Source organism: Prauserella isguenensis (assembly GCF_014191605.1).
Taxonomy (GTDB): domain Bacteria; phylum Actinomycetota; class Actinomycetes; order Mycobacteriales; family Pseudonocardiaceae; genus Prauserella; species Prauserella isguenensis.
Map to the genome: position 1 here is coordinate 230686 of NZ_JACHWU010000001.1, position 230686 is coordinate 461371.

216 protein-coding genes, 3 tRNA genes, 4 pseudogenes and 1 riboswitch (1 of these 224 cut by a window edge) are annotated in these 230686 nt (G+C 70.2%); of the genes and pseudogenes, 79 read left to right on the top strand and 144 right to left on the bottom strand.

The annotated features are described in order from the left end of the window. The 5 genes from FHS23_RS01035 to FHS23_RS01055 all read right to left on the bottom strand — a co-directional run. Positions 1–232, bottom strand: partial view of an SDR family oxidoreductase gene (locus FHS23_RS01035; protein ID WP_183646273.1) — the 5' portion only. The gene continues 524 nt to the left of window position 1, outside the view; 232 of the gene's 756 nt are visible here — the first part of the coding sequence; it begins with the start codon at positions 230–232; its stop codon lies beyond the left edge, outside the window. Between the two features lie 113 nt (positions 233–345). After that, positions 346–1848, bottom strand: coding sequence for a sodium:solute symporter family transporter (locus FHS23_RS01040; RefSeq protein ID WP_183646277.1), 1503 nt, complete (start codon positions 1846–1848; stop codon positions 346–348). Beyond that, positions 1845–2219 (bottom strand): hypothetical protein, encoded by a 375-nt coding sequence (locus tag FHS23_RS01045; RefSeq protein WP_183646280.1) that lies wholly within the window; start codon positions 2217–2219, stop codon positions 1845–1847. Before FHS23_RS01045 ends, FHS23_RS01040 begins: the two co-directional genes overlap by 4 nt. A 191-nt stretch (positions 2220–2410) precedes the next feature. Further along, a complete protein-coding gene (locus tag FHS23_RS01050; RefSeq protein WP_183646283.1) occupies positions 2411–3529 on the bottom strand; it encodes a carboxypeptidase regulatory-like domain-containing protein in 1119 nt (372 codons plus the stop codon). Further along, positions 3526–3810: a hypothetical protein gene (locus FHS23_RS01055; protein WP_183646287.1), complete on the bottom strand. Its 285-nt coding sequence runs from the start codon at positions 3808–3810 to the stop codon at positions 3526–3528. The genes FHS23_RS01050 and FHS23_RS01055 overlap by 4 nt, the downstream gene beginning before the upstream one ends. 825 nt (positions 3811–4635) lie before the next feature. Between FHS23_RS01055 and FHS23_RS01060 the strand changes: the two genes are divergently transcribed. Then, positions 4636–5262, top strand: coding sequence for a TetR/AcrR family transcriptional regulator (locus FHS23_RS01060; RefSeq protein ID WP_343053556.1), 627 nt, complete (start codon positions 4636–4638; stop codon positions 5260–5262). Positions 5263–5313: 51 nt separating this feature from the next. On the opposite strand, the gene FHS23_RS01065 is transcribed toward FHS23_RS01060, so the two are convergent. The 3 genes from FHS23_RS01065 to FHS23_RS01075 form a co-directional block, all read right to left on the bottom strand. Continuing rightward, complete coding sequence (locus FHS23_RS01065) at positions 5314–5685, bottom strand: iron chaperone (protein ID WP_183646292.1); 372 nt, start codon at positions 5683–5685, stop codon at positions 5314–5316. A gap of 153 nt (positions 5686–5838) precedes the next feature. After that, positions 5839–6465 (bottom strand): MBL fold metallo-hydrolase, encoded by a 627-nt coding sequence (locus FHS23_RS01070; RefSeq protein WP_183646295.1) that lies wholly within the window; start codon positions 6463–6465, stop codon positions 5839–5841. Then, a complete protein-coding gene (locus tag FHS23_RS01075; protein ID WP_183646298.1) occupies positions 6465–7553 on the bottom strand; it encodes an S-(hydroxymethyl)mycothiol dehydrogenase in 1089 nt (362 codons plus the stop codon). The genes FHS23_RS01070 and FHS23_RS01075 overlap by 1 nt, the downstream gene beginning before the upstream one ends. A gap of 508 nt (positions 7554–8061) precedes the next feature. Between FHS23_RS01075 and FHS23_RS01080 the strand changes: the two genes are divergently transcribed. After that, positions 8062–8694, top strand: coding sequence for an HNH endonuclease family protein (locus tag FHS23_RS01080; protein ID WP_183646301.1), 633 nt, complete (start codon positions 8062–8064; stop codon positions 8692–8694). Between the two features lie 13 nt (positions 8695–8707). Here the strand turns inward: FHS23_RS01080 and FHS23_RS01085 are convergent, their stop codons facing one another. From FHS23_RS01085 to FHS23_RS01110, 6 genes are read right to left on the bottom strand one after another with little or no spacing between them, the layout of a single operon-like run. Then, positions 8708–9187 (bottom strand): hypothetical protein, encoded by a 480-nt coding sequence (locus FHS23_RS01085; protein WP_183646304.1) that lies wholly within the window; start codon positions 9185–9187, stop codon positions 8708–8710. A gap of 9 nt (positions 9188–9196) precedes the next feature. After that, a complete protein-coding gene (locus FHS23_RS01090) occupies positions 9197–9763 on the bottom strand; it encodes a DUF2231 domain-containing protein (protein WP_183646306.1) in 567 nt (188 codons plus the stop codon). 29 nt (positions 9764–9792) lie between these two features. Beyond that, positions 9793–9984, bottom strand: coding sequence for an N-acetyltransferase (locus FHS23_RS01095; protein WP_343053557.1), 192 nt, complete (start codon positions 9982–9984; stop codon positions 9793–9795). Continuing rightward, on the bottom strand, positions 9981–10160 hold the full coding sequence (locus FHS23_RS01100; RefSeq protein WP_183646312.1) for a GNAT family N-acetyltransferase: 180 nt from the start codon (positions 10158–10160) through the stop codon (positions 9981–9983). The genes FHS23_RS01095 and FHS23_RS01100 overlap by 4 nt, the downstream gene beginning before the upstream one ends. Continuing rightward, complete coding sequence (locus tag FHS23_RS01105) at positions 10157–10969, bottom strand: formylglycine-generating enzyme family protein (RefSeq protein WP_183646315.1); 813 nt, start codon at positions 10967–10969, stop codon at positions 10157–10159. Before FHS23_RS01105 ends, FHS23_RS01100 begins: the two co-directional genes overlap by 4 nt. 20 nt (positions 10970–10989) lie before the next feature. Beyond that, positions 10990–11769: an aminotransferase class IV family protein gene (locus FHS23_RS01110; protein ID WP_183646318.1), complete on the bottom strand. Its 780-nt coding sequence runs from the start codon at positions 11767–11769 to the stop codon at positions 10990–10992. Between the two features lie 640 nt (positions 11770–12409). Here FHS23_RS01110 and FHS23_RS01115 point away from each other — a divergent pair. Then, a complete protein-coding gene (locus FHS23_RS01115; RefSeq protein WP_183646321.1) occupies positions 12410–13753 on the top strand; it encodes an MFS transporter in 1344 nt (447 codons plus the stop codon). 318 nt (positions 13754–14071) lie between these two features. Here the strand turns inward: FHS23_RS01115 and FHS23_RS01120 are convergent. Then, positions 14072–14153: transfer RNA gene (locus FHS23_RS01120), tRNA-Tyr, on the bottom strand. 166 nt (positions 14154–14319) lie between these two features. Here FHS23_RS01120 and FHS23_RS01125 point away from each other — a divergent pair. Together FHS23_RS01125 and rfbA are read left to right on the top strand one after the other, a co-directional pair. Further along, on the top strand, positions 14320–14811 hold the full coding sequence (locus FHS23_RS01125) for a YajQ family cyclic di-GMP-binding protein (RefSeq protein ID WP_183646324.1): 492 nt from the start codon (positions 14320–14322) through the stop codon (positions 14809–14811). Positions 14812–15090: 279 nt separating this feature from the next. Beyond that, a complete protein-coding gene (rfbA, locus tag FHS23_RS01130; RefSeq protein WP_183646327.1) occupies positions 15091–15972 on the top strand; it encodes a glucose-1-phosphate thymidylyltransferase RfbA in 882 nt (293 codons plus the stop codon). 173 nt (positions 15973–16145) lie between these two features. Here rfbA and htpX read toward each other — a convergent pair whose 3' ends face one another. After that, entirely contained in the window at positions 16146–17006 is an 861-nt protein-coding gene (gene htpX / locus FHS23_RS01135) for a zinc metalloprotease HtpX (RefSeq protein WP_183646330.1), read from the bottom strand. 223 nt (positions 17007–17229) lie between these two features. Between htpX and FHS23_RS01140 the strand changes: the two genes are divergently transcribed. The 5 genes from FHS23_RS01140 (at position 17230) to FHS23_RS01160 (ending at position 21499) form a co-directional block, all read left to right on the top strand. Beyond that, the gene (locus FHS23_RS01140) at positions 17230–18246 is read left to right on the top strand and encodes a metal ABC transporter solute-binding protein, Zn/Mn family (protein WP_183646344.1); all 1017 of its coding nucleotides are present in this window, start codon (positions 17230–17232) and stop codon (positions 18244–18246) included. A 161-nt stretch (positions 18247–18407) separates the two neighbouring features. Continuing rightward, a complete protein-coding gene (locus tag FHS23_RS01145; RefSeq protein WP_183650553.1) occupies positions 18408–19136 on the top strand; it encodes a metal ABC transporter ATP-binding protein in 729 nt (242 codons plus the stop codon). A gap of 5 nt (positions 19137–19141) precedes the next feature. Continuing rightward, entirely contained in the window at positions 19142–20131 is a 990-nt protein-coding gene (locus FHS23_RS01150) for a metal ABC transporter permease (RefSeq protein WP_183646347.1), read from the top strand. Beyond that, positions 20128–20994 carry a metal ABC transporter permease gene (locus FHS23_RS01155; RefSeq protein WP_183646350.1) on the top strand — a complete coding sequence of 289 codons (867 nt, stop codon included), beginning with the start codon at positions 20128–20130 and terminating at the stop codon, positions 20992–20994. Before FHS23_RS01150 ends, FHS23_RS01155 begins: the two co-directional genes overlap by 4 nt. 130 nt (positions 20995–21124) lie before the next feature. Continuing rightward, a complete protein-coding gene (locus tag FHS23_RS01160; protein WP_183646353.1) occupies positions 21125–21499 on the top strand; it encodes a VOC family protein in 375 nt (124 codons plus the stop codon). Between the two features lie 202 nt (positions 21500–21701). Here the strand turns inward: FHS23_RS01160 and FHS23_RS23015 are convergent, their stop codons facing one another. After that, a complete protein-coding gene (locus FHS23_RS23015; protein WP_425501098.1) occupies positions 21702–22628 on the bottom strand; it encodes a dimethylarginine dimethylaminohydrolase family protein in 927 nt (308 codons plus the stop codon). 127 nt (positions 22629–22755) lie between these two features. Between FHS23_RS23015 and FHS23_RS01175 the strand changes: the two genes are divergently transcribed. From FHS23_RS01175 to FHS23_RS01190, 4 genes are all read left to right on the top strand, one after another. Next, positions 22756–23202, top strand: coding sequence for an Lrp/AsnC family transcriptional regulator (locus FHS23_RS01175; protein WP_183646356.1), 447 nt, complete (start codon positions 22756–22758; stop codon positions 23200–23202). Positions 23203–23382: 180 nt separating this feature from the next. Continuing rightward, the gene (locus FHS23_RS01180) at positions 23383–25299 is read left to right on the top strand and encodes a 2-oxoacid:acceptor oxidoreductase subunit alpha (protein ID WP_183646359.1); all 1917 of its coding nucleotides are present in this window, start codon (positions 23383–23385) and stop codon (positions 25297–25299) included. 34 nt (positions 25300–25333) lie between these two features. Next, positions 25334–26398, top strand: a complete 1065-nt coding sequence (locus FHS23_RS01185) for a 2-oxoacid:ferredoxin oxidoreductase subunit beta (RefSeq protein WP_183646362.1) — start codon at positions 25334–25336, stop codon at positions 26396–26398. 177 nt (positions 26399–26575) lie between these two features. After that, on the top strand, positions 26576–27937 hold the full coding sequence (locus FHS23_RS01190; protein WP_183646366.1) for an NAD(P)/FAD-dependent oxidoreductase: 1362 nt from the start codon (positions 26576–26578) through the stop codon (positions 27935–27937). Here the strand turns inward: FHS23_RS01190 and FHS23_RS01195 are convergent. The 26 genes and pseudogenes from FHS23_RS01195 to FHS23_RS01320 all read right to left on the bottom strand — a co-directional run bounded on the left by FHS23_RS01195 (position 27934) and on the right by FHS23_RS01320 (position 58870). Then, a complete protein-coding gene (locus tag FHS23_RS01195; RefSeq protein ID WP_183646369.1) occupies positions 27934–28797 on the bottom strand; it encodes an SDR family oxidoreductase in 864 nt (287 codons plus the stop codon). The two genes, FHS23_RS01190 and FHS23_RS01195, sit on opposite strands and share 4 nt — an antisense overlap. Before the next feature lie 56 nt (positions 28798–28853). Further along, positions 28854–30755, bottom strand: a complete 1902-nt coding sequence (locus FHS23_RS01200; RefSeq protein ID WP_221218925.1) for a BCCT family transporter — start codon at positions 30753–30755, stop codon at positions 28854–28856. Between the two features lie 258 nt (positions 30756–31013). Next, positions 31014–31220: pseudogene (locus tag FHS23_RS23865) on the bottom strand (sunset domain-containing protein); the annotation flags it as partial. A gap of 1799 nt (positions 31221–33019) precedes the next feature. After that, on the bottom strand, positions 33020–34048 hold the full coding sequence (locus FHS23_RS01210) for a polyprenyl synthetase family protein (RefSeq protein ID WP_183646372.1): 1029 nt from the start codon (positions 34046–34048) through the stop codon (positions 33020–33022). A 176-nt stretch (positions 34049–34224) separates the two neighbouring features. After that, the gene (nuoN, locus tag FHS23_RS01215) at positions 34225–35772 is read right to left on the bottom strand and encodes an NADH-quinone oxidoreductase subunit NuoN (protein WP_221219041.1); all 1548 of its coding nucleotides are present in this window, start codon (positions 35770–35772) and stop codon (positions 34225–34227) included. A 33-nt stretch (positions 35773–35805) separates the two neighbouring features. Further along, positions 35806–37353 (bottom strand): NADH-quinone oxidoreductase subunit M, encoded by a 1548-nt coding sequence (locus FHS23_RS01220; protein WP_183646375.1) that lies wholly within the window; start codon positions 37351–37353, stop codon positions 35806–35808. Then, positions 37350–39263 carry an NADH-quinone oxidoreductase subunit L gene (nuoL, locus tag FHS23_RS01225; RefSeq protein WP_183646378.1) on the bottom strand — a complete coding sequence of 638 codons (1914 nt, stop codon included), beginning with the start codon at positions 39261–39263 and terminating at the stop codon, positions 37350–37352. Before nuoL ends, FHS23_RS01220 begins: the two co-directional genes overlap by 4 nt. Before the next feature lie 18 nt (positions 39264–39281). Next, positions 39282–39581: an NADH-quinone oxidoreductase subunit NuoK gene (gene nuoK, locus FHS23_RS01230; protein WP_183646382.1), complete on the bottom strand. Its 300-nt coding sequence runs from the start codon at positions 39579–39581 to the stop codon at positions 39282–39284. Beyond that, complete coding sequence (locus FHS23_RS01235) at positions 39578–40480, bottom strand: NADH-quinone oxidoreductase subunit J (RefSeq protein ID WP_183646385.1); 903 nt, start codon at positions 40478–40480, stop codon at positions 39578–39580. The genes nuoK and FHS23_RS01235 overlap by 4 nt, the downstream gene beginning before the upstream one ends. Next, a complete protein-coding gene (gene nuoI, locus FHS23_RS01240) occupies positions 40477–41043 on the bottom strand; it encodes an NADH-quinone oxidoreductase subunit NuoI (RefSeq protein WP_183646388.1) in 567 nt (188 codons plus the stop codon). Before nuoI ends, FHS23_RS01235 begins: the two co-directional genes overlap by 4 nt. Further along, on the bottom strand, positions 41030–42403 hold the full coding sequence (gene nuoH / locus FHS23_RS01245; protein WP_183646391.1) for an NADH-quinone oxidoreductase subunit NuoH: 1374 nt from the start codon (positions 42401–42403) through the stop codon (positions 41030–41032). The genes nuoI and nuoH overlap by 14 nt, the downstream gene beginning before the upstream one ends. Beyond that, a complete protein-coding gene (locus FHS23_RS01250) occupies positions 42403–44955 on the bottom strand; it encodes an NADH-quinone oxidoreductase subunit G (RefSeq protein WP_183646394.1) in 2553 nt (850 codons plus the stop codon). The genes nuoH and FHS23_RS01250 overlap by 1 nt, the downstream gene beginning before the upstream one ends. Next, entirely contained in the window at positions 44952–46307 is a 1356-nt protein-coding gene (gene nuoF, locus FHS23_RS01255) for an NADH-quinone oxidoreductase subunit NuoF (protein WP_183646396.1), read from the bottom strand. The genes FHS23_RS01250 and nuoF overlap by 4 nt, the downstream gene beginning before the upstream one ends. Then, positions 46304–47077, bottom strand: a complete 774-nt coding sequence (gene nuoE, locus FHS23_RS01260) for an NADH-quinone oxidoreductase subunit NuoE (protein WP_183646400.1) — start codon at positions 47075–47077, stop codon at positions 46304–46306. Before nuoE ends, nuoF begins: the two co-directional genes overlap by 4 nt. Beyond that, complete coding sequence (locus FHS23_RS01265; RefSeq protein ID WP_183646402.1) at positions 47074–48447, bottom strand: NADH-quinone oxidoreductase subunit D; 1374 nt, start codon at positions 48445–48447, stop codon at positions 47074–47076. Before FHS23_RS01265 ends, nuoE begins: the two co-directional genes overlap by 4 nt. A gap of 76 nt (positions 48448–48523) precedes the next feature. After that, a complete protein-coding gene (locus tag FHS23_RS01270) occupies positions 48524–49282 on the bottom strand; it encodes an NADH-quinone oxidoreductase subunit C (RefSeq protein WP_183646404.1) in 759 nt (252 codons plus the stop codon). A 9-nt stretch (positions 49283–49291) separates the two neighbouring features. Beyond that, positions 49292–49840, bottom strand: a complete 549-nt coding sequence (locus FHS23_RS01275; RefSeq protein WP_183646407.1) for a NuoB/complex I 20 kDa subunit family protein — start codon at positions 49838–49840, stop codon at positions 49292–49294. A 6-nt stretch (positions 49841–49846) separates the two neighbouring features. Further along, positions 49847–50254 carry an NADH-quinone oxidoreductase subunit A gene (locus tag FHS23_RS01280; protein ID WP_253858909.1) on the bottom strand — a complete coding sequence of 136 codons (408 nt, stop codon included), beginning with the start codon at positions 50252–50254 and terminating at the stop codon, positions 49847–49849. 535 nt (positions 50255–50789) lie between these two features. Beyond that, entirely contained in the window at positions 50790–52061 is a 1272-nt protein-coding gene (locus FHS23_RS01285) for a geranylgeranyl reductase family protein (RefSeq protein WP_183646413.1), read from the bottom strand. Beyond that, a complete protein-coding gene (locus FHS23_RS01290) occupies positions 52058–52801 on the bottom strand; it encodes a class I SAM-dependent methyltransferase (RefSeq protein ID WP_183646416.1) in 744 nt (247 codons plus the stop codon). The genes FHS23_RS01285 and FHS23_RS01290 overlap by 4 nt, the downstream gene beginning before the upstream one ends. Positions 52802–52999: 198 nt before the next feature. Then, positions 53000–53737, bottom strand: a complete 738-nt coding sequence (locus tag FHS23_RS01295; RefSeq protein ID WP_183650564.1) for an ESX secretion-associated protein EspG — start codon at positions 53735–53737, stop codon at positions 53000–53002. Between the two features lie 5 nt (positions 53738–53742). Continuing rightward, positions 53743–55176: a hypothetical protein gene (locus FHS23_RS01300; protein WP_183646419.1), complete on the bottom strand. Its 1434-nt coding sequence runs from the start codon at positions 55174–55176 to the stop codon at positions 53743–53745. A gap of 44 nt (positions 55177–55220) precedes the next feature. Beyond that, positions 55221–55865: a DUF3558 domain-containing protein gene (locus FHS23_RS01305; protein ID WP_183646422.1), complete on the bottom strand. Its 645-nt coding sequence runs from the start codon at positions 55863–55865 to the stop codon at positions 55221–55223. Continuing rightward, the gene (locus FHS23_RS01310; RefSeq protein WP_183646426.1) at positions 55862–56362 is read right to left on the bottom strand and encodes a hypothetical protein; all 501 of its coding nucleotides are present in this window, start codon (positions 56360–56362) and stop codon (positions 55862–55864) included. Before FHS23_RS01310 ends, FHS23_RS01305 begins: the two co-directional genes overlap by 4 nt. Positions 56363–56573: 211 nt before the next feature. Beyond that, a complete protein-coding gene (locus tag FHS23_RS01315) occupies positions 56574–57725 on the bottom strand; it encodes a glycosyltransferase family 4 protein (RefSeq protein ID WP_183646430.1) in 1152 nt (383 codons plus the stop codon). 26 nt (positions 57726–57751) lie between these two features. Continuing rightward, positions 57752–58870, bottom strand: a complete 1119-nt coding sequence (locus tag FHS23_RS01320) for a glycosyltransferase (RefSeq protein WP_183646432.1) — start codon at positions 58868–58870, stop codon at positions 57752–57754. A gap of 384 nt (positions 58871–59254) precedes the next feature. Here FHS23_RS01320 and FHS23_RS01325 point away from each other — a divergent pair, with 384 nt between their 5' ends. Further along, positions 59255–60082 carry an inositol monophosphatase family protein gene (locus tag FHS23_RS01325; RefSeq protein ID WP_183646435.1) on the top strand — a complete coding sequence of 276 codons (828 nt, stop codon included), beginning with the start codon at positions 59255–59257 and terminating at the stop codon, positions 60080–60082. Positions 60083–60178: 96 nt separating this feature from the next. Here the strand turns inward: FHS23_RS01325 and FHS23_RS01330 are convergent, their stop codons facing one another. Both FHS23_RS01330 and menD read right to left on the bottom strand, forming a co-directional pair. After that, on the bottom strand, positions 60179–60649 hold the full coding sequence (locus tag FHS23_RS01330) for a DUF3592 domain-containing protein (protein ID WP_183646438.1): 471 nt from the start codon (positions 60647–60649) through the stop codon (positions 60179–60181). A 150-nt stretch (positions 60650–60799) separates the two neighbouring features. After that, on the bottom strand, positions 60800–62476 hold the full coding sequence (gene menD / locus FHS23_RS01335) for a 2-succinyl-5-enolpyruvyl-6-hydroxy-3-cyclohexene-1-carboxylic-acid synthase (protein ID WP_183646441.1): 1677 nt from the start codon (positions 62474–62476) through the stop codon (positions 60800–60802). Positions 62477–62524: 48 nt separating this feature from the next. Here menD and FHS23_RS01340 point away from each other — a divergent pair, with 48 nt between their 5' ends. From FHS23_RS01340 to FHS23_RS01350, 3 genes are all read left to right on the top strand, one after another. Beyond that, the gene (locus FHS23_RS01340; protein ID WP_183646444.1) at positions 62525–63448 is read left to right on the top strand and encodes a 1,4-dihydroxy-2-naphthoyl-CoA synthase; all 924 of its coding nucleotides are present in this window, start codon (positions 62525–62527) and stop codon (positions 63446–63448) included. A 69-nt stretch (positions 63449–63517) separates the two neighbouring features. Then, positions 63518–64735: an o-succinylbenzoate--CoA ligase gene (gene menE, locus FHS23_RS01345; protein ID WP_183646447.1), complete on the top strand. Its 1218-nt coding sequence runs from the start codon at positions 63518–63520 to the stop codon at positions 64733–64735. A gap of 54 nt (positions 64736–64789) precedes the next feature. After that, complete coding sequence (locus FHS23_RS01350) at positions 64790–65662, top strand: 1,4-dihydroxy-2-naphthoate polyprenyltransferase (protein ID WP_183646450.1); 873 nt, start codon at positions 64790–64792, stop codon at positions 65660–65662. Between the two features lie 105 nt (positions 65663–65767). Here the strand turns inward: FHS23_RS01350 and cds1 are convergent, their stop codons facing one another. The 3 genes from cds1 to FHS23_RS01365 are packed head-to-tail and all read right to left on the bottom strand — an operon-like array spanning position 65768 to position 67758. Beyond that, positions 65768–66844, bottom strand: a complete 1077-nt coding sequence (cds1, locus tag FHS23_RS01355; protein ID WP_343053560.1) for an L-cysteine desulfhydrase Cds1 — start codon at positions 66842–66844, stop codon at positions 65768–65770. After that, positions 66841–67278, bottom strand: coding sequence for a DUF4229 domain-containing protein (locus tag FHS23_RS01360; RefSeq protein ID WP_183646453.1), 438 nt, complete (start codon positions 67276–67278; stop codon positions 66841–66843). Before FHS23_RS01360 ends, cds1 begins: the two co-directional genes overlap by 4 nt. A 3-nt stretch (positions 67279–67281) precedes the next feature. Continuing rightward, a complete protein-coding gene (locus tag FHS23_RS01365; RefSeq protein WP_183646456.1) occupies positions 67282–67758 on the bottom strand; it encodes an Lrp/AsnC ligand binding domain-containing protein in 477 nt (158 codons plus the stop codon). Positions 67759–67972: 214 nt separating this feature from the next. Between FHS23_RS01365 and FHS23_RS01370 the strand changes: the two genes are divergently transcribed. Together FHS23_RS01370 and FHS23_RS01375 are read left to right on the top strand one after the other, a co-directional pair. Further along, a complete protein-coding gene (locus FHS23_RS01370) occupies positions 67973–68182 on the top strand; it encodes a BldC family transcriptional regulator (RefSeq protein WP_183646459.1) in 210 nt (69 codons plus the stop codon). Positions 68183–68312: 130 nt separating this feature from the next. Then, complete coding sequence (locus FHS23_RS01375; protein ID WP_183646462.1) at positions 68313–68552, top strand: hypothetical protein; 240 nt, start codon at positions 68313–68315, stop codon at positions 68550–68552. Positions 68553–68658: 106 nt separating this feature from the next. Here the strand turns inward: FHS23_RS01375 and FHS23_RS01380 are convergent, their stop codons facing one another. The 11 genes from FHS23_RS01380 to hemB form a co-directional block, all read right to left on the bottom strand. Next, a complete protein-coding gene (locus FHS23_RS01380) occupies positions 68659–70131 on the bottom strand; it encodes a MinD/ParA family ATP-binding protein (protein WP_425501099.1) in 1473 nt (490 codons plus the stop codon). Between the two features lie 270 nt (positions 70132–70401). Continuing rightward, positions 70402–71415 carry a c-type cytochrome biogenesis protein CcsB gene (gene ccsB, locus FHS23_RS01385; RefSeq protein ID WP_183646465.1) on the bottom strand — a complete coding sequence of 338 codons (1014 nt, stop codon included), beginning with the start codon at positions 71413–71415 and terminating at the stop codon, positions 70402–70404. Between the two features lie 12 nt (positions 71416–71427). After that, entirely contained in the window at positions 71428–73182 is a 1755-nt protein-coding gene (gene resB, locus FHS23_RS01390) for a cytochrome c biogenesis protein ResB (protein ID WP_343053562.1), read from the bottom strand. Next, entirely contained in the window at positions 73179–73937 is a 759-nt protein-coding gene (locus FHS23_RS01395; protein WP_183650573.1) for a cytochrome c biogenesis CcdA family protein, read from the bottom strand. The genes resB and FHS23_RS01395 overlap by 4 nt, the downstream gene beginning before the upstream one ends. A gap of 160 nt (positions 73938–74097) precedes the next feature. Further along, positions 74098–74706, bottom strand: a complete 609-nt coding sequence (locus tag FHS23_RS01400; RefSeq protein ID WP_183646467.1) for a TlpA disulfide reductase family protein — start codon at positions 74704–74706, stop codon at positions 74098–74100. After that, positions 74703–75332, bottom strand: coding sequence for a histidine phosphatase family protein (locus tag FHS23_RS01405; protein ID WP_183646470.1), 630 nt, complete (start codon positions 75330–75332; stop codon positions 74703–74705). The genes FHS23_RS01400 and FHS23_RS01405 overlap by 4 nt, the downstream gene beginning before the upstream one ends. Further along, positions 75329–76651, bottom strand: a complete 1323-nt coding sequence (gene hemL, locus FHS23_RS01410) for a glutamate-1-semialdehyde 2,1-aminomutase (protein ID WP_183646473.1) — start codon at positions 76649–76651, stop codon at positions 75329–75331. Before hemL ends, FHS23_RS01405 begins: the two co-directional genes overlap by 4 nt. 126 nt (positions 76652–76777) lie before the next feature. After that, positions 76778–77245, bottom strand: a complete 468-nt coding sequence (locus FHS23_RS01415; RefSeq protein ID WP_183646476.1) for a hypothetical protein — start codon at positions 77243–77245, stop codon at positions 76778–76780. Further along, positions 77238–77735 (bottom strand): hypothetical protein, encoded by a 498-nt coding sequence (locus FHS23_RS01420; protein WP_343053563.1) that lies wholly within the window; start codon positions 77733–77735, stop codon positions 77238–77240. Before FHS23_RS01420 ends, FHS23_RS01415 begins: the two co-directional genes overlap by 8 nt. Positions 77736–77745: 10 nt before the next feature. Then, on the bottom strand, positions 77746–78264 hold the full coding sequence (locus tag FHS23_RS01425) for a hypothetical protein (RefSeq protein ID WP_183646479.1): 519 nt from the start codon (positions 78262–78264) through the stop codon (positions 77746–77748). A gap of 210 nt (positions 78265–78474) precedes the next feature. Beyond that, entirely contained in the window at positions 78475–79455 is a 981-nt protein-coding gene (gene hemB / locus FHS23_RS01430; RefSeq protein WP_183646482.1) for a porphobilinogen synthase, read from the bottom strand. Positions 79456–79597: 142 nt separating this feature from the next. On the opposite strand from hemB, the gene FHS23_RS01435 reads away from it, so the two are divergent. Further along, positions 79598–80722 (top strand): M20 family metallopeptidase, encoded by a 1125-nt coding sequence (locus FHS23_RS01435; RefSeq protein WP_183646485.1) that lies wholly within the window; start codon positions 79598–79600, stop codon positions 80720–80722. A 176-nt stretch (positions 80723–80898) separates the two neighbouring features. On the opposite strand, the gene FHS23_RS01440 is transcribed toward FHS23_RS01435, so the two are convergent. From FHS23_RS01440 to FHS23_RS01470, 7 genes and pseudogenes are all read right to left on the bottom strand, one after another. Continuing rightward, on the bottom strand, positions 80899–82431 hold the full coding sequence (locus FHS23_RS01440; RefSeq protein WP_183646488.1) for a bifunctional uroporphyrinogen-III C-methyltransferase/uroporphyrinogen-III synthase: 1533 nt from the start codon (positions 82429–82431) through the stop codon (positions 80899–80901). 205 nt (positions 82432–82636) lie between these two features. Further along, positions 82637–83578 (bottom strand): hydroxymethylbilane synthase, encoded by a 942-nt coding sequence (hemC, locus tag FHS23_RS01445; RefSeq protein WP_183646491.1) that lies wholly within the window; start codon positions 83576–83578, stop codon positions 82637–82639. Continuing rightward, positions 83575–84915, bottom strand: a complete 1341-nt coding sequence (locus tag FHS23_RS01450; RefSeq protein WP_183646494.1) for a glutamyl-tRNA reductase — start codon at positions 84913–84915, stop codon at positions 83575–83577. Before FHS23_RS01450 ends, hemC begins: the two co-directional genes overlap by 4 nt. After that, positions 84912–85694, bottom strand: a pseudogene (locus FHS23_RS01455) (redox-sensing transcriptional repressor Rex); the annotation flags it as partial. The pseudogene FHS23_RS01455 and the gene FHS23_RS01450, both read right to left, overlap by 4 nt. A gap of 1080 nt (positions 85695–86774) precedes the next feature. Further along, positions 86775–88523 carry a molybdopterin-dependent oxidoreductase gene (locus FHS23_RS01460; RefSeq protein ID WP_183646497.1) on the bottom strand — a complete coding sequence of 583 codons (1749 nt, stop codon included), beginning with the start codon at positions 88521–88523 and terminating at the stop codon, positions 86775–86777. A gap of 87 nt (positions 88524–88610) precedes the next feature. Continuing rightward, positions 88611–88982, bottom strand: a complete 372-nt coding sequence (locus FHS23_RS01465) for an ArsC/Spx/MgsR family protein (RefSeq protein ID WP_183646500.1) — start codon at positions 88980–88982, stop codon at positions 88611–88613. A 53-nt stretch (positions 88983–89035) separates the two neighbouring features. Further along, positions 89036–89734: a YqeB family protein gene (locus FHS23_RS01470; RefSeq protein ID WP_183646503.1), complete on the bottom strand. Its 699-nt coding sequence runs from the start codon at positions 89732–89734 to the stop codon at positions 89036–89038. A 106-nt stretch (positions 89735–89840) separates the two neighbouring features. Here FHS23_RS01470 and FHS23_RS01475 point away from each other — a divergent pair, with 106 nt between their 5' ends. After that, positions 89841–90074: a glutaredoxin family protein gene (locus FHS23_RS01475; RefSeq protein ID WP_183646506.1), complete on the top strand. Its 234-nt coding sequence runs from the start codon at positions 89841–89843 to the stop codon at positions 90072–90074. A gap of 102 nt (positions 90075–90176) precedes the next feature. Here the strand turns inward: FHS23_RS01475 and FHS23_RS01480 are convergent, their stop codons facing one another. Then, on the bottom strand, positions 90177–91880 hold the full coding sequence (locus tag FHS23_RS01480) for an AMP-binding protein (RefSeq protein WP_183646509.1): 1704 nt from the start codon (positions 91878–91880) through the stop codon (positions 90177–90179). A gap of 203 nt (positions 91881–92083) precedes the next feature. On the opposite strand from FHS23_RS01480, the gene FHS23_RS01485 reads away from it, so the two are divergent. From FHS23_RS01485 to FHS23_RS01500, 3 genes are all read left to right on the top strand, one after another. Then, positions 92084–92743: a sigma-70 family RNA polymerase sigma factor gene (locus FHS23_RS01485; protein ID WP_183646512.1), complete on the top strand. Its 660-nt coding sequence runs from the start codon at positions 92084–92086 to the stop codon at positions 92741–92743. A gap of 177 nt (positions 92744–92920) precedes the next feature. After that, positions 92921–94276 carry a DUF5667 domain-containing protein gene (locus FHS23_RS01490; protein ID WP_183646515.1) on the top strand — a complete coding sequence of 452 codons (1356 nt, stop codon included), beginning with the start codon at positions 92921–92923 and terminating at the stop codon, positions 94274–94276. 110 nt (positions 94277–94386) lie between these two features. Beyond that, positions 94387–95496, top strand: coding sequence for an HAD family hydrolase (locus FHS23_RS01500; protein ID WP_425501062.1), 1110 nt, complete (start codon positions 94387–94389; stop codon positions 95494–95496). 94 nt (positions 95497–95590) lie between these two features. On the opposite strand, the gene FHS23_RS01505 is transcribed toward FHS23_RS01500, so the two are convergent. From FHS23_RS01505 to FHS23_RS01575, 15 genes are all read right to left on the bottom strand, one after another. Then, the gene (locus FHS23_RS01505; RefSeq protein WP_183646517.1) at positions 95591–96601 is read right to left on the bottom strand and encodes a lysophospholipid acyltransferase family protein; all 1011 of its coding nucleotides are present in this window, start codon (positions 96599–96601) and stop codon (positions 95591–95593) included. 12 nt (positions 96602–96613) lie between these two features. Continuing rightward, positions 96614–97636, bottom strand: coding sequence for an NAD-dependent epimerase/dehydratase family protein (locus FHS23_RS01510; protein WP_183646519.1), 1023 nt, complete (start codon positions 97634–97636; stop codon positions 96614–96616). A gap of 235 nt (positions 97637–97871) precedes the next feature. Then, positions 97872–97973 (bottom strand): 30S ribosomal protein bS22, encoded by a 102-nt coding sequence (locus tag FHS23_RS01515; RefSeq protein ID WP_005453035.1) that lies wholly within the window; start codon positions 97971–97973, stop codon positions 97872–97874. Positions 97974–98177: 204 nt separating this feature from the next. Then, positions 98178–98393 carry a helix-turn-helix domain-containing protein gene (locus tag FHS23_RS01520; protein WP_183646522.1) on the bottom strand — a complete coding sequence of 72 codons (216 nt, stop codon included), beginning with the start codon at positions 98391–98393 and terminating at the stop codon, positions 98178–98180. Positions 98394–98539: 146 nt separating this feature from the next. Continuing rightward, entirely contained in the window at positions 98540–99346 is an 807-nt protein-coding gene (proC, locus tag FHS23_RS01525; protein WP_183646525.1) for a pyrroline-5-carboxylate reductase, read from the bottom strand. A 124-nt stretch (positions 99347–99470) separates the two neighbouring features. Continuing rightward, entirely contained in the window at positions 99471–100292 is an 822-nt protein-coding gene (locus tag FHS23_RS01530; protein WP_183646528.1) for an acyl-CoA thioesterase domain-containing protein, read from the bottom strand. 468 nt (positions 100293–100760) lie between these two features. Next, the gene (locus FHS23_RS01535) at positions 100761–101546 is read right to left on the bottom strand and encodes a TIM barrel protein (protein WP_183646531.1); all 786 of its coding nucleotides are present in this window, start codon (positions 101544–101546) and stop codon (positions 100761–100763) included. A 3-nt stretch (positions 101547–101549) separates the two neighbouring features. Further along, positions 101550–103367, bottom strand: coding sequence for a hypothetical protein (locus FHS23_RS01540; protein ID WP_183646534.1), 1818 nt, complete (start codon positions 103365–103367; stop codon positions 101550–101552). Positions 103368–103422: 55 nt separating this feature from the next. Continuing rightward, entirely contained in the window at positions 103423–104391 is a 969-nt protein-coding gene (locus tag FHS23_RS01545; RefSeq protein ID WP_183646537.1) for a Ppx/GppA phosphatase family protein, read from the bottom strand. 27 nt (positions 104392–104418) lie between these two features. Further along, positions 104419–105111 (bottom strand): response regulator, encoded by a 693-nt coding sequence (locus tag FHS23_RS01550; protein ID WP_183646541.1) that lies wholly within the window; start codon positions 105109–105111, stop codon positions 104419–104421. Then, positions 105108–106427, bottom strand: coding sequence for a sensor histidine kinase (locus FHS23_RS01555; RefSeq protein WP_183646543.1), 1320 nt, complete (start codon positions 106425–106427; stop codon positions 105108–105110). The genes FHS23_RS01550 and FHS23_RS01555 overlap by 4 nt, the downstream gene beginning before the upstream one ends. A gap of 277 nt (positions 106428–106704) precedes the next feature. After that, positions 106705–107454 (bottom strand): phosphoglyceromutase, encoded by a 750-nt coding sequence (locus FHS23_RS01560; protein ID WP_183646545.1) that lies wholly within the window; start codon positions 107452–107454, stop codon positions 106705–106707. Between the two features lie 755 nt (positions 107455–108209). Then, positions 108210–108743 carry a YbjN domain-containing protein gene (locus tag FHS23_RS01565; RefSeq protein ID WP_183646548.1) on the bottom strand — a complete coding sequence of 178 codons (534 nt, stop codon included), beginning with the start codon at positions 108741–108743 and terminating at the stop codon, positions 108210–108212. After that, positions 108740–110035: a D-inositol-3-phosphate glycosyltransferase gene (mshA, locus tag FHS23_RS01570; RefSeq protein WP_183646551.1), complete on the bottom strand. Its 1296-nt coding sequence runs from the start codon at positions 110033–110035 to the stop codon at positions 108740–108742. The genes FHS23_RS01565 and mshA overlap by 4 nt, the downstream gene beginning before the upstream one ends. Next, complete coding sequence (locus FHS23_RS01575) at positions 110032–110886, bottom strand: alpha/beta fold hydrolase (RefSeq protein ID WP_183646554.1); 855 nt, start codon at positions 110884–110886, stop codon at positions 110032–110034. The genes mshA and FHS23_RS01575 overlap by 4 nt, the downstream gene beginning before the upstream one ends. A gap of 332 nt (positions 110887–111218) precedes the next feature. Between FHS23_RS01575 and FHS23_RS01580 the strand changes: the two genes are divergently transcribed. Continuing rightward, entirely contained in the window at positions 111219–112178 is a 960-nt protein-coding gene (locus FHS23_RS01580; protein ID WP_246381259.1) for a TerC/Alx family metal homeostasis membrane protein, read from the top strand. 330 nt (positions 112179–112508) lie between these two features. Here the strand turns inward: FHS23_RS01580 and FHS23_RS01585 are convergent, their stop codons facing one another. Beyond that, positions 112509–113717, bottom strand: a complete 1209-nt coding sequence (locus FHS23_RS01585; protein WP_425501063.1) for a L,D-transpeptidase — start codon at positions 113715–113717, stop codon at positions 112509–112511. A gap of 71 nt (positions 113718–113788) precedes the next feature. Here FHS23_RS01585 and FHS23_RS01590 point away from each other — a divergent pair, with 71 nt between their 5' ends. Continuing rightward, positions 113789–114520, top strand: a complete 732-nt coding sequence (locus FHS23_RS01590) for an SDR family oxidoreductase (RefSeq protein ID WP_183646571.1) — start codon at positions 113789–113791, stop codon at positions 114518–114520. A gap of 133 nt (positions 114521–114653) precedes the next feature. Here the strand turns inward: FHS23_RS01590 and FHS23_RS01595 are convergent, their stop codons facing one another. After that, positions 114654–115703, bottom strand: a complete 1050-nt coding sequence (locus FHS23_RS01595) for a UDP-N-acetylmuramate dehydrogenase (RefSeq protein ID WP_343053566.1) — start codon at positions 115701–115703, stop codon at positions 114654–114656. A 25-nt stretch (positions 115704–115728) separates the two neighbouring features. Between FHS23_RS01595 and FHS23_RS01600 the strand changes: the two genes are divergently transcribed. From FHS23_RS01600 to purU, 7 genes are all read left to right on the top strand, one after another. Beyond that, positions 115729–116217: a DUF2505 domain-containing protein gene (locus tag FHS23_RS01600; protein WP_183646577.1), complete on the top strand. Its 489-nt coding sequence runs from the start codon at positions 115729–115731 to the stop codon at positions 116215–116217. Continuing rightward, a complete protein-coding gene (locus FHS23_RS01605) occupies positions 116199–117005 on the top strand; it encodes a class I SAM-dependent methyltransferase (protein WP_183646579.1) in 807 nt (268 codons plus the stop codon). Before FHS23_RS01600 ends, FHS23_RS01605 begins: the two co-directional genes overlap by 19 nt. A gap of 289 nt (positions 117006–117294) precedes the next feature. Then, a complete protein-coding gene (locus FHS23_RS01615; RefSeq protein ID WP_246381262.1) occupies positions 117295–118254 on the top strand; it encodes a GNAT family N-acetyltransferase in 960 nt (319 codons plus the stop codon). Between the two features lie 89 nt (positions 118255–118343). Continuing rightward, positions 118344–119249, top strand: coding sequence for a lysophospholipid acyltransferase family protein (locus FHS23_RS01620; protein WP_343053567.1), 906 nt, complete (start codon positions 118344–118346; stop codon positions 119247–119249). After that, the gene (locus tag FHS23_RS01625; RefSeq protein ID WP_183646586.1) at positions 119242–120087 is read left to right on the top strand and encodes a DedA family protein; all 846 of its coding nucleotides are present in this window, start codon (positions 119242–119244) and stop codon (positions 120085–120087) included. The genes FHS23_RS01620 and FHS23_RS01625 overlap by 8 nt, the downstream gene beginning before the upstream one ends. Continuing rightward, positions 120023–120676, top strand: coding sequence for a maleylpyruvate isomerase N-terminal domain-containing protein (locus FHS23_RS01630; RefSeq protein WP_246381482.1), 654 nt, complete (start codon positions 120023–120025; stop codon positions 120674–120676). The genes FHS23_RS01625 and FHS23_RS01630 overlap by 65 nt, the downstream gene beginning before the upstream one ends. A 35-nt stretch (positions 120677–120711) precedes the next feature. After that, complete coding sequence (purU, locus tag FHS23_RS01635) at positions 120712–121581, top strand: formyltetrahydrofolate deformylase (RefSeq protein WP_183646589.1); 870 nt, start codon at positions 120712–120714, stop codon at positions 121579–121581. Here purU and FHS23_RS01640 read toward each other — a convergent pair. Genes FHS23_RS01640 through FHS23_RS01650 form a run of 3 tightly spaced genes read right to left on the bottom strand, consistent with a single transcriptional unit; the run spans position 121534 to position 124705 of the window. Next, positions 121534–122412, bottom strand: a complete 879-nt coding sequence (locus tag FHS23_RS01640; protein ID WP_183646592.1) for an ABC transporter ATP-binding protein — start codon at positions 122410–122412, stop codon at positions 121534–121536. The genes purU and FHS23_RS01640 overlap by 48 nt on opposite strands. Further along, entirely contained in the window at positions 122409–123554 is a 1146-nt protein-coding gene (locus FHS23_RS01645) for a FecCD family ABC transporter permease (protein ID WP_183646595.1), read from the bottom strand. The genes FHS23_RS01640 and FHS23_RS01645 overlap by 4 nt, the downstream gene beginning before the upstream one ends. Next, positions 123551–124705 carry a FecCD family ABC transporter permease gene (locus tag FHS23_RS01650; RefSeq protein ID WP_183646598.1) on the bottom strand — a complete coding sequence of 385 codons (1155 nt, stop codon included), beginning with the start codon at positions 124703–124705 and terminating at the stop codon, positions 123551–123553. Before FHS23_RS01650 ends, FHS23_RS01645 begins: the two co-directional genes overlap by 4 nt. A 747-nt stretch (positions 124706–125452) precedes the next feature. Then, positions 125453–125517: riboswitch (guanidine-III (ykkC-III) riboswitch) on the top strand. A gap of 14 nt (positions 125518–125531) precedes the next feature. On the opposite strand from FHS23_RS01650, the gene FHS23_RS01655 reads away from it, so the two are divergent. Beyond that, complete coding sequence (locus tag FHS23_RS01655) at positions 125532–125846, top strand: DMT family transporter (RefSeq protein ID WP_183646601.1); 315 nt, start codon at positions 125532–125534, stop codon at positions 125844–125846. Here the strand turns inward: FHS23_RS01655 and FHS23_RS01660 are convergent. Next, complete coding sequence (locus FHS23_RS01660; protein ID WP_183646605.1) at positions 125843–126034, bottom strand: MbtH family protein; 192 nt, start codon at positions 126032–126034, stop codon at positions 125843–125845. The genes FHS23_RS01655 and FHS23_RS01660 overlap by 4 nt on opposite strands. Before the next feature lie 69 nt (positions 126035–126103). Continuing rightward, complete coding sequence (locus tag FHS23_RS01665; RefSeq protein ID WP_183646609.1) at positions 126104–127420, bottom strand: lysine N(6)-hydroxylase/L-ornithine N(5)-oxygenase family protein; 1317 nt, start codon at positions 127418–127420, stop codon at positions 126104–126106. 167 nt (positions 127421–127587) lie between these two features. On the opposite strand from FHS23_RS01665, the gene FHS23_RS01670 reads away from it, so the two are divergent. Then, positions 127588–128535 carry a methionyl-tRNA formyltransferase gene (locus tag FHS23_RS01670; RefSeq protein WP_183646612.1) on the top strand — a complete coding sequence of 316 codons (948 nt, stop codon included), beginning with the start codon at positions 127588–127590 and terminating at the stop codon, positions 128533–128535. 188 nt (positions 128536–128723) lie between these two features. Here FHS23_RS01670 and FHS23_RS01675 read toward each other — a convergent pair whose 3' ends face one another. From FHS23_RS01675 to FHS23_RS01705, 7 genes are all read right to left on the bottom strand, one after another. Then, positions 128724–129737: an NADP-dependent oxidoreductase gene (locus FHS23_RS01675; RefSeq protein WP_343053569.1), complete on the bottom strand. Its 1014-nt coding sequence runs from the start codon at positions 129735–129737 to the stop codon at positions 128724–128726. Continuing rightward, a complete protein-coding gene (locus FHS23_RS01680) occupies positions 129734–130174 on the bottom strand; it encodes an SRPBCC family protein (RefSeq protein WP_183646615.1) in 441 nt (146 codons plus the stop codon). The genes FHS23_RS01675 and FHS23_RS01680 overlap by 4 nt, the downstream gene beginning before the upstream one ends. A gap of 74 nt (positions 130175–130248) precedes the next feature. Then, the gene (locus FHS23_RS01685; RefSeq protein ID WP_183646618.1) at positions 130249–130788 is read right to left on the bottom strand and encodes a YbaK/EbsC family protein; all 540 of its coding nucleotides are present in this window, start codon (positions 130786–130788) and stop codon (positions 130249–130251) included. 43 nt (positions 130789–130831) lie between these two features. Beyond that, complete coding sequence (locus FHS23_RS01690) at positions 130832–131128, bottom strand: DUF2516 family protein (protein WP_183646621.1); 297 nt, start codon at positions 131126–131128, stop codon at positions 130832–130834. An 83-nt stretch (positions 131129–131211) separates the two neighbouring features. Further along, positions 131212–132027, bottom strand: coding sequence for a hypothetical protein (locus FHS23_RS01695; protein WP_246381264.1), 816 nt, complete (start codon positions 132025–132027; stop codon positions 131212–131214). A gap of 6 nt (positions 132028–132033) precedes the next feature. Next, positions 132034–132426 (bottom strand): helix-turn-helix domain-containing protein, encoded by a 393-nt coding sequence (locus FHS23_RS01700; protein ID WP_183650598.1) that lies wholly within the window; start codon positions 132424–132426, stop codon positions 132034–132036. Between the two features lie 605 nt (positions 132427–133031). Beyond that, positions 133032–133397: a VOC family protein gene (locus FHS23_RS01705; protein ID WP_183646624.1), complete on the bottom strand. Its 366-nt coding sequence runs from the start codon at positions 133395–133397 to the stop codon at positions 133032–133034. Between the two features lie 192 nt (positions 133398–133589). Between FHS23_RS01705 and FHS23_RS01710 the strand changes: the two genes are divergently transcribed. Continuing rightward, the gene (locus tag FHS23_RS01710; protein WP_183646627.1) at positions 133590–134117 is read left to right on the top strand and encodes a CGNR zinc finger domain-containing protein; all 528 of its coding nucleotides are present in this window, start codon (positions 133590–133592) and stop codon (positions 134115–134117) included. A 190-nt stretch (positions 134118–134307) separates the two neighbouring features. Here the strand turns inward: FHS23_RS01710 and FHS23_RS01715 are convergent, their stop codons facing one another. Then, positions 134308–135570 (bottom strand): DUF445 domain-containing protein, encoded by a 1263-nt coding sequence (locus FHS23_RS01715; RefSeq protein WP_343053738.1) that lies wholly within the window; start codon positions 135568–135570, stop codon positions 134308–134310. A 110-nt stretch (positions 135571–135680) separates the two neighbouring features. On the opposite strand from FHS23_RS01715, the gene FHS23_RS01720 reads away from it, so the two are divergent. From FHS23_RS01720 to FHS23_RS01745, 6 genes are all read left to right on the top strand, one after another. Further along, positions 135681–136847, top strand: coding sequence for a pyridoxal phosphate-dependent aminotransferase (locus FHS23_RS01720; RefSeq protein ID WP_183646632.1), 1167 nt, complete (start codon positions 135681–135683; stop codon positions 136845–136847). Positions 136848–136977: 130 nt separating this feature from the next. Continuing rightward, positions 136978–138255 carry a hypothetical protein gene (locus FHS23_RS01725; RefSeq protein WP_183646635.1) on the top strand — a complete coding sequence of 426 codons (1278 nt, stop codon included), beginning with the start codon at positions 136978–136980 and terminating at the stop codon, positions 138253–138255. Positions 138256–138763: 508 nt separating this feature from the next. After that, positions 138764–139396 carry a membrane protein YczE gene (gene yczE / locus FHS23_RS01730; RefSeq protein WP_425501065.1) on the top strand — a complete coding sequence of 211 codons (633 nt, stop codon included), beginning with the start codon at positions 138764–138766 and terminating at the stop codon, positions 139394–139396. A gap of 176 nt (positions 139397–139572) precedes the next feature. After that, positions 139573–140367 (top strand): hypothetical protein, encoded by a 795-nt coding sequence (locus tag FHS23_RS01735; RefSeq protein ID WP_343053571.1) that lies wholly within the window; start codon positions 139573–139575, stop codon positions 140365–140367. 54 nt (positions 140368–140421) lie between these two features. Continuing rightward, entirely contained in the window at positions 140422–141330 is a 909-nt protein-coding gene (locus FHS23_RS01740; protein WP_183646644.1) for a DUF998 domain-containing protein, read from the top strand. A gap of 175 nt (positions 141331–141505) precedes the next feature. Then, positions 141506–141715, top strand: a complete 210-nt coding sequence (locus tag FHS23_RS01745; protein WP_183646646.1) for a hypothetical protein — start codon at positions 141506–141508, stop codon at positions 141713–141715. Between the two features lie 268 nt (positions 141716–141983). Here FHS23_RS01745 and FHS23_RS01750 read toward each other — a convergent pair whose 3' ends face one another. The 3 genes and pseudogenes from FHS23_RS01750 to FHS23_RS01760 form a co-directional block, all read right to left on the bottom strand. After that, entirely contained in the window at positions 141984–142235 is a 252-nt protein-coding gene (locus FHS23_RS01750; protein WP_183651253.1) for a hypothetical protein, read from the bottom strand. 579 nt (positions 142236–142814) lie between these two features. Further along, a pseudogene (gene ku, locus FHS23_RS01755) lies at positions 142815–143595 on the bottom strand (non-homologous end joining protein Ku); the annotation flags it as partial. 40 nt (positions 143596–143635) lie between these two features. Continuing rightward, positions 143636–144229 (bottom strand): HSP18 transcriptional regulator, encoded by a 594-nt coding sequence (locus FHS23_RS01760; protein WP_183646653.1) that lies wholly within the window; start codon positions 144227–144229, stop codon positions 143636–143638. A 417-nt stretch (positions 144230–144646) separates the two neighbouring features. Between FHS23_RS01760 and FHS23_RS01765 the strand changes: the two genes are divergently transcribed. Genes FHS23_RS01765 through FHS23_RS01775 form a run of 3 tightly spaced genes read left to right on the top strand, consistent with a single transcriptional unit; the run spans position 144647 to position 148700 of the window. Then, positions 144647–146098 (top strand): FAD-binding oxidoreductase, encoded by a 1452-nt coding sequence (locus FHS23_RS01765; RefSeq protein ID WP_183646656.1) that lies wholly within the window; start codon positions 144647–144649, stop codon positions 146096–146098. Then, complete coding sequence (locus FHS23_RS01770; protein WP_183646659.1) at positions 146095–147420, top strand: FAD-binding protein; 1326 nt, start codon at positions 146095–146097, stop codon at positions 147418–147420. Before FHS23_RS01765 ends, FHS23_RS01770 begins: the two co-directional genes overlap by 4 nt. Continuing rightward, on the top strand, positions 147417–148700 hold the full coding sequence (locus FHS23_RS01775; RefSeq protein ID WP_183646662.1) for a heterodisulfide reductase-related iron-sulfur binding cluster: 1284 nt from the start codon (positions 147417–147419) through the stop codon (positions 148698–148700). Before FHS23_RS01770 ends, FHS23_RS01775 begins: the two co-directional genes overlap by 4 nt. Positions 148701–148736: 36 nt before the next feature. On the opposite strand, the gene FHS23_RS01780 is transcribed toward FHS23_RS01775, so the two are convergent. The 3 genes from FHS23_RS01780 to FHS23_RS01790 form a co-directional block, all read right to left on the bottom strand. Further along, the gene (locus FHS23_RS01780; RefSeq protein WP_183646663.1) at positions 148737–149333 is read right to left on the bottom strand and encodes a GTP-binding protein; all 597 of its coding nucleotides are present in this window, start codon (positions 149331–149333) and stop codon (positions 148737–148739) included. Between the two features lie 117 nt (positions 149334–149450). Continuing rightward, positions 149451–149840, bottom strand: coding sequence for a roadblock/LC7 domain-containing protein (locus FHS23_RS01785; RefSeq protein WP_183646666.1), 390 nt, complete (start codon positions 149838–149840; stop codon positions 149451–149453). Continuing rightward, positions 149837–152803 (bottom strand): nitrate- and nitrite sensing domain-containing protein, encoded by a 2967-nt coding sequence (locus FHS23_RS01790; protein ID WP_183646669.1) that lies wholly within the window; start codon positions 152801–152803, stop codon positions 149837–149839. The genes FHS23_RS01785 and FHS23_RS01790 overlap by 4 nt, the downstream gene beginning before the upstream one ends. Before the next feature lie 441 nt (positions 152804–153244). Here FHS23_RS01790 and FHS23_RS01795 point away from each other — a divergent pair, with 441 nt between their 5' ends. Beyond that, positions 153245–153460, top strand: a complete 216-nt coding sequence (locus FHS23_RS01795; RefSeq protein WP_221219299.1) for a hypothetical protein — start codon at positions 153245–153247, stop codon at positions 153458–153460. A 5-nt stretch (positions 153461–153465) separates the two neighbouring features. Here FHS23_RS01795 and FHS23_RS01800 read toward each other — a convergent pair whose 3' ends face one another. The 3 genes from FHS23_RS01800 to FHS23_RS01810 form a co-directional block, all read right to left on the bottom strand. Continuing rightward, on the bottom strand, positions 153466–153915 hold the full coding sequence (locus FHS23_RS01800) for a MaoC family dehydratase (RefSeq protein ID WP_183646672.1): 450 nt from the start codon (positions 153913–153915) through the stop codon (positions 153466–153468). A gap of 1 nt (position 153916) precedes the next feature. After that, positions 153917–155125 (bottom strand): MFS transporter, encoded by a 1209-nt coding sequence (locus tag FHS23_RS01805; protein WP_183646675.1) that lies wholly within the window; start codon positions 155123–155125, stop codon positions 153917–153919. Between the two features lie 225 nt (positions 155126–155350). Then, entirely contained in the window at positions 155351–156946 is a 1596-nt protein-coding gene (locus tag FHS23_RS01810) for a peptide chain release factor 3 (RefSeq protein WP_343053572.1), read from the bottom strand. A gap of 144 nt (positions 156947–157090) precedes the next feature. Between FHS23_RS01810 and FHS23_RS01815 the strand changes: the two genes are divergently transcribed. Next, complete coding sequence (locus tag FHS23_RS01815) at positions 157091–157933, top strand: LLM class F420-dependent oxidoreductase (RefSeq protein ID WP_183646678.1); 843 nt, start codon at positions 157091–157093, stop codon at positions 157931–157933. 8 nt (positions 157934–157941) lie between these two features. On the opposite strand, the gene FHS23_RS01820 is transcribed toward FHS23_RS01815, so the two are convergent. Next, entirely contained in the window at positions 157942–158496 is a 555-nt protein-coding gene (locus FHS23_RS01820; RefSeq protein ID WP_246381266.1) for a hypothetical protein, read from the bottom strand. A gap of 96 nt (positions 158497–158592) precedes the next feature. Between FHS23_RS01820 and FHS23_RS01825 the strand changes: the two are divergent. The 8 genes and pseudogenes from FHS23_RS01825 to groL form a co-directional block, all read left to right on the top strand. After that, a pseudogene (locus FHS23_RS01825) lies at positions 158593–158787 on the top strand (methane monooxygenase); the annotation flags it as partial. A 105-nt stretch (positions 158788–158892) separates the two neighbouring features. Beyond that, the gene (locus tag FHS23_RS01830) at positions 158893–159930 is read left to right on the top strand and encodes an NADH:ubiquinone reductase (Na(+)-transporting) subunit F (RefSeq protein ID WP_183646681.1); all 1038 of its coding nucleotides are present in this window, start codon (positions 158893–158895) and stop codon (positions 159928–159930) included. A 51-nt stretch (positions 159931–159981) separates the two neighbouring features. After that, positions 159982–161172, top strand: coding sequence for a ferritin family protein (locus FHS23_RS01835; RefSeq protein ID WP_183646684.1), 1191 nt, complete (start codon positions 159982–159984; stop codon positions 161170–161172). Next, positions 161169–161546, top strand: a complete 378-nt coding sequence (gene mimD, locus FHS23_RS01840; protein ID WP_425501066.1) for a propane 2-monooxygenase effector subunit MimD — start codon at positions 161169–161171, stop codon at positions 161544–161546. Before FHS23_RS01835 ends, mimD begins: the two co-directional genes overlap by 4 nt. 101 nt (positions 161547–161647) lie before the next feature. Beyond that, positions 161648–162688, top strand: a complete 1041-nt coding sequence (locus FHS23_RS01845; RefSeq protein ID WP_183646687.1) for an amidohydrolase family protein — start codon at positions 161648–161650, stop codon at positions 162686–162688. Continuing rightward, the gene (locus FHS23_RS01850; RefSeq protein ID WP_183646704.1) at positions 162685–163530 is read left to right on the top strand and encodes an iron-sulfur cluster assembly protein; all 846 of its coding nucleotides are present in this window, start codon (positions 162685–162687) and stop codon (positions 163528–163530) included. Before FHS23_RS01845 ends, FHS23_RS01850 begins: the two co-directional genes overlap by 4 nt. Then, positions 163527–164552 (top strand): NAD(P)-dependent alcohol dehydrogenase, encoded by a 1026-nt coding sequence (locus FHS23_RS01855; protein WP_183646707.1) that lies wholly within the window; start codon positions 163527–163529, stop codon positions 164550–164552. Before FHS23_RS01850 ends, FHS23_RS01855 begins: the two co-directional genes overlap by 4 nt. Positions 164553–164595: 43 nt before the next feature. Further along, positions 164596–166287 carry a chaperonin GroEL gene (gene groL / locus FHS23_RS01860; RefSeq protein ID WP_183646710.1) on the top strand — a complete coding sequence of 564 codons (1692 nt, stop codon included), beginning with the start codon at positions 164596–164598 and terminating at the stop codon, positions 166285–166287. A gap of 356 nt (positions 166288–166643) precedes the next feature. Here the strand turns inward: groL and FHS23_RS01865 are convergent, their stop codons facing one another. Genes FHS23_RS01865 through FHS23_RS01880 form a run of 4 tightly spaced genes read right to left on the bottom strand, consistent with a single transcriptional unit; the run spans position 166644 to position 169826 of the window. Continuing rightward, entirely contained in the window at positions 166644–166967 is a 324-nt protein-coding gene (locus FHS23_RS01865; protein ID WP_183646713.1) for a putative quinol monooxygenase, read from the bottom strand. A gap of 41 nt (positions 166968–167008) precedes the next feature. After that, a complete protein-coding gene (locus FHS23_RS01870; protein WP_183646716.1) occupies positions 167009–168034 on the bottom strand; it encodes an NAD(P)-dependent alcohol dehydrogenase in 1026 nt (341 codons plus the stop codon). After that, positions 168031–168801, bottom strand: a complete 771-nt coding sequence (locus FHS23_RS01875) for an iron-sulfur cluster assembly protein (RefSeq protein ID WP_183646719.1) — start codon at positions 168799–168801, stop codon at positions 168031–168033. Before FHS23_RS01875 ends, FHS23_RS01870 begins: the two co-directional genes overlap by 4 nt. Then, entirely contained in the window at positions 168801–169826 is a 1026-nt protein-coding gene (locus FHS23_RS01880; RefSeq protein WP_183646722.1) for an amidohydrolase family protein, read from the bottom strand. The genes FHS23_RS01875 and FHS23_RS01880 overlap by 1 nt, the downstream gene beginning before the upstream one ends. A gap of 175 nt (positions 169827–170001) precedes the next feature. Here FHS23_RS01880 and FHS23_RS01885 point away from each other — a divergent pair, with 175 nt between their 5' ends. Beyond that, on the top strand, positions 170002–171453 hold the full coding sequence (locus FHS23_RS01885; RefSeq protein WP_183646725.1) for a sigma-54-dependent Fis family transcriptional regulator: 1452 nt from the start codon (positions 170002–170004) through the stop codon (positions 171451–171453). A gap of 150 nt (positions 171454–171603) precedes the next feature. Here FHS23_RS01885 and FHS23_RS01890 read toward each other — a convergent pair whose 3' ends face one another. Continuing rightward, complete coding sequence (locus tag FHS23_RS01890; protein WP_183646728.1) at positions 171604–171972, bottom strand: DUF779 domain-containing protein; 369 nt, start codon at positions 171970–171972, stop codon at positions 171604–171606. A gap of 5 nt (positions 171973–171977) precedes the next feature. Next, positions 171978–173501 (bottom strand): acetaldehyde dehydrogenase ExaC, encoded by a 1524-nt coding sequence (exaC, locus tag FHS23_RS01895; RefSeq protein WP_183646731.1) that lies wholly within the window; start codon positions 173499–173501, stop codon positions 171978–171980. Positions 173502–173716: 215 nt separating this feature from the next. On the opposite strand from exaC, the gene FHS23_RS01900 reads away from it, so the two are divergent. The 8 genes from FHS23_RS01900 to FHS23_RS01935 all read left to right on the top strand — a co-directional run bounded on the left by FHS23_RS01900 (position 173717) and on the right by FHS23_RS01935 (position 181640). Beyond that, positions 173717–175243 carry a helix-turn-helix domain-containing protein gene (locus FHS23_RS01900; RefSeq protein ID WP_183646734.1) on the top strand — a complete coding sequence of 509 codons (1527 nt, stop codon included), beginning with the start codon at positions 173717–173719 and terminating at the stop codon, positions 175241–175243. A 193-nt stretch (positions 175244–175436) separates the two neighbouring features. Beyond that, positions 175437–175865, top strand: coding sequence for a diol dehydratase small subunit (locus FHS23_RS01905; protein WP_343053573.1), 429 nt, complete (start codon positions 175437–175439; stop codon positions 175863–175865). 268 nt (positions 175866–176133) lie between these two features. Continuing rightward, positions 176134–177840, top strand: a complete 1707-nt coding sequence (locus FHS23_RS01910; protein ID WP_183646740.1) for a propanediol/glycerol family dehydratase large subunit — start codon at positions 176134–176136, stop codon at positions 177838–177840. 16 nt (positions 177841–177856) lie between these two features. Further along, positions 177857–178447, top strand: coding sequence for a propanediol/glycerol family dehydratase medium subunit (locus FHS23_RS01915; protein WP_246381268.1), 591 nt, complete (start codon positions 177857–177859; stop codon positions 178445–178447). Between the two features lie 4 nt (positions 178448–178451). Continuing rightward, the gene (locus tag FHS23_RS01920) at positions 178452–180278 is read left to right on the top strand and encodes a diol dehydratase reactivase subunit alpha (RefSeq protein WP_183646743.1); all 1827 of its coding nucleotides are present in this window, start codon (positions 178452–178454) and stop codon (positions 180276–180278) included. Beyond that, positions 180275–180709: a glycerol dehydratase reactivase beta/small subunit family protein gene (locus tag FHS23_RS01925; protein WP_183646746.1), complete on the top strand. Its 435-nt coding sequence runs from the start codon at positions 180275–180277 to the stop codon at positions 180707–180709. The genes FHS23_RS01920 and FHS23_RS01925 overlap by 4 nt, the downstream gene beginning before the upstream one ends. Continuing rightward, positions 180694–181098 (top strand): GlcG/HbpS family heme-binding protein, encoded by a 405-nt coding sequence (locus tag FHS23_RS01930; protein WP_343053574.1) that lies wholly within the window; start codon positions 180694–180696, stop codon positions 181096–181098. Before FHS23_RS01925 ends, FHS23_RS01930 begins: the two co-directional genes overlap by 16 nt. Positions 181099–181271: 173 nt before the next feature. Beyond that, complete coding sequence (locus FHS23_RS01935) at positions 181272–181640, top strand: GrpB family protein (protein ID WP_183646753.1); 369 nt, start codon at positions 181272–181274, stop codon at positions 181638–181640. On the opposite strand, the gene FHS23_RS01940 is transcribed toward FHS23_RS01935, so the two are convergent. Beyond that, entirely contained in the window at positions 181586–182518 is a 933-nt protein-coding gene (locus FHS23_RS01940) for an NAD(P)-dependent oxidoreductase (protein ID WP_343053576.1), read from the bottom strand. The two genes, FHS23_RS01935 and FHS23_RS01940, sit on opposite strands and share 55 nt — an antisense overlap. 152 nt (positions 182519–182670) lie before the next feature. Here FHS23_RS01940 and FHS23_RS01945 point away from each other — a divergent pair, with 152 nt between their 5' ends. Beyond that, positions 182671–183090 carry a PPOX class F420-dependent oxidoreductase gene (locus FHS23_RS01945; protein WP_183646756.1) on the top strand — a complete coding sequence of 140 codons (420 nt, stop codon included), beginning with the start codon at positions 182671–182673 and terminating at the stop codon, positions 183088–183090. Between the two features lie 27 nt (positions 183091–183117). On the opposite strand, the gene FHS23_RS01950 is transcribed toward FHS23_RS01945, so the two are convergent. Both FHS23_RS01950 and FHS23_RS01955 read right to left on the bottom strand, forming a co-directional pair. Continuing rightward, the gene (locus FHS23_RS01950; RefSeq protein WP_183646759.1) at positions 183118–183567 is read right to left on the bottom strand and encodes an SRPBCC family protein; all 450 of its coding nucleotides are present in this window, start codon (positions 183565–183567) and stop codon (positions 183118–183120) included. A 59-nt stretch (positions 183568–183626) separates the two neighbouring features. Next, the gene (locus tag FHS23_RS01955; protein WP_183646762.1) at positions 183627–184553 is read right to left on the bottom strand and encodes an NAD(P)/FAD-dependent oxidoreductase; all 927 of its coding nucleotides are present in this window, start codon (positions 184551–184553) and stop codon (positions 183627–183629) included. Between the two features lie 188 nt (positions 184554–184741). Between FHS23_RS01955 and FHS23_RS01960 the strand changes: the two genes are divergently transcribed. Further along, entirely contained in the window at positions 184742–185221 is a 480-nt protein-coding gene (locus tag FHS23_RS01960; protein WP_183646765.1) for a GNAT family N-acetyltransferase, read from the top strand. Between the two features lie 30 nt (positions 185222–185251). Here the strand turns inward: FHS23_RS01960 and FHS23_RS01965 are convergent, their stop codons facing one another. From FHS23_RS01965 to FHS23_RS01985, 5 genes are all read right to left on the bottom strand, one after another. After that, complete coding sequence (locus FHS23_RS01965; RefSeq protein WP_183646768.1) at positions 185252–186418, bottom strand: SGNH/GDSL hydrolase family protein; 1167 nt, start codon at positions 186416–186418, stop codon at positions 185252–185254. A 115-nt stretch (positions 186419–186533) separates the two neighbouring features. Then, the gene (locus FHS23_RS01970; RefSeq protein WP_343053578.1) at positions 186534–187490 is read right to left on the bottom strand and encodes a peptidoglycan DD-metalloendopeptidase family protein; all 957 of its coding nucleotides are present in this window, start codon (positions 187488–187490) and stop codon (positions 186534–186536) included. A 173-nt stretch (positions 187491–187663) separates the two neighbouring features. Further along, positions 187664–188518: an SAM-dependent methyltransferase gene (locus FHS23_RS01975; protein WP_183646773.1), complete on the bottom strand. Its 855-nt coding sequence runs from the start codon at positions 188516–188518 to the stop codon at positions 187664–187666. A gap of 177 nt (positions 188519–188695) precedes the next feature. Next, a complete protein-coding gene (locus FHS23_RS01980; protein WP_183646776.1) occupies positions 188696–189313 on the bottom strand; it encodes a methyltransferase domain-containing protein in 618 nt (205 codons plus the stop codon). Between the two features lie 120 nt (positions 189314–189433). Further along, complete coding sequence (locus FHS23_RS01985) at positions 189434–189766, bottom strand: hypothetical protein (RefSeq protein ID WP_183646779.1); 333 nt, start codon at positions 189764–189766, stop codon at positions 189434–189436. Between the two features lie 159 nt (positions 189767–189925). Here FHS23_RS01985 and FHS23_RS01990 point away from each other — a divergent pair, with 159 nt between their 5' ends. Continuing rightward, positions 189926–190387 carry a tyrosine-type recombinase/integrase gene (locus FHS23_RS01990; RefSeq protein WP_183646782.1) on the top strand — a complete coding sequence of 154 codons (462 nt, stop codon included), beginning with the start codon at positions 189926–189928 and terminating at the stop codon, positions 190385–190387. Positions 190388–191216: 829 nt separating this feature from the next. Here FHS23_RS01990 and FHS23_RS01995 read toward each other — a convergent pair. Then, a complete protein-coding gene (locus FHS23_RS01995; RefSeq protein WP_183646785.1) occupies positions 191217–191756 on the bottom strand; it encodes a hypothetical protein in 540 nt (179 codons plus the stop codon). 317 nt (positions 191757–192073) lie between these two features. On the opposite strand from FHS23_RS01995, the gene FHS23_RS02000 reads away from it, so the two are divergent. Further along, on the top strand, positions 192074–193702 hold the full coding sequence (locus tag FHS23_RS02000) for a reverse transcriptase domain-containing protein (RefSeq protein WP_183646788.1): 1629 nt from the start codon (positions 192074–192076) through the stop codon (positions 193700–193702). Between the two features lie 207 nt (positions 193703–193909). Here FHS23_RS02000 and FHS23_RS02005 read toward each other — a convergent pair whose 3' ends face one another. Next, positions 193910–194332: a hypothetical protein gene (locus FHS23_RS02005; protein ID WP_183646791.1), complete on the bottom strand. Its 423-nt coding sequence runs from the start codon at positions 194330–194332 to the stop codon at positions 193910–193912. Positions 194333–194724: 392 nt separating this feature from the next. On the opposite strand from FHS23_RS02005, the gene FHS23_RS02010 reads away from it, so the two are divergent. Then, entirely contained in the window at positions 194725–195129 is a 405-nt protein-coding gene (locus tag FHS23_RS02010; RefSeq protein ID WP_183646794.1) for a hypothetical protein, read from the top strand. Between the two features lie 369 nt (positions 195130–195498). Beyond that, positions 195499–196344 carry a hypothetical protein gene (locus FHS23_RS02015; RefSeq protein ID WP_183646797.1) on the top strand — a complete coding sequence of 282 codons (846 nt, stop codon included), beginning with the start codon at positions 195499–195501 and terminating at the stop codon, positions 196342–196344. 37 nt (positions 196345–196381) lie between these two features. Here the strand turns inward: FHS23_RS02015 and mobF are convergent, their stop codons facing one another. From mobF to FHS23_RS02040, 5 genes are all read right to left on the bottom strand, one after another. Further along, on the bottom strand, positions 196382–200821 hold the full coding sequence (gene mobF / locus FHS23_RS02020) for a MobF family relaxase (protein ID WP_343053580.1): 4440 nt from the start codon (positions 200819–200821) through the stop codon (positions 196382–196384). A 226-nt stretch (positions 200822–201047) separates the two neighbouring features. Continuing rightward, a complete protein-coding gene (locus FHS23_RS02025; protein ID WP_183646816.1) occupies positions 201048–201911 on the bottom strand; it encodes a hypothetical protein in 864 nt (287 codons plus the stop codon). Between the two features lie 62 nt (positions 201912–201973). After that, on the bottom strand, positions 201974–202642 hold the full coding sequence (locus tag FHS23_RS02030) for a hypothetical protein (RefSeq protein WP_183646819.1): 669 nt from the start codon (positions 202640–202642) through the stop codon (positions 201974–201976). Next, a complete protein-coding gene (locus tag FHS23_RS02035) occupies positions 202639–204447 on the bottom strand; it encodes a type IV secretory system conjugative DNA transfer family protein (RefSeq protein ID WP_183646822.1) in 1809 nt (602 codons plus the stop codon). Before FHS23_RS02035 ends, FHS23_RS02030 begins: the two co-directional genes overlap by 4 nt. After that, complete coding sequence (locus tag FHS23_RS02040) at positions 204444–204722, bottom strand: helix-turn-helix domain-containing protein (RefSeq protein ID WP_343053581.1); 279 nt, start codon at positions 204720–204722, stop codon at positions 204444–204446. The genes FHS23_RS02035 and FHS23_RS02040 overlap by 4 nt, the downstream gene beginning before the upstream one ends. Before the next feature lie 129 nt (positions 204723–204851). Between FHS23_RS02040 and FHS23_RS02045 the strand changes: the two genes are divergently transcribed. After that, positions 204852–205685 (top strand): hypothetical protein, encoded by an 834-nt coding sequence (locus tag FHS23_RS02045; RefSeq protein ID WP_183646825.1) that lies wholly within the window; start codon positions 204852–204854, stop codon positions 205683–205685. 4 nt (positions 205686–205689) lie between these two features. Continuing rightward, positions 205690–206499: a protein phosphatase 2C domain-containing protein gene (locus FHS23_RS02050; protein ID WP_183646828.1), complete on the top strand. Its 810-nt coding sequence runs from the start codon at positions 205690–205692 to the stop codon at positions 206497–206499. Here FHS23_RS02050 and FHS23_RS02055 read toward each other — a convergent pair. From FHS23_RS02055 to FHS23_RS02085, 7 genes are all read right to left on the bottom strand, one after another. Next, positions 206494–207873: a site-specific integrase gene (locus tag FHS23_RS02055; protein ID WP_183646831.1), complete on the bottom strand. Its 1380-nt coding sequence runs from the start codon at positions 207871–207873 to the stop codon at positions 206494–206496. The two genes, FHS23_RS02050 and FHS23_RS02055, sit on opposite strands and share 6 nt — an antisense overlap. A 117-nt stretch (positions 207874–207990) precedes the next feature. Then, a tRNA-Arg gene (locus tag FHS23_RS02060) sits at positions 207991–208063 on the bottom strand. Between the two features lie 62 nt (positions 208064–208125). Then, a tRNA-Ser gene (locus tag FHS23_RS02065) sits at positions 208126–208215 on the bottom strand. Positions 208216–208709: 494 nt separating this feature from the next. Beyond that, positions 208710–210779, bottom strand: a complete 2070-nt coding sequence (locus FHS23_RS02070) for an acetoacetate--CoA ligase (RefSeq protein WP_183646835.1) — start codon at positions 210777–210779, stop codon at positions 208710–208712. A 10-nt stretch (positions 210780–210789) separates the two neighbouring features. After that, entirely contained in the window at positions 210790–211548 is a 759-nt protein-coding gene (locus tag FHS23_RS02075; RefSeq protein WP_183646838.1) for an ESX secretion-associated protein EspG, read from the bottom strand. Positions 211549–211554: 6 nt separating this feature from the next. Continuing rightward, complete coding sequence (locus FHS23_RS02080) at positions 211555–212904, bottom strand: WXG100 family type VII secretion target (RefSeq protein ID WP_183646841.1); 1350 nt, start codon at positions 212902–212904, stop codon at positions 211555–211557. After that, on the bottom strand, positions 212901–213416 hold the full coding sequence (locus FHS23_RS02085) for a hypothetical protein (RefSeq protein ID WP_183646844.1): 516 nt from the start codon (positions 213414–213416) through the stop codon (positions 212901–212903). Before FHS23_RS02085 ends, FHS23_RS02080 begins: the two co-directional genes overlap by 4 nt. Positions 213417–213627: 211 nt before the next feature. On the opposite strand from FHS23_RS02085, the gene hisC reads away from it, so the two are divergent. Continuing rightward, positions 213628–214722, top strand: a complete 1095-nt coding sequence (gene hisC, locus FHS23_RS02090) for a histidinol-phosphate transaminase (protein ID WP_183646848.1) — start codon at positions 213628–213630, stop codon at positions 214720–214722. Here the strand turns inward: hisC and FHS23_RS02095 are convergent. Both FHS23_RS02095 and FHS23_RS02100 read right to left on the bottom strand, forming a co-directional pair. Then, a complete protein-coding gene (locus tag FHS23_RS02095) occupies positions 214719–215672 on the bottom strand; it encodes a ketopantoate reductase family protein (RefSeq protein ID WP_343053583.1) in 954 nt (317 codons plus the stop codon). The genes hisC and FHS23_RS02095 overlap by 4 nt on opposite strands. Continuing rightward, positions 215669–216460, bottom strand: coding sequence for a TSUP family transporter (locus FHS23_RS02100; RefSeq protein WP_183646854.1), 792 nt, complete (start codon positions 216458–216460; stop codon positions 215669–215671). Before FHS23_RS02100 ends, FHS23_RS02095 begins: the two co-directional genes overlap by 4 nt. Positions 216461–216708: 248 nt before the next feature. On the opposite strand from FHS23_RS02100, the gene FHS23_RS02105 reads away from it, so the two are divergent. From FHS23_RS02105 to FHS23_RS02120, 4 genes are all read left to right on the top strand, one after another. Next, positions 216709–217203: an ATP-binding protein gene (locus FHS23_RS02105; RefSeq protein ID WP_183646857.1), complete on the top strand. Its 495-nt coding sequence runs from the start codon at positions 216709–216711 to the stop codon at positions 217201–217203. Further along, positions 217200–217994 (top strand): SigB/SigF/SigG family RNA polymerase sigma factor, encoded by a 795-nt coding sequence (locus FHS23_RS02110; protein WP_183646860.1) that lies wholly within the window; start codon positions 217200–217202, stop codon positions 217992–217994. Before FHS23_RS02105 ends, FHS23_RS02110 begins: the two co-directional genes overlap by 4 nt. A 289-nt stretch (positions 217995–218283) precedes the next feature. Continuing rightward, positions 218284–219924: an adenylate/guanylate cyclase domain-containing protein gene (locus FHS23_RS02115; protein WP_183646864.1), complete on the top strand. Its 1641-nt coding sequence runs from the start codon at positions 218284–218286 to the stop codon at positions 219922–219924. Between the two features lie 222 nt (positions 219925–220146). Then, positions 220147–221496 (top strand): DUF222 domain-containing protein, encoded by a 1350-nt coding sequence (locus FHS23_RS02120; RefSeq protein WP_246381512.1) that lies wholly within the window; start codon positions 220147–220149, stop codon positions 221494–221496. Here FHS23_RS02120 and FHS23_RS02125 read toward each other — a convergent pair whose 3' ends face one another. Further along, on the bottom strand, positions 221497–222168 hold the full coding sequence (locus tag FHS23_RS02125; protein ID WP_246381270.1) for a DNA-binding response regulator: 672 nt from the start codon (positions 222166–222168) through the stop codon (positions 221497–221499). It abuts the gene before it with no gap. Positions 222169–222301: 133 nt separating this feature from the next. Between FHS23_RS02125 and FHS23_RS02130 the strand changes: the two genes are divergently transcribed. After that, positions 222302–223225, top strand: a complete 924-nt coding sequence (locus FHS23_RS02130; protein ID WP_246381272.1) for an oxidoreductase — start codon at positions 222302–222304, stop codon at positions 223223–223225. Between the two features lie 25 nt (positions 223226–223250). On the opposite strand, the gene FHS23_RS02135 is transcribed toward FHS23_RS02130, so the two are convergent. The 6 genes from FHS23_RS02135 to FHS23_RS02160 all read right to left on the bottom strand — a co-directional run bounded on the left by FHS23_RS02135 (position 223251) and on the right by FHS23_RS02160 (position 230632). Then, positions 223251–224258, bottom strand: a complete 1008-nt coding sequence (locus tag FHS23_RS02135) for a beta-ketoacyl-ACP synthase 3 (protein WP_183646870.1) — start codon at positions 224256–224258, stop codon at positions 223251–223253. A 285-nt stretch (positions 224259–224543) separates the two neighbouring features. Continuing rightward, positions 224544–225110 (bottom strand): DUF3558 family protein, encoded by a 567-nt coding sequence (locus FHS23_RS02140; protein WP_183646873.1) that lies wholly within the window; start codon positions 225108–225110, stop codon positions 224544–224546. A gap of 30 nt (positions 225111–225140) precedes the next feature. Continuing rightward, positions 225141–225605, bottom strand: a complete 465-nt coding sequence (locus tag FHS23_RS02145; RefSeq protein ID WP_183646903.1) for a hypothetical protein — start codon at positions 225603–225605, stop codon at positions 225141–225143. A 41-nt stretch (positions 225606–225646) separates the two neighbouring features. Next, positions 225647–227173: a PPE domain-containing protein gene (locus FHS23_RS02150; RefSeq protein WP_183646916.1), complete on the bottom strand. Its 1527-nt coding sequence runs from the start codon at positions 227171–227173 to the stop codon at positions 225647–225649. A 135-nt stretch (positions 227174–227308) separates the two neighbouring features. Continuing rightward, positions 227309–228238: a GntR family transcriptional regulator gene (locus FHS23_RS02155; protein ID WP_183646920.1), complete on the bottom strand. Its 930-nt coding sequence runs from the start codon at positions 228236–228238 to the stop codon at positions 227309–227311. A 102-nt stretch (positions 228239–228340) separates the two neighbouring features. Then, complete coding sequence (locus FHS23_RS02160) at positions 228341–230632, bottom strand: beta-glucosidase family protein (RefSeq protein WP_343053585.1); 2292 nt, start codon at positions 230630–230632, stop codon at positions 228341–228343. Positions 230633–230686 lie beyond the last annotated feature (54 nt).

Here is a 230686-nt window from a genome sequence, read left to right on the forward strand (position 1 = left end):
GCGCTCGCACGTCCGCCACGCGCGTGAGATCACCCTGCGCGGTCACGGCTTCGCCGCCCGCCGACGTCACCGCGTCGACGGTCTTCTCGGCGTCGGGGGCGGAGGCATCGCCGTGGTAGTGGACGACGACCTTCGCCCCCAGCTCGCCGAGGCGCGTGGCGAGCAGCCCGCCCAGGTTCTTGCCGCCGCCGCCGATGACGACCACCTTGTCGCGCAGATCCGTTTCGGCCATGGTCGTGACTCCCTCGCGTCGATGTGTCCGATGTCGCCACCGACGCTAGGGGCGCCGCGCTCACCAGGGGAAACACACGATTCGAGTGGGGTCACAACCACCGCGGATACCTGTCAGCCCGGCTGCGGCTGCGCCGTCGCCTCCTCCCGTTCCGGTTCGGCGTGGGGCCGGGTGAGCAGCGAACCGACGACGCAGATCACGGCGTTCAACGCGAGGCCCAGCAGGCCGAACGGAATGCCCACCGGCTGCTCGAGGTCCAGCACCGTGCACACGCCCGCGAACACCGCACCGGCGAGCATGCCCCAGAACACCGGGCCCGCGGCGAGCCGGCGCCAGTACAGCCCGAGGACGAACGCGGGCGCGATCTGCACCAGCAGTTCGAACTTCAGCACGAAGATCGCATACAGCGTGCCGGGCGGGTTCCACGCGATCAGCAACAGCACGGCGACGATCACGACGCTGGACACCTTGCCGATCAGCAGTTGCCGCTTCTCCGATGCCGACCGTCCGAGATACCTCCCGTACAGGTCGCGCGAGAAGATCGACGAGAACGCCAGCAGCGCCGAGTCCGCCGTGGACACGATGGCGGCGACGATGCCTCCGAACATCAGCACCATGACGGCGTAGAAGAACGGGCCGATGGCGGCGACACTGTTGGCGACGAGCCCGACGAGCTGCTCCGATTCCGATTCGGACAGTCCCGGATACAGCTCCGTGCCGACGATGCCGACACAGAACACGACGCCCGTGGTCACCAGCGGCATCCACGCCATGATCGCCAACGAGCGTTTGAGCGTCCGCTCACTGCGGGCGGCGTAGACGCGCTGGATCGCGTGCGGGTACACCGATGCGCCGAACCCGATGAGCAGCATCATCGCGACCCAGTTCACCGACACCTCGGCCGGCGGCACGGCGACCTTCTCCGGCTCCTCGCGCAGCATGTCCCCGACCACGTCGCCGAGGTCGCCGCCGACGAGGTACAGCGACCCGCCCAGCAGCACGCTCACGCCGATCAGCAGCGCGATGCCCTGCATGACGTCGGTCAGCGCGACGGCACGCATACCGCCGAGCCACGAGTAGACGAGCATGACCAGGACGAACGCGATCACGCCGAGCTGGTACGGCACCGTGTTGCCCGTCAGCCCCGAGATCGCGTGCCCCATCGCGACGAGCTGTTCGAGCAGGTAGTTCGCCAGGCCCCAGAGCATGAGGATCACGACCAGCACCGACACGGGCGTCGAGGCGAACCGGTGACGTACCCAGTCCGTCGGCGTGATGAAGCCTTCGCGCTTGGCGATCGTGTACAGCCGGGGCGCGAACAGCAGGTATCCCACGATGACGGCGGTCATGAATCCGACGGACTGCCACCACGGGAAGCCGGTGCGATACGCGGTGGGCGCGTAGCCGACGACCGAGTTGCCGCTGTACTGCGTGGCATAGAGCGTGAAGAACAGGGCGACGAAGCCGAGGCCACCGCCCGCGATGTAGTAGCCCTTCGCGGTGTGCCGGGTACCGGGGTTCCGCCGTCCGGCGACGTAGCCGATGACCAGCATCATCAGCGCGTAGAAGCCGAGCACGAGCACGCCGCTGGTGCCGCCGAAGATCAGGTCGTTCACGAGCGGCCCTCCTCGGTGCGCGGACCGGCAGAGCTGCCGCCGTCGGATTCGCTGCCGCCGTCGGGTTGGCTGCCCCCGTCGGGCCCGCCGCCGTCGGGCCGGGCTGCGGCCTCGGCGGCCCTGCGCTCCTCCTCGGGTTCGTCGAGGTTCCAGCGCCGCAGGCATGCCCACGAGGCGACACCGGAGAACGCGAGGGTCGCGGCGACGGACACGGGGAACCAGTACGGGACGCCGAACACCAGCGGTGCGGCGTCACCCGGCGGGAGATACCACGGCGCCATGACCAGGATGAGCGCCACGAACGCCACCCAGAGCCACGGACTGCGGATGGGTTCGGAGATCGGGCGTGACGAGGATCGGCGTTGACCCATGCGGCAGCTCCTCGGTGAGCCGGTGATCGCACCTTCCACCCGGCCGCGGAGTGATCACCCCACGGCTCAGGTTGTATGCAAAGTAGCCGCACGTCGACGCCCGCACAACAGCAGGGGGCAAAATCGAAGGGATCCCGGACACGGCTCTGTATACAACGACCGGCGTCGGCTCGACGGTTCCGCGGCCGGCGTCAGCCTCCGCGAGGCGCCTGCGGCGGAACTGCGGAGAACACCTCGGTGACGGGCCCCGTGCCGCGGTCCGAGCCGGCGTCGGCGAGTTCCGCGCCCACGCGCAGGTCGGCGAGCGTCGCGTTCGGGCCGACGGTCTGCACGCACGGCGCCGCGGGCGCGGTCGTCACGGTGTAATTGCCGGGCGCGACCGCGCCGAACCGGTAGCGGCCGCCGTCGTCGGTGACGGTCGAACTGACCACCGCGCCGTCGGCACCTCGCAGCAACAACCGCACGCCGGACAGCGGCCAGCCACCGGACGTGACGACGCCTGTGAGCGCCCCGCGCAGTTCGAGTTCCAGGTCGACATCGGTGACCGGACCCTCGTCGAGCGTCACGACGGTCGCGACCGGGTCGGCCAACGGCGCCGCGACCACGAGCGTGATCTGCGGAGCGTCGACGCCCCCGAGGTGATACGCACCGTCCTCTCCGGACACCGTGCTGGTGATGACCTCACCCGCCGCGCCGATGGCCGTGACGGTGGCGCCGGGGATCGGCCTGCCCGCAATGCGTTCCCGTATCGTGCCGCCGACCCCGGCTGTCGGTTCGAGCGTGATGTCGAGGCGCGACGGCATCGGCCCCGGGGGCACCACCGTCGCTTGTGGACGATAACCGGCGCGGGCGAACACCAGCACGTAGCTGCCGGGTTCGAGGCCGGAGACGCGGAACACGCCGCTCGCGTCCGTGGCCGCCCGCGCGCACTGCGACCCGGTGCGGTCGGTCACCGTCACGGTGACGTCCGCCAGCGGGCGGTTGCCGCCCTGCACGACGCCGGACAGCACCGTCGTCGGTTGCTGCCCGCCCAGCGCCCGAGCACGCATCCCGCGCAGCCCGCTGATGCTGGCGAAGTCGCGGACCGTGCCGTCTGCCGCCGGGTCACCGCCTGCGTCCCGTTCGCCGCGGGCATGCGCAACGCTCGAGCCGTTGAGCCCGGAACCGTTGAGCCCGGCACCGTTGACGCTCGAGCCGTTGGCGCTCGAACCGTTGACCCCGGCACCGTTGGCGCCGACGGCACCGGCGCCGAAGCCGTTCGGCGCGGGCTCTTCCTGCGGCCACTGCGGGGATTCGCCAGGCGTGGTCACCGGAGATCCTTCCTCGGGAACGCGGGCAACGCGATGTCGTGCCGCTGGTCGCCCGCGCGGACGACGACCTCCTCGTGCACCGCGGGGTGTTCTACCGCGACGAGGGTGAGAGGTTCCGTGGGCAGCCCGTCGAGCACATAGCCACCGTCCTCGCTCACGGCGCTGGCCACGACGGCGCCGTTGCGACGGTGGGCGGTGACGGTGGTGACCGCGGGCAGTGTCTGACCAGCGGGCGGCGTCTGACCGGCGGGCGGTGCTCCCCCGGAATCGGCGCGGAGCACGCGTCCGCGCACTGTGCGGGTAGGCACCTGGCCGTAATCGGGCGAGGGAGCTCCGGGCGACGGCACTGCGCGCGACGGCACTCCGGACGGCGGCCCGGGCGCGGCATCGCCTCCAGCGTGGCCACCGTGCGCCGCCGCGGGAGGGAACGAAGAGGGGGCGGAGCCACCCGCTTCGGCGGGGGCAGCGTCGGGCGGGGCCTCGGGCTGACGCGCCTCGGCCGCGGCGGAGCGCCGCTTCCACAACCTCACAGGTTCCTCCACAGGTCGTCCCGGGTTACGGGGCAACACGCCGGACCGGACGTGCCGGGGCGCGAACGCGGACAGGCCCGGACACCCGCCCACCCGGCCTGCAACATGCAGTAATTCGTCCGGATGAGTGACGCGAGTACCGGTGTTTACCACCTCTGCAGCACCTAAAGCAACTGCTTGACACCGGGTGCACACACTCCGGAGCCACCCGTCGCAGCCTGGCGGAAGTGCGCGCTCACCTGCCGATATCGCACCGACCTGGACGGACGGGCGCGCTGCACCGGGACGACACCGTTCCGACCCGAAGGAGTTACACGCGCCGACGTCGCGCTACGCACAGTCAAAAGAACGGATTCGGACACAACTGAGCTACCCACACAGGGCGATATGCCGGACTGCCGGGTCACGATTCGTAACACAACTCGTTGACCAGGAGTAATGTGGTTCAGGGTGGCGTTCGAGTCGGTACGCGTCCGGCGAGCGGGCGCCGGACGGCAGTGGGGACGAAGGGGCCACGGTGACGAAGGGGCCACGGTGACGATAGTGACGACGTCGGATGGAGCGACCGGGCGATCGGTGCAGCCACCAGCCACCGGGTCGACACGCGAGATCATCCTCGGCACGGCGGAGCGACTGTTCGCCGAACACGGGGTCTACAACGTGTCGAACCGGCAGATCAGTGAAACAGCAGGGCAGGGCAACAACGCGGCCGTCCATTACCACTTCGGCACGAAGAACGACCTGATCACCGCGCTGGTCGAACGGCACCAGGACGCGCTCGCGCGCAGACGTGCCGACCACGTCGCCCGGGTCGGCGACGATCCGGGGCTGCGGGACTGGGTGGCGTGCTTCGTGCTGCCGGTGACCGACCACCTGGCGGCGCTGGGCAGGCCGACCTGGTTCGCGCGGTTCAACGCGCAGCTGGTGACCGATCCGACGCTGCACCCGATCCTCGAGGAACGGTTCCGTGCCGATCCGGCCATGGCGACGGTGCTCGAGGGGCTCCATCGGTGTGTGGCCGAGTTGCCGCCCGAGGTGCGGGCCGAACGTGCCACCATCACCGGGCACCTGATGATGCACATGGCCGCGGACCGCGAGCGCGCACTGGCGCAGGACGTGCCGACGACGCGGGAGACCTGGCGGGACGCTGCGAACGGCCTCATCGACGCGATCGTCGGGCTCTGGCAGGCACCCGTCAGCTGACCGGCCCCGCCGGAGCCGCCCCGGGCCGTGCCACTACCCACCGGGGTGCCGTCACATCCACTTCACGCCGTCGCGCTCGTGTTCGCGGATGCGGTGGGTCATCATGCGGCGGAGCAGATCCTCGGGGATCGCCTGCGGGTGGGCGATCTTCACCGAGCCCTTGCCGGGGTTGTAGTCGCCGAGTTCGGTGTCGAACGCTTCGCGGGTGCTGGGCGTGAAGACGACGCTGATGTGCTTCCAATGGCCCGCGAGCACGAACAGGATCGTGCCGGAGGCGTGGACCCACGCGGGGTTGCCCCACTTGATCGCCTCGACCGCGTCGGGAGCGGCATCCCGGGCGAGATCGCGCACCGCCCCGAGCCGCTCACGCACAGGGGATGCGAACCGGTCGAGGTATTCGTCGACGTCCTGCGGGCGTGCCATCAGCCGAGCGTACGACGCCCGGCCCACGACGGGAACTAGCTGTGAATCAGCCCGGCCGGGTGCGGCTCCAGCCCACCGCGGAGACGGCCGCAGACGACCGGAGGCGCGCCCCACGTCGCAGGGTGCGCCTCCGGTCGAGTGGCCGACGGCCGCTCAGTGGCCGCGCGCGATCCACTCCTCGAGGTGCGGCGCCTCGTCGCCGATCTTGGTGGAGTCGCCGTGGCCGGTGCGGACCTGCGTCTCCCCCGGCAGGGTCAGCAGCGTCGTGCGGATCGACTCGATGATCGTGTCGAAGCTCGAATAGGACCGTCCGGTCGCGCCGGGCCCACCGTTGAACATGGTGTCGCCGGTGAACACGACGCCGAGTTCGGGCGCGTACAGGCAGGACGACCCCGGCGAGTGCCCGGGGGTCTGCAGCACGCGCAGGTCGACTCCGCCCGCGGACAGCTGCTGACCGTCCTCGAGCTCCAGGTCGGGCGTGCGGTCGGGCCATGTCATGTCCCAGAGCACGCGTTCGGCCGGGTTGAGCATGATGGGCGCGTCGAACCGGTCGGCGAGCGCGGGTGCCTGGTTGACGTGGTCGTCGTGGGCATGGGTGCACACGATGGCCTTGACACGGCGGTCGCCGACCGCCGCGGCGATGGCGCTCGCGTCGTGGGCGGCGTCGATGACGAAGACTTCGCGCTCGTCGCCGACGATCCACACGTTGTTGTCGACGTCGAAGCTGCCGCCGTCGAGGTTGAAGGTGCCGGACGTGACGACGTGGTCGATCGGTGCCATCAGAGGACCACCACCGAACGCAGCACGTCGCCGGAGTGCATCTTGTCGAACGCGGACTCCACCTCGTCGAGGGCGATGGTCTCGGTGACGAACTTGTCGAGCGGGAACCGGCCCTGCATGTAGAGGTCTACGTACATCGGGAAGTCGCGGGAGGGCAGGCAGTCGCCGTACCAGGACGACTTGAGTGCCCCGCCGCGGGCGAAGTAGTCGATCAGTGGGATCTCCGGTGCGTTCAGATCGGGCGTGGGGACACCGACGAGGACGACGGTGCCCGCGAGGTCACGGGCGTAGAAAGCCTGCTTGTAGGTCTCGGGGCGGCCGACGGCTTCGACGACCACGTCGGCACCGTTGCCGCCGGTGACCGAGCGGATGAACTCCACGGGGTCCTGTTCGCGCGCGTTGCACGTGTGAGTGGCGCCGAACTGCTTGGCCCAGTCGAGCTTCCTGGGGTCGGTGTCGACGGCGACGATCGTGGTGGCGCCTGCGAGGGCGGCTCCGGCGATCGAGGCGTCACCGACGCCGCCGCAGCCGATGACGGCCACGGAGTCACCGCGTCCGACCTGGCCGGTGTTGACGGCGGCGCCGAGGCCCGCCATGACACCGCAGCCGAGGAGGCCTGCCACCTGCGCGGGCACGTTCGGGTCGACCTTGGTGCACTGACCGGAGTGGACGAGGGTCTTCTCGATGAACGCGCCGATGCCGAGGGCGGGCGACAGTTCGGTGCCGTCGGTGAGCGTCATCGCCTGTGCCGCGTTGTGGGTGTCGAAACACAGGTGCGGCTTGCCCTTCTTGCAGGCGCGGCAGACACCGCAGACGGCGCGCCAGTTGAGCACGACGTAGTCACCCGGCTCCAAGTCGACGACGCCGTCACCGACGGATTCGACGACGCCCGCGGCCTCGTGGCCGAGCAGGAACGGGAACTCGTCGTTGATGCCGCCTTCGCGGTAGTGCAGGTCGGTGTGGCAGACGCCGCAGGCCTGGATCTTCACCACGGCCTCACCGGGGCCCGGATCGGGGACCACGACGGTCTCGACGGTCACGGGCTTGCCCTGCTCTCGGGCGACGACCCCTCTGACGTTCTGTGACATGAGGGTAGTCCTTTCGTATGCGTCGGGTGCAGCCGATTGTCGACGGCGGGCGCCCAGATTGGCAGATCTCGGGCCGGTTGCGGAGCAACGAAACGTAGGAATTCGTGCATTCGTCGGACGCGCCCCCACGCGCGGCTTCCGGCGGCGCCTCGCGGACAACCGCGCAGCACGGAAACCCTGTCGTAACGGGAAAGTAGGCGGCCTGGGATGGGCGGCGCGACTCGGTGGACGAGCGGCGCGGGTTGGTGAACAGGCGGCTCCGGGACCGCGGGTCGGGCCGCTGCGCGGAGTCCACGAAGCGGGGGTCGCGGCGCGGGTTGCGAGCCGGTGGAAGCGCGTCGGATGTCAGGTTGATGTTCGTCACGCCTGGGCCTCCGGCGTGCCGTCGCGACGGAAGATCATCTCGGTGGTCCCGAGCGGACGTGTTCGTGAGCGGGGTCGTGATTCGCGTGCGCGACCACCGCTGTCGTCGGCCGATACCCCGTGACCACATGAAGGGCACCACGAGATGGATACGCGCACCCGCACAGCCGCCGCCGCGCTGACGTTGCTCGCCGCGCTGGGCGCCACCGGCTGCGGGTTGGTCGACCTCGACGCCGCGGGTTCGTCGACGTCGTCGGCTTCTGTGTCGGCGGCACCGGCCGAGCTGTCGGAGTTGACCGTGGCGCCGGAGGACACCGGCGCTCCGTACGACCGGGACGACTGGCCGCACTGGACGTATCTCGGCGACGGGTGCGACACCCGCGACCGCACGCTCAAGGACCAGGGCGAGAACGTCGAGGTCGGCAACGACTGCGACCTGTCGGGAACATGGCGGAGCGTCTACGACGGCGAGACGGTCACCGACCCGTCCGATCTGGACGTGGATCACTTCGTGCCGCTGGCCGAGGTGGCCCGCTCGGGCAGCCGGGAGTGGAGCGAGGCCGAGCGCGAGGCCTACGCCAACGATCCCGACGTGCTCGTGGCCGTCACCGCGGGCTCGAACCGTTCGAAGGGTGATCAGGACCCGGCGAGCTGGCTGCCCGAGCGCGACCGGTGCGGCTACGTCACCCGCTGGGTGTCGATCAAGCAGCGCTACGAGCTGACCGTCGACCGCGCCGAGGCCGAAGCCATCCGCGGGGTCCTGCGCCACTGCCGCTGACGCGGGCGAGCCGCTACGTGGTGAACGCGTCGCGGCCCGCCTGCCCGCGCCACGGTTCGAGTTCGGCGCGTTGCCGCTCCGCGCGGGCGATGAGCTCGTCGAAGTCGATGTCGGGCGGCCGGGAGCCGAGGTCGGCCAGGTCACGCAGCGTCGTCCACAGCTGTTTCTTGCCCCGGATGCCCATCACGAGGATCTCCAGCTCGGCGAACCGGCTGAGGGGCGAGTACGACCGCAGTCTGCCGTTCGGTTTGAGCCGTCCGACGCGCTCGGCGGCCACGGCGAGGCCGGTCTTCACCGGGTTGGTGCGTACGCCGAGCTGCTCCATGATCGCGCGGAAGGTGTCGACGTCCTCGGCGATGCCCTGCGCCACCCGCGTGAGGGCCTCGCCGTACTCGGTGCCGTGGTTGCTGTGCGCCGAGCGGCGTGCCAGCTCGCGCCACAGCGTGCCCAGCGCGAGTTGGTCGTTCAGATAGATCGCCAGCAGACGGTTCACCACTGAGCGCTACCCGCCCTGCCCGAGTCGCACTCCTGCCGGCTCCGGTGCGGGTTGCGTCGCCGTCTGCTGCCAGCGGCCGACGCCGGCTCCCAGCGCGTACGACAGGTGACCGCCGAGCGCGCCGCCCGCGGCGAGCACCGCCAGTCCCGCGCACGCCCTGGCGCGGCTCGCCGACCGGTTCCGGCACGTCACGGCACGCAGGTAGAGGCCCGCGGCGACGGCGTTGGCTCCGGCGTGGAGGAGGGCCACCCGCCGCTGGGTGGGCTCCAGCCGGGAGAAGTCGGCCAGTCCGGTCACGACCGTGGGCGGGGTGGCGGCGAGTCCGATGGCCATGAGCCGACGGGCGGCGACTGGTTGGTCGAAACCGATGTCGAGCACGGAGGAACAGGTCCACGCCCCGATCGGCACGGCCACCAGCAACGGGTGCACCGGGTGGCCGAGCCAGGCCCCGCGAAGGAACCGGTCGAGACCACCGCGGCCGAGCACGCGCCGCACCGAGCGTTGGACGGTGGCCGCCGGTCCGTCCACGGCACGCAGCGACTCGCTCGATTCCAGGATCCGACGTACGAACATGACGGCCGGGTACCCGCCGGTCGACGTGCTCAGTCGTGCGCTACCAACGGCTTCGCCAGGTACAACGCCGTTTCCCCTGCCGCGTCGCCGTCGTAGAGCGTCCGATCGAGCCCGACGATGTCGAACCCCATCGCTCGATATGCGTGCACCGCGGGAGTGTTCGTGTTCTGCGTCTCCAGGCAGACGTGCCGGGCGCCGTTCCGCAGGACGCGGTTCGTCACGTGGTGGAGCAAGGCGCGGGCGGCCCCGCGGCCTCGGTGAGCACACGATCGACGTACAGGTGCCACAGCGCCTGGCGGCGATTCCAGCGCGAGAAACCGGTCGCGGCGAAGCCGATGACACGTCCGTCCTCACACGCGACGAACCCCTCGGTCCACGCACGGTCGGTACTGGTCACGTCGGCGAGGAACTCGTGGTCCTTGTCTCGGCGGCGTCGTTGAACGTGGACGGCGTGCAGCGCTCGAACGGTGTCGTCCAGGAACCACCCTTGAGCTCGTGGCGACCGGGCTTGGACTCGGTCGCGCACCACTCCCACGTGTTGCCGCACAGGTCGTAGACGCCGTACGGGCTGATTCCGGTCTGGTAGCAGTCCACGGCCGTGGTCTCGCCGACGCCGTTCTCCCGGACGTTGCACTTGGCCGGCGTGGTCTGGTCACCCCAGGGGTAGACGGTCCCCCGCGTGCCGCGCGCTGCCTTCTCCCACTGCTGACTCGTCGGCAGGGACTTGCCCGCCCACTCGGCGTAGGCCGCCGCGTCTCGCCAGGTCACGAACACCACCGGGTGGTCATCGAGGCCGGGCGGGAACTTGCCGTCTTCCCAGCGCTGCGGCGCCTCGCGGCCGGTCGCTTCGAGGAAGCGGGCGTACTGGGCGTTCGTCACCGGATAGACGTCGATGTAGTAAGCCGGAATCCACACGGGCTCGTTGCTCGGCCCGGACATGAAGACGCTGCCCTCGACCTTGACCATCGTGCTGGCGTCGTTCGGGTGGCGGACCTTCGACTCGCCGATCATGGGTGGCTGCTCGGCGGCAGCCTCGGCAGGCACGAGCGAGTCCTGCGTCAGGAACGAGAACCGTGCCTGCGCGTCGGGGTCTGCCCTGGTCAGACAGGTATCAAGAGCCGCCTGGTTCACCGGCCGCGGCGTAGCGTTCTCGCCGCCTGCCTCCCACTTCGAGATCACGCGCTCGCTGACGCCGGGGAGAACCATATCGGTCCGTAACCGGGCGATCACACAGTTTCGGCAGGAATCCCCTCGTAGACGTCGCGGAGCTGCTGCAGCATCGTGTGCCCGGTCGGCCACTCCGTCGCGTCGATGGCGGCCACGGGCCGGATGCCGGTGGCCGCGTTCGTCGCGAAGGCCGCTTCCATCGACGGCAGGTCCGACAACGTCAGCGACTCGGTCGAGACGGGCCCCTCGAGTGCCTGGTTGATCAGGGTCATCGTCGTTCCCGGCAGCCACTCGGACCGCGGCCAGATGACTTGGCCGTCGCGGATGAACCCGACGTTCGAGGTCGCGATCTCCGAGATCGTGCCGTCGGGGTTCAGGAAGAGAACGTCGTCGTAGCCCTCGCGCTGCGCCTGGCGCCGCTGGTGCATCGCGCCGAACAGGCCGATGTGCTTCACCGCGGGCAGTTCGCGCCGGTAGGACGCGGCCTGCAGGCGCCACGGCGCCGGCTCGGCCAACGACGCCTCACGCGTGGTCACGAGCACCTGCGGCTGGGCATCCTCGCCGACCGTGCCCAGGCCCATCTCCGGGTCGTAGACCGTGACGCGAACGGTCACCGGCCGGTCGAGGCCCTGCAGCGCGTGGCGGACGTACTCGCGCACTCGCTCGGTGTCGAGTTCGGCGCCGAAGAGCTTTCGGCAGTCCCGCTTCAGACGCTGCAAGTGCAGTGAGAGGCCGCGCACGCCGCCGTCGCTGACGAGCATCGACGTGAAGTGTCCGTAGTTGATGAGCGCGAGGGCCTTGACCTGCTCAATCGTCGCGGCGACGCCGTTCAGTTCCATGCCCACAGACTCCCACCGCGACCACCGGCCGATGGGGGCCCTGGGATCCCCAGAAGACATCGACGATGATCGGAAAAAGCGAAGGCGGACGAATACCGCTCATTCATTGATTCCTACGGCGTTGATGTCACGACATGGAACGGATACCCGATACTCGCCGACTAAAAGGGAGGTCCGGTTGGCGCGCTTCCGTGCACAGGCCCTTCACCGACCGACAAGCGCGCAGCTCGCTCAGCCGCGCCTGCACCGTGACCTTTATCGACCGTCGCGTCAGGGGTTACCGCCGTCGTCGCAGCGACGTCCGGCGAGTGAACGCGAGCCTGAGAGCCCGCGCGGATAGAGGGCACAGCACCGGTCTGGAAGGCCAGGTTGCCGCTGCTAGTATTTCCAGCATGTCAGCCGCTTCGTGCTCGGCCGCTTTCGCGGCAGTGACCAGGACGTCCCGCTAGCGGCGGGACGTCCTGGTCACAGCAATACCTCGCCTGGGAACGTCCAGTCGCTTCGTGATCCATCCGGAGCGGCCGTATTGCGCTGCTCGAAACTTTTCGGAGCAACGGAGCAATAGATGCTGTCAGGCATTGCCTCTTCTACCCGCGGGCGCAGTCCCGCCCCTGTACGCGCATGGCTCGTGCTGTGCACGATGTCCATGCTGCAGTTCTTCATCGCGGTCGACGTGACCGTGGTCAACATCGCACTGCCCTCGATCGGCGCAGACCTCGGAGTCCAGGGCCATTCATTGACCTGGGTTGTGGTCGGCTACACCATCACCGGCGGCGGACTGCTGATGCTCGGCGGGCGGCTCGGAGACCTGCTCGGCCGCCGCCGCACCCTCTTGGTCGGCACGACTCTCTTCGGCGCGGCTTCCCTGCTGGCGGGTCTGGCCCAATCCTTTCCGATCCTGGTCGTCGCGCGCCTGCTCCAGGGAGCCGGCGAGGCCGTCGCGCTACCGGCGGCGATGGCGACCATCGTGTTGCTCTTCCCTGAGGGCCCACGCCGGTCGCGCGCACTGAGCGTGTGGGCCGCCGTGGCCAGCTGCGGCCTGGTCCTTGGATTCGCCCTATCGGGGATCATCACCGCCCACCTGGGCTGGCGCTGGATCTTTCTGATCTCGGTACCGTTCATCCTGGTCGTGATCGTGGCCGCGCTCGTCCTGGTCCCGGCAGACCGGTCCGCGTCTCGTGAGCGGGCCCGAGTGGACCTTCCGGGCGCGCTCCTGCTGACGGTGTGCCCGTTGCTGTTCGTCTACGCCGCGATCGAGGCGGGCGAGCCTGCGACCAATCCGTGGGTGAGCGTGGCGGCGCTGGTCGGCGCGGTGCTGGCCGCTGTCGGGTTCGTGCAGGTCGAGTCGAGGTCGCCGGACCCGCTGGTCCCGATGACGTTCTTCGCGGACCGCGCTCGACTGCGGGCGAACCTGACGACGATGCTGCTCAGTGGGGCGCTGTCGACCTCGTTCCTGCTGTTCACCTTCTACCTGCAGGACAGGCTCGGTATGGGGCCCCTGGGAGCAGGCCTGACGATGCTGCCCCTGGCCGTGGCGCTGATCTCTGCATCGGTGCTCGTGCCCCGACTGCTGGGACGCTGGGGCGCACGCGCGTGCGTGCTGGTCGGGCACGCGGCTGCTGCCGGCGCGATGGCTGTGATCGCGCTCGTGGCCACTCTGGGCGGAGGGGTGGCATGGCTGCTCCCGGCGATGCTGCTGATCGCAGCGGGCATGGGTTTCGGAATCGTGGGGCTGCAGTACATCGCGGTCAGCGGGACCACTGACCAGGACGCCGGGATCGCCTCCGGCGTCCAGCGAGCAGCAGACCAGCTCGGCGGAGCAGCCGGCGTGGCCATCTACATCGGTCTCGGGTTCGCGCCGGCCCTGCACGCCGGAGACCCGTTCGTGATCGCTACGGTGCTCGCCGTCATCGGGCTGATCGCCGGTGCCGTGGTCATCTCGCGCTCGCCGTCCACCGCGGCGGGACAGCCGCAAGCCGGGTAGCCGAGCAGGCTGCCGCGCCCACACGGCTGCGGCGCGGCAGCCGTGTGGCTGGCGGCCGGAGTGCCTCCGACGAAAGTGGCCGAGTGGGCCGGCCACAGCGTCGGCGTGCTGCTGCGCATCCACGCCAAGTGCATCGACGGCGGTGAGCAAGCCGACCGTGAGCGCGTCGAACGCGGACTACGCGGCTGGTAGCCGTGGGGACGCATTGGGGACAGCCAGCCGGGCCGGATCGGACCGGATCGAGCCGGAGACAGCCGGACAACATGAGAACGCCCCGGTGACCTGTCGTTCCAGGTCACCGGGGCGTTCTTCCATGTGTGGCGGGTGAGGGATTCGAACCCCCGAAGGCAGTGCCGGCTGATTTACAGTCAGCTCCCTTTGGCCGCTCGGGCAACCCGCCGGGTGCCGGCTCCGTGTCCGGCAAGATGACAGCGTACCGCCCGCGGCGGGCGCACCCGCAGGCGGGTACCCGGTGACTAGGCTTACCTGTTGTGGCCGCGTCGGCGGCCGCGTTCCCGAGACACTCCGAACCAGACAGCGAGAACAGACAGCGAGGTGCTTCAGGCGTGGCGGATCCGTCGTTCGACGTGGTGAGCAAGGTCGACCGTCAAGAGGTGGACAACGCGGTGAACCAGGCGGCCAAGGAGCTGTCGACACGGTTCGACTTCCGGGGCACGGGCGCGTCGGTGGCGTGGTCGGGTGACAACGCCGTCGTGGTGGAGGCCGAGACCGAGGAGCGGGTGAAGGCCGCGGTCGACGTCTTCAAGGAGAAGCTTGTCAAGCGTGGCGTGTCGATGAAGGCGTTCGATGCGGGCGAGCCTGCGGTGTCGGGCAAGACCTACAAGGTGTCGGGTTCGATCGTCGAGGGCATCGACCAGGACAAGGCGAAGCAGATCTCGAAGTACATCCGGGACGAGGGTCCGAAGGGTGTGCAGGCACAGATCCAGGGCGATCAGCTGCGCGTGTCGGGCAAGAAGAAGGACCATCTGCAGGACGTGATCACACTGTTGAAGGAGAAGGACTTCGGCATCGCGCTGCAGTTCATGAACTACCGGTGACGTCGTCGCCGGTAGTGACGGAACTCGGTCGCCGTCGGAGACCGGGCTCTCCGTGCACGTGACACCGTGTTGCGGGCCACCGCGGACCGCACCGACGGCGGCTGTCAGGTCTTCTTCGACACCGGGCCGTCCCGCTAGCCGGTACCCTGATCCCCCGGAAGGCTGAGCCGGAACGCCGTCACCGAATCGGCGGCGCGGTGACGGCGGGTCGGTGCCGGTGCGCGACGCGGCGAGGCGGTCGACGACCCGACCGGGCGGAATCGGCATGAAGGGCGGGCGATGAAGGGCATCGTGCTGGCGGGCGGCAGCGGAACGCGGCTGCACCCGATCACGCAGGCCGTGTCGAAGCAGCTCCTGCCCGTCTACGACAAGCCGATGATCTATTACCCGATCTCGGTGCTGATGCTCGCGGGCATCCGCGAGATCTTGATCATCTCCACGCCCTCGGACCTGCCGAACTTCCAGCGTCTCCTCGGCGACGGCAGCCAGTTCGGCATCGAACTCGCCTACGCAGAACAGGCCGCGCCGAACGGCCTGGCCGAGGCGTTCGTCATCGGCGCGGACTTCGTCGCGGGTGACGACGTGGCACTGATCCTCGGCGACAACATCTTCTACGGCCAGGGCTTCTCGCGCACCCTGCAGGCCGAGGTCGCGGACCTCGACGGCTGCGTACTGTTCGGCTACCCGGTCAAGGATCCGCAGCGTTACGGCGTCGGCGAGATCGCCCCGGACGGCACGCTGCTGTCCATCGAGGAGAAGCCCGCGGTGCCGCGGTCGAACAAGGCGATCACGGGGCTGTACCTCTACGACAACCAGGTCGTCGACATCGCCCGTGGGCTGAAACCCTCGGCGCGCGGCGAACTCGAGATCACCGACGTCAACCTGACGTACCTGCGCGAAGGCCGTGCCCGACTGGTCGAGTTCTCCCGCGGGTTCGCCTGGCTGGACACCGGTACGCACGACTCGCTGCTCGAGGCGGGCCAGTTCGTGCAGGTGCTGGAACACCGCACCGGAGTGCGCATCGCCTGCCTCGAAGAGGTCGCGCTGCGGATGGGCTACATCGACGCCGACGAGTGCCACCGGCTCGGCGCCAAGCTCGCCAAGAGCGGCTACGGCGACTACGTCATGGACATCGCGAAGGCGGCGGGCGCCACCGGCTGAGCCGGCCCCTCCCCCGTGTCCTGAGCGCAGGACACCGGGTCTGCACTCAGGACACGCGGCGATGGCGCTACACGGCTCCCGCGAAACGCAACACGGCCCCTGGGATCCGCAACACGGCCCCCGGAATCCGCAACACGCGCGCCGGAGGGTGCAACACGGCGCGCTCAGGCGGGTCAGAGCCCGCGGCGGGCCATGTCCTCCAGTCGACGGATGCGGTCGTCGATCGGCGGGTGACTGGAGAACAGCTTCGACATCCGCTCACCGGGGCGGAACGGGTTCGCGATCATGAGGTGCGACTGCGACACGAGCTTCGGTTCGGGGGCCAGCGGTGCGGCGCTCGTGCCCCGTTCCAGCTTCCGCAACGCCGACGCCAGTGCCAGCGGATCGCCCGTCAGTTCGGCGCCCGACGTGTCCGCCTGGTACTCGCGCGACCGACTCACGCTCATCTTGATGATCCCGGCGGCGACCGGCCCGAGCAGCGCCAACAGCAGCATGCCGATCGGGTTGCCGCCCTCACGGTTCCCGCCGAACATGCCCGCGAACATCGCCATGTTGGCCAGGAAACTGACCACGCTGGCGAGCGCACCCGCCACCGACGAGATGAGGATGTCGCGGTTGTAGACATGCGCGAGTTCGTGGCCGAGGACGGCCCGCAGCTCGCGTTCGTCGAGGATCTCCAGGATGCCCGTGGTGCAGCACACGGCGGCGTTACGGGGATTGCGCCCGGTGGCGAACGCGTTGGGCGCCCGGGTGGGGCTGACGTACAGCCGCGGCATCGGCTGTCGCGCCGACGTCGCCAGCTCCCGCACGATGCGATACATCGCGGGCTGCTGCGCCTGCGACACCGGCTGGGCGCGCATGGCCTTCAACGCCAGTTTGTCGGAGTTGAAGTAGGCGTAGCCGTTCATGGCCAGGGCGATCACCAACCCGATGATCAGCGCGCCCCTGCCGAACATGCCGCTGATGCCGATGATCAGCGCGCTCATGAGACCCAGCAGCAACGCCGTCTTGAGACCGTTGTGGTGCCTGTGCACCGGCTCACCCTCCTCCCGGTTCCGCGGGCGGGAACATCCCGTGCGTGCCGCCACCGCAGTGGCCTGCACCCGGTCCAACGCTCGAAGGCGCGGCGAAGTTCCACGTCAGCGACGTGCGAGTCTACTTCGGACGAGGTAACGGGGCGTATATCACACCGCCGCGGCGCCGATGTTCGCCTCGTCGTACAGTAGAGTTCGGCGCACCGAAATCCGAGGGTGGAGCATGAACGACACTGGTGACGGCCGTATCGCCGCCGCAGGGGCCGATACGCATCACCGGCACGCACAGCGGCGCAGGCGGGCCCGGCGCCGCGATCGTCGCGCGCTCGTGGCCCTTTGTGTGGTGTTCGTCCTGGCGATCTCCGGCGCCGTCGGCTACGCCCTCCAACCGGCGGGCACGGACAACGCGAAGCTACGGCTCGTCACCACCACGACGTTCCTCGACGACACCGTGCGCCAGATCGGCGGCGACGACGTCGAGACGGTGCGGCTGATGGGCCCCGGCGTCGATCCGCACCTGTACCAGGCCAAGGCGGGCGACCTGCGCGAGATGCGCCGTGCCGACGGGGTGATCGCCGTCGGGCTCTACCTCGAGGGTTCGCTGCAGCAGACCCTCGACGAGGTGGGACGCACGAAGCCGGTGCTGCTGGCCGGCGAGGCGGTACCGACCGAGGAGCTGCTCAGCCCGCCCGCGGGCTCGGCCCCAGAGGAGGAGCACGACCCGCACATCTGGCACGACCCGGCGCTGTGGACCCGCGTCGTCGACGCCGTGGCCGCTCACCTCGCCGAACTCGATCCGGACCACGCCACCGACTACCACCGCCGCGCAGCCGCCTACAACGACGAGATCCGCGCCACGGCCGAGCAGGTGGAGCGCACCGTCGACCGCATCCCCCCGGGCCGGCGCACGCTCGTCACCTCGCACGATGCGTTCCGCTACTTCGGCGACGCGTTCGGCATGGACGTCGTCGCCATCCAGGGCATCTCGACGCAGCAGGAGGCGACGACGGCCGACGTCGCCCGCGTGGCCGAGCTGCTCGCCAGTGAGGACCTGCCCGCGGTGTTCCTCGAGACGAGCGTGTCCCGGCAGACGGTCGACTCGATGATCGCGGCGGCCCGGCACCGCGGCGGGGACGTACGGGTCGGCGGTGAGCTGCACTCCGATTCCACCGGCGCCGACGGCAGCTACCTGGGCATGCTGCGTGCGAACGCGGCAACCCTTGCGGAGGGCCTGGCATGACCGCCGACGCACGTTTCCCCGCGGAGGCGGACAACGACACCGCCGACGCACGCTTCCCCGCGGAGGCGGAGGAGCGCACCGCCGACGCACGCTTCCCCGCGGAGGCGGCACATGACACCGCCGACGCATCCGATACACGTTTCCACTCGGAGGCTCCGGATATGACCGAACCCGCGCTGCGACTGGAGGGCATGAGTGCCTCGTACGGCGGCAGGCCCGTGTTGACCGGTGTCGACGTCGAGATCCCTGCGGGTGTGCTGAGTGCGGTCGTCGGGCCGAACGGTGCTGGCAAGTCGACGATGGTGAAGGCGGCGCTGGGGCTGGTGCCGTCGGTACGTGGCACGGTGCGGTGGTTGGGACGGCCGTTGCGGCGGGTGCGTAAGCGGGTGGCGTACGTCCCGCAGTCGGACGCCGTGGCGAAGGACTTCCCCATCACGGCCGTGCAGGTCGTCGAGATGGGCCGGTACCCGCACCGCGGCTGGCTGCGCAGGCTGACGGCGGAGGACGACGAGTGCGTGGCGGCCGCGATGCAGCAGGTCGGGGTCACGGAGCTGGCGGACCGGCCGATCGACGAGCTCTCCGGTGGGCAGCGCCAGCGGGTGTTCCTGGCGCGGGCGCTCGCGCAGCGCGCGGATCTGATCGTGCTGGACGAGCCGTTCACTGCCGTCGACGCGCGCACCGAGGCGGCGTTGCTGGAGATCCTCACGGGGCTGTGCCGTGACGGTGTGTCCGTCATCGCCGTGCATCACGACCTGCGCGACGTGCGGGACCGGTTCGATCACGCGGTGTTGCTGGCGGGCACGGTCGTCGCCGCGGGGGCACCCGCCGATGTGCTCACGCCGGAGCACCTCGAGCGCGCCTACGGTATGGCGCCGTTGGCCGCGCGGTGAGCGCGATGGTGACCGGGGCACTGTCCGTCGATGCGGTGCGGTCCGGGGCGGCGCAGGCTTCGTCGCCTGCGGCATCGCGGGCCGGCACGGTGCAGGCCTGGCCGCTCGGCGACCTGCTGGACGCCCTGCCACTGTCCTATCCGGACGCGGTGGTCGTCGTCGGCACGGCGGTCGTCGGCCTCGTCGCGGGTCTGCTCGGCCCGCTGGCGGTGCTTCGCCAGCGCAGCATGTTCGGTGACGCGATGAGCCACGGCACCCTTGCCGGCGTCGCCGTCGCGTTCCTGATCACGGGCGCCAAGGTGCCGGAACTGCTGCTACTGGGCGCGGCGGTGTCGGCCACGCTCGCGGCGTTCGCCATGATCGCGTTGGAACGCGCGGGTCGACTGCGCTCGGACGCGGCGATCGGCGTCGTGCTGTCGGTGTCGCTGACGCTCGGCATCGTGCTGCTCACCGGCATCTCGGACAGCGGCAACGCGCAGCAGTCCGGTTTGGACGAATACCTGCTCGGCCAGACCGCCGGGATGGTCGAACGCGACATCGTCGTGGCGCTCGTGTTGGCGGGCGTCGCCGTCGCGGCGATCCTGCTGGGTTTCCGGCTGCTGCGGTCGGCGACGTTCGACCCGGGGTTCACAGCCGTCGCGGGTGTGCGCACGTGGGTCGTCGACGCGGCGAGCACGGGACTGCTGGCGCTCGCCGTGGTGCTCGGCGTCCGCACCGTCGGGGCGATCCTCATGGTCGCGCTGTTGGTCGCCCCGGTCGTCACCGCGAGGCAGTTGACGACGCGCCTGGCGGCGCTGCTTCCGCTCTCGGCGGTCGTCGGCGCGGTGTGCGGCGCGGCGGGCGGACTCCTGTCGGGGCGCGCGGAACTGCCCGCCGGTCCGGTGATCGTGCTGCTGGCGACAGCCCTCGCGGTGCTGTCCGTGGTGCTGGCGCCACGGCGCGGCGTCATCGCACGGGCGCGGGCGGGCAGGCTGCGACGGGGACGCGCGCGATGACACCCGACGACGTGATGATCATCGTGATCGCCGGCCTGCTGTCGACGTCGTGTGCGGTTCTCGGCGGGTTCCTCGTGCTGCGCGGCCAGGCGCTGCTTCCCGATGCGGTCAGTCACGCCGTGCTCCCCGGCATCGTGCTGATCTTCCTGCTCACGGGTGAGCGTGCGTCACTGTGGACGGTGGTCGGGGCGACGGCCTTCGGCGTGCTGTGCGTACTCGGCACGGACTGGCTGCGGCGCAGCGGCGTCGTTGAGTCGGACGCCGCCCTGGCCCTGGTGTTCCCCGCGCTGTTCTCGCTGGGCATCCTCGGCATCAGCCGCTTCGCGTCGGGCGCGCACATCGACCTCGATTCGGCCATCTACGGAGACCTGACGTTCGCGCCGCTGCGCACGATGTCGTTGTTCGGGGCCGACGTGCCACGGTCGCTGGTGATCACCGCCGTCGCGACGGTCGCCGTCGTGGCGCTGGTCGTGGTGCTGTGGCGCCCGTTGCAGGCGGCGTCGTTCGACCCGGCGTTCGCCGAGCTGGCGGGACTCCGCGGCCGGCTGATCGGCCAGGTGCTGCTCGTCGCCGTAGCGGGACTGGCCGTCGTCGCGTTCGACAGCGTCGGCGCAATCCTGGTGATCACGTTCTTCGTCGTGCCGGCCTCGACGGCCCGGCTGCTCACGGCGCGCCTCGGGCCGATGCTCGTCGTCGCGGCGGGCTGCGGGTGGGTCGCGTCGATGGCGGGGCACGGCGTCGCGGTGTCGCTGGACACGTCCATCCCCGGCACGATCGGCCTCACCAGCGGCGTGCTGTTCGTACTCGCCCTGCTGCTGGCGCCCCGCCGCGGCCTGCTGGCCCGCCGCCGCGCCCCCACCTGACGCCCCGTGTTGCGCCTTCCGGGGCGCGTGTTGCGCCTTCCGGGGCGCGTGTTGCGCCTTCCGGGGCGCCCGTGTTGCGGATCCGGGGAGTCGTGTTGACGTCGTGATGTCCCCGGTGGACAGTGCGCCCATGCTGCACATCGGAACGATCGTGGTGGGCGCCTCCGAGGTCCGCAGGGCCGCCGCGTTCTGGAGCGCCGCGCTCGACTACGCACCGCGCGACGGCGTCCTCGACGACGACTTCGTGGTGCTCACTCCGCGGGCCGGCCACAGCCCCGGCGTGGCCGTGGACTCGAGCGAGTCTCCGGTCCAGGAACACCCGCGGGTCCACCTCGACCTCTACGCCTCCGACGCCGACGAGCAGGAGGCCGAGGTGGAACGGCTGGTCTCCCTCGGCGCGTCGCGGGTCGACTGGGACCTCTACCCCGACGACCCGGACTTCGTGGTGCTCGCCGACACCGAGGGCAACCGCTTCTGCGTCATCGACACCTCCCACGGCGGTTAGCGCCGACGTCGCCGCTCTCGGCGAAAGCGTCGCGCACCGCAGCGGGAACGGCCGGAGCCTGCGCGGATGCCGCTGTACGACCGCCCGGGCACCACCGACCGGTCGGCGCACGTCCTCGCCAACGGAAGCCGACCGAGGCCCGGCCGGTGGCCGCGAGACCGGTGAGCGCTGAACCCGCGTGCTCGAGTGCAGGACACGCGGGTTACTTGCGGATCTCCAGGGTGCAGCACTTCGGGCCGCCGCCGGCCTTGCGCAGCTCCGAGATGTCGACGAACCGCACCTCGTAGCCCCTCGCCGTGAGCTGATCCGCGAGCCCGGTCGCCTCGACGGGCAGGACGACGTGGCGGCCGTCGGAGATTCCGTTGAGTCCGAAGCACTCCGCGTCGGCCGCCGTGGCCTGCACGGCGTCCGGGAACAGCCGCGACAGCACGCGCCGTGAGCCCTCGGAGAACGCCTCCGGGTAGTAGGCGATCTGCGCCCGGGTACGGCCGCCGAGACCGCCGTCGTCTCCCCCGGGTTCCGCAACACCAGCCCCCGAACCTGCAACACGAGCCCCGGAAGCTGCAACACGGGGCCCGGGATCCGCAACACGGGTGTCGGCGTCGGCCCGGGCCGCACCGTCGGACCCGCCGGACAGTACGAACAGCGCCGTGTCCAGGTGGTAGTAGCGCTCGTCGATCAGGTGCAGCGACACGACCGGCACGCCGAGTGCCTCCTGCGCCTCGGCGTGGGCGTCGGGGTCGGTGCGGAAACCGGTGCCTGCGAGCAGAACCCGGCCGGTCCAGACGAAGTCGCCCTCGGCCTCGTTGATCTGCCGCGGCGTCGTGACGTCGCGGAACCCGTTCTCGACGAACCAACGGCGGAAGTGCTCGGCCTCGGCGGCCCGCTCCGGGGCACGGAACCGCGATCCGAGCACGCGGCCGTCGACGACGGTTCCCGAGTTGGCGGCGAACACCATGTCGGGCAGGCCCGGCTGCGGCGGCACCTCGTCGACCGTGTGGCCCAGTTCGCGATAGGTGTCGCGCAGCGTCGTCCACTGCCGCATGGCCAGGTCCGTGTCGACGGGCCGGTCCGGGTCCATCCACGGGTTGATCGAGTACTCCACGGCGAAGTACCGCGGCGGGCACATCAGGTAGTGGCGGGGGGTCGGGACACGTACGGGCAGAGCGTGGTCGCCTGTCATGCTTCGAATGTAGAACCGCCCGGTTACGCAAACAATCGACGAAGATTGCGCACAAGTGTGCTAATCATTGCGTATGAACACCCTGGACCAGCGGATCGTTTCCCGGCTCGTGGCCAACGCGAGGTCGAGCTACGCCGAGATCGGCAAGGAGGTAGGACTGTCGGCGCCCGCGGTCAAACGCCGTGTCGACAGACTGCTCGACGACGGTGTGCTTCGCGGGTTCACGGCGGTGGTCGACCCGGAGGCTCTCGGATGGGGCACCGAGGCGTTCGTCGAGGTGCACTGCCACGGCAACGTCTCCCCCGGGCGTATCCGTTCACACCTGGAGCCGCTGCCGGAGGTGGTCGCGGCCTACACTGTCTCCGGTGCTGCCGACGCGATCGTGCACCTGCGCGCATCCGACATCCATCACCTGGAATCGGCACTCGAACGCCTCCGCGGCCTGGAGATCATCGACCGCACCGTGTCGACCGTCGTGTTGTCGACCCTTCTGGAGCGTTCCCCAAATCCAGGCGAATGATTACCCTGGAACGCGAGTCCGGCGAACCCGCCGCCGTCTCAGGTCGTGGAATCGGGGGACTGTTACGGACGCGTCATAGGTAAGGCAAATCACACCGGTCCGCTCGCCCTGAAAACAACAAGTAATCTCGAAGTATTGCGCGCTGGGCGCGCCAGTCGTCAGAGAGGGATTTCCTGGCCCATGAGCACGAGTGCGAACGGCAGCGCAGCGGCCGGCACCGAGGCGTTGTCGGCGTCCAGGCCGACGGAGGTCAACCGGCTCGAGCGTGTCGTGATCCGGTTCGCCGGCGACTCCGGCGACGGCATGCAGCTGACCGGCGACCGGTTCACGTCGGAAGCGGCGGCGTTCGGCAACGACCTGGCGACCCTGCCGAACTTCCCGGCCGAGATCCGCGCACCTCAGGGCACGATTCCGGGCGTCTCGAGCTTCCAGGTGCACTTCGCCGACTACGACATCCTGACCCCCGGTGACCGCCCGGACGTGCTGGTGGCGATGAACCCGGCGGCGCTCAAGGCCAACATCGCCGACGTGCCCAAGGGCGGCACGATCATCGTCAACACCGACGAGTTCGGAAAGCGCAACCTCGCCAAGGTCGACTACGAGTCGAACCCGCTCGAGGACGACTCGCTGTCGGCGTTCGAGGTTCACGAGGTCGCCATGTCGACCCTGACCCAGGGCGCGCTGGCCGACACCGGCCTGGGCAAGAAGGACGCCGAGCGGTGCAAGAACATGTTCGCGCTCGGGTTGCTGTCGTGGATGTACCACCGGCCGACCGAGGGCACCGAGGCCTTCCTGCGGGAGAAGTTCGCGAAGAAGCCCGACGTGGCCGAGGCGAACGTGCTGGCCTTCCGCGCGGGCTGGTACTACGGCGAGACGACCGAGGCGTTCGGCACGACGTTCGAGATCGCTCCCGCGAAGCTGCCCTCGGGCACGTATCGGCAGATCACGGGCAACACGGCGCTGGCCTACGGCATCGTGGCGGCCGGGCAGCAGTCGAAGCTGCCGGTGCTGCTCGGTACGTACCCGATCACGCCGGCCTCGGACGTGCTGCACGAGCTGTCCAAGCACAAGAACTTCGGCATCACCACGTTCCAGGCCGAGGACGAGATCGCCGGCATCGGCGCCGCCCTCGGTGCGGCCTACGGCGGTGCGCTGGGCGTCACCTCGACGTCGGGGCCGGGTATCGCGCTGAAGGCCGAGACGATCGGGCTCGGCGTGATGACCGAGCTGCCGCTGGTGGTCATCGACGTGCAGCGCGGCGGGCCGTCGACGGGTCTGCCGACGAAGACCGAGCAGGCCGACCTGCTGCAGGCCTACTTCGGCCGCAACGGTGAGTGCCCGGTGCCGATCGTCGCGCCGTCGACCCCGGCCGACTGTTTCGACATCGCCCTCGAGGCCACGCGGATCGCGCTGGCGTACCGCACCCCGGTGCTGCTGCTCTCGGACGGGGCGGTCGCCAACGGCTCCGAGCCGTGGCTGATCCCGGACGTGTCCACGCTGCCGGACCTGTCGGTCGAGTTCGCGACCGAGCCCAACGCGCCGGACGGGTCCGGCGAGCACTGGCCGTACCAGCGCGACCCGGAGACGCTGGCCCGCGAATGGGCGTTGCCCGGCACGGCGGGTCTGCAGCACCGCATCGGCGGTCTGGAGAAGGCCGAGGGCAAGGGCAACATCTCGTACGACCCCGACAACCACGACAAGATGGTGCGGCTGCGCCAGGCGAAGGTCGACGGCATCGAGGTGCCCGACCTCGAGGTCGACGATCCCAACGGCAACGCGCGCGTGCTGGTGCTCGGCTGGGGTTCGACCTACGGGCCGATCGGGGCCGCGGCCCGGCGGGTGCGGGCCAAGGGCATGCCGATCGCACAGGCCCACCTGCGCCACCTCAACCCGCTGCCTGCCAACCTCGGCGAGGTGCTCACCTCGTACGACCACGTGGTCGTGCCCGAGATGAACCTCGGTCAGCTGTCGATGCTGCTGCGCGCCAAGTACCTGACCGACATCCAGTCCTACAACAAGGTCGCCGGACTGCCCTTCAAGGCCGAAGAACTCGAAGGCGTCTTCACCGACATCATCAGGGAGGTCACCGCAGTATGACCGACGACGCACTCTCTCCCGCGGAGGCGGCAGTATGACCGCCACCGACCTGGGGCTGCCCAGCATGGGCGGGCTCGACCTGGTCCCCACGACCGACGAGCCGCAGAAGGCCAAGGAGTACAAGTCCGACCAGGAAGTGCGCTGGTGCCCGGGGTGCGGTGACTACATCGTGCTCAACACCATCCAGTCGTTCCTCCCGACGCTGGGCCTCAAGCGCGAGAACATCGTGTTCATCTCCGGGATCGGCTGCTCGAGCCGGTTCCCGTACTACATGAACACCTACGGCATGCACTCGATCCACGGCCGCGCGCCGTCGATCGCGACCGGCCTGGCGACGACCCGGCCAGACCTGTCGGTGTGGGTCGTGACCGGTGACGGCGACGCCTTGTCCATCGGCGGCAACCACCTGATCCACGCGCTGCGCCGCAACGTCAACCTGAAGATCCTGTTGTTCAACAACCGGATCTACGGCCTGACGAAGGGCCAGTACTCGCCGACGTCCGAGCCGGGCAAGGTCACCAAGTCGACGCCGATGGGTTCGGTGGACACGCCGTTCAACCCGGTGTCGCTGGCGCTGGGTGCCGAGGCGACGTTCGTGGGCCGCGCACTGGACTCGGACAAGAAGGGCCTCACCGAGGTGCTCGGTGCCGCCGCCGAGCACCGCGGCAGCGCGGTCGTGGAGATCTACCAGAACTGCCCGATCTTCAACGACGGTGCGTTCGACATGCTCAAGGACAAGGACGAGGCGGCGCAGCGGATCATCCCGCTGACGCCGGGCGAGCCGATCCGGTTCGGCCCCGAGGGCGAGTTCGGTGTCACCACCACCGGCTACGGCGGTCTCGACGTCGGCAAGGTCGCCGACATCGGCGAGGACAACCTCGTCGTGCACGACCCGTCGATCTCCGACACGGCCTACGGCTTCGCGCTGTCCCGCCTCGGGGACCAGCACCTCAGCCACATCCCGACGGGCATCTTCCGCCAGGTACAGCGGGAGACCTACGACGACCAGGCCCGCGCACAGGTGCAGCAGGCGCAGGATGCCAAGCCGGGCGACCTGCAGGCCCTGCTCACCGGCAAGGACACCTGGACGGTCGAGTAGCGCGCGACGTACCACGGACAGGGCGAGGGCCCCGTCGGCCGACACCGGCCGACGGGGCCCTCGCCGTGTCACGGGCGCCTGCCGTCCGCACCGGTCACGGGTTTCGCCGCGAGGTCCACCGGGAACCAGCGGACGGCAACCGTGCTCCACGAAGAGCGCGCTCGACGAAGGGAAAGAATGACCCGAACCCGAGTAGTGATCGTCGGCGGAGGATTCGCCGGATACCACGCGGCGCGGCAGCTGACGAAGACGGTGGACCACGGCGAGGTCGACATCGTTCTCGTCAACCCGACCGACTACTTCCTGTACGTCCCGCTGTTGCCGGAGGTGGGATCGGGCGTCGTCGACCCTCGCTCGATCACCATCTCGCTGCCGGGAACGCTGCCGAACGTGCGGTTGGTGCTCGGCGAGGTCACGACGGTCGACCCGGACGGCCAGAAACTGTCCTACGAGGACCCGGAGGGCAACACGGGCTCGTTGTCGTTCGACCGGTTGGTGCTCGCCGCGGGCAGTGTCAACAAGCTCCTGCCGATCCCGGGAGTGGCCAAGCACGGCCACGGGTTCCGCGGCGTACCGGAGGCGCTGTACTTCCGTGACCACGTGACGCGGCAGATCGAGTTGGCGGCCATGACCGACGACCAGCGGGAGCGGGATGCGCGCTGCACGTTCGTCGTGGTCGGTGCCGGTTACACCGGTACCGAGGTCGCCGCGCAGGGGCCGCTGCTCACCGAGACGTTGGCCGCACGGCATCCGGAACTGCGTGACCAGCCGATGCGCTGGAAGTTGCTGGACCTCGCGCCCCGGGTGCTGCCGGAACTCGACGAACGGCTGTCACGCACCGCGGACAGTGTTCTCCGGGAGCGCGGCGTCGAGATCCTGACGGAGACCTCGATCACCGAGAGCACGGAGGACGGCGTCACGCTCAGCGGCGGCGAGTTCGTTCCGACCCGGTCGCTGGTGTGGTGCGTCGGGGTTCGCCCCGATCCGCTCGTGGAGTCGCTCGGCCTGGAAACCGAGCAGGGCAGGCTCGTGGTCGACGAGAATCTGTCCGTGCCGCCGTACCCTCGCGTGTTCGCGTGCGGGGACGCCGCCGCGGTGACCGACCCGAGCCATCCGGACCGGCTCACCCCGATGACGGCACAGCACGCCGTGCGGCAGGGCAAGCTGGCCGCCCGTAACGTCGCCGCCTCGCTGGGCATCGGAACGTTCGCGACCTACCGGCACCGGGACCTCGGTTTCGTCGTGGACCTGGGTGCGGGCAAGGCGGCCGCCAACCCGTTGCACATCCCGCTCTCGGGCATGCCCGCCAAGATCGCCACGCGCGGCTACCACCTGGCGGCCATGCCTACCAATCGACTGCGGGTCGCGACCGATTGGGCACTGGAGGCGGCCACGACCCGGCCGCGCGTCCAGCTGGGACTGGTCCGTTCCGGCAGCGTGCCGCTGGACACCGCCTCCCCCGAACTGCCTCAGCTGCGCTCGGAGCCGACGAGCAGCGAGGCCGACGGGAGCTCCGGCGGTGACGAGGCCCGGCGCTAGCCGGGCATCGTCTCGCCGCCGACCGGGGCCAGCACCTCGCCCGTGTAGTACGACGACAGCTGGTTCGCGGCGAAGAACACGTACGACGGCGCGATCTCGTCCGGGTCGGCAGCCCGTCCGATCGGTGCCTGTTCGCCGAAGTTCTCCACCTTCCCCTCCGGCATCGTGGCCGGGATCAGCGGTGTCCACACCGGACCCGGTGCGACACAGTTGACGCGGATGCCGCGGTCCATCAGGGACTGGGCGAGCGAGTACGTCAGCGATTGCACCGCACCCTTGGTGGCCGAGTAGTCGATGAGCTGCTTGTTGCCGCGCAGTCCGTTCACCGAGCCGGTGTTGATGAGCGCCGACCCGGATTCCAGGTGCGGCAGCGCCGCCTTGGTGACCCGGAAGAAGCTGTGGATGTTCACCTCGAAGGTGCGCAGCCACTGCTCGTCACCGATCTCCTCCGGGCGGTCGTAGGGCTCCTGTGTGGCCACGTTGTTGACCAGGACGTCGAGCCGCCCGAGTTCGCCGACGGTGCGCTCGACCACGTCCACGCAATGGCGGGCGTCGCCGAGGTCGCCGCGCAACGTCAGGCAGCGGCGCCCCTGCTCCCGGACGAGTGACGCCGTGTGCTCGGCGTCGCCGTCCTCCGACAGGTAGGCGAGCGCCACGTCGGCACCCTCCTTGGCGAAGGCCGCGCAGACCGCTCGGCCGATCCCTGAATCCCCGCCGGTGACCAGCGCGACCTTCCCGGTCAGCAGATCGCGGCCGGACCAGTCACGCATCTCGTCCCGCGGCTGTGGATCCAGCCCGCCGCTGCCGCCGGGCGGGTCCTGTTGCTGCGGCGGGGGCGAGTCCTCGGGGCTGGTGCTCATGTTTCCTCCTGACGATCGGGACGTCCGCGCTGCTCGCGCGGAGCGTGGCCGTGCTCTCAGTGCGGTTCGGCGTGGTCGTCGGGTCCGTCTCCCGATCCACCTCTGGTGGTGCCTTCCGCGCGGCCTCTGCGGCGGCGGATACGGGACAGCGTGCGGATCGGAGTGCGCTCGGCTCCGCGGTTCCAGATACCCGCGGTACGACTCAGCGCGTAGTCGATGCGCTTGTCGACCTCCTCGCCGAAGTACTCCTCGAAATTCTGCTCCAGATCGTCGGCCAACCGTTGACGACGCATTCGCCGCTCGGCCGCCACCAGCTTCCGGTGCTCCTTGTGCAGTGCCCGGTACGTGGCGACACAAATCAGGATCAGCACGATGCTGAACGGCAACGCCGTGGCGATCGCCCCGGCCTGCAACGCCTCCAGACCACCGGCGAGCAGCAGTCCGATCGCGACGAGTCCTTCCAACACGGCCCACATGACTCGGCTCCACACCGGGGGATCCGGATGCCCACCGGAGGCGAGCATGTCGACCACGAGCGATCCGGAGTCCGAGGAGGTCACGAAGAAGACCGCCAACAGCAGGAGTGCGATCACCGAGAGCACCGTGCCGAACGGCAGTCCTCCCAGGACGGTGAACAGGCTCTCCTCGGCAACCAGTTCCTCACCCGAGGACCACAGATCACCGGCGCCGAACAACTGCCGGTGGATGCCGGTGCCTCCCAGGACCGCGAACCAGACGATCACGACGACGGTGGGGACCAGCAGCACGCCGGCGATGAACTCCCGGATGGTGCGGCCGCGCGAGATGCGTGCGATGAACACGCCGACGAACGGCGCCCAGGAGATCCACCATCCCCAGTAGAAGATCGTCCAGGTGCCCTGCCATTCGCGGCCCGCGTCGCCGGTGTAGGTCGCCGCGTCGAAGCTCATGCCGAGCACATTGGTCAGGTAGACGCCGAACGACTCGACGAGGTCGCGCAGCAGGAACAACGTCGGCCCGAGCAACAACACGGAGATGAGCAGCACCGCGCCCAGCGTCAGGTTGATGTTCGACAGCCATCGGATGCCCCGCGACAAGCCGCTGGCCACCGAGACGAGCGCCAACAGGGTGACGATGACGATCAGCACCACCAGCGCCGTATCGCTCGCCTCACCGAGCACACCCATGGTCGACAGGCCGGTGGCGATCTGCTGGACGCCCAGTCCCAGCGACGTGGCCACACCGAACACCGTGCCGATGACGGCCAACACGTCGATCAGATCACCGATGCTGCCTTTGACCCTGTCCCCGAGCAACGGCTCCAGAGCCCACCGGATCGACACCGGCCTGCCCCGACGATGGATCGCGTACGCCAGTGCCAGACCGATCACCGCGTACACCGCCCAGGGATGAAAGCCCCAGTGCAGAAAGGTCTGTGCCATGCCGAGCTGGGCCAGCTCGGTGGCCGACCCCTCGGTACCGGGCTCGGGATCCGAGGTGGCGAACGCCAACGGTTCACCCACGCCGTAGAAGACCAGCCCGATACCCATTCCGGCCGCGAACAGCATGGCGAACCACGACATCAGGCCGAACTCCGGTGGTTCGTCCTCTTTGCCCAGTGTGATCGTGCCGAACCGGCTGACACCCATCCAGATCGCGAACACGATGAAGCCGACGATCGCGAGGCTGTAGAACCACGCCGCACCGCTGACGATGCCACTCTGGACCGACCTCAACACCTCACCCGTCGCACCGGGGAAGGCGATGGCGACCAGCGACACCCCGGCGACGACGAGCAACGCGGGCCAGAACACCGCGGGTGTGATGCCACCCCGGCCGATGCGGACCCCGTGCCTGCGCAGCTGCTCGTCGACGCTCTCGTCGGCGTGTGTCCGTTCGGTACGTTCGTCCTCGTGAGCCGAATCCGGCGGGTCCGCGGTTTCCGCGGCGACTCCGTCACCTTCGTGCGATTCGGTCACGTCGGTCTCACCTCCGATCGACTTCCCACCGCGTCTCCCGTCGGACGCAGGACCGCACGCCGAACGGTCACAGCGCGTTCCCTTTCCGACGCCGATGGTGCGAGCCTGTCGTACCCACAGCCACGCGAGCGGAAACAGCGTGGACGCATGCGTCGCGTCGGCGACGACCCCGACACGACGAAGGGGCCACCGAAACGTGTCCGGTGGCCCCTTCGGGGAACCGCTCCGTCGGGCGCGAGGCGCCCGGAGGGATGGCTGTCAGCTCAACGGGCGGAAGCCCACGCGTTCGGCGTCGGCCGGGCTACGGAACCAGACCTCGGCCACCATGCGCGGGTACTGCGGCGAGGCGTCGGTGACGTAGCGCAGCGCCGTGACACTCGCCTTCACCGTGAACTCCGACGACGGGCTGCCACCACCGGGCAGCGGCATCGCGGACCCGGGGCCGAACGGTCCCGGCTTCGGTGCGTCGGCATCAGCCTGGTCGGCCCGCTCCGCGACGTTCTCCACCGACGCGCCCTCAGCGGCCGTGGCGGTCTCGCTCGCGCCGAGTTCCCCGGACACGGCCTCGTCCCCGGTGGGCACCTGCCCGGCGGGAGTCACGAACTTCGTCGGCTGCTGCGCGCCCGACGGCGGCTGCCCGGCGTGCTTGCCCGCCTCCGCGGCGGGTTCGGCGGCGGGTTCGGACGAGGGCGATTCACCCGGTGAGGGAGGTTCGAACAGCGAACCGCTCTGGGCCGCCGCATCGGGTTCGCGACGGGTGATCGCCCGCATCGACGGCTGGATCGGCTTCGGCGCGTCGAAGCCGCCCGGCGGCCGCTGCCTCGGTGTGCGCTTCGGCAACACGTTCGTCGACTCCGCGGGGCCCTCATCGGGACCGGCGTCCGGCCCGCCGAACGCGTACGCGGGCGGGTCGGCAGGGAGCTCGCCCGCACCGTTCGACGCGGGACCCCCGGCCTCGGCGGCGACCGGGTCTCCCGTACTCGTCTCCGGCGCGCTCGCCGTGTCCGCGTCGGAACGGTCCACGTTCGGGTCCGCGGCGGCCGCCTCGTCGTCGCCGACCGGGGCCGGATCGAACAGGCTTCCGGGCCGCTCCGCCCGGTGCCTCGCCTGGTCACCGGCGTCGTCCTGGTCGCCTACGGCCGGATCGGCGAGGTCGGCGGGGGCGGCGGGGTCCGCACCGCCGGATCGGCCGGCCGGATCGTCGAGCCCGCTTTCGCGGAGGGAGTCGACGGGAAGCTCGGTGGTGGCGTCGAACGACGTGACGGGCTGGAACGGCGCCCCGAGATGCAGCGCGGAACCAGCCGCAGCGGACGTACCTGCCTCGCCACCCGCCGGGTCGGCGTCCCGCTCCTCGGGACCGGCCGTGCGTTCGGGTGCGGCCGCGTCGGCGACCTCACCCGCGCCGGGGAGGGAGTCGGTGCCGATGAACCGCGTCGACTCCGCATCGGCCAGGTTCGGGTCGGCGGCGTCGGCCGTGTCCGGCACGCTGCGCATCTCGTCCGGATCGAGCACCGAGGAGACCGGCGCGTCCTCGTCCGCACCCGCGTCGGCAGCCACGTACCGCGTCCGGTCGTCGGGATGCTCGCCGTAGCCCGTGTCGCCGTAGCCCGTGTCGCCGTAGCCCGTGTCGCCGTAGCCCGTGTCGTCGTAGCCGGGGCGGGTGTAGTCGCCCCTATCGTCGGCGTCGTCGGCGTCGTCGGCGTCGCCGGTGGCGTCGGGGCCGGGACGGCCGTAGTCGTCGTACCGCTCATGGCCCTCGTCGGCCGGGGCGAAGGCCCGATAGCCGTCGGCGTAACCGGCGTCGTAGTCCGCGTCGTGTGCACCGCGGTCGCCGGGGACTTCGAGGTCCTCAGGCCGGTCCGCGAGGTCGAAGTCGTCCTCGTAACCGCCGCCCGCATAACCGCCACCCGCGTAACCGCCGAGGCTGTCGCGCTCGAGCCACGACGTCTCGGGTTCCGGCCGATCGGGCACGTCGACGTCCGCGCTGCTCCCGTGTGCGCCCGTCCCGGCCAGGGCTTCGTCGGCGTCGCTGAACGGATCACTGCGCTCCGTCCGCGTCTGCGCCGTACCTGCCGCGCCGAGGGCGGGCTCGGAGATACGGCGGAGATCGGCCTCGCGGGCCACGAGTCTCTCCTCGAGGCTGCGGATCTGCTTACGCGCGGGCCGAACCAGGAAAACCCAGGCCAGGAAGGCGCCCAGCACGAAAGCGATCGCGCTGAACACCCAGACCTGCCCGAAAATGGACATTGGTGCGGTGTCCTCCCTCAGTGGGTGCGTGCGACGAGGTAATCGGCGACCGATTCGCAGGCATCCCGCGCCGGTGTCGGCGGCAACGCCGCCAGCTCCGTCCTCGCGCGCTGAGCGTAGCCTGAAAGAGTGGTGCGTGCGCGTTCCAGGCCACGCGACGAACGCAACAGTGTCAATGCCTCGGCGACCTCGGCGTCGTCGGTGACCGGGCCGCTGAGCAGCTGGGCGAGCCTCGGGTCCGGCCTGTCCTCGGCGAGTTCGTACAGCATCGGCAGCGTCTTCACGCCCTCGCGCAGGTCCGTGCCCTGCGACTTGCCCGACTCGTCGGACGGCGAGTCGATGTCGATGATGTCGTCCGAGATCTGGAACGCGGTGCCGATGATGTCGCCGAACCGCCGCAGCGCCTCGACGTGCTCGGCGGGCGCGTCCGACAGCATGCCGCCGAACCGGCCCGACGTGGCGATCAGCGACCCCGTCTTCTGCCCGATGACGGTCAGGTAGTGCTCGATCGGGTCCTCGCCCTCACCGGGGCCGACCGTTTCGCGCATCTGGCCCGTGACCAGCTCACCGAACGTCTCGGCGATGATCCGCGCCGCGTCGGTGCCGAGGTCGGCGACGAGTCGCGAGGCGTGCGCGAACAGGAAGTCGCCGGTGAGGATCGCGACGGTGTTGTCCCAGCGCGCGTTGACGCTCTCCGCACCGCGGCGCATCGTGGCCTCGTCCATGACGTCGTCGTGATACAGCGTCGCCAGGTGCACGAGCTCGACGGCCGCGGCGGCGGTGATCACCCCGTGGCGCGCGTCCTCTCCTGCACTGCCGAACTGGCCGGACAGCAGCGTGAACAACGGGCGAAAACGTTTGCCCCCGGCTTCGACCAGGTGCCGTGCGGCCTCGTTGACCGCGGCGACGTCGCTGCGGACGACCTCGCGCAGCAGCTGCTCCACCGAGCCCAGGCCGCTCGCGAGATCGGTCAGCAGCGCTTCGTCGTCGATCTGCAGCCCGACGGAGGCCCGCAGTTCTTCGATGGCGCCGTCACGCACTGACACTACTCGCTCCCGCCCTCTCGGTACTGGGTTCCACGGCCGGTTCTCCTCCGGGCGCCGCGTGACGTCCGGCCAAAACCGGCCCCAGCCTACTGGCAAGTCTTCGCGGGGCGATCACGCATCAGCCCTGCTCAGACGTGACCGTCGACACCGCCCGAGATGCCGGCGGTCCGCCGCCGTCACCCGCCGAGCGCGAAGCCGCCCGCCCCCGCCCAGTCCAGCGCGAACGTCGGCAGCAGGCCCAGCAGCAGCGTGACGATCACGCCCAGTGCGATCGACGCCGTCGTGAACGCGCCGGGCACGCTGACCGTCGGCCCGTCGGAGGCCGGCTCGGAGAAGTACATGAGCACGACGACCCGCAGGTAGAAGAATGCGGCCACGGCACTGAAGACGAGCGCGATCACCACGAGCGGGGCCATGCCGTCCGACAGCGCCGCCGAGAACACGACGAACTTGCCCACGAACCCGCTGGTCAACGGGATACCCGCCAGTGCGAGCAGCAGGAACGTGAACACCCCGGCCAGCAGCGGCGACCGCTTCGCCAAGCCCGCCCACGCCGACAGGTGCGTCGCCTCGCCGGTGGAGTCCCGCACCAGCGAGATCACGCCGAACGCCGCGAGCGTGGTGAACCCGTAGGCAAGCAGGTAGAAGAGCGTCCCGGAAAGCCCCTCGTCGGTCAGCGCCATCGTGCCGATGAGCAGGAACCCGGCGTGCGCGATCGACGAGTAGGCGATCATCCGCTTGAGGTCGGTCTGGGTCAGGCCCAGCACCGCGCCGATCGCCATCGAGATGATCGCGACGGCCCACATCACGCCGCGCCACTCCCAGCTGGTGGCCTCGAACGCCACGGTCAGCACGCGGAGGATCCCGCCGAACGCCGCGACCTTGGTGCACGCCGCCATGAACGCCGTCACCGGCGTCGGCGCGCCCTGGTAGACGTCGGGCGTCCAGGTGTGGAACGGGCCGACCGAACCCTTGAACAGCAGGCCGACCATCAGCAGGCCGAGGCCGGCGAACAGCAGCGTGTCCGAACGGTCGGTGCCCGCGGCGGCGGTGGCGATGTCGGCGAGCTTCACCGAGCCCGCGTAGCCGTACAACAGTGCGAGGCCGTACAGGAAGAACGCGCTGGCGAACGCCCCGAGCAGGAAGTACTTGACCGCCGCCTCCTGCGACAACAACCGCCGCCTGCGGGCGAGGCCGCACATCAGGTACAGCGGAAGGCTCAGCACCTCGAGGGCGATGAACATCGTCAACAGGTCGTTGGCCGCGGTGAACGCCATCATGCCGCCGAGCGCGAACAGCGCGAGCGGGAACACCTCGGTCTGCATGCCGGTGGACTGCACCTGCGCGCGGTCCTGCACCGTGCCGGGGGCGATGCCCGCCTGCGCGACGAACGAACCGCCCGGCTCGACGGACCGGTCGGCGATCATCAGTACCGCCGCGACGCTCAGTGCGAGCAGCGTCCCCCACAGGAACAGCGCCGGCGTGTCGATCGACAGCGTGGTCCCCATCGTCACCACGCCGTGTTCGGGCCTGCCGCTGACGTAGGCGCCGAGCGCGATGCCCGCGGCGGCGATCGACCCGAGCGTCAGCACGACCTGTCCGGACCAGCGCTGGTGCTTCGGCACGAACGCCTCGATCAGCACGCCGACGCACGCGGCGCCGAACACGATCACCATGGGCAGGATCGCGCCCCAGTCGATCCCGGGGGCCTCGACGGTCTGCATTTGCTGCGCGAGAAACGGATTCACGATGGCCGGTTACCTTTCCTGCACCGCGGTGATGGTCTGTTCGACCGACGGGTTGACGGTGTCCAGCACGGGCTTCGGGTAGAAGCCGAGACCGATGATCAGCACCACGAGCGGGGCGAGCGCCCCGATCTCCCGCAGGCCCAGGTCGCGGATCGTCTTGCGGGCGCCCACCTCCGGTGCCTGCACGGTGCCCGGCCCGGGCGCCGCGGCCAGCATCGCGTCACCGCGCACGGGCCCGGTCATGATCCGCTGGTACAGCCACAGCACGTATGCGGCGGCCAGCACCATGCCGACCGTGGCGACGATCGCGTACGCGGGCCGGGTGTCGAACGCCCCCAGTAGCACGAGGAACTCGCTGATGAACGAGTTCGTGCCCGGCAGTGACAACGCCGACAGGCCCGCGATCAGCAGCATCGCGGCCAGCACCGGTGTCACCTTGGCCATGCCCCCGAACGCGTCGATCCGGGTGTGACCGCCGCGCGCCGCGACGATGCCGAGTACCAGGATCAGCATGCCCGTGGCGAGGCTGTGGTTGAGCATGTACGTCGCCGAACCGGCCACGGCCTGCTGAGTGAAGGCGAAGATGCCGAGCGCGATGAATCCGAAGTGGGCGATCGACACGTACGCCACGAACCGCCGCATGTCGGTCTGCCCGGCCGCGAGCATCGACCCGTAGATCACACCGACGACCGCGAGCACGAGCACGATCGGGGCGAGCTCGGCGCTCGCGTCGGGTGTCATCGGAAGGCTGTAGCGCAGGAAGCCGAACGTGCCGACCTTGTCGAGCACGCCGACGAGCAGCACCGTGACACCCACCGGCGCCTGGCTCGCCGCGTCGGGCAACCAGGTGTGGAACGGCACCAGCGGCGCCTTGATGGCGAACGCGAGGAAGAAGCCGAGGAACAGCCAGATCTGCGTCTCGAGCGGCGCTTCACTGACGACCTGCACCAGCGTGGCCCAGTCGAACGTGCCCTCGCCGAGTTCGTCGGCGGCCAGTGAGTAGGCGCCGATCGCCGACGCCAGCATGATCAACCCGCCGAGGAACGAGTAGAGGAAGAACTTCACCGCCGCGTACTGCCGCCTCGGCCCGCCGTAGCCGCCGATGAGGAAGTACATCGGAATGAGCATGATCTCGAACAGGACGTAGAACAGGAACACGTCCGTCGCCGCGAACACGGCGATCGTGAGCGATTGCTGCAGCAGGATCAACGACAGCAGCCCGCCGACGTCCTTACCCTCGGGAATCTTGTCCGTCGAGCGCAGCAACGCGATGACCACCGGCACCAGCAGCGCGATCACGGCGATCATCAGCAGTGCGATGCCGTCGATGCCGAAGGAGATGTGCACCCCGAACGCGGGGATCCACTCGAGCGACGAGACCTGCTGGAGCCGTTCGCCACCGGGGTCGTAGCTCAGCCACAGCGGCAGGATCAGCACGAGCTCCACGACGGACACCGCGAACGCGGTGATCGTGGCGAGCCGGTCGTCGCGGCGCAGGAAGGCCACGGCCACCGCACCGAGCAGTGGCAGCAGGATCAGTGCGAGCAGCCAGGTCATCCGAACCTCACCAACAACAGTGCGCCGACGATCAGGAACGAGCCGCCGAGCATCGACAGTGCGTACGAGCGGACGAAACCGGTCTGCATCCGGCGCAGCCGTCCGGAGCCACCGCCGAACGCGGCGGCGAGCCCGTTGACGGCGCCGTCGACGCCCCGGTTGTCGAGGAACACCGCCGACCGCGTGAGCCACATGCCCGGTGTCGCGACGAGCGCCTCGTTGAGCGCGTTGCCGTACAGGTCTTTCCGCGCGGCACGCACCGGCCAGGCCACGCGCTCAGGACGTTCGACGGCCGTGTACGTCGAGCCCTCCGTGCGGCGTCCGAACAACGCCCACGCGCCGAGCACACCGAGCCCCGAGACCAGCACCGTCAACCACGGGATCAGCGCGTGCGGCAGCACTCCGTGGTGGCTCTCCTGCAACGCCCCGACCGACGGGCTGAGGAACTCGGCCAGGGTGTCGCCGCCGATGAGCAGTCCGCCCGCGGCAACCGAGCCGATCGACAGCACGATCATCGGTGCGGTCATCGTCGGCGGCGATTCGTGGGGATGGAACTCGCGGCCGTCGGCCGAGGTCGTCTCGCGCCAGCGCTCCTTACCGAAGAACGTCAGCAGCATCAGGCGCGTCATGTAGAAGCCGGTGATACCCGCGGCCAGCAGCGCCGACCCGCCGAGCACCCAGCCGCGCCAGCCCTCCTGGCCGAACGCCGCCTCGATGATGGCGTCCTTGGTGAAAAAGCCCGAGAGGAACGGGAACCCGATGATCGCCAGGTAGCCGAGGCCGAACGTGACGGCCGTGATCGGCAGCTTCTTCGCCAGGCCGCCGAACTTGCGCATGTCGACCTCGTCGTTCATGGCGTGCATGACCGACCCGGCGCCGAGGAACAGCCCGGCCTTGAAGAAGCCGTGCGTCAGCAGGTGCGCGATGGCCAGCGCGTAGCCGAACGGGCCGAGCCCGACGGCGAGCATCATGTACCCGATCTGGCTGACCGTGGAGTAGGCCAGCACCTTCTTGATGTCGTCGTAGGCGCAGCCGATGATCGAGCCGAGCAGCAGCGTGAACGCACCGACGAGCGCGACCACCAGCCTGCCGTCCTCGGTCAGGTTGTAGATCGGCGCGCCGCGCGCGATGAGGTAGACGCCCGCGGTGACCATCGTCGCGGCGTGGATCAGGGCCGAGACCGGCGTCGGACCCTCCATGGCGTCCGGCAGCCACGCCTGCAGCGGGAACTGGCCGGACTTACCGCACGCCCCCAGCAGGAGCAGCAGCGCGACCGCCGTGACCACGCCCGGCGAGACGTCCCCGATGCCGGCGAACACCGCCTCGTAGCTGGTGCTGCCGATGTGCTTGAACATCAGGAAGATCGCGATCGCGAGGCCGACGTCGCCGACGCGGTTCATCAGGAACGCCTTCTTCGCCGCGGTCGCCGCGGCCGGACGGTCCGTGTACCAGCCGATCAGCAGGTACGACGCGAGGCCGACGCCCTCCCAGCCGAGGTACAGCATGACGAAGCTGTTTCCCAGCACCAGGATCAGCATCGACGCGACGAACAGGTTCAGGTAGGCGAAAAAGCGCCTGCGATCCCGGTCGTCGGACATGTAGCCGATCGAATAGACGTGGATCAGCGCGCCCACGCCCGTGATCAGCAGCACGAACGTCATCGACAGCGGGTCGATCCGCAGTCCGAAGTCGACCTGCAGCGCCTCGACCGGGATCCACGACCAGAGTGTCGTGTCGACGGCCTGGCTCAACGATTCCGACGCGAACAACGCCAGCGCGTACACGAAGGACGCCGCGACGGTCGCACAGCCGAGCAGGTGGCCCCACGAGTTCGTGCGCTTGCCGCCGACGAGCAGCACGAGCGCACCGAGCGCCGGGAACGCGACCAGCAGCCACGATGATGCGATCACAGTTGTTTCCCCTTGCCCTTAGTACTTGAGCAGGTTGGTGTCGTCGATGGAGGCGGACCGGCGGGTGCGGAAGATCGCCATGATGATGGCCAGTCCGACCACGACCTCCGCTGCGGCCACGACCATCACGAAGAACGCCATGACCTGCCCGCCGAGGTCGGCGTTGATGCGCGCGAACGTGACGAGCGAGAGGTTCACGGCGTTGAGCATCAGCTCGATGCACATGAACACGACGATCGCGTTACGCCGCACCAGCACGCCGACCGCGCCGATGCTGAACAGCAGCGCCGACAGCAGCAGGTAGTACGTCGGGGTCATGCCTTGTCCTCCGTGGCCGTCGCCGCGGCGCCGGCGGGCGCGTCGCCGTCACCGGTGCCGTCCTCGGGGTCGAGGAGCGCGTGCGTGTCCGATCCCGCCGCGCGGCTTTCGAGCTGCTTGCGGTGGGCCTGCAGCTGCGCCGTCGGGGTCGATTCGATGAGCGACGACAGCGACTCCGGCGCGATCGAACCGTCGGGCAGCAGCGCGGGCGTGGCGACGGAGTTGGACGTCGCGTACACGCCGGGTCCCGGCTTCGGCGAGGGGCGCTCGTACTCGCCGCGGAACCGTGCCTCGACGAGGTCCCGCTGGCTGCGCTTGCCCTGCTTCGAGTGCCGGTCGGTGAACGCGAGGACCATCGCGCCGACCGCGGCCGTGATCAGCAGCGCCGACGTGAGCTCGAACGGGAAGAGGTAGTCCTGGAAGATCACCCGGGCGAGGCCACCCGCGCCGCCGCCTTCCGGGGTCCACGGGTTCATCGCGGGTGCGGGCGGCACGTCGGTCAACGCGCGGGTGAGCGCTCCCGCGAGTACGCCGGCGATGCCGATGCCGAGCACGGCCGCCATGAGCCGTTGGCCGCGCAGCACTTCCAGCACGGAGTCCGACGACTCCCTGCCGACCATCATCAGCACGAACAGGAACAGCATCATGATCGCGCCGGTGTAGACGATGATCTGCGTGAAGCCGAGGAACGGCGCCTGCTGGAGCATGTAGAGCATCCCCAGCGACAACATCGTCATCACGAGCCACAACGCCGAGTGCACCGCGTTGCGCGCGAAGATCATGCAGAGCGCGCCGGCCACGGCGATCGGGCCGAGCACCCAGAACGCGACGGCCTCACCGGTGGACACCGTCGCGTCGGCCCCTGCCTGGGCCAGCACCAGCGGCGCCTCCGTCCTCATCGGACCGCCTCCTCGGTGTCGGTCTCGACCGTCTCGTGCTCCGGAACACCGCGGTCGCGGGCGAGTTCCGGACCGTTGACGTAGTAGTCCTGCTCGTTCTCACCGAGGCGCATCGGGTGCGGCGGCTGCTCCATACCGGGAAGCAACGGGGCGAGCAGGTCCTCCTTGGTCCAGATGAGGTCCTGCCGGTTGTCGTCGGCGAGCTCGTAGAAATTGATCATTGTGAGGGACCGCGTGGGGCAGGCCTCGACGCACAGTCCGCAACCGATGCAGCGCAGATAGTTGATCTGATAATCCGCGCCGTAGCGCTCACCCGGCGAGTACCGCGCCTCCTCGGTGTTGTCGCCGCCCTCGACGAAGATCGCGTCTGCAGGGCACGCCCACGCGCACAACTCGCAGCCGACACACTTCTCGAGGCCGTCGGGATGGCGGTTCAGCTGGTGCCTGCCGTGGTACCGCGGGGCGGCGGGAGCGCCGATCTCCGGATACTCCTCGGTGGCGACCTTCTTGAACATCATCCCGAAGGTGACGCCGAATCCCTTGACCGGATCAAAGATCCCCATGGGACTCTCCTTCCTTCGAGCTTTCGCCGGGCGCGCCCGCCGCCTGTGGACTCAACTCCGCCTGTTGCTTCTCCTCGGACCTGCGCCTGGCCTCGACGGCCTTCCGACGCGGCGTGGTCTCCGGCACCTTCAAGTCCAGCGGCGGCACCGGGTGGCCTCCGCCGCTCGTCGTCACGACGCCCTCGTCCTCCGGGATCTCCTTCTCCGGGATGAGCAGCATCAGCAGGACGACCACGACGATCGCCACGCCGCCGATGATGAGGATCTGCCCTGTGGAGACGCCCTCGGCGTTGCGCAGCGCGCGGACCGTGGCGATCAGGAGCAGCCACACCAGCGCGGCCGGCACCAGGACCTTCCAGCCCAGCTTCATGAACTGGTCGTAGCGGAACCGTGGCAGCGTGCCGCGCAGCCAGATGAAGCCGAAGAGGATCACGCACATCTTCGCCAGGAACCACAGGGCGGGCCACCAGCCCTGGTTGATCGCGGCGTCGGCGCCGAAGAACGGGAACATCCCGCCGCCGAGGAACAGCGTCGTCGCGAACGCCGACACGATCACCATGTTCGAGTACTCGGCGAGGAAGAACATCGCGAACTTCATCGAGCTGTACTCGGTGTGGAACCCGCCGACCAGTTCGGACTCGGCCTCGGGCAGGTCGAACGGGGCGCGGTTGGTCTCGCCGACCATCGAGACGAGGTAGATGACGAAACTCGGCAGCAACAGGTAGAAGTACCAGCCGCCGTCGGCCTGCGCCGCGACGATGCCGCTGGTGGCCATCGACTGCGAGTACAGCACCACGCCGATGATCGACAGGCCCATCGCGATCTCGTACGAGATGACCTGTGCCGCCGACCGCAGTCCGCCGAGCAGCGGGTACGGCGATCCGGAGGCCCAGCCGCCGAGCACGATGCCGTACACGCCGATCGACGCGCCCGCGAGCACGAGCAGCACGCTCACCGGGAGTTCGATCAACTGCAGCACGGTGCGTTCGCCGAAGATCGTCACCTCGCCGCCGAACGGGATCGCGGCGAGACCGATCAGCGCGGGCACGACCGCGATCACCGGCGCGAGGAAGTAGATCTTCCGGTCGGCCGTGTCGGGAATGACCTGTTCTTTGAACGGCAGTTTCACCGCGTCGGCGAGGGACTGCAGCATGCCGAACGGGCCGACGCGGTTCGGGCCGGGACGGTTCTGCATCCGGCCGACGATCTTCCGCTCGCCGACGATGAGCACGACCGTGAAGATCGGGCCGATCAGCAGGACCACGACGGCCTTGAGCAGGATCAGCCACAGCGGGTCGTCGGCGAGCAGCTCCGCCCGGTTGATCGGCTCCGTGGCCGCCTGCGCGAGAAGCGGGCTCATCACCGGTCACCTCCGGCGATGTCGACGACCGCGCCGTGCCCGGCACCGAGCGTGGCGCGGAGTTTCGAACCCGGCGAGTTGCCGGGGAGCCAGACGACACCGTCCGGCAGGTCGGTCACTTCGACGGGCAGCGTCACCGACCCGCGGTCGGTCGACACCGTCACGTGGTCGCCGAGGCCGTCGGCGGTCGCGCGGGACATGCGGGCGACGACGCGTCGTGCGGTGCCTGCGAGCGCGGGCTCGTCGATCTGCAGCGATCCGTCGTCGATGAGCTGCCGCCACGTCGCCAGCAGCGCCTGCCCGTCCCCGGGCGCTGGCGGTTCGGCCGACGGATGGTCCGGTGCCGCCGCCCGCGCCGTGGCCGCGGCCAACCGGTCGAGGTCGCCGAGCGCGGCGTCGGACGTCTGGGTGAACAGGTCCGTGTCCATCTCGACGCCGAGCGTGTCGAGGACCCGACAGTCGGCCAGCGCGCCCGTCCCGTCGAGGGTCACGGCGAACGGCCTGCGACGGCCCTCCCAGTTGACGAACGTGCCGCTCTTCTCGTCGACCGGTGCGATCGGCAGCACCACGTCGGCGTACGGCGTGACCGTGCTCGGCAGCAGTTCCAGCGACACGACGAACTCGGCCGCGTCGAACGCCTTGCGGGCCAGCGCCGGGTCGGGCAGGTCGTCGAGGTCGACGCCTCCGACGAGCAGGCCGTCCAGGTCACGGGTGACGATCGCGTTCAGCATGCCCGTCATGTCGCGTCCCGGGTCCGCCGGCAACGTCCCGGGGTCGAGACCCCAGTGGCGTTCCACCTCGGCGCGGGCGTCGGCGTCGGTGACGGGCCGCCCTCCGGGCAGCAGCGTCGGCAGCGTGCCCGCCTCGACAGCGCCGCGTTCGCCGGCCCGGCGCGGGATCCACGCGAGGCGTGCACCCGTGCGCTCGACCAGCCGGTGCAGCGCCGTCGGCAGGCCCGGCACCTCGGCGGCGCGTTCGCCGACCAGCACGACCGCACCCTCGGAACGCAGCGCCTCGTCGACGTCCGGAGCATGCTGGGCGATGCCGTCCACCGCGCCCGCCTCACCGCCGGGCGCACACGCGAGCAGTTCCCCGAAGGTCTTCTCCACCGCCGGGGACGCCCATTGTCCGATGTGGACCACCTTGACGTCGTTCGCGCGCGCACCCTTGCGCAGCCGCAGGAAGACGGCGGGCGCCTCCTCTTCCGGCTCGAAGGCGACGCACAGCGCGATCGGCGCCTTCTCCAGATCGGAGAAGGTCACGCCGCCGCCGGCCGGGCCGCCGTCGCTCACCACCCGGGAGGCGAGGAAATCCAGTTCCTCGGCCGAATGCGCCCGTGCGCGATGGTCGACGTCGTGCGTGCGCAGTGCCACGCGCGCGAACTTGCTGTAGGCGTAGGCGTCCTCGAGCGTCACGCGGCCGCCGGGCAGCACCCCGACGCCCTTGCCGTCACGCGCCTTCGCCAACCCGTCGGCCGCCGCGCGGAGCGCCTCGGTCCACGACGTCTCCTCCAGTTCGCCGGTCTCGACGTTGCGAACCAACGGCCTGCGGATGCGCTGCTCTGCGGCGGCGTAGCGGAAGGCGAACCTGCCCTTGTCGCAGATCCACTCCTCGTTGACCTCGGGGTCGTCCCCGGCGAGCTTGCGCATGACCTTGCCGCGGCGGAAGTCCGTCCGCTCCGCGCATCCGGACGAGCAGTGCTCGCACACGCTCGGCGTCGACACCAGGTCGAACGGCCGCGACCGGAAGCGGTACTGGGCGCTGGTGAGCGCACCGACCGGGCAGATCTGGATCGTGTTGCCGGAGAAGTAGGACTGGAACGGCTGCCCGCCCGCCGAAGCACTCTTTCCCGCTGAGGCGGAATCAAGCCCCGCCGAAGCACTCTTTCCCGCTGAGGCGGAATCAGGCTCCGACGTGTGTGAGGCGGCGTCGAGCACGTCCGCCGTCTCCGCGGTGCCGATCTGCTGGTGGGCGCCCCGCTCGAGCAAGTCGATGAACGGGTCACCCGCGATCTGGTCGGAGAACCGCGTGCAACGCTGGCACAGCACGCAGCGCTCCCGGTCGAGCAGCACCTGAGACGAGATCGGCAGCGGTTTCGGGAACGTGCGCTTCTTGTCGACGAAGCGGGAATCGGTGCGCCCGTGAGCCATCGCCTGGTTCTGCAGCGGACATTCCCCGCCCTTGTCGCAGATGGGGCAGTCCAGCGGATGGTTGATGAGCAGCAGCTCCATCACACCCTGCTGGGCCTTGTCCGCGACCTCCGACGTCACCTGCGTCTTGACGACCATGCCGTCGGCGACCGTCAACGTGCACGAGGCCTGCGGTTTCGGCATGGGACGGCCGTTCATCTCCACCTCGACGAGGCACTGCCGGCACGCGCCCGCCGGGTCGAGCAACGGGTGGTCGCAGAACCGGGGGATCACCGTGCCGAGCCGTTCGGCGGTGCGGATCAGCAGCTCGCCCTTCGGTGCGACGATCTCCTCGCCGTCAATGGTGAGCTTGACGTACCCCTCCGGTACGTCCACATCGGACTTCTCCGGTGCCACGGTCATGCCTGTGCTCCAACCGGTTGCGCGGCCTGGGAATCACTGCCGGGCACGGGCTCCGGGGACGCGACCGTCCCGGCCGCCCGCGCGGGCCTGTTCGACTCGCACAGCGCGAGGAACTCGTCACGGAAGTACTTGATGCCGCTCTGGATCGGGCTGACCGCGGCGTCACCGAGTGCGCAGAACGACCGTCCGCCGATGTTGTCGCAGACGTCCAGCAGCGTGTCGATGTCCTCCTCGCTGCCCCGGCCGTCGACCATGCGCTCGAGAACCTGCGCCAGCCAGAAGGTGCCCTCACGGCACGGCGTGCACTTGCCACAGGACTCGTGCTCGTAGAACTGCGTCCACTTCATCACGGCCCACGGCACCGACACCGTCTCGTTGAACACCTGCACCGCCGTGGTTCCCAGCATCGAACCGGCCTCAGCAGCGCCCTCGAAGTCCAGCGCCACGTCCAGATGATCAGCGGTGAACAGCGGCGTCGACGATCCGCCCGGCGTCCAGAACTTCAGCGGGATACCGTCTTTCATCCCGCCACACATCTCGAGCAGTTCCCGCAGCGTCGTACCCAGCGGCGCCTCGTACTGACCGGGACGCTCGACGTGGCCGGACACCGAGTAGATCTTCGGCCCCGGCGACTTCTCGCTGCCCATCGCGCGGAACCAGTCGGAACCGCCGTTGATGATCGACGGGACCGTCGCGATCGTCTCCACGTTGTTGACCGTCGTCGGCGCCGCGTACAACCCGGACGCCGCGGGGAACGGCGGCTTCAGCCGCGGCTGGCCACGACGGCCCTCGAGCGAGTCGAGCAGCGCCGTCTCCTCACCGCAGATGTAGGCGCCCGCACCCGCGTGCACCGTCATCTCCAGATCGAACCCCGAACCGAGGATGTCGTGGCCCAGGTAGCCGGCCTGTTTCGCCTCGCGGACCGCCGCGTGCAGCCTCCGCATCGGATGCAGCGCCTCACCGCGGACGTAGATGAAACAGTGGTGCGAACGCATCGCGTACGCCGCGATGATGCAACCCTCGATCAGCGCGTGCGGATCCGCCATCATCAGCGGGATGTCCTTGCACGTACCGGGCTCACCCTCGTCGGCGTTGATCACCAGGTAGTGCGGCTTCTCCTCGTCCTTCGGCATGAAGCCCCACTTCACACCCGCCGGGAAACCCGCACCACCACGACCACGCAGGCCCGCATCCTTCACCATCTGGATGACCTGCTCCGGCGCGGCGCTCAACGCCTTCCGCATCGCGGTGTAGCCCTCGAGCTTCTCGTACGTCTCCAACCGCCACGACTGCGGCGACAACCAGCGCTTCGTGAGCACCGGCGTCAACGGAGCCTTCTCCGAGGTACTCATTTCGCCTCCACCTCCGGCAGCGGCACGTCCGCCGGCGCGGCCGGTGCCGTCCAGTTGCGGTCCGCGGCCAGCTGGGCGCCGCGCATCGTCTCGACAGCCTGCGACGGCCCGTCCACATCGGTCCAGAACTCGTCGTCGTCCTCGGGCAGCAGCCCGGCCAGGCGCCGCTCCACCGTCTTGAAGTCCGACAGCGGCGCGCCGCGCGTCGGGTGCGGCTTGTCGCCGCGCCGCAACGCGTCGACCAGCTCGACCGCGCTGTCCTCGGTCTGGTTGTCGAAGTACTCGTAGTTGACCTGCAGCACGGGGGCCAGATCGCACGCCGCGAGACACTCGGCGTGTTCCAGCATCACCGAGCCGCTCTCGCCCGGCGTGCCCGCGACGTCCTCGTGGCCGAGTGGCGCGCTCTCCGAACCGAGATGCTGCTGCAGCCGCTTGTAGATCGCGTCGCCGCCCATCGCCGCGCACAGCGTGTTCGTGCACACGCTCACCAGGTGCTCGCCGCACGGCCTGCGTTTGTACATCGTGTAGAACGTCGCGACCGCCGCGACCTCGGCCTCCGACAGCCCGAGCTGTTCGGCACAGAACGTCATGCCCTCCTGGCTGACGTACCCCTCGACCGACTGCACCAGGTGCAGCAGCGGCAACAACGCGGACCGCGACTGCGGATAGCGCGAGATCAACTCGCGTGCCTCGGCGACCGTGTCCTCTCCGAACGTGGTCGCCGTCTTCGGGGCTCCGCCGCCGGCGGGGCCGCCCTTCGGACTGCTCATCGGTCCACTCCCCCCATCACCGGGTCGATCGATGCGACGGCCGCGATGACGTCGGCGACCAGGCCGCCCTCCGACATCGCCGGCATCGCCTGGAGGTTCACGAAGCTCGGTTCGCGCACGTGGACCCGGGCAGGCCGCGTGCCGCCGTCGGAGACGAGGTGGAACCCGAGCTCGCCGCGGGGCGACTCGACGGTCGAGTACACCTGGCCGGGCGGCACCCGGAAGCCCTCGGTGACCAGCTTGAAGTGGTGGATCAGCGATTCCATCGACTGGCCCATGATCTTGCGGACGTGGTCGAGGGAGTTGCCCATGCCGTCGCTCGAGACCGACAACTGCGCGGGCCAGGCGACCTTGCGGTCCTCGACCATCACCGGGCCGGGCTCGAGCTTCTCCAGGACCTGCCGGATGATCCGCACCGACTGGCGCATCTCCTCGACGCGGAGCAGGTAGCGGGCCCAGCAGTCGGCGTCGGTCGACGTCGGCACCTCGAAGTCGAACTCGTCGTAGCAGGAGTACGGATCGGTCTTGCGCAGGTCCCACGCCACACCCGCCGAGCGCAGCACCGGCCCCGTGATGCCGAGCGCCAGGCACGCGTCCAGCGGCAGGTAGCCCACGCCCTTGAGCCGGTTGCGCCAGATCGGCTGGCCGGTGAAGAGCTTGTCGTACAGCGGCAGCCGCTCGTCCATCACCTTGCAGAACTCGGTGACCTTCTCGACGAAGTCCTCCGGCATGTCCTGCGCCAACCCGCCGGGCCGGATGAACGCGTGGTTCATGCGCAGCCCCGTCAGGTGCTCGAGCAGGTGCAGCACCTCTTCACGCTCACGGAAACCGAGCGTCATCGCCGTCGTGGCGCCGAGCTCCATGCCACCGGTGGCGATGTAGACGAAGTGCGAACCGATGCGGTTGATCTCCATGAGCAGCACCCGCAACAGCTGCGCACGGCGCGGAACCTCGAGCTCGAGCAGCTTCTCCACCGCGAGGCAGTAGCCCATCTCGTTGAACAGCGGAGACAGGTAGTCCATGCGCGTCACGAACGTGACGCCCTGCGTCCACGTGCGGTACTCGCAGTTCTTCTCGATGCCCGTGTGCAGGTAGCCGATCACCGACCGGAGCTGAGTGACGGTCTCGCCCTCCATCTCCAGCACCAGCCGCAGCACGCCGTGCGTCGACGGGTGCTGCGGGCCCATGTTGATGACCATGCGTTCGTCGTGGCCCGCATCCGAGAGCACGTCGTCCCAGTCACCGCCGCTGACGGTGTAGACCGGGCCCTCGGTGGTCTCGCGCGGCTCGGCGTACGGGGCGCTGTCCGACCCCTCCGGAGTCGTGTCCGTACCCGTGGACACGTCGGCGATGTGGTCGCTGGTGGTCATGGCGCCTCCATCGGGAACGAGTACTTCGGCGGTGTCCTCCGCGCCTCCAGCGGGAGTGAGTACTTCGGCGGTGTCCTCACGAGTACGACCTCCGCGTGTCCGGCGGCGGGATCTCCGCGCCCTTGTACTCCACGGGAATGCCGCCGAGCGGGTAGTCCTTGCGCTGCGGATGCCCTTCCCAGTCGTCGGGCATGAGGATGCGGGTCAGCGCGGGGTGGCCGTCGTAGACGATGCCGAACATGTCGTAGGCCTCGCGCTCGTGCCAGTCCGCGGTCGGGTAGACCTCCACAACGGACGGCACGTGCGCGTCCTCGACGTCCAACGTCACCTCGAGGCGGATGCGACGGCGGTAGGTCATCGACAGCAGGTGGTACACCGAGTGCAGCCGCTGCGGCACGTCCTCGCCGTAGTCCACACCGGACACCGAGCTGCACACCTCGAAGCGCAGCCCCTCGTCGTCGCGCAGCACCCGGCACATCGCGACGAGATGCTCGCGGTCGACGTAGAAGGTGATCTCGCCGCGGTCCACGGTCACCTGCAGGATCGCCTCGGCGGGGATGCCGTTGTCGGCGAGGGCGGCGTAGAACTCGTCGGCGAAGTCGTCGAACCAGCCGCCGTACGGGCGTTCCGCGGGCGGCGGCGAGTAGGCGGGCAGGCGCAGACCGCCGTAGCCCGATGTGTCGCCGCTGCCGGAAACACCGAACATGCCCCTGCGTTCGTGACCGGCGACCACCCGTGCCGGTTCGGCACCCCGTGGCTCGAGGCCGCCCTCGGGCCGTTCGGCGCTCGAGTTCTCGCCACCGGTGCGCGGGTTCTGCGTGTCCTCGTCAGCCATGGCCTCGCCCTACTTCTTCGCGTACTTGACGGACGACGGGATCATCTCGGTCTTCGCGCCGCTCTCCTCACGCAACTGCGCGCGGCGGGCGTTGATCGGCTCGTCCTGGACCTTCGCGTGCAGCTTGAGAATCGCGTCGAGCAGCATCTCCGGCCGCGGCGGGCAGCCCGGCAGGTACATGTCGACCGGCACGATGTGGTCGACGCCCTGCACGACCGCGTAGTTGTTGAACATGCCGCCGGACGAGGCGCACACGCCCATCGCGAGCACCCAGCGCGGCTCGGCCATCTGGTCGTAGATCTGGCGCAGGACCGGCGCCATCTTCTGCGTGACGCGGCCCGCGACGATCATCAGGTCGGCCTGCCGGGGCGTGGCGCTGAAGCGCTCCATGCCGAACCGCGCGAGGTCGTACCGCGATCCGCCGCTGGTCATCATCTCGATGGCGCAGCACGCGAGGCCGAACGTCGCGGGCCACATCGAGTTCTTGCGGGCCCAGTTGACGACACCCTCCAGCGACGCCAGCAGGATTCCGTTGGGGAGTTTCTCCTCAAGACCCATGGCGCATCAGTTCCAATCCAGGCCGCCGCGGCGCCACACGTAGAAGTCGGCGATGAAGAAGGTCGCGATGAACAGCGCCACCGCGCCGAGACCCCACAACCCGAGCGCGTCCGCGGCGATGGCGTACGGGAAGAGGAAGACCATCTCGATGTCGAAGAGGATGAACAGCATCGCCGTGACGTAGTAGGCGACGGGCATGCGGCCCGCGCCCGCGACCGGTTGCGGCGACGGTTCGATCCCGCACTCGTAGGCAGCCGTCTTGGCCTTGTTGTACCGGCTGGGGCCGACGAGCGGGCCCAGCAGCACGGAGAAGACGCCGAACCCAGCCGCGAGAACGATCAGCAACACCAGGGGCAGGTAGATCCCGATGCCCGCGGCCGCCTCCTGAGCCAGTACCTGCCCGCCGGCCAGCACCTGGTCGGCCGGAGTCTCCGTGAGACCCGGGCCTGCCGGCGCGTGCTCGGCCGGAGCCCGGCTCGCCGAAGCGAATCCGGCCGGCGCGAACGTGACGTTCACTGCGGGCACCATCCTTTCCGCGGCGTTGCGTTCGGACGTATCGGGTGTGCTGCCGGGGTGCCGGCTTCGTGACTCGGGCTATGCCCCGGCCACGACGTCGGCGGTACAGATCACAGCGATCTGCGTGCTCGTGCGTACGCCCTACGTGGCACGCGACGCACTGACCTCGTGAAAACGTTCACAAGCACTCCGTCGTGGTTGTGAACCGCTTCACAAAGCATGGGGTCAGTGTAGGACGCGAGTCACACGCTGTCGCTAGCCCCCTGCACATCCCCGGCATATAAGGCAGACCTAAGTCGGCCGCCTGTCAGGCACCCGCTCCGGCGGTCGCACCTGGCATCACCAGCGCAAAAAGGATCGGGAAGACAGCGGCCATGTCGATCATGAAACCGGACGTGATCTATCCCACGTGACCCCGTGCCGTGGGGTGGGTTCAGGCGCTTGGTGTGACGCGCGACATGGCGGCGATGATGCGGTCCACCGCGTCGCCGCCCTTCGCGTCGTAGCAACCCGACAGGCCCTTGTAGACGAGCGGAATGATCGGGTTGACGCGCAGTCCGTACTTCGTGGCTGCGCGCATGATCTTCGGCTTGCCGATGAGCTTGGCGAACGTGTTGCCCAGCCGGTAGTAACCGCCCATCAGCTCCGCCACGGCACGCGGGTAGCCCTCGAGGGCACGCTCCCGCGACGGCCCCTCCGGCCGCGCCAGGGCCTGCAGTACGTGCTCGGCGGCCAGCTGCGCCGACTCCATCGCGGCCGAGATGCCCTCGCCGTTGAACGGGCTGACCATCCCGCCGGCGTCGCCGAGCAGCAGCAGCCCGTCGCGGTAGTGCGGCGTGCGATTGAACCCCATCGGCAGGCCCGCACCGCCGATCTTCCCGACGGCGTTCTCCTCGCGGTAGCCCCATTCCTCGGGCGTGCCGTCGAGCCAGGAACGCAGCAGCTGCCGGTAGTCGATGTTGCGGAACGACTTCGACGTCGACAGCATCCCCAGGCCGACGTTGACCGTGCCGTCGCCGAGAGGGAAGGCCCAGCCGTAGCCGGGCAGCAGCTTCGGGTTCGCGGGGTCCGCGCGGTCCCACAGCTCGAGGTGTCCCTCGATGTACTCCTCGTCGTGCCGCGGGCTCTTGTAGTACCGGCGGACGGCGACGCCCATGGGCCGCTTGTCGTCCTTCTCGATGCCTACCGACAGCGCCAGCCGCGCCGACACGCCGTCGCACGCGAGCACCAGCGGGGCCCGATAGCTCACCGGCTGTTTGTCGGGACCGGACTTGCCTTCCACCCCGACGACACGGCCCGTGCTTTCGTCGGTGATCGCGCCGGTGACGGTGGTGCGCTCCTGCAGCCGTGCACCCGCCTCGACGGCGGTCCGCGCGAGGAGCTCGTCGAAGTCGTGCCGGGTGCGGGCCACACCGTACGGCGGGTAGCTCGTCAGGTCCGGCCAGTCGAGCTGCAGGTGCAGGTCACCGGTGATGATCCGCAGCCCCTTGCTGAACGTCCAGCCCGCTTCGGGGCTCATGTCCAGGCCGAGATCGATCAGCTGCTTGACGCCCCGCGGGGTCAGTCCGTCACCGCAGACCTTGTCGCGCGGGAACGTGGTCTTCTCCAGCAGCAGCACGTCGACGCCCGCTCGGGCGAGGTACGTGGCGACGGTCGATCCCGCCGGCCCTGCTCCGACGACGATGACCTCGGCATCCTGAGTCATGGGTCGATTTTCGCAGGGCTGCCGTGCGGCTCGGGCGCCGGTGGCTGTTCGGGCTCGGGTTTGCGGGCCCGGTGGAGGGCGACGGCACCGAACGTGAGGTTGAGCCATTCGACCTTCGTCCAGCCCGCCGAGGCGATGACCTCGCCCAGCGACCGCTGGTCGTACCAGGTCAGCATGGACTCGGCGAGATAGCCGTACGCCTCGGGGTTGGAGGCTGCGCGGCGGCCGAGCCAGGTCAGCAGTCGCAGAACGATCTTGCGGTACACGAACCGGATCGGCGCGAACGTCGGCGTCGACACCTCACAGATCACGAGCCTGCCGCCGGGCCTGACGACCCGCATGATCTCGACGAGCGCGGCCTTGGTGTCGACGAAGTTGCGCAGCCCGAAGGACACGGTCACGGCGTCGAACGACTCGTCGGCGAACGGCAGGTGCAGCGCGTCCGCGGCGATCATCGGCAGGCCACGGTCACGGCCGTTGCGGAGCATTTCCAGGGAGAAGTCGGCGGCGACGCACCAGGCGCCGTCGCGTGCGTACTCCTCGGTGGACACGCCGGTGCCCGCCGCGAGATCCAGCACACGTTCGCCCTCGCGCGCGTCGAGGGCGCCGGCCGTGGTGGCCCGCCAGCGGCGGTCGAAGCCGAAGGTCATCACCGAGTTGGCACGGTCGTAGCCTGCGGCGACGCCGTCGAACATGGCGGCGACCTCGCGAGGATCCTTGTCCAGCGACGCACGAGACATGGTTCGAGACTAGGGGGCCACGCGGAGCGTGTCGCTTTGGGTGGCGGTGGGAGACGGGCGGGCGTAGGGGGCCGCGCGGCAGCGCGTCCTGTTGGGCGGTGGTGGGAGACGGGCGGGCCTAGGGGGCCACGCGGAGCGTGTCGCTTTGGGTGGCGGTGGGAGACGGGCGGGCGTAGGGGGCCGCGCGGAGCGGGTCGGTCAGGGCAGTGACTGCCACGTGGCGAGGAGCGTCTTCGTCAGGGTGGCGGAGTCGCCGGGCAGGCAGTGGATTCCGCCGTCGGGGTCGGCGAAGGTGACGACGCGGCCGCGGTCGCGGATGTCGATGACGGTGAACGGTTTGCTGTTGCGGTACCCGCCGTCGGAGGTGCGGCCTCCCGCGTACACCTGGTGCACGCCCAGCCGTGGGGCTTTCATCGTGTTCTCGAGTTGTTTCGCCGGGCTCTGTTTCGCGGCGAACATGTCGTGGTTCTCGTCGCGCTGTTCGAATTCCCGCTTCGTCGTGTGGAGCGGAGGAATGGACGCTGGCGGGTATTCGGGCAGTTCCGAGATGAATCCGTCCACGAGGTCGTCCTCGCCCGTGGTCACGAGTGTCACGAGGTCACCGTCGACCTGCACGCCGACGGTCACACCGCCGCCGGAGGCCGCGGCGAACTGCAGTTTCCCGCGGACGGTTTCGCTGTAGCAGTACAGGTCGCGGTCCGGGGAATTCAGCACCCGAAGCGCGACGCGGAATTCACGCGTGGGCGTTTCGCCCGCGGCGAGTCCCAGTTCGGCCAGGACGCGAAAGCATTCCCGGTTCGTCTCGCCCGTGAGGTCCATCGGAACGTATTTCGTGCGCGCGCCGAGGACCGGGTGGGTCTCGCCGAGACCTTCGAGTTCCCACACGTGCAGCAGGGTTTCCCGGCGCAGGACGACGGGACGGTGCAGTACGGCCATGGCGGTCACTCGCCGATGGTCGGCGGGGTGACGACGTGGCCGGTGACCGGGTCGCGAAGCACTTCGCCGTCCTCGGTGAGGGAGAACGCCTCGTCGCTGTCGGCGAGGTACTTGCGCTGGTGCTCTTCGTCCTCGCCGCCCTGGCCGCCGCGGCCCGCGCCGCCCATCGCACCCATCGGCATTCCGCCGCCGCGGCCGCCCGCGGCCGCGGCACCCGCACCTCCGGCCGCCGTAGCACCGGAGCCGGTCGGGCCGAAACCGCCGGGAGCCGAGCCGGTCATCCTGCCCGCGCCCGGCGCGCCCCCTCCGGAACCGGGCGCGCCACCACCGGCCGCACCACTCGAGTAGCCGCCGGCGCCGCCACCCGCACCTGCCGAGTAGCCGCCCGCACGTCCCATGCCGGGCGGGGAGAACCGGCCACCTCCGGCACCGCCGCCGGACGAACCGCCGGGGCCTGCGCCGGGCGTTCCGGTCGGTCCGAAGCCCGTGTTCCCGAAGCCTGTGGTGCCGGGGGTGTTGCCGTTCGGGCCGAACCCGTTGCCGCCCGGCATTCCGCCCGGGCCGTTCGGCCCCGGGTAGTTCGCCGCGGGCGGTGTCACCGTGCTCGGCGGGGTGTATCCGGACGTGCCGGTGTGGTCGTTCGTCGGCGCAGGCGAGGTCGGGACGTTCGACGGATTCGGCGGCTGGTATCCACCACCGGGCGGGACCGACGTACCGCCCCGGTCCGAACCGCCGACCGAGCCGTCGTATGTGCCGGAACGGCTCGTGTCCCCGCCACCGTCCGAGCCGGGGATGTCGATGACGCCCGAGCCCGAGTCCTCGACCGAACCCGAGCGGTCACGCTCCATGGCACCGAAGTCGCCGCCGAGGTCCTTGATCTGCCCGAAGTCGGCCTGCATGTCGTAGGCGGACCGGTGGACGTTGCCCTCGTATCCGGAGTACATCGAACGGGCGGCGTCGACGTCCGCCTTGTACTTGTTGGCCGCGTCCTCGGCGTCGGTGTCCCACGGCGTGATGGTGTCCCAGGCGCCCGTCTCGGGCGGCTTCGCGGGCACGTCGGGCAGCCGGTGCTTGATGTCCTCGAACTGCCCGGAGTTCGTCGTGAAGTGGTCGGAGTTGCGCTGGTAGACGTCGGACGCGTCCTGCGTCACCGTGATGCTGGAGCGGATGGCCTGCGACGCCGCGTCGGCACCCTCGCCGGACCACGAGCTCTCCAGCGCCTGCAGCATTTCCTGACCGGCGTTGGCGGCCTGCTCGTTACCGGAGGCGACGCCGGCCATGTCCTGGGACGTCGTCTGCCACTTCGCGGAGTCCCCCTCGCGAACGCGGCGCACCAGTTCGTGCAGGTCCATCGACCCCGAGAACGGGTTGATCTGCTCGATCAGGATCTTCGACTTCTGCTCGGCCAGTTCGTCCTGGGGTCCGAACAACTTCCCCATCACGCTCCCCCTTCACCTGCCACTGCGCAGGCCGGCTCCGACCGTCAGGCCTTCGCCTTCAAATTGCCGATGACACGTTCCATAACCGTCCGTGAAGCCTCGCACGGATCGTCGCCTTCTTCAGCGCCCTTCGTACCGACGGCCAGCGACATGACCACCGCGTACTCATCCGCAAGCCCGACCACCGTCGAACAAACGCGGTCGTCGTCCTTCTCCCAATACTGGACCGCCGGGAACCCTCCGACCGGATCGATCTCTTCGAAGGACCTCTGCGGCTTGGTGCTGGCATAAGTAGCGCTCAAACCCTGGCCAGTCTGCACGTCGTAGTTCAGACCGAACGACGCCAGCGTCTCCTGGTTCGACCAGTAGCACCCCGGGCCGAGCTTCGGCTCGTCATCATCCCTGCTCGTGACCGCATCCCCCAGCAACTCCTTAGCTTGGGCGTCCGTCAGGGCTTGGCTACACGGATCACCGTCGAGGACGGATTTGGGCAGCGGATTGGTGACGGCGGGCGCTCCGCTGTGCGGCAGCTCATGCCCGCCGTCCGCGGCGCTGCTCGGTGCGGCGGACACGCTCGACGGCGCCGGGGCCGTCGGCTCGGGCTGTGCCTGACCGTCGGACTCGCTCGAGCAGGCCGTTGCCACCACCGCGAACGCGGCCAGCGCCGCGGTCCTGACCAGGTAACTCAATCGATCAGCCCTCCGCCGGACTTCTTCGCGTCCTTGCCCGCCTGCTCGTCCGTCTCGTTGTACACATCGAGCGCCTTCTGCAGCTTCTCAGCGATGTCGCGATAACGACGCCACTGGGCAGCCACACTTTCGGCACCCAACCCGAACATGGCATGTGCGACCTTTTGGAAAGCATCACTACCGGGGTCGTGGGCCGGTGGTCCGCTTTGAAGCAAACGTTCAGCCTTGATGCGCTGCTGCTGCATCTGATCCGCGATCCACTTGGCCTTGCGGACCATGCCCTCGGCGGTCTCGGGGTCCATCATGAAGCCCCCGGCGATCGGCCCGGAGGTCACCGCGCCTTTCGCCCAGCCGTCCGCGGTCGCCGTGCCCTTGGCGCCCTGGACCGCGAAGACGGCCTGGTCCCAGAAGCCGCCGCTCGCCTTCGCCTGACCGCTGGCCTCGACGCCTGCGAATGCCTCCGCGCCGACCCCACCGGCACTGCCCTCGTCAGCCATGACTGACCTTCTCCCGTTGCTCACCTCAGGTCTCGCAGCAGCCCAGCGTATCGGAACGCTGACCGTCCGGGGTGGGAATATCGGATATCGCGACCTGAACCACACGGGCCGTGTACCCACCCCGCTCCCGCATCTTCGACGGCCGCTCCGAACTCCCGCGTTCCGCGGCGAAGCAGGCACCACACGATCGGCCCACCCCTCGGGCCCGCAGTCAGGCGGAGGTGAGCACCCGCAGCATCCCGTCGACGGAGCGGGGCCAGGTGAACTCCTCGGCCCGCGCCCGCGCGAGACTGCGGCGCACCGGCTCGGGACTGCCGAGCAGGCCGGTCACCGCGCCCGCGAACGCGCCCGCACGGTCCGCCACGGCGGCGCCGCAGCCCGGTTCGACGATCTCGCGCAGCGCCGAGGACTCGGACACGACCACGGGAGTGCCCGACGCCAACGCCTCGAGTGCCGCCAGCCCGAACGTCTCGTGCGGCCCCGGGGCGAGCGACACGTCGGCGCTCGCCAGCAGCCGGGCGACATCGCCGCGCTGCGGGAGGTGGCCGAGGAACCGCACCGGCAAACCCCGCGCGCGACGTTCGAGGGCTCGCCGCCGCGGCCCGTCGCCCGCGATCACCAGCCGCACGTCCGTGCCGGATTCGGTCAGCTCGGCGATCGTGTCCACGCTGCGTTCCACGTGTTTCTCCGGCGACAGGCGTCCGCAGTGGACGATCAGCGCGTCGGCATCGCCCGCGAGCTCCCGCCGCCAGTCGCCGTCGCGGCGGTCCGGGGTGAACGTGTTCAGGTCGACGCCCAGGGGGACACGCCGCACGTTCGGCGCGCCGATGCGGTCGAACTCACCCCGCGCGAACGCCGTCGTGCAGACGACCGTGTCGTAGCTGCGCGCCATCCGGCGGTTCGCCGCGTCGGCGGCCCGTTCGGCGAGCGGCCGCGGCAGCAGGAACTGCTGGAGCAGCCGGTCCAGGCGTTCATGCGAGATCACCACACTGGGCACGTCGTGCTCGCGCGCCCACGTGCCCATCCCGCGCAGCGTCAGCCGGTCCGACACCTCGAGCAGATCGGGTTCGAGCTCCCGCAGCAACGTGCGCACCCGTAGCGGATCGACGGCCCGGTACCCGCCGGTGCCGGGGATCCGGGGTGCGGGCAGCGTCAGTCTGCGCACCCCGGTCGGCAGTGTCGTGTCGTCGTGGCCCGAGCCGGGCACGACGAGCGTCACCCGGTGTCCACTCTCTACATACCCCGCGCCGAGGTGATGCAGGGCCGTGCGCAGACCGCCGGAACGCGGCCCGTAGAAGTTGGCGAGCTGCACGATGTGCGCCCGGGTGCGGAGCGCGGGGTCTCGAACGCTGCCACCGGCCATCGCGACGTGCGTCCTTCCCGAGACCGTCACGCGGCTCGCAGGATCTGCCCGCGGACGGCGTCGTAGTGGCCGGTCAGCTTGCGGCACACGGCGGGCCAGGTGCGGCCGAGCACCGCGGTGCGGCCCGCCCCGCCGAGGCCGTCGCGCAGGTCGGAGTCCCGCAGCGTGTCGACCACGCCGGGCAGCACGCGGGTGAACTCGCCGTGGTCGGGTGGGAGCAGGTAGCCCGTTCGACCGTGGTCGACGAGGTCGCGCGGCCCGCCCGCCGCCGGTGCGATCACGGGCAGCCCCGAGGCCATCGCCTCCTGCACCGTCTGGCAGAACGTCTCGTGCGGTCCGGTGTGGACGAACACGTCGAGGCTGGCGTAGATGCGGGCGAGCTCGTCGCCGTACCGCACTCCGAGGAACACCGCGTCGGGCAACGCCTCGCGCAGCGACTCGTGCTCGGGCCCGTCGCCGATGATCACCACCCGAACCCCGGGCACGTCCGCGAGCGCGGTGAGCCTGCCGACCTCCTTCTCCGGAGCGAGCCTGCCGACGAAGCCGACGAGTAGTTCGCCGCCGGGAGCCAGTTCGGCGCGCAGGTCCGGGTCGGCATGGGCCGGGTCGAACCGTTCGACGTCCACGCCCCTGCCCCAGCGGTGCACCCGCGGGACGCCGTGCAGCCGCAACTGATGCGCCGAATCCGACGACGGCGCGAGCGTGCGGTCGGCACGCGAGTGCAGCCTGCGCACCCACCGCCACGCGGCCCTGGCGCCGAGGCCGAGCCCATATGCCTCGGCGAACCCGGGGATGTCGGTCTGGTACACCGCCACGGTCGGCACACCGAGTCGGCGCGCGGCGGCCAGCCCCCGCGCGCCGACCACGAACGGCGACGCCAGGTGGACCACGTCCGGGCCGAACGCCGCCAGCGCCGTCAGCACCGTGCGGGTGGGAACGCCCACCGGCAGCGTGTTCACCACCGGCAGCTCCACCGCGGGCACCCGCACCACGGGTGCGCCGCAGTACTCCTCGGGCCCGGCGCCCGGAGCGACCACCAGCACGTCGTCACCGCGGGCCGTCAGGTACTCCACGACCCGCAGCACGGAGTTGGTCACGCCGTTCACCTGCGGCAGGAAGCTCTCGGTGACGATGGCAACGCGCACGGGCCCAGCATCGCCCGCCTCGACGGCCGTCCCACTACTCCCGCGTAACGCGCCGTGGAACGGTCACCGAACACTGTCGCCGGCGCCGTACTCGCCGGGTGCCTCTCCGCCGGTGCCACTCTTCGCCGGGTGCCTCTCCGCCGGTGCCACTCTTCGCCGGTGCCACCGTCGCCGAGGGGGCGCCCCGTCACGATGATTCGGGGCGTTGACCACAGCCACGCGTCGGCGTGCCGTTGAGGGGGCGGTGGTCGGGCCGGCGGGAGCCCACGGTGCCCTTCGGGGCGCAGCCACGTCCGTCCCCCGGTCGAGTCGTCGTCGGATCGCGAGCGAGGTGTCATCTGCACTTCGCATGCAGGACACTCGCGGCCGCCACATTGGAGCGGCATGACCCTCTCGTCCCGAACGCTGCGCCCGGTCGACCCCGGCCTGCTCTCTCAGGCCCTGGAGGTGGCAGGCAGGCTCGCCACCGACGCCACCGACGTGATCACCGCGACGGCGGGCCGCGGGGCTCGGCCGACCACGAAGGAATCGCCGTTCGACTGGGTGACCGACACCGACCGCACCCTGGAACGGCACACCCGCCGGGTGCTGGCCACCGAGTTTCCCGACATCCCGGTGGTCGGTGAGGAGTACGGCGACGACGCGGGCGCGAACGGGGCCGACTACCGCTGGGTGGTCGACCCGGTGGACGGCACCGCCAACTACGTCGCGGGTATCCCGTGGTGTTCGTACAGTCTCGCGCTGGTCGACGGGGACGGACCGGTCGTCGGCGTGGTGGCGGACCCGTATCGGGGGCAGATTTACACGGCGGGCCGAGGTCGCGGTGCGCGCGCCAACGGGACGCTCGTGCGGGTGCCCGCACGCACGAGGACGGCGGGGTCGATCGTGTGCACCGAGCTCAGCGGGGGCAGCGCGTGGCCGGGGTTGTCGCGATTCCTGGAGAGCGCGGCGGCGGCCCACACGGGTACGCGCGTGCTCGGCTCGTCGGCACTGGCGGTCACGCAGGTCGCGCTCGGCCACGCCGTCGCCGCGGTGCTGCACGGGTACCGCGAATGGGACGTCGCGGGGGCGCTGGGCGTCGCGGGGGAAGCGGGGGCCGTCGTGCTCGACCGGAGTGGCGGCGCGGCGACCCTGCCGCTCGACGGACTGCTCGTGGCGGCCCCCGATGTGGCCGACGAGGTCCTCGCCTGGTGGTCGGGCTGCCGGGAGTGACCCGGCCGTGGACGGCGCAGGCGGGAAGGACGGCGCCCGCGGCCGGGAGGGCCACGCGGCCGGGGGTCAGGCGGCCGGGGGTCAGGCGGCTGCGGGTCAGGCGGCGGCGGGTTTGCGGCGGCGGCGTGGTGCGATGCGGCCGCCCGCCTGGCGCCGGAGGAACCACAGCAGCGGGCCCGCGCCCAGCCAGGTGAACAGTGCCGTCGTCCCCGTCGGCAGCAGCGTCAGCACCCACGTACGGCCCGCGACCTTCACCAGGTCCGGTTCGGTGGTGTCGTACTCGACGCGCACGAGCTGCCCCTCGCTCAGCCCCTGCGGGTACAGCACGCCGAGGTCGGGATTGTGCGACTCACCGTCCGGGGTGTCGAAGCGGATGAGGGTGCGGTCCCACGTGACCTGTTCGACCTGCGCGACCGCGGCGCCGCGGTTCTCGGCGATGTCGCGGTCGTTGACCCACGCGCCCGCGGAGAGCGCGGCGCACTCGAGGGTGATCAGCAGCGCGAGCCCGAACACGACCCACGCGCCGATGCGCCACGCGCGCTGCCTGCGCGGATCGGAAGCGGTCACGGCACGTGATCCTAGTGCGCCCTCCCGACGTCCACGGCCCCCGCACCGGGGAGACGGCCACCGCCGGGTCGCGTCCCTACCGCTCCACCTTCCACGTCGGAGGGCGACCGCCGCCGGGTCGACGTCCCCGGCGGCCTGCCACCCGCGGGCTCAGCCGGTGACGGCCGCCGTCACCGCGTCCCGCAACGCGGCGTGCAGCTCGCGGTGCCTGCTCCGGTCGGCCCGCACCTCGATGACCCGCAGTCCCGGCTCGGGCGCCAGTGCGGCGCGGAACTCGTCGAGATCGGCCGCCCGCCGATAGGGCACGCCGTAACCCGCGCACAGGGCGGCGAGGTCGGCGCCGTGCGGGGTGCCGAAGATCCGCTCGAACCCGCCGCTGTGCTCCGGCGCGCCCTGTTCGAGCAGCGAGAAGATGCCGCCGCCGTCGTCGTTGACGACGATGATCGCCAGGTCGGGACGGTCCTCGGCGGGTCCGATCAACAGGCCGTTGATGTCGTGCAGGAACGTCAGGTCGCCGAGCAGCGCGTACGACGGGCCGCGGTGGACGCACGCGGCGCCGACGGCGGTCGACACGGTGCCGTCGATGCCCGCCACGCCGCGGTTGCGGTGCACCAGCACGTCCGGCCGCCTGCCACCGACGAGTGCGACGTCGCGCGCCGGGTTCGACGAGCCGACCACGAGCAGCGATTCCTTCGGCAGGCCGCGGACCAGTTCCTCGGCGACCCGCAGGCCACTGGGCCACGGCTCGCGGCCGAGCGTGTCGTGGACCGCCTCGACCGCCGCGGCGTCGGCGCGCTGCCAGCGCGCGAGCCACTCCGGGTCGGACGGTTTCGTCGGCGCGTCGAACCACTGCCCCACCTGCCGCACGTTGTGGGCGGGCGCGGGCCAGTCCGCGTCGGGTCGCACCAGCAGCACCTCGACGCCCGGATCCGACAGCAGCCGTTGCACTTGGCGGAACACGGTGGGCCTGCCGATGCACAGCACCTGCTCCGGTTTGTGCTCGGCGAGGAACTCCTCGATGCCCAGCAGCCACGGGCCGCCGGGGATGGCGGTGTCACCGCCGAGGCCGAGGCCGCCGGTCTCCGACAGCACGGGCCAGCCGTGCTCGGCTGCCCATTCGCTCGCGGCGTGCACTCCGGCGTCGCAGGCGATGACCAGGCCCTGCCGCGCGGACGGCACGACGGACGACGGCAGCGCGCCGTACTCGGGCAGTTCCGTCCAGCGGGCCCCGCGGGGTCTGCCGTCGAGGGCCTCGTACCAGCCGGCGACGCCGTCGCCCGCGTCGGGCACGAGCGGTTCGCGGAACGGCACGTTGAGGTGCACCGGGCCGCAGCGCCACTCGCCGTAGGCCGCGTTCCAGGCGCGGCAGATCTGACTGCGCCAGTAGGCGTTCTGCCCCGCGCGGCGTTCGGCGACGGCGAGCTCGTCGAAGTATCGGATCGCTCGGCCGTAGAGGTGCTGCTGGTCGATGACCTGGTTGGCGCCCGCCGCGCGCAGTTCCGGAGGACGGTCGGCGGTGAGCACGATCAGCGGCACCCCGGCGCGGTCGGCCTCGAGCACCGCGGGGTGGAAGTTGGCCGCCGCCGTGCCGGACGTGCATACCAGTGCCACGGGACGTCCGGTCCGGGCGGCGATCCCCAGTGCGAGGAATCCGGCGCCGCGTTCGTCGATACGAACGTGCAGGGTCAGCTTGCCCGCCGACTCGGCGTCGGACAACGCCAGCGACAGCGGCGCGTTGCGCGACCCGGGACACAGCACGACGTGCGACACGGTGTTGCGCACCAGCTCGTCGACGATGACCCTCGCCTGTGCGGTGGAAGGGTTCACGTGCGAGCCCCCTCGGCTGTTCGGGTGGAACCGCCTATTGTCCCAGGCGTGCATGACACCCAGGTATCCGAACTGTTCGACCCGGCCTCGTGGACACCCGTCGAGGGCTTCGACTTCACCGACATCACCTACCACCGTTCCACCGAGAGCCGCTCGGGCAAGCACGTCGTCCGCGTGGCGTTCGACCGGCCGGAGGTACGGAACGCGTTCCGCCCGCACACCGTCGACGAGCTGTACCGCGCGCTGGAGGACGCCCGGACCAGCTCCGACGTCGGTTGCGTGCTCATCACGGGCAACGGGCCGTCGCCGTCCGACGGCGGCTGGGCGTTCTGCTCCGGTGGTGACCAGCGTATTCGGGGTCGGTCCGGGTATCAGTACGCGAGCGGGGAGACGTCCGACACGGTCGACCCGGCACGCGCGGGGCGGCTGCACATCCTCGAGGTGCAGCGGCTGATCCGGTTCATGCCGAAGGTCGTCATCGCGGTGGTTCCGGGCTGGGCCGCGGGCGGCGGGCACTCGCTGCACGTGGTGTGCGACCTCACACTCGCCTCGGCCGAGCACGGCCGGTTCAAGCAGACCGACGCCGACGTCGGCTCGTTCGACGGCGGCTTCGGTTCGGCCTACCTGGCGCGGCAGGTCGGGCAGAAGAAGGCGCGGGAGATCTTCTTCCTCGGCGAGGCCTACAGCGCCGAGGACGCCGAGACGATGGGTGCGATCAACAAGGCCGTGCCGCACGCCGAGCTGGAGTCGACCGCCCTGCAGTGGGGCCTGAAGACGCTCGGCAAGTCGCCCACGGCCCAGCGCATGCTCAAGTACTCGTTCAACCTGATCGACGACGGCCTCGTCGGCCAGCAGCTGTTCGCGGGCGAGACCACGCGGCTGGCGTACATGCAGGACGAGGCGGTCGAGGGCAGGGACGCCTTCCTCGAGAAGCGCGACCCCGACTGGACCGACCACCCGTACTACTACTGACGCGGCGCACCGACACCTCGGCGACGGCGGGTGATCACGAACCGCGACGGCGGGGCCTACGCTGGTGCGGTGCAGGTCGTGTTCACGGACGGTTCGCCCGCGTCGGTCGCCGAGCTCGACGAGGCGTTGCAGGACGCACTCGACGGCGGCGAGCCGCTGCTGCCGCTGGATCCGCGCCATCCGCAGGTCGAGAGCCTGCGCGAGGCGATGGCTCCCGGCGAACCCATCGAACCGGACACGGCGGTGATCATCCCGACGTCCGGGTCGACCGGCGAGGCCAAGGGCGTGCTGCTGTCCGCGTCGGCGCTGTTGGCGTCGGCCCGCGCCACGCACGCCCGGCTCGGCGGCCCCGGTCGCTGGCTGCTCGCCACGCCCGCCAACTACGTCGGCGGGCTGCAGGTGCTCACCCGCGCGCGCCTCGCGGGGGTCGACCCGGTGACGCTCGACATCGCCGACGGTTTCGACCCGGACGCGTTCACGGCCGCGACCCGGCAGCTGCGCGACGCACCCGGGCCGTACGCCGACGGGCCGTACTACACCGCGCTCGTGCCCACCCAGCTCGCCCGGCTGCTCGCCGCGGGGCCCGAGGCGGTGGAGGCGGCCGCGGCCTACGACGCGATCGTTCTCGGCGGCGCCCGGCTCGACGACGAGCTCTCCCGGCGCGCTGCGGACGCGGGCGTACGCGCCGTGTCGTCGTACGGCATGAGCGAGACCGCGAGCGGCTGCGTGTACGACGGGATTCCCCTCGAAGGCGTGTCGGTCCGGCTCGGCGACCGCGACCGCATCGAGCTCGCGGGCCCGATGCTGAGCCACGGCTACCGGCTGCGCCCCGACCTCACCTCCGGCGCGTTCACCGCCGACGGGTGGCTGCGCACCAGCGACGTCGGAGCGCTGTACGACGACGGCACCCTCGCCGTGCTCGGCCGGCTCGACGACATGCTCAACACCGGCGGGGTGAAGGTGCCTGCCGCAGGTGTCGAGGCCGCGCTGACGGCACACCCGCAGGTCCGTGCAGCCTGTGTCGTGGCCCTGCCCGACGCCGAGTGGGGAGAGCGGATCGCCGCCGTGATCGTCCCGGAACCGGCCGCGACCGACGCCGACGACCCGGCCGGTTCCGGTGCCGAAGGGCAGCGGTCCGAGGCCCTGGAGGAGGAACTGCGCGCGCTCGTCCGGGACCGTCTCGGCCGCGCCGCCGTACCGAAGCTGGTGCGGCAGCTGCCGGAGCTGCCACTGATCGGCCCGGGCAAGGTCGACCGCGCCGCGGTCCGCGCCGTCTTCGACGACTGAGCCGCCTCCCCGCCTGCTGACAGGGGCGCACACCGGGCGCGAAAGAATGCGGGCATGGCGACAGTCGCACAGTGGATCGAAGGCGCACGTCCGCGCACGCTGCCGAACGCCGTCGCACCCGTCCTCGCGGGTGCGGGCGTGGCCGCCCAGCTGGGGGCGTTCTCGTGGTGGCGGACGCTGCTGGCGCTGTTGGTAGCGCTGGCGCTGATCATCGGCGTGAACTTCGCCAACGACTATTCCGACGGCATCCGCGGCACCGACGCCGACCGCGTCGGCCCGCTGCGACTGGTCGGTTCCGGGGCGGCGCCGCCGATCCAGGTGCTGACGGCCGCCGTGAGCTGCCTGGCCACGGCCGCGGTGTTCGGACTGGCGCTCGTCGTCGCCACCGGCCACTGGCGGCTTCTGCTGCTGGGCGGCATGTGCCTGGCCGCGGCGTGGTTCTACACCGGTGGCCGCTCCCCGTACGGCTACAAGGGCTTCGGCGAGGTCACCGTGTTCGTGTTCTTCGGGCTCGCCGCGGTACTGGGCACGGTGTACGTGCAGGCCGGCACGCTGAACTGGACGGCGCTCGGCTGCGCGATCGCGGTCGGCGCGTTGTCGTCGGCGGTGCTCGTGGCCAACAACCTGCGCGACATTCCCACCGACACCGAGTCCGGCAAGCGCACCCTGGCGGTGCTGCTCGGCGACACCCGCTCCCGCTGGCTGTACGTCGCACTGGCCGCGGTGTCGGTGCTGGTGACGGTGGCCGTCGGGCTGGCGCACCCGCTCGCGTTCATCGCCCTGGCGGCCACGTTGTTGCTGATGAAACCGGTGCGCGTGGTCGTGGGCGGGCGCACCGGCCTGGACCTCGTGCCGGTACTGCGCGACACGGGACTGGCGATGCTCGCGTGGGCCGTCCTCGCCGGCGTCTCGCTCGCCTTCTCCTGAGCGGAACCCGACGCGAGGCCGGGTTACGCGGGATCGGGCACGCCACGGGAACAGCTCACGTACTGGCCGATGCCCCCAAGGCACCCAAGGCGCGTGGCCGGTCGTCTACGAGAACCGGCCGGTGTCCAGGAAGCGGTGCAGGGCCTTCAGGTGCGGTTCGAGGTCGAAACCCTGCTCGGCGATCCAGGCGTCGTCGTAGTAGGTGTTGGCATAGCGTTCGCCGCCGTCGCAGAGCAACGTCACCACGCTGCCCTGCTCCCCCGCGGCCAGCATGCGCGCGATGACCGCGAACGCGCCGTGCAGGTTCGTACCGGTGGAGCCGCCCGCCCAGTGCCCCGTGCGCTCCCGCAGGAACCGGATGGCCGCCATGGACGCCGCGTCCGGCACCGGGATCATGTCGTCGATGATCTCCGGCACGAACGACGGTTCCACCCGCGGCCGTCCGATGCCTTCGATGCGCGAGGGCATGCCGGTGGAGTAGTCACGGGTGCCGGTCTCCCAGGCGCCGTAGAAGGCCGAGTTCTCCGGGTCGACGACGGCGATGCGGGTGTCGTACCGGCGGTAGCGCGCGTAGCGGCCGAACGTGGCGCTCGTGCCGCCGGTGCCCGCGCCGACCACGATCCACGAGGGCACCGGGTGCCGTTCCAGTTCCAGCTGCGCGAACACCGATTCGGCGATGTTGTTGTTGCCCCGCCAGTCCGTGGCCCGCTCGGCGTAGGTGAACTGGTCCAGGTAATGCCCGCCGCACTCGGAGGCGAGCCGCTCGGCCTCGGTGTACATCGCGACCGGCACGTCCACGAAGTGACAGCGCCCGCCGTAGAACTCGATGAGGTCGATCTTCTCCTGGCTGGTCTTGCGCGGGACGACCGTCACGAAGTCGAGGCCCAGCATCCGCGCGAAGTACGCCTCGGACACGGCCGTCGAGCCGCTGGAGGCCTCGATCAACGTCGTGTCCGGGCCGATCTGCCCGTTGACGAGGCCGTACAGCACGAGCGACCGGGCGAGGCGGTGCTTGAGCGAGCCGGTCGGATGGACCGATTCGTCCTTGAGATACAGGTCGATGCCCCACTCGGGCGGCAGTGGGAAGACGTGGAGGTGTGTGTCCGCGGAGCGGTTGGCGTCTGCCTCGATGATGCGGATCGCCTCCCGCACCCACTCGCGAGGTGCCGGCGCCGCCGTCACTCGCGGGCCTTCCCGGGGCCGCTGTCGTCGTCGGCGCCGTCCCCGGAGTCGGTGTCGTCGGCGCCGTCCCCGGAGCCGGTGTCGTCGGCGCTGTCGTCGGCATCCGCGTCCGCCTTCGCGGCGGCTCCGGTGGATTCGGGGTCGAGGCGGTCGCCGCGCAGTTCCGCACGCAGCCGCGCACGCTCACGGGCGCGGTGCTTGTTCCGCTCGGCCAGTGCGGCGGTCACACGGGTGTTCAGACCACGCAGCAACAGCATGCCGAGCGGCAGACCGACGACCAGGCCGACGAGCAGGGCCACCAACAGCGGCACGCCGACCAGCGTCAGCACCGCGGCGATCACCGCGACGAGCGCGAACCGCGCGAGCAGGTACAGCGTCAGGTCCCGCCCCAGGTGTGGCGGGGCCGAGGAGGCCGAAGATGCTGGTGCGTTCACGTTTTACGAGGTTACGCCGTCGTCGTCGGAGTCGAGTAAACGGTTGTTGGGCCTGCCCTCGAGCCGGGTGGACAGCACGACGGTGGTGCGCGTGCGCGCGACGCCGTCGATCCGGCGGAGCCTGCCGAGGGCGTGCTCCAGCTCGTCGACGGTCTCCACGCGCACCTTGACGACGAACGCCTCGTCACCGGCCACGGCGTAGCAGCTCTCGACCTCGGGGAGCTCGACGATCTCGTCGGCGATCTCGTTGTTGGACCCCGTGTCGGTGGGCTGGATGCCGACGAGCGCGGTCACGCCGAGTCCCACGGAGCGCGGGTCGACCGTCGCGTGGTAGCCGGTGATGACGCCTGCGGCCTCGAGCTTGCCGACGCGTTCGTGCACCGACGACGGCGACAGTCCCACGGTCCTGCCGATGTCGGCGTACGTCGCCCTGCCGTTCTCCCTGAGGGCGGCGATGATCTGGCGGTCGAGACGGTCCACGCCGCCAAGTTAACGGCCGCCCCACACGACGCGCCCGCCCGGGTTGGCCGCCGGAACACCACGACCTGGGCAAATGTCCGAACCGGCCCGTTTGTCCATTACCTCCTCTTTACTCGGCAAACACCGTTCGAGTACCCGACGGGCGGAGTGCAACGATTACGGAACAGTCCTGCATCTGGACAGACATCGACGGTGGTTCAAAGGAGGCGGATTCGTGACCGCAACCACAGGAGGACGGCTGCTCACCCCCGGTGAGGTCGCCGCATTGTTCCGAGTGGATCCGAAGACGGTGACGCGCTGGGCCACGGCGGGTCGGATCGGTTCCATCCGCACCCCGGGTGGACACCGCCGGTTCCGGGAAGCCGAGGTCAACGAGCTGCTCGCAGAGCTGACCACCGACCCGGGCGGGCCACAGCACTCCTGACGTCCGCCTCGCGGGAGCGCGGGGCGCACCCGCCGGGAACGCGACGGTGTGTCCGGATCGCCCGTTGCGGCTCGGCGGTTCGCACCGACGGGTTAGGCTGGTACCAGTCAGCCCATGGGAAGGAGCGGGCATGCTGTATTTGCTCGCGGTGGTCGGCGCCATCACGATCTCCGTCGTGGTGTGGCGATTGCTGAGCCAGGAGCGCGTCGGCGCAGGCGCGCGGCCGAATCGCGCCAGCCCGGTCGCGCCGGACGACGACCCGGAGTTCCTGCGCAAGCTCGGTGAACAGAAGCCGAAACGCCCCGACCCCCAGCGGCCCGACCCTCAGCGCCCCGACCCCCAGCGGCCCGACGAGGACGACACCAAGTAGCTGACGCGACATCGGCCGCGGCCCGTCCGTCCGGATGGGCCGCGGCCGATGTCGCGTTTCGCGTGATCCCCGCCGCGGGCTCGCCGTCTGTTCGCGTGCCCGGCCTCTAGTGGGCCATGCGGTCCATGGCGAAACCGTCCGCGACGGTGGCCGCCAGTTCCAGCAGCGCGGTGCGGGTGTCCTTGTCCAGTCGCTCCAGGTCGATCTCCGCGCCCTCTTCGAGGTGCGGGTCGAACGGCACCTTCACGACGCCGCGCGTGCGGGCCGAGAAGTGCGCCGTGAGCTTGTCGAGGTCGACCGACCCGGACTTCGGGCGCACCGAGTTGATCACCGTGATCGAGCGCTGCACCAGTTCGCCGTAGCCGTGCGCGTCGAGCCAGTCGAGCGTGGCCGAGGCACTCCGCGCCCCGTCCACCGAACCGGACGAGACGATCACCAGCGAGTCGGCGAGGTCGAGCACGCCCTTCATGGCCGAGTGCATCAGACCGGTGCCGCAGTCGGTGAGCACGATGTTGTAGAAGTGCTCGAGCAGGTCGACGGCCCTGCGGTAGTCGTTCTCCGAGAACGCCTCCGAGACGGCCGGGTCCTGCTCGCTGGCGAGGATCTCGAGTCTGCTGCCGCCCTGTGACGTGTACGCCCGCACATCGCTGTAGCGCGTGATGCGGTCGGCGTCCCGCAACAGGTGACGCACCGTCGCCGTCGTCTCGATCGGGATCTTCTGCGCCAACGTGCCGCGGTCGGGGTTGGCGTCCACGGCGATGACGCGATCACCGCGCAGCGACGCGAACGTCGACCCGAGCGTCGTCGTGGTCGTCGTCTTCCCGACGCCGCCCTTGAGGCTGAGGATGCCGATCTTGTAGCACCCGCGCAGCGGCTGCTGAACCCGCGCGGTCAGGTCCCGTTCCGCACGGTCGGCGGGACCTTCGCCGGGATTGATGAGTTTGCCCGTGCCGACGTAAAGGGCCTTGCGCCAGCCCGACCGTGGCGGCCGTTTGGTCTGCTTCACGAGGCTGTTGCCCGCCAGGTCGGTCGAGCCCTGTGCGGAGCGCTGGGGCTGCGGCAACGGGGGCAGGCCCTGCTCGCCCGGCTGCTGTCCCTGCGGCATCGCCTGCTGCGGGTGCTGAGCCTGCGGAGGCGGCTGCTGGGGATGCTGCGGTTGCCCCTGCGGCGGCATGCCCTGCGGCTGTTGCGGCTGTTGCGACTGCTGCGGCGCCCCGAACTGGCCGGGCTGCCCCTCGAAGTACCGCTGGGCGTACGACTCGCGTGGCGCCTCCGGCGGCTGCGCGTACTGCGGAGGCTCGTACTGCGGCTGTTCGGGGTTGGGCTGGCCGGGGTGGGGCTGGCCGGGGTGGGCCTGGTCGTGGTGCGGCTGCCCCCGAGCCGGCTGCTGGGGCGGCTGCCCCTGGCCCGCGTCGTGCTGGGCGAACTGGGAGTACTGCGCGTACTGCTGGTACGCCGCCGCCTGCGCCTGTTGACCGTCTCCGGTCGTCTGGTCCGGCGTCAGCGGTGGCAGGTTCGGGTCGTACGGCTGCTGGGCCGGATAGTGCACTGCGGGCCGGGTCTCCTCGCCCGACGGCACGGAGCCGGGTTGCTGCGGCTGCGGCGGGCTGACGCGCTGCGTCACCTCGGGGCTGTCGGGCGCACTCAACGGGTCCGCGGGCGCCGGATCCATCGGAGCCGCGGTGGAATCCGTGACGTCACGCGCCGCGTCCGCGGCGTCATGCAGGTGGTGCGCCCCATGAGGCTTCTGCGGTTCCTGCCCGTTCGGGTCGTTCGCTGCGGTCACCGCTTCAATCCTTCGCATGGTCGTCGTACCAGGTGCGACGCTACCCGGCACCCGACGGTTCCGTCAGCCAACTCCCGCGTACGAGTGGAGGCCGGTGGTGACGAGGTTGACGAAGAACAGGTTGAACACCGTCACTGCGAAACCGATCACATTGATGACCGCGGCACGGTTCCCGCGCCACCCCGCCGTGGCACGGGAATGCAGGTAGGCCGCGTAGACGATCCACGCGATGAACGCGACCGTCTCCTTCGGATCCCAGCCCCAGAACCGGCCCCACGCGGCTTCGGCCCAGACCGCTCCGCACAGCACGCCGAAGGTGAAGACCGGGAACGCGAAGACCGTCGTCCGGTACGCGACGCGGTCGAGCACGTCCTTCGCGGGGAGCTTCGCCGCGAACTTCGCGAACTTCTCCGGGTGACTCTCGTTACGCGCCTTGATCAGGTAGAAGATGCTCGCGACACCGGGCACGAGGAACACGCCGGACGAGGCCGCGGCGGCCGCGACGTGGATGATCAGCCAGTACGACTGGAGCGCGGGCTGCAGCGGCGCGGCGACGGCGTAGAGCCAGGTACCGCCGATGAACATCAGGATCACGTTCGGCAGCAGCACGAACATCGACAGGTGCCGCACCGGGTGCTTGCGCAGCAGCACCAACCAGGCCGTGACGGCGACGAAGCACGTGATCATCACGTACTCGTACATGTTTCCCCAGGGCACGCGGCTCGTCGCGAGCCCGCGCAGCACGAGCGCCGAGGCGTGCAGCAGCAGCCCCAGCAGCGTGAGCGCGATACCCATGCGGCCGAACCGCTCCGCCCGCGTCGGCGCCCCGCCCGTGTCGCCGTTCTCGGTGCCCGTGTTGCGGGTTCCGGGGCCCGTGTTGTCGATTCCGGAGGCCGTGGTGCGGGTTCCGGAGGCGGCGCCGACGAGTTCACGGTTGCGGGTGCGCTCGGCGGCCTGCCTGCCTCGGCGGCCGAAGGACTGCTCGACGAGGAAGAACACCATCGCCAGGATGTAGATGACGACGGATGTGGTGTACGACCAGTCGCTGTACTGCGACAACGTCTCGTTGACCGGCATCTCCAGGCCCTTCTACTTCCGGCCGAGGAGGTCGGCGGCGATGCGCGTGAACTCCTCGCCGTACCCGGCTTGATCGGTGCGGGCGAGCCCGCCCACTTCTACTACGGTACGTCGTTCTTCGGGCGTGGCGTCACCCGCGGTGCCGTCACCCGCGGTCACGTCACCGACGGCCTCATCACCGACAGCAGCCTCGTCACCGGGGACAGCACCCTCGTCGGCAGCGGCAGCGCCCTCGTCATGGGCGGCGGCACCGCCGGCCGCCGGCGCATCGACCGGCGTGGCGCGCACCCACAGCCTGCGCCGCTTGATGAACAGCGACGCCCCGAGACCGGTGAACATCACGATCGCCGACACGAGCACCCAGTTCTGCAGCGGATCGTGCGAGACCTGCAGCGCGACGAACCGCTCCACGCCGTCGAACGTCACCTGCGTGCCGTCGTCCAGGGTGAGGGACTGGCCGACCTCGAGGTTCTCGCGCGCGACCCGTTCGAGCCTGCCCGCGTCGACCATCGACTGGTCGATCTCGAAGATCGACTGTCCACGCCCCGAGCTGAACCCCAGGTCGCCGCGCATGATGTCGACCGCGACCTGCGGGTCGTTCAGCTGCGGCCCCGCCGACGACAGGATGTTGCCGTGCATCGACGGTGTCGGCGCGAACAGGCCCGTCACCGCGAGTTGCCGTTCCCGCCGCTTCGCCGGGTCCGTGATGCCCGGTTCCTCGAACTTGGTCGCGCCCTCGGACAGGTAGGTCTGCTGGTCGACCGGCCGCCACTGGATGGTCTGGGTACGGCTCTGCCCGTCGGGGAAGGTCACCCTGAACGTCGGCGCGTAACCGTGGTTGAGCAGGTACAACCGGTCGCCCGCGGTGCGCAGCGGCTCGTTGACCTCGAGGTGGTGCTGCCGCCACGTGCCGGTCTGCAGGTCCTCACCGGACTGGTAGTCGATGTCGGCCTCGTAGGCCACGGGCTGGCCGCCTCGGTACTCCGCGTCGAAGTTGTTCACGCGCACGCAGAACGGGTTCAGCTGCGTGCCGTCGACCTGCAGGCCCGGTTCGAACGCGTCGTAGTTGTAGATACCGGAGTTGCAGAACTCCGAACCGTCGGCCAGCACCACGACCTGGCCCTCGTAGGAGTACAGCGCACCGGCCGCGAACGAGATGATCACGCCGAGCATGCCGAAGTGGAACAGCAGGTTTCCGGTCTCGCGCAGGTAGCCGCGTTCGGCACTGATGCTGCGTGCGCCGCCCGCCTCCTCGCGTTCGGCGACGCGCCATCCGCGCAGGCGCTTGCGCGCGGTGGCCATGACGGTGTCGACGTCGTCGGTGGTCTCGACCCGCTCGTGGTGCGGCAACCGGCGCAGGTTGCGCGGCGTCAGCACCGGCTTGGACCGCATGCTGCGGAGGTAGTCCGAGGTCCGCGGCACGAGACAGCCGATGATCGACACCATCAGCAGGAGGTAGATCGCCGAGAACCAGACGCTGGAGTAGACGTCGAACATCTGGAGGCTGTCGAGCAGGCTGCCCCACCAGCCGTGTTCGTCCAGGTAGCCGTTGACGTTGCGTTCGTTGACCGACCGTTGCGGCAGCAGCGCGCCCGGCAGCGCGGCGACGGCGAGCAGGAACAGCAGGATCAGCGCGGTGCGCATCGACGTCAGTCCGCGCCACGTGTTGCGGACGAACGCCCACGCCCTGCGCAACGGTGTCGTGCGGTATGAGGGAGCGGCCTTGTCGGCGGCCTCGTCGGTCTGCTCGGACGGCGCTGGGGTCACAGGGGCAACCTCGTGTCGGTGATGAAGGCGTCCCGCAGCCACGACGTGAGCTCCGTCCACAGGCCCGTGACGAGCATGATGCCGACGACGAGCAGCAGGCCGCCGCCGAACAGCTGCACCCGCCTGCCGTTGCGGCGCAGCCACGCCGTCGCCGACACGGCCCATTTCGTGCCGGCGGCGATGAGCAGGAACGGCAGGCCCAGCCCGACGCAGTAGACGAGCACGAGCAGGAACCCGCGCGCGCCGGTGCTGCCGCTGGCCGCGGAGATGGCGAGGACACCGGACAGCGTCGGCCCGATGCACGGCGTCCAGCCGAGGCCGAACACGGCGCCCAGAACGGGCGCGCCCCACAGCCCCGCACGCGGGACGTGGTGCGACCGCACCTCCCGTTGCAGCCCCGGTACGAGGCCGAGGAACACGAGCGCCATGAAGATCGTGATCACGCCACCGATGCGCTGCAGCGTCTCGGCGTTCACGAGCAGGGCGTCGGCGAGCCAGACGAGACTGCCGACACCGGCCGTGAACACCACGGTGAAGCCGAGCACGAACAGTGCGGTCGCGCCGACGACGGAACGTTTGCCGCGCTTCGGCTTCTCGTCGGCCTCGGCGGCGTCGACCGCCGGGGCGTCGGAGCCGACCAGCGCGGCGAGGTAGGCGAGGTAGCCCGGGACGAGCGGCACCACGCACGGCGAGGCGAACGAGATCGTGCCGGCCAGCAGGGCCACGGCTGCGGCCAGCAGCAGCGGCCCGGACATCGCCAACTCGGTCGCATTCACGACACCCAGACTAGGGAATGGGGTCGGTGTTAAATCGCCGCCCCCTGCCTCCACCTGCGAGAATGCGGCGCCCGTCACTCTCTCCGGCACCAGACCCCGCGGCCCGGCCCGCCCGGGGGCTTCGGCCCGGCGCGGCAGGCTACGAGTCGGGCTCCTTCGCCAGGTCGCGGACGACCGGCAGGATGTCGCTCGCGAGCAGGTCACGCAGGTAGACGGCGGCGACGCGGCCCTGCTTGTCGACGATGATCGTCGACGGGACGACGTTGCGCGGATACCCCGTCAGCCCGATCAGCGACCGCCCTGACGGGTCGTAGATCGACGGGTACGTCAGGCCACGGTTGCGCATGAAGTCCTGCGGTGCAGAACGATCGAAGTCGCGCACGTCGATGCCGAGCACGCGGACACCGTCGTCCTTCGTCTGCTCATACACGTCCTGCAGTTCCGGCGCCTCGGTGCGGCACGGGCCGCACCACTGGCCCCAGATGTTGATGACCAGCACCTTGCCGCGGAAGTCCTCGCTCGAGATCCGCTTGTCCGCATCGAACAGGTCCTCGCCGCTGACCTCCGGCATCTGCTGCCGGTCGGCACCGGTGTAGGTGATGTCGGTCTTACCGCCGGGCGCGACGAAGTTGAACGACGTGGCCGCGGAACTGTCACCCGTGCTGCACCCGGTCAGGGCCAGTCCGCCGGCGAGCACGGCGGCCGCCAGCCGGGTGCCGAGCGACCTGCCCCTGCCGCGCCCCCTCATGCCCCGGTCACCATCGGATCCGTCGCGCCTGCGGGTTCGCTGTAGACGATGTCCACGAGCTCCTCCTCACCGAACACGAGACTGGTCAGCGACGCCAGTGAGCACTGCCGGGACCGCGGGTCGTGCCACAGCCGTTTGCCCTCGAGGAACCGCCGCACCGTCCAGATCGGCAGCTGGTGCGACACGCACAGCACCTCGCCGCCTTCCGCGGCGGCCCGTGCCCGGTACACGGCGCCCAGCATGCGGCGCGCGATGTCGACGTACGGCTCACCCCACGACGGACGCACCGGGTTGCGCAGCTTCGACCAGTGCTCCGGCCTGCGCAACGCACCGTCGCCCACGCTGACCCGCAGGCCTTCGAACGCGTTGTCGGCCTCGATGAGGCGGTCGTCGGTGACGACGTCGAGCCGGTGCCCGCCCGCGATCGGGGCGGCCGTCTCCTGTGCGCGCTGCAACGGCGAGGCCACGACGCGCACGAGGTTGTGCGGCTTCAGCGCCTGCGCGACGGTGACCGCCTGCTGCCTGCCCCGCTCGGACAGTCCGTAGCCGGGCAGCCTGCCGTAGAGGATGCCCTCGGGGTTGTGAACCTCCCCGTGCCGCAGCAGGTGGACGACCGTGGTGGTCATGCGGGCTCCGGCGGGGTCGCCGACGCGGCGGCACGGGCGGCTGCGGGGGCGGCGGCCTCGATGACCTCGAACGCCGCGTCGTCCATCGCGGAGTTGACGAACCAGGCCTCGAACGCGCTCGGCGGGCCGTAGACGCCCGCCTCGAGGAAGGCGTGGAACATCGGCCCGTAGCGCCACGTCTCGGTGGCGGCGACCTCGTCGAAGTTCGTCGGCCGACGCTCGCCGAAGAAGACGGTCACGAGGTTGCCCGCCTGCGACACGGTGTGCGTGACCCCCTCGGCCGACAGCGCGTCGCCGAGGATGGCGGCGATCCGCCCGGCGTTGGTGTCGAGCTTCTCGTAGACCGACGCGTCGGCGTGCCGCAACGTCGTCAGGCCCGCGGCCACGGCCACGGGGTTACCGGCGAGCGTGCCCGCCTGGTAGACGGGCCCGATCGGCGCCAGCTTGGCCATCACGTCGGCGCGGCCGCCGAACGCCGCGGCGGGCAGCCCACCGGACATGACCTTGCCGAACGTGTAGAGGTCGCCCGCGACCCCGTCGAGGCCGTACCAGCCGGCAGGCGACACACGGAAGCCCGTGAGCACCTCGTCGACGATGAGCAGCGCGCCGGACTCGTGGGCGATGTCGCGCAGCGCGGCGTTGAAGCCCTCGGCGGGCGGCACGGCGCCCATGTTGCAGGGCGCGCCCTCGGTGATGACCGCGGCGATGTCTCCGGGGTTCTCGGCGAACACCTTCCGCACGGCGTCGAGGTCGTTGTACGGGACGACGACGGTGTCGGCGGCCTGCGCGCCGGTCACACCCGGCGACGTCGGCAGGCCCAGCGTGGCGACACCCGACCCCGCCTGGGCGAGCAGCGCGTCGACGTGGCCGTGATAACAGCCCGCGAACTTGACGATCTTCGCGCGGCCGGTGAACGCGCGGGCGAGGCGGATCGCCGTCATCGTCGCCTCGGTGCCCGAGTTGACCAGGCGCACCTGCTCGACCGGCTCGACGCGGCCGATGATCTCCTCGGCGAGTTCGACCTCACCGGTGGTCGGGGTGCCGAACGACAGGCCGCGCGACGCGGCGTCGCGCACCGCCTCCACCACCGCCGGGTGGGCGTGCCCGAGGATCATCGGCCCCCACGAGGAGACGAGATCGACGTAGCGGTTGTCGTCGGCGTCCCACAGGTACGGACCGTCGGCCTTCACCACGAATCGCGGGTCACCGCCGACGGATGCGAACGCGCGCACCGGGGAGTTGACGCCACCGGGGGTCGCCGCGGCGGCCCGCCGGAACCAGGACTGGGACTTCTCGACCGTGCTCTTGCCACCTGTCACGCACGCCAGTCTCGCAAAACGGCCACGGCCTGCGACGACTGCCTCCGGCCGGGAGTGACCGCGGGCATGTCCGCGAGCGGGTCGCCCGGGGCTCACGCGGCGGTTCGGCTGCCCGTCGTGGACTCGTCAGTGCGCCGTGCGCGCCGCGGCGTGGTCGGCGTCCACGTCGTCGGGGTCGTCGGGGTCGTCGGCGGGCCGCTTGCGCTTCCTCGGCTTCTTGCCCTTGGCCGCGACACCGAGCATCACTTGGCGGACGGCGTCGATGACCAGCACCGCCGCCAGCGCACCGAGCGCGACGGCGAGCCCGATCAGGTCTCCCTCGTAGACGCGGGAGGTCAGCGTGCTGCCGTCGTCGAGGTGGACGGTGACGTCGCGGATCGCCGACCCCCACAGCAGGAAGGCTCCCCACACGGCCACCGCGGCCACGACGAGTTCGACGACGGCGACGGCGATCCGGCGCGGCCGGTGCAGCCTGCCGCGGCCCGCGCCTGCCCGGCTGCCGTCGCCGGACGTGGGCGTGCGCGTCGCCGCGGCCCCGGCCGGAGCCGCCGGCGCGGCGGAGTCGGTGGCGGTGCGATCCGCGGATTCAGTCACGGCGTGAGTTTCGCATGGCCGTCCGCAGCGCCGCCGTGAACGTCTCCGAGTCCTGCGACCACGCCAGCACGTGCTTGCGGTTGCGCAGCTTGAGCTCGACACCCTCGAACCGGCGCGGCACGGTCTGGCCGCCGCCGAGCACGCGGGTACCGGGCCCCGGCTCCCGCGTGAGGATGGAGGCGATGTCGGCGATCGGCAGCGTCTCCGTGCCCTGCACCAGCTCCGTGTCGGTGACGCGGACCCGCAGGAACTTGCGGCGCGCGAACACCCACGCCCCGTTCAGGCACAGCAGGCCGACACCCGTGATGATCCACATCAGCCAGTGCGGCGGCTGGCCGAGGATCAGCTCCGTGACGAACCCGAGCGCCGCCAGTGCCGGACCGAGACCCAGTCGCCACAACGTCGCCCCCGGTTCGGCGTAGTGGACGACGACGTCCGCCGCACCGGCGTCGCCCGCTGCGTCGGCGTCGGCCTTGTCGCTGCCGCTCACGTCGCCACCCTCACCGGTTCTTGCTCACCCTCGGGAAGTACGGATCGACGCTGGGCAGGTACATGAGCGCCGTGCCGCAGAGCGCGAGCAGCACCGCGCCGATCACCGTGTAGCCGCCGCCGAGCAGCGAGAACAGGGCTGTCACGACGACGAGCACGGTCACGACGGTGCGTGCGGAACGGGTGCCCTGCCGGGCCTTCCAGGCGAACAGCACCATCAGGCCGCCGACCGCGACGGCACCGACGACGAGTGCCCACAGCAACGATTCGACGCCCGAAGCGATCTGGGCATTGGTGATGTTCTCGTCGGTGTTCTGTGCGATCAGCTGCTCGGCGAACTCGTCCTTGCGGAGCAGTTCCAGCACGAAAGCCAGGACCAGCACCACCGAGGCGGCCACGATCAGCCCGAACCCGGTGTTGACCTGCTTCGGCGGCTCGGGCCGATCCGGGTCGGGGTCGCCGGGCAGGTGCGGGGCGGGCGGCAGACCGCGGGCCCGCCGCTGGTCGTCGCTTTCGTCGGCTTCGCTCATGCCCCCAGAGACTAGGTGCCGTGCGCCGGGAGGTTCAGGGGTGGTGACCGGGCGACGGATGAACGCGCCGCACAGGCGGCACGCCGGAACCGGTGCCGGCGCGCCGCGCAGGCACGTCCCCGACCGACCACCCGCTGCCACCCCGCAACGCCGAAGGAGCCATCACGGGCCGTGAGCGTTGCAGTTGCGCACCGGGGGCCGGTGGGAGTTTCAGTCGAGCCAGGTGGCGGCTTCGGCGGCCCAGTACGTGAGGATCATGTCCGAGCCCGCCCGGCGGATCGACGTGAGCACCTCGAGGATCGTGCGCTGCCGGTCGACCCAGCCGTTCGCGGCGGCGCCCTCGATCATCGCGTACTCACCCGAGATGTTGTACGCCGCGACCGGCACCGACGACACCTCAGCCGCCGCCCTGATGACATCCAAATAGGACAGCGCAGGCTTGACCATGATCGCGTCGGCGCCCTCGGCGAGGTCGAGTTCGATCTCGCGGAGCGCCTCGCGGACGTTGCCGGAGTCCTGCTGATAGGTGTTGCGGTCGCCCTGCAGCTGCGAGTCGACGGCCTCGCGGAACGGCCCGTAGAACGCGCTCGCATACTTCGCGGAGTAGGCCAGGATGCTCACGTCGGAGAACCCGGCGTCGTCGAGCGCACGCCGGATCACGCCGACCTGACCGTCCATCATGCCGCTCGGCCCGAGCCAATGTGCGCCCGCGCGCGCCTGGGCGAGTGCCATCTCGGCGTAGCGTTCGAGCGTGGCGTCGTTGTCGACCCCGCCTGCGTCGTCGAGCACGCCGCAGTGGCCGTGGTCGGTGAACTCGTCGAGACACGTGTCGGCCATCAGCACCGTGTCGTCGCCGAGGTCTGACCGCAGATCCCGCAGCGCGACGTTGAGAACGCCGTCGTCGGCCGTCCCGCCCGAGCCGACCGAGTCGCGTGTGGACGGAACGCCGAACAGCATCAGCCCGCCGACACCGGCGTCGACCGCCTTCGCCGCCGCCTCACGCAACGAGTCCCGGGTGTGTTGCACGACGCCGGGCATGCTCGAGATCGGTTTCGGCGCGCCCGCGGCGTCGGCCTCCTCCGACACGAACATGGGCAGGATCAACTGACGTGGGCGGAGCGTGGTCTCACTGACGAGCCGGCGCACGGCCGGCGTGGTCCGCAACCTGCGTGGGCGATGCTCGGGAAACACATCGACACCGTACTCCCGCGCGGGCGCTTACCCTGACGGGCGGCAAGACCCCGAGGTCCCGCTGCACCCGGCGCACGGACACGACCCCACGAGAAGCACCGCCCCACTACAGGAGACACCGCCCCAGCGGAAGGACATCGTCATGAGCCCGGACGTGCTGAGCCTCACCCGAGAACTCGTCGCCGTCGACACCATCGACCACGACGAGAACCACGCTCTCGCCGTGGTGGCGCCGCACTTGGAGGACGCGGGCTTCGACGTCAGGACGGTCGAGCACGAACCGGGCCGCGGCACGCTGATCGCGGAGTGGCACGCCGATGCCACGGCGCCGCCGCTGTGCCTGTCCGGGCACGTCGACACCGTGCCACTGGGCGGTGCCGACTGGTCCCGCGACCCGTTCCGCGCCGAGCCCGACGGCGACCGGCTGTACGGCCGCGGCACGACGGACATGAAGGGCGGAGTGGCCGCGATCGTGTGCGCCGCGGTCGGTGTCGCGACCTCGACTCGCGCGCCGCGGGCCGGGTTGCGCCTCGTGCTCACGGCCGCCGAGGAGACGGGTTCGCACGGTGCGCGGGGCGCCCTCGACGCACTGCGCGGCAGGCCGTCGGGTCCGCTGCTGATCGCCGAGCCCACGAGCAATGCCGTCTTCCACGGACACAAGGGCGCGTTGTGGCTGTCCGCGCGCGCCGAGGGCGTGACCGCCCACGGGTCGATGCCGCACCTGGGCGACAATGCCGTCTACAAGCTCGCCCGCGCGGTGGGGACGTTCGAGGGGTTCGCCTTCACCGAACAGGCGCATCCGGCGATGGGCGCGCCGACGCTCAACGTCGGCACCTTCCACGGCGGGCTGAACACGAACTCGGTGCCGGATTCGGCGGTCGCGACGGTCGACATCCGCACCGTGCCAGGACAGGACCACGCGGCGATCACCGACGATCTGCAGGCCAGGGTCGGCGACGATGCGTCCGTGGGGCCGCTCGTCGACCTGCCCGCCGTGTGGACCGACCCCGCCGACGACTGGGCCGCGGCCGTCTCCGCGATCGCCGCCGACGTCACGGGCGCGTCGCAGGGCGGTGAGCCGCGGGCGGCGACGTACTTCACGGACGCGTCGGTGCTGACGCCGGCGCTGGGCGGCGTGCCGACCGTCGTCTGCGGCCCGGGCGAACCCGAGCTGGCGCACGTCACCGACGAGTGGGTGTCGATCGCCAAACTCCGCGAGTCGGAGGAGATCATCCGCCGCGTCGCGACCCAGTGGTGCGAAACATGACGCGCCTCTGACCCGCGTGTCCTGCAGTGGCGGCCCGGGGTCCGCAACACGGTCCCCCGAAGCCGCAACACGAGCCCCGGGAGCTGCAACACGGCCCCCGGAAACGACAACACGGGCACACACGGCGAGACGCCCCGCCGCACGGGTGGTGCGACGGGGCGTCTCGGTGCGAACGCTCAGGAGCGGCGGGTGCGCTTGGCCTTCTTCGGCGGCGGCAGGGCGCCCTCGGCGCGCAGCTTCGCCGCATGGGCGGCGAGGGCGTCGACGAGCACCACGGCGTTCGGCGTCTCGGGCTGCACGTCGACGCGCAGGCCGAACTCCGTCGCCGTCTCGGCCGTCTTCGGGCCGATGCACGCCACGAGCGTGCGGGCGTGCGGCTTACCCGCGATGCCGACCAGGTTCCGCACGGTGGACGACGACGTGAAGCACACGGCGTCGAACCCGCCCGTCTTGATCATCTCGCGGGTCTCGGCGGGTGGCGGCGCGGCACGCACCGTGCGGTACGCGGTCACGTCGTCGACCTCCCAGCCCGCGTCGGTCAGCCCGGCGGACAACGTCTCCGTGGCGATGTCGGCGCGCGGCAGCAGCACGCGGTTCACCGGGTCGAGCACGTCGTCGTACGGCGGGAACTCCTTGAGCAGGCCCTCGCTCGACTGCTCGCCCTCGGGCACGAGCTCCGGCTGGATGCCGAAGGAGCGCACCTTCTCGGCCGTCGCCTCGCCGACACAGGCGATCTTCACGCCGGCGAACGCGCGGGCGTCGAGGCCGAACTCGGTGAACTTCTCCAGCACGGCCTTCACCGCGTTGGCCGAGGTGAACACGATCCACTGGAACCGGCCGTCGACGAGACCCTTGACGGCGCGCTCCATCTGCGCGGGGCTGCGCGGCGGCTCGACGGAGATCGTCGGCACCTCGTGCGAGGTGGCGCCATGGCTGCGGAGCCGCTCGGCCATGTCCCCCGCCTGGTCCTTCGTGCGCGGCACGAGGACCTTCCAGCCGTACAGCGCGCGCGACTCCCACCACGACAGCTGCTTACGGTCGGACACGATCGACCCGATCGTGACTATCAGCGAGCCCGCGAGCTCACCGGCATCGGCACCGAGCGAGGCGAGGGTCGTCTCCACGGTGCGCTGCGTGTTGATGGTGCCGTTCGACGTGACGGCCACAGGCGTCTCGGCGGGGATGCCGTTGTCGATCAGCTGCGAGGCGGCCTCGGCGAGGTGGCTGGACGTGCCGTGCAGCACGATCGGGCCCTGCGCCTGCGCCACGCCCTTCCAGTCGACGTCGCGGGTCAAGTCGACCTCGGTGTGCGTGCCGCCGAGCGGCAGGCCCGCGTACGCGGGAACGGCCGTGCTGGGCGCGACGCCCGGCACGATGTCGAACACGACCTCGGTCTTCGACACGGCCTGCACCTCGGCCACGACCGCGGGCTGCGTCAGCGGGTCTCCCGCGACGAGACGCAGCACCACGCGGCCCGACTCGGCCTCGGTGGCCAGGTCCTTGGCGACGTCCCCCGGCTCACCGACCGCGGGACGTGCCTCGGCCTCCTCGCGGGCGTAGGCGAGCGCGCCCGCCGGGACGTCCGGGTCGGTGACGACGACGTCGGCCTTGGCCAGCAGCTCCTGGGCGCGGACCGTGAGCAGTCCCGCGTCACCGGGGCCCGAGCCCACGAAGGCGACGCGCCCCGTGGTCTTGCTTGGGGGGGTCATGTGCTTCGTCTCTCCTCATGCAGCGGCCGCACCGAGGCCGGCGGCCGAACTCGTACTTGTCTTCTGCGGTTCTCTGGCGTTCCCGACGCGAATGTCACGTCCGTTACGCGTTGCCTGCGTGCTCCTGCGGCCACGCGGCCGCAGGCGTCGGCCACGCACCCGACGCCCGCTGGGTTCCCGCCGGAGCGGAAGCGAACGCGCCGACTCAGGACAAGAGCGCGCCTGCGCCGAGGTCGAGCAGCTCGGCGGCGACCCCACGGCCCAGTTCGTCGGCGTCCTTCGGCTCGGCGATCGCCGAGGCCTTCAGGATGTCCACGGAGTCCCCGTCGACCCCGGTGGCGGCGATCCCGCGCAGCGAAAGACGGTCGACGACCTTTCCCTCGCTGTCGAGGTCCTCCACGACATCGGCGAGCGCTCCGACGGGTGCGCTGCAACCGGCTTCGAGCGTGGCCAGCACGGCCCGCTCGGCCTTCGCGGCGACCCTGGTCGCTTCGTGGTCCACGACGGACCGAAGCAGACGTTCGTTGTCGACGTCCTCGACCCGCGTCTCCACCGCCAGCGCACCCTGTGCGGGCGCGGGCAGCATCTGGAGCGGATCGAGCGTCTCGGTGATCGCGTCGACCCGGCCGACCCTGGCGAGCCCCGCCCTGGCCAGCACCACGGCGTCCAGTTCCCCGGACGTGACCTTGCCGATGCGGGTGTCGATGTTGCCGCGGATCGGCACCACGGTCAAACCGAGTCCCAACGCCTTCAGCTGGGCGATCCGGCGCGGCGAACCCGTGCCGACGACCGACCCCGGCGGCAGCTCGCCGAGCGTCAGTCCGTCCCTGGCGATCAGCGCGTCACGCGGGTCCTCCCGCGGGGGCACGGCAGCCAGCACGAGACCGGGTTCGGCCGCCGTCGGCAGGTCCTTGTACGAGTGGATCGCGACGTCGATCTCGCCCGCCAGCAGCCCTTCGCGCAGCGCCGACGTGAACACGCCGACGCCGATCTCCGCGATGGGCGCGTTGGAGCGGTCACCGGGAGTCGTGACCGTGACGATCTCGACCTCGTGACCGGCGTCGGTCAACATGTCGGCGATCGTCTGCGTCTGCGCCACGGCGAGTTTGCTGGAGCGGGTGCCGATACGGATCGGGCTGTTTGTCACGGATTGTCACCGTCGATCTGGTCTGTCGTGGTCATCGGGGCCGAAGGGCTGGACACCGTCTTCGGCGCCTGCGGGTCGAGCTCGAACAGCTCGCGCAGCGCCGTCGCGTAGTCGGTGTCGCTGGTCTCCGCGGCCAGTTGCTTCACACGCACGGTCGGGGCGTGCAGGAGCTTGTCCACGACCCGCTTGACCGTGCGGCCGACCTCCTCACGGGTGTCGGCGTCGATCTCGGGCAGCCGCCTGTCGAGCCGGAGCAGTTCGGCGTCGACGACCTCGGCCGCCCGCTTGCGCAACGCCGTCACCGTGGGCGTCACGGCGGCGCTGCGCTGGCCCGCCAGGTAGGCGCGGACCTCGTCCAGGACGATGCCCGACGCCTTGGCGGTCTGCTTCTCGGTGGTGCCGCTGCCGGAGTCGTGCATCCGGCGGCGCACCGTGTCGAGGTCGACGAGGCGCACGTCGCCGACCTCCCCGACCTCTGGGTCGACGTCCCGGGGCAGGCCCAGGTCGCACACGACGAGCGGCGCGGTCCGCGGCCGGACATGGCGGGTCTCCACCACGGTGCCCTTCGCTCCGGTGCACACGACGGCCACGTCGGCACCGCTCACGGCGTCGGCCAGCTCGGCGAGCGGCACCGCGGTCGCGGGCACACCCTGCTCGGTCACCGACGCGGCGAGGCGCTCCGCGTTGGCCTGCGTGCGGTTGGCGACGACGACGCTGCCGATGCCCGCCTTGCGCAGGTGCGACGCCGCGAGCGCGCCCATCGAGCCGGCACCGACGACCAGGGCCCGCTTGCCCACGAGGTCACCGTTCGCGTCCTCGGCCTCGGCCAGCGCCGCCGACACGACGGACGCGCCGAGCTGATCCAGGCCCGTCTCGCTGTGCACGCGCTTGCCGACGCGCAACGTCGTCTGCACCAGCTCGTGCAACGTCCGGCCGACGGTGCCCGCCTCGCGCGCGGTCGCGTACGCCGCCCGGACCTGGCCGAGGATCTGTGTCTCCCCCACGACCATCGAGTCCAGGCCCGCCGTCACGTTGAACAGGTGCTCGACGGCCGCGCCCGCGTAGTGGACGTAGAAGCTGTCGTACAGCTCGTCGGGAACCATGCCCGCCTGGCGGGCCAGCACCGACGCGATGTCGTCCAGGCCACCGTGGAACGTCTCGACCACGGCGTAGACCTCGATGCGGTTGCACGTCGAGACGGCCATGACCTCGGAGACGTGCTCTGCCTGCTGCAGCTCGTGCAGGATCTTCGGCACCTCGGGCGCGGGAATGGACACGCGCTCGAGCGTGGTCAGGTCCGCCGTCCGGTGCGACAGTCCGAGAGCGAGGATGCTCATGACGGCACCACCGCGCTCGCCGCGTCCGTCGCTTCCGCCTCAGCCGCTTGGCCGTTCACCTGTCCGTCCGCCCTTCGCGCCACGTGGAAGGAAAGGATCTGCAGCTCCACGGCCAGATCCACCTTCCGAACCTCGATGTGATCCGGAACCTGCAACACGACCGGCGCGAAGTTCAGGATGCACTGCACTCCGCCTGCGACGAGCCTGTCGCACACCGTTTGTGCCGCGGTCGGCGGCGTCGCGATGACCCCGATGGAGATCTCCCGCTCCGCGCACACCTCGGGAATGTCGTCGAGGTGCGAGACGGGCAGTCCGCCCACCGGAACCCCGATCAGGTCCGGATCGATGTCGAACAACGCCTCGACCGGGAAACCGCGACCGGGAAAGCCGCCGTAATTCGCCAACGCATGTCCGAGGTTACCGATTCCCGCGACCGCCACGCGCTGCTGCTTGTTGAGCCCGAGGGTGCGTTCGATCTGGCCGATCAGCACCTCGACCTCGTATCCGACGCCCCGGGTGCCGTAGGAGCCGATGTACGAGAGGTCCTTGCGGAGTTTGGCGGAATTCACACCCGCGGAGGCCGACAGTTCCTCGCTGGAAACCGTCGCGGTGCCCTGTTCCTGCATGCTCGACAGCACGCGCAGGTACACCGCCATGCGGCCGACCGCGGCCTCGGGAATGGCCTTCGCGGGCGCCTCGCCGTCGGTGACGGCGGGCAGCTCGGTGGTCGGGGTGTTGTCGTTGGCCGTGGCCTTGCCCTGGGCAGTGGCCCTGCCGTTCGTCGTGGCCTTGCCCTGCGCAGTGGCCCTGCCGTTCGTCGTGGCCTTGCCGTCGGCTGCGGCCTTGGTGCGGGCGGCCCGGCCGTTCGCTGTACCGGTGCTCGCCTTGCCGTTGGCGGACCGACCGTTCGCCCCGGCCTTCGCGCTCGCGGGTGTGCCGTTCGTCGCGGTCGTGTTCGTGGCGGCCGTGTTCGTCGCGGCCGTGTTCGTGGCGGCGAGGGAGCCGTCGGCGTCGGTCGCCCCTCCGGACCCGAGCGCGGCGGAGGCGTCGGCCTCCGCCGCGGGCTTCCTGCCTGCCGGTTTCTTCGCGAGTACCTTCTTCGACGGGCTCTTGGCCCCAGCGGTCCGCTTCGCCTTCGCACCGGCACCGGAGGCGTCGTCTCCGACATCGGCGGAGTCACCGCCGTTTGCGGCTCCGTTCCCGGAGGACGCAGCGTTTCCGGAGGACGCAGCATTCTCGGTGGACTTCTCGGTGGACGCAGCGGCGGGCGCGGCGGATTCCGTCTCGGGCGCGGTCCCGTCCAGAGCGGTGCCGTCGGGAGGGGTGCCGTCGGGAGAAGCGTCGTCGGCGGGCTGAGCGTCGGGTGCGGATTCGGATTTCGTTCCCGATTTGCCCGCGCGCCGAGATCGGGCCAGGCCGCGGACGGAGGAGGCGATGTTACGCCGGCCCCGCTGTGCCATCACGCTCCGACTCCCGTCCTCGAGATTTCGAGACAAAAAACCTTGACCAGCAGGCGGCGACCGTGTTCGATGCACGGCGCGTCACCGGCGTGGAGACCACGGTAGTTCATTTGTGAACGCGTGCACAAAGCAGCAGGTAAGGGCGTTGACCTGCGCCACAACCCCGGTTTTCCTGACGCGCTGTCACTTCGGGCCCCGTCGCCCACCCGCCGACACCCCGGCCACCCGTGACGCCGTGTTGCAGCCTCGGGAGACCGTGTTGCGGTTTCGGGGCGCGTGTTGCGGTTTCCGGGGCGCGTGTTGCGAGTTCAGGGGACCGTGTTGCGCCCGCCCGCCTCCAGCCAGTGCCTCTGGACGACACGCCGGCGAGCCAACCGCCCTCGGAGCCGCGATCGCCGGCTACTCCGTGGTGACCGTGATCGTGTGGTGGCCGGTCGCGCCGTCCGGCAGTACGCCCACGCGCTCGGAGGTCTGCGTGTACCCGGACTTGTCGGTCGCGCGGCAGGCGATCCGGTGGTTGCCGGGACGGCCCACGTCGAGCGCGATGTGCCACATGCGCCAGGTGTCGTCGGAGACGTCGGCAGACAGGTTCGCTTCCTGCCAGCGTCCGCCGTCGAGCCGCACCTCGACCTTGGCGATGCCTGTGTGCTGGGCCCACGCGATCCCCGCCGCGATCACCTGCCCGGCCGGCATCGTGGCGTTCGCGGCGGGCCGGTCGATGCGCGACTGCGTCTTCACCGGCGCCTCGCGTGCCCAGCCGCGGTCGAGCCAGTACGCACGGCGCGCCTGCCACGTCGCCACCTCGAGGTCGGTGACCCACTTCGTCGCCGACACGTAGCCGTACAGGCCGGGGACGACGAGTCGCGCGGGGAAGCCGTGTTCGAGCGGCAACGGCTCGCCGTTCATCCCGAGCGCGAGCATGGCGCCGCGGTCACGCTCGAGCAGCACGTCGATGGGCGTACCGCAGGTCCAGCCGTCGAAACTCGTCGACAGCAGTTGTTGTGCGCCGTCGCGCACACCGGCGTCGCGGAGCAGGTCGCCGAGGTCGACGCCGGTGAACGTCGCCGTGGAGATCAGCTCCCCGCCGACCTGGTTGGACACGCAGCACAGCGTGAGCCGGCGTTCTTCAAGGCCCCGGCGGCGCACGTCGTCGTAGGTGAGTTCGACCTCGCGGTCGACCATGCCGTGGATGCGTAGTCGCCAGTCCTCGACGGGCACCTGCGGCACCGACAGCGCGGTGTCGATCCGATAGAAGGCGTCGTTCGGGGTGAGGAACGTCGGCGTGCCGAGCTTGGCGAAGTCCGCGTCGCGCGGCGGTGCGGGGAGCTCGCGGACGACACGGAGCGGTGGCGCCGACGCGCGGGACGACGTCGCGTCGCGGGCCGCGCCGGCGAACCGGCCCGCCAACCCGGCCGCTCCCGCGACGGCCGCGGCACCACCGGCCGCGACGAGGAATCGCCGCCTGCCGGGCGGGGCCGTCGAGGGGGTCCGGGTCCCGGTGGCGGCAGCGTCCGGGTCGAGGGTTCGTGGGCCCGGGGTTCCCGGAGCGAAGGTTCCCGGGTGCACGGTTCCGCCGTCGGCGGTTACCGGCTCGGCGGTTCCGGCATCCGTGGATCCCGAGTCCGTGGATCCTGAGGGTGCTGGGGCGACCGCGGCGTCGGCCGGAGGAATGGCCCGCCGGTGCAGCAGCAGCCACGTCGCCACGCCCGCGGCGAGGCTCGCAAGGGGTGCGAGCGCGGCGAGCCTGCCGACGTCCGGGCGGGTCACCACGGCGACGAGCCCCACGACGCCGACCACGCCGATGAGCACCGTGCCCGGCGTCGGACCGCGGCGTGACGCCAGGGCCGCCGCGACGGCCAGTCCCACGAGCACCGCACCCATGCCCACGAGGAGCGCGAGCTTGTCGGCCGTGCCGAACGTGGCGATCGCGAAGTCCTTCAGCCACGACGGCGTCAGGTCGATCGCCGCGTTGCCGACCGCCAGCAGCGGCGAGGCCTGCGGCCCCACGAACGCCGACACCAGGTGTCCGGCCGCCAACGCCGCGGCGAGCGCCACGACTGCCGCGATCACGAGTCGCGTTCCGGGCACGCGCCGGGACGTGGTCTGCGGCTGCACGGGTCGTTGTGACGGACCGTCGGTGGATGCCATGCCCACATCGTGCCGCCGAAACCGGCGCGTGTGACCAGGTCAGCGCCTTACGACTCCCTTACGCTCGGGCAGGCAACCGGCGTGACGTCAGCCTCGGGCGAGGGCGTCGCGGACGGCGTCGTCGGTCCGTGCCACCACGGCGGTGCCGTCCTCGGCGGTGATGATCGGCCGCTGGATCAGTTTCGGGTGTTCGGCCAGCGCAGCGATCCACTTCTCCCGCCCGGAGTCGTCACGCGGCCACTCGGTGCGGTCCTTGAGGACGAGGTCCTTCGCGATCTGCTCCTGCGTGCGGGTGATGTCCCAGGGTTCGAGTCCGAGTCGGTCGAGGACGTCGCGGATCTCGTCGGCCGTGGGCACGTCCTCGAGGTACTTGCGCACCGTGTACTCGGCTCCCTCGGCGTCGAGCAGCCCGAGCGCGGTCCTGCACTTGGAACACGCGGGGTTGATCCAGATCTCCATCGCTGCCTCTCGTCGTCACAGGCCGGTCCCACCGTGAGGTTAGGCGACCGGGATCAGGACACGCGCCGTACGTGGAGCTGTTTCTTGTCGGAGCGGGCGACGAGCCCGGCGGCGAACAGGGCGTCGTCGGCCTCGATCCGCGCCGTGTCGTCCTTGCCGGCCTCGAACCGACGCCGCAACAGGGTGTGCTCGTCGGCGGTGAATCCGGGACGGCCGTCGACCCAGCGTTCGTACTCGCCCGCGTGCGGATCGCCGTCGCGCCACGGCCAGTCGTGGCGCTCGAACGCGGGGCGCAGGTCGCGTTCCCGCAGGTCCTGCGCACCCGGAAGGCGCACCGGCGCGGCGTCCTGCCGGAGGAACACGAGCGCAGGACGGTCATGGAAGACCGCCGTCGTCGTCGCCCGTTCGATCCAACCCTCGCGGCCCTCGACCTCGGACTCCACATGATCGTCGAACACCCGCAGCGACAACGCCTCACGGTAGGTGTACAGCACCAACACCAGGCCGACTGCCACGCCGAGACCCGTCGTCACCGCCACCGACCAGCCCGGCGACAAGCTCCCGAGCAGGTGCAGCCACCCGGGCGCCCCGACCGGCGTGCCGTCCAGCACGGTCGTCAGACCGCGGATCAGCGGACCGCCCGCGAACCCGAGGAGTGCACCGACCGCCACCGGCACCGCGATCACGAGCGCCGGGATCGTTGCCGGGATGTGGACGTCGGTGCCGGATTTGTCCGCGGATGCACTGGTCACACGCAGGAGAGTGCCAGACGCGTCCCGTATCGCGAGGTGGTGACCGTGGGTGGGTCTTCACCGGGCTGGACGACGGGGCACGACGGGTGGGAGCGAGGATGAAGGCATGCACCACGTCACCGTCATGACGCGCGCGGGCTGTCAGGCCTGCGAGACCGCCGAGGCCGACGTCGCCCGAATCTGCGAGGAGCTGGGCGCGACGTGGTTGGCCGTCGACGTCGACGCCGACCCTGAGGACCGGGCCGAGTACGGCGACCGTGTCCCGGTGCTGCTGGTCGACGGCGACGAACACGGGTACTGGCGGGTCGAGGAGGACCGGCTCCGCGCCGCCCTGAGTTGACGCATCCGGTGTCGCCGCGCGCCGCGCCATGCGTGTCCGAGTGCAGGACACGCGCGTTCGGGTGCAGGACACGCGAACGCTGCGGAAGCCGCAACCGGCGGGTCACGTACGGAGCTGCACCCTGCGCAGTTTTCCGATCGCGGTGTGCGGCAGCTCGTCGGCGAACTCCACGGTCGACGGCACCTTGTAGCGCGCCAGCCTGGCCTCGCAGACGTCGATGACCTGCTGCTCCGACAGCGACGCACCGGACTCGGGTCGCACGACGGCGCGCACCGATTCGCCGGTGCGGTCGTCGAGCACGCCGACGACCGCCGCCTCGGCGACCCCCGGCAGCGTCAGGATCGCGTCCTCGACCTCTCGCGGGTAGACGTTGAATCCGTTGACGATGATCAGGTCGTTGGCGCGGTCGACGAGGTGCAGGTCGCCGTCGGTGTCGACGTAGCCGACGTCGCCGGTGCGGTACCAGCCGTCGGCGTCCGGGCCGTGGGCGCCGTCTGGCCAGTAGCCGCTGAACAGGTTGGCACCGCGGATGGAGACGAGCCCGGTGAGGCCGATGTCGTCGCCGAACGCGTCGTCGGGGTCGGCGGGGTCGAGCGGTGCGTGTGCCGGAGAGCCGTCGCTGTCGACGAGGCGCAGCTCGATCCCGGGCAGCGCCCTGCCGACGGAACCTGCCTTCGGCTGGCCTGTGACCAGGGTGGACGTGACGACGGGTGCCGCTTCGGTGAGGCCGTATCCCTCGTAGACGGCCTGCCCGGTGGCGTCGGTGATGGCGTTCAGCACGCGCGGGTGCAGCGGCGCGGCGCCGGACATGAAGATGCCCACGGTGGCGAGCGCGTCAGCGAGCTCGTCGGCGGACCTGGTCGCGAGGTCGGTGTACATCGCGGGCACGCCGACGACGGTGGTGATCGCGTGGGTGCGGCACGCGTGCAACGTGTCGCGGGCGTCGAACCGCTGAGCGAGCACGACGGTGGCGGCGGTCGCAGTGGGCAGGAGTAGTCCGGGACCGAGGCCGTAAATGTGGTGGAGCGGGACGGCCAGCAGCGTGCGATCGGGGCGCTCGTCGGCGGGCATGACACCCGCGAACTGGCGCACGTTCGCCAGCAGCGCCCGATGCGACAGCATCACGCCGCGTGCGGGACCGCTCGTGCCCGACGTGTAGAAGATCGCGGCGATGTCCTCGCCACCTGCTCCCGCCTCGTCATCCGGGGAGCTGCCGTCCGCTGAGCCGCCATCCTGGGATCCGTCATCGCCGGACTCGCTATCGCTGGGTCCGACGTCGCTGGGTCCGACGTCGCTGGATCCGTCGCCCGAGGGCCGGTCGTCCGAGGCTCCACCGGCTCGGGAGCCACCGCCCCGGGACACCTGGTCAGACGACGCTTCCCGGTGGTCGGGGTCCGGGTGGTCGAGGTCCGGGACGAGAGCGGAAACGTCACCGAGGTCGTCGTGAGCGACGAGCAGGCGGGCGCCGCAGGCGGTGATGAGGTCGCAGACTTCGGCGTCCGGGGCGGTGGGCGAGAGCGGAACCGCGATCGCACCGGACCGGAACACGGCGAACAGGCCGATGACGAGTTCTGCACAGGTCGGCAGCCGCAGCGCGACGCGGTCACCGGGCCGCACGCCGGCGTCGCGGATCCGGCGGGCGAACGCCGTCGTCGCGTTGTCGACGTCGATCCACGTCAGCGCGGCCCCCGAGGCGGTGTCGATGATCCCGTCGGCCAGCGGTCGCCTCCGCGCAGCGGCCGTGACGAGATCGGCGACGTTCTCGCCGGGCGCTCCCGGCCTCGCTACCTCCGTGTTCGCTGCCATGCGCGGACCTCCTCATCCCCCCGCCCAGTGTGCCCGCGAAGTCCGCGCGTCATAACGGCCGAACGGCAGCGTCTCCCGATTGCAACGAGGACACCACTACCTACTAGGCGGTAGCTACGCGTATGCTCCCGTGACGACGTAGTGGCGGTGATCACTCCGATCACGCGAATGTCCGGGAACGGCCCCGGAGGAGGTGCAACACGATGAGCCTGCCAATCGCTGTTGCTGCTGGTCCAGCACGCGCCCCGCTGTATGCCGTACCCGACCCCGCGCCGGCCGCACCCGATCCGACGGCCGAGGGCTGGGATCTCGTGCATGCCGCGCAGGGCGGCGACCGGGCGGCGTTCGGGCGGCTCTACGACCGCTACGTCGACGGCGTGTACCGCTATGTCCTCCTGCGAGTGGGGGACCGACACCTGGCCGAGGACGTCACGAGCGAGACGTTCCTGCGCGCCCTGCGGCGGATCACGTCGATCAGCTATCAGGGCCGCGACGTCGGCGCCTGGTTCACCACGATCGCCCGCAATCTGGTGCTCGACCACGTGAAGTCGAGCCGGTTCCGGCTCGAGGTCGTCACCGACGAGATCGCCGACCCCACGACGCCCGGCGCCGCGGTGGCGGGTGCCGCGGGGTCTCTGGGACCGGAGCAGCAGGTGATCAGCCGCGACACAGGCGACGAACTCGTCCGTTGCATCAGCGACCTCGGCGACGACCAGCGCGAATGCGTGATTCTGCGGTTCATCCAGGGCTATTCGGTGGCCGAGACCGCCCGGATCATGGACCGGGGTGAGGGCGCGGTGAAGGCGCTGCAACACCGAGCGATCCGCAGGCTGGCGAAGCTGCTACCGGACACGCTCCGCTGACACCCGCGTTCCACTGACACCCGCGTTCCGGCACTGGTCAGGCCACTGGCTGTAACGCGCGCCACCCACAGAGTGGACACCCCGTAACCGATACAGCTCCGGCGTCGTTGTCCCCGCAGACACATCGAGACGTCCTGGGCCGGCCACGCGGCCGGCGAGCTGGGAGGCGTTGCCACCGTGGAGCCTCCACGAATCCCGCGGTCACTGCGCGTGCGGCGATCCCGCGCCTCCCCTGACGCGGACGAACGCTTCGCACGCGCCGTCGAGGCGGGCGAGGTCGGTCGCAGCGGCGAGTTCGCCGACGAGTTGGCGGTCGTCGCCGCTCTGCGCGACCTGGGCAACCGTGGCGCCGGCACGGCCGATCCGGACACCGTCGAGCACGGCACGGGAGTACGGGGCGGAGTCGCGCCAAGCGACGAGCGAGACGGCTCGCTCACCCCGGCGGCCCGGATGCGCATCACCGACCGCGTGCTCGCACCCCATCCCCAGGCACCCGCTCCCCAGACCCCGGACACCGAGCCGGGCACCGCACCGAGCCCGGCCGCGCTGCGCACCGTCGAAGGGGACCCGGCCGTCGAGCGGACGGCCGGCCCGCGGCCGGAATCACGGCCGGAGCCGCGGCCGACCGGCGACGGGCCCGGGCCACGTCGTCGCCGGACACACGCCGTCGCGGCGGGGGCCGCGGCACTGGTCGCCGTCGGTGCCGTGGCGCTCGGCGCGGCCGACGACGCCAGACCCGGCGAGTCGCTCTACGCCCTGAAACAGCTGCACGAGGGTGCCTCGCTGGCCATGACGTTTGACGACGAGGCCCGCGCGTTCCACCAGCTCGGCTACGCCTCCGACCGGATCACCGAGTTGCGGTCGCTGGCCGACGACGGCGCCCTCGACCGTCCTGCACTGCACGCCGGGCTCGCCGACTTCACCGACGGCACGCGTTCGGCGGTCGCGGAGCTGACCACGCTCGCCACGACGTCGGGTGGCGAGCAGCTCGACCGGATCCGCACGTGGGCGAGCGATCAGGCGGCGCGGATCGCCCCGCTCCCGGACGCCGCCGAGGAGACGGAGCTGCTGTCGCGCGTCGAGCGGCGGGCCCTGGCCCTCGACGAGCGCATGTCATGCCTGCGGATCACGTCGGGCGACGCGGACGACCTGGGCGTGCTGCCCACGACGGGCACCTGCCGTACCGCTCCGCAGGCAGGAGCCTCCGACGAGCCGTCGCCGGTCCCGCCACCGGACGACGACCCGGGCTCCGACGACGAACGGCCGGGCGACCTCCACTCCGGTGACGACCCGGCCACGCTCGTCGGGTCCGACCCGGAGCACGTCGGCGAACCCTCGGACGTCGCCACTCCGGTGCACGCGACCCCACCGTGGACACCGGCCTCCCGGGTTCCCTCGGCACACGTCGTGCGCGCCGTGCCCGAGCCGCCGACCGGGCCGCGCCTGCCGGACGAACGGCCGCGGCCACCCGGGGAGTTGTCCCTGTCGACGATCCTCGCCGGCATCACCGGCCTGGACTCGCCCCACCGCTGACGACCGAGCGGAGTAGTCCTGTAGCCCGTGGTGAGCACCGGAGAGCACTACGCGACCAACCGTTATCCTGACTACTTCAGTGCACAGCCAGGTGAAGGCCGAACTCGACCGTGGAGGCGGTGTGCGTGGCGCTGTGGCGGGCCCGCAGTAAGAAACAGGAACGCGAACGGCTCGCTGCCCTGGCAGGTGAGGCGTCGGCGGACGCTGCCGTGGCGATGGAGGCCGAAGCCGCGCAGGCCGAAGCGGACGCCGCTCAGGCGGAAGCCGGCGCAGCACAGGCCGATGGTGCGCAGCAGCCCGGGAGCACCGCTCCGGACGCCGCGAGCACCGGTACGGCCGTCGCCGAACCGCTCGACGTCGGCGACACCGAACGTGCGGACGAGTCCGACATCACCGGCAGGCTCGACACGACCGGCGCCGTCGACGTCGACGAGGCTCCCCCTCCGCCACCCGCGCCGCCGGACCTGACCGCCGCGGCGTTCTTCGACGTCGACAACACCATGATGGTCGGCGCATCGATCTTCCACTTCGCCCGCGGACTGGCCTCACGGAAGTACTTCACGGCGTCCGACCTCGCCGGGTTCGCGATGCAGCAGCTGCGGTTCCGTGTCGGCGGCAAGGAGGGCAACGTCGACGGCATCCGCGAACAGGGGCTGTCGTTCGTCGCCGGGGCCACCGTCGAGCAGCTGACGGAGGTCGGCGAGGACATCTACGACGAGCTCATGGCCGACAAGATCTGGGCGGGCACGCGAGCGCTGGCGCAGATGCACCTGGATGCCGGCCAGCGGGTCTGGCTCGTCACGGCGACGCCCGTCGAGCTGGCGGCGATCATCGCGCGGCGCCTCGGGCTGACGGGCGCATTGGGCACGGTCGCCGAGAGCGTCGACGGCGTGTACACCGGACGGCTGGTCGGGGACCTGCTGCACGGCCGGGCGAAGGCCCACGCGGTACGCGCCCTCGCCGCGCGAGAAGGGCTGAACCTGCGGCGGTGCACGGCCTACTCGGACTCTCAGAACGACGTGCCGATGCTGTCCGTGGTCGGCACCGCGGTGGCAGTCAACCCCGACGCCGACCTGCGTGACACGGCGCGTGCCCGAGGCTGGGAGATCCGCGATTTCCGCACGGGCCGCAAGGCCGCGAAGATCGGCGTCCCGTCGGTGCTCGGCGCTGGCGCGGTCGCCGGTGCGGTCGCGGGCGCCGTCGCCCACCGCCGCCGCTGATCCCGGACCGTCACTCCGTCACACCGGTAATCGCCTCTCGCGGTGCGGCTCGTGGGGGCCGCTCACTGCACCGCGAGATGGTTACCGAGGCTCGTCAGCCGCTGAAGATGTTGCGACGGCGGGCGAGGCGGCGGTAGAGCATCTGCTGGATCGCCTCGCGCACCTGGTCGTTGAGGTTGAACACGCGCATCGGGTCGTCGGCGGCCTCGGGCTCGTAGGCGTCGGTCAGGATCGGCTCGCCGAACTCGATCGTCCACTTCGTCGGCAACGGCACGGCCCCGAGCGGCCCGAGCAGCGGGAAGAACGGCGTCACGGGGAAATACGGCAGCCCGAGTAACCTGGCGAGGGGCTTGATGTCGCCGATCTTCGGATAGATCTCCTCGGCGCCGACCACGGCGACCGGAATGATCGGCACCCCGGCACGGATCGCCGCCGACGCGAAACCCCCGCGGCCGAACCGCTGCAGCTTGTACCGCGCCGAGAACGGCTTGCCGACACCCTTGAACCCCTCCGGCCACACCCCGACGAGCTCGCCCGCGCGCAGCAGCCGTTCCGCGTCGGGGTTGCACGCCAGCGTCTGCCCCGACTTGCGCGCGAGCGTGCCCAGCACCGGCGTCTTGAACACCAGGTCGGCGCCGAGCATGCGCAGGTGCCGCCGCTGCGGATGCTGTTCGTGGACGGCCAGCGCGGTCATGATCGAGTCGATGGGCAGCACGCCGGAGTGGTTGCCGACCAGCAGCGCTCCGCCGTCGGCGGGCAGGTGCCCGGCGCCCACTGCGCCGACGCGGAACCACTTGTCGTACAGCAGCTTCAGCGGCGGCAGCACGAGCGTGTCGGTCAGTTCGGGGTCGAAGCCGAACTCGTCGACGTCGTAGTCCCCGGTGAGCCGGTTCCGCAGGAACGTCAGCAGCCGGTCCAGCGACACGCCCCCGCCGGCGGCACCGGAGTCCCCGGCCGAGTCCGGCGCGGACGAGGTGGGCAGTTCGACGACGGAGGCGTGCCGGTCGGCGTCGTCCGGATCGCCCGCCGCGGCGCGCGCGGAAGCGCCACCGGGTGATCCGTCCCGGTGCAGCCGGATGACCTGTGCCGACGACCCGCTCGTCATACCCGTTTCCTCCTACCGTCTGCCCACCGCTGCGAGCGCGCCCGCGATCCGCTCGCCGTCGACGATCGGCCGGACACCGCGTCCGGTGAGGTAGTCGTCGAACGCGTCGCGGGTGCTCCAGCGGGGCGTGTAACCGAAGTCGTTCTTGAGGCGGCCCGTGTCGACGACGCGGCCGAAGTTCAGCAGGCTGACCTGGTCCGCGGAGAAGTCGACGATGCGGGCGCTGCGGAGGACCTTGCCGACCGACGGCAGCGCGGTGCGCGGCAACGGCAGTTCGATCCTGCCTGCGCGGCGGATGGCCTGGCCCAGCGTGAGCACCCCGTCGGCGGCGATGTTGTACACGCCCGGCCGGTCTTCGAGGGTCGCGTTCTCGAGGGCGGCGAGCGCGTCCGACGAGTGCAGCACCTGTAGGCGCGAGTCGAACCCGAGCACGGTCGGCACGACGGGCAGCGAGAAGTAGCGCGTGAGAACGGTGTCGACGTCGGGGCCGACGATGTTGGCGAACCGGCCCATCGTCACGGTGATGTCCGGCCTGCGGCGCATCAGGCCGCGGACGTAGCCTTCCATCTCGACGGCGTCCTTGGCGTACCCGGACGGCGACGTGGGCCCGAGTTCGGTGTCCTCGCTGAACACCGCGGGCGAACGGGCCCCGGCGCCGTACACCGCGGCCGAGGACTTGACGACGAGCTTGCGGACCAGCGGCGACTTCTGGCATGCGGCCAGCAGCCGCATCGTGCCGATGACGTTGACCTCTTTCACGGCCACGCGCCGGGTCGGCCCGGCGGGATGCGCGTGCGTGGAGGCGTGCACGACGGTGTCGATCTTCGCCGACTCGATGATCTTCGCGATCAGCGGATTGCGGATGTCGGCACGCACGAACTCGGCGTGACCGGCCCTGCGGAGGATCTCGGGGCGGGGCGGTGACGTGTCGACACCGACGACCCGGTTCAGGTCGGGGTTGTTGCCCAGGCGCGCGAGCAGCCTGCTGCCCAGCTCTCCGGCGACACCGGTCACGAGGACGTTGCTGGGCGGCATAGGCGGCATCGAACCCCCTGGGTACGGCTGGCGCTGACACCGAGAGTTCGGCGTCGACACTGATCGTACGCGCCGGGTGCGCCGCCGCGGAGGCCGCTTACACGCAATTCACGAGCCCGACCGCGGAGGCCGGGCTCGCATTCGTTTCAGGAGGTGCCTTTTCGGGCGCACCCCCGGCCGACCCGCGCGTCCGTCCGGGTGAACCGGCGGACGCGCGGGGGCGGAGTCCCCGGGCTTACTTGCCCTGCTTGCGACGCTGGACGCGCGTGCGGCGCAGAAGCTTGCGGTGCTTCTTCTTGGACATACGCTTGCGGCGCTTCTTGATGACCGAGCCCACAGGAACTCCTTCAACCGATAGATCGTGACGATGCGCGGGCGCCTCACGGACGCGGCCACCACGACGATGTCGCGCCGGCCTGCGAGTCACCTCCCGTACGCGACGGGTGCCGCGGAACGTGACTCCTGCGTGGGGCGACCACGCGCACGGCCTACCAGGTTACCCGGGGCTTGCCTCGGGATTTCGAGCCGGTCCTCTCCGGGCTCAGCCGACGTCGAAGTACGCGTTGTCCAGATAGTCGTGGACAGCCTGTTCCGGCACCCGGAAGGACTTGCCGACGCGGACCGCCGGTAACTCCCCCGAATGCACTAAGCGGTAGACGGTCATCTTGGAGACGCGCATCAGCGACGCCACCTCCGCGACCGTCAAGAACTGGACCTGCCGTGGTCCTGGCAGGTCGTCGTTACCTTTCGCCGGCATAGGTCTCACCGTGTCCCTTTTCGGGCACGTGTCACGCCACGCGGCTTCCCCTCCGTGTGGCTTCGACACGTACGTGCTATTGCGAGGGTAGCGGGACTGGTGTGGCGGATGCGACGGCCGTCGAGGCGATGGCACGGGCGTGTGGATTACTCCTCGTGGGCCTTGCCTAACTCCACGGAGCGATCACGGGCCGATTCGATGGCGTCGAGCAGGGCTGCACGCACGCCGTGCTTCTCGAGTTCGCGAATGCCATTGATTGTGGTCCCACCCGGTGAGGTGACGTTCTCGCGCAGCATGACCGGGTGCTCGCCGCCCTCCTCGAGCATCGTGCCCGCGCCGACGGCCGCCTGGACGATCAGCTGCTGCGCCACGGCACGCGGCAGGCCGAGCAGGATGCCCGCGTCGATCATCGCCTCGACCAGGTAGAAGAAGTAGGCGGGTCCGGACCCGGACAGCGCCGTCACGGCATCCTGCTGCGACTCGGGCAGCACGACGACCTTGCCGACCGACGACAGCAGCCGCTCGACGGTCTGCAGCTGCTCGTCGGTGGCGTGCTTGCCGGGTGAGACGGCGCTCATGGCCGCGCCGACCAGCATCGGCGTGTTCGGCATGACGCGGATCACGGGCGTACCCGCGGGCAGCCTGCGTTCGAACAGCGAGGTCGGCAGACCCGCGCACATCGACACGACCAGCGAACCCGGGCCGATCAGACCGGCCAGTTCGTCGAGCAGCGGTTCGATGTCCTGCGGCTTGACGGCGACGACCAGCACGTCGGCGCGTTTGGCCGCCTCGGCGACCTCGACGCCCGCCACGCCGTAGCGGTCGGTCAGCTCCGCGGCCCGCTCCGGATGACGTTCGGTGAACAGCAGGTCGCCGGCGTCGTGTCCGGCGTCCAGCAGCCCGGACAACAACGCCTCGCCGATCTTCCCGGCGCCCAACACGGCAACAGTCATGGTTCCGAGCCTAAGCAGCGGCGCGGAGCGCCTCAGTGAGGGGTGGCGGCCGGACCGGCGCCCCCGGGCACCTCTGGCGCGTTGAGTGCCGCACAGACGCCCTCGGGGGCATCGAAACGGGGGCTCAGCCGAGCGGAGCGAGGGCCAGTTGGCGCGCCTGGCAGACGATGCGGTTCTGCGAGTCGACGACGAGGGCGTCGGAGTCGAACCAGCCTTCGTGGACCGATCGGCTCTCGACGTGGACGCGCAGCCAGCCTGGCGCGGGGCGGGTGCGGACCAGAGCCGTCAGCTGGGCCGTCGGCGCCCAGCCGACCCGTCCGAGGTTGAGCACCACGGGCGGGTTGATGTCGCCGGCCAGCAGGGTGAAGTACGGATCCGCCACGCCGCCGCGCGGTCGCACCCACAGCCGCAGCCGCGGCGGGTCGCCGGTACGGCCCGCCAGGTAGCCGGCCGTGCTCGGATCGATCCGCACGTCGCAGCCCTGGGCGAGGTGGAACACGCCTTCGGGGTCGTTGCCGTTGAGGGTGACGCACCCGGCAGGCGGTTCGACGGGCGCGGACGGGGCATCGTGCCAATCCGGCTTGCGCGTCGGGAGTCGGCCCGCGGTGACGCGCGCTTCGACACAGCTGCGCCCGCGTTGTTCGAGGGTCACCGCGACGACGGTGGCTCGCCTGCCGACCTTGCGGACGTCGGTGCGCAGCAGCACCGGGCCGATCGCGGGCGGACGCATGAACTCCGCGCTGACGACCAACGGATCGGTGGCCGGATCGCCGGTTTCGCGCACCGCGGCGAGTGCGGCCTTCGCCAGCAGCGCCAGAAGGAACCCGCCGTGTGGGTGCGTGCCGATGGACCATTCCTGCCGCAGATCGGCCGTGAACGTGCCGTCCCCGAGGGAACGTGGGTCACAGGCCGCGCCGAACTCCGCGGCCGTCTCGGACGTGCTCACCGGCGGCCGGCCGGGGACACGACGCCGGACACCACCAGGACACCGAACGCATCGACACCGAACGCGCCGACACCGGACGCCACATCAGCGGCGGCCCCGCCGCCGACCGTCACATCACCGGAGCCCGGGACACCGGTCCTCCCGGCACCGGTCGTCCGGAGACCGGTACGGACCTGCGCGGATCGAGTATCGACGCGCACCTTCTCCCCTTCCCCCTCCGGCGCTCGCCGGGTCGGCGTGCGGCGACAGGCGGCCGAGACCCGCTTGGCACGGCCGTACCGGCCGCCGTGTCCGCGCAGGATAGGCAGAGTCGGACGGTGGTGCCCACCAATTGCGTTGCGGGCACCCGATTCGAGCAATGTGTTCACACCACGTGCACGCAGCATCACGCCGAAAACGATACGGATGGTCACCGCGTGCGGGCACCACCACCCGGTGAAGAGTTGATCTTGAAAACGCTCCGGATCGTCACCCCAGGTGCAGACGCGTGAACAACAGCGCCTCGCTGAGCATTTTCGCGCGCTGGTCCTCGGTGCGGGCGTTCCGCGTGTTCACCTCGAGGACGACCTGGCCGCCGTGGTCACCGAACCCGTACTCGTCGAGACCTTCGAGCAACTCCGCGCACGGCTGCGTGCCACGGCCCGGCAGCAGGTGCTCGTCCTTCGCCACACCGGTGCCGTCTCCCATGTGGACGTGCGTGAGCCGCTCCCCCATCCGCTTCGCGAGCGCCAACGCGTCCATACCCGCCGTCGCCGTGTGCGAGAGGTCCAGGGTGTAGTGGGCGTGGCCGACGTCGGTCGGGTCGACGGACGGCCGGAACGCCGACACCTCCCGACCCCGCGGCGTGCGCACCGGAAACATGTTCTCCACGGCGATCCGCACCCCGCTGGAGGCTTCGAGCTCCGCGACCAGTCCGGCGAACGCCTCGCCGTACCGGCGCTGCCACCGGAACGGCGGGTGCACCACCACGGTCGGCGCCTCCAGTTCGACAGCCGCCTCGACCGACCGCCGCAGCCGCACCACCGGGTCCGGCGACCACACGCGCTGGGTGATCAGCAGACAGGGCGAGTGCACCGCCAGCACGGGCATCCCCGTCGAAGCGCTGTGACGTCGCAGTGCGGCCACGTCCTGGCTCTCCGGATCGGCCCAGACCATGACCTCGACGCCGTCGAAACCGAGCGTGCGGGCCAGTTCGAACCCGGAGCGCGCACGGAGCGGCCACACCGACGCCGTGGAAAGTCCGACCGGGATCACGCGCTACTTCGTCACCAGCAACAGCGCGGCGGGCGACACCGTCACGACGAGCCCCACGAGCACGGCCAACACCGTGGTCTGCAGGTCGTCGGCGCGGCGGACCTTGCGCACGATCAGTACCAGGCCGACCGTGACGACCAGCGCGGCGATCAGCGCGGCGGCGGGTAGCTGACCCCACAGCCAGTTGAACCCGAGCCACACGGCCGCGCCGCCCGCGACACCGCCAGCGAGCTGCCCGCCGAGCGCGAGCCACTGCTTCGCCGGTGATGCCTCGGACTCCGGCTCGTCGTCGGCATCCCCACGGGAACGGCCCGGGGCGAGCTCCTCGTCGTCGGCGTACCCGTCGTCGTAGGCGTACGGATCGTCGTAGGCGTACTCCTCCGCCCGCGGATCGTCGGCGTAGCGGCCGTCGTAGTCGTCGGCGTACGCCGGGTCGCCGTACGCCGTGTCGTCGTAGGCCTGCTCGTCGTAACCCGCGTCGTCGTAGGCCGCGTCGTTGTAACCCGTGTCGTCGTAGGCGTAGCCCTCGTAGGCGCGGTCGTCGTAGGCCTGCTCGTCGTAACCGGCGTACTCGTCGTCGTAGCCGCCGTACTCGCGCGCATACCCGTGGTCGTAGCCGTCGTCGTAGTCGGTATCGGCCGGTACCGCACCGCCCGATGCGGCACCCGTCCCCGAGCCGGCCTGCCCCTCCGGCTGCACGTCGTCGTCTTCGTCGAAGTCCGGGACGAAATACCCCGTCGAGGGACCCGCGTCCGGGTCGTCGCCGCCCACCGGAGCGGCGGTCGTCGTCTCCGCAGCGCTCTGCTGGGACTCCGGACTCGGCGCGCCCGCGGGGTCCGGCGGAACGACGGGCGTGACGCCGACCTCGGTGTCCTGCTCGGCGCGCTGCTGTTCCTGCGCCTGCGCCTGCCGCCGCTTGCGACGCCAGTTGGCCAGTCCGGCCGGCGGTTCGTCACCCCGCACGGGACCCGGCGTGGCTCCCTGCGCACCGCCGCCCACGGCGGGGAACTGTTCGGTGTTCGACTCCGGTTCGGCCGCCCTGCCGCCGCCGCGCCACGGTCTGCGCCGACGCAACGGCGGCGGCGCGGGAGCCGGGGGCGGAGCGGCCTGCGCGGCCTCGGCGTCGGTGCCGCCTTCGGGCGACCGGCCGCCCTGCGACCCGGGCTCCGGGGGCTCGTTCTGCGGCGAGAAGAAGAACCCGCCGGAGGACTGCTGCGGCGCAGGGGCGTCACCGGCCGGCTGGACGGGAGCCACGCCACTCCGCGTCGGCGCCTCGGACGGTCCCTGCGACTGGGGCGTCGGGGCCTGCGGGGGCCTGCCCTGCTGAGCGGGCGGCGGAGCCTGACCGGCGCCCGGCTGCGGCGTCGCGAAGCCACCGGAAGCCTGCTGCGGCCCGCGGGCGCCCGGCTGCGGCGGCCGTCCCGCCGCGGGAGCGCCGTTCGCGGGCGGCATACCTGCGGCGGGCGGTGCGGCGTTCGGGTTCGCACCTCCGGGAGCGCCGTTGGGCGCCGCACCGTTCGGGGCCGGGCCGTTCGCGGGGGCGCCGTTCGGAGGCGCGGCATGCGGGGGCGCCGCGTTCTGAGGCGCCGCGTTCTGAGGTGCCGCGTTCGGTGGTGTGGACGACTCTGCCGACCCGCCCTCCGAACGCACACGCTCGATGATCGCCTGCGGGGCCGTGTCGGTGATGCTCGGCTGCTCCCCGGTTTCGTCCGCAGCACGACGCCGCCGGCGGCGCGGTGCGCTGCCGGCTTGTCCGCCGTGTTGGGCGAGCAGTTCGGCAACCGTCTTCTGCTGCCGATCGCCGTCGCTGTCTCGAGTCATCCCTTCCACCGTGCCCGTCGCCAGTCGTGTACGTCCAGTGTGGCCCGAACGCGCCTCATTCCCGGCCCCGGCCGGTCACAAGCGCAGTCTGGTCCTCCCCGTTGGAAAGGTCCAGCCTGCGCAGGATCACTCCTTCGCGCAGTGCCCACGGGCAGATCTCCAACCGCTCGAGCGACAGCGCCCGCATCGTGGCCTCCGCCACGAGAGCGCCCCCGACCAGCTGATGCGCCCTGCTGCTGCTCACACCCTCCAGCTCGGCCATGTCGTCGGACGACATGCGGGTGATGAACGACAACAGCTGCCGGAGTCCCGTGTCGGTCAGCGCGCGGGCCACCCGCGGGCCCGCCGACGACGGTGCCGCACCGGTGAGCCGGGCCAGCGACCGGAACGTCTTCGACGTCGCAACCACCCGATTCGGTTCCCCCATGCCGCGGATGCGCTCGGCCAGACCGGACAGCGCGTCGTCGAGCCACGCCGTCGTCGCGACGACCTCGGAGCGCTTCGGAGGATCGTTCGAGAACCGCGTCCGGGTGATCCGGCCCGCGCCCAACGGCAGCGACTCGGCGAGCTCGGGGCGCTCGTCGATGCCCATCGCCACCTCGAGCGAACCGCCGCCGATGTCGAGCACCAGCAACTGCCCCGCCGACCAACCGAACCAGCGGCGGGCGGCCAGGAACGTCAGCTTCGCCTCGTCCTCACCCGTGAGCACGCGCAGGTCGACACCCGTCGAGTCGGCCACCGTCGCGAGGACCTCGTCGGTGTTGCCGGCCTCACGCACCGCGGAGGTCGCGAACGCCATGACGTCCTCGCATCCCCACCGCTCGGCGGACGCCTTCGCCTGCTCGACCGCTTCGACCAGGGCGGCGACCCCGCTCTTCGTGACCTCACCGCGGGTGTTCAGCTGCTCGGCCAGCCGCAGCACCGTCTTCTCCGAATGCATCGGTGTGGGGTGCCCACCACGGTGCGCGTCGACGACGAGCAGATGGACGGTGTTCGAACCGACGTCAAGAACCCCTAGGCGCACGAGTATCCACGGTACCGGGCTCGCGGTTCACGCCTCGAACTTGTAACCGAGACCACGCACGGTAACCAGATACTGCGGCTGACCGGGGTCGGGTTCGAGCTTCGAGCGGAGGCGCTTGACGTGGACGTCCAGCGTCTTCGTGTCCCCGACGTAGTCGGCGCCCCACACGCGGTCGATGAGCTGGCTGCGCGTGAGCACCCGGCCGACGTTACGGAGCAGGTACTCGAGCAGGTCGAACTCCTTCAGCGGCAGCGAGATCTCCTCGGTGCCGACCGTCACGACGTGCCGTTCGACGTCCATCCGCACCGGGCCCGCCGACAGCACGAGCGGCGCCGCCTCCGGCTCGGCCGCCGCCGTGTCGCCGCCCCGCCGCAGCACGGCGCGGATCCGCGCGATCAGCTCACGGGCCGCGTACGGCTTGGTGATGTAGTCGTCGGCACCGAGCTCGAGGCCCACCACCTTGTCGATCTCGCTGTCCCGCGCGGTCACCATGATCACCGGGACCGACGACCGCGCCCGCAACTGCTTGCAGACGTCGGTGCCGCTCATGCCGGGGAGCATGAGGTCGAGCAGCACGAGGTCGGCACCGTTGCGGTCGAACTCCTCGAGCGCCTGCTGGCCCGTCGTCGCGAGGGCGGCGGTGAAGCCCTCCTTGCGGAGCATGAAGGCCATCGGGTCGGCGAACGACTCCTCGTCCTCGACGATCAGAACCCTGGTCACTGCGTTGTTCCTCCCGGTTCGGTGCGTTGCCGCACGCTGGTGACCAGCTGCTGCCCTGTCGGGTCGTCGCTGCGCTGGTCTGGGGTCTCGGATGTGGGCGCCGTGGTCGCGGCGGGGCCGTCGCCGGCCTCGGAGTCGCCGGCGGCGGAGTCGGAAGCGGCGGTGTCAGAGGCGGTGGCGGCGGCACTGTCGGCGTCGGCCGGTCGGGTCCGCGCGGGGATCCGCAGCGTGAACGTCGACCCGACACCCGGCCTGCTCCACAACCGCACCTCGCCGCCGTGGTTGGCGGCCACGTGCTTGACGATCGCCAGGCCGAGGCCGGTGCCCCCGGTCGCGCGTGAACGGGCCCTGTCCGCGCGGTAGAACCGTTCGAACACGCGCTGCTGCTCGTCCAGGGCGATGCCGAGGCCGCGGTCGGTGACGGCCAGCTCGACGTGGCCGTCGGTGAGCCTGCGGCTGATCGACACCGGACTCGACTCCTGCGAGTAGGCGATCGCGTTGTCCAGCAGGTTCGACAGCGCCGTGACGAGCAACGTCCGGTCGCCCTCCACCTCGAGGCCGCTCGGCCCGTCGGTGGTGACCGTGATGTCGGAGGTCTCGGCGGCGAGCTTGGTGCGCGAGAGCGTCTCGGCGACGACGCCGTCGACGTCGACGATCGTCATCTCCGGCAGCTTCTCCGCCCCCTGCAACCGGGACAGCGCGATCAGCTCCGTGACGAGTTTCCCGAGGCGGTTCGACTCGCGGAGGATCTTCTCGCTGAAGCGGCGCGCCTCCTCGGCGCTGTCGGCGTCCAGCACGGCCTCCGCCAGCAGCGCGATCGCGCCGACCGGGGTCTTCAGCTCGTGGCTGACGTTGGCCACGAAGTCACGCCGCGTCGCCTCCAGCCGCACCGCGTCCGACTGGTCGACGGCCTCGACGACCGTGAAGCCGTCCCCCAACGGCCGCAGGTTCGCCACGACCGCCTCCGGCTGCCGACCGCGGACCTCCTCGGGCGAGATGTCGACCTCGAACGACGTGTCGGTGTCGACCACGCGCTGCGCCGCGTCTCTCACCCGGCCGTCCACCTGGTTGCCGCGCAGCAGGCCGAGCTCCTCGGCGCGCGCGTTGTACAACACCAGGTCGCCGAAGCGATTGAGCATCACCACGCCGGTATCCGACGACCGCATCGAACGCAGCAACAGCTCGGCGGCCGTGGGACCTGCCGGCTCGGGAACGTCCCGGCCGCGAGTGCGGAAGAAGAAGAAACCGACAGCGATGCCAGCCACCAGAGCGGCAGTGGCCAGCAGGACCGATCCGGACGCCGTCACGCTTCGCATCGTAAGCACTCGACCGGGTTGTTGTCCTAGTCCCGGAGGCCGAGCGGTGACCGGGCTGACACTCTCGGGCCACGTGTTCGCCACCAGGCAAGATCCAGTTCACCTGCCGTACCCCGACCACCCGCCGTGTTGCGGGTTCCGGGGGCCGTGTTGCGGGTTCCGGGGGCCGTGTTGCACCCCGGGGACGTCCCTCCTGCCGTGGACACGCGTAGGGGCCGCCGTCCCGGACAGGGAGGGCGGCCCCTACGGCGCCGTGCGGCGGTGCGGCGGTGCGGCCTCAGCGGCCCTGGTTGGCGACCGCGGCGGCGGCCTTCTCGGCCGTCTCCGGGTCGAGGTACGTGCCGCCCGGGTTGGTGGGCTTGAGATCGGCGTCGAGGTCGTAGCGCAGCGGGATCCCGGTCGGGATGTTCAGCCCGGCGATGTCGTCCTCGGAGATGCCGTCGAGGTGCTTGACCAGTGCGCGCAGCGAGTTGCCGTGCGCCGCGACCAGCACGTCCTTCCCCGCCCGCAGGTCGGGAACGATCGAGTTGTCCCAGTACGGCAGCAGCCGCGCCACGACGTCCTTGAGGCACTCGGTCAGCGGCAGCTCACCGTCGATGTCCTGGTAGCGCGCATCGGCGTCCTGACTGAACTTGCTGCCACGCTCGATCTCGGGCGGCGGCGTGTCGTAGGAGCGGCGCCACAGCATGAACTGCTCGTCGCCGAACTCGTCGGCGATCTCCTTCTTGTTCTTGCCCTGCAACGCACCGTAGTGGCGCTCGTTGAGCCGCCAGTTCCGGCGGACGTCGATCCAGTGCCGATCGGCGGCGTCGAGCGCGATGTTGGCCGTCGAGATCGCCCTGCGCAGCAGCGACGTGTGCACCACGTCCGGCAACAGGCCGGCCTCGGCGAGCAGCTGCCCGCCGCGCTTCGCCTCGTCCTCGCCCTGGTCGGACAGCGGGACGTCGACCCAGCCGGTGAACAGGTTTTCCGCGTTCCATGTGCTCTGCCCGTGGCGCAGGAGCACGAGAGTCCCAAGTTCGGCCATGTTTTCAGCGTGCCATGCTCCGCCGAATCGAGTAGCGCGACCTCGGCCACTGCGTTAGCAGGCTCGTCCGCCGTACCACGAGCTCTACAGAGAGTGTCGTCAGCCCGCAGGAAATTCGATCCGAACTATCGATCGGGGCGCTGGCGTACGTGTCAATAGCGTTAACAAGCCCGCAGTGTGTTCAACCTGTCGATAAAATTCACTCGAATAGAGTAGCGAGTAGTCTTGTGATTACAGTGCCGAGTCTGACAAGTTGACACTGAGCCCGCACGGCCCGGAACCACGCACTCCCCGGGCCGAGTAACGCGGGAGCAGATCGCAGCTCGTCTCCCCCCTGCCGAGCTGCGGCCCGCCGGCCCCGTTGGCATCCCCCTCGTCACCGGGTCCGAACAGGCGGGAAGGTCCACGGGGCGGCTCGAGTTCGCGACTCCCCCCTCCCTCGAGCCGCTCCGTCGACCGCTCGGGGAAGGTCTGCTCGCGGAGAGCGCTCGCCGCCTAGTGGTCTCCTCCCAGAGCCCAGGGGGCCGAGCCCCCTGGAACCCCCCACGGTGCGAGCTCCTCACCCCGGCGAGCGCGGGGCACGCATCGTTCGAACCAGCACCAGCACCGTGTGCCCGCAACACTGCGCCCGCGCACCGCGTGTGCTGCATTCGGACACGCGCGTCCTGCACTCAGGCCCGCGTGTCCTGCGGCTCGGCTCGGAACCTCGGAACCGCAGAACCTCGGAATGCCGGGACGCGACTCGGCCGAGGTCGTCAATCGTCGGTCAGCGTCCCCGGCCGGTGCTCGGTACTCGGCTCGACCAGGTGCTTGAACGCCTGCAGGTTGGCCAGCGACTCGCCGCGGCTCACGCGCCACTCCCACTCCCGACGGATCGAACTCGCGAACCCCAGCTCCAGCAGGCTGTTGAAATCGCCGTCCGCCGTTTCCAGAACCTGGCCCAGCACCGTGTCGACCTCGTCGGCCGACACGGTGTCCAGTCCCAGCCGGCCCACCAGATAGATGTCGCCGGCCGAATCCAGTGTGTAGGCCACGCCGTACAGCTTCGCGTTCCGCCGCAGCAGGAACCGGTAGACGTCCTCGTGCGCCTCGTCCGGACGCCGGCACACGAAGGCCTCCACGGCCAGTGAATGCTCCCGCACGACCAGCCACGCATTGGTCTGCAGCTTCTTCACGCCCGGCAGCGTCACGAAGTAGACGCCTTCGCCGCGCCGGTCGTACGGAACCTCGGACGCCTCCAGCGCCGAGCGCACGATCGCATCGACGTCACCCACGTCGCGTTCGCTCACACCGCCACCTCCAACGCCGCACGGCGGAACGCTCCCCGCGCGTCCGCGTAGCTTCCCAGCAGTGCGTCCGTCGTCCGCTGCCACGAGAACCGCTGTGCGTGCCGCACCGCGCCCGCGGCCAGGGTGTCCCACCTGCGCAACGCCGCATCGGCCAGCGCGTCGGCCCACTCCGGTGCGCGGTGCGAGTCGACGAGCAGTCCCGACGTGCCGTGGTCGACCGCCACCGGCAGTCCGCCCACCGACGCGGCGACCACCGGTGTCCCGCAGGCCTGCGCCTCGAGAGCCACCAGACCGAACGACTCGTTGTGGCTGGGCACCGCCACGACGTCCGCGGCCCGGTAGACGTCGACGAGCCCTTCGCCCGCCTGCGGCGGCAGGAACCGCGTCAGGTCGGCGATGCCCAGGTCGGCGGCCAACGCCTTGAGCGACTCCGGCTGTTCCAGACCGGTGCCCGACGGCCCGCCCGCGATCAGCACCACGAGCCGGTCGCGCAGCTCGGGGCGACGCTCGACGAGTTCCGCCGCGGCGCGCAGGAGCACGTCGGGTGCCTTCAACGGCTGGATGCGGCCCGCGAACGCCAGCACCACCGCGTCGTCGCTCAGCCCCAGCACGCGCCTCGACCGCGCCTGCGACCCCGGCCGGAACAGCTCCAGGTCGACACCCGGTGACACGGTCCGGACCGCCCGCGGGTCGGCGTCGTAGAGGTCGACGAGCTGTTCGGCCTCGACGCCGGTGTTGACGATCAGCTGGTCCGCCTCGTCGACGACCTGCTGTTCGCCGATCACGCGGGTTCTCGGTTCGGGCGTGTCGCCCTCGGCCAGCGCGGCGTTCTTCACCTTCGCGAGTGTGTGGGCGGTGTGGACCAACGGCACGCCCCACCGGTCTCGCGCGAGCCAGCCGACCTGGCCGGACAGCCAGTAGTGCGAATGGATGAGGTCGTAGTAACCCGGTTCGTGGAAGGCCTCTGTGCGCAGGACACCGTTGGTGAACGCGCACAGCTGCGCGGGCAGCTCGCCGCGGGACAGTGGTTCGAACGGGCCGGCGGGAATGTGCCGCACGAGCACTCCGGGGGCGAGTTCGGCGACGGGCGGCTGGTCCGACGACGTGGCGCGCGTGAACACCTCGACCTGCACGCCGCGTCTGGCCATCTCCTGGGCCGTCTGGGCGATGTAGACGTTCATTCCACCCGCGTCGCCGGTGCCCGGCTGCTCCAGCGGGGAGGTGTGCACGGTCAGCACCGCCACCCGGCGCGGCTGCTGCGTTGCCGCCTGCCGGTACCAGGAGATCGTCACCGGTTCACCTTTCTGTACGCGTCGCGGGAGAAGGCCGCCAACTCCTCGCCGAACGTCTGCGCGTCCTCCGCGAACGGAAGATGGCCCACCCCAGGCACCCAACGTCGACGTGCCCCCGGAATCTTCCCGGCCGCGTATTCGGCCGCAGTGATGTCGACAACGGCGTCGCGCTCGCCGTGCAGCACGAGCGCGGGAACGTCGAGCGCTTCGAGCACCTCGGCCGAGCCGATGTCCCTGCGGAACAGGCCCGCGCGTACGTGCGGAGGCACGGCGAGGATGCCGTCGACGAGCTCCTCGCCTCCGGAACCCGCCGTCATACCGCCGCACAGTCGGCGGATCGCGGGCCGGGCGACCTCGTCGTCGGCGGAGAGTGCGTCGGGCAGGGCGCCTCGCATCGCCGGGCCGACAGCTCCGCCCGGGTGGTCGCGGCCCAGCTCGGTGATCGCTCCCGCGTAGACGACGCCGGCCAGCCCGACGGTGCCGTGGACGCGCAGATAGTCGGTGACGACGAGGCCGCCGTACGACCAGCCGACCACCACCGCGGGCCTGCCCGCCAGGTCCAGCACCGCGGCCAGGTCGTCGGCCCACACGCGCGGGTCGTCGTAGCCGTCGTCGGGGACGTCGGAGTGGCCGTGCCCGCGCAGGTCCATCGCGACCATGCGGAACTCGGCCGCCAGGCGCGGGTCGGACAGCTGCATCCGCCACGCGTCCCCCGACTGGGCCCATCCGTGCACGAAGACGATCACGGGCGGCGTGCCGCCACCGTCGCCGTCGGCACGTGCCGCGCCCGTCGCGTCCTCGACGATCGCGCCGATCCGGACCCCGTCTGCACCTGTGACCTCGGTTCGCACCCGGGCAGTCTCTCACCCGGTCGGGCACTCCCCGGCCGGAGGCGGACACCACCACGGCTGGCCCGGCCAGGCGTACGGCCGACATCACACCCGGCCACAGCCGCCCCGGGTTGGCAAGGACATCGCCGTACCGGACACTTGGGTGCAGAGGGGAGTACTTCCGCCTTGGGCCTCGCCGGTCAATACGAACGCACGGATTGTGTTCTCGGCAGGTCGCCCGCGGTTCGCGGGTGAAGGAGACCTCGAACGATTCAACGTTCGCGGAGGTCTGTGTGCTCGTCCAAGCCGCCGGTTCCGGCTCTTCCGGAGCCGCCGAGACCATGGGTTCGCCCATGCTGTGGACAATCAGCATCGGCGTGCTGCTCGCCCTGCTCGTCGCCGACTTCGTCATCACGCGCAAGCCGCACGAGGTCTCCATGAAGGAGGCCGTCGGCTGGTCGGTGTTCTACCTGGCCCTGCCGTTCGTGTTCGCACTGTTCGTGTGGTTCGCCTACAGCGGAGGCCAGGCGACCGAGTTCGTGACGGGCTTCGTGGTCGAGAAGTCGCTGTCGGTCGACAACCTCTTCGTGTTCATGCTGATCCTCACCGGGTTCGCCGTCCCGGCTGCGGTGCAGCAGCGTGTGCTGCTTTACGGCATCGTCGGCGCGCTCGTGCTGCGCGGCATCTTCATCGCCCTCGGCGCGGCCATGCTGAAGGCGGGCACGTGGGCGTTCCTGGTGTTCGGCCTCATCCTGTTCGTCTCCGCGGTGAAGATCCTCCTCGAGGCGCTCAAGGGTCACCAGGACGAGAAGGACCCGTCCGAGATGCGCTCGGTGAAGCTGATGCGGCGGATCACGCACGTCACCGACGACTACCGCGGCACGAAGATGGTCGTCCGCGAGGCGGGCAAGCGTGCGCTGACGCCGCTGGCGATCGTCGTGGTCGCCGTGTTCGCCACCGACATCGTGTTCGCCGTCGATTCGGTGCCCGCGGTGTACGGCATCACCGAGGACCCGTACCTCGTGTTCGCCACCAACGCGTTCGCCCTGCTCGGCCTGCGTGCCCTGTACTTCGTGCTGCAGGCGGTGCTCGCCAAGCTGATCTACCTCAACCACGGCCTCGCGCTCATCCTGGCGTTCATCGGCGTGAAGCTGGTCCTGCACTGGGCGCACACCGTGTGGCCCGGCGTGCCGACCGTCCCGACGCCGATCTCGCTGCTGGCCATCGTCGGCATCCTGGCCGTGGTGACCGTGCTCAGCCTGCGGGTCTCCAAGCGCAACGAGAACCGGGAAGCAGCCGACGCGAAGGCGTAGACTGGACCGGTCAGGCCTTCACCGGCGCCTCGACGACGAGGAGTCGACCATGGTTCTCGAGATTCTGATCGTCGCGATCGTCGTCCTGGCGGCCATCATCACCGCCGGGTCGCTCATCGAGGTCCACAAGGACTGACGAGCGCTCCGGCAGGCCGCTGGGACGACGGGCACACGCTCTCGTCGCAGCGTCCCACGCCGATCGCGAGCGCCGGGCCCTCGAGCGCCGGCCCGGCAGTCACAGCGCGCACCGGGAATCACAAGGCTCACCGGGAATCACAGCGCCCTCCGGGAATCACAAGGCTCACCAGGCGTCACAGGGCCCGCCGAGAGTCACAGGGCCGACTTGGACTTCCACGTCTCCCAGTCGAGCAGCCAGTCCATGACGTCCGACGTCGTCGGGAAGTCGGCCTTCGAACCGGTGACCTCGACGGGGTCGCCGAGCATGGCCGAGTCGAAATACGCCTTCGCGTCGTCGGGCAGCAGGTTGACGCAGCCGTGCGAGGTGTTCCGCTTGCCGATGTTGGCGGCGTTCTCCTGGTTCTCGTGGATGTACTCGCCGTGGTTGGAGATGCGGCAGCACCAGGTCTTCTTGACGTCGGTGTAGCCGTACTCCTCGTTGTCGAAGATCGACGTCGGCTCCTTGGTCATGACGATGACCGTGCCGTTGGGCGTGTTGAGGTCGGGGTTGGCGTCCTCGCCGTTGCTGCACGGGTAGTTGGCGACCTCGGCACCGTCGCGGTACACGCGCATGCGGTGCTCGGGTGTGTGCACTTTGACGACCTGGTTGCGCCCGATGGAGAACTTCGTGGTGACGTCCGCCTTGCCGTAGGCGCCGCCGCCGTAGTTCACGCCGTAGAGGTTCGCGGCGACCTCGACCTTCGTGTTCGCGGGCCAGTACTCGCGGGGCCGCCAGTCGACCTGCTGGTCGTTCAACCACGCCCACGCGCCTTCGACCTGCGGCTCCGTCGTCACCGACAGGGCCCGCTGCGCGGCGGCACGGTCGCTGACCGGGGCGTCGAACTTGACGGTGACGGGCTGGCCGACCCCCACGACCGCGTCGTCGCCCGGGTACAGGGTGGCGCGCACGACCGACGACGGCCGGACCGTGCTGAACGAGCCGTCGAGCTTCGCGGTGCGGCCGTCGCTGCCGGAGGCCTTCGCGGCGTAGGTGTAGGTGCGGCCGTAGCCGAGGGGTTCGCCGACGGTCCACTCGGTCTTGTCGTCGTTGAGACTGCCGTCGACGGCCTTGCCGTCCTCGTTGGTGAGCCGGACCTCGGTGAAAGTGCCGTCGGTGACGCTGAGCTTGACCGGAGTGGTCACCTCGACGTCGGTGGCGTCGGCCTTCGGCTCCGCGGTGATCGTGGCCTGCGGCTCGGCCGGGGCTGTGCCGTTACCGCCACCACCGGTGCCCGCCCCGCTGGTGTCGTCGTGGCCCGTACACGCGACGAGCACGCCCGCAGGCGCCGCGACCGCGGCCGCCTTCAGCACTCCTCGCCGTCCGACGGCGAGTTCGCTGCCCCCGTTTTGTCCGAACCTCACGTGTGCCTACCTCCGTGGCCCTCGCCGGCACCCCCGCCAGCAACACAACATTACCTGGCAGCATGCGGACCATGACCACTCGAACCGCAGTCATCACAGGCGCCAGCGCCGGAATCGGCGCCGCCACCGCCAGGTCTCTCGCCCGGGCCGGGTTCCACGTCGTCCTCGGCGCACGCCGGGCCGACAAGCTCGAAGCGCTCGCCGAGGAAACGTCGGGCACCGCCCTCACGCTGGACGTCACGGACGCCGATTCCGTTGCCTCGTTCGTCGAACGCGTTCCCGAGTGCCATGTGCTGGTCAACAACGCAGGCGGCGCGAAGGGACTCGAGCGGGTCGACGAGGCGGACGAGGACCATTGGCGCTGGATGTGGGAGACGAACGTCCTCGGCACGCTGCGTGTGACGAAGTCGTTGCTGCCGAAACTCGTCGCGTCCGGTGACGGGCACGTCATCACCGTGACGTCGATCGCGGGCCACGGCGTGTACCCCGGTGGCGCGGGCTACACGTCGTCGAAGCACGCGCAGGCGGCGCTGCACCAGACGCTGCGCGCCGAGCACCTCGGTGACCCGGTACGCGTGACGGAGATCGTCCCCGGCGCGGTGCAGACCGAGTTCTCCGTCAACCGGTTCGACGGCGACGCCGACCGTGCGGCGAAGGTGTACGAGGGCTACCAGCCGTTGACGGCCGAGGACGTGGCCGACGTCGTGTCGTTCGCCGCCACCCGGCCGTCGCACGTCAACCTGGACCAGATCGTCATGAAGCCGCGCGCCCAGCTCGACGGCAGGACGTTCCACCGCGAGTGAGCAGCCCGGCGGGCGCCCCCAAGGGCACCTTGGGGGCGTTCAACGCGAGCCACGCGTAAGCGTGTCCGTGAGGGGCGATGGTCAGGCAGGCGGGCGCCCCGGATGTCCCCTGGCCTCGCCTCTCCCGACGACCTCACAACTCGCAGTTGATGAGCAGCGGTTCCGGGCGGAGGGTGACGCCGAACGCGGCCACCACGCCGTCGCGGACCTCACGGGCCAGCGCGAGCAGGTCGTCGGTACGGGCCTCGCCGCGGTTGGTCAGGGCGAGCGTGTGTTTCGTCGACAGCGACACCCGCCCGCCCCGACCGGCGTGGCCCTTCGTGAACCCGGCGCGCTCGATAAGCCAGGCCGCGGACAGCTTCACACCACCGTCGGCGGGGTACCGCGGCACGGACACGTCGTCGCCGACGACGTCCGCGATCCTGCTCAGCACCACGCCGACCCGCTCCTCGGGCACGATCGGGTTGGTGAAGAACGAGCCCGCGCTCCACGTGTCGTGGTCGTCGGGGTCGAGCACCATGCCCTTGCTGCGGCGCAACCCGAGCACGGCCTCCCGCACCTGCGCGGCAGGCGCGCGGTCACCGACGTCGACACCGAGGGTGCGGGCCAGTTCGGCGTAGCGGACCGGCGCCGACAGGCCGTCCTCACGGAGATCGAATCGCACCGACAACACGACGCCGTCGTGCGTGCCCTTGAGCACGCTCGTCCGGTAGGCGAAGCCGAGTTCGTCGGCGGCGAGGGTGCGGACCTCGCCCGTGGTGCGGTCGTAGAGCTCCACCGAGTGCAGCACGTCGCTGATCTCGCAGCCGTACGCGCCGACGTTCTGGATGGGCGTGGCGCCCGCCGACCCGGGGATCCCCGACAGGCACTCCAGCCCGCCGTACCCCTCGGCGACCGTCGCGGCGACGTAGGCGTCCCAGTCCTGGCCGGCCTGCACGGTTGCGCCGTCCCACCCGGTGTCGGCGATCCGCACGACGGTGCCGTCGAACCCGGCGTCCGACACGACGAGGTTCGAGCCACCGCCGACCAGCAGCACCGGCTCACCCGCCGCGTCGAGGTCGCCGACGGTGGCCGCCAGCTCGGCGGACGTGTTCGCCGTCACGAACCGGCGCGCTGGCCCGCCGAGGCGCAGCGTCGTGTAGTTGCGCAGGTCGCGGCAGGTGGGCGTTTCGACAGTGCTCACATCCCGTAACGGTACTGTCCCGGGCATGGCTTCCCGTATCGAGCACCGGGCGACGTTCCCCGCCTCCGTCGCCGACGTCGTCGCCGCCCAGGCCGACGAGGCCGCGTTGCACGCACGGCTGGCAGAGATCGGCGGCACCGGCGCCGCGCTCGAAGATCACACGGTCGACGGCGACGAGGTGCGATACACGCTGGTGCAGGGCGTGCCCGCGGACAAGCTGCCGTCGGTGGCGCAGAAGTTCGTGTCGGGCGACCTGATGGTGCGCAGGGAGCACGTCTGGCACGGCGGCGAGGGCACGATCCGCGCACAGGTCGACGGCATTCCGGGCGAGATCACCGGGACCGTGTCGGTGGAGCCGGACGGCGACGCGGCCGCGCGGCAGGTCACGCGCGGCGAGGTGACGGTGAAGATCCCGCTGGTGGGCGGCAAGCTCGAAGGGCTGATCGCGGAGCAGGTCACGACGCTGCTCGAGCGCGAGGCCGACTTCACGACGTCGTGGCTCGCGCGCAGCTGAAGCGCGCCGAGCCGCTCGGCTCGCCGACCAGAGGAACCACGAATCCGAACCGCCTGCGGCGCGTCGACCGCTGGCTGACCGCCGACCTCGGGGTGCGGCGTGCCCTGCGTTCGGAGCCCTCACCGCTGGTCGTCGACCTCGGCTACGGCGCATCGCCCGTCACCACCGTCGAACTGGCCACGCGGCTGCGCGCGGCGGTGCCGGACGTACGGGTGCTCGGACTGGAGCTGGACCCGGAGCGAGTGGCCGCGGGCGAGGCGGTGGCGGAACCGCCGGCGCTGGATTTCCGGCGCGGTGGGTTCGAACTCGCGGGCGCCCGGCCCGCGGTGGTGCGGGCGTTCAACGTCCTGCGGCAGTACGACGAGTCGGACGTCGAACCGTCCTGGCGGGCGATGCTCGAGCGGGTCACCCCCGGCGGACTGCTCGTCGAGGGCACGTGCGACGAGATCGGCAGGCTGTGCACGTGGGCCACGGTGTCGCATCGCGGTCCGGTGTCGCTGACACTGTCGTGCCGCGTCGCCTCGCTGGACCGTCCGTCCACTGTGGCTGAACGGCTGCCGAAAGCGTTGATCCACCGCAACATTCCGGGCGAGCGAGTCCACGACCTGCTATCGCGTTTGGACCACTGCTGGGCGACGGCGGCGCCGTTCTCGTCGTACGGCCCGCGGGCGCGGTGGACGGAAACGGTGCGGCTGCTGGCCGCGTCCGGTTGGCCGGTCCTGAACCGCCCTGCGCGCTGGCGCCTCGGCGAACTCACCGTCCCGTGGACCTCCGTCGCCCCACGCTGACACCCGTGTTGCGTTCTCCAGCGCGCGTGTTGCAGATTCCGGGGCGCGTGTTGCGGATTCCGGAGACCGTGTTGGGTGGTTCCCCGGCCTGTGTTGCGGGGTTCGCGGCGATGACGGCGTCCGCAGCGTAGGTATCGCGCGCCGGGTCATGGTGGGGCCAGCCCCACCACCGGCCTCGGGGAACGCCCCGACATGTCCCTGATATCGAACGAATTCCCTGGTCATGGCCGCTGTAGCGGTGCTCTTCTCTTCCTGTACGCACCCGAACACCACAGGAACGGAGAGCGCCATGCCCGTGTTGTCGACCGCATCGACGCGGACCTACACGGCCCGCATCGCCGACAGTCGCGAGGAGATCCGCGCCGCGCAACGACTCCGCGCCACCGTGTTCGCCGGCGAACTCGGCGCCGACCTGACCGCCGCACACGGCGCCGACCAGCCGAAGCACCGTGACGCGGCCCCGCAACACCAGCCCCGGCGTCCACAGCACGCGCCCATGGGTACAGCCGCGCGGCAACACATCGACGAACGGCGCCGGCCGGGAGACGGGCGAGCGCAACACGAGGCCGTGCGTGCAGAACACGAGGTCCCGAGTGCAGAACGCGCAGGGCTGAATGCAGGACACGGGGTGCCGAGTGCAGGACACGCAGGGCTCGACGCCGACGCGTTCGACGAGCTGTGCGATCACCTCGTCGTCACACACGAACCGACCGGAGAACTCGTCGGTACGTACCGGATCCTGCCGCCGAACCGCTCCCCGGTGCCGTACTCCTCCACCGAGTTCGACCTCGCCGACCTGGCGCCGCTAGCGGACGACATCGTCGAGGCGGGCCGTTCGTGCGTGGCGCCGGCGCACCGCAACGGGTCCGTCATCACGCTGATGTGGTCGGCCCTCGCGCGGTACACGCTCCTCGCAGGCCACCGTTACCTGGGCGGCTGCGCATCGGTACCGCTCGGCGACGGCGGACACGCGGCGACGAGCGTCTGGCACCTCGCCTCCACCCGCCACGCCTCCCCGCCCGAGTACCGCGTGCGCCCGTACCGGCCGTGGCTGCCACCGCACGCCGCCGACCATCCGCGGTACGCCGACCTGCCGCCTCTGCTGCGCGGGTACCTGCGCCTCGGCGCGTGGGTGTGTGGACCGCCTGCCCACGACCCGGACTTCGACGTCGCCGATTTCTACGTCCTGCTGCCGCTCGCCGACGTCGACGACCGTTACCTGCGTTACCTGCTCGGAGACGACCGGTGAACGCGGGAGCGAACCCGTGGCGGGCAAGTTCACCGTGCACTCCCCGGTGCGTCACGCACCGGTTGCCGCCGGTGCGGACCATGGAGAGCGTGCGGCGAACCGTGGCCCTCACGAAAGTCCTGACCAGCACCCTCCTCGACGACACCGACGACACCGACGACCACTGCGACACCGACCACCGGGGCGTCGCCGACGTCCGGCACCGGGCCGCGGGTACCCTCGAGGCCCTGGGCATCACGCTCACCGTCACCGGCCCGCTCACCACCTCCCCGCGCCTCGGAGCCGTGAACCCGCAACGCGGCGTGGGGACGCTCGTCGTGGCGAATCACGTGTCGTGGCTGGACATTCCGGCGTTGCTGGCCCTCGAGCCGGTGCGGTTCCTGGCGAAACGTGAGGTCGCGGGCTGGCCGTTCGTCGGCGGGCAGGCGCGGCGGATGGGCACGCTGCTGCTCGACCGGTGGTCACTGCGCGGGTTGCCTGCCTCGGTCGACGCCGTCGCGGAGCGTCTGCGCGCGGGCGAGACGGTCGCCGTGTTCCCCGAGGCCACGACGTGGTGCAGCGCCCCTGGCGGGCCATTCCGCCGTGCGGTGTTCCAGGCCGCACTGGACGTCGGCGCACCGGTGCGGCCCGTCACGCTGTCGTATCGCCAGCGCGGCGAACCGTCGACGATCGCGGCGTTCGTCGGCGACGACGGACTGGCCGCGTCGCTGGCCCGCGTGATCCGGGCCCGTGGACTGGAGGTTCACGTCGACGTCCACGACGCCCTCGACCCGACCGGCGACCGCCGCACCCTCGCCCGTCGCGCGCAGCGCGTCGTCCAGGGCGGCGCCGAGTTCCGGCACACCGCGCCGCAGAAGACCCCGTCACAGAACACCACGCCGCAGGACGCCACGCCGCACGACACAGCGCACCGCGACGCGACCCACCACCCCACGGTCGGCACCGACCCCGCGGGCACCACGAACGACGCCGACACCGGGCCGGCGCATGTTTGACGTGCTGCACGACATCACCACGCTGCTGCAGAGCCATCTCGACGAGCCGTGGTTGTGGCTGGTGGTGTTCGCGGTAGCGGGGCTGGATGCGCTGCTGCCGTTCATGCCCAGCGAGTCGACCGTGATCACGATGGCGGTCCTGCTGGGCGCGTCCGACGTGCCGGGGTTGGCGGGCCTGACGGTGGTCGCGGCGCTCGGCGCGTGGGCGGGTGACTGCGCGGGCCACGGGATCGGCCGCGGTCTCGGGCCGTTCGGCACGTCCCGTCTCCTGCGCAGCGAACGGGGCAGGCGGAACTACGCGTGGGCCGAGGACCGGCTCCGGAGGCATGCCGTACTGCTGATCGTCGCGGGCCGCTACTTCCCGGGAGGGCGGGTCGCGTCGTCACTGGCGACGGGCGGGCTGAAGTACCCGTTCGGCCGGTTCGCGCTGCTCGACCTGGCGGGCACGACGATCTGGGCGGTGTACTCGGTGCTCATCGGGGCGGCGGGTGCGGCGAGTTTCGCCGACGACCCGGTGGCGGGACTGCTCGTGGCGTTCGCACTGGGCCTGCTGGTCTTGGGTTTCGTCGAGGGTGGCAGGCGGCTACTGTCGCGCCGTGAGCACCGAGCCGACGAATCCGGACCGCGCTCCCGATCCGCGGAGCAATCTCCACAGGCGGAGCGATCCCAGCCCGCGGAACAATCCCAGCCCACGGAGGAACGACGGCCCGCTGAGCTACGAGACGCTGCTGACGGCGTTCGACGAGCAGGGCGACGCGCTGCGGGAGGCAGCACTGGAGGCGGGGCCGGAGGCGACCGTGCCGACGTGTCCGGAGTGGACTGTCGCACGCCTCGTTAGGCACGTCGCCGCGGTGCAGGCGTGGGTGCTGGCCTGCGTCGCCGACCCGGGCGGCAGCGAGGCGCGCGGCGAGCGCCCGCCGAAGGTGTGGGAGGAGATCGTCCCCTGGTGGGACGACAAGCGTGCGGCGCTGCGCCGCGCGTTCGACGCCGGTCCGGACACGCCAGCGCAGATGCTGTTCCCGTTCTACGAGGCGAACCTCGGCGCGTGGGCCCGGCGCCAGGCGCATGAGGTCGCCATTCACCGTGTCGACGTGGAGCTCGCGGGCCGCCAGGAGGCGACGACGTTCGACACGGCGTTCGCGGCCGACGGCGTGGACGAGGCACTGTCGATGATCATCCACCGCAGAGGCACGGACTGGTCGGCGGTCGGGGCGAGCGGCACGGTGCTCGTGCACGCCGAGGACGCCCGCCGCCTGTGGTCGTTGACGCTCGCACCGGGGCAGCCGCCCGCGCTCGCGGCGCCCGCCGAACCCGACGTCACGCTCAGCGGCGGGGCGGACGCCGTCTACAAGCGGCTGTGGCGCAGGCCCGCCGACGTGTCGATCACCGGCGATGCCGAGCTGCTGGACCCACTCGAGACCCCCTGACCAGCGCGAATACCCGCGGCGGATAATGGGTTGCCGTGCCCGATACGCGTAAGTACGTCATCAAGTTCGGCTGCCCCGACCGCACGGGGATCATCGCCCGCATCTCGTCGTTCCTCGCCGAGCTGGGCGGCTGGATCACCGATTCGGCTTATCACACCGACCCGGACACGGGATGGTTCTTCACGCGGCAGGTGGTGACTGCCGAGTCGATCCCGTTCGAGATCGACGAGCTGCGCGCGCGGTTCGCAGGCATCGCGCGGTCGCTGGGCGCGGAGGCCGACTGGAAGGTCCTCGACAGCGCCGAGCGCAGGCGTGTGGTGATCCTCGTGTCGAAGGAGGGCCACTGCCTGTACGACCTGCTGGGGCGGGTCGCCTCCGGGGAGCTGGACGTCGACGTCGCCGCGGTGATCGGCAACCACGAGCACCTCGCCGACATCACACGTGCGCACGGGATCCCGTTCCACCACGTGCCGTTCGGCAAGGACGCGGAGTCGAAGGCCGAGGCCTTCGCGCAGGTGGCACGGCTGGTCGACTCCCACGACCCGCACGCGGTGGTGCTGGCGCGGTTCATGCAGGTCCTGCCGCCGGAACTGTGCGCGGCGTGGGCGGGCCGGGCGATCAACATCCACCACAGCTTCCTGCCGTCGTTCATCGGCGCGCGCCCGTACCACCAGGCGCACCAGCGCGGGGTGAAGCTCGTCGGCGCGACGTGCCACTACGTGACGGCCGACCTCGACGCGGGGCCGATCATCGAGCAGGACGTGATGCGGGTCGACCACACCGATTCGGTCGACGACCTGATCCGCAAGGGCCGCGACGTCGAGAAGGTCACGCTCTCGCGCGGCCTGCGGTGGCACCTAGAGGGGCGCGTCCTCGTGCACGGCAACCGGACCATGGTGCTGTGACTCGCCCGCCGACGCGCCTACCGGCTGCCCCGCCGGCGCCGACCGGGCGGTGCGGGATACGGGGACGATCATCGGCGTGCCGGTCTCGGGGTCGTCGATGACGCGGCACGACAGGCCGAACACGTCCTCGACGAGGTCGGCGGTGACGACCTCCGACGGCTCGCCCTGCGCGGCGACGACCCCGCCGGGCCGCATGACGACCAGGTTCGTGGCGTAGCGGCACGCCTGGTTGAGGTCGTGCAGCACGGCGACGAGGGTGTGCTCGCCGTCGTCGTGGAGGTCGGCGCACAGGTCGAGAACCTCGATCTGGTGCGCGATGTCGAGGAACGTCGTCGGCTCGTCGAGCAGCAGGATCGGCGTCTGCTGTGCCAACACCATCGCCAGCCACACCCGCTGTCGTTGCCCGCCGGACAGTTCGTCGACGACCCGCTCGGCCAGGCCCGCGACGCCGGTGAGCCGCATGGACTCGGCCACGACGGCCTCGTCCTCGGCCGACCACTGCCGGAGCACGCTCTGGTGCGGATATCTGCCGCGCGCGACCAGGTCGCCGACGGTGATGCCGCCCGGCGCGGTCGACGACTGCGGTAGCAGGCCGAGCCGCTTGGCCACGTCCTTCGACCGCTGCGACGTGATCGCCTTGCCGTCGAGGTGCACGGCGCCCGCCTTGGGTTTCAGCATTCGCGCCAGCGCCTTGAGCAAGGTCGACTTTCCGCACGCGTTGGGGCCGATGATCACGGTGAACGACCCGTCGGGGATGTCGACGGACAGTCCGTTCGCGACGGTCGCCTGGTCGTAGGCGAGCGTGAGGTCCTCGGCGCGCAGCCTCGTCATGCGTACCTGCCCTTTCCGCGCCATTCCGACGCCAGCAGCCAGATCAAGTAGAGCCCGCCGACACAGCCGGTGGCCGTTCCGACGGGCAGTTGCGCCGCGGGGAACAGCTGCTGCACCAGCAGGTCTCCCGTCGCCAGCAGCAGCGCCCCGACGAGCGCGGTCGTCACCAGGCCGGGCGCAGGCGACCGCGTGAGCCTGCGGGTGAGCTGCGGTGCGGCGAGTGCGACGAACGTGATCGGTCCCGCCGCGGCGACGGCGAAGGCCGCGAGCAGCACGCTCACGCCGATCAGCACCGTCCGGTCGCGCCCGGTGCGCACGCCGAGCGCGCTCGCGGTGTCGTCGCCGAGTTCCATCATCGACAGCGACCGCGTCCGCGACAGCGCCACCGGCAGCAGCACGGCCAGTGTGACGGCGGCCGCGACGACGTGTTCCCAGCCGCGCGAGTTGACGCTGCCGACGAGCCACGCCTGCGCGGTGAGCGCGTCGTGCAGGCTGGCGCGCGTGATGAGGAACGAGTTCGCGGCGACGGCGAGCGCGTTGATGCCGATGCCCATGAGCACGAACCGCAGACCGCTCACGCCGCGGTGGTAGGCGAGCACGTAGATCAGCAGCGCCGCGACGATGCCGCCGGCCAGTGCGCCGAGCGAGACCTGCAGCATCGTGCCGCCCAGCACCGTGATGACGACGAGCGCCCCCGTGGCGGCCGCACTGGTGAACCCGATGACGTCGGGGCTGCCCAGCGAGTTGCGGGTGACGGTCTGCAGGAGCCCGCCGCTCACGGCCAGCATCGCGCCCACGAGCACCGCCACCAGCAGTCGCGGCAGCATCAGCGTGTAGACGACGAAGTCACCCGTCTCGTCGCCGCGGCCCGCCAGGGAGGCGAGCACCTGGCCGAGGGTCAGCGAGTACTCGCCCGCGGTCAGCGTCACGATCATGACGGCGGCCAGCAGCGCCGCGACGACGGCGGCGACGACGAGCGTGCGCGGCGCGAGACGCAGCGACAGGCCGCCCGCACGGACGACGCGACCGGAGACGGGCCGGGTACCTGCGCGCCGGGGACTCGTGGCCGCGGTGTGGGAGTTCGCGGTGTCGGGGTTCGCGGTGTCGCTGGCCGCGGTGTCGCTGGTGGGAGGCGGGGTCACAGGGAAGTCAGCTTTCGCTTGCGGCACAGGACGAGGAACACCGGCACGCCGATGACCGCCGTGACGATGCCGACCTGGATCTCCGCGGGCGGCGCGACGACACGGCCCGCCACGTCGGCGCCGACGAGCAGCATGGGCGCGAGCACCAGGGAGTACGGCAGAACCCAGCGTTGGTCGGGTCCGGCGATGAACCGGGCGACGTGCGGCACGGCGAGTCCGACGAACCCGATCGGGCCGACGGCGGCCGTGGCGGCGCCGCACAGCAGCGTGATCGCGACGGCCCCGGCGATGCGGATGCGGTCGGGGTGCGCGCCGAGCGCCTTGCCGAGGTCGTCCCCCATGGCGAGGGCGTTGAGCGGACGCATCAGCAGCAGGGCCGCCGCGACGCCGACGGCCATGAACGGCAGCACGGGCAGCAGCACGTCGTAGTAGCGGCCCGACAGCGACCCGACCTGCCAGCGCCGGAACTCCTCGAACGCATCCGGCGCAGTGAGCATGAGACCGCTGTTGACGGCGAACAGCACCGCGGTGACGGCGGCACCGGCGACCACGAGCCGTTCCGGCGTGGCGCTGCGCGCGCCCGCACTGCCGAGCGCGTAGACGACGACGCTCGCCACGGCGGCCCCCGCGAACGCGAGCCACACGTACCCGAGCACGGTCGTGATGCCCAGGTAGGTCAGCGCCAGCGCGACACCGGTCGAGGCGCCCATCGTGATGCCGAGCAACCCGGGGTCGGCGAGCGGGTTACGGGTGAGGGCCTGCATGAGGGCGCCCGCGAGGCCGAGGCTCGCACCGACGAGCACGGCGAGGATCGTGCGCGGGATGCGGTACTCGTGGATGACCACGGACGCGTCCGACCCGTCGGCGTGCCACAGCAGGTCCCACGTCTGCAGGAAGGGAATCCCCTTCGACCCGAACCACACGCTCGCCAGCGCGAGGAGGAGCAGCACTCCGACGGCCACCAGCAGCCCCGCGCCGCGTACGACGGTCCCCCGCGTGGTGGGCGCCGGGGTGGGTGGCTCGTGAGCCGTGGCGGACGCCCGGTCCGTGGGAGCCGCGCCGCCCGGGACGGCCGCATCGCCCGCACCTCGCCCGCCACGCGCGCCGGGCGAGGTGCGGGCTCCGGGCTCGGTCCCGGCGGTCGACGACATAAGGTGAGGCTAACCAATCGGGTGACGCGCCACGACGTGTGTCTCCCCACGCCGGCCGCTCCCGGGGTGCGCCCGCACCCCGTGGCCGGTGTTGCGACTCCCGGGGCCCGTGTTGCGGATCCCGGGGACCATGTTGCGGATCCCAGGGACCGTGTTGCAGGTCCCAGGGACCGTGTTGCGGATCCCGGGGACCGATCACCGCGCGTGTTCTGCATTCGGGCACGCGTGTCCTGCGCTCCTGCACGCGTATCCCGCACTCGGGCACCGTTCCCGGTGCTGGTCGGCGCCGGTTTCGGGGTCGCCGTTCCCGACACCAGGGCAAGGGCCGGGGCAGGGCCGCGAAAATCCGTTGCGCCGGACGGTCGCAGGCGCACAGGCTGCGCGCATGACCTGTCCACGTACCGCGTTCCGTCCGGCCTTCGCCGGCGACGGCCTCCACGACCGCGGACACCCCGACCACGGGCTCCTCCACGACCACGGCGCTCCGGTCACGGTGTCCCCGTCGTCGGCGTCCCGTCCGCCTGTGGCGTCGTGGTGCGGCGACAGCGGCAGCACGCGGGGAGGTCGACCGCCACGCGGCGATGACCGTCGGTTCCGCCGTGGGCGGTGGTGCTGGTCGCGATCGCCGGGGTGATCGGGGGCTCGGCGATCGCCCAGCACGGCGGCACGCCTGGTGACGGCTGTGGTCTCGAGCACCATGGTGATCGGGCTCGCTGCCATGACGGCGGCGAGTGTGTAGAACCGGATACAGGACCCGAATCAGGGTTCCCGGACGAGGGAGCCGTACCCGGAAGCACGACAAGACGGCCGTCGAAAGGGGCCTGCCATGTCGTGGCTGATTCTGGTCGTATCGGGCCTGTTCGAGGCCGTCTGGGCGACCGCGCTGGGCAAGACCGCCGGGTTCACGAGGCTGTGGCCGTCCGTGGTGTTCTTCGCCGCGCTCGCGGTGAGCATGGGCGGACTCGCGTACGCGATGCGCGACCTGCCGACCGGCACGTCCTACGCGGTGTGGGTGGCGATCGGCGCCGTCGGCACGGTGGTCTACGCCATGGCCACCGGCGACGAGACGATCTCCCCGCTGAAGGTGCTGTTCCTCGTCGGCATCATCGGCTGTGTCGTGGGCTTGAAGGCCGTGAGCTAGCGGATACTCGCGGGGCGGAGGTCGGTCCACTCGGCGTCGACGTAGCGCAGGCAGGCCTCGCGGGTGTCCTCACCGAACACCACGCGCCAGCCCGCCGGAACGTCCACGAACGACGGCCAGAGCGAATGCTGCTCCTCGTCGTTGACCAGCACGTAGAACCGGCCTTCATCGTCCTCGAACGGGTTCATCGGTGACTCCTCATCCTCGGTGGGCGGCGTTCGGTCGCCGCTCCGTCGGCCATCCCGGCTCGTCAGCGCTCACGGTCCGCTGACGGCGAACTCGGCCGTCAGCCGGGAGTGACGGCGTTGCACCACGGAGTCGAGGATCTCACCGGAGCGGATCGCGTTGTTCGACAGCAGCGACGACGTGATGCCGTGGGTGTGCTCGGTGGCGCCGCCCTGCAGGTAGACGCCCGCCGACAGGGCGGTGCCCCCGCGCACCCGGTAGTCGCGCTCGACGCGCGGCCTGCCGGAGGCGTCCCGGGTGACGTGGGGTGCGAGCCCGTCGAGTTGGGCGTCGACGTCGGCGGGCCGGTAGCCGGTGGCGTACACGACGACGTCGGCGTCGAACACCGATTTCTCCCCGGTGCTGAGCGATTCCACCGTCGTGCGCACGCCGTCCGCGGTTTCGACCACGTCGGTCGCGCGGGAAGCGTGGAAGAAGCGCAGCCGCTCCCTGCCGAGCACCCGCTCGCGGTACAGCCGCCGGTACAGGTCCTCGATGAGTTCCAGGTCGACGACCGAGTAGTTCGTGTTGGCGTGGTAGTCCATCAGCCGGTCCTTGACGTCCTGGGGCGCGTCGTAGAACTCGTCGACGGACGCCGGGTCGAAGATCCGGTTCGCGAGCGGACTGTCGTCGGAAGGGCTGTAGCCGAACCGCGAGAACACCGCGCACACCTCGGCGTCGGGGAACGTCGAGTGCAGGTGGGCCGTCACCTCGGCCGCGGACTGCCCCGCGCCGACCACGACGAACCGTCCCGCGTCGGTGGGCACGGACTGCGTCCGGTGCAGCAGTTCGCTGTTGTGCCAGACGCGGTCCGACAGTTCGGCATCGTCGGGCAGCCTCGGCTGCAGACCCGTCGCCAGCACGACGTTGCGCGCCCGGTACACCGTTCCGCACGCGGAGCGCACGTCGACGTAGGCGATCTCGTCGCCGTCGAACACGGGCTCGACACCGACGACCTCGCGGCCGTACGACACCATGTCGCCGACCCGCGCCGCGCACCATTCGAAGTAGTCGTGGAACTCCGCCCGCAGCGGGAACAGCGTCTTGTGGTTGACGAACTCGACGAGTCGTCCGCGATCGTGCACATAGGACAGGAAGCTGAACCGGCTCGTGGGATTCCGCAGGGTGACGAGGTCTTTGAGGAACGACACCTGCATGGTCGCGTCGTCGATGAGCATGCCGCGGTGCCAGCCGAACGAGGCCTGCTTCTCGACGAAGTGTGCCGCGAGCGGCTCGGCGGCACTCTCGTTGTACTCGGCGACTGCGATGGCCAGGGCCAGGTTCGACGGCCCGAAACCCACTCCGATCAGGTCGTACAGCGGTACATCGCCTGCGAGCCCCTGTGTCATACCAGTCCTATCGCCGAGACAGCCGGACAGAGGATACCCTAACCTAACTAAGGTCGACCTCAGTTAGACCTTTTGAGGGTGATCCTCGACTCCGCGGCGAAGTGTTGCCACATTAGGTAAGCCTTGCTTAACTGGGCGCGTTTCGCTCACGACGTTACGGAGGACCGATGCGGGTCGTCATGTTCGGCTACCAGACGTGGGGGCATCGCACCCTGCGTGCGCTGCTCGATTCGGAGCACGTGGAGGTGGCGATGGTCGTCACGCACCCGAAGTCCGAACACGCCTACGAGCGCATCCTGGCGGACTCGGTCGAGGACCTCGCCCAGGCCAACGGCGTCGAGTCGGTCCTGGCCCACCGGCCCGACGAGGCGCTCGTCGAGAAACTCCGCGCGGTCGAGCCCGACCTGATCGTCGCCAACAACTGGCGCACCTGGCTGCCACCGGAGATCTACAACCTCCCGACACACGGGACGCTCAACGTCCACGACTCGCTGCTGCCCGCCTACGCCGGTTTCTCCCCCATCATCTGGGCGCTCATCAACGGCGAATCCGAGGTCGGCGTGACCGCGCACATGATGAACGAGGAGCTCGACGCCGGTCCGATCGTCGGCCGGAAGTCCGTCGCCGTCGGTCCGCGCGACACGGCGATCGACCTGGTCCACGCCACTGTCGACCTGATCGAACCCCTGGTGGCCGAAGCACTGGAATTCATCGCCGCGGGCCGCACCGACTGGACCCCGCAGGACCGGTCGAAGGCCAGCTTCTTCCACAAGCGCTCGCTCGAGGACAGCCGCATCGACTGGACGTGGCCCGCCGAGGACCTCGACCGGCTGGTGCGCGCGCTGGCCGACCCGTATCCGAACGCGTACACGTTCCACAAGGGACAGCGGATCCGCGTCACCGAGGCGTCCGTGTCGGACGGCACGTACGGCGGCACCCCGGGACGCATCTTCTACCCCGAGGGCAAGGGTGTCGTGATCGTCGCGGGCGCCGACGCGCGCTTCGGCCGCAACCGCGGGCTTCGCATCGAACGCGTGCGCACCGAGGACGGAACCGAGTACGCGGGTACGGAGTACTTCACGACGATGGGCGGCTACCTGACCTCGCACCCGTGAGGTAACGCCCCCAGGGCATTGTGGAGAGGTTGAGCGCGCCGAATCCTCCCCTCGCGGGCGGGGCGCACTCGACACCACCGAGACGCGCCGCCGGTTCGCGCCCCGAAAGCACGCGAACCGGCGGCGACCACTGTCATGAACAGACAGCGCGGACCGACCCTGTGCTGCCGCACCTCGACACGGAACGCCTACGCGCGGACGAGCATCTTCCCCGTGTTGGAACCGGCCAGCAGGTCGAGGAACGCCCGTGGCGCGCTGCGGACGCCGTCGACGACGGTCTCGCTGTAGCGGATCGACCCGTCGCCGACCAGTGGTGCGACCTCCTCGATGAACCGCGGCCTCGCCTCGAGGTGGTCACCGACGAGGAACCCGCGCATCGTGATCCGCTTGGCGATGAACTGCACCAGGTTGCGCGGCCCCGGCTGCGGTTCGGTCGCGTTGTACTGCGAGATCATCCCGCAGATCGCGATCCGCCCGCCCAGGTTCATGGAGGCGATGGCCGCCTCGAGGTGGTCACCGCCGACGTTGTCGAAGTAGACGTCGACACCGTCCGGTGCGGCGGTCGCCAGCTGGTCGGCGACGGGCCCGTCCTTGTAGTTGAACGCGGCGTCGAACCCGAGTTCGTCGGTCAGCCATCGCACCTTCTCGGAGGAACCGGCGCTGCCGATCACGCGCGACGCACCGCGCAGTTTCGCGAGCTGCCCGACCATCGACCCGACCGCACCCGCGGCACCCGACACGAACACGACGTCGCCCTCGGCGAAACGCGCCACGTCGAACAGTCCCGCGTACGCGGTCAGTCCCGGCATGCCCAGTACACCGAGATACGCCGGTGCGGGTGCCGCCGTGACGTCGATCTTCGCGGCGTTGTCGGCGTCGACGACCGCGTGGCTGCGCCAACCGAGCTGGTGCAGCACCGTGTCGCCGACCGCGAAGCCGTCGACGTTCGACTCCACGACCTCACCGACAGCGCCTCCCGTCATCGCCTCGCCCACCTCGTAGGGCGCGGCGTACGACTTCGCCGAGCTCATCCGGCCGCGCATGTACGGGTCGACCGACAGCCACGTGTTGCGCACCAGCGCCTGACCGGGGCCGGGCTGCGGGACGTCGACGTCGGCGATCTCGAAGTTCGCCATCGTCGGCTCGCCGTGCGGCCGTTCGGCGAGACGGATCTCCACCGCGTTGTCACCGGCCGCCGTCACGCCGTGGCCACCTTTTCCAGGTTGTCGAGCACGCCGTCGTAGATGCGCTTGAGCCCGCCGGGCGCGAACGTCTTCTCGAAGAAGCCGCCGATGCCGCCTGCGCCCTGCCACGTCGTCTCGATGCGCACGGTCGATTTGTCGCCCGCCTCGGCGACGGTCCACGTGGTGACCATGCTCGAGTTGGCGTCGGTCTCCACGATCGTTCCGGGCTTCGGTTCCGTGACCGTGGCGGCGACGTCCCGCACCCGCTTGGACGTGGCCTGCAGCTTCCAGGTCGCGACCGTGCCCGCACCGGTGCCGCCCTCGGTGACGGCGTAGTCGCGGTAGGCCTCGGTGAGGATCTTCGGCCTGGTCTCGGCGTAGTCGGCGACGAGCGTGCGCACCGTGTCGGCGGGCGCGTCGATCGTCCGCTCGGCGGTGGCGGTGACCTGTCCCATGTGCTCTCCCTGTTGATCGTGTGGCGGGTCCGCGTCCGGCCGAGCACGAGCCCGCCCGCCGCGCGAGCCCGGTACTACTTGGCGAGGCCCTCGATGACGTCGGCGCCCGGCAGCTCGGCGAGTGCCGTCCCGGTGACGAGCAGCTTGCTGCCCCGGATGCCGCTGCCCACGATGAGTTCCGGCGCGCGGGCGACCGCCGCGTCGACGAGGACCGGCCAGTCCGACGGCAAGCCGATCGGAGTGATGCCGCCGTAGGCCATGTTCGTCAGCTCGACGGCCTCGTCCATCGGCGCGAACGACACCTTGCGCACGTCCAGGTGCTTGCGGATGACGTTGTTGACGTCGGCACGGGTCGTCGCGAGCACGAGCGCGGCGGCGTAACGCACCTCGCCCCCGCGTTTACCCGCGACGACGACGCAGTTGGCGGAGGCCTCGAGAGGTGACGAGTACGCCTCACAGAACGCGGCGGTGTCGGCCAGGTCCGGATCGATCTCGGCGATGCCGATCGGCGCCTTGACGGAGTCGAGCGCGCCTGCGACCGGTTCGGCCATGAGGTCGGGACGCTCGGCGGCCGCCTGCACGGTGAGCGTCCCCGCGATGTTCCAGTCGTTCACGTTGCCACCGTAGGTCACCGCGTCGGCGGCGAAGTCCGGCACGTCACCAGGAGGAGCCGCCGCGCTGCACCTCGATCAGCTTCGGGCGTACGTCCACGAGGTAGACCAGCGCCGCGACGATGCCTGCCAGCCAGAAGATCAGCCCGGCGCCGTAGAAGTTGAACAGCAGCATCGCAAGGGTCGCACCACCCGTGATACCCAGCCACATCGGCTTCGTGTGCCGGTCGGCTGCGGTGTAGGCGTCGGAGCGCTGGGTCAGCGCGTGCACGAAGGCGACCAGGCCGGCGAGCGTGCCTGCCCAGTCGATGGCGAACACGATCCAGTACGCGAGATACGGCACGCCACCCAGCGTACGTCAGACGCCGAACAGAGTTCGGGCTCCGGTTGCGGAAACAACCGGAGCCCGAACTACAGGAGGTCAGCTCACTTGTCGGTCTTCGAGCCGGTGTTGTTGCTCGTCGAACCGGTCGACTTCTTCGCGGCGCCGGTGGTGCGGCGGGTGGTGGTCGACTTCGCGGTCGACGCGGTCGACGTGGTCGAGGGCTTGGCGGCGGTCTTCGGCTTGGCCGGCGTCGTGGCTTCCTCGACGGTCTCCTCGGCCTTCTCGGCGGCACCGGAGACCTTTTCCGCCGTCGCCTCGACGACCTCGTCCGCGTCGTCACCCGCGCCGCGCACCGTGGACGTCACCTTCGAGACGACTCCGTCGATGCCCTTGCGCACATCGGCCGTGGCACCGTCGACGCGCACCTGCACGGTCTGGAAGGTCTCGCCGAGCTGGTCGGTGGCCTTCTTGAACTGCGGCTGCGCGAGCAGCTTGTCCCAGGCCTCCTCACCGGACTCGGCGAGTCGGTGATACAGCTTCAGCGCGGCGTCGGTGTACTCGTCGAGCAGCTTGCGCAGCTCGGCCGGGTCCAGCTTCCCTCGGAGCCCCTCGAGTTCCGACGGCAGCTCCTCGATGTTCTTCTTCGCGTCCTCGAAGCCCTTCTTGGCGTCCTCGACGCCCTTGCGCACGGCGTCACCGCCGTCGGAGTAGCGCTCCTTGGCCTTGGCCAGCGCGTCGTTCACGGCCTGGCTCGCGAGGTTGCCCGCGCCCAGCGCAGCGAGCAGCGGTGTCTTGATCTGGTCGACGGGAGTCCTGGCGTCGTCGGCCTTGGTGCTCTTCGCGGACTCGGTCTTGGCGGACTCGGTCTTGGCGGACTCGGTCTTGGCGGTTTCTGTCTTGGCGGTCTCGGTAGCCATGGCGGCTCACTCCTCGGCGTGCGGCTGTTCGGGTTCGGTTCCGGGCGTGCTCTCTTCGCGGTTCTGCCTGCGGAACGACTCGTAGACGTCGAGCAGAACCGTCTTCTGGCGCTCGGACAGCTCGGTGTCGGCGCGGATCGCGTCGAGTACCGGCCCCCCGTCCGGCAGGTCGAGAATTCCGGCCTGCACGTAGAGCGCCTCCGCCGAGATTCGCAACCCCTTGGCGATCTGCTGCAGGATCTCCGCGCTGGGCTTACGGACCCCGCGTTCGATCTGGCTCAGGTAGGGGTTGGAAACACCGGCCAGTTTGGACAGCTGCCGCAGGGAGATCTTGGCGCTGCTCCGCTGCTGACGGATGTACGACCCGATGTCCCGGCCGAGGTCGGCCATCCTGTCCATCGGTCCGGACGCGTCGTCATCGCCCGCACCGGCGCCGGGCTGGTCGTCGCGGTCACCATCGGGGCCGTCGTCACGACCCCCGACCCCGTCCGACTTGCCCGTCACGCCTGCACCTCCTTGCGACATTTCCCACGGTAACCACGAGTGCTAGCTATTGCAAGCACTCTGCTTGCACCCTTCGCGTGTGAGGCGGCACACCCGTGGCCGGTCCGAATGAGTTCCCTCCGAGCCGACACCTTCCCGCACAGGTCGGCCGGCTCGTCGCTGCATGTTTCCTCGACGACGAAACGTGCCGGATCGACGCTCGACGAGCACACGTCCGTCTACATGGGCCAGTTCGACGATTCGAGAAGTCCGGATCTTCGCGCCACGTTTCGGCTTCCCGGACCTGATGACCTACACCGACATCGCCCACGAACTCGGCTGCGACCTGCACAGCCGGTACAGCCCGCCCACCGTCGTCCCGACGATCACCACGGGCCGTACGAGCCCGCGATCGACGAGCTGCCCGAACCGCGTTCCGAATGCCCGCCGCACACCGGGCCACGAGGACACGGACCCGTTCCACGACCCACGCAAACTGGGCCGAGGTCTCAGCTCGGGGTCTAGCAGGCGCAGAGGCAGAACGGGTGGCCGTCCGGATCGGCGTAGACGCGGAACGTCTCCGGCTTGTCGTCGAGCAGCCGCGCACCGAGTTGCACCGTCCGCTCGTGCTCCGCGTCGAGGTCCTCGACCGTGAAGTCGAGATGCAGCATCTGCGGCCGTTCGTTCGACGGCCACGTCGACGGCCGGTAGTCCGGATCACGCTGGAAGCTGATGTCCGCCCCGCCGTCCGGATTCACGAGCGTCACCCATTGGTCGTCCGAATCCGGATCGAGCTTCCAGCCGAGCAACTTCCCGTAGAAGTCCGCGAGCCGATACGGCTCGGGACAGTCCAGGGCGACACAACCCAGTGTTACCGACGTACTCATCAGCGCCTCCTTGCGCTCGACCCATCACGACAGCGACCCATCGGGCGACGACCACCCAGCGACAACCACCCCAGCGACGATTAGTCGCCGGACGGCCCGGCATCGCGACCGGCGGACATCCGCCTAACCGATGAACACAATATGCCGGTTACGCGCGCCGGGCGCAACCACTGTCCCGGATACACTGGTGACGTGAACGCGGACGTGAGTCTGGTGCTGGACTTCCTCAACACGCTCGACGTCGAGGACGACACCGACGTGTTGCGTTCCGTCGCCGACTGGCACGCCTGGGCACACGCGCGTGAGCTGACGCCGGGGCCGCCCGAGGAGGCCGTCCGTGCCCGGCGGGTTCTCCGCGAAGCCGCCGGCGAGCCCTCCGGCGACACCGCCACCACTTCCGACACGCCGCCGGGCAGCCCGGACGAGCCGCGCATCCCCGTCGACGTGGCGTTCCGACTCTCCCCGTCGGCCGATCCACAACTGGTCGCCGACGACGCCGTATCGGCCGTGTTCACGGCGGCGATGCGACTGGCCGTGCTCGGCGACTGGCGCCGCATCAAGATCTGCCCGGCCGACGACTGCCTGTGGGCCTTCTACGACGAGTCCCGCAACCGGTCGCGAACCTGGTGCTCGATGCAGGTGTGCGGCAACCGCGTGAAGGCGCGCACGTTCCGCAAGCGCACGGGCTCATCCGGCGACGAGGACGCCACAGCCGGTTGACCACACCCGGCCAAACCTGTGGATAACTACGTGGATAACCCCGCCTACTGTGGATAACCTCACCCTGCCGGGTGGCCTGGACCACACTTCGAGTGGACCGGACCAGGCTCCGTCAGCAGGTGATCACGCACAGCAATCGGTGGGCCGCGTCCGCCAGCGAGCCGCCGACGCCGTGCCGGACGAGCTGCCGTCAGAAGAGCAGCTCGCCGACCGTGTAGATGACCAGGCCGGCCAGCGCGCCGACGACCGTGCCGTTGATGCGGATGAACTGCAGGTCACGGCCTACCTGGAGCTCGACCTTGCGCGCAGTCTCCTCGGCGTCCCAGCGCTCGACGGTGTCGGTGATGATCGTCGTGATCTCCTGCGAGTAGCGGCGCACCACGTGGCCCGCCGCGTCCTCGACCCAGCCGTCGACCTTCCCGGCCAGCTCCGCGTCCGACTGCAACCGCTCACCCAACGTGCACAGCCCCTCGCGCACGCGCGTGCGCAGCTCGCTCGACGGGTCCTCGGCGGCGGTGAGCAGCATGTCCTTCGCCGTTGCCCACGCCGAGCCGATCAGCTTCTTCACCTCGGGGTGCTCGACGAGCTGGCGTTTCACGGCGTCCGCGCGCGCCATCGTCTCCGGATCCTTCTGCAGGTCCTGGGCGAACTCGCTCGCGAACCGGTCGAGTGCCAGCCGCATCGGGTGGTTGACGTCGGTCTTCACGGCCCACGCGAACGTCAGCACCTCGCCGTACACCTTGTCGGCCAGCATCTCGTCGACGAATCGCGGCGACCACGACGGTGCCCGCTCCGACACCACGCGCAGCACCGTGGCGTGATTGGTGCGGACCCAGTCGTACGCGCGGTCGCACATCAGGTCGACGAATCGGTAGTGCGCACCGTCGGTCAGCACCTGTTCGAGGAGCTTGCCCAGCGGCGGACCCCATTCGCGGTCGACGACGCGGCGGACGACGGCCTGTTCCATCACGGCCTGCACGTCCTCGTCGCGCAGCACCGTCACGGCCCCGCGCACGACGGTCGACAGCTCCGACGTCACCCGCTCGGCGTTGTCGGGAACGGCCAGCCACTCGCCCGTGCGCCGCGACACCTCGAGACGCTGCAACTTGTCCCGCACGATCGGTTCGGACAGGAAGTTCGCGCCGACGAAATCGCCCAGGCTCTCGCCCAGCACGTTCTTCTTGTTGGGGATGATCGCCGTGTGCGGGATCCTGATCCCCAGCGGATGCCGGAACAACGCGGTGACCGCGAACCAGTCCGCGAGTCCGCCGATCATCCCCGCCTCGGCGGCGGCGCGCACGTACCCGACCCACGCGGACCAGCCTTCGCTCTCGGCCCATCTGGCCAGTAGGAACACGACCGCAGCGCCGAACAGGAACGCCAGCGCCACCCGCTTCATCCGGCGTAGGCCCTGCCGTTTCGCCTCCTCACCGGCAAGGCCACCGGAGGGCACTCGCCCCGGTGCCGGGGCACCGGCGGCCCGTCCGCCGGATGCCCCGGCGCCGGATGTCACGTCGTCACTCGGTTGCTCCACACCCGCATTGTCCGTGAGGATCGATTCTCGTGCGCCCACCTCTCGCTGCTCGCCTCCAACCGTTCACGTCGACCGTCTTCGCCGAGATGACGGCCCTGGCCACGCGGACCGGTGCGGTCAACCTCGGTCAGGGATTCCCGGACACCGACGGCCCCACCGGGATGCTCGACGCCGCCCGGGACGCCCTGTACGGCGGCAAGAACCAGTACCCGCCCGGGCCGGGACGGCCCGAACTGCGGCGGGCCGTCGCCGAGCACCGCACGCGCTACGGCCTCCACTACGACCCCGACACGGAAGTTCTGGTCACGGCGGGTGCCACGGAGGCGATCGCCGCCTCCCTCCTCGCGCTGGCCGACCGTGGCGACGAGGTGATCGCCATCGAGCCGTATTACGACTCGTATGCCGCGGCGATCGCCATGGCGGGCGCGGAGCGCCGCACCGTACCGCTGACCTCCGACGGCACGCGGTTCGCCCTCGACGTCGACGCCCTGCGCGCCGCCGTGACGCCGCGCACCCGCGCGATCCTCGTCAACTCGCCGCACAACCCGACCGGCACCGTGTTCACTCGCGACGAGCTGACGGCCATCGCCGAGGTGTGCGTCGAGAACGACCTGATCGCCGTGCAGGACGAGGTGTACGAGCACCTGACGTTCGACGACGTCGAGCACACGCCGCTCGCGACGTGGCCGGGCATGCGCGAACGCACCGTGTCGATCTCGAGCGCGGGCAAGACGTTCAACTGCACCGGGTGGAAGATCGGCTGGGTGTGCGCGCCCGCCGAGCTGGTCGCGGCGGTGAAGACCACGAAGCAGTTCCTCACGTTCGTCTCCGGCGGACCCCTGCAGCCCGCCGTGGCGTACGCGCTGGAGCACGAGCTCGACTGGGTCGAACAGCTGCGCACGTCGCTGGCGGCCAAGCGCGACCGGCTGTCCAAGGGCCTCACCGACGCAGGCTTCTCGGTGTGGCCGAGTGCGGGCACGTATTTCGTGTGCGCCGACGTCCGCCCGCTCGGCTTCACCGACGCCGAGGACCTGGCATGGCGTCTTCCCGAGCTCGCCGGTGTCGCGGCCGTGCCCGTCAGTGTGTTCACCGACCACCCGGACGAGTGGAATCACGTGCTGCGCTTCGCGTTCAGCAAACGCGACGAGGTGCTCGACCAGGCTGTGGAGCGCCTGCACCAGCTACGCCGAGGCTGAGACATTCGGCCGATCACAGACCCGCGATCGGTGGAAACTCCGGCCTCGGTGCTAGAAAGACCGCGGCCGGACCTGCGACGATCCCGGCCACCGGCCGACCGCCGGGACGGCCAGACCGCGGGAGAGTGCGATGGGAACGACGGTGCGCGTGCGCGGCGCCGTCGTCGTGCGCGCCTTCGTGGTCGCCGCGTTCGCGCTGATCGCCTGGTTGCTGATCGCCGGCTCGGCGTCGGCGTCGAGCCCGGCCGCCGACACCGCCACCGGCGACACCGACACGTCCGTCACGGATTCGGCTGCTGATGCCGGCGTTCCTGCCACCGAATCCGCTGTCGAGGGCGCGGCCGTCGCCGAGGACAGCGACGACACCGGCACTGCCGACGCTGCAGCCGAGGAGGGTGCAGGTCCTGTCACGGGGCCGGATGATCCCGCGGGGTCGGACGCCGGCTCCGATGCCGCGACGTCGACGTCGGCCGTGGCTCCGGCGCCCGACGGGGCACCGGCGACCGATACGGCACCGGCGGGCGCAGCACCCGAAGTCGCAGCACCCGAAGTCGCCGCATCCGAGAACCCGGCACCCGAGGTCGCTACATCCGAGAGCGCCGCATCCGATGTCCCGGCGGCCGACATCCCGGCGGCAGAGGACACCACGGCCGCCGCCCCGGCCGTCTTCGCGTCCACGACCGGCCAGTCCGAGGACGCGACCGCCGACATCGATACGGCCCCCGCGGACCCCGAGCCGGGCGACACGGGTGCCGCCGAGTCGGCGCCGTCCGGGGCCACCGGGTCGTCCGACGGCGGACTGGTCACGGGACTGACGGGCACTGTCGTCCACGGATTGGCCGGTGACGGCGACGACGGCCTGCTGCAACGCGTGACCGGCACGGTGAAGCAGGTCGACCGCATCGTCCGCGGCACCGTCACGCAGGTCGAACGGACCGTCACCGACAGCGTGGACCGCGTCGCACCGCCGCTCGGCCCGTCACCGCAGTCCCCGGCGGAGCCGACCGGCCGCGAACCGGCGGGCATGCAGCCCGCGGAGGCGCCGGCCGGCGACATCGAGGCCGCAGCGCCCGCCTCGACCCGTTCCGCCGATGCGCCGCGTGTGGCCCCCGCGGCGCCGGTTCCCACGACAACGGCGGCCACCGAGCAGCCCTCCTCACCGCTGCACGACCGCGGTGAGCGGGTGTCGAACGCCGCTCCGACCACCCCCACGCCGGCCGTTCCGAAGCCGGCTCCCGCGACGTCGGTCGCCGCTGCGAGCTGCGACAACGGTGGTGCCCGCGCTCAGCAGGGCATCCTCCCGTCGACGCCCGCCACCGAACGGCTCCGCACCGTCGGCACCGTGAGCGCATGCGACGTCGACGTCGACGCGGTCCACCTCGGGCTGCCTCTCACCGCACCGGACTGACCCCGACCGGCGACTTCGTCGGGCCACTGTGCCCATCGGGCGACCTCCGCCCATTGCCGTAGCCATCCATCGCGTGTGACGCGACGCGTACACGTGTCTGTTTCGGGGTAATCGCCATGTATCGACGACTTCCCGTCCGGCCGACCGCGCCTGGCTGGGACGGGTCCTGGCTCCGGCGCCGCGCTGCCCCCGCGGCGCCGGAGCCGTGTTCGGGTGCGCGCCGCATCGTCACGCTCACCGCGCCAGGCGGGGCGATGCCGACGCTGCGCACCTAGCCGCCGGGCGGACCGGCATAGCGAGGGGCGATGCCGGTGCCGCAGGCGGCATTCCGTGTCACGCGACACGGATGGAGCCGGTGCGCCGGGTCTTCCGCGCCGTTTCTGGAGTGACGGCACCCCCGAGACCCGGCGCACCGGCTCCGCTCTTGTGTACCTTCCGGCCCCGGCCGCGCGTCCCACGGCGTGAACTCGGTGGACCGCAGCACCGATGTCATCCGATAGTGGTCCGTGTGGCGACCACGGCGCAGTTCGAACTCCATCCGGTGACGGTGCGCCGTGATCCGGCGCGAAGGCTGACCCAGCTCGTCGTGGGACTCGTGCTGTTCGGCACGAGCATGGCGATGATGTCGCGGTCCCTGCTCGGCCTGAACCCGTGGGACGTGCTCCACGAGGGCCTGATGCACCGCACCGGGCTGACGTTCGGCACCGTGACCGTCGTGACGGCGGTGACGGTGCTGTTGTTGTGGATCCCGCTGCGTCAACGTCCCGGCATCGGCACCATCGCGAACGTCGTGCTCATCGCCGTCTCGGTCGACCTGGTGCGCTGGGCGCTGCCGCCGCAGGACCACCTCGCGGTGCAGATTCCGCTACTGCTCGGTGGAATCGTGCTCAACGGGCTGGCGACGGCGATGTACGTCGGCGCGCGCCTGGGCCCGGGCCCGCGAGACGGCCTGTTCACGGGACTGACGGCGCGTACGGGTCTGTCGGTGCGACTGGTGAGGACGGCGCTCGAGGTGTGCGTCCTCGCGGCGGGCTGGTTGCTCGGCGGTACGGCGGGTGTCGGCACCGTGCTGTTCGCGCTGTCGATCGGCCCGCTGACCCAGCTGTTCCTGCCGCGGGTGGTGTGGCGCCCACGCTCGTGAACCGTCACGCGGCGTGCCTGCGGTGCCGTAGCGCCCGGTGGAGCCGTTTCGCGCGTCGCCGAACGGGCTGGGCCACCGGGTGCGGCGTCGGCGGGTGCACCTCGGGCGCGGCGAGGGGGTCGAGGACTCAAGTCGACATGCGGTGTCAACACAGGTTGACAACTACGGTGGGCGGCGTGCCGCGGATCGAGGTCGCCGAGCAGGCGGGGACGAACCTCGCGGGCGAGCCGCGCCCGACCGAGGACCGGGTCGTCGTGGTCGATCCCGTGCCGGGACACGGTCAAGACGCAGGTGCGGTCGCCGTGCTCGACGGGGCGACGGAGCGGCGGCCGGGCTTACCGAGCGGCGGCTGGTACGCGGAACAGCTCGGTGGGCACCTGCGCCAGGCGCTACTGCGCTCGGCCGACCCGGAGGTTGCGCTGGCGTACGCGATCGACGCCGTCGCACGGGAACACGACCTGCAGCCGGGGACGAGCCCGTCCAGCACGGTCGCGCTCGCCTGCTGGACCGCCGACACGGTCGAGGCGCTCGTGTTGGCCGACAGTCCGGTGGTCACGTTCGGGCCGTCCGGGCTGGAGGTCGTCGCGGACTACCGGCTGGCGCAACTGCGCGCCGCAGGCAGGCTGCGCAGCCGCAGCGCGGTGGAGGCGCTGCGCAATCGTGACGGCGGGTTCTGGGTGGCCGAGGCGGAACCGACGGCGGTGGCACAGGCGGTGCGGGCGCGCTGGCCACGCACCGACGTGCACGCGCTCGTCCTTGCGACCGACGGGGTCGCTGCGGGTGTCGACGACTACGGCGTGTTCGACTGGCACGGCCTGCACGGGCTCGCGCATACCGCCGGGCCGCAGGCCGTACTGGACGCCGTGCGGGACGCGGAGCGGTCCGATCCCGAGCGCACCCGGTGGCCCAGGCCGAAGGTCCACGACGATCAGGCGCTCGTGGTGGTCGACTTCACCGACCGATCCGGGTGATCTCAGGGATTTACCCGGAACACACCGCTATGTCCGATGCGTTGTGATGTACGTATGCCCAGTCCGCCGTCGCACGCCAAGGTCCACACCGTGGATGTCGCGCGTACCCGTGCGTGGACGATCGCCGCGGCCGCGGGATTGGGCTGGGCACTGTTCACGCTGATCGTCCTGCACTCGGTGAGCTCGTTCGACCCGTTGACGGATCCGCTGAGCCGCTACGCCTTCACCGACCGGGGTGGCGGCATGCTCGAGGCGAGCCTGTTGTCCGCGGCGGTCGGCGTGATCGCGGTGCGCGGTTCGGTGCTGTCGGCGGGCCTGCCGTTGAGCAGGACGACATCGACGCTCGTGTACGCGACGTCGACGGGCCTGGCCACCGCCGCACTGTTCCCGGCGACGTTCAGTTCTGACATCGACCCCGTCAGCGGGCGCATCCACCAGTACGCGAGCGTCGTGGCGTTCGCGAGCCTGCCCGCGATCGCGCTCTCACTGCTCGACGTCCTGCGTGCGACACCCGTGCTCGCACGGGTCGCCTCGGCGTTGACGTGGCTGTTGCGGATCGCGCTCGTCAGCCTGGCCTTGTTCGGCGTGAGCTATGTCGCCGACGCCCTGGCAGGCGTACCCGGGTTCGCCGTGGTCGCCGAGACCGTGCCCGTCGGGTTCACGCAGCGGATCGTCTTCCTGGTGGACCTGTGCCTGCTCGCTGTGCTGCTGGTCGGTGCCATGCGGCATGCCCGCGCGTCCGCCGACCCGGCTTCGGCCACGGCACCCGCGACGGCACCCGCGACCGCCGTGCAACCGGCGGTGACCGGAGCCTCACCCATGACACCGCTCGCCGGACCGCCTGCCGACACCGGCCGCTCCGTCGCCCACGAGGCCGTCGACGGCTCCGCGAACGGATTCGGCTACCACGACGTCCGTAACGCGGACCTGCAGCGCAGCGACAGAACCGACGCAGTCACCTGATCAACGGCCGCCGTCCGGTACCCGCCCGCGGACCGGCAACCACACCGTGCCGTCCACATCGGACCTCAGTTGCCCACGGCACATTTTCCGGCTGATCGGGAAACACAACGTGTGGGTCGTACGTTTAACGGGTAGCTGCAGCACGCAGCCGGCATACGACTTCGGGGAGTGAACCGTGAACGCACACAGCCCGACCGCTCCGACCCAGAACCCGCAGCCGTCGCTGCCTCGCGTCGACGAACCGAACGACGAGCAGCGCCGCCGGGCCGTGCGCGCGATCGCCTCCGCGGCACGCGATGCCGAGGACTGCGCCATGCTCCTCGACGCTCTCGGCCTGGATCCCGAAGAGGGACGGACCAATCTGCCGTCGCAGCGCGATCAGTGACACGCAGCCGGTGAGCACGAGGAGCTGATCCGCCCACGCCGCGGATCTCACCCCGGCGGGTCCTCTCGGACCTCGGCCGGGCCCATGTCGGTGGCCCAGCGTGTCGGGGCAGCGCCGGGTCCGGCCGGCCCCCACTACCAGGTCGCCCCTCGAGCGGGGCCCGCTCGAGGGCAGCCCTCCGACCGAGCCGGCCCACGAAGCCGGTGCGCATCGGCGGCCGTGCGCACGCGCGAGTACCGGGCAGGAGCCGCCGACCTCCCATGGTTGGTTACGACGCGCGCAGCAGCTGTTCCTGCGGGACATCCGAGGCCATCGCCGACGAGTCGACGTGCGCGAGGGGCTGGAAGTGCTCCGTACAGCCACAACCGCCGTCGACCGTTCCACAGTCGATGACCAGCGAATGCCGCTCGACTCCGAAGCTGAGACAGGCCATGTCCGTGCACTCGACGAACCCGGACTCGTGTTCCACGAGCGTTCCGTGGCAATGATCGATGCCGGCCGCACAGCTCGAACAGGTCATGGGTCTTTGGTACCACCACCCCTCCGCATCTCCGGACGGGACACGCCCTGATGTGATATCGGCTCTGACGTCGGCTTGGCAGAACCGTCCGCATCGCATCCCCGGGGTGCGGGACGGGCCGGCACGCTGGAGAATCGAGTACCGCCGAGCGTCAGGCGGATTTGCGGGTCGAGCGACCCGAACCACCGCTCCGAGTCTTTCGCTCCTCGGACTCCTCGCCTGCCGAGCCCGCGGATTTGCCTGCGGCCGAGCCGGCACTGTCCGATTCCTTCGTGCCCGAGCTCTTCCCACCCGAGCTCTTCCCACCCGAGCTCTTTCCTCCTGCGTTCTTTCCTCCTGAGCCCTTGCGTGCCGAAGCCTTGCCTGTCGAAGCCTTGCTGCTGGAGGACTTGCCGCCGGAAGACGTTGCCGTCGATTCCCTGCCGCCCGACGATGTGCCATCGCCCGACTTCGTACCTGTCGACCTGCGGCTCGCCGACTTCGTGCCCGTGGAACCGTTCGACGACGCCTTGGAGCCGGACGAGCGGGAACTGCGACTTCCGGCGCCGGACGTCCCACCGTCCTCGGCCGAGTCGGAGTCCCTCGCCTCTTTCGCCGCCGTCACACTGGCCTGGAGGGCGGACATCAGATCGGTGGCCTCGGGTTCCGCCTCCACCTCGGGTGGAGGCGCGGTTTCCTTGCCCTCGATCTTCGACTGAATCAGGTCCAGAAGCGCCTCGCGATAGCTGTCCCGATACTTGTCGGGCTCGAAGACGCTGTCCGAGAGCGAATCGATGAGCGAGCTCGCCATCGACATTTCCTGCGATCGAACCTCCGGCGGATCCTCCCGGAGGAATGGGAAATCGACCTCGCGCACCTCGTCGGGCCACAGCATCGTCGTCAACACCATGACGTCCGAGACCACCCGCAGCACGGCCAGCGATTCGCGTTGCCGAATGGCGACCTTCGTGATGGCGACCTGTCCGGACTTGTGCAGTGCGTCGCGCAGCAGCACGTACGGCTTGGTCGCGGCCTTCTGCGGTTCGAGGTAGTAGCTCTTGTCGAAATAGATCGGGTCGATCGCTTCGAGTGGGACGAACTCCTGGACGTCGATGGACCGAGAGGTGGAGATCGGCAACTCGGACAGTTCCTTGTCCGTCAGCACGACCATGCCACCGTCGGAGAGTTCGTAGCCCTTGGCGATGTCGGCGTACGGCACCTCCTCGCCGTCCACCGTGCACACACGTTTGTACTGAATGCGTCCGCCGTCGGCCTCGTGCACCTGTCGCAGCGACACGTTCTTGCTTTCCGTCGCTGCGTACAGATGGATCGGAATAGTCACGAGCCCGAAGGACACCGCACCTTTCCACATGACGCGCATACCGGGAACGGTACGCGTTTTCGCAGTTCATCGACACCGTTCACCGCCCCACCCTGCGGTCGACGGCAGCACGCCGGGCCTCCTCGACCTCGGCGTTCACGCCGTCGACCTGGGCCGCCAGATCCGGATGACTGTCACGCAGATGGGCCACTGCCGACACCATCGGACCGATCAACAACACCGGGTCGTCGTTGCCGAGCGTGCGGGACACCACGTCGACATGAGGCCTCGCCTCGTCGTCCACGTCGTCCAGCGAGCCGACCAGCGCTGCCAGCTTGCGGACCACCTCGGAGTTGTCCTGTGCCCACGCTCGGACCGCCCGTTGCCCCGCACGGCGATCACGCTCCGCCTGTACTCGTGCGTCGGCCGTCAGGCCGGCTTCTTGTTCCGGCTTGCGCATCCGCAGATAGCGCCGTTCCGCCGCCTGTCTACTCGCAACACCGAGCACGGGGGCGAGATCCGCCCAGCTCACCCCCATCCGCCGTGCCGCCCCTATCAACCGGGGCTCCCAGTCGGCGAGCTCGTTGCGCAGCTCGCGCAACGTCGCCAGTGCGGACACCACATCGTCCGCGCCGACCACGTCATGATGCGCAGCCCGCTCGACCGTCTCGTGCAGCTCCTCGTACCGATCCACGACGTCAACGTAACGACGACAATCGACACTTGTCAACGGACTGACGACGGTGGTACGACTGAACGGAAGCAATCAGAAGGCCCACCGCAGTGCCGGGACATCGCCGACCGAGCACTCGACGGCCGGCACGTAGTGCGCGGTGATTACGCCCGTATCGGGGTTGACGGGCAGGGTCGCGCCGGCACTAAAGTTTCTTGTGACGATAAGAATGTTCCATAATCCGAAATAGCCCGGGATAGCCGACGACGGATCGACGCTCGGGTGCCGAACCACCAGCGTGGTACCCGACCACCGAAGCCCGAGTACGTGAACGAGGACCGGGACGCCTCCGGCCCACCCAGACGAGCCGGACAGCAACGCCGACGTCCGAATCCGCACGGTTCGGGACCGCCGCACGATCGCGGAAGGAGAGCAACGATGCTCGACCGCGCAGCACACGACGCGCTGGTCGCGGCCGTCGGATCAGAGAACGTGATCTCCGATCCGGTACAGCTGCGCAGTTACGAATGCGACGGGCTGACCGGCTTTCGACAAACGCCGTCACTCGTCGTTCTGCCCCGCAGCACCGAGGACGTCGCACAGGCGGTGCGCGCCTGTCACCGGCACCGGCTCCCGTTCGTCGCTCGCGGCGCGGGCACCGGTCTGTCCGGGGGCGCGATGCCCGTGGCCGACGGTGTCGTGATCTCACTGCAGCGCATGCGGGAGATCGTGGACATCGACCCGGTCGACCGGCGAGCCGTACTACAGCCGGGGGTCACCAACCTCGACATCACGAAAGCTGCGGCGGCGCACGGCCTGTACTACGCGCCGGATCCGTCGAGTCAACAGGTGTGCACGATCGGCGGCAACATCGCGGAGAACTCCGGCGGTGCTCATTGCCTGAAGTACGGCTTCACCACGAACCACGTCCTCTCCATGACCGTCGTGCTGCCCGACGGCGAGGTCGTGACGCTCGGCGAAGACACCGACGAGCAGCTCGGCCCCGACCTGCGCGGCGTGGTCATCGGCTCGGAAGGAACGCTCGGAATCGTCTGCGAGATCACGGTGCGGCTCCTCCGGGTGCCGGAAACCGTCCGCACGCTCCTCGCGGACTTCCCCTCCGTGACGGCTGCGGGTGAAGTGGTCAGCGACCTCGTCGCGGCGGGCATCATCCCGGCCGCTGTCGAAATGATGGACAACCTGGCGATCCAGGCGGCCGAGAAAGCCGTCGGTGCCGGCTACACGCTGACGACTCCGGCCGCGCTGGTCGTGGAACTCGATGGGCCCGCATCCGAATGTGAGAGGCAGTTCGACCAGGTTCGCACGATCTGCGAGCGTCACGGGTGCACCCGGCTCCACATCGCGGAGACGGCGGCGGAACGAGCCAAGATCTGGAAGGGCAGGAAGGCGGCCTTCGCTGCGGTGGGGAGGATCAGCCCTGACTACATCGTGCAAGACGGGGTCGTCCCCCGGACACGGCTCGCCGAGGTCCTGAGCCGGATCGAAGAGATGGGCCGCGATGCGGGCCTCCGCGTGGCGAACGTCTTCCATGCGGGTGACGGCAACCTGCACCCGCTGGTGCTGTTCGACGAGGACGCGGGCGAGATGGAGCGCGCCGAGCAACTGTCCACCGACATCGCCGAGCTGTGCGTGGAGCTCGGAGGATCACTGTCCGGCGAGCACGGCATCGGCACGGACAAGGCTTGTTCCATGCCGCGGATGTTCGGGGAGGCCGACCTTTCCACGATGGACAGCGTGCGGGCCGCATTCGACCCGCAACGCCTGTGCAACCCGGGCAAGCTCCTGCCCACACCGAGACTGTGCGGGGAAAAGCCGGGCCGGTACCGGCCGCACCCGCTGGAAGAGGCCGGGGTGATCGAGCGCCTATGACCGCCACGATTGTGACGCCGACGGACCTCCGGTCGGCGTGCGAAGCCTTCACCGAGTCGCGGGGCAAGGTCCGGATCCAAGGGGCGGGCACGGCCTCCGCATGGGCGGGAGCCGCCGACGCCGCCGACGTCGTCGTCGACGCGACGGCTCTCACCGGGATCCGCACGTACAACCCCGCCGACATGACGGTCTCCGTCGGGGCGGGCACCCCGCTCGCACAACTGCACGATGAAGCCGCCCGGCACGGCCAGCGCATCGCGTTCGACGGTGCGCGGGTACGGCGCGGTGCCACGGTCGGCGGGCTGATCGCCACGGCCGATTCCGGCCCGCTGGCGCTCGGTTTCGGCTCCATGCGCGACCTGGTCATCGGAGCGACCGTGGTGCTGGCCGACGGCACCCCCGCCCGAACGGGCGGGCACGTCATCAAGAACGTGGCGGGCTACGACCTGGCAAAACTGATGCACGGTTCGTACGGCACCTACGGACTGCTGACCGAGGTCGTGCTGCGGTTGCACCCCACTCCGGAGGCACAACGCACGGTGGCGTTGGACTGCACGCTGGCCGACGCGACCGGTCATACGCGGTCGCTGCTGGCCGCGGCGCAGGAGCCGGTGTCGCTCGAGTGGGCCGACGGCACACTACTCGTCCGCATCGAAGGCACGGCCGACGGCACAGAAACGCGCACCCGCTCGCTCGCCACGCTGACCGGTGGCCGGGTTCTGGCCGACGACGAGGCAGCGGACGCATGGGAGCGGCACGCGCGGCTGGTCGACGACGCGACGGTACGGATCGGCTGTCGGCCGAGTCGGCTTCCCGGAGTCCTCGACCGGTTCGGAGCCCCTGCCGCAGCGGGCCTGGCCACCGGGGTCGCGACACTCTCGCTACCGGCGGACCGCGTCGACCAGGTGCACGATGCCGTTACCGACGTGGGCGGCACCTCGGTGACTCGAGGTGCTGCGGGTTCGCAGGCACGGCCGTGGGGCCAGCAGCCGTCCGCGTTGCGTGTGTTGCAAGCGGTCAAGCGGGAACTCGACCCGGCCCGCCGACTGGATTCCGGGCGTTTCGGATCCTGGTTCGACTCGCCCGCCGCAACCTCGGAGGCAGACGTCGACGCGGTCCCGGAATCCTCTGCCACGACGCCGGCGACCGGACCGCTCGCGCACGAACGGGCGATGGGCCGGGGATCTGCCGACACCGCGCTCACGGACGGAGCGTCGGCGGCGTCACCGCCCGACCCGACGTTACGGACGACATCCCTGACGCGGACACCGACCGATTCCGGTGGGGAAGGGCCTACCGGCACGGAACAGGAGGACTCGTGACGGATTCGAGTTTCGACGCGACCAACCCGCCGTCGCGCGAACTGCTCAACGACTGCGTCCACTGCGGGTTCTGCCTGCCGACGTGCCCGACGTATCAGTTGTGGGGCGAAGAGATGGACTCGCCGCGCGGCCGGATCTACCTGATGGATCTGGCGGAACGCGGCGAGATCGAACTCGAAGGCGCATTCACCGAACACATCGACGCCTGCCTCGGCTGCATGGCGTGCGTGACGTCGTGTCCCTCCGGCGTGCAGTACGACCGGCTGCTGGAAGCGACGCGGCCACAGGTCGAGCGGAACGTGCCGCGTGCCCGGTCGGACCGGTGGTTCCGCAACGGGATCTTCGCGCTGTTCCCCTACCGCAGGCGACTGCGTGCGGCGGCCGTCGGCGGCGCGCTCTACCAGAAGTCACGGTTGCCGGCACTCGCCGCACGCGTCCTGCCACCACGACTGCGGGCCGCGCAGGCGCTGATGCCGCAGGTCCGGCTGCGCTCCGCGTTCGCGAGCCTGCCACGCCGGGTACGGGCCGAAGGCGAACCACGCAGGCGCGTGGCGTTGCTCTCCGGGTGCGTGCAGGACGTGTTCTTCCACGAGGTGAACACCGCGACCCAGCGTGTGCTCGCCGCGGAGGGCTGCGAGGTGCTGACGCCACGCGACCAGGGGTGCTGCGGGGCCCTGGGGCTACACGCCGGACGGGAACCGCATGCCCGTGAGCGCGCGAAGCACACGATCGCGACGTTCGAGAAGCTGCCGGTGGACAACATCGTGGTGAACGTGGCGGGATGCGGGTCGTCCATGAAGGAGTACGGCCACCTGCTTGCGGACGATCCGGAGTGGACGGACCGTGCCGAAGCGTTCAGTGCGAAGGTCCGTGACATCACCGAGTTGCTCGCCGAACTGGAGCCACGCGCCGAGCGGCACCGGATCGACGCGAAGGTGGCTTACCACGACGCGTGCCATCTCGGCCATGCGCAAGGAATCCGGGAACAGCCCCGGTCGGTGCTGCGGACCATCCCGGGCGTCGACCTGGTCGACCTTCCGGACGCCGAGATCTGTTGCGGTTCCGCCGGGATCTACAACATGGTCAATCCCGAACCGGCGGAGGAGCTCGGCGAACGGAAGGCACGCAACGTGCAGGCGGTCTCGCCCGAACTACTGGTCACCGCCAACCCAGGCTGCCTGCTCCAGCTGCGGCGGTACCTCGACGACGTTCCCATGCTGCATCCGGTGCAGTTACTCGACGCGTCCATCCGGGGCCGCCGACCGACGGAGGACCCATGACCGAGTGAACGTTGCCCGGGTTCAGGGCGTCGAGATTCAGGGCGTCGCGGAGTGGGCCAGGTCGTACTGGTGCATGACGTGCTCGACGAGCCTGATCAGCACGTCCCGTGCCGACGCACGGTCACGGGCGTCGCACAGCATGAGCGGCACAGTGGGCGCGATGTCGAGGGCGTCCCGCACCTCTTCGGCCGTGTACCGGTGGGCCCCGTCGAAGCAGTTGACACCCACGATGAACGGCACGCTGCGCCGCTCGAAGAAGTCGACGGCCGGGAAACACGTCTCGAGACGGCGGGGATCGGCCAGTACGACCGCACCGATCGCACCCTCGGCGAGCTCGTTCCACATGAACCAGAACCGGTCCTGCCCCGGAGTGCCGAACAGGTACAGGATCAGCTCGGGGCTGATCGTGATCCGGCCGAAGTCCAGCGCCACGGTCGTGCTGACCTTCGACTCGACACCCGTCAGGTCGTCGATGCCCGCGGAAGCCTCGGTGATCGCCTCTTCGGTCCGCAGCGGCGGTACCTCGCTGACGGAACCCACCAAGGTCGTCTTACCGACGCCGAAACCACCGGCGATCAGCAGTTTCGCGGCCGTGGCCTCTCCACTGCCAGGTTCGGGATGTCCGGGTGTCATGGAAAACCGCCTGCGTACGTTTCGTGTTCGGATCCGCTGGAGCGACCTCGCGGTGGTGACACATGTTCGCAGGCGATCCAACCACGCGGACAGCGACGTGCCGATCGCGAGGGTCTGTCAGGCCCTCGGCGCCGCGCTGAGTACCGCCCCGACCCGCTTCACCATCATGTTCATGGAGTAGGCCACCATCCCCATGTCCGCATCGGCCGACGTCAACAGCGCGAGGCACGCCCCGCTGCCCGCCGCCGTGACGAACAGGAACGCGTGGTCCATCTCCACGAGCGTCTGGCGTACCCCTCCGCCACCGAACTGCCGGCCGGTCCCCTTCGCAAGGCTCTGGAACGCCGACGCGACAGCCGACAGGTGCTCGGCCTCCTCGGCGGCCATGTTGCTGGAGTTGCCCATCAACAGGCCGTCGGACGACAGCACCACGGCCCTGTCGGCGCCTGCGACCTGTTGCACCAGGTCGTCGAGGAGCCAGCCGAGTTCACTACCCCTACTTGTCATCGTGGTCCTTCCCCGCTCGCGAAAAAGCCTGTGCCTTCCCGCTTCCCCTGGTCCTGCCGCGCACGTTCCGTGCCACGTTGGAATCCCGCGAACCTGTTCCTCACCGCGTCGGCGTTCGCGCCGCCCGCCTCCGGTGTCTCCGCAGCAGGCGACTCGGGCGCGTCCTGCGGCGACTCCCGTAGCTGCGGGGCGAGATTCTCCTGCTTACGCCTCCGCGGCAACGGCGGCTTCGACTGCGCCCCGGCCCCGCCGGCGGCGGACGGCGGCACCGCGGCCTGCTGACCCGAGTGGTGCAGCGGGTTCCGCGGCCGCGGCGGCAGCCCGGGTGCCGATGCCCCGCCCGTCGACTGCGGCCCCGTCGGCCCGGGCTGCGATGCCGGAGGCTCAGCGGGCTGCTGCTCCGGGCGTCGGTGCCGGCGACGTGGCAGTTCCGCCCCGGACTGCCGATGCTCTTCCGACCGGGCGCCACCGTCTGCCGGAGGCTCCGCACCGGGGGCTTCGTCACGCAGAAAGCGATCCTGCACCGACGGCACGCGTCCCTGCGGGTCCACCGGGCGGTTCACACCCGGGGAAGCCGACGGCTCGGAACGCGGGTCCGCCCAGGGGCGCTGCCGCGACGCCCGCCGCGGTGCCGGTTCCGGCCGCGCGGACCGCGGACCCTGCTGCTGCCGCTCGGAGGGCTGGTCGGGTCGCGGCCGGACGTCCGCGGCTTGTCCCGCGCTGTCGGTGTCCGGCCATTCCCGCACCGAACCGTCCTGTGCCTGCGCCCGGGACGACGGCTCCACGGCACGTCCCGGATCCCGCTGTTCTTCCGCCGCCGGCTCGGCATCGGCCGACGAGCCGAACCATCCACTGCCGGGAGCTTCGACCTTCGGCTGCGATCCGGACAGGATCGCGCTCACCGAAGCCGCCGAGGCGAAGCCGACTCCCGGGGCCGCGCCGCCGACGCCCGCACCGGAACCCTCCTGCCGCGCATCCCGAGCAGCGACGTCCTCCGCGCGCTCCCCCTGGCCGCCGACCTGCGCATCGCCGGCCCGTGCCGGGCCCGTCCCGTCGGCCGGTTCCGCGGGCGGCCAGCCGACGGCCGGCCCGGATCCCGTGTCGGGACCGCCGGGCCGCTCGTGTTCGGGCAGCGTGCCGAGCAACTCGGGATCCAACCGGACGACCGCGCGGGTGCCGCCGTGGATCGCTTCCCGCAGCCGTACCTGAATGCCGTGCCGCGCGGCCAGTCGTGCGACCACGAACAGGCCGAGGCGCGGTTCGTCGGACAACGCCATGAAACTGAAGTCCGGCGGTTCGGCCAACAGGGTGTTCAGGCGTTCGGCGTCCGCCTCCTCGATGCCGAGGCCCTGATCCTCGACCTCGAGGACCACGCCCTTCGTAGCGGCCGCGTCGCCGCGCACCACCACGCGCGAATCCGGCGGTGAGAACGCGGTCGCGTTGTCGAGCAGCTCGGCCAACAGGTGCACGACGTCGCCGACTGCGGGCCCGATCACAGCGACATCCGGCAACGCCGCCACGTCGACGCGCCGGTACTGCTCGATCTCGGCGTTGGCGCCCCGGACGAGGTCGGCGATCGACACGGGGTTGCGCCACCGCCTACCCGGCTGCTGTCCGCCGAGGATGATCAGGTTCTCCGCGTTGCGGCGGGCCCGCGTGGCGAAGTGGTCGACGCGGAACAGCATCTCGAGCTGCTGCGGGTCGTCGAGGTGCTGCTCGGCGTCGTCGAGCGCCTTCAACTGGCGGTGCACGAGGACCTGGCTGCGGTGGGCGATGTTGAGGAAGACCGTCTTCGTGCCCTCGCGCACGCGCGATTCCTCGATCGCCGCCGCCACCGCGGTGCGCTGCGCCTTCTGGAACGCGTCGGCGACCTGGCCGATCTCGTCCTCACCGTGGTCGGCGGATTCGAGTTCGACGACGTCCACGTTCTCGCCCGCCTGCACGCGACCGACCAAGTCGGGCAGGCGGTTCTCGGCGAGGTCGAGGGTCTCCTCCCTGAGCCGGACGAGCCTCCGGACGAGCCATTGCGCGAGCCGCCACGCGAAGAAGATCAGCAGCGATCCGACGGCGAGCGAGGCTCCACCTGCGACGAGCGCACCGATGAGGGTGCGGTCGGCGCGTTCGACGCCTTCGTTCGTCGCGTGGGTGCTCTGTTGGATGTACAGCGACATCAGCGTCCCGCCGACCTCGCTCGCCGCCTCGTGCCAGCGTTCGGGAGACACGGGAACCCGCTGGGTGCCGCCGCCTTCGAGGAACGCGTTCTCGACCCGCGTCACGACCCGCCACGCGTCGCTGCCGACGAGGCGCTCGTAGTCGGCGCGCACCGCGGGAGTCATCGACGCACGCGCGAGCTGCGCCCGGTAGGCACCGACCTGGCCGGCGTAGGTGCGGAACTCCTCTGCGCTCAGGCCGCCCGCGGCGTGTCCTGCGGCGGCGAGGGCGTCGGCCCGTGCCATGCCGTCGGCGGCGGTGAACAGTGGCATCGACTGGACGCGCAGATACGCCGTCTCGGCGTCGGGGGTCAGTCTGGCGACGCCGGTGAGGCCGGCCGCGACGGTGTCGATGATCCGGTTGTAGAGGTCGTAGGCGTCCTGCAGTGTCGGCGCGTTCGGACCGCCCGCGTCGTCGACGCGGCTCCGGAACTGTTGGAGTTCGCCGAGCTGCCCGCGGAGCCGCTCGATGACACCGCGGATCTCGTCGGACGCGCCGTCGACCATGCCGTCGACGTCGTCCATCAGGTTCTTGGTCGCCGCGTCGGTCTCCGTGCGCTGCTCGGTGAGTTCCCGCTGCGGCGACGACCCGGCGAGTGCCTGGAGTGTGAGTCTCCGCTCAGCCCGAATCGCGCCGAAGAAGTCGACACCGGGTTCGGCCGCCTCGTGCACGCGGACGACGAAGTCGCGACCCTTGACCGCGTCGTAGATCAGGTAGCCGGACACGACGACGCCGACGACCAGCAATGCCACGCTGGGTATGAGCGCCGCGGCGAGCACACGTCCGCGGAGTGAACGCCTGGAAGGCTTGGTGACCACGCCTCAAGGCCCTTTCATCGACGCCGGATGACTGCCCAGGGCCCCCGCCCCCCCGTCGAGCTGCTGCACGTCGGGTCGGACCGCCGGATGAACCGCCGACCCGACCACGCTGCGCGGAGGTTATGCAGCGCATTCTGGACAGTCAACGCTGGTGACCCGATCACTGTGCAGACTCTCGGCATACAGCAGGCGAACGAGCTGCGCTTTCAATCCTCGGACGATCGGCAGCTCGGTAACTCGACGTGACCAAGGTCATGCCCCATCCGGAGGACGACGAAGGTCGGAACGAACCGATCAGTAACCCTCTCGGACAACCCGACGATACGCATACCGGACACTGTCCGCGCCCGTACACATTCCCGGGAGGTGAGTCACATGCTCAGGCGTCCTTCGAGTGACATCCGACCCCAACAGCCGCCCGTCGAGCGGGTGCTGTTCGTGGTGCTGTCCGTAGCCTTCGCGGTGACCGCGGCCCTGCAGTTCTTCCTCGCCGACGCGATGTCGGTCTGGTGGCCGTTCGTACTGGCGGCGGCACTCACCGTCGCGTCGCTGATCTGCCTCTACGCCGCACTCCACGACCCCGGCGACTGACGTCGTCAGGCGGTACCGCCGCTCCGCCTGCCGGGCATTTCCGCCGTCCAGCACACGGCGGTGCCGTCGAGTGCCGTCGTGCCGTCGTCGCGCGTGACCCGCGTGGCCAGCTTCGTGATCGGCTTGTCGTCCCTGACCTCGGTGACCTCCACGCGTCCCGTGATCGTGTCGCCCGGCCGCACCGGGGCGGTGAAGTTCCAGGACACGTTGAGGAAGACCGTTCCGGGCCCCGGCAACTTCTCCGCGATCACGGCGTTGAGGATCGCGCTGGTGACCCCGCCCTGGACGACGATCTCCCCGAAACGCGAGGACGCGGCGGCGGCCTCGTCGTAGTGCAGCGGGTTGCGGTCCCCGCTCAGCTCGGTGAACCGGAGAATGTCGTCGGGCCCCACCTGCCGGGACAGCTCCGCGGCGGCACCCACTTCCGGTTTGCCGTTCGGCCAGACAGCGGACATGTCACTCCTTTGTGGACGGGTTTGTGGACGGGACCGCGGCACGGGTACGCGACCCGAAGGCGCGCATGGCCAGCGCACCGATCACCGGGCCGGGGACCAGCGCGAGGAACGCGTACCGCCAGCCGACCACGGCGGCCACCAGCGGCACGACCTGGATGCTGACCGCGGTCAGGGCGAAGCCGATCGCGGTCTGGGCGGTCAATGCCGTGCCGACGTACCGGGAGTCGGCCGTTTCGCTCAACGACACCGAGAACACCCCCGAGTCGGCGATCACGGCGGCACCCCACACCGCACAGAAGGCGACCAGCACCACCGTCGGCGCGTCGAGCGCGAGGGGCGAGAGCAGGCAGCAGGCGCCGCTGACCGCGAGCGCGGACACCGCGGCCGGGGAACGGCCGTACCGGTCGGATATCCAGCCACCGAGGAAACACCCGGCCGCGCCGGCGACGCCCATGGTCGCGAACACGAGGAGCTCGACCACGTGCGGCGCGTCCGCCGCCTCACGTGCCAGCAGGAACGTCGGGATCCACGTCCACAGCGCGTAGAGCTCCCACATGTGGCCGAAGTAGCCGAGGTTGGCCAGCCGCGGCCCGCGCTGGGTGAACATGGTGAGGGCGTAACGCGGGTTCGGCAGTGGACTGCCCGCCGCGAGATGCGGACCCGGCCGCACGATCGTGACCGCCACGAGCGCGCCGAGCCCGCCGAGCACGGACGCGGCCAACAGCACCGACCGCCACGGCAGCGATCCGAGCCCCGCGATCAGGTGCGGCACCGACGAGCCGAGGGTCAGCGCCGCGATCAGCATCCCCATCGACATGCCCCTGCCGGAACGTCCCGACCAGGACACCATGAGTTTCATGCCCACCGGGTAGACGCCCGCCAGGAAGACGCCGGTGAGAAACCGCAGCGGCAGCGCTGCCGCCATACCGCTGACCAGCATCGCCAACACGAGCGTGCAGAGCGCGGCCAGCGCCGCACTGGTCGCGAGGAGCAGGTGCGGGCGCACCCGGTCGGCGAGGTTCAGTGCGGCCGAGCCGACGGCGCCCACGACGAAGCCGATCTGCACCGACGCCGTCAGCCACACGGCGGCCGCGGCCGAGATACCCCACTCGTCCCGGAGCGTGGGCACCACCGCGGACATGGAGAACCAGACCGCCAGCCCGAGCACCTGGACGGCCGCGATCGCGATCCTACGTTGCAGTGGGCTCATGGGTGCGCCGTCACCGACAACGTTTTCCGAACCGTCCTGGCCTCACCCGCGAACCTCCATCGGCATCGATCGCTCGGACGACCGTATCCAGCGGCGAGGCCGCACGGAACCGCCGAGGCGGCGAACGTGCGGCGCCGAAACCGTGCGACCCGCACCACCCGGCGCGGCCGACAGGCTCGCCGCGGGGTGTTCCCGCAGGTCACCGCGGCACCGACGCGGTGGGAGTCAGCCTTCGGCGAGCAGCGGTTCGAGTTCCAGGTCCGGTTGGGCGCGCAGCAGGATGCGCAGGGACATCTCGTCCTCGAAGACGGCGAGCTCGGTGCCGTCGGCCCGGTCGAGGACCTCGCTGCGCCTGCCCGCGTCGACGATGCTGCGCTGCGACGAGTCGCCGAGCTTACGCACGGCGCTGTAGGGCAGGCGGTCGAGCTTCACCGGCGCGTTGAACTCGTGCTCCATCCGGTGGGTCGCCACCTCGAACTGCATCGGCCCGACCGCGGCGAGCACCGGGGCGCCGTCACCGCGCAGGTCGGATGTCAGCAGCTGCACCACACCCTCGGCACCGAGCTGGTCGATACCCTTGCGGAACTGCTTGGCCTTGCTCAGGTCGGACGGCGTCGCGACGGCGAAGTGCGCGGGCGCGAACTGCGGCAACCCGGGGAACCGCACCGCGGGTTTGCCCGAGTACAACGTGTCGCCGACCCGCAACGCCGTGGCGTTCACGAGCCCGATCACGTCCCCGGGATACGCCGTGTCCACTGTGGATCGTTTCTGCCCGAAGACCTGCTGCACGTACTTCGTCGCGAACGGCCGCTTCGTCGTGGCGTTGGTGACGACCATGCCGCGCTCGAACACGCCCGAGCACACGCGCGCGAACGCCACCTGGTCGCGGTGGGCCGGGTCCATGCCGGTCTGCACCTTGAACACGAAGGCGGAGAACTCGGCGTCGAGGGGCCGCGGCGCGCCGTCGGCGTCCTTGCGCGACTCTGGGCGGGGAGCGAGATCGACGACCAGGTCGAGCAGGTGGCGCACCCCGAAGTTGAGCACGGCGGCGCCGAACAGCACCGGCGTGGCGCTCGCGTCGCGGAACCGTTCCTCGTCGAACTCGCCGCCGGAGTCGAGCAGCAGGTCGTACTCCTCGCACGCGGTCGTCCAGTCCTCACCGACCTCGGCCTCGGCCTGTTCGGGCGAGAGGTGTTCCTCGGGTGCGGCCTTCGCGCCGCCCGCGGTCCGCGCGTAGCGGACGAACTGCCCGGTCGGCACGTCGAGTACGCCCTGGAAGTGCCCCGGCGAGCCGACGGGCCAGGTCAGCGGCATCGGCTGCAGGTCGATGCGCTCGACCAGCTCGTCGCACAGTTCGAGCGCGTCGCGCCCCGGCCGGTCCCACTTGTTGATGAACGTCAGCACCGGAATGCCCCGGTGCCGGCACACGTCGAACAGCTTCAACGTCTGCGGCTCGAGACCCTTGGCCGCGTCCAGCAGCATCACCGCCGAGTCGACCGCCGACAACACGCGGTAGGTGTCCTCGGAGAAGTCCGCGTGACCGGGCGTGTCCAGCAGGTTGATGACGCAGTCGCGGTACTCGAACTGCAGCGCCGCCGACGTGATCGAGATGCCACGCGCCTGCTCCATCGACATCCAGTCCGACACGACGCCCTGCCTGCCGCCCTTGCCGTGCACGGAGCCCGCCTCGGAGATCACGCGTGCGTGCAGGGCGAGCGCCTCGGTCAGCGTCGACTTACCGGCGTCGGGATGGCTGATGACGGCGAACGACCGCCTGCGCCGCGCCTCCTGGAGGGGAGCGGCGTCGTGAGGAGTGGACACAATCCTCCAGGCTACTCGCGCGACCGCGCCGCTTCCCATGCGCGGGTGGCGGCGCGCGACCGCTCGGTGGGGCGGCACGGCCCTCCGTCGCACGTCGCGCGTTCGCCCCTCCCGCATTGCACGAGAACATGTTCTACTTACCGCATGCGTCACGGGATCGTCATGTTCACCAGCGACCGCAGCATCGCGCCCGCCTCGGCGGCACGTGTGGCGGAGGAGGCCGGTTTCGCCTCCTTCTGCGTCCCCGAGCACACGCACATCCCGGTCCGCCGCGACGCCGCACACCCGCGGACGGGCGACTCGTCCCTGCCCGACGACCGCTACGTACGCACGCTCGACCCGTGGGTCGCGCTGTCGACGGCCGCCGCCGTCACGACCCGCATCCGCCTGGGAACGGCCGTCGCGCTGCCCGCCGAGCACGATCCCCTCGCACTGGCGAAGACGATCGCCTCGCTCGACCACCTCGCAGGCGGGCGCGTGACGCTCGGCGTCGGCTTCGGCTGGAACACCGACGAGCTCGCCGACCACGGCGTACCTCCCGGCAAACGCCGAACGGTGCTCCGCGAGTACGTCGAAGCCATGCGCGCGCTCTGGACCGCCGACGAGGCGGCCTACGACGGCGAGTTCGTCTCGTTCGGGCCGAGCTGGGCCTGGCCGAAACCCGCCGGGGACGTCCCGGTCGTCGTCGGCGCGGCGGGCACGGCGAAGACGTTCGACTGGATCACCCGCACCGGCCACGGCTGGATGACGACCCCCGGCGAGGACGACCTCACCGACAAGATCGCGACCCTGCACCGGACGTGGCGGGAAGCGGGTCGCGTCGGCGTGCCCGAGGTCGTCGCGCTGGCGGGCAGGCCGGACCTCGAACAGCTCGACGCGTGGGCGGCGGCAGGCGTCACCGAGACCCTGTTCGGATTGCCCGACCGCACCGAACCCGAGGTCGCCGAGTACCTGCACCGCCTCGCCGACACCCTCGCCCGCAGGTAGGCGCGACGTCAGCCGGCGAGGTCGATCGTCGGGAGCCGGGACAGCTCCGCGGCGGGCATGTCACCGACGGCCGCGCGCAGGAGTTCCTGCTGCTCATTCATCCGCGCGTCGACGAGCTTGCCGAGTTCGTAGGCGAGCGCGCCGGTCTGGCGGACCGTGACGTCGTCGGGCGCGGGCCGCGGCGCCGACGTCACCGCGACGCCGCCCGCCCTGCCGGTCTCGTCCTGCGCGGCGCCGACGCCGCACTGCTCCCGCCGCGCCGACACGTAGTGGTCGCGCAGTCGCAGCAGCAGTTCGTGCCACTCGGTGACCTCGCCCTGCAGCGACGTCTCCGCCACGTCGGAGGCCGCCAGTCGCGGCTCCCCCTCGAAGCACCGCGCGTACGCCAGTACGGCGGTCGTCCACAGCGCTTCGGCCGTCAACTCGTCGGGCGGCGTGGAACCGCCTGCCAGGCGTTCGCAGCACTCCAGCACGGTCTGCACGTCGCCGAGCAGCTCGGCCAGCCCCGCGAGTTCGCGTGATGCCGGAGTGTCGAGCGCACGGACGGTGTCGGGAACGGTCATCGTCGCCAAGCCCTTCGTCGGATCCTGTGTCGGGGTCGACGCGGCCACCCATAGGGGCGGGCGTCATCGGTTTCTGCCGCCGCGCCCGGAACCCGCGGCAACACCCTCGTGGCACAGCCGCATCTCGATCTCGACCCGAAGAAGATGTGGACGCTCGACCACCTTCGCCGGTGCCCGCCGTTCCCGAGCCCGAACGTCAGTCTGGGCGAGATGACCGACTCCGAACGGCAGGCCTTCCACGCCGACTACGTCCGGCAGGGTCCGGGCGGCAGGCCGGCGCCCGCCGAGTGAAGCGCTCGCGCGCCGGAGCGAGGGGGCCGCGCGGGGCGGGCCACGGACCCGCCCCGCGCCGGCGCCGTCCGGATCACGCGAGTCAGCGACGAAGGTGAGGTGAGCATGACCGAGAAGCACCGGGTGCGGTTCGAGCCCGTCGGGATCGAGGTCGAGGTCGACGAGGATCAGACGATCCTGCGCGCGGCCGCCGAGCAGGGCGTGATGCTGATGCACGGTTGCAAGGAGGGCCAGTGCGGGTCGTGCAAGTCGTTCGTCCTGGACGGTGACGACCTCGAGCACGACAGGTACTCCACGTTCGCGCTTCCGGATTTCGAGGCCGAGGAGGGATACACGCTCCTGTGTCGCGCGCACCCATACGAGGACCTGACCATCGAGCTGCTCAACTACGACGAGGAGATGATCCGCTCGGGGCTGCCGATCCGATCCGCGACGGTCGGGGTGGTGTCGAACGACAACGTCACCCACGACATGCGCCGGCTCGTGGTGCGGCTGATCGAACCGGAGGAGCTGCGGTTCTTCCCCGGCCAGTACGTCGACTTCGCCGTACCCGGTACCGGCGAGACCCGTTCGTTCTCGATGGCGAACACGTCGACGGCCGACGGCACGCTCGAGTTCGTCATCAAGGTGTACCCGGGCGGGCTGTTCTCCGAGTACCTCGACACCAAGGTGCAGCCGGGCGACCGGCTGGAGATCACCGGCCCGTTCGGGGTCTTCACCCTGCGAGACGGGCGGGACGCGCCGCTGCTGTTCGTCGGCGGCGGTGCGGGGATGGCACCGATCCTGTCGCTGCTGCGGTCGATGGCCGAGCGCGGCGTCGATCGGCCCGCGACGTTCTACTACGGCGCGCGGACCGAACGTGATCTGTGTTTCGACGACGAACTCCGCGAGCTCGAGACGCGGCTGCCGCGGTTCCGGTACGTGCCTGCACTGTCGGACGCTGCGGACGGCGCGTGGGCGGGTGCCACCGGATTGATCACCGACGTGGTGCGCACGTCGGAAACCGACCTGTCCGGTGTGGACGCCTACGTGTGCGGGCCGCCGCCGATGGTGGAGGCGGCGGTCGAGCTGCTTCCCGCTCTCGGCGTCGACGAGAAACGGGTCTTCTACGACAAGTTCACGACCACCGGCGACGACGGGTGAGACCGGGCTTGCAGCCCGTGCCACCGGCGCCGACGAGACGAAGGAACCGTGATGACGGCTACCCAGGAACCAGTCCCGACGCAGACCGAGCGCAGCGTGCCGAAACCGGTGTTCACCGACGCCGAGGCGGGCGCACGCGAGTTCCCTGATTCGAACCTGCGACGGTTCAACTACTTCATCCCGCGTAAGCGCAAGCAGAGCCACTACGAGGACGTCACCGTCGAGGTGCAGCCCGATCCGCGGCACTACCTGTCGCAGGGCTGGCTGTACGGCTTCGCCGACGGCAAGGGCGGCTATCCGCTCGAGTGGACCGTGCTCAAGGCGTGGGGCAGCGACCGTCCGGAACCGAAACGCTACCCGGGTTCCGGCGGCCAGGGCTACGAGTGGCCCGCCCACGGCTGGCACGAGTTCCGCGATCCCAACGAGGAGTGGGAACAGAGCATCTACCGCAACAACTCCAACGTGGTGCGCCAACTCAACCAGAACGTCGACGCCGCGAGGCAGAGCAAGGCGTTCGACCAGTGGAACCCGAACTGGGTGCAGTTCGTGGCCCAGCACGTCGGTGCGTGGATGCACGTCGACCACGGGCTCGGGCTGTACCTGTTCGCCAACGCCAACCGCAGGGGCCCGACCAACATGCACAACACGGCGATCTCCGTGAACAGCATGCACCGGATCCGCTCGGCGCAGGACCTGGCGCTGTACAACCTGACGCTGTCCGAGGAGATCGACGAGTTCGACGGTGAGGCCCACCTGCGTACCTGGCAGGAGGACCCGGCGTGGCAGGGCGTGCGCAGTGTGGCCGAGCAGCTGACATCCACATGGGACTGGGCCGAGGCCGTGTTCGCCGCCAACGTGGTGTTCGAGCCGCTGCTCGGTGAGCTGTTCCGCAGCAACCTCGTCCAGCAGGCCGCGCCGGGCAACGGCGACTTCGTCACCCCGACGCTCATCGGCGCCGCCGAGTACGACTACGCGGAACGCGACCTGCGCTACACCAAGGCTCTGTTCCAGCCGCTGGTGACCGACAAGGAGTTCGCCGAGCACAACACGCGGGCGATGCAGGCGTGGCTGGAGGCGTGGGTGCCGCGGTGCCTGGCGGCCGCGCGCACGCTGCAGCCCCTGTGGTCGCAGCCGGACGCGAAACCACCGCGATTCGAGGACGCACTCGACCGAGCCAAGAGCCGGTTCGGCGGAATCCTGGCCGACCTCGGCCTGCGCAACCCGAAGGAGCTGAACCAGTGACCACCACGAGCACCGGCACGCCGACGCGCGATTTCGAGTCGAACAACACCGCTTCGGGCATGTGCGGCTACACGCTGATGAACAACCAGGTGGGCGAGGTCATCGCGGAGGTGATGCGTGGCAAGGACAACGTCACCGTCACTCCGTTGCCCTCGATGATCCGCATCGACGCCGAGGGCCGCGTCGACGTCGTCTACTCCGAGATCGACGAAGCCGCGGGCGAGGAGGACGGCTGGTTCGACCAGGCCGAGTTCGAGGAGAGCATGTCGACCCATTACGGGCGCATGATCCACCTCGACGACCGGACGATCCTGTTCGCCAATCCCGAGGACGCCGCCGAGTACCTGGACTTCGACCTCCGACCGGTGCGGTAACGCCGGCGGGAGAACCGGAGGCGTCGGGCCCGACAGGCACGGCGGCTCGGCTGCCGGGCCCGGCGCCTCCACCACCGCGACACAGCAAGGGAGCAGTGCCCATGTACACCAAGGACGGCGAGAGCTACTTCATCGTCGACAGCCACGTGCATCTCTGGGACGGCAGCCCGGAGAACCAGGCGAACCGGTACGGCAAGGGTTTCATCGAGTGCTTCTACGACTATCACCGCAACCTCTCCCCCGAGGGGTGGGTGTGGCCGTTGGAGAAGTTCGAGAAGTACGGCGAAGCCACCCTGATGAAGGATCTGTTCGAGGACGGCTACGTCGACAAGGCGATCTTCCAGCCGACGTACCTGACGGACTTCTTCACCAACGGGTTCAACACGACCGAGCAGGACGGTTTCCTGGCCGAGCGGCATCCGGACAAGTTCATCGTCAACGGCGCGTGGGATCCGCGTGACGGCGAGGCGGGCCTGGCCGCGCTGGAACGGCTCGCGCAGCGGTGGAACCTGCGCGGCGTGAAGCTGTACACGGCCGAGTGGAAGGGCGATTCGAAGGGCTGGAAGCTCACCGACGACTGGTCCTACCGGTACCTGGAGAAGTGCCAGGAACTGGGGATCCGCAACATCCACGTCCACAAGGGACCGACGATCTACCCGCTCAACCGCGACGCGTTCGACGTCGCCGACGTGGACGACGTCGCCACCGCTTTCCCCGAGTTGAACTTCATCATCGAGCACGTCGGCCTGCCGCGGCTCGAGGACTTCTGCTGGATCGCCACCCAGGAGCCGAACGTCTACGGCGGACTCGCCGTCGCGATGCCGTTCATCCACTCGCGGCCGCGGTACTTCGCCCAGATCATCATGGAACTGCTGTACTGGCTGGACGAGAACCGCATCACGTTCGCGAGCGACTACGCCATCTGGCACCCGAAGTGGCTGATCGAGCAGTTCGTCGACTTCCAGGTGCCCGAGGACATGCAGGGCGAGTACGGCACCCTCACTCCGGACGTCAAGCGCAAGATCCTCGGCGTGAACGCGGCGAAGCTCTACGAGATCGAGGTGCCGCGGGAGGCCACGGTTCCCGACGAGGTCGCCGACAGCACCGAGGCGGTCGGCTCGGCTCCGGCGGTGCCGGCATGACGGCGACGACGACGAGCCTGGCCGAACGCGCGGGGGAGGCACTCGCGACGGTCGACGACCCCGAGCTCGGCAGGCCGATCACCGAGCTCGGGTTCGTGCTGGCGGCGACGGTGCTGTCCACGCCCGCGGGAACGGGCGTGGACGTGCGGCTGCGCCTGCCGACGTACTTCTGCGCGCCGAATTTCGCCTACCTCATGGTCGCCGACGCCTACGACGCGCTCGTGGCGGTGCGCGGGCTCGACTGGGCCGAGGTGAGACTCACCGACCACTTCGCGGCCGAGGAGATCAACGCGGGCGTGGCAGCGCGCGACGGGTTCGCTGACGCGTTCGAGGGTCAGGCCGTCGGCGAGCTCGACGAGCTGCGGCGCACGTTCCGCCGCAAAGCGCACCTGGCGTGCCTGGAACGCACGTGCCGCAAGCTGCTCGACGACGGCTGGCGGATCGACGCGCTCGCCCGCGCCACGCTCGGCGAGGTCCCCGCGTCGGCCGAACGCGACAGCCTCACGCGGAGACGCCGGGAACTGGGTCTTCCCGCATCGGCAGACACCCCACTGTTCGTCGACGAATCGGGCGCTCCGATTCCCGAGGAGCAGGTCGAGCAGCGATTGCGGTTCGCGAAGACCGTGCGGGTGAGCATCGACGGCAACACGGGCTGGTGCCGCGGACTGCTGCGGACGCGGTACGGCGACGACGCGACGGCCCAGGAGGGCAGGGCGGCCCAGGAGGGCAGGGCGGCCCCGGAGGGCAGATCGGCCCCGGAGAGCACGGCACAGCCGGCGGCGGCAGCGAACCCCGGCGGTGCGGAAACCCCGCGCAGCGCAGAGAAACGGGAGGTGTCATGAAAGCCGTACGACTGCACGAGTACCACCGGCAACCGACGATCGAACAGGTGCCGGATCCGGAGATCGCGGGCCCGTTCGACGTGATCGTGAAGATCGGCGGGGCGGGCGTGTGCCGCACCGATCTGCACATCATCGAGGAGCAGTGGCGGGACAAGTCCGGGGTCACGCTGCCTTACACGATCGGCCACGAGAACGCGGGGTGGGTTCATGCCGTGGGCAGTGCGGTGTCCAATGTGGCGCCGGGCGACACGGTGATCCTGCACCCCACGCCGACATGCGGGCTGTGCCGGGCGTGCCGCGCGGGCGATGACATGCACTGCGCCGACAACGCCTTCCCCGGAATCGACAGTGACGGCGGGATGGCGGAGTACCTGAAGACGTCGGCGCGAGCGTGCATCAAGCTCGACCCGTCGACGCGGCCGGAGGACGTCGCGGCGCTCGCGGACGCCGGTATCACGGCGTATCACGCGGTGCGCAAGGCCGCGGCGTCGCTGCCTCCAGGAACGACGTGTGTCGTCAACGGCGCAGGCGGCCTCGGGCACGTCGGCATCCAGTCGCTGGCCGCACTCACGGCGACGCGGATCGTCGTGGTCGACCGCAAGTCCGAGGCGTTGAAACTGGCCGAACAACTCGGCGCGCACGAGACGGTGCAGGCCGACGGGTCGCACGTCGATGCGGTCCTGGACCTGACCGGCGGGCAGGGCGCGGAGGTCGTGCTCGACTTCGTCGCCGAACAGGGCGCCCAGCAGGACGCGTTCGCGATGACCCGGCGCGGCGGTTCGCACTTCGTCATCGGCTACGGCAGCAACATCGACATCCCGACGATCGACATCATCTCCACCGAGCGCAACGTCATCGGCAACCTGGTGGGCACCTACAACGACCTCGTCGAGCTCATGGTGCTCGCCGAGGCGGGCCAGGTCACCCTCCACACCAAGCAGTACCCGCTCGATGCCGCACTCGACGCCCTGGCCGACCTGGACGCGGGTGTGGTCAGCGGCCGAGCGATTCTCGTTCCCTGACTCGAGCGCGCGCAACGAGGCGCGCGGAACAGGAGTTGACCCCATGGCCAAGGACCTTCGCTTTGGCTCGGACGCCCGCGACCAGCTCCGGATCGGCGTCGACAAGCTCGCCGAAGCCGTGAAATCGACATTGGGCCCGAAGGGCCGCAACGTGATCATCGAGAAGTTGACCGGTTCGCCCGACGTCACCAACGACGGCGTGACGATCGCGCGGGACATCCACCTGCACGACCCGTTCGAGAACATGGGTGCCCAGCTGGTCAAGGAAGCCGCGATCAAGACGAACGACATCGTCGGTGACGGAACCACGACAGCGACGGTGCTGGCGCAGGCGATCATCCACGAGGGCATGGACGCCATCGCCAAGGGCGGCAATCCGGTCCTGGTCAAACGCGGTATCGACGTCGCCGTCGGCAGGCTGGTGGAGCACCTGCAGGCCGTCGCGCATCCGTTGGCCACGGAGGACGACTTCGCGCGGGTGGCGACGATCTCGGCGAACAACGACGAGGCCGTCGGTTCCGTGATCGCCAAGGCGCTGCACACGGTCGGCGACGGCGGCATCGTGACGGTCGAGGAGTCGCCGCAGATCGGCATGGCCGTCGACTTCGTCGAGGGCTTCGAGTTCGACAACGGCTACCTCTCGCCCTACCTGGTCACCGACCCGGGCAGACTCGAGGCCGTCGTCGAGGACCCGTACATCCTGCTCTGTGCCGAGAAGATCACCAAGGTGCAGGAGCTGATGCCGCTGCTCGACAAGATCATGCGCGCGCCGCGGCCGCTCGTCGTGATCGCCGAGAACGTCGAGGGCACAGCGCTGTCGATGCTGGTGCACAACCACACCAACGGCACGTTCCAGTCCGTGGCCGTGCGTGCGCCGGGATTCGGCGACCGGCGGCTGCACAAGCTCGAGGACATCGCCGCCGTGACGGGCGGGGCGGTGCTGTCGCGCCAGTCCGGGTTCACGCTGGAGAACCTGACGCTCGACCAGCTGGGCCGGGCCCGCACGGTCCGTGTCGACGAGCACAGCACGACGATCGTCGACGGCGGCGGGTCGGAGGACGACGTCGCGTTCCGCGTAGGTCAGCTGCGCGCTGAACTGGAACGGGCACAGTACGGCTTCGACGAGGACGTGCTGCAGGAACGGATCGGCGCGCTCACCGGCAAGGTGGCCGTCATCCGGGTCGGCGCCGCGACCCCGGCCGAGCTCAAGGAACTGCAGCACCGGGTCGAGGACGCGCTGTCCGCCACCCGCGCGGCGATGGCCGAGGGCATCGTCGCCGGCGGCGGCGCGGCGTTCCTGCACGCCGAACAGGTGCTCGACGGGCACGGACTCGACGGTGACTACGGTATCGGCGCCGACATCGTGCGGCGTGCGCTGAGCGAACCCGCCCGCCTCATCGCGGGCAACGCGGGATACCCGGGCGACGACATCGTCTCCTACAGTCGCGGTCTCGGCAGGGACGAAGGATTCGACGCGCTCGGCAACCGCTACGGCAACATGATCGAGTTGGGCATCCTCGACCCGCTGCGCGTCGCGCGGTCGGCGTTGCAGAACGGCGCCTCGGTCGCCGGGCTGTTGCTGACGACGAACTCGCTCATCGCCGAGGAGCAGACACCGTGGGGCGGCTCTCCAGCGTTGATGAGCGAGATCGGCGAGCTCGACGAAGGGCTGCGACAGCCGTCGCCCGATCCGAGTACCCCGCAGTCGCTGGGCATGGGCCCGTCCGTGGGCTGAAGCGCGCACACCCACCGGGGAAGAGCCGGCCGGGCCGGTTTCGGCCGACACCGGTCGACCTGGCCGTGGACCGGCGAGTCGCGGCGTCTCGGTCCACGGCCAGGGCCTCGTCAGGACGGTGCGGCCGGCCGGCCTCCGCCCTGGTTTTCGCAGGCGGGCGGCCGGGTATTCCTCGATACTCGCCCGCTCGGGAGTGGCGAGAACACGCCGGCTCCGACGAGCCGGCAGGGAACCCGTCGCCGTCGGGGGCGACGGGTTCCTCCCTAACCGCCCTCATCTCGGTGAGACGGGGGCGGTGCGGGCCACGGCCGCAGACCGGCGCGGGCTGCGCCCTCCGGCCGGCCTGAGCCCGGTGGCTACTTCACCGCCATCTCGCCCAGTTCCGACCAGTCCTCCTGGTCGACCGTCGTGTTGATCACCCGCGGAGTCTCGGCGAGGTACGGCGGCAGCGTCTGTTGCGCGGCCTTGAAGTGCTCGGAGTTGACGTGGGCGGCACCGGCGTCGCCGTCACGGAACGCCTCCACGAGCACGTACTCGTTCGGGTTCTCGAGGCTGCGCGACCAGTCGAACCACAGGCAGCCGGGTTCCCTGCGCGTGGCGTGGGTGAAGGCCTTCGAGATCTCGGGCCAACGGTCGGCGTGCTCGGGTTTGACCCGGAACTTCGCGGTGATGAAGATCATCGATTCGTCTCCTCGTCGTCGTGTGTGCCCGGTGCCCAGGCTCAGGGTGTGAGGATGGCGCGGCCGCGGATGCGGCCCGCTTCCAGATCGTCGATGGCGTCCTGGAAGCGTTCCAACCGGTACTTACTGGTGTGCAGCCGCACCTTGCCCTGTGCGGCCAACACCATCAACTCGCAGAGGTCGTTGTAGGAGCCCACCAGGTTGCCGATGAAGTTGATCTCGGCCGAGATGATGTCGATCGTCGGGATGTCGATGTTCTCGCCATATCCCACCACGTGATAGTCGCCTGCGCGACGCAGCATGCGCACACCCTCGGCGGTCGCGCCGCCCTCACCGACGAAGTCGACCACGACCTCCGCACCGTTGCCGCCGGTCAGCTCCAGCACCTGCGCCACGTGTGTGCCGTCGGCGACCACACCCTGGTCGGCCCCGATCGACACCGCAAGCTGCACGGCGTCGGCGTTGCGGTCGACGACGATGAGCTCCGCGGCGGTGAGTGCCTTGAGCACCTGGATGCCGATGTGGCCCAGGCCGCCCGCACCGATGACGACGCACCGGTCACCGGGGCGCAACGTCCGGGCCGCCTTGGCCGCCGCGTGATAGGCCGTCAGCCCGGCGTCGGCAAGCGCCGCCACATCGGCGGGCTCCAGCGAGTCGTCGATCTTGACGACGCTGCGCGCCGACGTCTTGAGGTACTCGGCGTAACCACCGTGGGTGTCGATCCCGGGGAACAGGCTCTGCTGGCAATGCACGTCGTCACCCGACCGGCAAGCCCGGCACAGGCCGCACGTCACCAACGGGTGCACGATGACCTTGTCGCCCTCGGCCACGTTGGTGACCGCGCTGCCCACGGCGTGGACCCAGCCCGCGTTCTCGTGACCGATCGTGTAAGGCAGCGTGACCCCGGACTTCTCCGCCCACTGGCCTTCGAGGATGTGGATGTCCGTGCGGCACACACCGGCGCCGCCGATCTTCACCACGACGTCGTAGGGCCCGGCCGGCTCCGGCATCGGGATCTCGGTCGGCTGCAGCTTCTCGTGGTAGCCGACTACTTGAATCGCTTTCATGACACCTTTTCCTGGAAAGCTCGGGGCGACTGGTCGGCCGCCGAATCGGGGTAGCGGGTACGCAGCAGGCCACGGCAGAAGTGTGCGTTGCCGTCCATCGACACACGCAGTGAACGCGCGACCCGCAGCCTCCACGGCACCTCGTCCCGCGGCGAGGGCTCTCCGTCCGCGCCGACCAGCGCGGGCCGATCGTCGCCGGTGGGGAGCCCGAGCGTGCGACGGTGCCGCAGCAGCGCGCGAGTGGCGTCGTCGTCGGGAAGGTCGCCCAGCGTGACGTCGTGCAGACCTTCCTCCGGCAGGTCGGGATGTGCACGCAGATACCGTGTGAGCACCCGCTCCATCGCCGCCGTGTGCGCCTTGCGCCGGAACGTCAGCCGCAGCTCGTCGAGGTCCTGGTCGGCCTCGTCTCCGAACGTGCCGCGATAACCGGCGTCGGCCGCCAGACCACGGTTGATGATCTCCGAATCGTGGTGGTCGTCGAGTCGCACCGTGACGGGCATGCCCAGCGGTAGCAACGCGTCCTTCGCGTCCGACGCCATGAGGTAGGCGAAGTTGGGCGCGCAGAACGACGTCGGCAGCCGCAAGTGCACCACCAGCTCACCGTCGGTGACGTCCGCCGAACGGACGAACCCGAGGTCGGTGATCGGCTCGTCGAGTTCGGGATCGACGACGGTGCCGAGCGCCTCGCGTGCCCGCTCCAGGACGTCCGCGTCCGGAGTACCGTCCGTGGCCTCCGTGCCGGTCTGCTCGTTCGCCGCGGCACGCATCACGCCACCGCCACGGCGTCGGCCCTGTCCGCCGTGTCGTCGGCGGGCAGTCGGCATTCGGCAGGAACGTCGATGTCGTACATCTTCGCCGCGTTGAGACCGAGGATCTTCTTCTTCTGCGCCGTGGTCAGCGGCGCGTACTCGGTCATGTCCTCCGGGATCCGGAAGTCGACGAACCGCTCGACGAGCCACTTCGGCGTCCAGATCGCGTAGTCGCTGGAGAACTGGATGCGGTCCTCGTCCAGCCAGTACAGCAGCTCACCGATGATCTGGGCGAAGTACCGCGGCCGCGAGTGGATGAACGGCATCGCCACGGCCAGGCCCGCGTGCACGTTCGGCTCCTGCGTGGCGATCCAGCAGAAGTCCTCGAGCCGCGGCAGGCCGCAGTGCTCGACGACGAAGTTCAGGTCGGTGAAGTCCGTGGCCACCTTGTCGATGTCGGCCACGTCGAAGGCGTCGCGGTCCAACGGGCGGATCGTCGGGCCCTTGTGGATGTGAATGTTGCGGATGCCCAGCTCCTGACACGCCTCCAGGTAGCGATAGGACCACGGGTCGTCGAGCTTGTAACCGCGCGAATCACCCTGCCACTCGGCGGTGTAGAGCTTGGCGCCCTTCAACCCGAACCGTTCGGCGTCGCGTTTGAGCTGATCCAGTCCCGCCTGCTCGAACCGCGGATCCCAGCAGTGGTTGTAGGTCAGCTTGTCCGGGTACCGCTGCGCGAGCGCGAACGCCTCCTCCGTCTGACCGAACCCGTTGTTGTAGAACGCGCTCAGCAGTGCGGGCTGGAAGATCGCGTGATCCACGTAGCCGTCGGTGAACAGGTCACGCATCAACCTCTCGCCGCCCTGATACAGGTACTCCTCGTACGGCCAGACCTCGGATTCCGGGCTGAGGTTGCGGTGGTAGTCGTAGAAGCAGTCGATGAACTGCTTTCCGTGGATGTTGCGCTGGTTCTCGGGACGGGCGTCCCAGAGTGCGACGTGCGCATCGAGAATGAAGTACTTCTCGCCGTCCTTGGTGTACATGGGTCTCCTCCCGTACGTGGCGCCGGTGGCACGTGGTGCGGGAACGCTACGAGCGCCAGGAGTCGCCGGGGACCCCATGCGTGTCTCACTTTGAGACACCTGGGCCGCTGAGTTTCGAGACACGCTGTGGTTGTCTGACCCAGGAAGGCGCAATGACGCGCTCGGGAGGCTCGACATGCAACGCGACGACTTCTCGCTCCCCGCGAACCCACCGGGCGGCGCTCCACGACTGCGCGCGTCCTGGCGCCGCAGCGAACGCTACGGCCTGGCCGCCGACGACATCCGGCCCGTGTTCACCGGCTCGGTCGACACCGAATCGCTGCTGTACGAATGCGGGCGCGAGGTACTGCGCGGCCTGCAGAAGACGCTGGCGAACGAGCCGGTCAGCATGATGATCACCGACCCGGACGGGCTGGTGCTGAGCCGACTGTCGGAGGACGCGACGATCAACCGCTCGCTGGATCGCGTGCACCTGGCCCCGGGGTTCTACTTCGCCGAACGCAATGCCGGGACGAACGGCCTCGGTCTCGCGCTGGCCGACCGCGCGCCGTCGCTGGTCCGTGCCGATGAGCACTACTGCACCGGTCTGCGCGGTTACACGTGCGCGGCCGCACCCGTGGTCGATCCGTCGGGTGACGTCGCAGGCAGCGTCAACCTCACGACCTGGTCGGATTCGGCCCCCGAACTGTTGATGGCGCTGGCCCAGTCGGCGGCGGCCAACACGTCGGCGCTGATGCTGGCCAGGGGTGCGGGCAGGTTCGCTCCGCCCACGCCGCACGGCGAGGTGTTCCGTGTCTACGCCGACCGCTCACGCGCGCCGGAGGAGGCGCTGCCGACCACCGGTTGGCGCGGCGCGTTCGCCGAGGCACGCACCGCGTTCCGGCGCGGACTGGCCGTCGCCGTGGTCGGCGAGCCGGGTACGGGCAAGACGGCCCTCGCCTCGCTGGCCCGCCGCGAACTGCGGCGGGAGCGTGTCCTCAGCGCGAGGCCGCCCGCACCCGAGGACGTCGAGTCGTGGTTCGAGCTGTGGGTCCCCGAACTCGGCAAGGACAGCACCTGCGTGATCGTCTCCGGGGTGGACAGTATGCCCGCATGGGCGACGACGGAGCTGGCGCACCTGTTCACCAGGGTGCGAGCCACCCGCGACATGCAGCCCTACGTGGTCACGGCCTCGTCGGCCGACACGCTGCCGGACGAGCTCCGCGAGCTGATCGACGTCGTCGTCGACGTACCGGCCCTGCGGTTCCGTCCGGACGACATCATGCCGCTGGCCAAACACTTCGCCCACCAGGCTCGGGGCCGGGACATCGACTTCACCCCGGCGGCCGCCCGTGCACTGACGGCGTTCGACTGGCCGGGCAACGTCCGTGGCCTCCGTCGGGTCGTCCGAGAGGCGGCCGCCAGGACGGATCGGATCGACCTCCACCACCTCGCACCCGAGGTCTTCACCGGCCCCGGCCGGCCGCTGACCAGGCTGCAGTCGGTGGAACGGGACGAGATCGTCCGCTGCCTGACCGAACCGGGCACGACCGTGAGCGAAGCGGCGGAGCAGTTGGGGCTCGGCAGGGCGACGATCTACCGCAAGATCCGCCAGTACCGCATCACGGTCCCCGACCGCACCCCCTGAGTCCAGGGCTCCCGCGGGACCACGAAAACTGGCACGAGACCCGTTCGCCGGTATGTCCACAGTGGACTCTTCGGCGAACGGGTCTCGCGGGTCGGAGTGAGCCGGAGTGGGCCGGTGCGGAACCTGCCGGTCCGGTGACGGATTCGCCGGTCAGCCGAGCTCGGCCAGTTCCTCGTCGGTGAGTAGCCGCGAGCGGATCAGGAACCGCACTCCGTCCGGGGCCTCGAGCGAGAATCCGCTGCCGCGCCCCTCGACCACGTCGATGGTCAGGTGCGTGTGCTGCCAGTACTCGAACTGCGCCCGCGACATCCACACCGGAACGGGGTCGTGCATCCCGGCGACGTCGAGGTCGCCGAGGTGCACGTCCGCTGCGCCGGTGCGGAACTCACCGGCCGGATAGCACATGGGAGCGCTACCGTCGCAACAGCCGCCGGACTGGTGGAACATCAACGGTCCGTGCTCCGCGGCCAGTCGTCGCAGCAGATCCGCCGCGGCGTCGGTGAGATCCACTCTGCTCATGGTCGTCAGAAGAAACCCTGCGCATCGGGCGAGTACGACACCAGCAGGTTCTTCGTCTGCTGGTAGTGGTCGAGCATCATCCGGTGGTTCTCCCGGCCGATACCAGACTGCTTGTACCCGCCGAACGCCGCGTGCGCGGGGTAGGCGTGGTAGCAGTTCGTCCACACTCGACCGGCCTCGATGTCGCGGCCCGCACGGAACGCGGTGTTGCCGTCCCGCGACCACACGCCGGCACCGAGGCCGTAGAGCGTGTCGTTGGCGGTCTTGATGGCGTCGTCGTAGTCGTCGAACGTCGCCACCGACACGACCGGCCCGAAGATCTCCTCCTGGAAGACACGCATCTTGTTGTCGCCCGCGAACACGGTCGGCTTGACGTAGTAACCGCCGGAAAGCTCGCCGCCCAGGTCGGCCTTCTCGCCACCGGTGAGGACCTTCGCGCCCTCCTGCTTGCCGATGTCGATGTAGGACAGGATCTTCTCGAACTGGTCGTTCGAGGCCTGCGCACCGATCATGGTGTCGGTGTCGAGCGGGTTGCCCTGCTGGATCTTCTCGACGCGCGCGACGCCGTCGCTGATGAACCTGTCGTAGATCGACGCCTGCACCAGGGCACGCGACGGGCACGTGCACACCTCGCCCTGGTTGAGGGCGAACATCGCGAAGCCCTCCTGCGCCTTGTTGTAGAAGGCGTCGTCGGCGGCGGCGACGTCGGAGAAGAAGATGTTCGGGCTCTTGCCGCCCAGCTCGAGCGTCACGGGAATGATGTTCTCGCTGGCGTACTGCATGATCAGCCTGCCGGTGGTGGTCTCACCGGTGAAGGCGACCTTCCGGATGCCCGGGTGCTGAGCCAGCGGCTTGCCCGCCTCGGCGCCGAAGCCGTTGACGATGTTCAGCACACCCGCGGGCAGCAGGTCGGCGATCAGCGACAGCAGCACGTGGATCGAGGCCGGGGTCTGCTCGGCGGGCTTGAGCACCACGCAGTTGCCCGCGGCCAGCGCGGGAGCGACCTTCCACGTCGCCATGAGAATCGGGAAGTTCCACGGGATGATCTGGCCGACCACACCGAGCGGCTCGTGGAAGTGGTACGCCACGGTGTCGGCGTCGATCTGCGAGATCGAGCCCTCCTGCGCACGGATCGAACCGGCGAAGTAGCGGAAGTGGTCGATGGCCAGCGGAATGTCGGCGCCCAGCGTCTCGCGGACGGGCTTGCCGTTCTCCCAGCTCTCGGCCACGGCGATGGCCTCGAGATTGGCCTCCATGCGGTCCGCGATCCGGTTGAGCAGTACGGCACGCTCGGCGGGCGACGTGCGGCCCCACGCGTCGGCGGCACCGGTGGCCGCGGCCACGGCACGGTCGATGTCCTCGGACGTGCCACGCGCGATCTCGGTGAACACCTTGCCGGTGACCGGCGTCGGATTCTCGAAGTACTGACCCTTGGCCGGAGGCACGTACTCACCGCCGATGAAGTGGTCGTACCGCGGTTCGAACGCGACGACGCTGCCTGGCTGCCCCGGTGCGGCGTAAGTAGTCATCCGAAAAGAGCCTCTCTGCTCGATGTCACTGCCTGATCGCCGAACGTAGGAACCGCGACGTTGCAGGCGCGTTGCAACACCGCGTCGCGATGTCGCGGCGCGCCGTGACGGGTCACGAGGGGTCACCTCGTGCCACTTCCTTGCTCTCGGGAGCGCGACCGGGGCATGCTCGAACGAACAGCACCGCCCGTCACCGTCGCCGCCGCGGAGTGTCCATGAGATCCCAACCCGCCCCGAACGCCCTGCACAGCGTGTCGGACCCGTTCGCTCAGCAGCGTGTGCTGAAGCAGATCCGCGACGCCGCGCTCAGTGACGAGGAGCTCGGCGGGAAGAACGGTGGGGCGGCACCGCGGACCGTCATCTCCGAGTCCTGGCGCCGGTCGCTGGCCACCGGCGTCGATCCGGACGACTACCTCCCCCCGGTGGTGTACGACGACGACGAACTCGACGACGTACGCACCTCCCACCCGTTGCACGCCGTACTGCCACCGCTGCGGGAACTGCTGGTGAGCATCGCCGACGAGGCGCAGCACATCACGATCCTCACCGACGCCGACGGCACGATCCTATGGCGGGAGGGCCCGTCCGGGCTGTGCCGGCTGGCGGACCCGGTCGGCCTGCACGAGGGCACGCGGTGGGCGGAATCGGCGATCGGCACGAACGCGATGGGCACCGCGCTGGCGACGGACGCACCGGTGCAGATCTATTCGGCCGAGCACCTCGTGCGCACCTACCACTCGTGGACATGTGCCGCCGCCCCGATACACGACCCCGACACCGGCCGGGTACTCGGCGCCATCGACATCAGCGGCAGGCTCGACACGCTGCATCCGGCGATGGTGTCGCTGGTCAACGCCACCGCGCAGGTCGCGGAGAACCACCTACGGCTGCGGATGCAGGACTCCGACGAACGCCTGCGCAGGAGGAACCTGCCTCGCCTGGAACGGCTCGGCGGAGAACCGGGAGCACTGCTCACCACGTCCGGCAGGGTGATCGCCGCGAGCCCGCTCGGCACGTTCCCCCACCGGGTCGCCGTCGAACCCGGCACGGACCGGGTCGACCTCGACGGTCGCGAAGCACTGCTCGAACCGCTGTCCGGTGGGTATCTCCTCCGCATGCCGCGGAAGGAAGGCAAGACGATCCCCGCACGCCCCGCCAGACCGACGCTGCAGCTGTCGTTCCTCGGCACCGCCCCCGAGGCGCAGCTGGACGGGCGAAGCGTGCCGTTGACACTGCGCAGGGCGGAGATCCTCGCCCTGCTGGCACTGCATCCCGACGGGCTGACCGCGGACCAGCTGGCACTGCACCTCTACGGCGACGCCGGCAACCCCACGACGGTGCGCGCCGAGGTGCACCGCCTGCGCAGCGAACTCGGGGATGCGCTCCTCGCGAAGCCGTACCGCTTGGCCGCCGACGTGGACGCCGACTTCCTGCGCGTGCGCGACGCCCTCGCGACCGGCGACCTCACGACCGCGGCCTCGATCGCCACCGCACCGCTGCTGGCCCGCTCGGAGTCGCCGACGATTCGCGCGGAGCGGGAGCAGCGGACCGTCGCCCTGCGCACCGCCGTGCTCGACAGCGGCGATCCCGAGGCCCTCTGGGCGCTGTCCGAGGGCGAACCGGGCCGCGACGACATCGAGGTGTTCGAGCACCTGACGCGGGTCCTTCGGGCGGGTGACCCGCGTCGCCCGGTCGCGGATGCACGACTGGCCTGGCTGCTCGACAGCGACGACGATGGCTGACGAGACCTGTGGCGGCCCGTGAGGACGCCGTGGGACGGCGTCCGCGGTCGAAGGCCGGGTGGCCGGGACCGCACCGCCGTTCCACAACCGTAGATCGCGCACGAGGCCCGGGCGCCTGCAACGTCGGTGCAACGCCCCTGCGCATAGGTTCGACACCCGATACCGGCTTCAACGCAGAAGGCAGGTGATGGCGGTGACACTTCCCGACCAGGTGGAACTCGATCCGGGCAGCGACTACCCGCTCGCGGCACACCGACCGGAGCTGCTCCGCACTCCGACGGGCAAACCGATCGACGAGCTGACCATGCAGGCGGTGCTCTCCGGCGACGTCGCCGCCGAGGACCTGCGCATCTCGCCCGACACGCTGCGGTTGCAGGCGCAGGTCGCCGAACGGGTGGGCCGCACGCAGCTGGCACGCAACTTCCGCCGCGCCGCCGAGCTGACCGCGCTACCGGACGATCTCGTGCTGTCCATCTACAACTCGCTGCGGCCGAACGCCTCGACGAAACAGCAGCTCACCGACATCGCCGACCGGCTCGAAGGCGAGTACTCCGCGACGTTGTGCGCCGAACTGGTGCGCGAAGCCGCCGACGTCTACGAGCGCCGGGACATCCTGGCCTGACGCCACCGCACACCGGTGCCGTCCCTTGGAGCGGTTCACGCACGGTGCTTCCGACCCAGGCCTTCCGGCACAGCTCCTGCGGCACCGGACCTTTCCGACACACGACACTTCCCGGGCACGACGTTCCTCGAACATCGGGGCACGTTCGGGAGACGGCACTTTCCGAACCGACACCGCCCGATCCGACACCGCCCGGCGCGACTCGGCCTCCGCCCGCACCGGCCTTCCGATCAACTCCATCCTCCGCACGCGACAGGGAGATCCGACGATGACTGCGGAACCACTTCCGGTATCGACTCCGGCATCCAAACGCACCGAGGCGCTCGAGGAACGGCCGGTCAACCTCGACGGGTTCGTCGAGGAGTGGCCCGAGGTCGGCATGGTGGCGATGGACAGCCCGTACGACCCGACACCGAGCGTGCGGGTGGCCGACGGCGTCATCGTGGAGATGGACGGCAAGCCGCGCGCCGAGTTCGACTTCCTCGACCAGTTCATCGCCGACCACGCGATCGACGTGTCGGTGACCGAACACGCCATGGCACTCGAACCGGTCGAGGTGGCGCGCATGCTCGTCGACCCGACGGTGACACGCTCGGAGGTCGTCGAGGTCGCTGGCGGCCTGACCCCCGCCGCCCTGCTCGAGGTTGTCAAGACGATGAACGTCGTCGAGATGATGCAGGCGCTGCAGAAGATGCGCGCCCGGCGCACACCTGCCAACCAGGCGCACTCCACGAGCGCACGCGACAACCCGGTGCAGGTCGCTGCTGAGGCGGCCGAGGCGTCGCTGCGCGGGTTCCGGGAGCTGGAGACGACTCTGGGCGTGGTGCGCTACGCGCCGCTCGTGGCGATCGCACTGCAGGTCGGGGCCCTCGCGGGTACTCCGGGCGCGCTGACCCAGTGCGCGCTCGAGGAGGCCACCGAGCTGGAACTCGGCATGCGCGGCATCACCGCCTACGCCGAGACGATCTCCGTCTACGGCACGGAGCCGGTGTTCTGCGACGGCGACGACACTCCGTGGTCGAAGGCCTTCCTGGCCTCGGCCTACGCCTCGCGCGGCATCAAGATGCGATTCACCTCCGGCACCGGTTCCGAGGTGCAGATGGGTAACGCCGAGGGCCGCTCGATGCTGTACCTGGAGATCCGCTGCATCCTCGTCGCGAAGGGGGCCGGCGTGCAGGGGCTGCAGAACGGGTCGATCAGCTGCATCGGCGTTCCGGGCGCCGTTCCCGCGGGCATCCGCGCGGTGCTCGCGGAGAACCTGCTCGCCAGCACCGCCGACCTCGAATGCGCGTCCGGCAACGACCAGTCGTTCTCGCACTCCGACATGCGCCGCACCGCGCGCCTGCTGCCGCAGCTGCTGTCGGGCACCGACTTCGTGTGCTCCGGGTACTCGGCCGTGCCCAACTACGACAACATGTTCGCCGGGTCCAACCTGGACTCGACGGACTACGACGACTGGAACACCATTCAGCGGGACCTGCAGGTCGACGGCGCGCTGCGGCACGTTCCCGAGGAAGAGCTGCTGGCGGCGCGCAGCAGGGCGGCCCGCGCGTTGCAGGCGGTGTTCGCCCAGCTCGGGCTGCCGACGATCACCGACAAGGAGGTCGAGGCGGCCACCTACGCGCACGGCAGTCAGGACCTGCCGATGCGGGACGTGCTGGAGGACCTCAAGGCCGCGCAGTCGGTCATGGACCGCGGGATCACCGGACTCGACGTGATCAAGGCGCTCGAGGCGGCCGGGTACAGCGACATGGCGCACACGCTGCTGTCGGTGCTGCGGCACCGAGTGTCGGGCGACCTGCTGCACACGTCGGCGATCCTCACGCCCGAGCTGGAGACCCTGTCCGCAGTCAACGACGCCAACGACTACGCGGGTCCCGGCAGCGGCTACCGCCCCGCGGGCGAACGCTGGCGCGAGATGAAACGCCTTCGCCACGTCGTCAGCGCCAGTAATCCCGAAGAGGAAATCGGCTGAAAGGACACCTCCTGCCATGACCAGTATGGAAGCGCGACCCGAACGGGTGCTCGACGCGGTCGAACGGGGCGAGGCCGCGGTGGGGATCCGTCCGGACGAGGTGGTCATCGGTATCTCGCCCGCGTTCGGGGACTCCTTCACCAAGACGATCGTGGAGATCCCGCACGCCGAGGTGCTGCGGGAGCTTCTCGCGGGCGTCGAGGAACAGGGCGTGCACGCGCGGGTGATCCGCTACCGCAGCGGTTCGGATCTCGCGGTGATCGCCCACGCGGCGGCGCGGTTGTCCGGCTCGGGCATCGGTGTCGGCCTACTGTCCCGCGGTACGACGATGATCCACCAGAAGGACCTCGTCCGGCTGTCCAATCTGGAGCTTTTTCCGCAGGCGCCGTTGCTCGACCCGGAAACGTTCCGCAAGGTCGGCCGCAATGCCGCGCGCTACGCCAAGGGTGAGTCGCCCGAGCCCGTCCCCGCACGCAACGACTACATGGCCCGGCCGCGCTGGCAGGCCAAGGCGGCGTTACTGCACATCAAGGAGACGGAGTTCGTGACGGCGGGCGCCGCACCGGTCGAGCTCGACGTCCGGATCCGGCTGGCCGACGCCGGTTGACGCCGTGACTCTGCTGGTCGGCGTCGACATCGGCAACTCCACCACCGAGGCGTGCCTGGCCGAGCTCGGCCCCGACGGTCCTCGCTACCTGGGCGGGGCGCTCGCGCCGACGTCCGGGGTGAAGGGCACGGCGGAGAACGTGCCGGGCGTGGTCAAGGTGGTGCAGGAGGCGCTGTCCGCAGTGGGGCGCGCCCCACACGAGCTGGCGACGGTGTTGGTCAACGAGGCCACACCGGTCATCAGCGGGTTGGCGATGGAGACGATCACCGAGACCGTCATCACCGAGTCGACGATGATCGGGCACAACCCGGACACGCCCGCCGGCGCGGGGCTCGGCACGGGCACCACGGTGGCGTTCGGCGAGCTCGACGAGTGCGGGCCGGGCGAGCGGGTGATCTGCGTGGTCGGTGCGGGCGTGGACTTCGAGGACGCCGCCGCCGGCATCGCTGCCGCGCGTGATCGCGGCGTCGAGGTGACCGGTGCAGTGGTGCACGCCGACGACGCGAACCTCGTCGTCAACCGGCTGCCGCAGCCGATCCCGGTGGTCGACGAGGTGACGCTGATCGAGAAGGTGCCGCTGGGCATGCCCGCGGCCGTCGAAGTGGCCGAACCGGGCAGGACCGTGCGCACGCTGTCCAACTCGTACGGCATCGCGACGCTGTTCGACCTCGATCCCGACCAGACCCGTCTCGTCGCTCCGGTGGCCAGGGCGCTGGTGGGCAACCGGTCTGCCGTCGTGGTGCGCACGCCGTCCGGGGACATCGCCGACCGCCGCATCCCCGCGGGCACGCTGACGCTCATCGGCGAGCACGCCCGGCTGTCGGTGGGTATCGACGCGGGTGCCGAGGAGATCATGGCCACCCTGCGTCGGGTGACCCCGCTGGCCGACGCGACCGGCGAACCGGGCACTCACGTGGGCGGGATGCTGGCCACGGTGCGCGACGCCATGGCGGAAACACTGTCGGACACGGCCGATGAGCCGGACGTGCGTATCCAGGACGTGCTGGCGGTCGACACGTTCGTCCCGCAGCACGTCACCGGCGCGCTCGCGGGTGAGTTCGCGCTCGAGAACGCGGTGGCACTCGCCGCGATGGTGCGCACGAGCAGAGCTCCGATGGAGGCGCTCGCCGAACAGCTGCGGTCGGCGCTCGGCGTGGACGTCGTCGTGGGCGGGGTCGAGGCGGACATGGCCGTGCTGGGTGCGCTGACCACTCCGGGCACCGAGCGGCCGTTGGCGGTGCTCGATCTCGGCGGGGGCTCGACCGACGCCGCGCTGGCCACCGGCGACGGCGAGGTTCGTTCGGTCCACCTGGCGGGCGCGGGCGACCTGGTGACGAAGCTGATCGACTCCGAGCTCGGCCTCGACAATCGCGAGGTCGCCGAGGACATCAAGAAGAACCCGCTCGCGAAGGCGGAGAGCTTCTTCCACGTGCGCATGGAGGACGGGACGGCGCGCTTTTTCGACGAACCGCTGCCCGCGGAGGCGTTCGCGCGCGTGGTCGTGCTCGGCGAGGAGGGCATGCGGCCCGTCCCGACGCGGCACTCGCTGGAGAAGGTCCGTCAGGTGCGCAGGTCGGCCAAACACAAGGTGTTCGTCGTGAACGCCCTGCGTGCCCTGGAACGGGTCGCGCCGGGCGGTAACCTGCGCGAGATCGGTTTCGTCGTGGTGCTCGGCGGGTCGGCGTTGGACTTCGAGATCCCGGACATGATCGCCGAGGCTGTCGCGGGTGCCGGGATCGTGTGCGGCACGGGCAACGTGCGTGGCCGCGAGGGCCCGCGCAACGCCGTCGCGACCGGCCTGGTGGACGCCCACGCGGGGCGCGCCCTATGAGCGGAATCGTCGACCGCCGTGGGCAGCGGGACCGCCACTCACCGCCGACCGTCGTCGCCCGGTGCGTCGGTGACCACGGCGTCCGTGAGCTGCTGGCGGGGCTCGAGGAAGAGGGCGTCCCCGTGCGACTCGCCGACCCGGCCGATGCGAGTGCCGACGCGGGCGGCGCGACGTGTGGCGACGGGGCGAGTGCCACGGCCGTCGAACTGGCGCACGCCGCAGCCCGCGCATCCACGCTGGACGTCGGCGTCGGCATCGACTCCGAAGGCCGGGTCTGCGTACACCACGCGAAACGCCCCGCCGACCGGCCGGTGGTCACCACGGACGCCGCCCGTGCCCGATGGTGCGGGCACAACGCCGCCCGACTCGTCATCGGACTGCCGTTGAAGGAACCACCCGAACAGATGGAGGAAACGTGGCCGCATCACTGACACTCGCGGACGCCAAGGCCGTGCTCGAGGCCGCACTGGCCAAGGCCGAGGAGATCGCTCAGCCGATGAACGTCGCCGTCGTGGACGCCGGGGCGCACCTGGTGACGTTCGCCAGACAGGACGGCGCGATCCTGGCGAGCATCGACATCGCGACCCGCAAGGCCCGCACGTCGGCGCTACTGAGAATGACGACCGCACAGCTCGGGGAGGCAGCACAGCCCGGCGCTCCGCTGTACGGGGTCGAGACGACCAACGGTGGTCTCGTGGTCTTCGGCGGCGGTATCCCGTTGGAACGCGACGGCGAGGTCATCGGTGCGATCGGCGTGAGCGCGGGCAGCGTCGAACAGGACACCGAGGTCGCCGAGGCAGGTGTCGCGGCCCTGCCCTGACGCGTGCGGAACAGCGCCCCGGGGCGTGGCCGTGCTCCACACCTGCGGCTCCACAGCCGCGACTCCACCGCTGCGGCCTTCGCGCGGCCCGGGGCGTGGCCGTCCGACCGTCACGTGGCCCTGATCGAGGAGCTCCTGGGCGCATGTCCGCAGTCCGGCTAGCGTGCGGTCACATGACACGCGAACCTCTCGACGACGAGAAGCTGGCCGCAACGCTCGTCCACGGGCCGACACCGACGAGCGTGGAGATCGTCGACTACGACCCGGAGTGGCCCAGGCGGTTCGCGCGCAGGGCCGCCGAGCTGCGCGAGCTCCTGGGCGAGCGGGCGCGGCTCATCGAGCACATCGGGTCGACGTCTGTTCCCGGGCTTGCGGCCAAACCGGTGGTGGACATCGTGGTCGGGATCGACGACCCGGACGACGAACCCGCCTACCTGCGCCGCCGACGCGCCACGTGGCTCCGACCCGAGGCCCGCCGCCGGCAGGCTCAGCCGTCTGCCGCGCCGGCGCCGCCCGTGTGGGTCGGACTGCTGGTCAGGTAGGTGGCGGCCATGTCCTTGTCGCCGTGGTCGGCGACGCCCTCGCCGAAGCGGTGCCGGATGGTCCGCAGCATCGGCAGGTCGAGGCCCGCATCCTCGGCAGCGTCGTCGATGAGGCGGGTGTCCTTGGCCGCAAGTGCGAGCGTCATCGACGGCTCGAAGTCGCGGGAGATCATCATCGCTCCCTTGGCCTGCAGGTAGGGCAGGTCGAGCGGTCCGTCCGCGACGGCATCGAGGAACTGCTGCGGGTCGACGTCGAGGCCTTCGGCCAGCGCGACCGTCTCGGCGGTCGCCTCGACGATCGACATCACCCACGCGTTGGCGACCAGCTTGAGCCTGCTGCCCGCGCCGGCCTCGCCGACCCAGATCGTCTTCTTCGCGACCGCGTCGAACACCGCCTCGGCGCGCTCGCGGACGTCGTCGGGGCCGGAGGCGAGCACGACGAGGTCGCCGCTTTCGGCGGGCGCCCTGGTCCCGAGCACGGGAGCGTCGACGAACGTCACACCGTGCCCGTCGGCCAGCTCGGCGAGCCGCTGCGTCCCGTCGAGGCCGACCGTGCTGGTCTGCAGCCACACGGCCCCTTCGGCCAGGGAGTCCAGTTCGCCGCCCAGGGATTCGATGATCGCACCGGTGTCGGCGAGCATCGTCACGACCACGTCGGCACCGGTCACGGCGCCCGCCACGTCGTCGGCCACCACCACATCGTCGTCGGCCAGCGGCTGCGCCTTCTCTCGCGAACGGTTCCACGCGCGTACCGCGAAGCCCGCCTGCGCGAGGTTGCGCGCCATCGGCAGGCCCATCAGTCCACCTGCGCCGAGGAAGGCCACGGTCGCGGCGCCACCCTCGGCGTCGGTGGCGCCGGTCTTCTTCGTGTCGGCCACGGGCTCGTCCTTCCACCTGCGACGACGCCGCGGAACGGTCGCCGCCGCTGTTCGTACTGCTGCCCTCCATGGTCGACGATCGGCGCCGTACGCGCCTGCTGGAACAACCGATCGGTTGACCTCGACTATGGTCCAAGTTCTACGGTCGGTGCATGGCACTCACTTTCGGCTCGACCGAATTGGACTACCTGAGCTCCCAGCGCATCGGCAGGCTCGCGACCGTCGACGCCCACAGCGCACCGCAGAACAACCCGGTGGGCTACTGGATCGACCGGAACACGCACAGGATCGACATCGGCGGCTACAACCTCGGGCGGTCCCGCAAGTTCCGGAACGTCCGGAGTAATCCGCACGTCTGCCTGGTGGTGGACGACCTCGCTTCGGTGGACCCGTGGCGAGTGCGCGGCGTGGAGATACGCGGTACGGCCGAAGCGCTCGAGGACACCGAACCGCCGACCGGCGGGATGAGCCCCGAGGTCATCCGCATCACTCCACTGTGGATCGGAAGCTGGGGACTCACCGACGACAGCTTCGCGATGCACGTGCGCCGCGCCACCGACCCGGCCGCCTGATCCCGGCGCGGCCGCGCGTCTCCGCGGTCAGGACTCGGCGAGCACCGCCAGTCGGTCCACGGAGGCCTGCAACTCGGCGCTCGTCGTGGCCTGCGCCCGCGCGAACCGGTTCTCGTCGGTCAGCCGCGACCAGTCGTAGGTGTGGGTGACGACGGTGGACGTCGCGTCGACGGGTTCGAGCTCCCACCGCCACAGGTGGCCGGGCGGAGTGTCGCCGGGGTCCGACGGCAACCACGCGATCAGCCGCCCCTCGACGAACTCGACGACCCGGTTCTCCCGGATGCCGCCGTTGGTGAGCGTCATGATGAACACCTCGCCCACCTCGCGCACCCGCTGACCGGCGGGTGCTTCGGCGAGGTTGTCGTTGCCGTCCCAACGAGGCTGGAGCGACGGGTCGGCGATGAGGTCGAAGATCCGTTCGGCGTCGGCCGCGATCGTCCGCCGGGCGGTGACGACATACGTACTGGGCGTGGTCATGCCCACGATTGTGCCGCCCGTCGCTCGCCGGGGCGAGAGCCCGACCGGCCCGACGGGTGTCAGCAGGCCAACGCGGCGACCTCGTCGGCACATCCCCAGGACACGGTGACGCCGACACCGCCATGGCCGTAGCAGTGGATCACCGGAGGCGCCGTGCGCCCGTCGACCCGTTCGACCCGTATCTCGGGCCTCGCGGGTCGCAGCCCGACCCGCACGCCCAGCACCTCGGCGTCGGCCAGCGCCGGCACGAGTTCGCGGCACCGGAGGAGAATGTCGCCGGTGGTGGCTGCGTCCGGTTCGAGATCCGCCCGACCGGGCTCCTCCGTTCCGCCGCACACGACGTGGTCACCGTGGGGCAGGACGTAACTGAAGTCGTCCTCGTCGACCACCCACTCGGTCAGCCCCGGGTCGGCGACGTGCACGACCTGCCCTCGCGCCGCGACCATCGACGTGTCGCCCGCGAGCTCCACGGCGCCCAGCCCGGCGGCGTTCACCACGAGGTCGGCGTGGTCGACGTCGCCGAGGTCGCGCACCCGCCGGCGCTCGGTGCGCACCCCGGCGCGTGCCGCGGCGGCCGCCAACCACTGCAGATACCTGCCCGTGTCGACGAGCGGTGTCGTGAACTCCAGGGCGTCGGTCCACGGAGCGCCGAGGTCGGTACGCCGGGCCATGCCGCCCACGGCTTCGGCCCACTCGGGCACCGGGCGTTCGGCGCGGCGCAGCAACCTGCCGGGCACGAACCGCACCCCCGTTCCCGGCACGTCGGCCAGCCGGCGGAACTCCTCCACGGTCGTGGCCGTCCACCGGGCGCAGCGGTCCACGGGCTCGGCGTGGCGGGGGTAGATCAGCCCGCCCGCAACGACCGACGTCGTGTCTCCGGGCTCGCGATCGGTCACGACGGTCACGTCCCGGCCGCGTTCGGCCAGCCGCACGGCGCAGCTCAACCCGACGACGCCGGCGCCGACGACCACCACCCGTTCGCCCATGCACCCCTCCGGTTCGACGGTTCGACGGTTCGACGGCATCAGGCTAGCCGTCCTTTCGCCGGCGGGACCGTGGTTTCAGCGTGAACCGGCTCGCAGCCGCATCCGCGTGACGTGAACCGGCTCACCGGAGGCGGGCCTGCTCCCGCGATTCGGGCGCAAGCCCTCGTCGCGCCGGTACCGTGGGACGCGTGCAGGTTCGCGAGTTCACCGATGCCGACTGGGACGCCGTGTGGCCGATCGTCCAGGAGGTCATCAAGGCAGAGGACACGTACGCCGTCGAGCCCGACCTGACGCCCGAGCAGGCGTACGAGTTCTGGGTGGCGGGGCAGCACACGGTCGTCGCGGTCGACGACACGGGCATTCTCGGCACCGCGCACATGAGTCCGGTCCGCCCGGCACGCGGCAGCCACATCGTGAACGCGAGTTTCATGGTGTCGAGCGCCGCGCGGGGCAAGGGTGTCGGCGAAACGCTGGTGCGCTACGCGCTCGACCGTGCCCGAGCGGACGGTTACGCGGGGATGCAGTTCAACGCGGTCGTCGAGACGAACACGTCGGCGGTGAAGCTGTACGAGCGGCTGGGGTTCCGCATCATCGGCACGGTCCCCGGTGCGTTCGACCACCCGATTCACGGCCGCGTGGGGCTGCACATCATGTACATCGACCTCTGATCGAGGCGACCCGGCCCACGGGCGGCCCAGTCACGCCGTGAAGGCGCGCTGCGCGAACCGCTGTCCGATGCGGCGGTGGGACTCGTCGTCGGGGTGGAGTGCGTCCGGCAGCGGGAGTTCGTCGTGGTCGGCGGGGCCGTACAGGTCCAGACCGTCCACATAGAACAGATTCGGGTCGTGAGTGGACCGTTGCTCGACGATCCGACGCAGCGCGTCGCGGATGACCGTCAACGTCAGCCGTCCCGCCTTCGCCTCGGCCGGGTCTCCGGTGGCCGTGAACCGGATCCGGCCCTCGCGCAGGGCCTCGACGTCGAACGTGCCGGGCCCCGGAGTGTCCTCGTGGATCGGGCAGTACAGCGGCGAGACGACCGACAGCGGGGTCGTCGGATGGCCTTCGCGGATCGTGTCGAGGAAGCCGTGCACAGCCGGGGTGAACGTCCGCGTGCGCATGGTGTCCCCGTTGACGATGTTGATGCCGATCTCGAGACTGAGCGCGTCCGCGGGCGTGTCGCGGAAGATGCGGGCGACGAACGGGTCGAGCATCATGGCGCCGCTGTAACCGAGGTTGAGCAGGTCGACGTCGGCGGACGCGGCGGCGACCGCGGGCCACGTGGCGGAGGCGCTCGCGGCGTTGGATCCCTGACTGATCGAGCTGCCGTGATGCAGCCACACGCGGCGGCCCGTGCGCGGCACCGGCGCGACGGGGGCGTCGGCACGCAGGTCGACGAGCTCGGCCTGTTCGTTGTGCGGCAGCCAGAGCTCGACGTCCTTTTCGCCTGCGGGCAGGTCGGTGAACGTGAGCGTGGCGGCGGGTCCGCGTTCGACGTGAGACTCGCCTGTCGACATGTCGATATGAATGGCGTCGCCGCCGGTCGCGGTGGCCTGCGCGGCGAGCTTGCCGTCGATGAGCAAGTCGTACACCCCGTCAGGACGGGGCGGCACGCCGCGGTAGAGCTTGCGGGTACGGACGACGTCGAGTTCGACCGTCGTCGCTGCGGTACGCAGCGCGAGGCGCACGCCCGCGGGCTGCGCCTCCGCCATGGCCAACTGCGCACCCTCGGCCTGCCCGCCGAAGCACTGCGCACGCGCCCACGCGGGCAGACGGTGCGGCAACACGCCGCGATCGGTGCGTTCGAGCTCGAGGGCACCGACGAGGAGTTCGTCGGTGATGGGACTGCTGGCCGGTCCGGACGTCATACCCGCACCCTGCCACGCACGAACCGCCCTGCGCACACGGTTTTACGACCGCCGCAGGGTGGTGGAGTCCGGGTCGCATCCGGACTCCACCACCGCGCATCGCCGCGTCGGCGGTTCAGCCGACGAGGGCGCGCCAGGTCAGTGGGCCGCACACGCCGTCGACGACGAGCCGGTTGACGTCCTGGAAGGAGCGGATCGCCGACACCGTCACCGATCCGCAGTCGCCGTCGATGAGCAGGCCGGCACTGCGGATGTTGAGTGCCGTCTGGGCAGCCTTCACGTGGTTGCCGTTGCGACCGGAACGGACCGTGGCCACGAGCTCCGGCCAGGTCTTCGGGCCGACCTGACCGTCGGCGTACAGGCCCCGCGACGACTGGAACGACTTCACGGCGGAGACGGACACGGGGCCGTAGTCGCCGTCGATCACCAGGTTCGTGCCGCGATAGCGCATCAGATACTGGATCGCCTCGACGACCTCGCCGGACGCACCGGGGTCGATGGACGACCAGCCGCCGCCGAGGTCCACACCACGGGCCCGCATGAACGAGACCGGGTCGACGATGCCGTTCAACCCACCGGTGTGGGTTTCGAAGTGCAGGTGGGGACCGGTGACGTTGCCGGTCGTTCCCATGTCGCCGATCCACTCACCGGCCGACACCCGGGAACCCTCGCTGACGCGGAAACGGCTCAGATGGCCGTAATACGTGTACGTGCTGTTTCCGTGGAACAGGATGATGCCGTTGCCGGTGCGGCCGCCGAGTACACCCCAGCCGACGCGGTAGGCGCGTCCGCCCGCCGCCGCGTAGACGGCCGTGCCCGTCGAGTTGGTGACGTCCTGGCCCGCGTGCGGTACGCCGCCGCGGTCCGCACCGAAGTGGCCGCCGGACGGGAAGTAGCCCAGCGCGGGGTTGCGCCACGCGCCGTTCTTCAGCGACGCCGCCGATGCCGTCCCGGGCGTCCCCAGCAGCCCGAGTGCCAGCGCTCCGGCGCCCATTGCCGTGCCGGACAGCATCGCCCGCCGCGAAAGACCGCGGCGTTCGGCTGCGTCGGTGTCGGGTCTGTCGTCCGGCACTCCACAGTGCTCGCACATGTCGTCGCCCTTTCGTAGCCGGTAACGGTCTTCACGCTACGAATGGGACAACTCGGGCGGAACCTACGAACGTCCGAGACTCCGCGCGAGCGGATGAACAGTGGCTGACCGCCCGTCGGCCGGTTCGTGGTGCCGGCGGTCGGTGCCCGTCGGCGTTACGGCTTGCGGCCGACGGCGGCGGCGATGCAGTGGGCGGCCGACGGCAGCTCGCCCACGCCGGGTCCGTCGGGCCACCAGTCGTCGTTGATGACCAGGCCCGGCTCGATCAGGTCGAGACCTTCGAGCATCTCCAGGATCTCGGTACGCGTGCGCCAGTACCCGCGGCCGGTGCCGCCCGCGCCCCGCATGATCTCCTGCACGCGCATCGCGGTCTCGGTGTGCTCGTTCTCCGGGTCGATGAAGTGCGTGAACGCGACGTAGGAGCCGGACGGCAGTGCGTCGATGTAGGCGCGCATCACGTCGACGGGCGGCATCCCGAACTCGGCGTCGTGGTGGTGCAGCGTCGCGACCTGCAACAGCCCCATCGGCCGGGAGAAGTCGAGGAACTCCCGCACCATCTCGTTGTCGAGCACCTGCTCGGGCCGGAAGATGTCGGCGCCGAGGAACCGCGTGTGCTCGTTCTCCTCGAGGATCGCGCGGCCGTGCGCCAGCACCACCGGGTCGTTGTCGACGTAGACCACCCGTGCCTCGTCGTTGAGCCGTTGCACGACCTCGTGCGTGTTCTCCGCGGTAGGCAGGCCGGAACCGCAGTCGAGGAACTGGTCGAGACCCACCTTGGCCGCGAGGAAGCGCGCGGCGCGAATGAGGAACATCCGGTTGCTGATCGCGATCTGGCGGACCTCCGGCACGGCCTCGTCCATGCGGTGGATCAGCTCACGGTCGACCTCGTAGTTCGTCTTCCCGCCGATGGCGAAGTCGTAGGCACGGGCGATGCTCGGCGTCGTCGTGTCGATGCTCACCACGTTGGACGAGATGGACTCGGACTCGGACTCGGAACGGGAAGCAGACATTCGCATCGACCTCGCTACACGGGCACATCACAACGACGGGGACTCGCGCACGCAGCGTAGCCCAATCGGCGGTGCCGTCGGCAGGGTGTCGTCCCCGAAACGGTGCACACCACCCACGACGACCCGTCTCTCGTCACACCCGGCGGGCTCGGTCAGCCGTAGTGGCCGGGGCGGAGGTCACGTGGCCTCCGCCCCGCGGCTGAGCACCGCGACGAGGAACCCCGAGTCCGGCTCGAACGGGCGGAGGTCCCACGTGTCGAAGGCGTGATCGGTGTGGAACCCCGCAGCGGCGGCGTCGGCGAAGAAGTCGTCGGCGGTGTACCCGCGGTCGGTTCCGAACCCGACCGCGGCGCGTCCGCCCGGCGCCAGCCACTCGTGGAAGCGGCTCAGCACGGCACCGCGCGTGCTCGGCGCCAAGAACGGCATCACGTTGCCCGCACACACGACCAGGTCGAACGGCGTGTCGACGCCCTGGGCCGCGAGGTCGAGTTCGGCGAGGTCGCCGACCACCCACCGGGGCCCGGGGTGGTCTTCCCGGGCGGCGGCGATCAGGACAGGGTCGACGTCCACACCGACGACGTCGTGGCCCGCAGCCGCCAACGCCGCGCCGACCCGCCCGGGACCGCATCCGGCGTCGAGGATGCGTGAGCCGCGTGAGGCCATCGCATCCACCAGCCGCGCCTCACCGGCGAGGTCGTCACCGGCACGCGCGAGGCCACGCATCCGTTCGACGTACCAGTCGGAGTGGCCGGGGTTCTCAGCCACCTTCTGCATCCACAGGCTCGTTTCCACCACGACACCATTGTCCAACCGCGGCACGACCACCCCGGCCGCGACCCGACAGTCACCGCTCGGCGACCGGCGTGCGCGACGCAACGCGGCCGGCGCACCCGCCGGTTCGTCCTCGGCACCAGATCAATCGAGGCCCCACGGATCGTGCTTGGCGAGCTTCAGCAGGTCGGCCAGCTCGCGGCGACTCCGCTGCCGGGATGCGCGGCGGTCGGCGCGAAACCGGTCGGACGCACGGCACAGCGGGCAGCAGCAGGGGCGAGTGCCCGTGTAGCGCAGATCCCAGAAGCAGGAACCCCGGGCGACCGAACCGCCGTTGCCCGCGACGTGCTTGAGGTCTTCCTTCAACGTGCCGGGAAGGTCACACACACCGTCGCGGTGATCGTGGACGGCGACGCCGCGCAACGAGCCGTCCCAGAGGCGGACGCGGAACGGCTGGGTCTTGTCGGTACGGGACATGTGACGCTCCGAGCTCATGCGGCAGCGCCGGTCCCGCGGGAGTGCAGGTGGGCGCTACCGCCGTGATAGCTCGGCGTCACGCGGTCTGCGGTGCATGTTCGGCAGGTTACTGACGCCGGTGGGCTCCCACAACGTGCTCGACGTGAGGCGCCGCCGTTGATGCTGCTGCTGGCCTATACCGGCATGCGCCGGGGCGAGGCTGCTGCTCTCCGCGTTCGGAATGTCGACCTGGCGAACCGGCGGGTGCGGGTCGCCGCCACGCTCGACGAGGTCAACGGCAAGCACGCCGAGGGGCTGCCCAACGGTGGCAAGCGGCGAACGGTGCCGATCCCGGCATCAGTGGCCGATGAGCTCCGCCCACTCGTCGAACACCGCGACCAGGACGCACGCGTGTTCACCACAGCTCGGGGCAACGCACTGCGGAAGAACAACTGGCGCACGCGCGAGTTCCTGCCCGCGGTCGCCGCGGCGAAAATCGATGTGGAGGGCCTGACCCCTCACAAGCTCCGGCACACCGCGGCGTCGCTCTGCATCGCTGCCGGCGCGGACGTGAAGGTGGATCTGCATCGCGCAACGAAAGACCCCCAGGCCTGTGACCTGGGGGTTTCTGCGCGCCTGTAGGGATTCGAACCCCAAACCTTCTGATCCGTAGTGGCGACGTTGGCCTACGCATACCGGGTGACCGGCGGTGTCAGTGGCATCAGTGGCGTCCATCCGGGCATGTTTGGCGCCGTTGTGCACCACTTCGTGGATGGGAGTGTGGATGGCCGTTCCTCCCCCGTCCCCTTCGCCCGTGCCGATGCTTTGCGCCGTGGTGGTCGAGTCAAGGGTGAGCGGAGCTCATCGCGGAGCGACGCCGGAGGCGCCCTTGAGTCGGCCGGCACGGCGTAAGACGGTCTCGGGGCTGAAGGAGGCGGGGTTGCGCGGGAAGCACAGCACAGACCCAGCGGCCGATAGTGCTCGCGCTAGTTCATGTGCGCGTCCACGGCGTATCCACATGTCCAGTCACTCCGACATGTCGGGCACCTATACGTACACTTCAGCCACCCGACATCGTCGCGATCGACCGCATATGGCCATGTCATCTCGCTCTTGTCGCGGCATGTCGGGCAACGATCGGCGTACGGCGCGGTGAGCGTCATGTCGTGGACGGCCTCTAGAAAGCCGCGAAGTGTTGCTCCTCCACCGGCCAGCTCATTCGAGAAGTCCGACAACGCACGTCGAAGTGCATGGTAGCCATCATGAGTCGCTAGCCCTTCGTGGTCGAAGCTGCGAACCAAATCCCTATACGTGCCTTCGCCTGCTTCCATATGTAACCCTCCCGGGATCGAATGACGACGTGACGCTGACCTGATTGGTCAGGCGCAGCCGCCATGTCGGCATAGGCTCTGTCGCCGTTGCACTCGTTAGCAGTTCGTGCCCAGAACGAGTTCGTATAGTTCTCTGCGCCTCAGGGTGTCCGTTCCCACGCGGCGCGCATGTGTTCGCACCAGAGCGGTTGTCCGGCGGCGGTGCGTGGGAAGTTGGCCCAGAACGCACGCGCGACCGGGTCGTCGTTCACGGTGGTCGTTGCCCACGTGTAGCTCGACCCTCGGACCAGGGCGGCCGTGACGGTCGTCCGGGCGAAGCCCCGGCGGCGCTGACTCTGTTCGGTTCTCACGTGCTCGATCAGGCCGCGGCGACAGACGCCGCACAGCGTCACGTCGACTTCGCTCACGATGTCCTGGTCGAGGTAGAGCCGGATCTGGCCGACGCCGCCGGTCGTCGGTGGCGGTTGTGCGATCAGCTTCAGGCCGATGGCTGTCGTGTTGGCTGTGCTGATGGGGGTCTGTTGGCGTGGGTCGATCAGGCACCACTGGTAGCCGCACGATTCGCAGTCGACGCCCGGCTGACGCATCACGGTCCGCCACTGAGGGCGCAGGTCAGAGCTGGAGCACTTCGGGCACGTGTGGGGGTAGTCGTATCGGAGGCTGCCCTTGTCGGTGATCACATGCCGCAGCTCCGGCCTCACCGGTAGCCGCTCGGGCCCGAACTCTCCCCGCATAGACATCGCCGCACCTCCTGAGCGGCGCCGGCCGACCGCTTCCCCCGATCGGCCGGCGCCACCTCATAAGTTAGAACGTACGTTCGATGATCGCAACGCGACGCAGGTCACCAGCCGACCGACCTGACCGGGTGGGCGACTTGGACCAGGACAGGCCCCGGCGCCTGTACCTACAGGTGAGCCTTGCGAAACGACTTCCCCCCAGTAAACGATCTTAGAAGTTGCACATCAGCTCACCACCCGACCGCGTGGAGGACCGCTCGGTGACCGCCAACGCTGCACTACAGAGGCTGACCAAGGACCAGCTACTGGCCGCCCTCAAGAACGTCCAACGCTCCAACGACATGTTGCCGCCGCGCGAGGATGACAAGGTCGCCGGCCGAATAGCCAATCGGTTCGTCGACGGCATACTAGCTCGAATAGCCGCCAATGATTACGTCTGCGCACCCGCACTCCTCGTGCCAGTACCGAAGCGAGCCTTTACAACACGGCCTGCCGCTGTTGCAACTCTTCGGGATCGCATCATCTACGAAGCACTCGTATGCGCGGCACGTCCCAAAATAAGCCGACACTTGATCTCGTCTGAATCACTAATTTGGCCGCGGGCCGACGAATCGCTACCATCGTGGAACAACTTTGAGCGAGCACCATTAGAAGCAGGCGGAGGATGGGTCGTCTCCGCCGACGTCGCCGGATTCTATGAGTCAGTCGACCACAGCCGCCTTGACGTGGCGCTGGCAGACGCAGGGGTGTCTAGTGACATAAGACAGGCAATTCAAACTCACCTAAGGTCGCTCATGGGAGCGAACCGAGGCCTTCCCCAAGGTGTCGATACATCTGACTCACTGGCCACGCTTTATCTGTCACCTGTTGACAGCTCATTGCGCCGTAGCGATATCAGGTTCTGGCGACACGGCGACGATTACAGGATCGTGACCACAGACTACCCTTCGGCGCTCCAGGCAATATTTGAATTAGAGCAAGCACTCAGAAGGAACAGTCTTCTACTAAACTCAGGAAAGCTCAAGATAGAAAAGCTGGGCCAGTACAGTATAGCTTTACAAGACGTGGACCTAACCACGGAAAAATTCCGTGAAAAAATGCGCAAAGCTCGCGAGCAGGCACTGCACGAATCCACGGGAGAAGAATTAGCAAAGGCCGCCGAGGATGCCGGACTGGATGACGACATGCAGTGGCGCTTTTTCTACCATCAGACGATGGCGAAGGATGAATTCTTGGAGGCGCTTGCACCGTCGCTCACACCCAAGCCGGTTGAGATTGTCACCGAGATGTTCAAGGACCTAGTTGATAGGCGTCCAAAGGAGAAGCTGCCACAAAACCTAGCCCACGCAAGACTAGTTTTTTGCCTTAGGAGACTGGCGCAAGCAAAGTCCCGAGACGCACTCCCATGGATCGGCGAACTGCTCATCAGACGACCCGACGATACACAAGACCTGGCCAATTACCTACTCGCGCTCGTCGACTCTGAACCTGATCAGGTAGTCAGGGCATGCCAGTTCGCGCTAACAAACAAGAAACATCTCCTAGACTGGGAACGTGCCTGGATATTTCGGGTCCTCAGTAGGGCACCCGAGCGTGTTCATAAGGCGATCATATCGACAGCTCAGGACATAGCGGTATCTGATACATACGGCTGGCTTTCTCGTATCGAAGCGTTGCGACTTCTAGCACGACGTGGTCGGTTGGATAAAAACATCACCTTGAGAGTTGCGCGACAAGTTCCTGAAAGTTTTCAAGGGGATTTCGTTGGCATCGTAGCCATGGCCGAGCACGCTGGCAACTGGGCAGCATTTTACCTGGATGGTGCAAAACAGGATGCTTTACAGGCCGTGGTGATCGACGGTGTACGCGCTCAGCGTCAACGTGCTTGACGGACGCTGCGAGACCGGCCACGTAGCTTTTGGTGGTAAGTGCATTAGCATCGCAAACGAACGGGCCGGTTATCCGCCGGCCCGTTTCTTTCAGATCGCGTCAGTGGCCGCACTTGCAGCAGATCCATTTGCCGTTGACGTAGTGCTTGTAGCAGCCTTCGCGGCACATGCTGGTCACCTCCTTTCTGGGGTGCGTGGGCGTTGGGGTCAGTCGCCGGCGACGTAGTCGAGGAAGTCCTCGAGGTGTTCGACGGCGTCGAGTAGGCCGCGGCTGTGGGCGGTGAGTACGCGCCGGCCGTGCTCGTCGGTCTCCTCGGTCAGGCCGCCGCGGAGTCCGTTCGCGAAGCGCAAAACGAGGTCGGCGCGGATGCTGTGTTGGCGGGCTTCGGCGTCCACGAGTGGGCGCAGGTGGGCGCGTTCCCATTCGGTGAGGGCGAGCTCTTCGCCGCGTGGGCCGGCCGGGTAGCGGTTGCCTCGCCAGCCGCAGTCGCAGGCGGCCTGGTGGCACTCGTAGGCGGTTTCGTCGGCGAGCCAGTGGTCGGAGTGGGTGTTGTCGGCGAGGATTTGTGCGGCGTAGCCCTCGTGGTAGCCGATTCGGTGGGCGTAGGGGCCTTCGTAGATCTGTCCCATGTGGGTTCCTTCCTCCGGTTGTTGGTCAGTCGGCCGGGTCTTGGGGCTGCGGGGCAGGCCCGGTGGTTTTCGGGGCCTGCCCGCAGGCGAGCGCAACCACGGCGCCGGAGGCTCGCCAGCAAGGAGCAAGGGCAGAAGATCTTGGGCGCGCGCTTTTTGCGGCCAAGATGTTGTGCCCGCCTTGCTGGTGAGGTGGCGTCGTGGTATCGGAACTTGTGCCGCGGCAGTCGGGGTGAGTGGCTACGTTTGTCGCGTCCCGGGAAGGGCAGCGCCGCAGGCGCAACTGGGGTTCTGGGCCGTGCGGCCTTGAGCTCGTGCCGCAGCGCAGGCCTACTGCGCGTTGTCTGTGTGGCCGCTGCGGACTGTCGGTGGGGCGTGCGAGTCTCGATGGCATGGAGGTCACCGAGGCTGACGTGCAGCGGATTCCGCCGCAGAATGTGCGGGTTCCGCTGGATGAGTTCGCCCGGGTGTGGGTCGAGGCCGGCCATCGCGCGGCGGCGGACCGGGATTGGTACGCCTCCGGGGTGTCGATGACGTGTCGCTGGATGGCGCACGGCTCGATCGAGCTCAACGGCCGTCGCCTGCCGGCCTCGGCTCCAGTGACCCGTCGCAAGGACCGGGCTTATGAAGAGCTGATCGAGGCTGAGGTGTTGGCGGCGGAGAAGCTGGCGTTGCAGCGGCCGGTGCCGGCCTGGCTGGCCGAACGGCCGGGCTGGTGCGAGGCGGTGTGCGCGACGCTGCGTTGGGCGTGGCGTCGCAGCGGCCCGCCGCCGCTCCAGGTCGTGGCAGCCCCTTAGTGCAATCCGGCCTCTAGATCTCCGAAGATCCACCTCTTGTGCCTGAGTGCTGCTTGCCTGCTCAGCCGCGCCTCTGTCGGTAACCTATTCAGAAGGTGGACAAAGGAGACTGCCATGGGTTTCGGCATCCGCATCGCACCTGGTGTCCGGATCAGCGCCTCGTCTCGTGGAGTCCGAGCCGGCTTAGGTCCTCGTGCAGCCCGAGTACATGTCGGTGGCGGGCGGACAGGCCTTTCGAGTGGTGTCGGCCCGGTCACCTACTACACCGGCGCTGGGGCAAAGCGATCGCGCCGGTCTAGGGCAGGTCCGCCCCACTCGTCAGTGGCCAAGCTTGAACAGCAAGCTCGCGAGGCACAGCGTGAGGCTCGCATGGCCGACGTCGCGGCCATAGAAGAAGCGCTGACGACCCAACATCTTGAAGAGTTCGCTCCCGCAGCTCCACCACAAGCGGCCGATGTCGCTGTACCCAGCGTGAGGGCCACTGCACGACGTCTCCGCCGTGAAGCTGTACAGGGCTTGCCACGGTGGCGGGTTGGGGAACGCCGAAAGGCGAAGAGGGCCGCCAAGGCATCCGCACCTGACGTGGCCGCCGCTGCGCGCGAAGAGGCGCTCGAAGAACAGCGTCGCGCCCAGGCTGCTGCCGATGCTGAATGGGACGCCCTACTGAACAACGACTCGGAAATGATTATGGCCGTTCTGGAAGCGGCGTTCGAAGACAACTCCTCTCCGGCTGCACCGATCGATTGCCGAGCCGATTCGGCCACAGTCGTAATCGTCATCGGATCCGCCAATGTGGTTCCTGACCAGCAGTTGGCGACCACTCCCTCCGGCGAGCCAACCCTCCGTAAGAGGACTAAGACAGAGCGCAACAGCGTGTATATGAACTTCCTCGGTTCAACTGTGCTGGCCACCGTGAAGGAGGCGTTTGCAGTAGCGCCAGGGCTGTACACCATCGAGGTCCTCGTCGTACGTAAGGACGAGGATGCGTCAAGCCCAGATGACTACATCGCGGCGATATACGCCGCCCACTTCCACCGGGACCGGGTTAACGATATTCCTTGGGATCGTGTGGATCTTGTGCATGAACTCATGACCGCGGACGACGCCCTTCTTCGCCGTCGGGGCCAGGCAGGAACGGTCGCGCCTTTGGGGCTGGAGCACGAACCCGAACTGGCCGACGTCGTACGCCGGATTCGAGATTCGCTCCATAACTAGCCAGAGATCGCGTTCCGTTCCTATCGCCCCAGGGTCCTTACCGGGTGCCGATCTCGGCGACGTCGTCGGGGGCCGCTTCGGCGGCTTCGGCCTGTTCCTCGACCTGCCAACGCGCGAGCTGCGCCGCGTGGGCTTCCTCGGCCTCGCGGGCCTGGTCGGCGGCCTGACGCTGCGCGATCTCGGCCAGCGCGCGCTGGGCACGGTCGACGGTGTCGGCGGTCTCGTCGGCCGAGGGCACCCGCACGGCGTCCTCATCGGCCTGCGCCGCCTCGTCGGCAACCTGGTCGCGCACGTCCTCGAGGCCGGTCTCGACCACCGTCTCGACCTGCTCGGACTCCGCCGGCGGCTCCACGTCGGCGGCAAGCTCGTCCCCCGCTACCTGCTGCGCGTCGGCGGCGATTTCGGTGCCGGCGGCCTGGTCGGCGTTGCGTTCGGCGGCGACGTCGGCGAGGTCGTGCTCGGCGGTGATCTCGCGGTGAGGGTCCTCGGCGGCCTCGGCCTCGGCGTGTGCCTGGAGCCATTCGGCGGCCGTGACTGTCTCCTCGATGGCCGGCTCGTCGGCGTGCCGGGCGGACAGTTCCGCGGCGGCACGGTCGGCGGCCGCGCGGGTGGCGGCGGTGTGGGCGAGCCACTTTCCGCGGGCCTTCTCGGCTGTGTCGAGCTCGGCCGTGCGGGCCTCGAGCGTCTCGGCCAGCGCGGCGGCCTCGTCGGCCTCACGGCGCACCCGCTCCCGATCGGCCTCGTCCGTGGCGGCGTCCGCTTCGGCGGCCCACAGGGCGGCGGTGTGGCGGTGCTGCTCGGCGGTCTCGCGGATGCCGGCGAGCTCGTTGGCCACGTAGCGCGGCGCCCACGCGTTTTCCCGTTCGGCGGCGCGCACGCGCATGCGTAGCTGGCCGTCGCTCATCTCGAGCTCGTCACGGTCGGCCTCGGGCCGGCCGAGCACACGCCAGGCCGAACGCCACGAGGCGTAGGCCTCGACCTGGCCGGCCTTCGGCGGCGTGCCCAGCGCTTCGGCCGGGTCGTCGTGGCCGGTGAGCTCGCGGTGGGCGGCGACGGTGCCGACGTTGCGGACCCATTCGGCCGCCTGCTCGGGGTCGTCGGGGCAGGGCCCGAACGTCTCGAGGGCCCACGGCTCGGGCTCGGCGGCCTGCTGCCGGCCGAGTTCGAGTTGGCGCTGGTCGGCCGTGGCCGCCAGCGAGGCGAGGTAGGTCTGCCACTCCGGGTCGGCGACCTGCGGCACGCGCTCGGCGTAGCTGTCGGTGGTCGGGTCGAGCCGGCGCAGGGTGGTGATGCGGTGGCGCAGCACCGAGGTCAGCTGCCGCGCGCCGTCGAGGCTGTCCTCGACCACCGCCGCCCGCAGCACGTGCTGCGGGTCGTGGCCGGCCAGCTCGGCCCGGCGCAGCACCTTCGACAGGTCCGCGGCGCCGTCCTCGGCGGCCAGTTGGGCCCGCTGCTCGGCCGACAGCACACCGTCGGCGGCGAGCTGGTCGAGCCAACCGGCGGTGCGGCCGGCCGTGGCGAGCTCGACGGCGTCGGCGAACAACTCGGCCGGCGTGCGCACGGACTCGACGTCCTGGGCGGATTCGGTGGCCGTGGCCAGCGCCGACCGTGTGGGGTCGGCTCCTTCGAGGGTCGAGGCGAGCACGGCGGCCGGGTTGCGGTGCAACGCCTCGGCCGTCTCCCCCGTCGCCGCGTCTTCGGCGACGGCGCGGGTGACGACGTGGGCGGTGTTGCCCTCACGGCCCCGTGAGAGGCCCACGTAGAGCGCTTCCGGGCCGGTGCGGCCGGTGACGACGATGTGGCTGGTGTCGACGGTCATGCCCTGGGCCGCGTGGACGGTCGAGGCGTAGCCGAGCGCCACGTGCTCGGCCACGTAGTCGGCGGGCAGGGTCATGCGGTCGCCGAGCTGTTCGCCCTCGGCGCCGCGGCCGACGATCGGGGCGACGACGAGGTGTCCGTCGTCGCCGGCCTCGAGCACGCGGTATTGCTCGCGGTTGATCGGGCCGCGCCGGTTGCCCTGGTAGCCGGCGAGTTCCCAGCCGTTGAGGCGTGCCTGCACCAGATCGCCGACACCGGCGTAGGTGCCTTGCAGTCCGAGCGGCACCCCGGTTTCGGAGACCTGGCCGAGGCGGACGAGTTCGGCGCGCAGCTGCGACGACAGTTCGGCGGCCTGCTCGTTGGTGTCGACCACCAGCACCGAGTGTTTGCCGGCCAGGGTGTCGCCGAGCCAGGCGCGGGTGGCGGCCTGTTCGGTCTGCTCGATCGCTCCGCCGTCGCGCAGCCGGCCGTGGCGGTGGTAGGTGTCGAGCACGGTTTCGTCGCCGGCGCGCAGCCGCAGCGAGGCCTCGCGTTCCCACTCGCCGGTGAACCGGCGAGCGTCGACGAGCTCGTAGGACGCGCCGCGGGCGGCGACCAGGTCCATGCCGCCGCCGGCGCCGACCGCGGCGAGCTGCTTGTGGTCGCCGACCAACAGCAGTTTCGCCCCGGCCGCGGCGACGTGGCCGTGGATGGCCGACAGGTCGGCGGTGTCGGTCATCGCCGACTCGTCGACGACCACCACGTCGCCGGCGTGCAGGCGCCACTGCTGGTCGTCGGCGGCGGCGCTGCCGCCGGCGAGGCGTTCCTGCGTGGCCAGCCAGCGCGCGACGTTGCGTGCGGCGACGCCTTCGCCGGCCAGCACGTCGGTTGCCCGTTGGCTCGTGGCCAGGCCGACGACCTTCCGCGCCGTCGCATCGCCCCACATCTGCGGGTCCTGCCAGGCCTTCGCCACGGTGCCGACCACGAAGGACTTGCCCGTGCCGGCCGGTCCGATCAGCGACTCGACTTGCGAGCCCGAGGTGAGCACGCCGCGCACGGCCGCGGCCTGGTCCGCGCCGAGCTCGATACCGCTCTCGCGGAGCTGCTGCAGGAACCGCTGCGCGCCGGCGTCGGTCATCGCCGCGCCCGCGTTCTCGGCCGTGGCGGCGGCCAGGGCGCGTTCGGTGTGGACGTGGTCCGGCGTGGCGTACAGCCGTCCGGCCGGGGCGTCGTAGGCCGAGCGTCCATCGGCCAGCCGCAGCTCGCCGGGCAGGGCCGCGTCGCCCGGACGCTGGGCCTCCAGCGCGACCGCGGCCTCGAGCGCGGTGTCGGTGAGGCTGTCCAACAGCCGCGCCACGTCGGCGCCGTCGGCGAGGCCGACGTGGTCGGGCAGCGCGTCACTGATCGCGCGGGTCAAATCGGCGCGGGTCCAGGCGGCCTTGCGCGCCTGCACGTCCGCGAGGGCGGTCTCGACCACCGCCCGCGGCGACCACTCCGCCGCTGCGGGCTGCTGCCGGCCGGTGGCCAGCACCCCGTCGGCAACCCCGGCCAGGCCGCCGGCGACCTCGGCGCGCAGCTGCCGGTCCCACCGGTCCAGGCGCTCCTCGATCGTCTCACCGTCGTGGCTCTTGGCGCTGCGGGTGGCGAACGCGGCTTGGCGCTGCAGCCGGTCCAGCTCGAGCGAGGTCGGCTTGCGGTCGAACTTCGTCTCGAACGCCTCGACCAGCTCGCGCGTGCGCTCGGTGATCGCCCGCCGCCTGTTGGAGAACAGCTCCATCACATCCGGCGCGATCCCGACGACCTCGCGGGACTTGCCGTCCGGCCGGGCCGCGAACGCCACGCCGAGTGCGCGGGTCAGGTGCTCCTCGGTGGTGCGCTCGCCCACCGCCGAGGCCGCACCGCGGAACTTGTGGATGGCCTTCGAATCGAGGGTGCGCCACTTACCGTCGGCGCCCTGGACGCGGTTCAGGATCGCGTTGTGGATGTGCAGCTGCGGGTCGTGGTCGCGGTTGTCGTGCTGAAAGAAGCTCGCCACGGTCCAGTCGTGCGCGTCGATGTAGCGGCCGGCCGCCCCGCCGTGGTGGCCGATGCGCGAGTAGCCGGCGTGCTCGGACAGGTAATCCAGCGCCGCGCGGTTTCCCGCCCAGATCGCATCCTCGACGGCGCGGCGGTGCGTCGCCCACGCCTCGGCACCGGTCTCGTCCCCGGCGGTGCGGGCGGCGACCTCCTGGGCCTCGAACGCCGTGTGCAACACAGTGATCGACTTCTGGACGCTGAACGTCGCATCCAGGAACGCCACGTTCCGCTGCGCCCGCTTGCCCGCGTCGAGTCGGAGTTCGGCGCGGCGTTCAGGACCGGCGTCCGGCTCGCGTTCCAGCGCCTCGGCGTAGAGCTGGTCCTCCGTACGGTATTTCCGTCCGGTGTGGCCCAGAGTGGACGCCTCGTCCCACTGCTGTGGCGTCCTGAACACCTCGTCCCGCGGGTCGAGGAACCGCTCGTACAGCGCGGTCATGTCCTGGCTGTCCACCAGGCCCTGCAGACCCAGGGCCTCGGCACCGGCGCCGTACCAGCGGCCCGGCGGCTCCCCCGCGGCCACGGCGCCGGTGTAGTAGTTCTCCCGGCCCGTGGCCACCGCGCCCAACAAGTACTCCGCGCTGTGTCCCGTCGAGATCGTCAGCACCGCGACCACCCCGCAACCGGGCCGGAATCGGCCCCGCGGCGGCGCGCAGCGCCCGCCGCGGCCTCCGCGCAGGACCGCAGGTCCGCGCCCCCACGGATCGTGATGCCTAGGTGTGTTCCCTTCTTCTTCTCTTCTCCCTTCTCAAAAACATCAGCTCCTCCTGACTCCAACTCGATCGCTACTACTTCGCTGATCACTGGGGAGGCTCGAAGGCTCGTCGTGCTCATCACTGGGCTTCCTGCACGTCGTTGGTGGTGACCAAATGCAGCTCGGTCGGCCTCTCGCGGAGGGCTTTGAGGACTTCGCCTGCGGTGCCTCGGGACACTCCCGCCGTCTCGGCAAGACGGCTCACGGTCGGCAGCGCGCCATGCGTGTCCGAGTACTGGACGGCCGCCGCGTGGGCGCGCTCGCGCTGCGAACCGCCGGACGGCCGCGCCCCCACCGGCCCGGAAACCGGCCGCGCCTGGACGGGTTCGGACGGCGCGGCATCCACCGGTTCCGTACAGCCGACCGGCTGGACAGGCTCCGACTGAACGGACGCGGGACCGGACGGCTCCGGCCGGACGGCCGGAAGCTGCACCGTCGGACGCTCGTCCCCCGCCGGCGTCGCCTCCTCCGACGGCCGGACGGCCGGCGCGGTGCTGTCCGCCTTGTCGGTAACCGGCGCCGGACGCTCGGCTGGGGCAGTCGTCTCGGCCTCCGGGGTCTCCGCTTCGGCTGATGCGTCGTTTCCGGTGTCCTCGGCGCGGTCGGCGTGAGCGATCAGGAACAGCAGGTGCGCCGCGATCGCCGCGGCCACAGCCGGCCACGCGCCGATCCCGAACCGCAGCTCCGGCGACGTGGTGTGCACCCCGCCGGCGAGGTAGGCCGCCTGGGCTAGGCCCGACACGCCGGCGGCGAGCACGACCACGAACCAGGCGTAGCGGCGAGCGTGGGCGGCCAGCGCGATCGTCGCGAGGTAGGCCACCAGCGCGAGCCCGTCGGTGATCACCGGGTACACCCAGGCGATCCCGGCCGGCACATGCGCGGCCACCGTGACCTCGAACAGGCCGTGCGCCGTGGCCGCCGCCGCGCCCAGCGCGACCAGCAACCCGGGGATCCACAATGCCCAGCGGCGGATACCGCCGCGGCTCGACGTGGTGGGCTGAGTACTCATCGGCGCATCCCTCCGCGGGTTCGGCGCGGCGCGGCGGCCGCGAACTGCTCGTCGCTCGGTTCCGGCGCCGGCCGGCGGCGACTCGTCGCCCACCACTCGGCGAGCTGGCCGGCCGACTCAGCCAGCGGCGCGACCGGCGCCCCGGCCGGGCTCGTGTGGTTCTCCAACGAGCACTTGCCCGCACGGGCCGACAGGCGCCGCACCACACCGGGCCGGTAGCGGTCGTGCCAGTCGGCCACCCGCAACACCCCGCCCGCCTGGTCGAAGTAGGCGCTCGACCAGGCCTGCATCAGCCACAGCAGCTCCTCGACCACCTCCGGGTGCCAGGCCCAGCAATCCGGCAGCACCTCGGCGGCGTCCGGGTAGCGCAGGAACACCGTCTGCAGCCACGCCACGAGCTCGGCCATGAGGTGCTGGGCCTGCTCGTCGTCCTCGGGCAGCGCCAGCCAGGACGCCACCGTGCTCTGACCGGGGGCCGTGACCAACTGGCGCAACTTCTCGACCGTCTCGGCCAACTGCTGCTCGATCGCGTCCAGCCGGGCGCCCCACGCCTCGACCGGGCCGAGCCTGTTGTCGAGCTGGTCGAACCGGCGGCGCAACCCGTCGACCTCCAGCGCCACACCGCTCACGGCCTCGGCCGTCGCGTACTCGGGCGTCTCGCTCATCGCTGCACACCTCCGTCCACATCGGAGTGCACGTGCTGCGGACCGCGGGCCCGGTCGACGTCGAGGTGGACGCCGAGCTTGCGGCGGGCGTTGGCGAACTTGTCCTGGGAGGCCCATTCCTCGACACGGTCGGCGAACCGCAGCCACGCCTCGCTCCATCGCGTCAGCCGCTCGTACCGACGGGCCGCGCGAGTCTCGGCCCGGACGTCGTGGCGCTTCCACGCCATGCGCACCCGGCCGACCGCGGCCGGCATGTTCCGTCGGATCATCAGCACCCGTCCCGCAGGAAGCTGCGCGATCTGCGACTGCGTCAGCACCGGCACCCGCTGTGAGGACACCGACTTCAGCTCGCCGTCCTCGTCCCAGGTCGGGGTCTCCTCGTAGCGCTCACCGGCCAGCGCGGAATAGGCGGCGAGGTCCTCGGAATCCCGCGTGGCGCCGTAGATCATCAGCGCGGCGGAGTTGTTCAGGATCGTCGCGGCGCCGTCATCACCCCAGCGCTGCCGCAACTGACTGCGGGACTGCGCGGCGATGTGGATGGTGACGTTGCGCCCGCCCATGTCGGCCGTCCAGTTGTCCAGCGGAACCGGGCAGATCAGCGCGGCCTCGTCCAGCGCCATCGTCAACGGCGGGTCCAGCCGGCCGCCGGGCTCGAACGCCGCCAGCCGCCGGGCCTCGCGGGCGATGTGCCCGGTCAACGCGGTCACCAGCGGCGCGACCTGTGAATCCTCGGCGCCGAGCATGAACACCGTGCCGCGGCTGTCCAACAACTCCGCCACGTCGAACGAACCCTCGGCCGCAGCGGCCGACGCCGTCGCGTCGGTCAGCCACCCGAGCGCGGGCATGATCGTCGAACAGATCGACGACCGGGTGCGTTCGTTGGTCCCGAGGAACTGCAACGCGTCCTGCTCGAATGCCGGCTCGGGCGAGCGACGCAGGAACCGCTGTACCTCCGTGCCTGCGTTGTCGGGGTCGGCCACCCACGCGAGCACATCGCGCATCGAGCCCTCACCCAGCGCGGCGGCGTGCATCAGCGAGGCCAACACCCGGCGGGCCTGGGACTGCCAGAACTCCATGTCCCCACCGCCGACCGAGGTCGCAGCCCCCGACAACAGGTCCGCCGCACGCACGGTGGCCGTCTTCGGCTCCTCGCAACCCGACAGCGGGTCGAACGTCACCGACGACTCCATGCCGCCCAGCCCGGACGGGTTGAACACCCTCACCGGTCCCGTCCGGGCACGGCACGCGCCGGTCAGCTCCACCAGGTCGGTCCGCGTGCTGGTGGCGATCACCGCACCGGGCGCGTCGAGAATGCGGCCGGCCAACTCGCCGGTCTTACCCGTGCGCGGCCCGCCCAGACGCAGCGTCACGTCCTCGATCGGCGACCACACACGCAGCGGGCCCACCCGCGCCAACGGCGTCGCCAGCTCGGTGATCGGCACCGTCCAGCGGCGCCACCACGACATCTGCCGCAGGTGTGGCCGCAGCACCGCGGCCTTGCGACGCACCGCGAACCACGACGCCGTGCGCAGGATCGTCCACGGCGAGGCCACCCCGTCGTTGCGCTTCGACCGACGCGACCACCGCGACACCGTGCCGACCGTGCCCGTCCGACGACGCGCCACCAGCACGACCACCGTCACCAGCGGCAACGCCCCGGCGATCATCAGCCACGGCCAGAACTCCTGCCCCGGCGTCTCGGCCGGCATCCGCGACATCAGCCAACCCAGGCCGAACAACACCACACCGCCGGCAACCACTCGACGCGTGAACTTCGCGCGACTCTTCCTCGTACCCAGGCTCATGCCACACCCCCGGACAGCGCGGCTCGTGCGGCCCATTCGGCGACGTCGACGCAGCGGCCTGCTGCGATCACCTCGTCGACCAGGCGCTCGACCACCTGGCGCGGCACGACGTAACGTCCGCCGATCTTGACGGCCGGAAACCGGCCGCTGCGGAGATGCCGGTAGAGCGTCGACTGATCCATACGCAGCAGATCAGCGGTCTCCGCGACGTTGTAGAAGGCGAGGCGCGGCCTGTCGGCCCCTGCTCCCCCTGCCGGATTGCTTGCCTGTTCCACGGTCTCCTCCAGTCGGTTTAGGCCCCTAAACTCACCATCCGCACTTTTGGCATCAGTGGTGTTTAGGGGGGATAAACTGCACTGTAGGGCCCCATCGCGAAGCCCGTCAAGCCCCTCTAAACTCTGGGCATGGCGGACTTGGACGACTTCGACTCAGTCCGGGCAGATGACGACCCGGTGCGCAGGGCGCGGCGGGCGACCGCGCTGATGACGCACTACCAGCAGCGGGCCACCGAACTGGCCCGCCTACGCAAGGCAGCGATCGAGGAAGCGCACCGCGACAAGGACCTGAGCTACACCGAGATCGCCACAGCGCTGGGTATCTCCAAGGGCCGGATCACGCAGATCAGAGGCTCGGCCCCTGGCCCCGAGCGCGCCTTCTTCGGCGTCGGCCCGGTCACGGTCGGCGTCCCTCTCCGCCGCGGCGAAGACCACCGCATGCGCACCTACATCGATGCCTCCGACGCGCAGGCGCAAGAGCAAGCGGAAACGCTCCTCGGGAGCTTCTCGCTCGCCAGCGAACGCCTCTCGATCGAACCGGACCGGCAAGACCTTCCGGACGGCGACGCCGTCATCATCTGCGGCCCGCGCTCGGCGCCCGTGGCTCTCCTGCTGCTGGAAGAAGACACCGAACTCGGCTTCGCGAAGCCCGATGGCAAGTGGCGCATCGAGGACCACGTCACGAACGAGCACTACTACTCGCCACGTCTCGACGATCCGTCGACGCGGGCGGAATTCGGCTACTTCGCCCGCCACAAGCACGACGGGCGCGTGATCACCCACATCGCCGGCATCACCGCCGTTGGCTCCAGTGGTGTCCTGCACTACCTCACCGAGAACATCGCCCAGCTGTTCAAGGACGCTGGCGATACCTCGTTCAGCGGGATCGTTCGCTGCACGTTCGGCGAGGACGAGACGACGATCACCGGCAGTGAACTTGTGGCCGGCCCTTACGGTTGGTGACCGAATGCGTATCCACACCGCTCAGCTTCCGGACGCCGCTCGAAGCCAGGACCGGGTCTTCACGACAGACCGAGCCGTCGCCGTTCTCGACGGGGCCAGCCCGTTCGCTCCGGTCGACGTGTCCACCGGGGCATACGTCGACGCGCTCGGAAATGGCATCAGCGATCAGCTACGCGCGTCCCCTGACATCGCTGTAGCCGACGCCGTGGCTCACGCTATAGCGGCTGCCGCCGATGAACTCGGCATCGAGGGAGACGCGTCTCCCTCGAGCACCGTCACCGTGTTGCGCCACGCCGACGACAGGATCGATCTCTATGTCCTGGGCGACAGCACGATCTACTACGGCGACGACCACGCCTGCCACGAGCTCGCCGACCACCGACTCGACGAGCTCCACCTTCCGGAAAGGGCCGAATACCGTCGCCGCCTCGCTCATGGCCACGGCTACGACGACACACACCGCGAACTGCTCGCGGACCTACAACGTGAACAACGGAAGCACCGGAACATCGAAGGTGGCTACTGGATCGCGGAAGCCGATCCCAGCGCCGCTCACCATGCGTTCGAGCGCAGTGTTCCAGCCGGCGACATCACGTGGGCGGTACTCGCGACCGATGGTGCATACGAACCCTTGACCCACCTGGGCCTCGACGACTGGCGCAAGGTGTCCCGAATGGACGATGCGAGCATCGCAAGCCTGCTGCAGCGCTGCGAAACCTGGCTCAAGCAGTCCGACCCCGAGGGCGCGACGCTTCCACGCTCGAAAGTCGCCGACGACATGACGATCGCTGCCGTCGACCTCCGCTCGCTATGAACCGGGCCGGTTGAGCTTCGGCATACGTCCCGCCAGCTTTGTCGCCGCTTCCTTGTCCGCCGCTCCGACCCATGCGGCGTAATGCCGCAACGTGGTGGTGCCGTCGCCGTGGCCAAGACGCCCGGCCACGGTGCGCAGGTCCACACCGGCGGTCAGTAGTTCCGTCGCGGAGTAGTGCCGCAGTTCCTTGAGCTTCGTCGCCATTCCCAACGACTCGACGAGCTTCGCGTATCGCCGCGTGAGCGCGCTCGGGTCACGCGGGCGGCTCAGGTCCGGCTTCGCCGAGAACAGCCACGTCGTCGCCTCGAGTTCCAGGCCGAGGCTCTGCAGCTGCTCTTCGCAGCTCCCCCGGTACTGCCGGAGCAGGGTCACGGTGTCGTCGTCGATCGACACGCGCCGGGCCTGATGGGTCTTCGTGTCCTTGACGATCATGCCGTCCGGCCCGCGCACGTAGTTCTCGTCGAGTAGCACGACGCCGGCGTCGCAGTCGACATCACGCCACTGCAGCGCCACGATCTCGCCGCGACGCGCCCCGGTCACGGCTGACAACCAGACGTACGTCCCCCACCATTCGTCGGCGTTGAACGCGGCCTCGACGATGCGTGCCATGTCCGCAGAGGAAGGCGGCTGCGGCTGCGGGCGCCGCTTGGCCGGCAACTTCACGGCCGGCGCAGGGTTGTACGCGATCCATCCCCACCGCATCGCCGCCGACAGGGCACTACTGATGATGGCGTGGACCTGTCGCACGCTCGAGGCCGAATAGGGCGTGCAGACGTGGGGCTGGCACTCGACGACCGTGCAGCCCATCGCCTCGCAATCGTGCGGCGGGTAGCCGGCCGCTGGACGGCGACCCGGAGGGCGCCGGTGCTGCACCTCCCGACATTCGTGCGGCCCCTCGACACGATGCTCGATGAACGGCTTACCGCTGCACCGCGCACTGCACCGTCGCAAGTCGGCGTAGAAGCGCTCCAGTCGCTCCGAGGCGTCGCGCACCAACAGAATCAGCGGCACTTCCCCCAGCTCCGGCCGGATATAGCGCTCGATCGCCGACTCGTAGTTCATCCGCGTAGTGGCGTCGACCTCGTGCTGCGCCAGCCACCTGTCGAGCAACGCGCCGAATGTCGACTTCGTCCGCGCGACCTTCAGCTCATCCGCCTCGTTCTGCAGACGGGTCAGAACCTTCTCGGCTTCCTTGCGTGCTGCTCGCTCGGACCGTTCGTTGCCGGGCTTCTCGATCGAGACCGACTCGACGAGCACGATGCGTTCGCCAGTGGACGGGTCTTTCCCGGCGGAGACACGGACCTGAAGCGCGTTCCCGAGGCGGCGGATACTGCCACGCTTGCGGCCCTCGGCCACACCGTTCGAACTCCCCATGGACGGCACGTTAGCAACGCTCGTGGATGGGGGCGTGGATGAAGATCAACACCGCTGGCGACTCAACCGACCCCAGACAGCAAGAAACCCCCTGCGTACAGGGGGTTTCTTGTGGTGCGCGCCTGTAGGGATTCGAACCCCAAACCTTCTGATCCGTAGTCAGATGCTCTATCCGTTGAGCTACAGGCGCATCATGTTCAATTGTACCCGACGGCTGGCCGGGTCCGACGCCCGGGCGGACCCGAGTGTCAGCGGAGGCTGCGGGATTTGAACCCGCGAGGGAGGGTTACTCCCAACCGCATTAGCAGTGCGGCGCCATAGACCGGACTAGGCGAAGCCTCCCGGGTCGGTCGCGACCACTGCCGTCATAGTTTACGCATGCCCCGCACCTGGCTTCCAGCCACCCCCCTTTCGCGTGTACGACCACACCGCAGTGGCTGTGACCTGCCCGATCACGGGCTGCGTGGATCAGCTCACGGGTGAGACGCAGGCGGGCCACCGGCCCCCATCCGCTCGGCCCGCATCGCCACGGCTGCCGCGTGGCTGCAGCGAGGGCATGGTCCCGGGCCACCGCTCCGTCGGACGCCGTGAGGTCCCGGCCGTGGCCCGGCGCGCCCTCGCAGGCCGCCCGGTTGACGGGCACAACGCAGGACATACGGGTCCGAGTGCAGGACACCCGGTGCTGTGCGCGAAACACACGCGGTGACGAGGGCCGCACCCGGAGGCACAACCCACGCTCCCGAATGCGCAACACGTGCCCCGGAATGCGCAACATGGGCCCCGGAATACGCAACACGGGCCCCCGGGAGCGCAACACGGGAGCTGCAACACGCGGGTCAGGGGCGGGCGGCGTACTCCACGAAGGCGGTCAGTGCGTCCGGGTTGGCGAGGGCGTCGCGGGACACGGCGCGGTCCGGGTCGGCTCCGGACAGGATCTTCTTGACCGGCACCTCGCACTTCTTGCCGTTCAGCGTCCGGGGGACGGCGTCGACGACCACGAAACGGTCGGGCACGTGCCTCGGCGACAGCGCGGCACGCAGCTGTTTCCGCAGGTCCGGCTCCAGGTCCTCCAGCGCGACGCCCTCGGCGAGCACGAGGAAGCACACGAGCTCCCCCTCCTCGCCCGCCGCCGAGGTGTCGATCACCAGCGAGTCGAGCACGGCGTCGTAACCCTCGACGACCCGGTAGAACTCCGCGGTGCCCATCCGCACGCCGCCGCGGTTGAGCGTCGAGTCGCTGCGGCCGTAGATGATCGCCGAGCCACGCTTGGTGATCTTGATCCAGTCGCCGTGCCGCCACACGCCCGGGAAATCCTCGAAGTACGCCTCGCGCAGCCTGCTGCCGTCGGGGTCGTTCCAGAACATCACCGGCATCGACGGCATCGGCTTGGTGACGACCAGCTCGCCCACCTCGTCGACGACCGCGCGCCCACTGTCGTCGTAGGCCTGCACCGCCGCGCCGAGGCTCCGGCACGACAGCTCCCCCAGCCACACCGGCACGTCCGGGGCCGAACCGACGAACGCCGTGCACAGGTCCGTGCCACCGGACACCGAACAGATCTGCACCTCCGGCCCGATCGCATCGGCGATCCACCGGAAGCCCTCCTCCGACAGCGGCGCCCCCGTCGAGCCGATCGCCCGCAGCGACGACAGGTCCACGTCCTCGGCCGGTTTGAGGTGCGCCTTGAGGCAACTCTGCACGAACGGCGCCGACGTGCCGAACACCGTCACGCCGTGCCGGGCCGACAACCGCCACAGCGCGCCCAGATCGGGATAGCCGGGACTGCCGTCGTACAGCACGACCGTCGAGCCGACGAGCAGGCCGGAGATCAGGAAGTTCCACATCATCCAACCGGTCGTGGTGAACCAGAAGAACCGTTCGCCCGGACCCAGATCCTGCTGCAGGGCAAGGGCTTTCAGGTGCTCGACCGTGATGCCGCCGTGGCCCTGCACGATTCCCTTGGGCAGGCCGGTGGTGCCCGACGAGTACAGGATCCACAGCGGGTGGTCGAACTCGACGGCGTCGAACGCGAGCTCGGCACCCTCGTGCGCGGCCAGGAGGTCGTCCCAGCCGCGGGCCGCGGGCATCGTGCCGCCGCCCTCGTAGTCGACGAGGACCGTCGTGCCCAGGCCCGGTAGCTGCCCGACGAGTTCGTCGACCGTCGGGCGGATGTCGAACGACCGTCCGTTGTAGCGGTACCCGTTGACCGCGATCAGCACCTTCGGCTCGATCTGCGTGAACCGGTCCGCGACCGCGCGCACCCCGAAGTCGGGCGAACACGACGACCAGATCGCTCCGAGGCTGGCCGTGGCCAGGAACGCCACGAGCGTCTCCGGGCAGTTCGGCGCCAGGGCCACCACACGGTCGCCCTTGCCGACGCCCAGCTCCTTCAGGCCCGCGCGCGCCGCCGCCACCTGGCCGCGCAGCTCGCCGAACGTCAGCTGCCGCTCGAGGCCGTCCTCCCGCGCGAAGACCACCGCGACGTCGTCGTCGGCCTTCGCCGCGCCCGCGACGCCGCCGGTCAACGCGTGCTCGGCGTAGTTCAGCGTGCCGCCCGCGAACCACGTCGCGCCCGGCATCTCGAGTCCCGAGAGAACCCGGCCGGGCTCGGCGTGCCAGATCACGCCCAGGTACTCGGCCACAGCCGACCAGAAGTCGCCGAGGGACGCCGTGGAGAACTCGTGCAGCTGCGCGTAGTCCTTCGTCGTCACACCGCGCTCCTCGGCCAGCCAGCGGCGGAAGTCGGCCACGCGTGTGCGCTCGACCTGCTCCGGCGTCGGCGTCCACAGCACCTCGGGAGCGCCGCTCCCGGTCGTCGCCGTGTCCGCTGCGGTGGTCGCGGAGTCCGGTGTGTTCGTACCTGCTGCGGTGCCCGTGCTCGTGGCGTCGCTGCCCTGCGTGTTCATGCCCGCGACCTTAGGTCAGATCGGCGACCATTTCCTCCGCCATGCCACGCAATCTCGCCGCGTCCGCGGGAGTCACCGTGACCCAGTCGCCCAGTTTCCGCAGCGCATAGCGGCCCTGCTCGGTGTCGACCCAGTTGACGGTGCCCGGCGTGCGCCCATGTGTGCGCGATGTCGCACCGACGTACCCGCCCGCGCGCCTGCCCTCGACGGCGCGCAGGACCGTCGCCGCCTCCGACGAGCGCACGCCCGCCTCGCGCAGCGCGTCGAGGAACCCGCTCGCGCCCTCGTGCTCGCCGGCGCGGCAGGCACGGCGGTAGTCCGCGTACCCGACGTTCGCGGGCGCGCCCGGCCCCGCGTCGACGGTCGGCAGCGCCTCGAACATCGTCGGGATCAGTTCCGCAGGCCGCACAGGGCCGACGAGCACGTCCTCGCCCGAGGTGCCGGCCGTCGCCGCGCCACGTTCGCCGACCACGCCGTGGGAGCGGAACGAGGCGTCCGACCCGGAGGTGCTCAGGTCCACCGACACGTCCGGTTCCGCGAGTGTGCGCAGCAGATCCTCGACGTCACGGTCCGGCGATCGCACCGTGCCGAGGCCGCGCTCTGCCAGCGATTCGTCGGCCAGCGCGATCAGCTCCGCGCGATACGACTCCGTCGCCCCGACCCGTGGCACGCCCAGCACCGACGGTGGATCGCCGAGTTCCAGCGTGCGCCACAACAAGTAGAACTCGCCCGGGTGGAGCGTGATCCATCCGGAGTTCTCGTCACGCACCCGCCGTCACTCGTCCCCACGCCAACCGCGCTCACCGATCACCGGGGGTGCGACCTGCCCCACCGGCATGCCCCAGACGTCGTCCTCCTCCTGCAGGTACGACGGCGAATTGTGCTCGGGCTCCTCGTCCCGGTCGGGACGTGCGCCCGCGCCGCCCATCATGCCCATCGGCGCACCGCCCGCACCGCGGGCGGCACTCGCGGCCGACGCGGCCTGCCCGCCTGCGGATCCCGTCGAACCGCTTGCCGCGCCCACTCCGGTCTGCATTCCGGACGAGGGCGCGCCGCCGCCGACGGCGCCCGCCGCCATTCCGGACGCCGCACCCGCGGCCAGCGGCGCGGCGACGACTCCGGGCACGAAACCGCCCGTACCGCCCGGTGGCTGCGGGCCGACGCGGTGTGACGGGTCGGTGCCGCCGTCCTCCGGCGGAGGCGGCGGCTCACCGGGTGTGCGCGGATCGTCCTTGATGATGTCCTCGCCCGGCATCACGAACTGCGGCACGCCGCGGAACACGTTCCCGGATTCGAGCTGGTACGTCCGCATGACCTGTGCCGCCTGGCGGTGCAGTTCCTCGCGGCGTTCGACGTCGGCGACGGGGTCCAGGGGCAACGCGGCGCCACCGGCGAATCCGCCGCCGCCACCTCCCGTGTCGGCGGCTCCACCCATGGAGCCCGTGCCACCGGCGCCGCCCGGTCCGGCGGAACCACCGGAGCCGCCACCACGGCCCAGCGCCCATCCGCCGTCGCCCGGCGGCCCGCCGTCTGCTGATCCGGCACCGCCGTCGCCCAGCACGTCGATCTCCCCGGGCAGCCCACCGCCACGACCCCCGCGATCGGCGTCCGACTCGGGTTCGCCGAGCGCGACGACGTCGTCACCGCCGTGGGGCTCGAGTTCGCGGATCGGCGCGGGCAGCATCGGCGGCGGGAACCACGGCCACGGGTGTGAGAACTGCGGGGGCTCGGGCATGTTGTTCTTCGCCCACTGCGCGAGGTGCGACTGCGCCTGGATCGCGGTGCCGACGCCGTGACTGTCCCGGGCCGTCCGGTCGGTCCACGTCGACAGCTGCTCGACACGCTGCCGGGCCTGGTCGACCCCGCCACCCTGCCAGCCTTCCGACGCCTCTCGCAGCGCCGCGCGCAGGCTGTCGCCGATGTCCTGCAGCTGCGCCCCGAGGTCGGCCCACTTGTGCGCCACGCGTTCCGCCGCTTCGGCGTCCACGCCCATCGTCGCCATGTGGTACAGCTCGGCGTGCGGAAGGGCCTGCCAATCGAACTCCGACTCCAGGGCGTCCTTGCCGGGCTGCGGACCCTCCGGTTCCCGCGGCGGCCACGGGAAGGGAAGACAGTTCGCGATCACTCGGACCTCCCGATGCGCTGCAGGTCTCGCCCTGCGTCCTCGTCGGCCGTAGTGATCATCCCGGCCGCGGCGCGCACGATGCCTTCGAGCTTCTCCAGCTGCGCGGCGTAGGCCTTGAGCACGGGCAGCGCGGCGTTCGTTTCCCCGTCCGCAGCGCCCTGCAACCGCTGGGCCAGCGTTTCGCCGACGAAGTTGTCACCGAAGCGCAGGGGCGCGGCGATGTTCTCGCCCGCGTCGGCGATGAGCCGGTGAACGTGCCCCTGCAGCTGCATGAGCTGTGCGAGCAGGGCGTGGGCCGCACCCTCGTCGAGCCGCAGCTCGCCGCCCTCGACCTGCTCGCGGACCTGGTTCAGTTCCTCGGCCACCGGGGCGAGCCTGTCCGCCGCGCCCGAGGCGAAGTCGAGGGCGGGCGCCGCCGGTGCCGCTCCGAACGGCCCCACACCCGCGGACGCCCCGGAGTCGGCCGACTGCCACGCCGCGCCGTCGTCGCGCGTCGTGCTGGGTTCCGTCACGATCACACCCCCAGGGTTGTCGATGTCGGCAACTGTAACTGCGACGCACGCGCGAGCCGACCGGTTCACACGATTTCGAATCCGTCGACCCGCAGCACACGGGCCGCGTTAAGTTGAGGTGACACCGCGCGGAAGGACGCGTGGAAGCGGTCTGCGGACGGATCCCGCGGGCCGCGGCACACGATCAGATCGAGAGCAGGGAGCCGTCACCGTGTCCAGCGCATCCCAGTCCCCGGCGAACCCCCCGGAGCAGCCGCTCCGCACCAGGGCGGACCTGGAGAGCCTGCCCGCCTACGTCGCGGGACGGACCGTGCAGGGGGCGGTGAAGCTGGCGAGCAACGAGACGCCCTACGGCCCGCTGCCCAGCGTCGCGCGCGCCATCGCCGAGGCCGCCGCCGAGGTCAACCGCTACCCGGACATGGTGTCGACGGCGCTGACCGAGCGGATCTCCCGCGAACTCGACGTGCCCACCGAGCGGATCACCGTCGGGTGCGGCTCCGTGGCGCTGTGTCAGCAGCTCGTGCAGGCGATGTGCGCGCCCGGCGAGGAGGTCGTGTACGCGTGGCGCTCGTTCGAGGCGTATCCGATCGCCACGCAGATCGCCAACGCCTCGGCCGTCCCGGTGCCGCTCGACGACACGCACACCCACGACCTCGACGCCTTGCTCGCCGCCATCACACCCGCCACGCGCCTGTTGTTCGTGTGCAACCCGAACAACCCGACGGGCACGGTCGTGCGCCGGGAGGCGCTCACCCGTTTCCTCGACGCCGTGCCGCCGCACGTGCTGGTGGTGCTGGACGAGGCGTACCGCGAGTTCGTGACCGACGACGACGTGCCGGACGGCGTCGAGCTGGGCCGCACCTACCCGAACGTGCTCGTGCTGCGGACGTTCTCGAAGGCCTACGGGCTCGCGGGGCTGCGGGTCGGCTACGGCATCGGACCCGCGGAGGTGATCACGGCGCTGCGCAAGGTCTACGTGCCGTTCAGCACCAACGCGCTCGCCCAGCGGGCGGCGATCGCCTCGCTCGACGCGGCGGGCGAGCTGCTCGAGCGGTGCCGGGGCATCGTCGCCGAGCGGACCCGGGTGGTCGACGCGCTGCGTGAGGCCGGGTTCGAGGTTCCGGAGACGCAGGCCAACTTCGTGTGGCTGCCGCTGCGCGAGCGGACCGGGGAGTTCACCGAGCACGCCCTGGAGCACAAGGTCGTCGTCCGAGGCTACGCACCGGACGGGGTGCGCGTGACGATCGGCGAGCCGGAGGAGAACGACATGCTGCTGGCCGCCGCCCGCGCGTTCCCGCTGGGCTAACGCGCCCCGGCGCCAGGGGCGGGCGACACCGCGGACAGCAGGGACAACAGCGCGCGGTTGGCGCCGACGTCGACGCCGTGGCGGTCGCCCAGGCGGACGACGGTGCCCGTGAGGCCGTCGTACTCGAGCGGTCTGCCCGCCTCGCGGTCCTGCAGCATCGAGGTCGTACTGCCGGGCGCAAGCGCTTGCAGCCAGGTGAGCACGTCGCGGGCGTCGGCGTCGTCGAGGCTCGCGCCCTCGGCGTTCGCGACGGCCACCGCCTCGGTCAGCACGCGCATCGCCAACTCCGCGACCTGCGGTTCCGCGAGCACCTCGACCCGCCGGCCGGTCAACGCCGTGATCGGGTTCGCCGAGACGTTGGTGAGCATCTTCCGCCAGGCCGCCGTCGTGAAGTCCGCCGACCGTTCGACCGCCAGCCCCGCCCCGGCCAGCAGCTCCGTCACCCGCGCCGCCTCCTCACCGCCGGGGACGACGAGGTCGCAGTCGGTGCGGCGGGTGCGCACCACGCCCGGCGCGGTGCGTTCGGCGTTGATGTAGACCAGCGCGGGCACAACGGCTCCCCGAGGACCTGCACCGCTCGGGTCGGTGCCGCTCCGATCGGTGCCGACGAGGGGGCCGACCCGTTCGGCCTGGTCCACGCCGTTCTGGGCGACGAGGACGTCCCCGCCCTCCGACGTCGACGCCGCCAGCCAGTCGGCGGCACCCGCGGTGTCGTGGATCTTCGTGGCGAGGATCGTCAGCGCCGCGGGCCCGACGTCGCCGGGCTCGGCGGCCCAGCGCACGGGATGCGTCGTCGCGGCCTCGCCGTCGGTGACCTCGATGCTCGACAGCGGGCGCCTGCCGCAGGCCACGACCTCGTGCCCGGCGCTTGCCAACGCCCCGGCGAGAGCCGTTCCGACGGCTCCCATGCCGACGACCGCGATCCTCACACCGGTGCCGCCCCGGCTCACAGCTGCTGCACCACCAGTTGCACGGCCGCCGCCGCGCCCACCACGACGATGACGGCGCGCAACACCCGCGGCGGCAGCTTCCTGCCGATCTTCGCGCCGAGCTGACCACCGATGACCGATCCGACGGCCAGCAGAGCCACGACCGGCCAGCTGATCGGTGCGACGAACGCGTAGATCGTGCCCGCAACGATGTTGACGGCCGCGGACAGCACGTTCTTGATGCCGTTCAGCGTCTGCAGCGGCAGGGTCATGAGGATGCCCATGACCGCCATCAGCATCACGCCCTGCGCCGCCGTGAAATACCCGCCGTAGATGCCGATCAGGAAGATCGCCGCCACGAGCCCGACCGCGCCCTTCGCCGACATCGACCCCCCGTCGGCGCCGTCGACCCCCGCGCGCTGCCGCCTGCGCGTCACCCACGCCGACACCTTCGGCTGCACGAGCACCAGCACCAGCGCCAGCACGATCAGCACGGGAACGATCGTCTCGAAGGCGTCAGGGGGCAACGACAGCAGCAGGATCGTCCCGACCACCGCGCCGATCACCGATGCGGGCAGGAACGACAGCAGCACGCGCCCGTGGCCGCGCAACTCGTGGCGGTAACCGATCGCACCGCTGACGCTGCCGGGAGCGAGACCGATCGCGTTGGACGTCGTGGCCGTCACCGGCGGATAGCCGAGGGCTACGAGCACCGGGAACGTCACCAGGGTCCCCGAGCCGACGACCGTGTTGATCATCCCGGCCCATACGCCGGCTATCGCGATGAGAACGGCATGCCACCAGATCACCCGGCGACGATAGGCCGCCCCTCCCTGCCGCCGTCGCCCGCGGGGAGGCAGGCGTGGCACCGCTCACCGCCGGGACGTTTCCCTGCCGTGATCACGGGTAACCGTGCCGCGGGCCGCAGCCGGAAGGACGCACCCTGCGGACGGAGCCACAAGGAGGTACAAGTGGGTGACAGAAGGTCACGGCCACCGGTCATCATCGAGGAAAGACATCAACGGCCCGAACAAGGCCCGTCCCCACTGAGGTGAAAGTGACAGAGACAGAGTCGACAGGGCGCGCGCAGCCGGCCGGCGGCGAACAACACGCCCTCGCCGCCGAGAACGACATCGAGGTACGCCTCGGTGCCAACCTGACGCACCTGCCCCTCGTCCGGTCGATCGCGGCCAACCTCGCCGTCCGCGCCGACTTCGACATCGACGCCATCTCCGACCTGCGGCTCGCCGTCGACGAGGCTTGCTCCACGTTGATCACGAGCGCCGAGAGCGGCTCCGCGATGAGCTGCCGCTTCACGATCGAATCCGACGAACTCCACTTCCACGGCACGGTGCCCTCCTCCGATCAGGAGCCGCCCAGCACGGCCTCGTTCGGGTGGAAAGTCCTGACCACGCTCGCCGATTCGGCGACGACGTGGCTCGAACCCGCAGGCGACTTCTCACCCGACGGCGTGGTACCCGGCGGCGCGCCCGACGGGATCCACGGCCGGGTGCACGTCGAACTGACCAAACGAAAGCCGACGCTTACGTGACCGAATCCACCAAACGCGGATCGCGCGGTTCCTCCGAAGACTACGAGCACCTGATCCCGCTGTTCGACGAGCTGGTGACGCTGCAGGAAGGCAACTCCCGGCGCGCCGAGCTGCGGGAGGAGCTCGTCCGCGGCCACCTGCCGCTGGCCGAGCACATCGCTCAGCGGTTCTCCGGACGCGGCGTGGCCAAGGAAGACCTCGTGCAGGTGGCGCGCGTCGGCCTGATCAACGCGGTCGACCGGTTCGACCCCCGGCGCGGGTCCGACTTCCTGTCGTTCGCCGTGCCGACCGTCATGGGCGAGGTGCGCCGCCACTTCCGCGACACCGGCTGGGTCATCCGGGTGCCGCGGCGGCTCAAGGAACTGCACCTGTCGATCAACAGCGCCAGCACCCAGCTGTCCCAGCAGCTCGGCAGGGCGCCCACCCCCAGCGAGATCGCCGAACACCTCGGCATCTCGCAGGACGCCGTGTTCGAAGGACTGGACGCGGGCAACGCCTACCACTCGATGTCGCTCGACGAGGTGCTCTCCGGCGAGGTCGAGAACCTGGCGCTCGGCGACACCCTCGGTGAGGACGACGCGGCGCTGGAAGGCGTCGAGAACCACGAGACCCTGCAGCCCCTGGTGAGGCAGCTGCCCGAACGGGAACGCAAGATCCTCGCCCTCCGCTTCGTCCACAACCTCACCCAGACGCAGATCGCCGAGCAGGTCGGCATCTCCCAGATGCACGTCTCCCGACTGCTGGCCCGCACGCTCGCCAAGCTTCGCCAGGGCCTCGCCGACGAGGCCTGACCGGACGCCCGACCACCGCGGCGAGCACCGCCGCCCCGCGGCGCACTCGAGCCGCGCTGTTCCGGCCTCCCGGCAGCGTTGCCTGCTTCCGCCGGCAGCGATCCTCTCCCTCCGCCCGCCGGCGCTGTTTTCCCTCCACCCGGCAGCGCTCTTTTCCCTCCACCCGCCCGTGCTCTTTTTCCCTCCACCCGCCCGTGCTCTTTTTCCCTCCCCCCGCCCGTGCTGTTCTCCCTCCACCCGGCAGGGCTCTTTTTCCCTCCGCCCGCCCGTGCGCCTTACCATCGGCCCCGTGCCCCGACCCCGGCTCCCGCAGCGGCTCCGCCCCGTACTCCGCACCAGCCTCGGCCTCGCCGCGCTCGGCTTCTGCTCGAGCTTCTTCGGTGCTGGCGTGGTGTTCCTCGTGCTGCTGCTCCAGGGCGTGCCGGAGGGGGCGCAGGGCACCGAGTGGATCATCGCGATCGTCGCGGCCGGGTACGTGCTGCTGTCGGTGCTGATCGGCACCACGTGGGCCGTGTTCCTGCAGCGCCGCACGGTCGTGTGGTTCGTGCTCGGCCGCACGCCCACACGCGACGAGGCGCGCCGCGCGTTGCGGCTGCCGCTGCACCTGGCGAAGGTGAGCGGGACGCTGTGGCTGGGCGGGATCGTGGTGCTGGGCACCCTGACCGCGGTGTTCGGCACGTGGTTCGACGCGATGGGCGTCTCGCTGGCCATCGCGCTGGGCGGTATCGCCACCGTCGGGCTCAACTACCTCGCGACCGAATGGGTCGCGCGGCCGCTCCTGGCGACGGCGCTGCGCTCCGTGCCGCCCGGCGAGTCGCTCGCGACGACGGTGCTCGCCCGGCTGGTCGTGACGTGGCTGCTCGCCAGCGGTGCACCCATGATCGGCGTGCTGATCCTGGTGCTGCCGCCGGACCTGGGCGGCGACCCGCGCTACAGCCTCATGACGCTGTCGATCCTCGGCCTGCTGCTCGGCGCCGCCGCCACGTTCCTGCTGGCCCGCTCCGTCGCGGCGCCGCTGCACCGGCTGCGCGACGTGCTCGGCGAGATCGCCCGCGGCCGCCGCGACGTGGCCGTCGGCGTGGACGACGCCAGCGAGATCGGCATGCTCCAGGCGTCGGTCAACGACCTGACCTCGGGCCTGCGGGAACAGGAACGCATGCGGGACCTGTTCGGCAGGCACGTCGGCGACGAGGTGGCCCGGCACGCCCTGGAACACGGGGCGTCGATGTCCGGCGACGTGCGCGTGGTGACCGCGCTGTTCGTCGACGTCGTCGACTCGACCAGCCTCGCCGCCGAACTCGCCCCCGACGAGGTGGCGCGCAAGCTGAACGGCCTGTTCTCCTCGGTCGTCGACGCGGTCAGCACCCACGGCGGCCTGGTCAACAAGTTCCAGGGCGACGCGGCGATGTGCATCTTCGGCGCGCCCACTCGCCACGCCGACCCGGCGACGTCGGCGCTGGCCACGGCACGGGCGATCCGCGACGCCGTGTCCGCGTCCGGGGAACTCGACCTGGGCATCGGCGTCGCGACCGGTCCCGCCTTCGCGGGACAGCTCGGCACCTCGACCCGATTCGAGTACACCGTGATCGGCGACGCCGTGAACGAAGCGGCCCGCCTCACCGAGCACGCCAAGCACGCCGACGGCCGCATCCTCGCCAGCCGCGCCGCACTCGACGCCGCGTGCGACGCCGAACGCGACCGGTGGCATCCGCACGAGACGTACCAGCTGCGCGGCCGGGCCGAACCGACGGAGACGTGGTCCACCCCGCCCGCCACACCGGCGTCGCCGACCGATCCGCCCGCCCGGCAGGCCGCAGCAGCACAGAACGCGGCCGCGGGGGCCGGTGCGCAGGCGGAGCCGGATTCGGACCCGGCTACGGAGCGGGCTGCGGCACGGACAACGGACACCGCGCCGGCCGAGCACGGCTAAGGCTGTTCCCTGCCGGGGCGTGCCGGAGCGTTGCGGGCACCCGTTGCCGGGTCGGTGTGCAGCTCGACCTGCCTGGTGAGGGGCACTTGGCGACCATGCGTGGGGTCGGCCGCGAGTTGTTTCGTTGGTCGAGTTTTCGGTAGGTGTGGCCGGAGCCGTTTCACTCTATTGTGCAATGGCATGTTCGACCATGAGTTCGATAGTGTGGGTGTTGTGGATGACATGGGGGACGGCGTGGAAGCCAAGGTCGAGCGATTGCGCGATCTGCGGGTTCGGCGGGCGCGGCTCGATGCCGAGGAGTTGGCGCTGTTGGCCGATATCGCGGCGGACGTAGGTGATGACCGTGGTGTGGCGGAGGAGTTGACGCCGGTGCTGCGGGTCTCGACCCGTGAGGTGGAGCGGCGTATCGACGACGGCCGGTCGGTGGCGGGGCGGATGCCGCGGTTGCTGGCCGCGATGCGCGTCGGCGAAGTCGAGACGTATGGCGCGCGGCGGGTGTTGGCGGTGGTCGACCCGCTCGAGGACGACGCGGCCCGAACTGTGGACGCGTTGCTGGCGGAGCGGCTGGCCGATGCGCCGGCGACGGCGTGGCAGCCGGGGAATCTGGCACAGCGGACACGCCGGCTGGTGGAGAAGGTCGACCCCGGCGGGCAGACCGCACGCGCGCGGCGGGCCCGCGCGGAGCGGAAGCTCGAACTCACCCCCGGCGAGCACGCGATGTCCTCACTCGAAGCGCAGCTGCCCGCCGAGGTCGCGGCCGCGTGCTATTCGCGGGTGGATGGGATGGCCCGGTCGCTGCGCCACCGCGGCGACCAGCGCACCCTCGACCAGTTGCGGGCGGATGTGACCGCCGACCTGCTCCTCGGACGTGATCCGGGTGTGACGCCGTCGGAGGCGGCGGCCACGGTCTACCTGCACATGCCGGCCGATGCGGCCCTGTCGATCTCCGACGACGGGTGCGAGCTCGACGGCTACGGGCCCGTTCCGGCCGCGATCGCGCGGGAGATCATGACCAACCCGCGCAGTATCTGGCGGGCCGTGTTGTGTGATCCGGGCACCGGCGAACCCCTGGACCTGGGACGCACCCGGCGACGACCCAGCGCGACAATCCGCGAACTCGTACGGGTACGCGACCGGGAATGCATCATGCCCTGGTGCCACCGGCCCGCTCGGCACTGCGACCACGACCACGAACAAGCCTGGACCGCCGACGGCGGTGGCGGCTCGACCTCAGTGGCCAACGGCGGCCCACGCTGCCGACGACACCACCAACTCAAAGACGACCCCCGTTGGAACACCCACTACGACCCCGTCCACGGCACCACCCGAGTAACAACCCCACACGGGACGACCTACACCGCACACCGCCACCCCGTCCTCACCCCGAAGTCAGGACGACACCGCCCCACCCCCACACGCCCCACCCCGGCCCGCGACACCCAGGCACGCCACGCACCGCGGCGTGACGCCCCGACACGCGACACCCAGACGCACCGCCAACCCGCCGGAGCCGAACCAACGCGAGACGCCACCGGAAAGGGACACCGGAACGACGACGGACCACCGTTCTAGCTAGACGAGGCCCAGTTCGCGGGCGCGGACGCCCGCCTGGAAGCGCGACTCGGCGCCGAGCGCCGCCATGAGCTCGCCGACGCGGCGACGGTAGGTGCGCACGCTCAGCCCGAGCTTCCGCGCCGCGGCTTCGTCCTTCGCTCCCTGCCCGAGCAGGTCCAGCACCGCCGGCGCGAGGCGGCGGATCTCGGCGACCTGCGCGTCGTAGACGTCGAGGTCGACGGCCGAGCGCCACACCGTGTCGAACAGCGACACGACGCCCTGCACGGTCTCGGGCTGGGTGATGACGCTGTAGCTGCGCGGCCCCTCGTGGCGTTCACCTGCGAGGATCGCGACCTTACGGTCCACGACGATCGTCTCGCTGAGTTCGTCGGTGGTGATGCGGACCTGGGCGCCGTGCCGGTCCCGGCGGCGCGCGAGTTCCTGCGCCGACACCGCGTCGAGCAGCAGGCCGGACCGGTAGATCTTGCGGACCCGTGCCGCTCCGGCCCGTTGCAGCGCGGCCTCCTCGAGTTCGGCGGCCCTCCTTTCGGCCACCCAGAGCGCGAGGTCGTTGGCGACACAGGCCACGTCGGTGGCGGACATGAACAGATGACCGACGCGGCGGAACAGTTCCTCCTCGCCGCGCACGATCGTGACCGGGTCGCCCGTCCGCACATCACCCATCGCCATGGTCCCGATTGTGCTCGGATTCGGGCCGGTCCGCGCGGGTTGCGGGTTGGCAGGTTGCGGGTTGGCAGGTTGCGGGTTGGCAGGTTGTTGCCATCCGCGGACGCGCCGGGCGACCGCGCCGCACGGTGGGGACATGGCTATCGCAGACATGGACACCAATCCGACAACCGCCGACACCGCGGGCACCTGGCGCCTCGGCGACCGCACCGTGAACCGGCTCGGCTTCGGCGCGATGCGCCTGACCGGCATGCCGTGGGACCCGAAGCCGCGCGACCGCGACACCGCGATCGCCGTGCTGCGCAGGGCCGTCGAGCTCGGCGTGAACCACATCGACACGGCGGCCTTCTACTTCGTGCCCACTCGCTCGGCCAACGAACTGATCAGCACCGCACTGCAGCCGTACCCGGACGAGCTCGTCATCACCACGAAGGTCGGCCCGGCCCGGGACCGTGAAGGCGGATTCGAGCACGCTCGGCCCGAGCAACTGCGCTCCCAGGTCGAGGAGAACCTCCGCCAGCTCGGCCGCGACCACATGGACGTCGTCAACCTGCGGTGGGGCACCGGGCACGGCAAGGAGGACGGGTCCGTCGCCGACCACGTGAGCGCGCTGGCCGAGCTGCGCGAGGCCGGGCTCCTCCGGCACATCGGTATCTCGAACGTGACCTCGGAGCAGCTCGACGAGGCGAGGGAGGTCGCCCCGATCGTCTGCGTGCAGAACCGCTACGGCCTCACCGAGCGGGCCGACGACGACATCGTGGACCGGTGCGGCGAGCTCGGCATCGCGTTCGTGCCGTTCTTCTCCGTCGCGGGTGCGGGACCCGGCGAGGACACCGACGCCGAGCACGGGCGGGCGGAGATCGAGACGGTCGCGCAGGCGCACGGGGCGAGCCCCGCCCAGGTGCGGCTCGCCTGGAGCCTCCACCGCGGCGACCACGTCCTGGCCATCCCGGGCACGGGCGACCCGGCGCACCTGGAGCAGAACATCGCGGCGGGAGCGCTCCGACTGACCGACGACGAGCAGGCCCTCCTCGACACCATCGGCAAGGCCACGTCGTAGTCGAGTGCCGGCGGGCCTGCCTGAGTCAGGCGACCTCCTCCACCGTCAGGTCCGGCCAGCGCATGGCGGTGGCGCCCCAGGTGAGGCCGGCGCCGAACGCGGCGAGCAGGACGCGGTCGCCCGCCTGGAGGCTGCCGTCGCGAACACCGTCGGCGAGGGCGAGGGGGATCGACGCGGCGCTGGTGTTGCCGGTGCGGTCGATGTTCACCACGAGGCTGTCGGCGGGCAGGCCCAGTTGTTTGGCGACCGTGTTGAGGATGCGGATGTTGGCCTGGTGGCCGACGAACCGGTCGACGTCGCCGACCGTCCAGCCGAGTTCGCCCAGCACCACGCGCGACGACTCGGCCATCCGCGCCGTGGCGTGGCGGAACACGGCGGGGCCCTCCATGCGCAGGTACTCCTCGCCCGGCTCGCGGGCGGCCTTCTGCCGCGAGCCGCCCGCGGGGACGACGAGCAGGTCCGTGCCGTCACCGTCGCTGTGCAGGTCGAACGGGCCGAGCGCGCCGGGTTCGTCCTGGTCGCCCGCGCGCAGCACGACCGCGCCGGCGCCGTCGCCGAAGATCGGCACGGTGCCGCGGTCGGCGGGATCGATGAGAGTGGTGAACGCGTCCGAGCCGACGACGAGCACCTCCTGGGCGATACGTCCGGCGATGAGGCCGGCGGCCGTCGCGAGGGCGTAGAGGAACCCGCTGCACACCGCGCCGACGTCGAACGCCGCCACATCACGCTGACCCAGCCTGGTCGCCACCTGGGGCGCGCTGGCCGGACAGGGCTGGTCGGGCGTGGCCGTGGCGAGCACGACGGCGTCGACGTGCTCGGTGCCCGCCGACCGCAACGCCCGCGCGCCCGCCTCGACCGCCATGTCCACTGTGGACACGCCGTCGTCGACGACGCGGCGCTCGGCGATACCCGTGCGCGAGCGGATCCACGCATCGGTGGTGTCGAGGCGGGTCGTCAGCTCGACGTTGTCGACCACGCGCGGTGGCAGCCAGCCGCCCAGGCCGGCCAGTACCGCGGTCGAACGTGTGGCCACTTGCGGTCCCCCCAGTGAAGGCACTCATCGGTAGCGGAGACGTCGCGAAACGTCCCCGACGCACCTATGTATGGCCTACTTTTCGGTAGAGGCACGCGTTGTGACCCATGTCTCCCGCACGGACCTGTGGCATCCGCCGAACGGAGGTCACGCACGGGCCCAACGCGGCCAGGCCGGGTGCTGGGTGCCGACACTCGTCCACGTCGGCGGACAGCAGCGTACGGCGTCGACGCGGACCCTCAGCCCCGGAACCGTCGTAACGGGCCGGCAGGCGCCTCAGCACCCTCAGCCCTGCGGCAACTTCGGCTCGACAATCGCAGCCACTTCGTCGGCGATCTCGCAACTCTTTTCGGTGCCCTCGGTGGCTACCGTCGTGATGTCGACCCGCGACGACTCCGATACACCTATGACGATTGTGCAAACACCCGCACCAGGAATCCGGGCGAACTCTCTCCCGCCGGACTCGCCTCGATCGATACCCTGGCCGTTGTCCTGGGCATCATCGATGCCTTCCTCGTCACGGACGCCGACCGTGATCACCCTGTTTGGGTCAGTCGTGGGACTGTCGGTGTCCTTCTCAAAATTGCAGCCGCGGTCCGTACCAACATCTTCGCGAACCCCGGCAGGGAACGTGCCGTACTTGCTCAGTTCTTGTGCGCTCAGGAGCGAGCAAGGATCGACGTCGGCCAATGGGTCACCTGATGCATTAGTACTCGCCGGCGATGAGGCGTCGGGGGAGGGCGTTGCAGCCGACTGCGAGGCAATCGGCTGCCCGCCTTCACTCGAAGAGCACGCGCTGACCAAGACAGCAAATGCGCCGAGAGTTACCGCCGCAAATGCCCGTGTTCCCACCAATGTTCCAGCGCCTCCCGACTGAGCTGCCTACGCATCGCGCATCTTAGCGGTTTCCTCTGCCTCGGCGTACTGCCCAGAAGCGCGGTACAGAGCCTCGTTCAGTGCAATCAGCGTGGACTTGAGAGCACGTAGCTGCGGAATGACGCCCTGCGGCCCGTCAGCCGAAGACAGCACATGCTGTGCGACCTGCTGGGCGTACGGGCTACTGCCAAGTTTGGGCGTCTGTGATAGCCGTGCAAATGTCGCTTGCTTCGACTCGATCTCGCTGATCATCTCGTCGCAGACCTTCGTCATCTGCTTGACGCCTTCGGGGTCCGTACGGAAGCCGCCCGACTTGGCGGCGTTCACCATCTGCTCAGCGCCGGTCTTCATGTTCTCGACGCCGGCCAGGAAGCCGCCCACCTGGGCACCGAGCCCTGCGCCGATCTGCGCACCGCCCGTTCCGCTGTCTTGGCCTCCGCCAACCGGGTTATCGCCGAAAGCGCCGGTCATGTCCGTTCCCCTCGTCCGTTCGTCGCGTGTGCAGCTGGCCGTTATTCGCCGATGACGGGTGGTGCGGTGCGTTCGTCGGTGCCGAACAGGCTGTCGGGGTCGGCCTCGACGAGCCAGGAGGGGCGCTGGTGCTCTTCTTCCTCGCCGCCCTGCTGGCCCTTGCCCGCTCCGGCGCCGCCCATCATTCCCGAGCCGCCCCTCGTGCCCGATCCGCCGGCCGCCGCGGCCGCGCCCGGCGCGGCACCCGCGCCCCCGGTCATGCCCTTCGCAGCCCCCGACGCGGCACCGGCGCCCGCGGCACCACCCGCGGCGCCCGCGGCGCCCTTGGCGGCACCGGCGGCCGAACCACCACCGGTCGGGCCGAACCCGGCCGACGCGGCCCGACCACCGAGCTTGCTGTTGTACGGCGTCGAACCACCCGCCTGGCCACCGCCACTCATCGGACCGACCGGCGCCGGACCCATACCACCGAAGCCCGGACCGCCACCCGTGGTCGGCACCCGCGGCCCCACCGGCCCGTTGCCCTGCGGCCCGGTGCCCGGCAGCTGACCGGCACCCGTCGACGGGCCACGACCGGCCACCGGCGTCGGCGTCGGCACCGCACCCGGACTGTTGCCCGACGGCCCGTTGTACCCGCCACCACCGGTCGGGCCACCCCCGGTCACCGACGCACCACCCGTCGGCCCACCACCGGAATAGCCGGACACGCTCGTCGCATCCCCACCCGAAATGTCGACGACATTCGACGTGCCGAAGTCGGACGTGCCGCCCTGACCGGCACCACCGAACTCCGGCGGCGGGGAGAACGCGGGCTGCTTCGAGGCAGCTTCGTAGAGGTTCCGGTCGTAGTCGGTCATCACCTGAGCGGCCTGCTGGTGGGCGGCGTCGGCCTTCTCCCGCGTCTCCATGGCCTTGTTGAACGCGCCGATCGGGTCCAGCGGGTTGTCCTTGACGGCGGAACCGAAATCCTTGAGGAGCCCGTCGGTCTGGACCGGCTCGGGCATGGTGTTCTTTGCCGTCTCGGACGCGCTCGACTGCGCATACACGGCTTCGGAGGCCAACTGCGCCTGCTGCGAGTTGGTGCTCGACCAGCTGCCCAGGCTGCGGACGTAGCCACGAGCTGCCTCGGCCGATTCGCCTTCCCAGTGGTGTTGGGACTGCTGGACGGCCTCGTTGAACTTGCCGTCGAAGTCTTCGAACAGCCTGACCAGCTGCGACCAGGCATCCGACAGCTGGGTGGTCTGGCCGGAGTCGAGGTCCTGGTGCACGTACTGGTAGATCGTCTGGTGGTCGACACCCGGGTAGTTCTGGTCCGACCCCTGCAGACCTTCCAGGACCTCCGCGTCCTGGGCGAGCTTCTGAATCTGTTGCTCGTTCATGCCCGCGGCGCGTGCGTCCGCGACGAGCTGACTTACCGGCAGGCCGAACGGCACGTTGCCGTACTGGGCCTCAGCCTCGGCCCGATACATCGCTTCACGCTGCTGCGGCGGCAAGTCCGCACCATCGCCGCCGAGCATGGTGCCTACCGGGCCGACGGTGCTGCCGTCGCCGTTGCCGGGCTGCGACATAGCTACTTCCCCACCTCGTCAGGTCGCCACGAGACACGTACGTTATGTGACGGTACTGGGACGCTCGGACCGTGTCAGCGGTTCCCACGAAATCACCCGACCTCGGTTGGCCACTCCCGTGACCGGCGGGGACAGCTACTGCCGCTGCTCGCGCGCCTCGGCCAGGTCGGACAACTGCACGAGCTGTCTCTGCAGGTCACGTAGCCACCCTTCCTGCGTGGCGTCTCGAGCCTCGAGAGTGTCACGACGCTCCGCGACCTGACCGGCGAGTCGGGACAGTGCACGGGGCAGATCGACCTCGCCTGGGCGGTCGCGCACGTGGGGATGGTCACCGAACCCTGCGGAGATGTAGCCCAAGGCTCGCAACTCCGACAGTGCAGCGCGCACGGTGGGAAGGGTGCAGTCGTACTCGGCGCACAACGCCCGTTGGCTCGGCAGGCACCCGCTCGGTGGCCACTCACCGGCTTCCAATCGGGTGCGTAGATCCTCCACGATCCGATCGACCGGTCCGCCCCGGTTCGTGCGGGGTGCACCGGGATCGGCACGGCAGCCCGGACTCGTCGCGTCGACCGCGACCTCAGCAGGGTCCCGGATCAAGGAGAACTCGACGCCAGCGCCGAGCGCGTCCGCATAACGCAGCAGCGTGGACAGGCGCACATCGTCGGACCGTTCACGCAGGTAAACCCCGTGGGCCACGCAGCCCAGCCGTTCGGACACCTGCGCCTGAGTGCGGCCCTGTGCGGTTCGGATCTCCACCAACGCGGCCTGCACCTGCGACAACTGCGTGGAATCGTCCGGCAAGGTCTCGATCTCCGGCGACAGCACACCGTCAGGTGCCCTGACGGTGGCACGAACGCGCACGCCGATCGCGTCGGCATAGCGCAGCAGCGTGGCGAACTTCGGGTCCTGAACGTGCCGTTCGAAACGGTCCACCGCCCGATGCGTGGCGAAGCCCATCAACTTGGCCACTGCCAACCGCGGCAGGCCGCGCTCCTCCCGTATCGCCACGAGAGCGTTCACCAACTCTGCAACCTGGGCCGGGCGCACCTCGTCGTCGGTTCCCATGAGCCGAAGGGTAGCCCCGCAGTCGGCACGAACCCGGTCAGCTGCCCCGCCGAACGGAGGTCACGAACGGGACCAACGCGGCCAGGCCGGGTGTCGGGGTGGTCAGCCTTCGTCGGTGGGATTGCGCGGCGGGCGCGTGGCCTGGTCGCCGGGCGGGAGGCCGAACAGCGAGATCGCACCGATCATGCCCGCGTACAGGCTCTCCACCGGGCATCGCGCCACGTTGCCGATCTTCGTCCACGCCGGGTCGTCACCCTCGGGCGCGCCGGGCGGCGGGGGCGGCGTCGGCTCCGACACCGGCGTCGTCTCCTCCACGGCGAGGTCGCCGGTCAGCGGCAGGTCCCGCGACGAACCGCCGACCGACAGCGTGTAACCGCCCGCGCCGCGGACCCACCGGTCGGCATCGACGTCCCACTGCGCCAGTGACCGCTCGTCCAACTCGAACCGCACCCGCTCGCTCTCGCCCGGTTCCAGCTCGACCCGCCGGAAACCCTCGAGACGCTTCGGCGGCTCACTCGCCGACTCCGGATGGCTCACGTACAGCTGCGCGACCTCCGAGCCCGCACGCTCGCCGGTGTTGGTCACGGTCGCCGCCACGGTGGTGCCCGCCCCGCCGTCGCCGTCGACCTGCAGCTCCGAGTAATCGAACGTCGTGTAGGACAGGCCGTGGCCGAACGGGAAGAGCGGCTCGATGCCCTCTCGGTCGTACCACCGGTAACCGACGGCCAGCCCCTCGTCGTACGAGCCGCCGGGGAATCGGTCCGCGTCGGCCGCAGGCAGATCCGCCTGCGACACCGGGTACGTCGCGGGCAGCCGGCCGCCCGGATCCGAGTCGCCGTACAGCACCGACGCGAGCGCATCGCCGTACTCCTGGCCCGGGTACCACGCGGCGAGCACCCCGGCGACGTCGTCGAGCCACGGCATCTCGACCGGACCCGCGGTGTTCAGCACGACGATCGTGTTCGGGTTGGCTGCCGCCGCCTCACTGATCATCTCGTTGTCCTTGTCGGACAGTCGGATGTCCCTGTTGTCCTTCGATTCCGTGGACCACTTCCGCGCGACGACCACGGCAACATCGGCGGCCTCGGCAGCCTCGCCGGCCTGCGAACCGTCGTCGAAGGTCACGTCGGCGCCCGCCCGCCGCGCCCGCTCGGCGATGCCGTCATGGGGCGTGACGATCTCCGGCGCGATTACGTGCGGGCTGCCGCCACCGGAACCGATGACCCGCTCGCCCGCCGCGTCACCGATCACCGCGACCGACCCGGTGTCGTCGCCCAGCGGCAGCAGTGCGTCGTCGTTCTTCAGCAGCGTCATGCCCTTCTCGGCGACCTCACGCGCCACGGCGGCATGCTCGGGGCCGGTCACGACGTCGTCCGGCGAACCGTCGTCCTCGCGTTCGAACAGTCCGAACCGGAACATCGGCCGCAGGATCCGCGAGACCATGTCGTCGAGCTTCGCAGTCGTCACGGCTCCGCTGTTGATGCCGCGGCGCAACCGGGGCCCGTAGTGGCAGCCGCCGGGCATCTGCAGATCCATCCCCGCGTTCGCCGCGGCATGACTGGCCTGGGTGGCGAACCAGTCGGACGTCACGAACCCGTCGAAGCCGAACTGTCCTTTGAGGACCTGACTCAGCAGGTAGGTGTTGTTGCAGGCGTGCACGCCGTTGAGCCGGTTGTAGCCGCACATCACCGACGCCGTACCCGCGTCGACGACGTCCTGAACCGGCGAGAGGTACACCTCCTGCAGCGTTCGCTCGTCCACAACGGAGTCGTTGGCCGGGAGGTTGCGCAGCGTCTCCTGGTTGTAGGCGGCGATATGCTTCGACTGCGCCAGCGCGCCCTCACCCTGAATGCCCTCGACCTGCGCCGCGGCGAGTTCGCCGGTCAGATGCGGATCCTCGCCGAGCGTTTCGAACGACCGGCCCGCGCGCGGGTCGCGCAGCAGATCGACCGTCGGCCCGAGCACGACGTCGGCACCCTTGCCCCGGGACTCGCGGGCGATCGTCGCGCCGTAGCGATTCGCGAGGTCGGCGTCCCACGACGCGGCGAGCGCCATCGGCGACGGCAACTGCGTGACACCGGTGTGCCCGTTGCCGACCCCTGCGGGGCCGTCGGACAGCCCGAGCTGAGGAATGCACAGCCGCGGGTTCTCGGAGATCGTGCCGGCGTACGTGGGACCGACGAACTGGAACGGCACCGCCGAGCCGTGCACGAGGTCGAGCTTCTCGTCGAGCGTCATCCTCGACACGAGCTGGTCGATGCGCTGCTCGACCGGCGCGTCGGAGCCGACCCACGGGCATCGGGTCTCCACGGCCGGATCCGCGGCGGGGCCGCTGACCTCAGCGGCGTGTGCCACCGACCCGGTGACGAGCGTGGTCACCGCGATCAGCGACACGAGTGCGGAGGCCGGCCAGGCCCGGCGGCCACGACGCTGGAGACGCAAGACGCT

Bases quoted from the DNA above. Each gene is read 5' to 3' on its own strand.
- FHS23_RS01045 (WP_183646280.1), bottom strand. From the start codon at position 2,219: ATGGGTCAACGCCGATCCTCGTCACGCCCGATCTCCGAACCCATCCGC.
- FHS23_RS01065 (WP_183646292.1), bottom strand. From the start codon at position 5,685: ATGGCACGCCCGCAGGACGTCGACGAATACCTCGACCGGTTCGCATCC.
- FHS23_RS01070 (WP_183646295.1), bottom strand. From the start codon at position 6,465: ATGGCACCGATCGACCACGTCGTCACGTCCGGCACCTTCAACCTCGAC.
- FHS23_RS01075 (WP_183646298.1), bottom strand. From the start codon at position 7,553: ATGTCACAGAACGTCAGAGGGGTCGTCGCCCGAGAGCAGGGCAAGCCC.
- FHS23_RS01080 (WP_183646301.1), top strand. From the start codon at position 8,062: ATGGATACGCGCACCCGCACAGCCGCCGCCGCGCTGACGTTGCTCGCC.
- FHS23_RS01090 (WP_183646306.1), bottom strand. From the start codon at position 9,763: ATGTTCGTACGTCGGATCCTGGAATCGAGCGAGTCGCTGCGTGCCGTG.
- FHS23_RS01105 (WP_183646315.1), bottom strand. From the start codon at position 10,969: ATGGTTCTCCCCGGCGTCAGCGAGCGCGTGATCTCGAAGTGGGAGGCA.
- FHS23_RS01110 (WP_183646318.1), bottom strand. From the start codon at position 11,769: ATGGAACTGAACGGCGTCGCCGCGACGATTGAGCAGGTCAAGGCCCTC.
- FHS23_RS01115 (WP_183646321.1), top strand. From the start codon at position 12,410: ATGTCCATGCTGCAGTTCTTCATCGCGGTCGACGTGACCGTGGTCAAC.
- rfbA (WP_183646327.1), top strand. From the start codon at position 15,091: ATGAAGGGCATCGTGCTGGCGGGCGGCAGCGGAACGCGGCTGCACCCG.
- FHS23_RS01140 (WP_183646344.1), top strand. From the start codon at position 17,230: ATGAACGACACTGGTGACGGCCGTATCGCCGCCGCAGGGGCCGATACG.
- FHS23_RS01145 (WP_183650553.1), top strand. From the start codon at position 18,408: ATGACCGAACCCGCGCTGCGACTGGAGGGCATGAGTGCCTCGTACGGC.
- FHS23_RS01150 (WP_183646347.1), top strand. From the start codon at position 19,142: ATGGTGACCGGGGCACTGTCCGTCGATGCGGTGCGGTCCGGGGCGGCG.
- FHS23_RS01155 (WP_183646350.1), top strand. From the start codon at position 20,128: ATGACACCCGACGACGTGATGATCATCGTGATCGCCGGCCTGCTGTCG.
- FHS23_RS01160 (WP_183646353.1), top strand. From the start codon at position 21,125: ATGCTGCACATCGGAACGATCGTGGTGGGCGCCTCCGAGGTCCGCAGG.
- FHS23_RS23015 (WP_425501098.1), bottom strand. From the start codon at position 22,628: ATGTGCCCGCCGCGGTACTTCGCCGTGGAGTACTCGATCAACCCGTGG.
- FHS23_RS01175 (WP_183646356.1), top strand. From the start codon at position 22,756: ATGAACACCCTGGACCAGCGGATCGTTTCCCGGCTCGTGGCCAACGCG.
- FHS23_RS01180 (WP_183646359.1), top strand. From the start codon at position 23,383: ATGAGCACGAGTGCGAACGGCAGCGCAGCGGCCGGCACCGAGGCGTTG.
- FHS23_RS01185 (WP_183646362.1), top strand. From the start codon at position 25,334: ATGACCGCCACCGACCTGGGGCTGCCCAGCATGGGCGGGCTCGACCTG.
- FHS23_RS01190 (WP_183646366.1), top strand. From the start codon at position 26,576: ATGACCCGAACCCGAGTAGTGATCGTCGGCGGAGGATTCGCCGGATAC.
- FHS23_RS01195 (WP_183646369.1), bottom strand. From the start codon at position 28,797: ATGAGCACCAGCCCCGAGGACTCGCCCCCGCCGCAGCAACAGGACCCG.
- nuoN (WP_221219041.1), bottom strand. From the start codon at position 35,772: ATGCAGACCGTCGAGGCCCCCGGGATCGACTGGGGCGCGATCCTGCCC.
- FHS23_RS01220 (WP_183646375.1), bottom strand. From the start codon at position 37,353: ATGACCTGGCTGCTCGCACTGATCCTGCTGCCACTGCTCGGTGCGGTG.
- nuoK (WP_183646382.1), bottom strand. From the start codon at position 39,581: ATGACCCCGACGTACTACCTGCTGCTGTCGGCGCTGCTGTTCAGCATC.
- FHS23_RS01235 (WP_183646385.1), bottom strand. From the start codon at position 40,480: ATGAGGACGGAGGCGCCGCTGGTGCTGGCCCAGGCAGGGGCCGACGCG.
- nuoI (WP_183646388.1), bottom strand. From the start codon at position 41,043: ATGGGGATCTTTGATCCGGTCAAGGGATTCGGCGTCACCTTCGGGATG.
- nuoH (WP_183646391.1), bottom strand. From the start codon at position 42,403: ATGAGCCCGCTTCTCGCGCAGGCGGCCACGGAGCCGATCAACCGGGCG.
- FHS23_RS01250 (WP_183646394.1), bottom strand. From the start codon at position 44,955: ATGACCGTGGCACCGGAGAAGTCCGATGTGGACGTACCGGAGGGGTAC.
- nuoF (WP_183646396.1), bottom strand. From the start codon at position 46,307: ATGAGTACCTCGGAGAAGGCTCCGTTGACGCCGGTGCTCACGAAGCGC.
- nuoE (WP_183646400.1), bottom strand. From the start codon at position 47,077: ATGAGCAGTCCGAAGGGCGGCCCCGCCGGCGGCGGAGCCCCGAAGACG.
- FHS23_RS01265 (WP_183646402.1), bottom strand. From the start codon at position 48,447: ATGACCACCAGCGACCACATCGCCGACGTGTCCACGGGTACGGACACG.
- FHS23_RS01270 (WP_183646404.1), bottom strand. From the start codon at position 49,282: ATGGCTGACGAGGACACGCAGAACCCGCGCACCGGTGGCGAGAACTCG.
- FHS23_RS01275 (WP_183646407.1), bottom strand. From the start codon at position 49,840: ATGGGTCTTGAGGAGAAACTCCCCAACGGAATCCTGCTGGCGTCGCTG.
- FHS23_RS01285 (WP_183646413.1), bottom strand. From the start codon at position 52,061: ATGACTCAGGATGCCGAGGTCATCGTCGTCGGAGCAGGGCCGGCGGGA.
- FHS23_RS01290 (WP_183646416.1), bottom strand. From the start codon at position 52,801: ATGTCTCGTGCGTCGCTGGACAAGGATCCTCGCGAGGTCGCCGCCATG.
- FHS23_RS01295 (WP_183650564.1), bottom strand. From the start codon at position 53,737: ATGGCCGTACTGCACCGTCCCGTCGTCCTGCGCCGGGAAACCCTGCTG.
- FHS23_RS01300 (WP_183646419.1), bottom strand. From the start codon at position 55,176: ATGGGGAAGTTGTTCGGACCCCAGGACGAACTGGCCGAGCAGAAGTCG.
- FHS23_RS01310 (WP_183646426.1), bottom strand. From the start codon at position 56,362: ATGGCTGACGAGGGCAGTGCCGGTGGGGTCGGCGCGGAGGCATTCGCA.
- FHS23_RS01315 (WP_183646430.1), bottom strand. From the start codon at position 57,725: ATGGCCGGTGGCAGCGTTCGAGACCCCGCGCTCCGCACCCGGGCGCAC.
- FHS23_RS01325 (WP_183646435.1), top strand. From the start codon at position 59,255: ATGACCCTCTCGTCCCGAACGCTGCGCCCGGTCGACCCCGGCCTGCTC.
- FHS23_RS01350 (WP_183646450.1), top strand. From the start codon at position 64,790: ATGGCGACAGTCGCACAGTGGATCGAAGGCGCACGTCCGCGCACGCTG.
- FHS23_RS01375 (WP_183646462.1), top strand. From the start codon at position 68,313: ATGCTGTATTTGCTCGCGGTGGTCGGCGCCATCACGATCTCCGTCGTG.
- ccsB (WP_183646465.1), bottom strand. From the start codon at position 71,415: ATGCCGGTCAACGAGACGTTGTCGCAGTACAGCGACTGGTCGTACACC.
- FHS23_RS01395 (WP_183650573.1), bottom strand. From the start codon at position 73,937: ATGTCCGGGCCGCTGCTGCTGGCCGCAGCCGTGGCCCTGCTGGCCGGC.
- FHS23_RS01400 (WP_183646467.1), bottom strand. From the start codon at position 74,706: ATGAGGGGGCGCGGCAGGGGCAGGTCGCTCGGCACCCGGCTGGCGGCC.
- FHS23_RS01405 (WP_183646470.1), bottom strand. From the start codon at position 75,332: ATGACCACCACGGTCGTCCACCTGCTGCGGCACGGGGAGGTTCACAAC.
- FHS23_RS01425 (WP_183646479.1), bottom strand. From the start codon at position 78,264: ATGAGCGAAGCCGACGAAAGCGACGACCAGCGGCGGGCCCGCGGTCTG.
- FHS23_RS01435 (WP_183646485.1), top strand. From the start codon at position 79,598: ATGAGCCCGGACGTGCTGAGCCTCACCCGAGAACTCGTCGCCGTCGAC.
- FHS23_RS01440 (WP_183646488.1), bottom strand. From the start codon at position 82,431: ATGACCCCCCCAAGCAAGACCACGGGGCGCGTCGCCTTCGTGGGCTCG.
- FHS23_RS01450 (WP_183646494.1), bottom strand. From the start codon at position 84,915: ATGAGCATCCTCGCTCTCGGACTGTCGCACCGGACGGCGGACCTGACC.
- FHS23_RS01460 (WP_183646497.1), bottom strand. From the start codon at position 88,523: ATGGCATCCACCGACGGTCCGTCACAACGACCCGTGCAGCCGCAGACC.
- FHS23_RS01465 (WP_183646500.1), bottom strand. From the start codon at position 88,982: ATGGAGATCTGGATCAACCCCGCGTGTTCCAAGTGCAGGACCGCGCTC.
- FHS23_RS01475 (WP_183646506.1), top strand. From the start codon at position 89,841: ATGCACCACGTCACCGTCATGACGCGCGCGGGCTGTCAGGCCTGCGAG.
- FHS23_RS01480 (WP_183646509.1), bottom strand. From the start codon at position 91,880: ATGGCAGCGAACACGGAGGTAGCGAGGCCGGGAGCGCCCGGCGAGAAC.
- FHS23_RS01485 (WP_183646512.1), top strand. From the start codon at position 92,084: ATGAGCCTGCCAATCGCTGTTGCTGCTGGTCCAGCACGCGCCCCGCTG.
- FHS23_RS01505 (WP_183646517.1), bottom strand. From the start codon at position 96,601: ATGACGAGCGGGTCGTCGGCACAGGTCATCCGGCTGCACCGGGACGGA.
- FHS23_RS01510 (WP_183646519.1), bottom strand. From the start codon at position 97,636: ATGCCGCCCAGCAACGTCCTCGTGACCGGTGTCGCCGGAGAGCTGGGC.
- FHS23_RS01520 (WP_183646522.1), bottom strand. From the start codon at position 98,393: ATGCCGGCGAAAGGTAACGACGACCTGCCAGGACCACGGCAGGTCCAG.
- proC (WP_183646525.1), bottom strand. From the start codon at position 99,346: ATGACTGTTGCCGTGTTGGGCGCCGGGAAGATCGGCGAGGCGTTGTTG.
- FHS23_RS01540 (WP_183646534.1), bottom strand. From the start codon at position 103,367: ATGACTCGAGACAGCGACGGCGATCGGCAGCAGAAGACGGTTGCCGAA.
- FHS23_RS01555 (WP_183646543.1), bottom strand. From the start codon at position 106,427: ATGCGAAGCGTGACGGCGTCCGGATCGGTCCTGCTGGCCACTGCCGCT.
- FHS23_RS01560 (WP_183646545.1), bottom strand. From the start codon at position 107,454: ATGGCCGAACTTGGGACTCTCGTGCTCCTGCGCCACGGGCAGAGCACA.
- FHS23_RS01580 (WP_246381259.1), top strand. From the start codon at position 111,219: ATGCTGTGGACAATCAGCATCGGCGTGCTGCTCGCCCTGCTCGTCGCC.
- FHS23_RS01590 (WP_183646571.1), top strand. From the start codon at position 113,789: ATGACCACTCGAACCGCAGTCATCACAGGCGCCAGCGCCGGAATCGGC.
- FHS23_RS01600 (WP_183646577.1), top strand. From the start codon at position 115,729: ATGGCTTCCCGTATCGAGCACCGGGCGACGTTCCCCGCCTCCGTCGCC.
- FHS23_RS01615 (WP_246381262.1), top strand. From the start codon at position 117,295: ATGCCCGTGTTGTCGACCGCATCGACGCGGACCTACACGGCCCGCATC.
- FHS23_RS01625 (WP_183646586.1), top strand. From the start codon at position 119,242: ATGTTTGACGTGCTGCACGACATCACCACGCTGCTGCAGAGCCATCTC.
- FHS23_RS01640 (WP_183646592.1), bottom strand. From the start codon at position 122,412: ATGACGAGGCTGCGCGCCGAGGACCTCACGCTCGCCTACGACCAGGCG.
- FHS23_RS01650 (WP_183646598.1), bottom strand. From the start codon at position 124,705: ATGTCGTCGACCGCCGGGACCGAGCCCGGAGCCCGCACCTCGCCCGGC.
- FHS23_RS01655 (WP_183646601.1), top strand. From the start codon at position 125,532: ATGTCGTGGCTGATTCTGGTCGTATCGGGCCTGTTCGAGGCCGTCTGG.
- FHS23_RS01660 (WP_183646605.1), bottom strand. From the start codon at position 126,034: ATGAACCCGTTCGAGGACGATGAAGGCCGGTTCTACGTGCTGGTCAAC.
- FHS23_RS01665 (WP_183646609.1), bottom strand. From the start codon at position 127,420: ATGACACAGGGGCTCGCAGGCGATGTACCGCTGTACGACCTGATCGGA.
- FHS23_RS01670 (WP_183646612.1), top strand. From the start codon at position 127,588: ATGCGGGTCGTCATGTTCGGCTACCAGACGTGGGGGCATCGCACCCTG.
- FHS23_RS01680 (WP_183646615.1), bottom strand. From the start codon at position 130,174: ATGGGACAGGTCACCGCCACCGCCGAGCGGACGATCGACGCGCCCGCC.
- FHS23_RS01695 (WP_246381264.1), bottom strand. From the start codon at position 132,027: ATGGCTACCGAGACCGCCAAGACAGAAACCGCCAAGACCGAGTCCGCC.
- FHS23_RS01700 (WP_183650598.1), bottom strand. From the start codon at position 132,426: ATGGACAGGATGGCCGACCTCGGCCGGGACATCGGGTCGTACATCCGT.
- FHS23_RS01705 (WP_183646624.1), bottom strand. From the start codon at position 133,397: ATGAGTACGTCGGTAACACTGGGTTGTGTCGCCCTGGACTGTCCCGAG.
- FHS23_RS01725 (WP_183646635.1), top strand. From the start codon at position 136,978: ATGGGAACGACGGTGCGCGTGCGCGGCGCCGTCGTCGTGCGCGCCTTC.
- FHS23_RS01740 (WP_183646644.1), top strand. From the start codon at position 140,422: ATGCCCAGTCCGCCGTCGCACGCCAAGGTCCACACCGTGGATGTCGCG.
- FHS23_RS01750 (WP_183651253.1), bottom strand. From the start codon at position 142,235: ATGACCTGTTCGAGCTGTGCGGCCGGCATCGATCATTGCCACGGAACG.
- FHS23_RS01765 (WP_183646656.1), top strand. From the start codon at position 144,647: ATGCTCGACCGCGCAGCACACGACGCGCTGGTCGCGGCCGTCGGATCA.
- FHS23_RS01770 (WP_183646659.1), top strand. From the start codon at position 146,095: ATGACCGCCACGATTGTGACGCCGACGGACCTCCGGTCGGCGTGCGAA.
- FHS23_RS01780 (WP_183646663.1), bottom strand. From the start codon at position 149,333: ATGACACCCGGACATCCCGAACCTGGCAGTGGAGAGGCCACGGCCGCG.
- FHS23_RS01785 (WP_183646666.1), bottom strand. From the start codon at position 149,840: ATGACAAGTAGGGGTAGTGAACTCGGCTGGCTCCTCGACGACCTGGTG.
- FHS23_RS01795 (WP_221219299.1), top strand. From the start codon at position 153,245: ATGCTCAGGCGTCCTTCGAGTGACATCCGACCCCAACAGCCGCCCGTC.
- FHS23_RS01800 (WP_183646672.1), bottom strand. From the start codon at position 153,915: ATGTCCGCTGTCTGGCCGAACGGCAAACCGGAAGTGGGTGCCGCCGCG.
- FHS23_RS01805 (WP_183646675.1), bottom strand. From the start codon at position 155,125: ATGAGCCCACTGCAACGTAGGATCGCGATCGCGGCCGTCCAGGTGCTC.
- FHS23_RS01815 (WP_183646678.1), top strand. From the start codon at position 157,091: ATGCGTCACGGGATCGTCATGTTCACCAGCGACCGCAGCATCGCGCCC.
- FHS23_RS01820 (WP_246381266.1), bottom strand. From the start codon at position 158,496: ATGACCGTTCCCGACACCGTCCGTGCGCTCGACACTCCGGCATCACGC.
- FHS23_RS01830 (WP_183646681.1), top strand. From the start codon at position 158,893: ATGACCGAGAAGCACCGGGTGCGGTTCGAGCCCGTCGGGATCGAGGTC.
- FHS23_RS01835 (WP_183646684.1), top strand. From the start codon at position 159,982: ATGACGGCTACCCAGGAACCAGTCCCGACGCAGACCGAGCGCAGCGTG.
- FHS23_RS01845 (WP_183646687.1), top strand. From the start codon at position 161,648: ATGTACACCAAGGACGGCGAGAGCTACTTCATCGTCGACAGCCACGTG.
- FHS23_RS01850 (WP_183646704.1), top strand. From the start codon at position 162,685: ATGACGGCGACGACGACGAGCCTGGCCGAACGCGCGGGGGAGGCACTC.
- FHS23_RS01855 (WP_183646707.1), top strand. From the start codon at position 163,527: ATGAAAGCCGTACGACTGCACGAGTACCACCGGCAACCGACGATCGAA.
- groL (WP_183646710.1), top strand. From the start codon at position 164,596: ATGGCCAAGGACCTTCGCTTTGGCTCGGACGCCCGCGACCAGCTCCGG.
- FHS23_RS01865 (WP_183646713.1), bottom strand. From the start codon at position 166,967: ATGATCTTCATCACCGCGAAGTTCCGGGTCAAACCCGAGCACGCCGAC.
- FHS23_RS01870 (WP_183646716.1), bottom strand. From the start codon at position 168,034: ATGAAAGCGATTCAAGTAGTCGGCTACCACGAGAAGCTGCAGCCGACC.
- FHS23_RS01875 (WP_183646719.1), bottom strand. From the start codon at position 168,801: ATGCGTGCCGCGGCGAACGAGCAGACCGGCACGGAGGCCACGGACGGT.
- FHS23_RS01880 (WP_183646722.1), bottom strand. From the start codon at position 169,826: ATGTACACCAAGGACGGCGAGAAGTACTTCATTCTCGATGCGCACGTC.
- FHS23_RS01885 (WP_183646725.1), top strand. From the start codon at position 170,002: ATGCAACGCGACGACTTCTCGCTCCCCGCGAACCCACCGGGCGGCGCT.
- FHS23_RS01890 (WP_183646728.1), bottom strand. From the start codon at position 171,972: ATGAGCAGAGTGGATCTCACCGACGCCGCGGCGGATCTGCTGCGACGA.
- exaC (WP_183646731.1), bottom strand. From the start codon at position 173,501: ATGACTACTTACGCCGCACCGGGGCAGCCAGGCAGCGTCGTCGCGTTC.
- FHS23_RS01900 (WP_183646734.1), top strand. From the start codon at position 173,717: ATGAGATCCCAACCCGCCCCGAACGCCCTGCACAGCGTGTCGGACCCG.
- FHS23_RS01910 (WP_183646740.1), top strand. From the start codon at position 176,134: ATGACTGCGGAACCACTTCCGGTATCGACTCCGGCATCCAAACGCACC.
- FHS23_RS01915 (WP_246381268.1), top strand. From the start codon at position 177,857: ATGACCAGTATGGAAGCGCGACCCGAACGGGTGCTCGACGCGGTCGAA.
- FHS23_RS01925 (WP_183646746.1), top strand. From the start codon at position 180,275: ATGAGCGGAATCGTCGACCGCCGTGGGCAGCGGGACCGCCACTCACCG.
- FHS23_RS01935 (WP_183646753.1), top strand. From the start codon at position 181,272: ATGACACGCGAACCTCTCGACGACGAGAAGCTGGCCGCAACGCTCGTC.
- FHS23_RS01945 (WP_183646756.1), top strand. From the start codon at position 182,671: ATGGCACTCACTTTCGGCTCGACCGAATTGGACTACCTGAGCTCCCAG.
- FHS23_RS01950 (WP_183646759.1), bottom strand. From the start codon at position 183,567: ATGACCACGCCCAGTACGTATGTCGTCACCGCCCGGCGGACGATCGCG.
- FHS23_RS01955 (WP_183646762.1), bottom strand. From the start codon at position 184,553: ATGGGCGAACGGGTGGTGGTCGTCGGCGCCGGCGTCGTCGGGTTGAGC.
- FHS23_RS01965 (WP_183646768.1), bottom strand. From the start codon at position 186,418: ATGACGTCCGGACCGGCCAGCAGTCCCATCACCGACGAACTCCTCGTC.
- FHS23_RS01975 (WP_183646773.1), bottom strand. From the start codon at position 188,518: ATGTCTGCTTCCCGTTCCGAGTCCGAGTCCGAGTCCATCTCGTCCAAC.
- FHS23_RS01985 (WP_183646779.1), bottom strand. From the start codon at position 189,766: ATGTCCCGTACCGACAAGACCCAGCCGTTCCGCGTCCGCCTCTGGGAC.
- FHS23_RS01990 (WP_183646782.1), top strand. From the start codon at position 189,926: ATGCTGCTGCTGGCCTATACCGGCATGCGCCGGGGCGAGGCTGCTGCT.
- FHS23_RS02005 (WP_183646791.1), bottom strand. From the start codon at position 194,332: ATGGGACAGATCTACGAAGGCCCCTACGCCCACCGAATCGGCTACCAC.
- FHS23_RS02010 (WP_183646794.1), top strand. From the start codon at position 194,725: ATGGAGGTCACCGAGGCTGACGTGCAGCGGATTCCGCCGCAGAATGTG.
- FHS23_RS02015 (WP_183646797.1), top strand. From the start codon at position 195,499: ATGGCCGACGTCGCGGCCATAGAAGAAGCGCTGACGACCCAACATCTT.
- FHS23_RS02030 (WP_183646819.1), bottom strand. From the start codon at position 202,642: ATGAGCGAGACGCCCGAGTACGCGACGGCCGAGGCCGTGAGCGGTGTG.
- FHS23_RS02035 (WP_183646822.1), bottom strand. From the start codon at position 204,447: ATGAGCCTGGGTACGAGGAAGAGTCGCGCGAAGTTCACGCGTCGAGTG.
- FHS23_RS02045 (WP_183646825.1), top strand. From the start codon at position 204,852: ATGGCGGACTTGGACGACTTCGACTCAGTCCGGGCAGATGACGACCCG.
- FHS23_RS02050 (WP_183646828.1), top strand. From the start codon at position 205,690: ATGCGTATCCACACCGCTCAGCTTCCGGACGCCGCTCGAAGCCAGGAC.
- FHS23_RS02055 (WP_183646831.1), bottom strand. From the start codon at position 207,873: ATGGGGAGTTCGAACGGTGTGGCCGAGGGCCGCAAGCGTGGCAGTATC.
- FHS23_RS02070 (WP_183646835.1), bottom strand. From the start codon at position 210,779: ATGAACACGCAGGGCAGCGACGCCACGAGCACGGGCACCGCAGCAGGT.
- FHS23_RS02120 (WP_246381512.1), top strand. From the start codon at position 220,147: ATGGGGGACGGCGTGGAAGCCAAGGTCGAGCGATTGCGCGATCTGCGG.
- FHS23_RS02125 (WP_246381270.1), bottom strand. From the start codon at position 222,168: ATGGCGATGGGTGATGTGCGGACGGGCGACCCGGTCACGATCGTGCGC.
- FHS23_RS02130 (WP_246381272.1), top strand. From the start codon at position 222,302: ATGGCTATCGCAGACATGGACACCAATCCGACAACCGCCGACACCGCG.
- FHS23_RS02145 (WP_183646903.1), bottom strand. From the start codon at position 225,605: ATGACCGGCGCTTTCGGCGATAACCCGGTTGGCGGAGGCCAAGACAGC.
- FHS23_RS02150 (WP_183646916.1), bottom strand. From the start codon at position 227,173: ATGTCGCAGCCCGGCAACGGCGACGGCAGCACCGTCGGCCCGGTAGGC.
- FHS23_RS02155 (WP_183646920.1), bottom strand. From the start codon at position 228,238: ATGGGAACCGACGACGAGGTGCGCCCGGCCCAGGTTGCAGAGTTGGTG.